Origin of the sequence: Pseudoxanthobacter sp. M-2 (assembly GCF_046156265.1) — a bacterium.
GTDB lineage: Bacteria > Pseudomonadota > Alphaproteobacteria > Rhizobiales > Segnochrobactraceae > CAMDHY01.
This window is the reverse complement of record NZ_JAWDIR010000043.1, coordinates 168748-395783: the sequence shown is the minus strand read 5'-3', so window position 1 is coordinate 395783 and position 227036 is coordinate 168748. Positions and strand designations below refer to the sequence as shown.

Annotated in this window: 209 protein-coding genes, 5 tRNA genes and 1 riboswitch (1 of these 215 running past the window's edge); of the genes, 122 read left to right on the top strand and 92 right to left on the bottom strand. The window is 69.2% G+C overall.

What is annotated here, in order from left to right; all coding sequences use genetic code 11:
* From RUR49_RS19500 to RUR49_RS19445, 12 genes are all read right to left on the bottom strand, one after another.
* A protein-coding gene (locus RUR49_RS19500) for a toprim domain-containing protein (RefSeq protein WP_409148069.1) crosses the window boundary here: on the bottom strand, window positions 1-2817 show its 5' portion. It extends 111 nt beyond the left edge of the window; 2817 of the gene's 2928 nt are visible here — the first part of the coding sequence; it begins with the start codon at window positions 2815-2817; the stop codon falls past the left edge of the window.
* An 8-nt stretch (window positions 2818-2825) separates the two neighbouring features.
* The gene (locus RUR49_RS19495) at window positions 2826-3146 is read right to left on the bottom strand and encodes a hypothetical protein (protein WP_409148068.1); all 321 of its coding nucleotides are present in this window, start codon (window positions 3144-3146) and stop codon (window positions 2826-2828) included.
* Window positions 3143-4426 (bottom strand): ATP-dependent RecD-like DNA helicase, encoded by a 1284-nt coding sequence (locus RUR49_RS19490; RefSeq protein WP_409148067.1) that lies wholly within the window; start codon window positions 4424-4426, stop codon window positions 3143-3145. Before RUR49_RS19490 ends, RUR49_RS19495 begins: the two co-directional genes overlap by 4 nt.
* Window positions 4423-5196 (bottom strand): hypothetical protein, encoded by a 774-nt coding sequence (locus RUR49_RS19485; RefSeq protein ID WP_409148066.1) that lies wholly within the window; start codon window positions 5194-5196, stop codon window positions 4423-4425. The genes RUR49_RS19490 and RUR49_RS19485 overlap by 4 nt, the downstream gene beginning before the upstream one ends.
* Window positions 5197-5206: 10 nt before the next feature.
* Entirely contained in the window at window positions 5207-5407 is a 201-nt protein-coding gene (locus tag RUR49_RS19480) for a DUF6511 domain-containing protein (protein WP_409148065.1), read from the bottom strand.
* Window positions 5408-5571: 164 nt separating this feature from the next.
* Window positions 5572-5805, bottom strand: a complete 234-nt coding sequence (locus RUR49_RS19475) for a hypothetical protein (protein ID WP_409148064.1) — start codon at window positions 5803-5805, stop codon at window positions 5572-5574.
* Window positions 5802-6533: a hypothetical protein gene (locus RUR49_RS19470; protein WP_409148063.1), complete on the bottom strand. Its 732-nt coding sequence runs from the start codon at window positions 6531-6533 to the stop codon at window positions 5802-5804. Before RUR49_RS19470 ends, RUR49_RS19475 begins: the two co-directional genes overlap by 4 nt.
* On the bottom strand, window positions 6530-7387 hold the full coding sequence (locus RUR49_RS19465; protein WP_409148062.1) for an ATP-binding protein: 858 nt from the start codon (window positions 7385-7387) through the stop codon (window positions 6530-6532). Before RUR49_RS19465 ends, RUR49_RS19470 begins: the two co-directional genes overlap by 4 nt.
* Window positions 7384-7854 (bottom strand): hypothetical protein, encoded by a 471-nt coding sequence (locus tag RUR49_RS19460; RefSeq protein WP_409148061.1) that lies wholly within the window; start codon window positions 7852-7854, stop codon window positions 7384-7386. The genes RUR49_RS19465 and RUR49_RS19460 overlap by 4 nt, the downstream gene beginning before the upstream one ends.
* Before the next feature lie 62 nt (window positions 7855-7916).
* Window positions 7917-8297, bottom strand: a complete 381-nt coding sequence (locus RUR49_RS19455) for a hypothetical protein (RefSeq protein WP_409148060.1) — start codon at window positions 8295-8297, stop codon at window positions 7917-7919.
* A gap of 1 nt (window position 8298) precedes the next feature.
* The gene (locus tag RUR49_RS19450; protein WP_409148059.1) at window positions 8299-8517 is read right to left on the bottom strand and encodes a helix-turn-helix transcriptional regulator; all 219 of its coding nucleotides are present in this window, start codon (window positions 8515-8517) and stop codon (window positions 8299-8301) included.
* Window positions 8514-8741, bottom strand: coding sequence for a hypothetical protein (locus RUR49_RS19445; protein WP_409148058.1), 228 nt, complete (start codon window positions 8739-8741; stop codon window positions 8514-8516). Before RUR49_RS19445 ends, RUR49_RS19450 begins: the two co-directional genes overlap by 4 nt.
* Before the next feature lie 116 nt (window positions 8742-8857).
* Here RUR49_RS19445 and RUR49_RS19440 point away from each other — a divergent pair, with 116 nt between their 5' ends.
* The gene (locus RUR49_RS19440) at window positions 8858-9583 is read left to right on the top strand and encodes a helix-turn-helix transcriptional regulator (RefSeq protein WP_409148057.1); all 726 of its coding nucleotides are present in this window, start codon (window positions 8858-8860) and stop codon (window positions 9581-9583) included.
* Between the two features lie 19 nt (window positions 9584-9602).
* Window positions 9603-10280 carry an XRE family transcriptional regulator gene (locus RUR49_RS19435; RefSeq protein ID WP_409148056.1) on the top strand — a complete coding sequence of 226 codons (678 nt, stop codon included), beginning with the start codon at window positions 9603-9605 and terminating at the stop codon, window positions 10278-10280.
* A gap of 375 nt (window positions 10281-10655) precedes the next feature.
* On the opposite strand, the gene RUR49_RS19430 is transcribed toward RUR49_RS19435, so the two are convergent.
* The gene (locus RUR49_RS19430; protein WP_409148055.1) at window positions 10656-15029 is read right to left on the bottom strand and encodes a beta strand repeat-containing protein; all 4374 of its coding nucleotides are present in this window, start codon (window positions 15027-15029) and stop codon (window positions 10656-10658) included.
* Between the two features lie 609 nt (window positions 15030-15638).
* On the opposite strand from RUR49_RS19430, the gene RUR49_RS19425 reads away from it, so the two are divergent.
* From RUR49_RS19425 to RUR49_RS19400, 6 genes are all read left to right on the top strand, one after another.
* On the top strand, window positions 15639-15824 hold the full coding sequence (locus RUR49_RS19425) for a hypothetical protein (protein ID WP_409148054.1): 186 nt from the start codon (window positions 15639-15641) through the stop codon (window positions 15822-15824).
* The gene (locus RUR49_RS19420; RefSeq protein WP_409148053.1) at window positions 15817-16263 is read left to right on the top strand and encodes a DUF2924 domain-containing protein; all 447 of its coding nucleotides are present in this window, start codon (window positions 15817-15819) and stop codon (window positions 16261-16263) included. Before RUR49_RS19425 ends, RUR49_RS19420 begins: the two co-directional genes overlap by 8 nt.
* The gene (locus tag RUR49_RS19415; RefSeq protein WP_409148052.1) at window positions 16260-17600 is read left to right on the top strand and encodes a recombinase family protein; all 1341 of its coding nucleotides are present in this window, start codon (window positions 16260-16262) and stop codon (window positions 17598-17600) included. Before RUR49_RS19420 ends, RUR49_RS19415 begins: the two co-directional genes overlap by 4 nt.
* On the top strand, window positions 17600-17995 hold the full coding sequence (locus tag RUR49_RS19410; protein ID WP_409148051.1) for a hypothetical protein: 396 nt from the start codon (window positions 17600-17602) through the stop codon (window positions 17993-17995). The genes RUR49_RS19415 and RUR49_RS19410 overlap by 1 nt, the downstream gene beginning before the upstream one ends.
* 305 nt (window positions 17996-18300) lie before the next feature.
* Window positions 18301-22683 (top strand): NACHT domain-containing protein, encoded by a 4383-nt coding sequence (locus RUR49_RS19405; RefSeq protein ID WP_409148050.1) that lies wholly within the window; start codon window positions 18301-18303, stop codon window positions 22681-22683.
* A 31-nt stretch (window positions 22684-22714) separates the two neighbouring features.
* Window positions 22715-23731: a hypothetical protein gene (locus RUR49_RS19400; protein WP_409148049.1), complete on the top strand. Its 1017-nt coding sequence runs from the start codon at window positions 22715-22717 to the stop codon at window positions 23729-23731.
* A 605-nt stretch (window positions 23732-24336) separates the two neighbouring features.
* Here the strand turns inward: RUR49_RS19400 and RUR49_RS19395 are convergent.
* Window positions 24337-24426 (bottom strand) — tRNA-Ser (locus RUR49_RS19395).
* A gap of 474 nt (window positions 24427-24900) precedes the next feature.
* On the opposite strand from RUR49_RS19395, the gene RUR49_RS19390 reads away from it, so the two are divergent.
* Window positions 24901-26475, top strand: coding sequence for an AAA family ATPase (locus RUR49_RS19390; RefSeq protein ID WP_409148048.1), 1575 nt, complete (start codon window positions 24901-24903; stop codon window positions 26473-26475).
* Window positions 26476-26519: 44 nt separating this feature from the next.
* On the opposite strand, the gene RUR49_RS19385 is transcribed toward RUR49_RS19390, so the two are convergent.
* On the bottom strand, window positions 26520-27692 hold the full coding sequence (locus RUR49_RS19385) for a fumarylacetoacetate hydrolase family protein (protein WP_409148134.1): 1173 nt from the start codon (window positions 27690-27692) through the stop codon (window positions 26520-26522).
* A 245-nt stretch (window positions 27693-27937) separates the two neighbouring features.
* Between RUR49_RS19385 and RUR49_RS19380 the strand changes: the two genes are divergently transcribed.
* From RUR49_RS19380 to RUR49_RS19310, 15 genes are all read left to right on the top strand, one after another.
* Window positions 27938-29014 carry a tartrate dehydrogenase gene (locus tag RUR49_RS19380; RefSeq protein WP_409148047.1) on the top strand — a complete coding sequence of 359 codons (1077 nt, stop codon included), beginning with the start codon at window positions 27938-27940 and terminating at the stop codon, window positions 29012-29014.
* A gap of 216 nt (window positions 29015-29230) precedes the next feature.
* Window positions 29231-30397 (top strand): ABC transporter substrate-binding protein, encoded by a 1167-nt coding sequence (locus RUR49_RS19375; RefSeq protein ID WP_409148133.1) that lies wholly within the window; start codon window positions 29231-29233, stop codon window positions 30395-30397.
* 100 nt (window positions 30398-30497) lie between these two features.
* Window positions 30498-32777, top strand: a complete 2280-nt coding sequence (locus RUR49_RS19370; protein ID WP_409148046.1) for a YbhB/YbcL family Raf kinase inhibitor-like protein — start codon at window positions 30498-30500, stop codon at window positions 32775-32777.
* On the top strand, window positions 32778-33182 hold the full coding sequence (locus tag RUR49_RS19365; RefSeq protein WP_409148045.1) for a hypothetical protein: 405 nt from the start codon (window positions 32778-32780) through the stop codon (window positions 33180-33182). It begins immediately after the preceding gene.
* Between the two features lie 16 nt (window positions 33183-33198).
* Complete coding sequence (locus tag RUR49_RS19360; RefSeq protein WP_409148044.1) at window positions 33199-34152, top strand: alpha/beta fold hydrolase; 954 nt, start codon at window positions 33199-33201, stop codon at window positions 34150-34152.
* Between the two features lie 26 nt (window positions 34153-34178).
* Window positions 34179-35522, top strand: coding sequence for an ABC transporter permease (locus tag RUR49_RS19355; RefSeq protein ID WP_409148043.1), 1344 nt, complete (start codon window positions 34179-34181; stop codon window positions 35520-35522).
* A gap of 57 nt (window positions 35523-35579) precedes the next feature.
* Window positions 35580-36944: an ABC transporter permease gene (locus tag RUR49_RS19350; RefSeq protein WP_409148042.1), complete on the top strand. Its 1365-nt coding sequence runs from the start codon at window positions 35580-35582 to the stop codon at window positions 36942-36944.
* Window positions 36945-37005: 61 nt separating this feature from the next.
* Entirely contained in the window at window positions 37006-37695 is a 690-nt protein-coding gene (locus tag RUR49_RS19345; RefSeq protein WP_409148041.1) for a bacteriorhodopsin, read from the top strand.
* Window positions 37696-37743: 48 nt separating this feature from the next.
* Window positions 37744-39933, top strand: coding sequence for a flotillin domain-containing protein (locus tag RUR49_RS19340; protein WP_409148040.1), 2190 nt, complete (start codon window positions 37744-37746; stop codon window positions 39931-39933).
* Window positions 39934-39965: 32 nt separating this feature from the next.
* Window positions 39966-40391, top strand: coding sequence for a hypothetical protein (locus RUR49_RS19335; protein ID WP_409148039.1), 426 nt, complete (start codon window positions 39966-39968; stop codon window positions 40389-40391).
* The gene (locus RUR49_RS19330) at window positions 40388-42271 is read left to right on the top strand and encodes a hypothetical protein (protein ID WP_409148038.1); all 1884 of its coding nucleotides are present in this window, start codon (window positions 40388-40390) and stop codon (window positions 42269-42271) included. Before RUR49_RS19335 ends, RUR49_RS19330 begins: the two co-directional genes overlap by 4 nt.
* A gap of 16 nt (window positions 42272-42287) precedes the next feature.
* Window positions 42288-43220, top strand: a complete 933-nt coding sequence (locus RUR49_RS19325; protein ID WP_409148037.1) for a LysR family transcriptional regulator — start codon at window positions 42288-42290, stop codon at window positions 43218-43220.
* A 163-nt stretch (window positions 43221-43383) separates the two neighbouring features.
* The gene (locus RUR49_RS19320; protein ID WP_409148132.1) at window positions 43384-44553 is read left to right on the top strand and encodes an acyl-CoA dehydrogenase family protein; all 1170 of its coding nucleotides are present in this window, start codon (window positions 43384-43386) and stop codon (window positions 44551-44553) included.
* A gap of 22 nt (window positions 44554-44575) precedes the next feature.
* A complete protein-coding gene (locus RUR49_RS19315; RefSeq protein ID WP_409148036.1) occupies window positions 44576-45904 on the top strand; it encodes an MmgE/PrpD family protein in 1329 nt (442 codons plus the stop codon).
* On the top strand, window positions 45901-46746 hold the full coding sequence (locus tag RUR49_RS19310) for a MaoC family dehydratase N-terminal domain-containing protein (protein ID WP_409148035.1): 846 nt from the start codon (window positions 45901-45903) through the stop codon (window positions 46744-46746). The genes RUR49_RS19315 and RUR49_RS19310 overlap by 4 nt, the downstream gene beginning before the upstream one ends.
* Window positions 46747-46758: 12 nt before the next feature.
* Here the strand turns inward: RUR49_RS19310 and RUR49_RS19305 are convergent, their stop codons facing one another.
* Window positions 46759-47925, bottom strand: coding sequence for a CaiB/BaiF CoA transferase family protein (locus tag RUR49_RS19305; RefSeq protein ID WP_409148034.1), 1167 nt, complete (start codon window positions 47923-47925; stop codon window positions 46759-46761).
* A 144-nt stretch (window positions 47926-48069) separates the two neighbouring features.
* On the opposite strand from RUR49_RS19305, the gene RUR49_RS19300 reads away from it, so the two are divergent.
* The 10 genes from RUR49_RS19300 (at window position 48070) to RUR49_RS19255 (ending at window position 56479) form a co-directional block, all read left to right on the top strand.
* Window positions 48070-49011, top strand: coding sequence for a LysR family transcriptional regulator (locus RUR49_RS19300; RefSeq protein WP_409148033.1), 942 nt, complete (start codon window positions 48070-48072; stop codon window positions 49009-49011).
* Between the two features lie 262 nt (window positions 49012-49273).
* A complete protein-coding gene (locus RUR49_RS19295; protein ID WP_409148032.1) occupies window positions 49274-50464 on the top strand; it encodes a tyrosine-type recombinase/integrase in 1191 nt (396 codons plus the stop codon).
* A 27-nt stretch (window positions 50465-50491) separates the two neighbouring features.
* A complete protein-coding gene (locus tag RUR49_RS19290; RefSeq protein ID WP_409148031.1) occupies window positions 50492-51121 on the top strand; it encodes a hypothetical protein in 630 nt (209 codons plus the stop codon).
* A gap of 118 nt (window positions 51122-51239) precedes the next feature.
* Entirely contained in the window at window positions 51240-51443 is a 204-nt protein-coding gene (locus RUR49_RS19285) for a helix-turn-helix transcriptional regulator (protein ID WP_409148030.1), read from the top strand.
* Between the two features lie 3 nt (window positions 51444-51446).
* Window positions 51447-51749 (top strand): hypothetical protein, encoded by a 303-nt coding sequence (locus RUR49_RS19280; RefSeq protein WP_409148029.1) that lies wholly within the window; start codon window positions 51447-51449, stop codon window positions 51747-51749.
* The gene (locus tag RUR49_RS19275) at window positions 51742-53901 is read left to right on the top strand and encodes a DUF3987 domain-containing protein (protein ID WP_409148028.1); all 2160 of its coding nucleotides are present in this window, start codon (window positions 51742-51744) and stop codon (window positions 53899-53901) included. The genes RUR49_RS19280 and RUR49_RS19275 overlap by 8 nt, the downstream gene beginning before the upstream one ends.
* 631 nt (window positions 53902-54532) lie before the next feature.
* The gene (locus tag RUR49_RS19270) at window positions 54533-54790 is read left to right on the top strand and encodes a hypothetical protein (RefSeq protein ID WP_409148027.1); all 258 of its coding nucleotides are present in this window, start codon (window positions 54533-54535) and stop codon (window positions 54788-54790) included.
* Between the two features lie 29 nt (window positions 54791-54819).
* Window positions 54820-55944 (top strand): phage major capsid protein, encoded by a 1125-nt coding sequence (locus RUR49_RS19265; RefSeq protein ID WP_409148026.1) that lies wholly within the window; start codon window positions 54820-54822, stop codon window positions 55942-55944.
* A complete protein-coding gene (locus RUR49_RS19260) occupies window positions 55941-56255 on the top strand; it encodes a hypothetical protein (RefSeq protein ID WP_409148025.1) in 315 nt (104 codons plus the stop codon). Before RUR49_RS19265 ends, RUR49_RS19260 begins: the two co-directional genes overlap by 4 nt.
* Window positions 56252-56479: a hypothetical protein gene (locus tag RUR49_RS19255; RefSeq protein ID WP_409148024.1), complete on the top strand. Its 228-nt coding sequence runs from the start codon at window positions 56252-56254 to the stop codon at window positions 56477-56479. Before RUR49_RS19260 ends, RUR49_RS19255 begins: the two co-directional genes overlap by 4 nt.
* A 15-nt stretch (window positions 56480-56494) precedes the next feature.
* Here the strand turns inward: RUR49_RS19255 and RUR49_RS19250 are convergent, their stop codons facing one another.
* On the bottom strand, window positions 56495-57526 hold the full coding sequence (locus RUR49_RS19250; RefSeq protein ID WP_409148023.1) for a hypothetical protein: 1032 nt from the start codon (window positions 57524-57526) through the stop codon (window positions 56495-56497).
* Between the two features lie 289 nt (window positions 57527-57815).
* Here RUR49_RS19250 and RUR49_RS19245 point away from each other — a divergent pair, with 289 nt between their 5' ends.
* Both RUR49_RS19245 and RUR49_RS19240 read left to right on the top strand, forming a co-directional pair.
* Window positions 57816-58193: a hypothetical protein gene (locus RUR49_RS19245; protein ID WP_409148022.1), complete on the top strand. Its 378-nt coding sequence runs from the start codon at window positions 57816-57818 to the stop codon at window positions 58191-58193.
* The gene (locus tag RUR49_RS19240; RefSeq protein WP_409148021.1) at window positions 58190-58423 is read left to right on the top strand and encodes a hypothetical protein; all 234 of its coding nucleotides are present in this window, start codon (window positions 58190-58192) and stop codon (window positions 58421-58423) included. Before RUR49_RS19245 ends, RUR49_RS19240 begins: the two co-directional genes overlap by 4 nt.
* Window positions 58424-58791: 368 nt before the next feature.
* Here RUR49_RS19240 and RUR49_RS19235 read toward each other — a convergent pair.
* Window positions 58792-58881, bottom strand: a tRNA-Ser gene (locus tag RUR49_RS19235).
* Window positions 58882-58990: 109 nt separating this feature from the next.
* On the opposite strand from RUR49_RS19235, the gene RUR49_RS19230 reads away from it, so the two are divergent.
* From RUR49_RS19230 to RUR49_RS19200, 7 genes are all read left to right on the top strand, one after another.
* Entirely contained in the window at window positions 58991-59494 is a 504-nt protein-coding gene (locus tag RUR49_RS19230; RefSeq protein ID WP_409148020.1) for a hypothetical protein, read from the top strand.
* A 391-nt stretch (window positions 59495-59885) separates the two neighbouring features.
* Entirely contained in the window at window positions 59886-61286 is a 1401-nt protein-coding gene (locus tag RUR49_RS19225) for a septal ring lytic transglycosylase RlpA family protein (RefSeq protein ID WP_409148019.1), read from the top strand.
* Window positions 61287-61294: 8 nt separating this feature from the next.
* Window positions 61295-61978 (top strand): dTMP kinase, encoded by a 684-nt coding sequence (gene tmk / locus RUR49_RS19220; RefSeq protein WP_409148131.1) that lies wholly within the window; start codon window positions 61295-61297, stop codon window positions 61976-61978.
* A 5-nt stretch (window positions 61979-61983) separates the two neighbouring features.
* Complete coding sequence (locus RUR49_RS19215; RefSeq protein ID WP_409148018.1) at window positions 61984-63039, top strand: DNA polymerase III subunit delta'; 1056 nt, start codon at window positions 61984-61986, stop codon at window positions 63037-63039.
* Between the two features lie 65 nt (window positions 63040-63104).
* Entirely contained in the window at window positions 63105-64658 is a 1554-nt protein-coding gene (gene metG, locus RUR49_RS19210) for a methionine--tRNA ligase (RefSeq protein ID WP_409148017.1), read from the top strand.
* Window positions 64658-65446 carry a TatD family hydrolase gene (locus RUR49_RS19205; protein ID WP_409148016.1) on the top strand — a complete coding sequence of 263 codons (789 nt, stop codon included), beginning with the start codon at window positions 64658-64660 and terminating at the stop codon, window positions 65444-65446. The genes metG and RUR49_RS19205 overlap by 1 nt, the downstream gene beginning before the upstream one ends.
* Window positions 65443-66273: an MBL fold metallo-hydrolase gene (locus RUR49_RS19200; RefSeq protein ID WP_409148015.1), complete on the top strand. Its 831-nt coding sequence runs from the start codon at window positions 65443-65445 to the stop codon at window positions 66271-66273. The genes RUR49_RS19205 and RUR49_RS19200 overlap by 4 nt, the downstream gene beginning before the upstream one ends.
* Here the strand turns inward: RUR49_RS19200 and RUR49_RS19195 are convergent.
* The gene (locus RUR49_RS19195; protein ID WP_409148014.1) at window positions 66270-67592 is read right to left on the bottom strand and encodes a carbohydrate porin; all 1323 of its coding nucleotides are present in this window, start codon (window positions 67590-67592) and stop codon (window positions 66270-66272) included. The genes RUR49_RS19200 and RUR49_RS19195 overlap by 4 nt on opposite strands.
* A 556-nt stretch (window positions 67593-68148) precedes the next feature.
* On the opposite strand from RUR49_RS19195, the gene mazG reads away from it, so the two are divergent.
* A complete protein-coding gene (gene mazG, locus RUR49_RS19190) occupies window positions 68149-68976 on the top strand; it encodes a nucleoside triphosphate pyrophosphohydrolase (protein WP_409148013.1) in 828 nt (275 codons plus the stop codon).
* A gap of 103 nt (window positions 68977-69079) precedes the next feature.
* Here the strand turns inward: mazG and RUR49_RS19185 are convergent, their stop codons facing one another.
* The 7 genes from RUR49_RS19185 to RUR49_RS19155 all read right to left on the bottom strand — a co-directional run bounded on the left by RUR49_RS19185 (window position 69080) and on the right by RUR49_RS19155 (window position 78107).
* A complete protein-coding gene (locus RUR49_RS19185) occupies window positions 69080-69898 on the bottom strand; it encodes a transcriptional initiation protein Tat (RefSeq protein ID WP_409148012.1) in 819 nt (272 codons plus the stop codon).
* A 149-nt stretch (window positions 69899-70047) separates the two neighbouring features.
* Window positions 70048-71487, bottom strand: a complete 1440-nt coding sequence (gene hflX, locus RUR49_RS19180) for a GTPase HflX (protein ID WP_409148011.1) — start codon at window positions 71485-71487, stop codon at window positions 70048-70050.
* A 176-nt stretch (window positions 71488-71663) separates the two neighbouring features.
* A complete protein-coding gene (hfq, locus tag RUR49_RS19175) occupies window positions 71664-71903 on the bottom strand; it encodes an RNA chaperone Hfq (protein ID WP_409148010.1) in 240 nt (79 codons plus the stop codon).
* 191 nt (window positions 71904-72094) lie between these two features.
* Entirely contained in the window at window positions 72095-72958 is an 864-nt protein-coding gene (locus RUR49_RS19170; RefSeq protein WP_409148009.1) for a D-amino-acid transaminase, read from the bottom strand.
* 47 nt (window positions 72959-73005) lie between these two features.
* Window positions 73006-74382, bottom strand: a complete 1377-nt coding sequence (gene trkA, locus RUR49_RS19165) for a Trk system potassium transporter TrkA (RefSeq protein WP_409148008.1) — start codon at window positions 74380-74382, stop codon at window positions 73006-73008.
* A gap of 82 nt (window positions 74383-74464) precedes the next feature.
* Window positions 74465-75832, bottom strand: coding sequence for a sigma-54-dependent transcriptional regulator (locus RUR49_RS19160; protein WP_409148007.1), 1368 nt, complete (start codon window positions 75830-75832; stop codon window positions 74465-74467).
* Window positions 75822-78107: an ATP-binding protein gene (locus RUR49_RS19155; RefSeq protein ID WP_409148006.1), complete on the bottom strand. Its 2286-nt coding sequence runs from the start codon at window positions 78105-78107 to the stop codon at window positions 75822-75824. The genes RUR49_RS19160 and RUR49_RS19155 overlap by 11 nt, the downstream gene beginning before the upstream one ends.
* A gap of 251 nt (window positions 78108-78358) precedes the next feature.
* Between RUR49_RS19155 and RUR49_RS19150 the strand changes: the two genes are divergently transcribed.
* A complete protein-coding gene (locus RUR49_RS19150) occupies window positions 78359-79171 on the top strand; it encodes a Ku protein (protein WP_409148005.1) in 813 nt (270 codons plus the stop codon).
* Between the two features lie 67 nt (window positions 79172-79238).
* On the opposite strand, the gene ligD is transcribed toward RUR49_RS19150, so the two are convergent.
* Together ligD and RUR49_RS19140 are read right to left on the bottom strand one after the other, a co-directional pair.
* Window positions 79239-81851: a DNA ligase D gene (gene ligD, locus RUR49_RS19145; protein WP_409148004.1), complete on the bottom strand. Its 2613-nt coding sequence runs from the start codon at window positions 81849-81851 to the stop codon at window positions 79239-79241.
* Window positions 81852-81857: 6 nt separating this feature from the next.
* Entirely contained in the window at window positions 81858-82865 is a 1008-nt protein-coding gene (locus RUR49_RS19140) for a Ku protein (RefSeq protein WP_409148003.1), read from the bottom strand.
* 352 nt (window positions 82866-83217) lie between these two features.
* On the opposite strand from RUR49_RS19140, the gene RUR49_RS19135 reads away from it, so the two are divergent.
* A complete protein-coding gene (locus RUR49_RS19135; RefSeq protein WP_409148002.1) occupies window positions 83218-84357 on the top strand; it encodes a PQQ-dependent sugar dehydrogenase in 1140 nt (379 codons plus the stop codon).
* A gap of 290 nt (window positions 84358-84647) precedes the next feature.
* On the top strand, window positions 84648-85742 hold the full coding sequence (locus RUR49_RS19130; RefSeq protein ID WP_409148001.1) for a fatty acid desaturase: 1095 nt from the start codon (window positions 84648-84650) through the stop codon (window positions 85740-85742).
* Between the two features lie 77 nt (window positions 85743-85819).
* Here the strand turns inward: RUR49_RS19130 and RUR49_RS19125 are convergent, their stop codons facing one another.
* Complete coding sequence (locus RUR49_RS19125) at window positions 85820-86200, bottom strand: DUF4189 domain-containing protein (protein ID WP_409148000.1); 381 nt, start codon at window positions 86198-86200, stop codon at window positions 85820-85822.
* 518 nt (window positions 86201-86718) lie between these two features.
* Here RUR49_RS19125 and RUR49_RS19120 point away from each other — a divergent pair.
* The 10 genes from RUR49_RS19120 (at window position 86719) to RUR49_RS19075 (ending at window position 95895) form a co-directional block, all read left to right on the top strand.
* Complete coding sequence (locus RUR49_RS19120; RefSeq protein ID WP_409147999.1) at window positions 86719-87927, top strand: AAA family ATPase; 1209 nt, start codon at window positions 86719-86721, stop codon at window positions 87925-87927.
* A gap of 222 nt (window positions 87928-88149) precedes the next feature.
* On the top strand, window positions 88150-88560 hold the full coding sequence (locus RUR49_RS19115; protein WP_409147998.1) for a hypothetical protein: 411 nt from the start codon (window positions 88150-88152) through the stop codon (window positions 88558-88560).
* Window positions 88561-88690: 130 nt separating this feature from the next.
* Window positions 88691-89248 carry a hypothetical protein gene (locus tag RUR49_RS19110; protein ID WP_409147997.1) on the top strand — a complete coding sequence of 186 codons (558 nt, stop codon included), beginning with the start codon at window positions 88691-88693 and terminating at the stop codon, window positions 89246-89248.
* The gene (locus tag RUR49_RS19105; RefSeq protein ID WP_409147996.1) at window positions 89245-91056 is read left to right on the top strand and encodes a phage terminase large subunit family protein; all 1812 of its coding nucleotides are present in this window, start codon (window positions 89245-89247) and stop codon (window positions 91054-91056) included. Before RUR49_RS19110 ends, RUR49_RS19105 begins: the two co-directional genes overlap by 4 nt.
* Window positions 91053-91520 carry a phage tail assembly protein gene (locus tag RUR49_RS19100; RefSeq protein ID WP_409147995.1) on the top strand — a complete coding sequence of 156 codons (468 nt, stop codon included), beginning with the start codon at window positions 91053-91055 and terminating at the stop codon, window positions 91518-91520. The genes RUR49_RS19105 and RUR49_RS19100 overlap by 4 nt, the downstream gene beginning before the upstream one ends.
* Window positions 91520-91726: a hypothetical protein gene (locus RUR49_RS19095; RefSeq protein WP_409147994.1), complete on the top strand. Its 207-nt coding sequence runs from the start codon at window positions 91520-91522 to the stop codon at window positions 91724-91726. Before RUR49_RS19100 ends, RUR49_RS19095 begins: the two co-directional genes overlap by 1 nt.
* Before the next feature lie 4 nt (window positions 91727-91730).
* Window positions 91731-94361, top strand: coding sequence for a phage tail tape measure protein (locus tag RUR49_RS19090; protein WP_409147993.1), 2631 nt, complete (start codon window positions 91731-91733; stop codon window positions 94359-94361).
* A 1-nt stretch (window position 94362) separates the two neighbouring features.
* Window positions 94363-94905 carry a phage baseplate assembly protein V gene (locus RUR49_RS19085; protein WP_409147992.1) on the top strand — a complete coding sequence of 181 codons (543 nt, stop codon included), beginning with the start codon at window positions 94363-94365 and terminating at the stop codon, window positions 94903-94905.
* A gap of 10 nt (window positions 94906-94915) precedes the next feature.
* The gene (locus RUR49_RS19080) at window positions 94916-95497 is read left to right on the top strand and encodes a hypothetical protein (protein ID WP_409147991.1); all 582 of its coding nucleotides are present in this window, start codon (window positions 94916-94918) and stop codon (window positions 95495-95497) included.
* Window positions 95498-95499: 2 nt separating this feature from the next.
* The gene (locus tag RUR49_RS19075) at window positions 95500-95895 is read left to right on the top strand and encodes a hypothetical protein (RefSeq protein WP_409147990.1); all 396 of its coding nucleotides are present in this window, start codon (window positions 95500-95502) and stop codon (window positions 95893-95895) included.
* A gap of 53 nt (window positions 95896-95948) precedes the next feature.
* On the opposite strand, the gene RUR49_RS19070 is transcribed toward RUR49_RS19075, so the two are convergent.
* The gene (locus RUR49_RS19070; protein ID WP_409147989.1) at window positions 95949-96401 is read right to left on the bottom strand and encodes an Arc family DNA-binding protein; all 453 of its coding nucleotides are present in this window, start codon (window positions 96399-96401) and stop codon (window positions 95949-95951) included.
* Between RUR49_RS19070 and RUR49_RS19065 the strand changes: the two genes are divergently transcribed.
* The 13 genes from RUR49_RS19065 to RUR49_RS19005 all read left to right on the top strand — a co-directional run bounded on the left by RUR49_RS19065 (window position 96395) and on the right by RUR49_RS19005 (window position 104811).
* Window positions 96395-96652, top strand: coding sequence for a hypothetical protein (locus tag RUR49_RS19065; protein ID WP_409147988.1), 258 nt, complete (start codon window positions 96395-96397; stop codon window positions 96650-96652). The two genes, RUR49_RS19070 and RUR49_RS19065, sit on opposite strands and share 7 nt — an antisense overlap.
* 26 nt (window positions 96653-96678) lie before the next feature.
* Window positions 96679-96882, top strand: a complete 204-nt coding sequence (locus RUR49_RS19060; RefSeq protein WP_409147987.1) for a hypothetical protein — start codon at window positions 96679-96681, stop codon at window positions 96880-96882.
* Between the two features lie 67 nt (window positions 96883-96949).
* Window positions 96950-97336 (top strand): hypothetical protein, encoded by a 387-nt coding sequence (locus RUR49_RS19055; RefSeq protein WP_409147986.1) that lies wholly within the window; start codon window positions 96950-96952, stop codon window positions 97334-97336.
* 72 nt (window positions 97337-97408) lie between these two features.
* Window positions 97409-97903, top strand: coding sequence for a hypothetical protein (locus RUR49_RS19050; RefSeq protein ID WP_409147985.1), 495 nt, complete (start codon window positions 97409-97411; stop codon window positions 97901-97903).
* Window positions 97903-98127 carry a hypothetical protein gene (locus RUR49_RS19045; protein WP_409147984.1) on the top strand — a complete coding sequence of 75 codons (225 nt, stop codon included), beginning with the start codon at window positions 97903-97905 and terminating at the stop codon, window positions 98125-98127. The genes RUR49_RS19050 and RUR49_RS19045 overlap by 1 nt, the downstream gene beginning before the upstream one ends.
* Window positions 98124-98582, top strand: coding sequence for a hypothetical protein (locus tag RUR49_RS19040; protein ID WP_409147983.1), 459 nt, complete (start codon window positions 98124-98126; stop codon window positions 98580-98582). Before RUR49_RS19045 ends, RUR49_RS19040 begins: the two co-directional genes overlap by 4 nt.
* A gap of 126 nt (window positions 98583-98708) precedes the next feature.
* Window positions 98709-99263: a hypothetical protein gene (locus RUR49_RS19035; protein ID WP_409147982.1), complete on the top strand. Its 555-nt coding sequence runs from the start codon at window positions 98709-98711 to the stop codon at window positions 99261-99263.
* Window positions 99260-100678 carry a phage portal protein gene (locus RUR49_RS19030; RefSeq protein WP_409147981.1) on the top strand — a complete coding sequence of 473 codons (1419 nt, stop codon included), beginning with the start codon at window positions 99260-99262 and terminating at the stop codon, window positions 100676-100678. The genes RUR49_RS19035 and RUR49_RS19030 overlap by 4 nt, the downstream gene beginning before the upstream one ends.
* Entirely contained in the window at window positions 100675-101082 is a 408-nt protein-coding gene (locus RUR49_RS19025) for a hypothetical protein (RefSeq protein WP_409147980.1), read from the top strand. The genes RUR49_RS19030 and RUR49_RS19025 overlap by 4 nt, the downstream gene beginning before the upstream one ends.
* Complete coding sequence (locus tag RUR49_RS19020; protein ID WP_409147979.1) at window positions 101079-102956, top strand: prohead protease/major capsid protein fusion protein; 1878 nt, start codon at window positions 101079-101081, stop codon at window positions 102954-102956. The genes RUR49_RS19025 and RUR49_RS19020 overlap by 4 nt, the downstream gene beginning before the upstream one ends.
* A 2-nt stretch (window positions 102957-102958) precedes the next feature.
* The gene (locus RUR49_RS19015; protein WP_409147978.1) at window positions 102959-103171 is read left to right on the top strand and encodes a phage head-tail joining protein; all 213 of its coding nucleotides are present in this window, start codon (window positions 102959-102961) and stop codon (window positions 103169-103171) included.
* A 160-nt stretch (window positions 103172-103331) separates the two neighbouring features.
* Window positions 103332-103613, top strand: a complete 282-nt coding sequence (locus tag RUR49_RS19010) for a winged helix-turn-helix domain-containing protein (RefSeq protein WP_409147977.1) — start codon at window positions 103332-103334, stop codon at window positions 103611-103613.
* Window positions 103603-104811: a hypothetical protein gene (locus RUR49_RS19005; RefSeq protein ID WP_409147976.1), complete on the top strand. Its 1209-nt coding sequence runs from the start codon at window positions 103603-103605 to the stop codon at window positions 104809-104811. Before RUR49_RS19010 ends, RUR49_RS19005 begins: the two co-directional genes overlap by 11 nt.
* A gap of 66 nt (window positions 104812-104877) precedes the next feature.
* Here the strand turns inward: RUR49_RS19005 and RUR49_RS19000 are convergent.
* The 7 genes from RUR49_RS19000 to RUR49_RS18970 form a co-directional block, all read right to left on the bottom strand.
* Window positions 104878-104953 (bottom strand) — tRNA-Arg (locus tag RUR49_RS19000).
* Between the two features lie 74 nt (window positions 104954-105027).
* Window positions 105028-105348, bottom strand: coding sequence for an ETC complex I subunit (locus tag RUR49_RS18995; RefSeq protein ID WP_409147975.1), 321 nt, complete (start codon window positions 105346-105348; stop codon window positions 105028-105030).
* Window positions 105349-105479: 131 nt separating this feature from the next.
* A tRNA-Pro gene (locus tag RUR49_RS18990) sits at window positions 105480-105556 on the bottom strand.
* A gap of 161 nt (window positions 105557-105717) precedes the next feature.
* On the bottom strand, window positions 105718-106266 hold the full coding sequence (locus tag RUR49_RS18985) for a DUF192 domain-containing protein (RefSeq protein WP_409147974.1): 549 nt from the start codon (window positions 106264-106266) through the stop codon (window positions 105718-105720).
* A gap of 47 nt (window positions 106267-106313) precedes the next feature.
* Window positions 106314-106868: a cold-shock protein gene (locus RUR49_RS18980; protein WP_409147973.1), complete on the bottom strand. Its 555-nt coding sequence runs from the start codon at window positions 106866-106868 to the stop codon at window positions 106314-106316.
* Window positions 106869-107167: 299 nt separating this feature from the next.
* On the bottom strand, window positions 107168-108421 hold the full coding sequence (locus RUR49_RS18975; RefSeq protein ID WP_409147972.1) for an NAD(P)/FAD-dependent oxidoreductase: 1254 nt from the start codon (window positions 108419-108421) through the stop codon (window positions 107168-107170).
* Window positions 108418-109182 (bottom strand): SIR2 family NAD-dependent protein deacylase, encoded by a 765-nt coding sequence (locus RUR49_RS18970; RefSeq protein ID WP_409147971.1) that lies wholly within the window; start codon window positions 109180-109182, stop codon window positions 108418-108420. The genes RUR49_RS18975 and RUR49_RS18970 overlap by 4 nt, the downstream gene beginning before the upstream one ends.
* A gap of 192 nt (window positions 109183-109374) precedes the next feature.
* Between RUR49_RS18970 and RUR49_RS18965 the strand changes: the two genes are divergently transcribed.
* The 6 genes from RUR49_RS18965 to RUR49_RS18940 all read left to right on the top strand — a co-directional run bounded on the left by RUR49_RS18965 (window position 109375) and on the right by RUR49_RS18940 (window position 114488).
* Complete coding sequence (locus RUR49_RS18965) at window positions 109375-109605, top strand: hypothetical protein (protein ID WP_409147970.1); 231 nt, start codon at window positions 109375-109377, stop codon at window positions 109603-109605.
* Window positions 109606-109743: 138 nt separating this feature from the next.
* On the top strand, window positions 109744-110190 hold the full coding sequence (gloA, locus tag RUR49_RS18960; protein ID WP_409147969.1) for a lactoylglutathione lyase: 447 nt from the start codon (window positions 109744-109746) through the stop codon (window positions 110188-110190).
* A gap of 164 nt (window positions 110191-110354) precedes the next feature.
* Window positions 110355-110429 (top strand) — tRNA-Glu (locus tag RUR49_RS18955).
* 365 nt (window positions 110430-110794) lie between these two features.
* Window positions 110795-111646 carry an FAD binding domain-containing protein gene (locus RUR49_RS18950; RefSeq protein WP_409147968.1) on the top strand — a complete coding sequence of 284 codons (852 nt, stop codon included), beginning with the start codon at window positions 110795-110797 and terminating at the stop codon, window positions 111644-111646.
* 14 nt (window positions 111647-111660) lie between these two features.
* Entirely contained in the window at window positions 111661-112134 is a 474-nt protein-coding gene (locus tag RUR49_RS18945; RefSeq protein ID WP_409147967.1) for a (2Fe-2S)-binding protein, read from the top strand.
* A complete protein-coding gene (locus tag RUR49_RS18940; RefSeq protein WP_409147966.1) occupies window positions 112131-114488 on the top strand; it encodes a xanthine dehydrogenase family protein molybdopterin-binding subunit in 2358 nt (785 codons plus the stop codon). The genes RUR49_RS18945 and RUR49_RS18940 overlap by 4 nt, the downstream gene beginning before the upstream one ends.
* Before the next feature lie 54 nt (window positions 114489-114542).
* Here the strand turns inward: RUR49_RS18940 and fghA are convergent, their stop codons facing one another.
* The 5 genes from fghA to RUR49_RS18915 all read right to left on the bottom strand — a co-directional run bounded on the left by fghA (window position 114543) and on the right by RUR49_RS18915 (window position 118311).
* Complete coding sequence (fghA, locus tag RUR49_RS18935) at window positions 114543-115379, bottom strand: S-formylglutathione hydrolase (protein ID WP_409147965.1); 837 nt, start codon at window positions 115377-115379, stop codon at window positions 114543-114545.
* 10 nt (window positions 115380-115389) lie between these two features.
* A complete protein-coding gene (locus RUR49_RS18930; RefSeq protein ID WP_409147964.1) occupies window positions 115390-116502 on the bottom strand; it encodes an S-(hydroxymethyl)glutathione dehydrogenase/class III alcohol dehydrogenase in 1113 nt (370 codons plus the stop codon).
* A 30-nt stretch (window positions 116503-116532) separates the two neighbouring features.
* Window positions 116533-116814, bottom strand: coding sequence for a metal/formaldehyde-sensitive transcriptional repressor (locus RUR49_RS18925; protein ID WP_409147963.1), 282 nt, complete (start codon window positions 116812-116814; stop codon window positions 116533-116535).
* Window positions 116815-117028: 214 nt separating this feature from the next.
* On the bottom strand, window positions 117029-117430 hold the full coding sequence (locus RUR49_RS18920) for a cupin domain-containing protein (RefSeq protein WP_409147962.1): 402 nt from the start codon (window positions 117428-117430) through the stop codon (window positions 117029-117031).
* Window positions 117427-118311 (bottom strand): NAD(P)-dependent oxidoreductase, encoded by an 885-nt coding sequence (locus tag RUR49_RS18915; protein WP_409147961.1) that lies wholly within the window; start codon window positions 118309-118311, stop codon window positions 117427-117429. Before RUR49_RS18915 ends, RUR49_RS18920 begins: the two co-directional genes overlap by 4 nt.
* Before the next feature lie 216 nt (window positions 118312-118527).
* Between RUR49_RS18915 and RUR49_RS18910 the strand changes: the two genes are divergently transcribed.
* The gene (locus RUR49_RS18910; RefSeq protein WP_409147960.1) at window positions 118528-119556 is read left to right on the top strand and encodes a LacI family DNA-binding transcriptional regulator; all 1029 of its coding nucleotides are present in this window, start codon (window positions 118528-118530) and stop codon (window positions 119554-119556) included.
* Window positions 119557-119707: 151 nt separating this feature from the next.
* A complete protein-coding gene (locus tag RUR49_RS18905; RefSeq protein ID WP_409147959.1) occupies window positions 119708-120412 on the top strand; it encodes a fumarylacetoacetate hydrolase family protein in 705 nt (234 codons plus the stop codon).
* 90 nt (window positions 120413-120502) lie between these two features.
* Here the strand turns inward: RUR49_RS18905 and RUR49_RS18900 are convergent, their stop codons facing one another.
* The 9 genes from RUR49_RS18900 to RUR49_RS18860 form a co-directional block, all read right to left on the bottom strand.
* A complete protein-coding gene (locus tag RUR49_RS18900; protein WP_409147958.1) occupies window positions 120503-120949 on the bottom strand; it encodes a host attachment protein in 447 nt (148 codons plus the stop codon).
* Window positions 120950-120987: 38 nt separating this feature from the next.
* Window positions 120988-121974 carry a zinc-dependent alcohol dehydrogenase family protein gene (locus RUR49_RS18895; RefSeq protein ID WP_409147957.1) on the bottom strand — a complete coding sequence of 329 codons (987 nt, stop codon included), beginning with the start codon at window positions 121972-121974 and terminating at the stop codon, window positions 120988-120990.
* A gap of 68 nt (window positions 121975-122042) precedes the next feature.
* Window positions 122043-124376 (bottom strand): mechanosensitive ion channel family protein, encoded by a 2334-nt coding sequence (locus tag RUR49_RS18890; protein WP_409147956.1) that lies wholly within the window; start codon window positions 124374-124376, stop codon window positions 122043-122045.
* A gap of 250 nt (window positions 124377-124626) precedes the next feature.
* Window positions 124627-125730, bottom strand: coding sequence for a linear amide C-N hydrolase (locus tag RUR49_RS18885; protein WP_409147955.1), 1104 nt, complete (start codon window positions 125728-125730; stop codon window positions 124627-124629).
* A gap of 124 nt (window positions 125731-125854) precedes the next feature.
* Complete coding sequence (locus RUR49_RS18880) at window positions 125855-127984, bottom strand: mechanosensitive ion channel family protein (RefSeq protein WP_409147954.1); 2130 nt, start codon at window positions 127982-127984, stop codon at window positions 125855-125857.
* Between the two features lie 301 nt (window positions 127985-128285).
* Window positions 128286-128627 (bottom strand): chaperone modulator CbpM, encoded by a 342-nt coding sequence (locus RUR49_RS18875; protein ID WP_409147953.1) that lies wholly within the window; start codon window positions 128625-128627, stop codon window positions 128286-128288.
* Window positions 128628-129530, bottom strand: a complete 903-nt coding sequence (locus RUR49_RS18870; protein ID WP_409147952.1) for a DnaJ C-terminal domain-containing protein — start codon at window positions 129528-129530, stop codon at window positions 128628-128630.
* A gap of 168 nt (window positions 129531-129698) precedes the next feature.
* Entirely contained in the window at window positions 129699-131420 is a 1722-nt protein-coding gene (locus tag RUR49_RS18865) for a glycosyltransferase (RefSeq protein ID WP_409147951.1), read from the bottom strand.
* A 149-nt stretch (window positions 131421-131569) separates the two neighbouring features.
* Window positions 131570-132436 (bottom strand): MipA/OmpV family protein, encoded by an 867-nt coding sequence (locus RUR49_RS18860; RefSeq protein WP_409147950.1) that lies wholly within the window; start codon window positions 132434-132436, stop codon window positions 131570-131572.
* Between the two features lie 188 nt (window positions 132437-132624).
* On the opposite strand from RUR49_RS18860, the gene tsaA reads away from it, so the two are divergent.
* The gene (gene tsaA, locus RUR49_RS18855; RefSeq protein ID WP_409147949.1) at window positions 132625-133122 is read left to right on the top strand and encodes a tRNA (N6-threonylcarbamoyladenosine(37)-N6)-methyltransferase TrmO; all 498 of its coding nucleotides are present in this window, start codon (window positions 132625-132627) and stop codon (window positions 133120-133122) included.
* A gap of 13 nt (window positions 133123-133135) precedes the next feature.
* Here tsaA and RUR49_RS18850 read toward each other — a convergent pair whose 3' ends face one another.
* A complete protein-coding gene (locus RUR49_RS18850) occupies window positions 133136-133735 on the bottom strand; it encodes an MOSC domain-containing protein (RefSeq protein WP_409147948.1) in 600 nt (199 codons plus the stop codon).
* A 240-nt stretch (window positions 133736-133975) separates the two neighbouring features.
* On the opposite strand from RUR49_RS18850, the gene RUR49_RS18845 reads away from it, so the two are divergent.
* The 3 genes from RUR49_RS18845 (at window position 133976) to RUR49_RS18835 (ending at window position 135847) form a co-directional block, all read left to right on the top strand.
* Entirely contained in the window at window positions 133976-134545 is a 570-nt protein-coding gene (locus tag RUR49_RS18845) for an HdeD family acid-resistance protein (RefSeq protein ID WP_409147947.1), read from the top strand.
* A gap of 13 nt (window positions 134546-134558) precedes the next feature.
* Window positions 134559-135284 carry a metallophosphoesterase family protein gene (locus RUR49_RS18840; RefSeq protein WP_409147946.1) on the top strand — a complete coding sequence of 242 codons (726 nt, stop codon included), beginning with the start codon at window positions 134559-134561 and terminating at the stop codon, window positions 135282-135284.
* Between the two features lie 146 nt (window positions 135285-135430).
* Window positions 135431-135847, top strand: a complete 417-nt coding sequence (locus tag RUR49_RS18835) for an ATP-binding protein (RefSeq protein WP_409147945.1) — start codon at window positions 135431-135433, stop codon at window positions 135845-135847.
* A gap of 21 nt (window positions 135848-135868) precedes the next feature.
* Here RUR49_RS18835 and RUR49_RS18830 read toward each other — a convergent pair whose 3' ends face one another.
* From RUR49_RS18830 to RUR49_RS18810, 5 genes are all read right to left on the bottom strand, one after another.
* Window positions 135869-137014, bottom strand: coding sequence for an alanine racemase (locus RUR49_RS18830; RefSeq protein ID WP_409147944.1), 1146 nt, complete (start codon window positions 137012-137014; stop codon window positions 135869-135871).
* The gene (locus RUR49_RS18825) at window positions 137011-137745 is read right to left on the bottom strand and encodes a GNAT family N-acetyltransferase (RefSeq protein WP_409147943.1); all 735 of its coding nucleotides are present in this window, start codon (window positions 137743-137745) and stop codon (window positions 137011-137013) included. The genes RUR49_RS18830 and RUR49_RS18825 overlap by 4 nt, the downstream gene beginning before the upstream one ends.
* The gene (locus tag RUR49_RS18820; protein WP_409147942.1) at window positions 137738-138769 is read right to left on the bottom strand and encodes an ABC transporter substrate-binding protein; all 1032 of its coding nucleotides are present in this window, start codon (window positions 138767-138769) and stop codon (window positions 137738-137740) included. The genes RUR49_RS18825 and RUR49_RS18820 overlap by 8 nt, the downstream gene beginning before the upstream one ends.
* 129 nt (window positions 138770-138898) lie before the next feature.
* Window positions 138899-140917 carry an MFS transporter gene (locus RUR49_RS18815; protein WP_409147941.1) on the bottom strand — a complete coding sequence of 673 codons (2019 nt, stop codon included), beginning with the start codon at window positions 140915-140917 and terminating at the stop codon, window positions 138899-138901.
* 2 nt (window positions 140918-140919) lie between these two features.
* Window positions 140920-141600 (bottom strand): hypothetical protein, encoded by a 681-nt coding sequence (locus RUR49_RS18810; protein ID WP_409147940.1) that lies wholly within the window; start codon window positions 141598-141600, stop codon window positions 140920-140922.
* 208 nt (window positions 141601-141808) lie between these two features.
* Here RUR49_RS18810 and RUR49_RS18805 point away from each other — a divergent pair, with 208 nt between their 5' ends.
* The 3 genes from RUR49_RS18805 to RUR49_RS18795 are packed head-to-tail and all read left to right on the top strand — an operon-like array spanning window position 141809 to window position 146589.
* Window positions 141809-142576 carry a hypothetical protein gene (locus RUR49_RS18805; protein WP_409147939.1) on the top strand — a complete coding sequence of 256 codons (768 nt, stop codon included), beginning with the start codon at window positions 141809-141811 and terminating at the stop codon, window positions 142574-142576.
* A 1-nt stretch (window position 142577) separates the two neighbouring features.
* Window positions 142578-144449 (top strand): hypothetical protein, encoded by a 1872-nt coding sequence (locus tag RUR49_RS18800; protein WP_409147938.1) that lies wholly within the window; start codon window positions 142578-142580, stop codon window positions 144447-144449.
* A gap of 4 nt (window positions 144450-144453) precedes the next feature.
* Complete coding sequence (locus tag RUR49_RS18795) at window positions 144454-146589, top strand: SpoIIE family protein phosphatase (RefSeq protein ID WP_409147937.1); 2136 nt, start codon at window positions 144454-144456, stop codon at window positions 146587-146589.
* Here RUR49_RS18795 and RUR49_RS18790 read toward each other — a convergent pair.
* Entirely contained in the window at window positions 146514-147815 is a 1302-nt protein-coding gene (locus RUR49_RS18790) for an adenylate/guanylate cyclase domain-containing protein (protein WP_409147936.1), read from the bottom strand. The two genes, RUR49_RS18795 and RUR49_RS18790, sit on opposite strands and share 76 nt — an antisense overlap.
* Before the next feature lie 173 nt (window positions 147816-147988).
* Here RUR49_RS18790 and RUR49_RS18785 point away from each other — a divergent pair, with 173 nt between their 5' ends.
* The gene (locus RUR49_RS18785) at window positions 147989-148411 is read left to right on the top strand and encodes a YciI family protein (protein WP_409147935.1); all 423 of its coding nucleotides are present in this window, start codon (window positions 147989-147991) and stop codon (window positions 148409-148411) included.
* A gap of 61 nt (window positions 148412-148472) precedes the next feature.
* Here the strand turns inward: RUR49_RS18785 and gcvPB are convergent, their stop codons facing one another.
* From gcvPB to RUR49_RS18750, 7 genes are all read right to left on the bottom strand, one after another.
* Window positions 148473-150044, bottom strand: a complete 1572-nt coding sequence (gene gcvPB, locus RUR49_RS18780) for an aminomethyl-transferring glycine dehydrogenase subunit GcvPB (RefSeq protein ID WP_409147934.1) — start codon at window positions 150042-150044, stop codon at window positions 148473-148475.
* Window positions 150044-151387, bottom strand: a complete 1344-nt coding sequence (gcvPA, locus tag RUR49_RS18775; RefSeq protein ID WP_409147933.1) for an aminomethyl-transferring glycine dehydrogenase subunit GcvPA — start codon at window positions 151385-151387, stop codon at window positions 150044-150046. The genes gcvPB and gcvPA overlap by 1 nt, the downstream gene beginning before the upstream one ends.
* A gap of 69 nt (window positions 151388-151456) precedes the next feature.
* A complete protein-coding gene (locus RUR49_RS18770) occupies window positions 151457-151924 on the bottom strand; it encodes an OsmC family protein (RefSeq protein ID WP_409147932.1) in 468 nt (155 codons plus the stop codon).
* An 11-nt stretch (window positions 151925-151935) separates the two neighbouring features.
* Entirely contained in the window at window positions 151936-152301 is a 366-nt protein-coding gene (gene gcvH, locus RUR49_RS18765) for a glycine cleavage system protein GcvH (RefSeq protein ID WP_409147931.1), read from the bottom strand.
* 42 nt (window positions 152302-152343) lie between these two features.
* A complete protein-coding gene (gene gcvT / locus RUR49_RS18760; protein WP_409147930.1) occupies window positions 152344-153510 on the bottom strand; it encodes a glycine cleavage system aminomethyltransferase GcvT in 1167 nt (388 codons plus the stop codon).
* Window positions 153511-153710: 200 nt separating this feature from the next.
* A riboswitch (glycine riboswitch) is annotated at window positions 153711-153808 on the bottom strand.
* Window positions 153809-153966: 158 nt separating this feature from the next.
* Window positions 153967-154644, bottom strand: a complete 678-nt coding sequence (locus RUR49_RS18755; RefSeq protein WP_409147929.1) for a DUF930 domain-containing protein — start codon at window positions 154642-154644, stop codon at window positions 153967-153969.
* A 47-nt stretch (window positions 154645-154691) separates the two neighbouring features.
* Window positions 154692-155330, bottom strand: coding sequence for a hypothetical protein (locus RUR49_RS18750; protein WP_409147928.1), 639 nt, complete (start codon window positions 155328-155330; stop codon window positions 154692-154694).
* 134 nt (window positions 155331-155464) lie between these two features.
* Between RUR49_RS18750 and ispH the strand changes: the two genes are divergently transcribed.
* From ispH to RUR49_RS18730, 4 genes are read left to right on the top strand one after another with little or no spacing between them, the layout of a single operon-like run.
* Window positions 155465-156442, top strand: coding sequence for a 4-hydroxy-3-methylbut-2-enyl diphosphate reductase (ispH, locus tag RUR49_RS18745; protein WP_409147927.1), 978 nt, complete (start codon window positions 155465-155467; stop codon window positions 156440-156442).
* Window positions 156443-156455: 13 nt separating this feature from the next.
* Entirely contained in the window at window positions 156456-157421 is a 966-nt protein-coding gene (locus RUR49_RS18740; RefSeq protein WP_409147926.1) for a homoserine kinase, read from the top strand.
* Entirely contained in the window at window positions 157418-157960 is a 543-nt protein-coding gene (gene rnhA, locus RUR49_RS18735; protein WP_409147925.1) for a ribonuclease HI, read from the top strand. Before RUR49_RS18740 ends, rnhA begins: the two co-directional genes overlap by 4 nt.
* Window positions 157957-158883 carry a diacylglycerol/lipid kinase family protein gene (locus tag RUR49_RS18730; RefSeq protein WP_409147924.1) on the top strand — a complete coding sequence of 309 codons (927 nt, stop codon included), beginning with the start codon at window positions 157957-157959 and terminating at the stop codon, window positions 158881-158883. The genes rnhA and RUR49_RS18730 overlap by 4 nt, the downstream gene beginning before the upstream one ends.
* Before the next feature lie 21 nt (window positions 158884-158904).
* Here RUR49_RS18730 and RUR49_RS18725 read toward each other — a convergent pair whose 3' ends face one another.
* The 5 genes from RUR49_RS18725 to RUR49_RS18705 all read right to left on the bottom strand — a co-directional run bounded on the left by RUR49_RS18725 (window position 158905) and on the right by RUR49_RS18705 (window position 165917).
* Window positions 158905-161742 (bottom strand): EAL domain-containing protein, encoded by a 2838-nt coding sequence (locus tag RUR49_RS18725; protein WP_409148130.1) that lies wholly within the window; start codon window positions 161740-161742, stop codon window positions 158905-158907.
* Window positions 161743-161816: 74 nt separating this feature from the next.
* Window positions 161817-162467, bottom strand: coding sequence for a GNAT family N-acetyltransferase (locus tag RUR49_RS18720; RefSeq protein ID WP_409147923.1), 651 nt, complete (start codon window positions 162465-162467; stop codon window positions 161817-161819).
* Between the two features lie 17 nt (window positions 162468-162484).
* Entirely contained in the window at window positions 162485-163765 is a 1281-nt protein-coding gene (locus RUR49_RS18715) for a M16 family metallopeptidase (RefSeq protein WP_409147922.1), read from the bottom strand.
* Between the two features lie 2 nt (window positions 163766-163767).
* Entirely contained in the window at window positions 163768-165174 is a 1407-nt protein-coding gene (gene thrC / locus RUR49_RS18710; protein WP_409147921.1) for a threonine synthase, read from the bottom strand.
* A 149-nt stretch (window positions 165175-165323) separates the two neighbouring features.
* Window positions 165324-165917, bottom strand: coding sequence for a YqgE/AlgH family protein (locus RUR49_RS18705; protein ID WP_409147920.1), 594 nt, complete (start codon window positions 165915-165917; stop codon window positions 165324-165326).
* A gap of 208 nt (window positions 165918-166125) precedes the next feature.
* Here RUR49_RS18705 and RUR49_RS18700 point away from each other — a divergent pair, with 208 nt between their 5' ends.
* Window positions 166126-166950 (top strand): protein-disulfide reductase DsbD domain-containing protein, encoded by an 825-nt coding sequence (locus RUR49_RS18700; RefSeq protein WP_409147919.1) that lies wholly within the window; start codon window positions 166126-166128, stop codon window positions 166948-166950.
* 139 nt (window positions 166951-167089) lie between these two features.
* Window positions 167090-167572 carry a peroxiredoxin gene (locus RUR49_RS18695; protein WP_409147918.1) on the top strand — a complete coding sequence of 161 codons (483 nt, stop codon included), beginning with the start codon at window positions 167090-167092 and terminating at the stop codon, window positions 167570-167572.
* Between the two features lie 36 nt (window positions 167573-167608).
* Here RUR49_RS18695 and RUR49_RS18690 read toward each other — a convergent pair whose 3' ends face one another.
* The 8 genes from RUR49_RS18690 to coxB all read right to left on the bottom strand — a co-directional run bounded on the left by RUR49_RS18690 (window position 167609) and on the right by coxB (window position 174322).
* Window positions 167609-168385 carry an SURF1 family protein gene (locus tag RUR49_RS18690; RefSeq protein WP_409147917.1) on the bottom strand — a complete coding sequence of 259 codons (777 nt, stop codon included), beginning with the start codon at window positions 168383-168385 and terminating at the stop codon, window positions 167609-167611.
* Window positions 168382-168780, bottom strand: coding sequence for a DUF983 domain-containing protein (locus RUR49_RS18685; RefSeq protein WP_409147916.1), 399 nt, complete (start codon window positions 168778-168780; stop codon window positions 168382-168384). Before RUR49_RS18685 ends, RUR49_RS18690 begins: the two co-directional genes overlap by 4 nt.
* A 52-nt stretch (window positions 168781-168832) precedes the next feature.
* Entirely contained in the window at window positions 168833-169702 is an 870-nt protein-coding gene (locus RUR49_RS18680) for a cytochrome c oxidase subunit 3 (RefSeq protein WP_409147915.1), read from the bottom strand.
* Between the two features lie 56 nt (window positions 169703-169758).
* On the bottom strand, window positions 169759-170364 hold the full coding sequence (locus RUR49_RS18675; RefSeq protein WP_409147914.1) for a cytochrome c oxidase assembly protein: 606 nt from the start codon (window positions 170362-170364) through the stop codon (window positions 169759-169761).
* A gap of 13 nt (window positions 170365-170377) precedes the next feature.
* Window positions 170378-170551, bottom strand: a complete 174-nt coding sequence (locus tag RUR49_RS18670; RefSeq protein WP_409147913.1) for a hypothetical protein — start codon at window positions 170549-170551, stop codon at window positions 170378-170380.
* Window positions 170548-171501, bottom strand: a complete 954-nt coding sequence (locus RUR49_RS18665) for a heme o synthase (RefSeq protein ID WP_409147912.1) — start codon at window positions 171499-171501, stop codon at window positions 170548-170550. Before RUR49_RS18665 ends, RUR49_RS18670 begins: the two co-directional genes overlap by 4 nt.
* A 171-nt stretch (window positions 171502-171672) precedes the next feature.
* On the bottom strand, window positions 171673-173274 hold the full coding sequence (ctaD, locus tag RUR49_RS18660) for a cytochrome c oxidase subunit I (protein WP_409147911.1): 1602 nt from the start codon (window positions 173272-173274) through the stop codon (window positions 171673-171675).
* Window positions 173275-173431: 157 nt separating this feature from the next.
* Window positions 173432-174322 (bottom strand): cytochrome c oxidase subunit II, encoded by an 891-nt coding sequence (gene coxB / locus RUR49_RS18655; RefSeq protein ID WP_409148129.1) that lies wholly within the window; start codon window positions 174320-174322, stop codon window positions 173432-173434.
* Between the two features lie 570 nt (window positions 174323-174892).
* On the opposite strand from coxB, the gene RUR49_RS18650 reads away from it, so the two are divergent.
* From RUR49_RS18650 to RUR49_RS18635, 4 genes are all read left to right on the top strand, one after another.
* Window positions 174893-175585: an invasion associated locus B family protein gene (locus tag RUR49_RS18650; RefSeq protein WP_409147910.1), complete on the top strand. Its 693-nt coding sequence runs from the start codon at window positions 174893-174895 to the stop codon at window positions 175583-175585.
* A gap of 45 nt (window positions 175586-175630) precedes the next feature.
* Window positions 175631-176239: a pyridoxamine 5'-phosphate oxidase family protein gene (locus RUR49_RS18645; RefSeq protein ID WP_409147909.1), complete on the top strand. Its 609-nt coding sequence runs from the start codon at window positions 175631-175633 to the stop codon at window positions 176237-176239.
* A gap of 70 nt (window positions 176240-176309) precedes the next feature.
* Window positions 176310-177140, top strand: a complete 831-nt coding sequence (locus RUR49_RS18640) for a methyltransferase domain-containing protein (protein ID WP_409147908.1) — start codon at window positions 176310-176312, stop codon at window positions 177138-177140.
* A gap of 250 nt (window positions 177141-177390) precedes the next feature.
* Window positions 177391-178971, top strand: coding sequence for a calcium-binding protein (locus tag RUR49_RS18635; protein WP_409147907.1), 1581 nt, complete (start codon window positions 177391-177393; stop codon window positions 178969-178971).
* Between the two features lie 282 nt (window positions 178972-179253).
* Here RUR49_RS18635 and RUR49_RS18630 read toward each other — a convergent pair whose 3' ends face one another.
* A complete protein-coding gene (locus RUR49_RS18630) occupies window positions 179254-182748 on the bottom strand; it encodes a class I SAM-dependent DNA methyltransferase (protein WP_409147906.1) in 3495 nt (1164 codons plus the stop codon).
* A 235-nt stretch (window positions 182749-182983) separates the two neighbouring features.
* Here RUR49_RS18630 and RUR49_RS18625 point away from each other — a divergent pair, with 235 nt between their 5' ends.
* From RUR49_RS18625 to RUR49_RS18615, 3 genes are all read left to right on the top strand, one after another.
* On the top strand, window positions 182984-183505 hold the full coding sequence (locus RUR49_RS18625) for a YcxB family protein (protein ID WP_409147905.1): 522 nt from the start codon (window positions 182984-182986) through the stop codon (window positions 183503-183505).
* A gap of 289 nt (window positions 183506-183794) precedes the next feature.
* A complete protein-coding gene (gene tldD / locus RUR49_RS18620) occupies window positions 183795-185246 on the top strand; it encodes a metalloprotease TldD (RefSeq protein ID WP_409147904.1) in 1452 nt (483 codons plus the stop codon).
* Window positions 185247-185415: 169 nt separating this feature from the next.
* Complete coding sequence (locus RUR49_RS18615) at window positions 185416-185631, top strand: DUF2093 domain-containing protein (protein WP_409147903.1); 216 nt, start codon at window positions 185416-185418, stop codon at window positions 185629-185631.
* Window positions 185632-185656: 25 nt separating this feature from the next.
* Here RUR49_RS18615 and lpxK read toward each other — a convergent pair whose 3' ends face one another.
* From lpxK to RUR49_RS18590, 5 genes are all read right to left on the bottom strand, one after another.
* A complete protein-coding gene (gene lpxK, locus RUR49_RS18610) occupies window positions 185657-186703 on the bottom strand; it encodes a tetraacyldisaccharide 4'-kinase (protein ID WP_409147902.1) in 1047 nt (348 codons plus the stop codon).
* Entirely contained in the window at window positions 186703-188016 is a 1314-nt protein-coding gene (locus RUR49_RS18605) for a 3-deoxy-D-manno-octulosonic acid transferase (protein ID WP_409147901.1), read from the bottom strand. The genes lpxK and RUR49_RS18605 overlap by 1 nt, the downstream gene beginning before the upstream one ends.
* Window positions 188009-188404, bottom strand: coding sequence for a hypothetical protein (locus RUR49_RS18600; protein WP_409147900.1), 396 nt, complete (start codon window positions 188402-188404; stop codon window positions 188009-188011). The genes RUR49_RS18605 and RUR49_RS18600 overlap by 8 nt, the downstream gene beginning before the upstream one ends.
* Before the next feature lie 18 nt (window positions 188405-188422).
* The gene (locus tag RUR49_RS18595; protein WP_409147899.1) at window positions 188423-188686 is read right to left on the bottom strand and encodes a DUF4170 domain-containing protein; all 264 of its coding nucleotides are present in this window, start codon (window positions 188684-188686) and stop codon (window positions 188423-188425) included.
* 371 nt (window positions 188687-189057) lie between these two features.
* On the bottom strand, window positions 189058-189222 hold the full coding sequence (locus RUR49_RS18590) for a hypothetical protein (RefSeq protein WP_409147898.1): 165 nt from the start codon (window positions 189220-189222) through the stop codon (window positions 189058-189060).
* Window positions 189223-189594: 372 nt separating this feature from the next.
* On the opposite strand from RUR49_RS18590, the gene RUR49_RS18585 reads away from it, so the two are divergent.
* The 10 genes from RUR49_RS18585 to RUR49_RS18540 are packed head-to-tail and all read left to right on the top strand — an operon-like array spanning window position 189595 to window position 203899.
* Entirely contained in the window at window positions 189595-193077 is a 3483-nt protein-coding gene (locus tag RUR49_RS18585; protein ID WP_409147897.1) for a glycosyltransferase, read from the top strand.
* Between the two features lie 52 nt (window positions 193078-193129).
* Window positions 193130-193804 carry a class I SAM-dependent methyltransferase gene (locus RUR49_RS18580; protein WP_409147896.1) on the top strand — a complete coding sequence of 225 codons (675 nt, stop codon included), beginning with the start codon at window positions 193130-193132 and terminating at the stop codon, window positions 193802-193804.
* Window positions 193797-195080 carry a polysaccharide pyruvyl transferase family protein gene (locus tag RUR49_RS18575; RefSeq protein ID WP_409147895.1) on the top strand — a complete coding sequence of 428 codons (1284 nt, stop codon included), beginning with the start codon at window positions 193797-193799 and terminating at the stop codon, window positions 195078-195080. The genes RUR49_RS18580 and RUR49_RS18575 overlap by 8 nt, the downstream gene beginning before the upstream one ends.
* A complete protein-coding gene (locus RUR49_RS18570; RefSeq protein ID WP_409147894.1) occupies window positions 195077-196804 on the top strand; it encodes a tetratricopeptide repeat protein in 1728 nt (575 codons plus the stop codon). Before RUR49_RS18575 ends, RUR49_RS18570 begins: the two co-directional genes overlap by 4 nt.
* Before the next feature lie 4 nt (window positions 196805-196808).
* A complete protein-coding gene (locus RUR49_RS18565) occupies window positions 196809-198113 on the top strand; it encodes a polysaccharide pyruvyl transferase family protein (RefSeq protein ID WP_409147893.1) in 1305 nt (434 codons plus the stop codon).
* Window positions 198114-198123: 10 nt separating this feature from the next.
* Window positions 198124-198414 carry an acyl carrier protein gene (locus RUR49_RS18560; protein WP_409147892.1) on the top strand — a complete coding sequence of 97 codons (291 nt, stop codon included), beginning with the start codon at window positions 198124-198126 and terminating at the stop codon, window positions 198412-198414.
* Window positions 198411-200210, top strand: coding sequence for a phytanoyl-CoA dioxygenase family protein (locus RUR49_RS18555; RefSeq protein WP_409147891.1), 1800 nt, complete (start codon window positions 198411-198413; stop codon window positions 200208-200210). The genes RUR49_RS18560 and RUR49_RS18555 overlap by 4 nt, the downstream gene beginning before the upstream one ends.
* The gene (locus RUR49_RS18550) at window positions 200207-201910 is read left to right on the top strand and encodes an AMP-binding protein (RefSeq protein WP_409147890.1); all 1704 of its coding nucleotides are present in this window, start codon (window positions 200207-200209) and stop codon (window positions 201908-201910) included. Before RUR49_RS18555 ends, RUR49_RS18550 begins: the two co-directional genes overlap by 4 nt.
* A gap of 14 nt (window positions 201911-201924) precedes the next feature.
* Entirely contained in the window at window positions 201925-202755 is an 831-nt protein-coding gene (locus RUR49_RS18545; protein ID WP_409147889.1) for a phytanoyl-CoA dioxygenase family protein, read from the top strand.
* A 1-nt stretch (window position 202756) separates the two neighbouring features.
* A complete protein-coding gene (locus RUR49_RS18540) occupies window positions 202757-203899 on the top strand; it encodes a cytochrome P450 (protein WP_409147888.1) in 1143 nt (380 codons plus the stop codon).
* On the opposite strand, the gene RUR49_RS18535 is transcribed toward RUR49_RS18540, so the two are convergent.
* Window positions 203892-204626: a methyltransferase domain-containing protein gene (locus RUR49_RS18535; RefSeq protein ID WP_409147887.1), complete on the bottom strand. Its 735-nt coding sequence runs from the start codon at window positions 204624-204626 to the stop codon at window positions 203892-203894. The two genes, RUR49_RS18540 and RUR49_RS18535, sit on opposite strands and share 8 nt — an antisense overlap.
* The gene (locus tag RUR49_RS18530) at window positions 204623-205420 is read right to left on the bottom strand and encodes a class I SAM-dependent methyltransferase (RefSeq protein ID WP_409147886.1); all 798 of its coding nucleotides are present in this window, start codon (window positions 205418-205420) and stop codon (window positions 204623-204625) included. The genes RUR49_RS18535 and RUR49_RS18530 overlap by 4 nt, the downstream gene beginning before the upstream one ends.
* A gap of 182 nt (window positions 205421-205602) precedes the next feature.
* On the opposite strand from RUR49_RS18530, the gene RUR49_RS18525 reads away from it, so the two are divergent.
* The 3 genes from RUR49_RS18525 to RUR49_RS18515 all read left to right on the top strand — a co-directional run bounded on the left by RUR49_RS18525 (window position 205603) and on the right by RUR49_RS18515 (window position 208433).
* Entirely contained in the window at window positions 205603-206241 is a 639-nt protein-coding gene (locus tag RUR49_RS18525) for an SAM-dependent methyltransferase (RefSeq protein WP_409147885.1), read from the top strand.
* 102 nt (window positions 206242-206343) lie between these two features.
* Window positions 206344-207651: a phenylacetate--CoA ligase family protein gene (locus RUR49_RS18520; RefSeq protein ID WP_409147884.1), complete on the top strand. Its 1308-nt coding sequence runs from the start codon at window positions 206344-206346 to the stop codon at window positions 207649-207651.
* Between the two features lie 2 nt (window positions 207652-207653).
* Window positions 207654-208433 (top strand): enoyl-CoA hydratase/isomerase family protein, encoded by a 780-nt coding sequence (locus tag RUR49_RS18515; protein WP_409147883.1) that lies wholly within the window; start codon window positions 207654-207656, stop codon window positions 208431-208433.
* Window positions 208434-208453: 20 nt separating this feature from the next.
* Here RUR49_RS18515 and RUR49_RS18510 read toward each other — a convergent pair whose 3' ends face one another.
* Together RUR49_RS18510 and RUR49_RS18505 are read right to left on the bottom strand one after the other, a co-directional pair.
* Complete coding sequence (locus tag RUR49_RS18510) at window positions 208454-209107, bottom strand: CoA transferase subunit B (protein WP_409147882.1); 654 nt, start codon at window positions 209105-209107, stop codon at window positions 208454-208456.
* Between the two features lie 14 nt (window positions 209108-209121).
* Complete coding sequence (locus tag RUR49_RS18505; RefSeq protein WP_409147881.1) at window positions 209122-209826, bottom strand: CoA transferase subunit A; 705 nt, start codon at window positions 209824-209826, stop codon at window positions 209122-209124.
* A gap of 212 nt (window positions 209827-210038) precedes the next feature.
* Here RUR49_RS18505 and RUR49_RS18500 point away from each other — a divergent pair, with 212 nt between their 5' ends.
* Entirely contained in the window at window positions 210039-210875 is an 837-nt protein-coding gene (locus RUR49_RS18500) for a shikimate dehydrogenase family protein (RefSeq protein ID WP_409147880.1), read from the top strand.
* 15 nt (window positions 210876-210890) lie between these two features.
* On the opposite strand, the gene RUR49_RS18495 is transcribed toward RUR49_RS18500, so the two are convergent.
* On the bottom strand, window positions 210891-211574 hold the full coding sequence (locus RUR49_RS18495; RefSeq protein ID WP_409147879.1) for a GntR family transcriptional regulator: 684 nt from the start codon (window positions 211572-211574) through the stop codon (window positions 210891-210893).
* Window positions 211575-211789: 215 nt separating this feature from the next.
* Here RUR49_RS18495 and RUR49_RS18490 point away from each other — a divergent pair, with 215 nt between their 5' ends.
* The 8 genes from RUR49_RS18490 to RUR49_RS18455 all read left to right on the top strand — a co-directional run bounded on the left by RUR49_RS18490 (window position 211790) and on the right by RUR49_RS18455 (window position 221242).
* The gene (locus RUR49_RS18490; RefSeq protein WP_409147878.1) at window positions 211790-212917 is read left to right on the top strand and encodes a sugar ABC transporter substrate-binding protein; all 1128 of its coding nucleotides are present in this window, start codon (window positions 211790-211792) and stop codon (window positions 212915-212917) included.
* Between the two features lie 109 nt (window positions 212918-213026).
* Window positions 213027-214574, top strand: coding sequence for a sugar ABC transporter ATP-binding protein (locus RUR49_RS18485; protein WP_409147877.1), 1548 nt, complete (start codon window positions 213027-213029; stop codon window positions 214572-214574).
* Window positions 214571-216652, top strand: coding sequence for an ABC transporter permease (locus RUR49_RS18480; protein ID WP_409147876.1), 2082 nt, complete (start codon window positions 214571-214573; stop codon window positions 216650-216652). The genes RUR49_RS18485 and RUR49_RS18480 overlap by 4 nt, the downstream gene beginning before the upstream one ends.
* A 30-nt stretch (window positions 216653-216682) precedes the next feature.
* Entirely contained in the window at window positions 216683-217492 is an 810-nt protein-coding gene (locus tag RUR49_RS18475) for an SDR family oxidoreductase (protein ID WP_409147875.1), read from the top strand.
* Window positions 217492-218439 carry a 3-hydroxyacyl-CoA dehydrogenase gene (locus RUR49_RS18470; protein WP_409147874.1) on the top strand — a complete coding sequence of 316 codons (948 nt, stop codon included), beginning with the start codon at window positions 217492-217494 and terminating at the stop codon, window positions 218437-218439. The genes RUR49_RS18475 and RUR49_RS18470 overlap by 1 nt, the downstream gene beginning before the upstream one ends.
* Before the next feature lie 32 nt (window positions 218440-218471).
* Complete coding sequence (locus tag RUR49_RS18465; protein WP_409147873.1) at window positions 218472-219449, top strand: 3-keto-5-aminohexanoate cleavage protein; 978 nt, start codon at window positions 218472-218474, stop codon at window positions 219447-219449.
* Between the two features lie 9 nt (window positions 219450-219458).
* The gene (locus tag RUR49_RS18460) at window positions 219459-220337 is read left to right on the top strand and encodes an SMP-30/gluconolactonase/LRE family protein (RefSeq protein WP_409147872.1); all 879 of its coding nucleotides are present in this window, start codon (window positions 219459-219461) and stop codon (window positions 220335-220337) included.
* 26 nt (window positions 220338-220363) lie between these two features.
* Complete coding sequence (locus RUR49_RS18455; RefSeq protein WP_409147871.1) at window positions 220364-221242, top strand: SMP-30/gluconolactonase/LRE family protein; 879 nt, start codon at window positions 220364-220366, stop codon at window positions 221240-221242.
* 117 nt (window positions 221243-221359) lie between these two features.
* Here the strand turns inward: RUR49_RS18455 and RUR49_RS18450 are convergent, their stop codons facing one another.
* Window positions 221360-222040, bottom strand: a complete 681-nt coding sequence (locus RUR49_RS18450; RefSeq protein WP_409147870.1) for an invasion associated locus B family protein — start codon at window positions 222038-222040, stop codon at window positions 221360-221362.
* A 291-nt stretch (window positions 222041-222331) separates the two neighbouring features.
* Here RUR49_RS18450 and RUR49_RS18445 point away from each other — a divergent pair, with 291 nt between their 5' ends.
* Window positions 222332-223003, top strand: coding sequence for a DsbA family oxidoreductase (locus RUR49_RS18445; RefSeq protein WP_409147869.1), 672 nt, complete (start codon window positions 222332-222334; stop codon window positions 223001-223003).
* Here RUR49_RS18445 and mfd read toward each other — a convergent pair.
* Window positions 222961-226614 (bottom strand): transcription-repair coupling factor, encoded by a 3654-nt coding sequence (gene mfd / locus RUR49_RS18440; protein WP_409147868.1) that lies wholly within the window; start codon window positions 226612-226614, stop codon window positions 222961-222963. The two genes, RUR49_RS18445 and mfd, sit on opposite strands and share 43 nt — an antisense overlap.
* Entirely contained in the window at window positions 226611-226916 is a 306-nt protein-coding gene (locus tag RUR49_RS18435; protein ID WP_409147867.1) for a succinate dehydrogenase assembly factor 2, read from the bottom strand. The genes mfd and RUR49_RS18435 overlap by 4 nt, the downstream gene beginning before the upstream one ends.
* Window positions 226917-227036 lie beyond the last annotated feature (120 nt).

Sequence of the window (227036 nt, the reverse complement as noted above, 5' to 3'; positions counted from 1 at the left end):
TGAGCCTTGTGAGGGTTGTGAGCCTTTTCCGGCATCTTCTTTCACACGCGCGTGCGTGCGCATGTGCGTAGGGGTTGGAAAACGCTCACAACCCTCACAAGGCTCACATTCGTCATTGTTTTCAGTGTGTTGCGCGTGTGAGCGTTTGGCGCCGAGGCTCACACAACCGTCCCGAGGCTCACACACTCGGGAGTTGTCGCGGCCCTGCGAGCTCGGTTGCTTCTGCTTGAGGACCTCCAATTGCCACCGCACCGCACGCCGCAAGGTGCCGGCCTTGCCGATCCGCAGATTGAGATCCCCCACCCGGAACACCCGGTCGCGCAGTCTCTTGATCGCCAACCCGAAGGTGGTTTTGCGGGCCTGATCGTTGTTGCCGCTGATGGGTGGAGCCGGATCGCAGAACACGGCGACGTCGAAGAGGTCTGCGGTGCCGACCTCGGCCGTCCCGAAGCGGTCCCACCAGGCGGTGATGAAGGCGCTCCAGCCGGCGCCCTCGCTGTCGGACGCCTCCATCATCTCGTCGAGGTTGCCCAGGAAGCCGGGGATGCCGGTGACCTCGAGCACGCCGCCGATGGCGTGCGCCCAGTTCTCGAAGGAGCCGATTGTGCGGGTGCCGCGCGGTCGTCCGGCAGCGATCCACGCCTGGCAGAGAGTGAGGCACGCAGCGACGAGGCGAGGGCGGTTGGCGCGCACCCAGGTCATCAGGTCGGGGTGTCGGAAGCCGGTGCGCTGCCAGGGACGCTCTTCGTGGGGATCGAGCCGGATCCGCACGAGGCGGCGTGCCATCTCGTTGGAGAACTCGGGATTGTTGCCGGTGGCGATCCAGAGACATCGGATCGGCAGGCGGACCATCTCCGAGACGCCGAGGATGCGGTCTTCCCAGAAGGGCGCGGTGAGTGCGGCCGCTACGGCGGAGCTGTCGAGCTTGGCGCGCAGGTTGTCGATCAACACGATCGCGGGGATTTGGCGGAGCTTGGCGGTGACGCGCTTGCGCCACTCGTCGTCGTCGCGGCCTTCCGTCATGACGCTCGCGCCGGATCCGGTGAGGATGGTGGCGACGGCGTCGACCATCAACGTCGCACCGGAGCCCGGCGTCGGCTTCTCGATCAGATGCAGCGGCGTCGGCCCGTCGATCATGCCTCGCAGGAAGCCGAGCAGCAGGAGCGACACGACGTGGGCACGCTCGGCGTCGCCGGTGAAGGGGAAGTCGCCGAGGAGGTCCTCGCACAGCAGGGTGCGGGCGGCGGCGATTTCCGCCGTAGACGGCCGCATGGAGATGGTCGGGACGGTGAACCCCGGCGCTGGCACATAGAGCAGCCGCGCATCGGGATGGTACCCGGGCACGGTGATGAGCGTGCCGCCACGGCCGAACACCGGTGTGCTGACGATACCGGTCAGCACCGGCAGCGCGGGATCGGGTGTGGCGAGCACCGACTTGACGACGGCGACAGGCGGTGGCGCCGGCATCAGCTCGCCCTTCGCGTTGAGGCGCACCCAGCGGGCGAGCCGCGCGAGCATGTGGCGGAGCCTGTCCTCGTTCAGCGCGGTGGCGACCGGGCGACCCTCGTCGTCGGGCACGACCCAGGTCGGTTGCCCGGCGAAGCGGAACACCCACGGTGTCCGGTTGGAGGCGATCAGCAGGCTCCAGACCCGCTCGACCGAGCGTGCGAGATCACCCTCGTCGGCGCGCAACGTCGGCGGGCTGTCGCCGGAACCCTGGTAGTTGAGCGGTCGGTGCAGGCCGATCTGCAGCACTGCCTCGGACTCGACGACGCGCTCGGCCGCCGCGATCACGCGCGCGACGGCCTCGGGCCCTGCGCGAAGCAGAAGGTCGTTGAAGTCTTCGCCCTCCTCGGGCGGCAAGGCGATGGCGACGTCGCGGGCCTGTGCGCGCAGACGCCGTGCGGCCGCGTCCGCCGCGCGCATGCCTGCGCCGGAGACATCATGATCGGCGAGGATCACGATACGCCGGACGGTGGGCGGCAGATCAATCTGCTCGAGGCCAGAGGTTGAGAGCGTCGCCCAGACCGGTAGATCGGGACAGGCCGTCAGCGCCGCGAGCCCGGTCTCGATGCCTTCCGACAGCGCGAGCCGGTCACTGTCCCCGAGGGGCGCGAGCCGCACGGCGCCGCCGGCAACACGGCCGAGCATCTTCTTTGCCTTGTCGACCGGTGCCTGGCGGGTGCTGCCGTCCGGACCGGTGTCGAGCCAGGTGCGGTGCAGCCCGATGACCGCTGCGTCTCGATCGCGAACCTGACCGAGCATCGCCGGGTAGCCGGCCTTCGCTTCCCAGTGCGTCAGGTCGGGGTGGAACAGGAGATCGGCGTCCGTTGGCACGACAAGACCGCGATCGGCGAGGTAGTCCGCGGCGGTGGAGCCTGCGAGTGGCTTGGTGCCCGAGAGGATGTGGGCGATCTCGAGAGCCGGATCGCGCTTCGGCGGAGGGGGCGACTGCGGTGCTCGCCGTTCCGGAGCGCCCGGCGCGACGCCGGCGATCTCGGCCGCCTCGATGATCAGCGCGCGGCCGTCGAGGCCCGTCGCCTCCTCGATGGTGCTGATCGGCCCGCCGCCCTGATTGCCATCGAAGTCGATCCAGTCGCCGGCATGCGGCCCGCGCAGCGCGATCACGCACGAGCCCATGTTGCGCGGTGCATCGCCCCGAATGTTCGCGAGGCGCCACTCGTCGCCCGACCGCCGGCCGTTCGGGAACAGCCGCGGCACCCAGGTCTCCGCGGTCTCGCGCAGTCGCTGGACGATCAGGTCCAGGTCGTAGCGCGTGGCATCGCCGATCGGCTTGACGTCGTTGAGGTCGATCACTGTGGCTGTCACTGGAACGCCTCCGCCGGGACGACGCCCTTGAACCAGCTGCGGTCGCTGCGGACCGCCATGAATGCGAACCCCGCTCCCTGATAGGTTCGGTCCGGCACGATCCATAGGTCCGCATGCGCGTCGTAGAAGGCGCCGTGATCGGGGCCGAAGCAGCCCTCCAGGAACCGCTCCATCGGGATGGCCCGCAGGCCGTCCTCAATCCTGCGTGCATCCTCGACGCTGACGCCGTGGCGGCGTGCGAATTCGCAGAGGCTCGCCTCCTGTTCTTCGGGGCTCCTGGGATCGACGGAGGGTCTGCGTGGCCGCGGCGTTGTCATGACAGGATTACGAGCCCCCATTCCGCCCGCGTGATCGCGGTGTAGAGCCAGCGATTGCGGTCGATGGCGCTGTGTCCGTAACCGTCGTCGACCACCACGACGGTGGGGTACTGGTCGCCTTGGGCCTTGTGACAGGTGATCGCGTAGCCCCAGGTCGTCTCGATCAGGCCGCGTCGCACTTGCCGTTCGCGGCGGCTGCGCTCGGGATCGAAGGCCACATGATCTGCGTACTCGCCGCGCCAGAAGTTCTGCCGGCCGGCGATGCTCGTGCCGTCCTCGGTCTCGACTGCCGCACTGAAGGCGAACGTGTCGCGTGGGTCCTGCCGCACGTCGGTGAGCGTCAGGAACATGCCGTTGACGAGGCCGAGATCGTGCCGGTTCTTCAGGCAGATGATCTTCTCGCCGGCGCCACTCGGATAGTCCGCCGTGAAGCCTGCCGCGCGCTTCATCGCGGTGTTGAGCCAGCGGCGCGTCGCGTTCTTGCCGCAGATCACCTGGCCGCCCTGTAGCATCTGTGCAGGCCCGACATCGTGCCGCGACATCTTCCAGACGTGGGCGTCGTAGGCGCCGTGCGGGATCGGCAGTCCTTCGCGGGCCATCGTCGCCAACCGCAGGATGGCGCTGTCGCCGGCCTGCCGGTGGATTTCGGTCAGCATCACGTCGGGCACGGCCTGGATGAAGAAGCCCGTGTCCTTGACTGGGGGCAACTGGCCGGGATCGCCGATCACCAGGATCGGCTTGCCGAAGGCGAGCAGGTCGTGCGCCATCTCGGCACCGACCATCGAGACCTCGTCGAGGACGAGAAGGTCCGCATCGCGCAGGATCGACTGCTCGTTGAGCAGGTACCTCGGCTCGTGGATGTCCTGGAGACGCAGCTCGAGCTGTGCGATCAAAGTCAGCGCGAACTGTCGTTCCGCGGGTCCCATGCGCGGCAGATCGCGGCGGAGCGCGGCGAGGTCTGTGGTGACGCGTTCGATCTCCTCGGGGGTCGCCTCCGAGACGCGGTAGATCAGGCTGTGGATGGTCTGAGCCGGCGTACCTTTGCGCGCCATCACGTAGGCGGCCTTGCCGGTGAAGGCGGCGAACAGCACGCCACCGAGGCCGCCCGGCGTCATCGGTTCGAGCCCCAGCGCCTCGATGGCGAGCGCGGTGATTGTGGTCTTGCCCGTCCCGGCGTAGCCGAACAGGCGGAAGATCTGCTGGCTGTGCCGCCGCGTCCGATACCAGTCTCGGATGGCGGCGATCGCCTGACTTTGCGCGTCCGACAGGGCGATGGTCATGCCCGATCCCCCCAGCAGCGAGTGGCGTAGGGGCAGAACCGGCAGAGGAAGAAGTCCGAGCTGCTTGCGATGCGCGGCAACAGATCGCCGGCGTCGGCGGCAAGCAGCACGTCGACAGCCTTGTCCGACAGCGCCTGTGCAGTGGCGGGATCGAACGGCACATGCTCGTGGTAGAGCTCGCAGGTGTCCTTATTCAGCGCGGTGAAGAGCGCAGATCCGAGGCCCATGTAGGCCATGTAGATCTGCATCTGGCCGAAGTAGACAGGCTTCGAGGCTTGCACGCCCTTGCGGGCCGTGTCCGACCAGGACGATGCCTTCAGCGCCTTGTGCTCCCAGAGCACCGGCCAGGCGAGACCGATATCCGGACCGCCGACGATCACGCCGTCGATGTGTCCGCGGATGCGGCCGCCGGCTGTCTCGAAGCCGAACTGTCCGCCCTGCGGCGTGTGGGTGCGGAGGTCGAAGCCGGCCTGACGCAGCCAGCGGATCGCCAGGTCCTCGAAGACGTGCCCGGCCGCGAAGATGCGGAGCGTGCGGCCTTCGATCTCCTTGCCGGGGTCGGGCGGCGTGTGGAAAACCTCGTAGATGAGGCGCCGCGAGCAGGGCTCGCCGATGCGGCTCGCACCGAGATATGCGCGTGGTCGCTGGCCACCCCGCTCGAATGTGAGCGCCGCGTCGATGACCCCATTGATGCGCACGCCGAGCGGCGGCGGCGCATCGGTGGGACGGCCATAGTTGAACCCTGATCCGTGATTGAGATCGATCAGCACCGGCGTTCCCTCAAAACGGCACGCTGCCGGCGTCAGACTGGCGCTGCATGGCGGCCTGGAAGCCGTCGATGCAGGCCTCGATGACGCGGTCGATGTCCTCGGCCGGCCGATCGGCGAAGGGCTCCAGCAAGCCCATCTCCGTCAGTGCCTCGGCGAGCGAACGGCGGGCCTCGCGGATGGCGCGGGCCTCCATGTCGGTCTTGTCGATCACGCCGAGGTTCCTCCAGGCGTTGGCCGAGCCCGCCGTCAGGCAGGCCATGGAGCAGAAGCGGTGGAAGGGATGGCGCTGCCAGCGAAGGCCATGGCAGTAGCCAAAGCCGCGAGCCTCCCGGCCGCAGAGGGAGCAGGGCACGAGCCGGGCGAGCTCGGCCGTGGTCAGCCGAGCAGCAGGAGGTCCAGCGCCTCGCGTTCCTGACGGCTGGCGGCGGCGGTCCGGCGCTCTGATGCCAGCACGATGAATCGGCTGATGGCGTTCGATGCCATGCATTCGAGATCCCGCCGCGTCAGGCTGGCGATGGGCCGGTCGAGCCGTCCGCGGCCCTCCAACCAGCCGCCCATCGCCAGCGCCGCCTCCGTCGTCACGTGCGCCTGCCATTCATCCGCGGTCACGGGTTCAGCCAGGCCGGACCGGCAGCGGGCTTCGCGGCAGGCGGGGGCGAAGTCGGCGCAGGCTGCGCGGCTACAGCCTGCGTGCCCCAGACAGGCGCTGCTGGCGCGGAGGGCCCCTGCGACTGGCCCCACGCCGGAGCGAGGGGCAGGGCGAGCGCGGCGGCAGCGGGTCGGGGCTTCGCCGAGGGCTGCGGGGGCACTGCCTCGCCCGACATCACCTTCTTCCACTCGGGCGCGGTCGGCAGCACCACGTGCTCGAGCTTGTTCGCGTCCTTGTAGGAGGGGTTCTTGCTCGCCTCGATCTGGATCTTGGCAACGAAGCTGATGCCGTCGAGATCGGCGAGCCCGCGCAGCACTCGCTTGGCCTTGGCGGCGTCGCTCATGTCGTCGGGGTTCAACCCGAGCGCACTGTCGATCATCGCGCGGAAGGTCGACTTCGAGATCTTCCAGCCGATCGACTGACCCTGCTCGTCGAGTTTGCCGCCCTGGACCGTGAAGTTTTGCCAGAACTTCCGGCGCGCGTATTGCCCCTCCGCGACGGTGAACTCGGCATCGAGCATCCGGACGTCGCTGGCAGGCTGGCTCGAGAGTTTGAGAAGGCCGCGGTCGACCTCGCTCATGCCGTCGGTGCCGCCTTTGCGCAGCGTCATCACCACTTTGGCGAAGGTGCCATCGGGGATCAGGTCGCCGGACTGCTGAGGCTGAGCGTCGTTCATGTCGAAGGTCATAACGTGGATCCTCTCAGGTTGATCTTTGCGAGCAGGGCTCCGAGGTCCGGCGGCTCGAGCACGTCGAGGCGGCCACTGCGGTCCTTGGCGGGCAGGCCGAACGGATTGCCGGACTGGCAGACGAGGTGGCGGGCGCAGCCCTTGTCGGGGTCGTGACGCCAAGTCGGCGGCGCGTCGGGGCCAGCGCCGGCCTCCGGGCTGAACAGGCTCATTGTGAGCACCTGGTCGACGATCCCCGGCAGCTCCCGCGCGACCTTCCCGCCGTCCATCTGCGGCTGCCAGGTCACCCGGTTCATGTCGTCGGTGACCTTTTCGAGGATGCCGACGAAGATGACGGTGCGCCCGGGCGCATGCTGCAGGTGCTTCAGGAGCCCGATGACCTCCCGCGCCAGCAGCCCGTAGGCACCGCGGGTGTCTGGCTTGCCGGTCCGCTCGGACAGCGCCTCTGGACGGCTCTTCGCCCAGGCCATCGCCTGTCGCGTCAGATCGGTGATGCTGTCGACGAAAATGATGCGCTTGGCGTCGAGCCGTTCGGCCAACTCGGGATGCTGAGCGCGCAGATGCGCGTGGTGCGCTTCCGAGAAGTGCTCCTCGGGCTGGGCGGCAGGGTTGGCGCCGCCGATCAGGCAGGCGATGTCGACGGCATCGCTGAAGCGTCGTATCGGAATGCTGTCGCCCTGCCAGTCCTGGACCGACTTCAGGCCCGCTTCCAGATCGATGCAGACCGTCTCGCCGGGCGGCAGGGTCTTCAACAAAGTGGTCTTGCCCGATCCGGACGGCCCAAACAGTGCCATCGTTGTCTTGCCCTGCGCCTCGCGCAGCCGGTCGTCGGCGGAGATGATGCGCAGGCTCATCGATCGCTCCCTTGCGGGAGGATCTCGATCTTCAGCGCGCCGGTCCGCACGGTGCGGGCTGGCTCGAAAGTGGTGCGGATGGCATCGGGCCAGGCGGCGTACTTCCGCTCCGGCACCTTGAAGGCGATGTCGACGTACTCCGCCGGATCCTCGCCGGCGGCGCGGATGCGCTCGACCACGGCGGCGAGCCGGTCCTGGTCCCAATCGACCCGCTTCGGCAGATCGGTAACGATGGTGAACTCGCCCTCGTCGAAGCGGACCGTGCCGGTGTCCTTGGCATGTGCCTGACGCATTTCGGCGGCGCGGGCGGCGAAGCGGGCTTCCAGCGCGCTGTCGAGCCGGGCCTTCGAAGCCTTGGTCTGCGTCAGACGCTCGTCGACGTCATGCTGCAGGCTCGCGAGCAGATCGATCGGCAGTCGGGCGATCTCCTGCAGGGCAAGCCCTGGCAGATCGTCGACGGTGGGCACGTTCGAGGGGAACGGCATCGGAGTGGCTCCGCGATAGGAAAATTGAGGTAGCGGTGTGCTCGCTACGCTGCTGCGGCGAGATCAGGTTGACCCGAGGCGGCGACGAGCCGTGCGAGCGCAGCCGGCGCATGGGCCGGTTTGCGACGGGCCACGGCGAGATAGGCGAAGCGGTCGGGCTCAAGCCGCAATTGCACGAGGTGAACGAGGTCCGCCTCGAAGGCGGAGAGCGCCGCCTGTGCGAGGCCGAGGAGCCGCTGGCGGTCCGGCTCGCCGAACCGAGAGATCCCCGGGCCGATGTCGATGCCGAGGAAGCCACGGTGATAGACGAATGTCTCGCCGACATTGGCCTGAGCGACCCAGGCGAGGAACGCGAGGTCGTTCACCGGCTCGCCGACATACGGAACGGGATGACCCTGCATCGGATCGATCTGCAGCCTCGCCATCTCAGGAGGCCTTCCTGAGGGCCGTGCCCTGCTGGGTGCTCTGGCAGACACGGCCGCGCTCGTAGGCCTCGACGGCGTCTAGCTGATAGACGACCCGGCCGCCGAGCTTGACGAAGGCAGGGCCCTGTCCCGCCCAGCGCCAGCGCTCCAGCGTGCGCGGAGAGATCTTCCAGCGGTTGGCGAGCTCGATCTGGTTGAGGTGAATGGGAAGCATGGTCATGCCGCTTTCCTATTGGGGCTGCAGCGGGACGGATCGGCTTCCATCTCGGCGATGAAGGCCAGCACCTTGTCGACCGTCGCCAACGTCGGCGAGCGGCCCCGCCTGAGGTTGAGGACGAAGGTCGGATCGCCTGTGGCCTGCCGGCCAAACTCGGTGGGCTTGAACTCGGAGGCTGCCAGGAACGCCTCTACCCGCTCTCGGAACTGGCTACTGATCGTCGACATCGAGGGTTCCTGTGGCCGCCCGTCTGATAGGATCAGTTAACGCCTGGTCCTCCCATTGCGTCAAACAGAAAAAGTTGCTAATTGCCTATCTCCAACAGGAGCAGGGACAGCGACCGATGAATCTCGATCCCATCCGACTGAAGGTGCTGGCGCTGGTCCGCGACCGCGGGACCAATCTAAAGAACGCATCGATCGCGATCGGCAGGAATGACGCCTACCTGCACCAGTTCGTGATGCGGGGAACGCCGAGGGTTCTAGCCGAGGACGATCGTCGCAAGCTTGCGGCGCACCTCGGCTGCGACGAGAGCGAACTGCGCCACGATGCGGTGCCACCGCGGAAGCGGCGCCGTAAGCCGCCGGCGGCTGAGCGGTCGAGCGATCTGGCACCCGTCGGCAGCTTGACGGCCGGCGGCGTTCCCGCTGGCTTCGGACGCGTGGCCGAAATCGACGTGCGCGCTTCAGCCGGGCCCGGCGCCATCCACGAGGGCCTTGAGGAGGTCAAGCAGGTCTGGTTCTTCCCCGAAGGGATGATCCGTCACGAATTCCGGGCACGAACGGCAGACCTGCGCATCATCACCATCGACGGCGACTCCATGGAGCCGTTGCTCGCTAGCGGCGATCGGGTGCTGATCGACATCAGCCAGCAGATCCCGGTGCCGCCCGGCATCTTCGTGATCTGGGACGGGATGGGGCTCGTGGCCAAGCGCATCGAGCACGAGCCGAACTCCGATCCGCCGATGGTGGTGATCAGGTCGGTAAACCCCGAGTACAAGACCTACGAGCGGAGCGCCGAGGAGGTTCATGTCGTTGGGCGCGTGGTGTGGACTTCGCGGCGGCTGTAGATGGGTGGCTGAGGACACCATGACAGAGCAGCACACTTTGGCCGATCGCCTGCGCGCCCGAGCGCGGCAACTCGGCCTGGCGCCTGCCCATGTTGCCACGATGGCGGGCGTGAATCGCTCGTTCGTCTACGACATCCTCCGAGGCCGCTCCGCCCGACCCAGCATCGACCGGCTGGCGGACGTCGCACTGGTCCTGAAGGTGGACCGCGATTGGCTGATCCATGGCATCGGCGCGGTCCAGGGCACGTCCCCATTCGTGGAGAATCCCGACGACGCTTTCATGGCGATCCTTTTCGCCACTGCGCGGGCGCCGACGGAAGGAAGGGCAGTCTGGGCCGGCGAAGGCGAAGCGTCCCGCCAGGACTATCACTTCCGCCGGTCGTGGATTCGCAACACGCTGAAGACGAGCCCGTCGCAACTGCGCATCATGCACGTCAAAGGGGACAGCATGGTGCCGACGCTGCTGAGCGGTGATGCCGTCCTCGTCGACATGAATCTCCGCAGCCCAAACCCACCCGGGATCTTCGTCCTCGACGACGGGATCGGTCTGGTCGCAAAGCGTCTCGAGCACATCGCGAACAGCGATCCGCCAGCCATCCGGGTCATCTCCGACAACAAGCACTATCCCGAGTACGAGCGTACGGCCGACGAGATCCACATCGTCGGCCGCATCCGGTGGTTCGCACGGGAGATTTGACGGTGGGCAACGCCGGGGCACGGAGTATTCGGAGTCGCATCCGAAACCACGAATGATTAGCGGACCGAACACGAGCCGAATTCGGATCCGCCGATGGTGGTGATCAGGTCGGTGAACCCCGAGTACAAGGCTTGTGAGCGCAGCGCTGAGGAGGTGCACGTCATGGGGCGCGTGGTGTGGACGTCGAGGCGGCTGTGATGTCGCGTTGATGTGAGGAGCCATCGATAAGCAACGGCGCCGGCGCGTGGGGAGCAGTGGATAACCCTCCGTTCGCTAGCTGTCTTGCTCCGACTAAACCCTCGGCCTCTCACCGGTCTTTGGCGAACATAACGCAGACCTTCTCCTATTTTCTCAGCAGAGCACGTCACAAGGACTTCAGAGAACAAAGTCGGACCCTGTGAGGTTGACGAGACCCGTGAGCTGGATGCGGAAGTCGGCGATTCCGTCGCCGTTGACGTCACCGTCGACGAAGGTCTTGTCCAGCTGGGTGCCGGGCAGGTCGTTCTGCGTGAAGCGCAGCTGTCCCTTCACGCCGGAGAACGCCGTGTTGCCGATGAAGCTGAAGGCGGTGTTGCCCGGCGCGCTGCCGTTGGCGTCGATGGTGGAAAGGTCGATGTCGTCCACCAGGTGGACGAAGTCGCGGATGATGTCGCGATCCGCCCCGAGCCCGATCTCGGAGACGTCGTTGTAGTCAAAGACGTCGCCACCGGCGCCGCCGGTCATCTTGTCGGCGCCCTGGCCGCCGCGCAGGATGTCGTTGCCGCCGCCACCGTCGAGGTCGTCCTTGCCGGAAAAGCCCGACAGCGTGTTCTTGCCGGCGTTGCCGGTCATCTTGTTGTCCAGGGCGCTGCCGGTGCCGTCGAGATTGGCATTGCCGAGCAGGATCAGGTTCTCGATGCCGACAAAGTTCGTCAGGGTTCGGTCGATCGTCGAGGTGATGGTGTCGACGCCCGCGTCGTCTTGCAGCGTGTTCGCGGTAGCTTCGGTATTGAAGAAGAAGCTTCCGAGCACGTAGGTGTCGTGGCCGACGCCACCCTTCAGCGTCTCGACACCGCCGGTAGCGACCAGCGTGTCGTTTCCGTCGAGCCCCTTCAGGGTATTCTTGCCGGAGTTGCCGATGAGGACGTTGTCGAGCGCATTGCCGGTGCCGTCGATGTTGGCGTTGCCGAGCAGCGTCAGGTTCTCGATGTTCCAGGAAGGCAGCAGCGTGCGGTTGATGCTCGACGTAACGAGATCGGTCCCGCCGCTGTCGACGCTGATGTAGATCGGGCCAGTGGTATTGGCACCGAGAACATAGGTGTCGTCCCCGCCCCCTCCGGTGAGATGATCGCCGTGCCCGGCAATCAGCACGTCGTCGCCCGCTTCGCCTGACAGCGCATCGCTGGCCGAGTCCGACGAGCCGATGAGGGTATCCGCCCCCGCCCCGCCGAACAGGTCGTCTATCCCCGCGGCGCCGTCGAGAGTGTTGTTGCCGGTGTTCCCCCAGATGTAGTTGTTGGCCCCGTTGCCGAAGCCATTGATAGTCGCACTCCCCGTCAGCACGAGATACTCGATTGCCGTGAACGACGTGAGCGATCGTGTGATCGAGGATGCGACGGTATCCGTCCCGCTGGTGTCGTGGATGAAGTCGTTGTCGGCACCGAGTTCGTAATCGTCGTTGCCGCCACCACCGAAGAGCGAATCGAGACCGTCTTTTCCGCTGAGAAAGTTGTGGCCGGAGTTGCCGGTGATCACGTTGTCGAGCGCGTTGCCGGTGCCGCTGACGGACGAGCCACCGACCAGCGTCAGGTTCTCGATGTGCGCATACCCTGCGAGACTGCGGCCGCCGGCGGAGGTGATCGTGTCCGTGCCACCCCCGGCCGCCTCCACCACAACGTCGAACTGGTCGGAGAGCACATAGGTGTCGTTGCCGAGTCCGCCGATCAGCGTGTCGGTGTTGGAGTAGTTGTCGATGCCTCCGTAGAGGACGTTGTTGCCGGCATTGCCTGTGATGGTGTTGGAGAGTGCGTTGCCGGTGCCGTCGATGTTGCCGACGCCCAGCAGCGTCAGGTTCTCGACGGTGCCGTGCGGCGCGAGCGAGCGGCTGATCGTCGATGTGATCGTGTCGATGCCGCCGGTGTCGAAGGTGGCGTCGTTGCCGTTGCCGAGGACGTAGGTGTCCTTGCCGTCGCCGCCTTCGAGCGTATCGGTGCCGGCGCCGCCGTCGAGGACGTTCTGGCCGTCGTTGCCGACGATCCGGTTGGCCGCACCGTTGCCGGTGCCGTTGATGTGGGCGGAGCCGAGCAGCGTCAGGTTCTCGACGTCCGTGTAGGAGACGAGCGAGCGCGTGATCGTCGAGGTGATGGTGTCGGTACCACCGCCGACAAACTCGATCACGACGTCGTTGCCCGCCCCGAGCATATAGGTGTCGTTGCCCTGCCCGCCGGCGAGGAAGTCCGTGACGGCATCCACGCCGCCGTCGAGGACGTTCTTCCCGGAATTGCCGCTGATGGTGTTGGCGAGCGCGTTGCCGGTGCCGTCGATGTTGGCGTTGCCGAGCAGGTTCAGCACTTCGATGCTGCCGTGCGGCGCCAGCGAGCGGCTGATCGTCGAGGTGATCGTGTCGGTGCCGCCGGTGTCGGACGTCACGTCGTCGCCGTCGTTGCCGAGCACGTAGGTGTCGTTGCCGAGGCCGCCGAACAGCGAATCGGTGCCACCGGCGCCGTCGAGAATGTTCTTGCCGGCGTTTCCGGTGATCGCGTTGTCGAGGCCGTTGCCAGTGCCGTTGATGTTGCCGTTGCCGAGCAAGGTCAGCCGCTCGACGTGTGCGTAGGGCGCGAGCGAGCGCGTGATCGTCGACGTGATGGTGTCGATGCCGCTGTTGAAGCTCTCGACGACCAGGTCCTGCGCGTTGCCGAGCACGTAGGTGTCGCCGCCATTGTCGCCCTGCAGCGTGTCGACGCCGGCACCGCCGTCGAGGATGTTCGCTCCGTTGTTGCCCTTGATCAGGTTGTCGAGCCCGTTGCCGGTCGCATCGAGGTTGAGGTTGCCGTCGAGCAGGATGTTCTCGACACCGACGTAGCCGGCGATCGAAACGCTGACGGTGTTCGAGATGGCGCGGTCCAGCCCGGACGTATCGACAACGGTGTCGAGGGCGTCGTCGACGAAGGTGATGAAGTAACTGTCGTCTCCAGCGCCACCGTACAGGCTGTCGGCGCCCTCGAAGCCAACCAGGGCGTTGTCGCCGGAATTTCCGGTGATGACGTTGTCGAGCGCGTTGCCGTAGCCGGCGACGTCGTCATTGCCGTCGAGGATCAGGTTCTCGATCGTGGGCTTCTGCTCGAGCGTCGCCCCTTCCACCGACCTCACCGTGTCGATACCGCCGGCGTCGATGATCGTGTCGCTGTCGTCGTCTGGACTGAGAACGTACGTGTCGTCGCCGAGACCGCCGTCGAGGGTGTCGTCGCCGAGGCCGCCCGTCAGTTCGTTGTCGCCGGCGTTGCCGGTGATGGTGTTGTCGAGGTCGTTGCCGGTGCCGTCGATGTCGGCGGTGCCGAGCAGCGTCAGGTTCTCGATGCCCGCGAAGAAGGCGATGCTGCGGTCGCCGGTCGACGTGACGGTGTCGAGGCCGCTCGTGTCGGTGCAGACGCCGCCATAGTTGGAGCCGAGTTCGTAGAGGTCGTCGCCGGCGCCGCCCTGCAGCGTGTCGGCGACGTTGTCGTTGCCGCCCCTCAGCGTGTCGTCGCCGTCGCCGCCGATCACGGTGTCGGAGCCGAGGCCGCCGTCGAGGACGTTTTCGCCGCTGTTGCCGGTGATGACGTTGTCGAGGTTGTTGCCTGTCCCGTCGATGTTGCCGGCGCCCTCTAGCGTCAGGTTTTCGACCTGGGAGAACGAGGCCAGCGTGCGGGTGATCGTCGACGTCACCGTGTCCGTGCCGCCGCCGGCTCCCTCGGCGACGGTGTCGCTGTCGGCGCCGAGGACATAGGTGTCGTCGCCGGCCCCGCCGATCAGGATGTCGTTGCCGCCGCCCCCGTCGAGGACGTTGTCGCCGGAATTGCCCTGAAGGAGGTTGACCAGCGCATTGCCGGTCGCGTCGACGTCGGCGTTGCCGAGCAGCGTCAGGTTTTCGATCGTCGCGAATCCGGCGAGCGAGCGCGAGATCGTCGAGGTGACCGTGTCGAGGCCGGCGCTGTCGAGGATGACGATCGCGGCGGTGTTGGCCGCCAGCACGTAGGTGTCGCCGCCCGCCCCGCCGTCGAGCGTGTCGGCCCCGACCGCGCCCACCAGCGTGTCGGCGCCGTCGCGGGCGGTGAGCCTGTCGTCGCCCGCGCCGCCGTCGAGATGATCGGCGAGCAGCCCGGCGGTGAACACATCGGCCCCGGTGTTGCCGACATAGTTGAACGAATCCGTGCCGAACAGCAGGGCGTCAAGCGCAGCTGTGTCGTTCGCTATCATCGCCGCATAGAGGGCTGCGGCATCGATGTTGAGGCCGGTGACGGTCGCGCGGACGATGCCGTCTGCCGCAGAGGTGATGACGAAGCCGGTGATCGTGCCCGACACAACGCCGCCGAACGGGTTGAACACGAGGTTGCCACTGGCGGAGAGCAGCGTGATTTCGGTGGCGCTGCCGAGCGTCAGATTCGGATCGAGCGCGACGAACTGGGTCGGCGCATTGTCGAGCGGATCGATCACCCCGTCGCGCAGGAAGTCGACGAGCTTCAGGTCGCTGCCGGTCGGCGACGGCGAGGTGACGGTGACGACGATCGCCATTGCGCTTACCGATCCTTCTTTTGAGCACTCCGGCGAAAGCCAGTATGCCGTGGGTTGCATTCAAGGCGACGACCTACACACGGGAAAGCACGACCCCCGGGCTACTGAAGCTGCCCTGCCGGGGGCCATTCCGCTTAAGTCTGAAGAAAAGTGCCACCCGCCGCTGTCAGCGGGCGGAGTGATCCACTCATCTTCTGATGGCATCGAACGGCGCGCTCAGTCGAACCCCGTGACAATGATAGCCCTCGTACGAGTGCAAAGATATGACTCGTCACACTGCCTCTTCTCGCGCATCGTCTGTCTACATTGCCAGCGCCGCCTTTAGCGCACCATTTGCAGGACGAGGAGAATATTTAAGGCGCCGCCCTCGAAGACATCGATCTGATCCATGTCTTCCCGGTGTCGCATGATCCATGATCGTAGGCGATGCATGAAATATCACCAATACGATGGGTGTACAATTTCGATTTTTTCTGAATGATTGCGCAGAGATACGGAGCGCCAGCGATTGTACTTGTGGCGACAAGATAGATGGGTAGCGTTTCGTTCATGCGAAACGTCTCCGATCCCTTTACCGCACCAGGGCCGAATGCACTTCGCCCTGACCTGATGAGCGACGCCGAGCGGCTCGACGAGGCCGCCGGGCTCCTCGCGCTCGCCGTCGTCCGTCTGCGCCGGCGCCGCGACGGTGTGTCCGCGGCTCGCTCTCGCGACGGTGGAGAGAGTTGCCTTCACTTCCTCCCCGACCAGAGCGGTCATGTCGATCCGCAGTCGACGGAGACCGAAGATGAGTGACCCCGTGCTGGCGCGCCTTGCCGCCATCAAGACCACCCCAACGCCCGAGCTGAAGACGATGTGGCGCGAGCTCTATGGAGTGGACGCGCCGCTCTACAATCGCCGCTACCTCGAAAGCCGCCTGGCGTACCGCATCCAGGAACTCGCCTATGGGGGGCTGAAGCCGGCGACGGTGAAGCGCCTCGATGCACTCGCCCGCAGCGTCGAGAACATGGACCCGAAGACCCGGCGCATCCGCAACGACCGCAAGCCCATCGCCGGCACGCGCCTCCTGCGGGAGTTCCAGGGCGTCGAGCACATCGTGACGGTGACGATCGAGGGCTTCGAGTACCAGGGCCGTCCGTACCGGTCGCTCTCGGCAATCGCCCACGCCATCACCGGCGTGAAATGGAACGGCTGGGTGTTCTTCGGCCTGAAGAGCGCGGGGAGGGGAGCATGACCCGGTTGGCAACGACTGCGCAGCACGCCCGAAAGGTCGTGTCGAAGGTCCGCTGCGCGATCTACACCCGCAAATCGTCCGAGGAAGGCCTCGACATGGAGTTCAACAGCCTCGACGCCCAGCGCGAGGCCTGTGCCGCCTATGTCGTGAGCCAGAAGGCTGAGGGCTGGATCGCCGTTCCCGACCGCTACGACGACGGCGGCATCTCCGGCGGTACGCTCGAGCGCCCGGCACTGAAGCGGCTCATCGCCGACATCGAACTCGGCAAGGTCGACGTCGTGGTGGTCTACAAGATCGACCGGCTGTCGCGCTCACTGATGGATTTTGCCAAGCTGGTCGACGTGTTCGAGGGGCGCGGCGTCACCTTCGTCAGCGTCACCCAGTCGTTCAACACCACCACCTCGATGGGGCGGCTGACGCTGAACGTTCTGCTCTCCTTCGCCCAGTTCGAGCGGGAGGTGATCGGCGAGCGCATCCGCGACAAGGTGGCGGCGTCCCGCAAGAAGGGGATGTGGATGGGCGGCTCGGTGCCGCTCGGCTACCGGGTCGAGAGCCGGAAGCTCCTCATCCACGAGGAGGAGGCGGCGTCCGTCCACCGGATCTTCGACCGCTTCGTGAAGCTCGGCTCGATTATGCTGCTGATGCGGGAACTGGCAGCGGCAGGAATCCGCAGCCGCCGCGGGCATCGCCTCGACAAGGGCTCGCTCTACAAGCTGCTGAACAACCGGGTCTACATCGGCGATGCCGTCCACAAGGGCGTCGCCTATCCCGGCGAGCATCAGGCCATCATCGGCCCCGACCTCTGGAGCCGAGTCCACGCCATCATGGGTGAGAGCCCGCGGACGCGGGCGAACAAGACCCGGCTCTCCGGACCCTCGCTGCTGCGCGGCCTCATCTTCTCGCCGAACGGTGACGCGATGTCGCCGAGCCACACCCGCAAGGGCGATCGGCTCTACCGCTACTACGTCACCCAGTCGGTGCTGAAGCGGGGGCCGGAGACCTGTCCGGTGCGGCGCCTACCGGCGGCGGAGATCGAGGCGGCGGTCGTCGAGCAGCTTCGCGGCCTGCTGCGCGCGCCGGAGCTGATCGTCCGGACGTGGATGGCTGCGAGGGCGCACGACGACCGCATCACCGAGGCGGAGGTCCGCGACGCCTTCGAGCGGCTGGACCCGACCTGGGACGAGCTGTTCCCAGCCGAGCAGGCGCGGGTCGTCCAGCTTTTGGTCGAGCGCGTCGACGTGAAGACCGACGGCATCGCGATCCGGCTCCGCACCGGCGGGCTTACGGCGCTGCTTGCGGAACTGCGGGCGCTTGCGGACCAGCGGGTGGCAGCGTGATGGCGAAGGGCGCAATCCACAACGACGCCGGCTCGCTCACGGTCACCGTGCCGATAACCTTCAGGAAGCGCGGCGGGCGGAAGCACGTCATCTCGCCGTCCGGGGCCGACGCGTGGGCACCGCCGCGGGCACGCGTCGACAATGCCATGGTGAAGGCGCTCGCCCGCGCACACCGCTGGCGGAAGCTGCTCGACGCCGGGCGCTATCAGACCGTTCGTGATCTTGCCGAGTCGGAGAACATCAACCCGTCCTATGTGGCTCGCACTCTGCGTCTGACGCTGCTAGCCCCTGACATTGTGGAGGCGATCCTCGATGGGCGGCACGATCCTGAGCGCGTCACACTCGATCGCCTGATGGAGCCGTTCTCGGTGGTGTGGAGGGAGCAGGATCGTTGACCCAAGCGGGATGGCTGCTTCGCGCCGCCATTTCAGCGGTTCGACTGTGGATCGTGAGACCCAAGAAGCGACTGTTCGATCAGACGCCGTCCCAATGTCCGCGGTTAGAGTGTAACATAAAGCGCGGCGGGCAACCCGCGTTTTTGAACGCGGATACAGTTACTCTTTATTAAACCAAGCGTAGGACGACAAGCTAAATGACCAAGCCCGCAAACCAACAAACGGATGTGCCAACGGTGGAACGTCACTATAATACCCGCAATTTTGGAACAAGGCCCAGCAGCCGCTGACAAGAGAGGTCATCGGTGTCGGACGACCTAGACGATTTCATCCAGCTTGACCGCACCTTCCACGACCTCGCCATGAGCGAGGACGAGGGAGAGAATGTCGAGCTTTTCCGGTTGATGCGTGGAGAAAAGCCCGCGCAATGGGCCGACCTGCTCGCGGAACCCCGCGTCGTGCTGCTGTCCGAGGCAGGATCGGGAAAGACGACGGAAATCAGGCATGTTTGCCGAGGTCTCCGGCAGTGCGGCCAGCGGGCCTTCTTCCTCCGCATCGAGCACTTGGCGATCAATTTCGACGGATCCTTCGAGGAAGGAAGTCCGGAGGAATTCGAAGACTGGATAGCGTCCGGCGAGGATGGCTGGCTACTCCTCGACTCCGTGGACGAAGCCAGGCTGAAGGACCCGAAGGACTTCGAGCGGGCGATCAGGACGATGGGCCGCAAACTGCGCGGCGCCTTGCAGAACGCACACATAGTCATCACGAGCCGGAGCGAAGCTTGGCGACCCAAGACGGATCTCCTTCTCTGCGAGACCCACCTGCCGTGGACCCCGCCGGCGACCGCGCCCGGCGAAGACCAGGAACCGGACGAAGCCGGCACGACCACCACTGGCGCAACGCCTAAGCTGCGCAAGTCAGTCTTTCGAATGGTCGCGCTCGACGATCTCGCTGGCTCGCAAGTCGATCGCTTCGCGGGAGCGAAGGGCGTACTCGACGTTGCCGCCCTGAGAAAGGCGCTGGACCGCGCAGAGGCTTGGTCGTTCACGACCCGGCCGCTGGACCTCGCCGAGACCATTGAGTTCTGGCTCGCGAACGGCCGCGTCGGGTCGCGCCTCGAGCTGCTGCGCGCCAGCATCGAAAAGCGTCTGGAGGAACGGGATCAGGACCGTGCCGACGCCAATCCGATCTCGAAGCAACGCATTCGTGAAGGTGCGCGTCTCGTCGCCGCGGCTTGCACTTTGGCGAAGGAGTCGGCGGTACGCGTCCCCGATGGCCAGAAGAACGTTCGCGGCCTCGACATCAAGCAGGTGCTTGCCGACTGGGACGACGCCGAATGCCGCGCGTTGCTCACTAAACCGATCTTCGACGAGGGTGTTTACGGCACGGTGCGGTTCCTCCACCGCTCGGTCCGTGAGTTCCTGACCGCCGAGTGGCTCCATTCTCTGCTGGTCGACGAAGGCTCCCGAGCGCGCGTGGAAAACTTGTTCTTCAGGCGGCAGTACGGGCTCGAGGTGGTCGTCCCCACGATGCGTCCGGTACTACCGTGGCTGGCGATACTGGACCAGCGGATCCTCGAACGCGTTATGCGCCTAGCCCCCGAGGTCCTCTTCGAGGGCGGGGACCCCGAGCAATTGCCGCTCGAAACCCGGATTCGAATCCTGAGGGAGTCCTGCGAGCAACTTGCTCAGCCCGCACATGGCCGCAGCATCACCGAATATTCGGCCGTGCAACGCTTCGCCAACCCTGATCTCGACGGCATTATCCGAGAGCTCCTCGAGAAGCACAAGGACGATGGCGACATCGTCTGGTTCCTGCTTCGAATGGTCCAACAGGGCGGGATCGCGACGCTCGCCGACAAGGCGAAGCACTTCGCCTTGTCGGCCCGGTCGAAATACACGCGCATCGCCGCCATCCGGGCGACCATAGAGGTGGGGTCGCCTCAAGACGTTGCCGATGTCCGCAAGGCGTTCGTCGGGGAGGCACCGCCGCTACGGCGTAGTTGGCTCGGCGAACTTCTCGAAGGGCTTGGCCACGCGCCAGCCGACGTGGAGTGGCTCCTCGCGGCACTCGAGCTAGCCGGCCCCAAGAAGCAATTCGAGACCGATCAACTCTCCGAAGCGCTCGCCGGATACATCGCGTCACTTCCGCCTGAAGCGTTCGCGCCGTTGCTCGAAGGCGTGGGTAAGCTCCTGAACCGTCGGCCCGTCATAGAGAAGCAGCATTGCGAGATATCCAATAGATACAGCTGGCTTTGTCAGGCCGCCGGTCAGATCATCATGAGGATGATCCGAGGCCGCAATCCGGAGACGCTTAACGAGGCGGCACTGTCGATGCTGCGTAAACTGCCGGTCGCCGAGGACTACGATCGTGGCTTATTTGAAAACATACGCAAGGAGCTACCAGCACTGGTCCGAGGTTGGCCCGAACTAAACAGCGCACTGTTTTGGTACAGCGTAACCGAGGAACGTGCGCGGCGGAAGATCAAGAGTGGCGAGCGGCTCACCGACTACTGGCTCGTGTCGATCTTTGGTTCTTATTGGGCCTTCGACGGCTCGGACTTTGAATATGTGATTGAACAGATCGCAAAGCGGCCGCTAACCGACGACAAGCTGACAGCTCTCTCGCTTGCGGTCGCGCTGTACTGCCAAAACGGCCGGCCGCGTGCTTGGCGGGATCGTCTGAAAAGTACAGCGACCATTGATCCCGAAGTCGAGGCGGAGCTCGGGAAGCTGCTCAATCCACCCAAGGGTGCTACTTCCGGGTTCAAGCGCCAGCAGGCAGCTTGGAAGCGACGGTCCGACCGAGAGGCAGCGAAAAAAGCGAGGGCCAAGGAAATGGCGAAGGCGATCCTCGCGGGTCGCATCGCTACCATCCGGGACTTTGGTCGGCCTGGCTTGGTATCGAACGACCAAGCATATCTTCATGAGAAGATGCGAAGCGGCAATCGCCAGCACAACCGGTGGACCGACGGCAACTGGCGCTCCCTCGTAAAAGACTTCGGCGAGGACCTCGCGCAAGCGTTCCGTGCAGGTGCCATCGGCTATTGGCGACAGAACACGCCTAAGCTACGCTCGGAAGGCGCGGTGGCCAACTCGACGCCATTCAGTACTATTTTTGGGCTCACCGGCCTCGCCATCGAGGCACGGGAGACCGAAGGCTGGCCATCGGCCCTGAGCGAGCAAGAGGCAGAGATCGCCACCCGCTACGCCCTTCAGGAGCTGAACGGCTTTCCGACCTGGCTGCCGCAGCTGAACAAAGCGTTCCCCTCGCAGGTCGTCGATGTCATCCGCAGGGAGATCATGCATGAGCTGTCAACAGAGACGGCTGAAAGCGAAAGCAACTACGCGCTCTACGACGTCAGCTGGAGTGGCGATTGGATATGGGACCAGATCGCGCCGGACCTTTTACCAACGATACGCGCCAAGCGGCCCAACATCAGGAACCTCGGTTACCTGCTGGCGATCATAAACCGCTCGTCGGTGGACGGCGGGACGATCGCCGCGATCGCGTCCCGGAAAGCCAATGCAACGCACAATCTGACTTTCTCCCCGCTCTGGTTCGCAACGTGGGTCGGTATCGATCCCGATGCGGCGATCCCCGCGCTAGCGGCCCGCTTTGCAAGCATGCACGATCCCGCCGAGCAGACGAAGCTGGCGCTTGCCTTCGTCGTGGCCCTGCTCGGCGGCCGCTCGCAAGAAGGACGTGCGCGGCAGGCTTTCCGCACGGTAGAGCACATGAAGTCGCTATACCTCCTCATGGCCCGCTACATACAGCAGAAGGAGGACATCCAACGCGCTGGCACGGGCGTCTATTCGCCAGGTCTGCGAGACGATGCGCAGGACGCGCGCAACGCGCTCATAGCCTTCATCCGCGAGACCCCCGGCAAAGCGGCCTTCCTCGCGCTGCTCGAGATGGCGCGCGCGCATCCCGATCAAGAGAGCAGGCCCTGGATGGGCTTCCACGCGAAGGCGAAGGCTGCGGCGGACGCGGACGTCGACGCATGGACGCCTTCGCAGGTACGCGAATTCGCGAGTTTCCTCGTCGCAACGCCCGCGAACCATCGCGAACTTTGGTATCACGTCGTCGACAAGCTCGACGCGCTAAAGCAAGACCTCGAAAACGGCGACTCCTCGATCGCATCGATCCTACAGGCCGTCGACGAGGAAACAGAGTTCCGGAAGTTCGTCGGCGGATGGTGCCGCGACCGCGCCGCCGGACGCTACGCTGTCCCTCAGGAGGAGGAGCTGGCGGATGCAAAGCGGCCGGATCTCCGCTTCTTCGGGTTCGGCTTCGACGCGCCCGTGCCGGCAGAGCTCAAGATAGCCAACAAGTGGACGGGACCTCATCTTTTCGAACGATTTGAGGTCCAACTCTGCGGTGACTACCTCCGCGACGTCCGGTCAAGCCGCGGCATCTTCCTGTTGGTTTACCTCGGCAATAAGTCTTACTGGGACCTTCCCAATGGCCGGCGGGCCGACACGTTCGAGATGTTGCTCGACGAGCTTCAGCGCCACTGGACTCTCATCTCCAACGACTATCCGAGCGTCGAGGACATCCGCGTCATTGGAATCGACCTAACGCAGCGCGGCATCGGCACGAAAGCGGCCAAGGCTGCAAAAGCTGCCAAGAGTGCAGCGAAGGCATCGGGCAATGTTTCAAAACAAAATGTGGTAATGGAGCTTTGAAAATGAAATGTAGGATAGGGTGACCCGGGACGTGAAAAGCGTTGACAATCAAGATATTTCAGGTATTTCGGAAGTGCTCGCCGACCGCTATCGTGCCGGCGTCGGAGGCCGAATTCATTGGCTGACCTACCACCTTCACAAAGGTCGCGTAACGGAGTTTGGCGAAGCCCTCATCTGCGCTTTGGCTACCTGCGAAAATCGCTTGCCTGGCTTGGGCAAGCGTCTGGTCGATGAGCTGATCGATACGGCATATACCCCTTCGGCGCAGGACCCCGTGGCATGGAGAGCGGGCTTCCAGCAACTGCTGCAGAAGTTCGCCGAAATCGTGGTGCTTAGGGCGTTACTCGAAGCGTCTTGGCCAGCAGGCGCACAATTCCGGCATGAACCAGCCAATCCCACCTCCGGTCGCCGGCCAGAACTCGCCGTTGAACTCGAAGAGCGTGTCTATTTATTTGAGGTAAAATGCCCCTCCCTCGTTGACCATCAGACGGCACGGGGTGCGAATCCGCGACAGATCCCAGCCCGCTCCGCATTGGGAGATGCCCTTCGCGCCAACCCGGATTCAAGCGAGCCCGTCACCTGGCCTCGTGACAACGTCTTGAAGGATTTCCTCGAAAGTGCCGAAGACAAGTTCTCCGGCTTCTCCGCGAAGGATACCGTTGGTGTGCTCGTTGTTTTCTGGGACGCATATATGTATGAACCTATTTCGGCGCTAAACTACCCCCGATCAGGTTTGCTGACCAAGCACTCCTTTCATCAAGTAAATGGTGTGCGGGTCCCATTTGATGCTGTCGACGGGGTGATCATCATGAATCATCTCGCAGTGCTCCATGCCGGCGCGCAGGAGCAGGGTAACGCGCATAGGCCGGGCTATTTTCGGATCGATCATGTTGATGGAGGCCTGCCGAATGTCTGGTGTCAGAATATCGGCGGCGCGCAGCTCGATCCATTCCTGATGGAAGCGTTCGACGCCATTCCCGTTGAGGACGCGGGGCCAGTGGAGTACCGGCCTCACGAGTTCATTGTGTGGATCAACCTACCGGATTGATCGACGGTTCCCCCGCGCGCCAGAAGCTTTCACCAGCAGAGTGCTCAAGAGAATCGCGTACCGTAGTCTCGCCCCACCCCACGTCGCGAACGCCTGCAATTGGGCCGTTGACCGAACGTCGGCTTTCTCAGTTTCCTGGCCAGAACCGGACAGTCAGCAGACGGACGCGTGGTTCGCATCAACAGTTTGCCCGGAAGCAGACCTTCCAATCCCCTGAAAGGGGTCATGAGCTACTCTTCAGACGCGGCGCTGGCCGGCGTGTGAATTGCGACCGCACCAATTGGTCTCGGATATGCTACCGACGGAGCCGAGAGAAATTAGCCAGCTAGATCAACTGCCACGTTGGCGTCCCCATCGTCCCTCAAGCCATTGCGTCAGCGAAATGTACGCCGAGACGAGCCCGCAAAAACTGAATTAAATTAGCGAGTTACGTTCGCGTACCTTCGTCGCTGCGGTCCACAGCTCGGGAGAGAGCCGGCGGAAACGGAGACAAAAGGTCCCGCGACCGGTGCCGCGCGGTCCACAGCCCACCGTGGCAAAGTCTTGGTTTTCTTTGGCGTTTTCGCGTTTCCGAAAGTGCGAAGAGACGCTTCAGGAAAGCAGAATGGCGGAGGGAGAGGGATTCGAACCCTCGAGACGGTTTCCCGCCTACACACTTTCCAGGCGTGCGCCTTCAACCACTCGGCCACCCCTCCGTCGCCGCCCAACCGTACGAGACGGCCCGGCGAAGCGGCCGCACTATACGGTTCGGCCGGGTCGGTGCAAGCGGTTCCGCCCAAAGGCGCGAATTGGCGGACAGGCGATCGAGCGGGAGGCCCGATTGGGCCGCGCCCCGTGTGTCGCTGGTCCGTCCGCTCGATTGATCGGGAGCATGGCGGCCGCGGCCGGGGTGCGCGATCATCCATGCCGCCCATCGCCACAGGTTGGTGGTAGGGCAGGGCGATGATGCCGCAGGCTGGCGAAGGAGGGCGTTGGTCCGCGATGCAGCAGTCGCGCGTGGCCAGAGCGAATCGGCGAGAGACCCCGGTACGACTTCGGACGACTCCACCTTCTCAGCACCACTCCTTCCGAAGCCTGCGGCGCGGAACAGGCGCAGCCCGAAGCGACCTGCTCTTCCAGCATGCCAATTCCGATCAGGCGCAAGCGCCGGCCCCCAGCCAGAGGCGATGATGGCAGATACGACCGACACTCACGAACCAGATCGGCACCCGGTGGAGGCTTCCCAGGCGGACGTGATGGCCTTCCTGCTCGCCACGGCCGCAAGAGGAGGCGCGCCTGCCACGACGGTCGAGACCCACGGCGCCGTCGTCGTGCTCGCGGGTCCGGACGTCTACAAGATGAAGCGGGCGGTGCGCCTTCCGTTCATGAACCTCTCGACCCTGGAGTTGCGGCGCGTTGCCTGCGAACGGGAGGTCGAGATCAATTCGACCTTCGCGCCGTCGCTCTATCTCGGCACCGTTGCCGTCGTGCGCCGGCCCGACGGGACGCTTTCGCTCGGCGGCGAGGGTGTGCCGGTCGAGTGGCTGGTGCACATGCGTCGCTTCGACGAGACCCTCACCTTCGACCGCGTCGACGACCGCGGCGGGCTCGATCCCGACCTCCTCCGGGAGACTGCCGCCGTCATCGCCGCCGCCCATGCGCGCGCGCCGGTTCGCCGCGAGGCGGACTTCGTCGCCCACCTTCGCGACGTCGTCGAGGAGAACAGCACGACCCTCCTGGGGATCGGCGATCTAGCCGATCCCGAGCGCCTGGAGTGGCTGGCCGGCGAAACACGGCGCGCGCTCGAGGCAGTCGCACCGCTGCTTCGCGAGCGGGCGAGCGCCGGCTATGTGCGGCGCTGCCACGCCGACCTCCACCTCCGCAACATCGCTCTCGTCGGGGGGCGGCCGACGCTGTTCGATGCGCTGGAGTTCGACGAGGACCTCGCCACCATCGACGTTCTCTACGACCTCGCCTTCCTCGTCATGGACCTCCTGCAGCGGGGCCGGGCAGGGGAGGCGAACTGGGTCTTCAACCGCACACTCGCCGAGGCACGGGACGAGGCCGGGCTGCCGGGAGTGGCAGCGATGCCGCTGTTCGTCGCCGTGCGCGCCACCATCCGCGCCAAGATCGAGGCGGTGCGGCTGCAGCAGACCGGCGAGGTCGGCTTCCGGGCCACCGCTGAGCGTTATCTCGCACTCGCCGAAGCGGCGCTGCGGCCGGTGCCACCGCGACTGCTGGCGATCGGTGGGCTATCCGGGAGCGGCAAGAGCTCGGTCGCGGCCCGCCTCGCGGCCCGCCTCGGGCCTCTGCCGGGCGCAGTGCACCTGCGCAGTGACGTCGAGCGCAAGGGCCTGCTCGGGGCGGGAGAGTTCGAGCGCCTGCCCGAGACCGCCTACGACCTGTCGGTGACGGAAGCCGTCTACGGCGTGCTGCACCGCAAGGCGGAAACGGTGCTGCGAGCGGGGCTGGCCGTCGTGATCGACGCTGTGCACCAGCAGGAAAGCGAGCGGCAGGCGGTGGCGGCCGTGGCGGAATGTCTCGAAGCGCGCTTCGACGGGATCTGGCTCGATGCACCGGCCGCCACCCTCGCCGACCGCGTCGCCGGCCGCCGGGGTGACGCCTCGGATGCGGACCGGCGGGTGGTGGCCGAACAGGTGGCGCGCGACAGCGGCCCGATCCGGTGGCACCGCGTCGACGCGGGTCGCTCCCTCGAGGTCGTGGTGGCGGACTGTGAGCGAGTCCTTGGCGTTGAGATGGCCTGACCCGGGCGCGTCGGCACGAGTGGGCAGGGTGGTCCACCCTGCCGCTACAGCAGCCCGCGGCTGGCGAGATTGCGCATCAGCGACGCGGCACCGAAGGTCCAAGGCGTGCATTCGGTGGAGAGGTTGACGCGATTGACGAGGGCGCCGAGCGTCGGCGTGGAGATACGCACGACGTCTCCGCGGTGATGGGTGAAGCCGCTGCCGGCCTCGCCGCGGTCCTTCACCGGCGCGAACATCGTGCCGAGATAGAGACAGAAGCCGTCCGGGTATTGATGGTGACGGCCTGCCGCGGCCGCGACAAGGCTCTCGGGCGACCGGCTGATCTTGCGCATCGACGATCGGCCATCGAGGCGGAAGCCGTCCTCGCCCTCGACCACCAGTTCCAGGTCGGCCGCGCGAACGTCGTCGATCGAGAAGGTCGCGTCGAACAGGCGGAGGAAGGGGCCGATCGCCGCCGAGGCGTTGTTGTCCTTCGCCTTGCCGAGCAGCAGCGCCGAGCGCCCCTCGACATCACGCAGATTGACGTCGTTACCGAGGGTCGCGCCGACGATGCGCCCGGCGCTCGAGACGACGAGCACGATTTCCGGCTCCGGGTTGTTCCAGGAGGAGGACGCCAGCACGCCAACGTCGGCGCCGAGGCCGACGGCCGACAGCGGCTGGGCCTTGGTGAACACCTCCGCATCCGGGCCGATGCCGACCTCGAGGTACTGCGACCAGGCCTTGCGCTCGATCAGCGCCGCCTTCAGCCGCATCGCCTCCTCGGACCCGGGCGAGAGGCGCGACAGGTCGGTGCCGATCAGGGCCGTCAGTTCGGCCCGCACGACTGCAGCGCGGTCGGGGGCGCCGCGCGCCTGTTCCTCGATGACGCGCTCGAGCAGGCTCTCGACGAAGGTCACGCCACAGGCTTTCACGGCCTGGAGATCGACCGGCGCCAGTAGCCACGGCCGGCTCTCGTCGCGATGGCGTTCGTCACTGTTGGCGATGATGTCGCCGACCGTGCCGATCGGCTCACCCGGTGCGGCCTGCGCTGCAGCGGCCGGATCCGATGCTTCGCAGAGGTCGCGCACGGTCGGGTGCGTCTTGCTTGTGATGTCCACCACCGCGTCGCCGCGCACCACACAGACACTTGGCCCGAGGCCTGGCCTGAAGACGCGGGCGATGAGAGTGCCCACGACGCCATCGTTGGGAAGCACGTCTGGTGCGGAGAAGACGGGCATGGACATGGCTCGAGTCGCTCCCGGGTGTGGCGGCGGATGACCGTTGCCGCAGACGTTATCGCGGGGGAGAGGGAGGTTCGAGCCCCGATGGCGCGCTCCTGTCTGCCTCGCGGCGCCGCCGGCACCAGGCGATGGAACCTCTTGGGTTGCTTCCGTGGGCTTCCTGGGCAAATCCTCGGCTGCGGGACCGCGTCTCCCGCCGACGCACAGTTCCGTTGTCGCGACGCGCCTCCAGGAAACCACTCATGCAGCCCAACACGATCAGAATTGCCGTCATCCCCGGCGACGGCATTGGCAAGGAAGTGGTTCCGGAAGGGGTGCGCGCCCTGGAGGCGGCGGCGGAGCGGTTCGGCATCGGCCTCGAACTCGAGCCGTTCGACTTCGCCTCGTGCGACTACTATGCCGAGCACGGCCGGATGATGCCGGAGGACTGGAAAGCACGGATCGGTGGCCACGACGCGATCTTCTTCGGCGCCGTCGGCTGGCCGGACACCGTCCCCGACCACGTCTCGCTGTGGGGCTCGCTGATCCAGTTCCGGCGGGAGTTCGACCAGTACGTCAATCTTCGTCCGGTGCGACTGATGCCCGGTGTGCCGTCGCCGCTCGCCGGCCGCCGGCCCGGCGACATCGACTTCTACGTCGTGCGCGAAAATACCGAGGGCGAGTACTCGTCGATCGGCGGCCGGATGTTTCCGGGGACCGACCGGGAGATCGTGCTGCAGGAGACGGTGATGACGCGCACGGGCGTCGACCGCATCCTCCGCTTCGCCTTCGATCTCGCGCGGACGCGGGCGCGCAAGCACCTCACCTCCGCAACCAAGTCGAACGGCATCTCGATCACCATGCCCTACTGGGACGAGCGCGTCGTCGAGATGGCAAGTCACTATCCGGACGTCACCTGGGACAAGTACCACATCGACATCCTCACGGCGCAGTTCGTCCTCAACCCGGACCGGTTCGACGTCGTCGTCGCCTCCAACCTATTCGGCGACATCCTGTCGGATCTCGGGCCCGCCTGCACCGGTACGATCGGTATCGCGCCGTCTGGCAACATCAATCCGGAGCGTCGCTTTCCGTCGCTGTTCGAGCCGGTACACGGCTCGGCACCGGACATCGCGGGGCAGGGCATCGCCAACCCCATCGGCCAGATCTGGGCGGGGGCCATGATGCTCGATCACCTCGGGCACCTGGAGGCCGCCGCAGCCATGGTGCGGGCAATCGAGGCCTCGCTCGTCGACGCGCACACGCGGACACGCGATCTCGGCGGCACCGCCGATACAGTCGCCTGTGGCAAGGCGATCGCGGCGGCAATCACCGCCTGACCTGCGCCACAGGGCCGGACGCCCCGGACTCCGATCTGCGCCATACCCTGTGCGTATATCGGGCATCGAAAAAATGTATTACAGCCGCGTCGCCGCGATCGTCGATGCTCCCTCCGGTTCCTAGGGGACCTTGTCGGGCCGCCACCGTGCCGGTCCGTCGCAAGACGCAAAAATGCGCGTCCGAGGGAGGAAATCGTGGGAAATTTCAACGCAACGCTGTTGCGAGCGGGTGTGCTTGCCCTGACGGTGGCCACCGCCGGTACGGCGCTCGCCGAGGGCGTGGACGAACTGCCCGAGCAGGTCCGCAACGACCTCTACAATCCCGACATGCTCGACCCGATGCAGCCCGTCGGCGTCAGCCCCTACCGCGACTTCAAGGCGAAGCGCCCGCCGCCGTGGAAGATCGGCTTCGCCAGCTCCTATGCGGGCAACACTTGGCGAGCCGACGAGATGAAGCGATTGCAGGAGACGCTGATTCCCAAGTGGAAGCAGCTCGGCATGATCAGCGACGTCGTGATCACGCAGTCGAACCTCAATGATTCGACGCAGATCCAGCAGATGCGCCAGCTCGTCGACCAGGATGTCGATGCCATCATCATCTGCTGCTCGAACCCGACGGCGCTGAACCAGACGGTGCAGTACGCCTACGAGCGCGGCGTGCCGGTGTTCTCGGCGACCGGCTACCTGACCTCGCCCTATTCGGTGAATTCGTCGGCGAACTTCGTCCTCGGCGGCTATATGATGGGCGAGTGGATGGCGAAGGAAATCGAGGGCACGGGCAACGTCCTCGTTGTCGAGGGCATCCCCGGCGCCTCGGCGTCCGACAGCCAGAACGTCGGCATCCTGAAGGCCCTCGAGAAGTATCCCGACATCTCCGTCGGCGGCACGGTCGCCGGCATGTGGACCGACCAGATCGCCCAGTCCGAGGTGCAGCGCTGGCTCGCCACCAACCCGGGCGAGCTCAACGGCATCATCATCCAGTCGGCTTCCGAGCTCGGTGCGCTGCGCGCGCTGAAGCAGAGCGGACGCGAGATGGTGCCGATCACGATCGGCGGCGAGCTCGGGGCGCTCTGCTACTGGCGCAAGAATCCCGAGTACATCTCGTCGACCATCCAGGCCTGGCCTCCGGGTGACGACTTCGAGATGTCCTGGAACATCATGATGCGCACGCTGCAGGGCCAGGGCCCGAAGGTGCAGTCGATCCTCACCTATCCGCAGACGCTCGACTTCGAGCAGCTGAAGACGGTGATGGGCGAGGACTGCAACGAGGACTCCGACGGCTGGTACAACGTCGGCATCGAGAAGTGGGCGAGCAAGGACTATCTCGACCAGTTCTTCCTGCGCCCGGCCGATCCCGAGGCCTACGACCCGAAGTCCCACTGAGGCAGACGCGCGGCGGACCGCCTGGCTCGCGAGCCGGGCGGTCTCGCCGATGTCGCACGCTTCACGACGCGCTCCGCCGGCCACCGGGAAGCCGCCCTCCATGTCCGTTGTCTCCGTCGAGCTCTCTGCCGTCCGCAAGACGTTCGGGCCGACCGTCGCGCTGAGCGGCGCGAGCCTGCGCGCCTTCGCCGGCGAGGTTCACGCCATCATCGGCGGCAACGGCTCGGGCAAGTCGACGCTGGCGAAGGTCATCTCCGGCGTGCTGATTCCCGACAGCGGCCAGGTCTCGATCCTCGGAAAGTCGGCGACGTCCCCCGTCGAGGCACGCGAGCTCGGTGTGGCCAACGTCTTCCAGGAGGTGCTGGTCGCCGACGAGTGCTCGGTGCTCGACAACCTCTATCTCGGCTCCGACGGCCTGTTCGGCGCATCGATGAACCAGGAGGAGAAGCGGCGAAAGGCGAACGCCCTCCTCGTCGACCTCCTCGGCGAGCCGCTCGACCTCGACACGCCGGTCGGCGAACTGCCGCTGTCGCTGAAGCAGTGGATCACCATCGGCCGCGCGCTGCTGACCGACCCGAAGGTGCTGATCCTCGACGAATCCTCGGCCGCGCTCGACTTCGATTCGACCGAGCGACTGTTCCGCAAGATGCGGCAGCTGAAGACGCGCGGCGTCTCGATCCTGATCGTCACCCACCGCATCGCAGAGCTCGTCCGCATCGCCGACCGCGCCACCGTGCTCCGCGACGGGCGCGACGTCGGCGCGCTGCAGAAGGAGGAGATCACCGAGGCCCGCATTCTCGAGCTCATCGCCGGGCCGGAGCGGGAAAAGGTGATGCACGGGGGCGCGATCCCGCAGCGCCAGTCCGCCGCGGCGCTGCTGCGCGTCGAGGAAGCGAAGGTGTGGCCGGATGCGCCGCCGATCGACCTCACGCTCCACCCGGGTGAGGTCGTCGGCATCATCGGCCTCGACGGCCAGGGGCAGTCGGACTTCGCCCGCGCTGTCGCCGGCGTCCAGCCGCTCGTGGCCGGACGCATCGCCCTTGTCCGCGACCACGTGGCGATCCCGATCACCGATCTTCAGAGCGCACGGGACAACGCGATCAGCTACGTCAGCGGCGATCGCAAGAAGGAAGGCATCTTCGCCAACCTGTCGATCTACGAGAACCTGCTGCTGCCGGTCTATCGCGCCTACCGTGCCGGCGGCGTCCTCAACCTCGTCAACCGCACGAAGCTCGATCCCATCTTCCGCTGGGAGACCGACAAGCTCTCGGTGCGGATGGGGGCACCGGAGAACCTCATCACCTCGCTCTCGGGCGGCAACCAGCAGAAGGTGCTGATCGCCCGCGCCTTCGCCGAGAAGCCGGCGGTGCTCGTCCTCAACGACCCGGCGCGCGGCATCGACGTCGGCGCCAAGCTCGATCTCTACCGCAACCTCCGGGACTTCGCCGCACGAGGCAACGCGGTCTTGTTCCTGTCGAGCGAGATCGAGGAGTTCCTCAATCTCTGCACGCGCGTGCACGTTTTCCGCAACGGTGCGATCTCGGCCGAGTTCGAGCCTCCGTTCGACGGCCACGCCATCCTGAACGCGATGTTCGGGCGCAAGACGACCGCGCCGCTACCCGGCGAGGCGCTCGCAGAGGAAGAGCGGCATTCGCATCACGCTGCCCCGACCGGAGAGGGCGGGAGCGCCGCGACGATCGCCACCACGTGGCGCGCGCCGGCCTTCGACGGTGGGCGTCCGGTGCCGCGGCCGGTACCGGTGGGCAGGCCCGCGCGGCCATCCGCCCGCGAGCACACGAACCGCGATGAGGCGAGCACCGCGACGCCCTTCGTGCTCGCGAGCCCCGCCATCACGCCGGGCGGCCGGGTACCGACGCGCTTCGTCGAGGACAGCCGGATCTCGCCGCCGCTCGCCTGGAGCGGCGTTCCGCAGGGCACGCGCAGCTTCGCCCTTGCGATCACCGACCCGGACCTGCCGGAGGCCTTCAACTTCCCGCGGGCGTTCGCCCACTGGCTGGTGCACGACATCCCGGCCGACGTGCGCGGGCTCGCGGAAGGTGCGAGCGGGACGGCGCTGATGCCGACGGGTGCGCGTGAACTTCCGTCCGACTTCGTCACCTTCAAGATCCCCGGCTTCGGGCGTGGCTACGGCGGCCCGTGGCCGCCGGACCGGGCGCACCGCTACGTCTTCACGCTCTACGCCCTCAAGGTCGCGGTGCTCGACATCGCCCCGGACGCCGGTCTGCCGGCGTTTTCGGCGGCCGTGCTGCCGGCGACCATCGATACCGCGTCCTTCGTCGCGGTGTACGGCCCCGCCGGCAAGCCTCTGCCGCGCCAGGTGGACGATCCTTCGCAATCTCTTCTGGTCGAGGAGGGCTGAATGAGTAGATTAGGCAGTCGAAAGAGCTTCGATCTCGAGTGGATCGAGAAATGGGCGCGACGCGTCAACGAAGACCGCATCCTGCCGGTCATCGGCCGCTTCTTCAACGGTCGTTTTGTTCTCGGCGTCGACGACACGGAATACCTGATCGAGGTACGGAGCGGCAAGATATCGCGGATTTCAGAGGGTCTGCAGCCGAATGACTTCGGCTTCGACTTCGGTCTCAAGGCGCCGGCGAGCGCCTGGGCGAAGTTCTGCCAGCCGATCCCACCGCCGATGTTCAACGACATCTGGGCGATGGCGCATCCGCTGCACAAGCAGCTGACCATCGAAGGAAACACGCTGCCGTTCTGGCAGAACCTGCGTGCGCTCACCCGCATGCTCTCGCTGATGAGAGAAGTCTGAGGGGACTGGGAACACCATGAACACCCATGATCCGATCGTCGGGCGTTACGTCTACGTCCAGTGCGAGGGCAAGACCTACCGCACCTACTATGAGGAGCACGGCGAGGGCATTCCGCTCGTCTGCCTGCACACGGCCGGCACCGACGGTCGGCAGTATCGCCACCAACTCTGCGACCCCGACATCACGCAGAATTTTCGCGTCATCGCTTTCGACATGCCCTGGCACGGCAAGTCGATCCCGCCCTCCGATTTCTATCTCATGGAGGACGAGTACAAGCTGACGACGAAGTTCTACGTCGAATTCATCGTCGCCTTCTGCCGCGCCCTCGAACTCAGGAAGCCGGTGGTGATGGGCCAGTCGATGGGCGGCAACGTCTGCCTGGCGCTGGCGCTGCGCTACGAGAACGAGTTCTCGGCCCTGATCGCCCTCGAGGCCTGTGATCACTCGCCGGGCTGGTGGATCGATCCGCTGCACCATCCCCACATCCACGGCGGAGAAGTCGTCGCGACGGCCGTCTTCGGCCTGATGAGCCCCGAGAGTCCCGACGAGTACCGCTGGGAGACGTGGTGGTACTACGCGCAGGGCGGCCCCGGCATCTTCAAGGGTGACCTCTACTTCTACAGCGTCGATTCCGACTTCCGCGACCAGCTGCACAAGATTTCCGGCAAGCTGCCGATCTACTTCCTCACCGGGGAGTACGATTTTGCCTGTACGCCGGAGATGACGGAGCGGACCGCGGAACGGGTGAAGAACTCCGAGTGCATCATCTTCTCGGGCGGCCACTTCCCGACGTCGGAAGACCCGGTGAAGTTCAAGGACGTGGTGACGCCGGTCCTGAAGAAGATCGTCACCAACGACCCGGAGCGGCGAGGGCAGGGAGGCCAGACCGCCTTCCGCCAGGCCAATCCCGAGGGGCGCTCGTCGGGCCGCGGTGACCGTCCGTCGGGCCGCCGCGTAATCGACCTCTGACGAGCGCGAGAGGGCGGAACGGGGCGATGTCCGAGCGTCGGAGTTCGAACACCACCTATCTGCTGGTGCCGATCCTGTTGATCGCGGTGCTGCTCGGCACCGCGGCCATCCGGGCTCCGAATCTCGTGTCGCTACCGGGTATCGGCAGCGCGATCATCGTCGCCGCGCCGCTGACGCTCGCCACCTATGCCCTGATGGCGCTCGCGGTCGCTGGCCGCGGCACCGTCGACCTCGCGGTCGGGCCGCTGCTCGCCTTCATCAACGTCTCGATCGTCAAACTCAACATGCTGGGCGTGGTGACGGGTCCCTTCGGGATCTTCCTCGTCGCACTCGGCATCGGGATGCTCTACCAACTCGCCTTCGCGCTCATCATCATCTTCGTGCGCGTGCAGCCGATCATCGTGGCGCTGTCGGGCTTCCTGGCCCTCACCGGCATCAATCTCGTCATCCTGAGGCGGCCGGGCGGCACGGCGCCGGAGTGGATGAGCTCGTGGGGCCTCGGCAACACGATCTTCTCGCCCGTGCTGCTGATCCTGGTGCTCGCCACCGCCGGCTGGCTGCTCTTCACCCGGTCGTCCTTCTACGCCAACCTCCGGCTGATGGGCTACGACGAGCGCGCCGCCTACACGAGCGGCGTGCGCATCTCGGTGGTGCGCATCGGCGCCCACCTGATCGCCGGGGTTTACGTCGGCCTCGCCGCGATCTGCTACACGGCGCTGATCTCGTCCGGGGACCCGACGCAGGGCACCACGATGACGCTGACCGCCGTGACGGCGCTCGTCCTCGGCGGCGTCGCCCTCTCCGGCGGCCGCGGCGGCGTCACCGGGGCGCTCCTCGGGGCGGTCAACCTGTTCCTGATCGGCTACGTGCTGGCGACCTTCAACTTCGGGGCGCAGCAGGCCTTCGTCACGCAGCTCTTCTACGGGCTGATCCTCGTCTGCTCGCTGCTGCTGACGCTGCTCGTGCCGATCATCGGCCGCTACATCTGGTTCATCTCGCCCTATGCGGCGTTCGTCGTGCTCGGCTGCGTCGTCGCCGGCATCATGCTGCACGTCGGAACGGCGGAGACCTATCTCACGGCCCCCGTCGGCGACGGGGCGGGGGTGGCGGCCGCCGGCGACCTCGCCACCCGCTTCCTGCTGCTGCCGCCGTCCGGCGACCCGACCTGGACGGGTCTCGCCGCACCGACGCCGCTGCAACAGGCCGTTCTCGCCCTCGTCGTGGTGCTGGGCACGCTGACCGTCGTCACCCGCATGGTGGTCGCCGAGGCGCTCTCCTACCGCGTCGGCCTGTTCCTCTACGTCTTCGTCGGATCGCTGATCCTCCTTCTCCTCCTGCTCGCGGGTCAGGGACATGCGGTCCGGGTCTGATCCGAGGGCGGGACGAGCACGGCAGGCGACGGCCCGCACGGTCCAGGGAGCACGCTGATGACCTTCCCGCGCTCGCTCGTCCTGCTCTGGCTGAACCTAGTGCTGACGCTCGTCGTGGCGGGCATCGGCTTCGGGCTCGGCTTCGCCCAGGGCCTGCCGGCCCAGCAGGTGATCCTCTACACGCTCGTCTCGGTGGCGGTGCTGTTCTGGGTCACCAACACGGTGGCCGTCGCCTTCGAACGGCGCCAGCGCGAGGAGGTAGCGCCCGTCGAGCCGTCCGCCGGCGCCGGCTCCGTCTGGTCGCGCAACCGGGTGCTGATCCTGGCGATGGCGGTCCTGCTCGTCGCCTATCTCATCGTCACCGCCACGGTGCCGTCATTTCGGACGCTGTCGAACCTCATCGCCTTCCTCGTCCTCGAACTCATCCTCGTGCTCGCCTTCAAGGTGAGCAAGGTCTTCGAGCACGGCCGCAGCGCCTTCATCGGCCTCATCGTGCTGCTCGCCCTCGTCGTCATCTCGTCGTTCACGATCAAGGGCTTCCTGTCGGAGGCGAACATCAAGGCGATCCTGCTGTTCGCCGCCTTCCTCGGTATCGCCTGCGTCGGCCAGACGATGGTGGCGCTGCTCGGCGGGCTCGACCTCTCGATCCCCTTCGTCATCGGCGCGGCCAACATCGGCCTCCTCTACCTCATCGGCTTGGGGGTCCCGTCGCCGGTCGCGGCCGGCATGGTGCTGGTGATCGGCGCCGCATTCGGCTTTCTCAACGGGCTCCTGTCCTACAAGCTGCAAGGACAGGCATTGATCATGACGCTCGGGACGGGCTTCGCCATCGCCGGGCTCGTCCAGATCATCACCTCGATCGGCTCGCAGTTCTCCGGCAACGTCTTCGGCACCGTTCCGGAGTGGCTCTCCAATCTCGCCGCCATGAACGGCCGCACGTTCGGCCTCGGGGTGCCGCCGACGATCATCCTGTGGATCGCCATCGCGATCATCGTGATCGTCGGCCTGCGCTACTCGACCTACGGCCGCAACATCTACGCGCTCGGGGGCAACCGGCGGTCGGCGAAGCTGATCGGCATCTCCGAGCTGAAATACTGGACGCTCGCCTACACGCTGTCGGGCTTCTTCGCGGCCCTCACCGGCTCGCTCCTCCTCGGCTGGAGTGGCGGCGGCTTCATCGGCGCCGGCGACCAGTACCTCTTCACCACGCTCGCCGCGGTCGTCATCGGCGGTACCTCGCTGATGGGCGGCTACGGCGGCTACGGCTTCACCGTCATAGGCGTGCTGGTGCTGCAGATCCTGAGCTCGTTCCTCATCGGCATCGGCCTCAAATACGAATGGCAGCAGTTCATCTTCGGACTGCTGATCCTGCCCATGGTCGCCCTCTACGGCCGCTCGCCGCACATCCGCGCGCAGGTTTGATGCGCATGCGGACGACCCGTCGAGCGACACGCGACACCACCGTCTAAGGGAACAGAAGTCCATGTTCGGAACCCTCTACGGCTCGGGCGACGTCGTCAGCACCTCCTATGCGGTGGCGACGATCGCCACGCTCGCACTCGCTGCGCTGGCGCTCGTCGGCCTGACCTGGACGTCGAGCCGGTGGCGGGTGCCGCTGGCGCTCTCCGCCATCGCGCTGCTGGCCGCCGGCTTTGCCTATCTCGACGCCGGCAAGGTGTGGCTGGCGCAGCAGCAGATGACGGCGGCGATGCGCTATGCCGGCTGGTTCACCGTCGTGCCGCTGCAGGTTGCCGCCGCCTATTTTTTCGCCCGCTGCCTCGGGCCCGTGAGCGTCGGTGTGTTCTGGCGCATCACGGTCGCGGCGATCCTGATGGTGCTCACCCGCTATCTCGGCGATGCGGGCTTCTTCAACCCGACGCTCGGCGTCCTGCTGTCGATGGCCTTCTGGCTCTACATCCTCGGCGAGATGTACTTCGGCTCAATGGCGGACTGGGTTCGCAAGGGAACGCGCCCGGTCCGCCTTGGCTGGTTCTGGATGCGCCTGATCATGACGATCGGCTGGGCCATCTACCCGGTGTTGCACTTCGTCGATGTCGTCATCGGCGTCGGACAGGCCCCCGCGGTCCTCGTCCTCTACAATGTCTCCGATCTCTTCAACCTCATCACCGTATCGATGATCGTTCTCGCCGTGGCGGGGCAGGAATCATACTGAAAAGCCGCGCGTGAGCGACAAACGGCCTGAAGCAAGAGGGTCACGACCATGATTGTCACCGATGCGATTGCTGTCCTGATCCTGCTGACGATCCTGGTCGCGATCGTCGTCTACCTGCTGCACTGGCTCTACCGGCATTCGTCGAAGGACCAGTCGTTCGTGCGCACCGGCCTCGGCGGCGAGCGGGTGGTGATGGGCGGCGGCGCCCTCGTCATCCCGATCGTCCACACGACGACGGCCGTCAACATGAACGCCATCCCGGTCGAGATCCGCCGTTCGGGCGAGCAGTCGCTGATCACGGCGAACAAGATGCGCATCGATCTCGTCGCCGAGTTCTTCGTGCGGGTGATCCCGACGCGCGACGGCGTCTCGATGGCGGCGCGCACCCTCGGCGACCGGACCCGTGATCCGATGTCCCTCAAGGAGGTCGTGCAGGGCCGCTTCGTCGACGCGATGTCCTCGGTCGCGGCGACGATGACGATGGAAGAGATCCACCAGAACCGCGCGCGCTACATGCAGGCGGTGGCCGACGTCGCCGCCCGCACCCTCGGCTCGAATGGCCTCGAGCTCGAGAACGCCTCGCTGACGAGCCTCAACCAGACCGACATCTCCGTCTTCAACCCGTCGAACGCGTTCGATGCTGAGGGCCTGACGCAGCTCACCGAGCAGATCGAGGAGCGGCGGAAGATCCGAAACCGCATCGAGAACGAGGCGCGCATCGACATCAAGCTTAAGGACTACGAGGCCGAGCAGCGCGCTCTCGAGATCGACCGCGACCTCGAGTACGCCCGCATCGAGCAGACGCGCAGCATCGAGATCCGCCGGGCGGCGCAACTCGCGGAGATCGAGGCCGAGCGCTCGTCCTCGACGATCAGCATCACCAACGCGAAGGTGCGGGCCGAGCAGGAAGCAGAGCGCACCCGCATCGCCAGGGACAAGCTCGTCGAGGCGGAGCGCATCAACTCCGAGAACGAGATCAAGACGCTGGAAATCGAGCGTCAGAAGGATACGGAGCTCGCCGAGATCGGCGCCCGTACCCGCCTCGAGACCGAGCGGCTGCAGACCCGCCAGAAGGTCGAGGCGGAGCGGATCGAGGCGGACCGCCTCGTCCGCGAGGCGGAAATCCGGTCGCGCCAGGATGTGGCGATCAGCGAGACCGAGGCGAACGCCGAGATCGAGGAGGCGAAGCTCGAGAAGGAGCGGGCGGTCGCCCAGAGCCGCATCGAGACGACGAATGCGATCGAGCTCCTGTCTGTCGAGAAGGCGAAGGAACTCAGAATCTCCAACGAGCTCGCCGCGGCCGAGGAAGAGAAGGCGATGATCGCCAAGCGCTTCGCCATCGACACCGAGCGCCTCAGCCGCGACGAGGAGTACACGTCTCGCGAGATCGCCAAGAACCAGAAGATCAAGCTCGCCGAGACCTCCGCCTTCCGCAAGGTCGAGGACGCCGCGATCGTCGCCAACCGCGAGGTCGACGAGCTGCGCATCGCCGCCCGCAAGTATGTCGACCGCTTCGAGATCGAGCAGGAGCTCGAGGTCGAGATCGTCGACAAGGAGCGGCTGATCGCCGTCATCAACAAGTCGATCGAGGAGGCCTACGCCAAGACCAAGGCCGCCGAGGCGCTGAAGTCGCTCGCCGCGATGGAGGAGCAGGTCGTCTCGGTGCGCGCCGAGGAAGTGGCGACCCGCGCCAAGACGGTCGACCTCATCGACGCCGCGGCCAAGGCGGAGCGCGAGGCCGTGCGCCTCATCACGATCGCCGCCGCCGACAAGGAGGCGGCCGAACACCGCGCGGCCGGAGAGATCGCCACCGCCAATGCCCTCGAGGTGCGCGCGGTCAAGGAGGCGGAGGGCCAGCGCGCCCTCAACGAGTCCGAAAACATGCGCTCCGAGGCGAGCCGCAAGAGCGCCGTCTACGAGAGCCTCGTCAACAACCTGCCGAGCATCATCCGCGAGACGGTCAGGCCGATGGAGAAGATCGAGTCGATCAAGATCCTGCAGGTCGACGGGCTGCCGGGGCTCAACAGCCCGTCGGAGACGGCGGGCGCCGGCGGCGGTGGCGGTGGCGGCGGCGGCAACATGACCGACCGCGTGGTCAACTCGGCCATGAAATACCGCACCCAGGTCGCCTTCGTGGACGGGCTGATGAAGGACCTCGGGCTGCCGATCGAGACCCTCGGCAGCGCCGGCGGAATGCAGTTCCGGAACTTCTCCGGCAAGGAAGACGGCGACAACTGAGCCTCGCCGCGGACTGAGGAGGGAGGAGCGTCATGAGCTCGCGACCGGAAGATGATCCGCTCGACCGCCACGCGCTCGTTGTCGCCGTGTGGCTCGCCGGCGGCTTCGTCGCGGCCACCCTGCTGTCGATCGGGCTCGACCGCGGGTCCTTCGTCCTGACGCTCTCGGCCTTCGGGGCGGCGCTCGCCGCCTTCATCGGCCACGTCATCGTCAACGAGGTGTTCCGCACGGTCTTCACCTCGCGCGAGCTCGGGCTCGGCCTCGTCGCCGCTGTTGCGGGCCTGGTGGCGATTGGCCTCGGCGGTCTCGTCTCGCCTGAGTTCCGCGCGAGCGGCTTCCTGCCGGCGAGCCTCGGTCTGATCGGCCTCGCCACGGCGGTCGTCGTCTACATGCTGATCCGCCACGGCGTGCGTGGCGCCTTCGACGCCTTCGACGTCATCCGCGACTTCCGCCGATGACCAGCCTCCTTGTCGTCCTCTTCGGTGTCACGGCCGCCTACGCGGTCTATATCGCCGCTCTGTGCGCGCGGCGGCGGCAGACGCTGGTCTTCGAGGCGGAGGGTCTTCCTGCCTGGACCTTCATCTTCGGATCGGCCGGGATCGTCTTCGCGGGCCTCGGCCTCGATAACCACCTCGCGCTCGCCGCCCGCTATGGCCTGCAGGCGAGCCACCTGGCGGTCGGCCTCGTGATGGTCGCCCTCGCCGGCGTGCTCGTGGTCAAGCGCGTCGTGCTCGCCGCCCGCCTCACCGGGATCGCCTCGCCCGGGGCTCTGATCGGCGGCTACTACGGCAGCGTCACGTTGCGGATCGCGGTTATGATGCTGGCAGCCCTCTATGCACTGCCGTTCTCGGCAGCCGCGCTGGCCAGCGTCGGCGACCTTCTCTCGAACGCCACGGCGGGCGCTCTGCCGCGCGCCGGCGTGATTGCCGTGGTCGCGGTCTTCCTGTTCCTGCCCTCGGTGCTCGGCGGCTGGCGCGCGATCGTCTATGTCGCCGCCGGCCAGTCGCTGATCGTCCTCGTACTCCTCGCCTTCCTCGCGGTGGCGGTCTCCGCCGATCAGAGCGTGCCCTTGTTCGGCGCCGCCATCCCGACCGCGGCCGGCATCCTGGCCGACCGGATACCGGGCGTGTTCCAGGCTTCCGCCGGCATCGGCAAGGAGGCGACGATCGGCGGCCTTTGGACGACGACCGGCATCCTTTCGGCCGCACTCGCACTCGCCGGCATCGTCCTCAGCCCCGCCTACCTGATGCTCGCGATCGGAACGCGCGCCCGCACCGCCATCGCCTTCAGCCAGACCTGGGTGACGGGCGGCATCGCCGCCGGGCTCCTCGTCGTCGGCACGCCCATCCTCGCGGCCGCCCTCGCTACGTCCGTCGGGGCCGATCCGGCCGCGGCGATGGCCGGGCTGGCGGAACGGCTCGCGGCCACCGAGCCACTGCTCGGCGTTGGCCTTCTGCTCCTCGTCGTGGGCGTCGTGCAGATCGGCGTCGCGCTGTTCGCGGGGGCGGCGGCCCGCATCTTCACCCAAGAGGCAGTCGTCCTTTACATGCTGCCGCAGCTGTCCCCCGAGGGCGAGCGGCTGGCCACCCGCATCGCGCTCGCCGTCGTCTTCGCGCTTCTGACGGCAATGGCGGTGTTCGCGCCGCTGCCGTCGGCGATCCTGGCGTCGCTGGCGCTGCCGCTGTCGATTCAGGTGCTGCCGGCGGTGCTCGGGCTCTGCTGGCTGCCCTGGCTCAGCCGCAGCGCCGTCCTCGCCGGCCTCGTCGTCGGTTGCCTGATGGTCGTCTTCACCGAGCCTCCGGGCCTCGTCCTGTTCGACGGCCTCTTCGTCGAGCTGCCGTGGGGGCGCTGGCCGCTGACCATCCACGCGGCCGCCTGGGGCCTCGCCTTCAACCTCGCGGCGACCCTCCTCGTCGCGATCTTCACCCGCGGGGGGGCCGAACGGGATCACCGCGACCGCCTGCACGATGCCTTCCGCGCCGCCTATCCCGCCGATCTCGGCAGCGGCGCGGCGCGCAGCGCGAAGTGGTCGCTGGTGCTGCTGTGGGCGTTCCTGGCGCTCGGGCCTGCGGCGATCCTCGGCAACACGTTCTTCTCCGAGCCGATCTTCGCTGGCGGCCCGGCGCAGGTCGGACTGCCCTCGCTGTGGGTCTGGCAGGTGCTGTTCTGGTTCGTCGGCGTGTTCCTGATCTGGTGGCTCGCCTACCACGGCCGGATGGCCGTGATCGAACCCGGCCCCGCCCGACGGGTTGCCCTGGATGCCGGGCCGCCGTCGACGTTCCACCGCCGCGCGCCGGTGTGGATCGAGCGGACGCTGGCGCGGGTTGCCAGACGATGACCGGCGGGACGACCCAATGAGCGCGCGCGAGCAGGGGAGCGGGCTTGATCTCCGGCGGCTGCGCTACTTCGTGGCGGTCTGCGAATCCGGTGGCTTTTCGCGCGCGGCGACGGTGATCGGCGTCGCTCAACCGGCGCTCACCCGCCAGGTGAAGCTTCTCGAGGGCGAGGTCGGTCTGCCCCTCATCATCCGCACGGCCCGCGGCGCAGAGCCCACCGAGGTCGGGCGCTACCTGCTGGCGCACGCGCGTCAGCACCTCGAGGGACTGGACGGCATCGTGCGCGAACTGCGTCGGCGCTTTTCGGACGTCGGCGGCCCCGTGGTCCTGGGCGTGTGCCCGACGATTGCGCCGTTCTTCCTCACGGGGGTCATCACCCATCTGCGGGAAGCCCATCCCAATCTGTCGCTGTCGGTCATCCAGGCCTACAGCGGCGATCTGCAGAGCCTCCTGGAGGGCGGCCGCCTCGACATCGCCCTGACCTACAGCCCCCGCGACCGCGGAGGCTGCGAGGTGATCGATCTCTTCACCGAGCAACTGGCGCTCGTTTGCGCCCGCCCGCTGGAAGGTCAGGTGGACTTCGCCGCCGCGGCGCGCCGCAAACTGGTCCTGCCGAGCCGCATCCACGAGCTTCGACGCATCATCGACACCGTTTCCGCCCGCGCGGGCGCGTCGCTGGTGCCCGATCTCGAGCTCGATTCCCTCGATGCCGTGAAGGGTGTGCTCGCAGAGGGCGCCGGCGATTACGCCACGATCCTGCCGGAGCACAGCGTGCGCGCCGACGTCGAGGCGGGGCGGCTCTTCTGCCGACCGTTCGATCATCCGGAGATGCGGCGCACCATCGCCATCGTTCGGCCAGCGGCTGCCCGAAACCGCAGCGGCGCCGACGTCATCGCGGCGTTCGTCGCGGCGCACAGCCGACAGCTCGAGCCCGAGGTAGCGACGGCATGACCAACCGGCCAGCCATCACGCGACGCTATCGCCCGTATAGGAAATCGCTCGTTCCGGCCCGGTTTCCCGTGTGGAAGAAAGACGAGGACAGGCGGACGAACGGCGGGGCAGCGGCAGGCCCGGCTCCCGGTCTCCAAGGCACCAGATCAAGGTTCGAGGGATGATGAAGAGTTTCGACCCGACGGCCGACTACGCCGAGATCCGCGAGGGCGTAGCGCAGGTCTGTGCACAATTCCCAGGGGAATACTGGCGGGTCCTGGACCGCGAACGTGCCTATCCAAAGGAGTTCGTCGACGCGCTGGTCGCCGACGGCTATCTCGCGGCGATGATCCCGGAGACCTACGGCGGCTCCGGCCTCAACCTGACTGCGGCGGCCGTGATCCTGGAGGAAATCCACCGCAACGGCTGCAACGCCGCCGCCTGCCATGCGCAGATGTACACGATGGGCACCGTTCTCAGGCACGGCAGCGAGGCGCAGAAGGAGGCCTATCTGCCGAAGATCGCCTCAGGCGACCTGCGCCTGCAGGCCTTCGGCGTCACCGAGCCGACGAGCGGCACCGACACCCTTGCCCTGAAGACGACAGCGAAGCGCGAGGGCGACGAGTACGTCATCAACGGCCAGAAGATCTGGACGTCCCGCGCCGAGCACTCCGACCTCATGCTGCTTCTGGCCCGCACCACGCCGCGGGGGGACGTCAAGAAGCGCACCGACGGGCTCTCGGTGTTCCTGATCGACCTCCGGGAATGCGTCGGGCACGGCGTCACCATCCGGCCGATCCGGACGATGATCAACCACTCCACCACGGAAGTCTTTTTCGACAACGTTCGCATTCCGGCCTCCTCGCTCGTCGGCGCCGAGGGGCAGGGCTTCCGCTACATCCTCTCGGGCATGAACGCGGAGCGCATCCTGATCGCCGCGGAGTGCATCGGCGATGCGAAGTGGCTGCTCGAGAAGGCTTCGTCCTACGCCCGTGACCGCGTCGTCTTCGGTGCGCCGATCGGCAAGAATCAGGGCATCCAGTTCCCGCTCGCCCGCGCCTATGCCCACATGCTTGCCGCCGAGGCGATCGTCTACCGCGCGAGCGGCATGTACGACGCAGGCCACGACCCCGGCGTCGAGGCGAACACGGCGAAGATGCTCGCCGCTGACGCGAGCTGGGAGGCGGCAGAGGCCTGCATGCAGACCTATGGCGGCTTCGCCTTCGCCGAGGAATACGACGTCGAGCGCAAGTTCCGGGAGACGCGCCTCTACCAGATCGCGCCGATCTCGACGAACCTGATCCTCTCTTTCATCGCCGAGAAGGTGCTCGGCCTGCCGAAGTCCTACGGCTGACCCCACGGCCGCGGAGCCCCCCATGATCGCCCCCGAGACCCTTCACCGCCTCGTCGCCCTCGCCATCGTCGATGCGTCGTCGCTGCCGGCGAGGGCGCTGCAGATGGCGCGCTTCTCGCTGTTCGACTGGATGGTCTGCGCCCGTGCCGGTGCGGACGAGCCCGCCGCCCGCATCGTCCGCGACATGGTGCTCGACGAGGGCGGCCGCCCGCAGGCGACGCTCGCCGGCACAGGCGGGAAGGTGCCGCCCAGGGCGGCGGCGCTGGCGAACGGCACCACCTCGCACGCGCTCGACTATGACGACACCCATTTCGCCCACGTCGGCCATCCCTCGGTCGGCATCTATCCCGCCGCCCTCGCGGTGGGTGAACTGGTCGATGCTCCCGGCGCCCGGGTGGTGGAGGCGTTTCTCGTCGGGGCGGAAGCCTCCTGCCGCATCGGCATGGTGCTCGGGCGCGGCCACTACGAGCGCGGCTTCCACCAGACAGCTACTGCCGGTGCTTTCGGGGCCACCGTCGCCGCCGGCCGGCTGCTCGGGCTCGACGCGGGGCAGATGGCGAACGCCCTCGGCCTCGTCGCGACCCGCGCCTCCGGCCTGAAGTCGCAGTTCGGCACCATGGGCAAGCCCTTCAACGCCGGCATCTCGGCCGCGAATGGCGTCGAGGCCGCGCTTCTCGCCACCCGCGGCTTCGTTTCGGCCCGTGACGGCGTCGGCGGCCCGCAGGGCTTCGTCGACACCCATGCCGACACCGTCGACGAGGCCGCCGCCTGGGCCGATCCGCCGCCGGAGAGGTTCGTCTTCGAGGACGTGAAGTACAAGTTCCACGCCTGCTGCCACGGCACCCACGCGATGATCGAGGCGCTCGCCAGGCTGCGGCGCGACGGCGCCACCGTGGGCGTCGAGCAGGTCACGCTGCGCACCAACCCGCGCTGGCTGAAGGTCTGCGACATCAAGGACCCGCGCACCGGTCTCGAAGTGAAGTTCGCCTACGGCCACCTCGCCGCAATGGTCATCGACGACGTCGATACCGCGGCCGAGTCGACCTATACGGACGCGCTCGCGGCCGATCCGCGCCTCGCCGCGCTCGCGGCGAAGGTGCGGGTCGTCGGCGATCCGTCGGTGAGCGACACCGGTGCGGTGGTTTCGATCACCGGCGAGGCCGGCACGGCCGAGATGTTCCACGATCTCGCCGATCCGATGCCGGCCGAGGTGATCGCCGCCGGGCTCCTGGCAAAGGCGCGGGCTGTGATCGGCGGCGCGGCGGCCGACCAGTTGTGGTCAGCGGTCGACACCCTCGACGGCTTGACGGCCCGGACGCTCGCCACCCATCTCGTCGTGGATCCGGCGTGAGCGCGCCATCGGCCTCTCTCGCCGAGCGGTACGCCCACTGGATCGGCCGGCGGACCGTGCGGGAGGACGTCGTCAGCCGGCGACTGCTCGACGAGTACCGCGCCACCTTTGGTGACGCACTCGCCGAAGCGCCTGTCCCGCCCGGCGTCTTCTGGTGCCTCGCGCCGGAGATCGTCGGCGCCGGCGACCTCGGAGGAGACGGCCATCCGCGGCTCGGGCTGTTCCTGCCCGATCTGCCGTTCGAGCGGCGGATGTGGGCGGGCGGCGAGGTCGTTCTTCACGGTGCCTTTGCCGCAGGCGACGGCGTGACGAAGACCTCGGTGATCGAGAGCATAGCCTTCAAGGACGGCTCCACCGGCCCGCTCTGCTTCGTCGCCGTGCGCCACGCCTATGCCGTCGGGGACCGCGTCGTGGTCACCGAGCGCCAGGACATCGTCTATCGGCAGGCGGGGACGCGGCGCCCGGATCCCGCACAGCGCCCTTCGGATCGGCCGGCCGCGGCCTTCCGCGAGGTGCGGACGGCGACCACCACGCAGCTCTTCCGCTATTCGGCGATGACCTTCAACGGCCACCGCATCCACTACGACGTCGCCTATGCGACTGGCGTCGAGGGTCACGGGGGGCTCGTCGTGCACGGTCCCTTGCAGGCGACGCTGATGCTGAACCTCGCCGCCCGTGCAGCCGGTCGGGAGCCGGCGCGCTTCGCCTATCGCGGGCTGGCGCCGCTCCATGCGGGCGAGAGCTTCGCCGTGGAGGCGGACTGGACGGAAGACGGCGAGATGGCCCTCGCGGTCCGGCCCGAAGCCGGCGGCGTCAGCATGGCGGGAACGGCTTCGTTCTGAAGGCCTGCCAGATCACTCGCCGGCCACGACGTGCTTGCGCTCGGCCGCCTGGGCCCGCGTTGCGAACTCGCGCCTGAGCACCTCCGTGTGCTCGCCGACGGCCGGAACCGGGCCGAAGCTCACGGGCGCCTCCCCGGGGAAGCTCGCACCCGGGGCGAGAAGCTCGATCTCGCCGCCGTCGGTGCGGACGGTGATCAGGTTGTTCTGCGGATGGTGGACGAGATCGTCGAGGCTGGAGAGCCGGCCATAGGCGATGCCGCCGGCCTGCAGCCGGCCGATCGCCGCCTCGCGCGTCAGGGTCCCCAGCACCGCGTGGACCGCCGCCTCGAGAGCCTCGAGGTTGGCCACGCGGGCGATGTTGGTGGAAAAGCGCTCATCGGTCTGCAGCGCCGGGTCCTGCAGCACGTCCGCGCAGAAGCGTGCCCACTCACGCTCGTTCTGGATCGCGAGCAGCACCTGCTTGCCGTCGCCGCAGGTGAAGACCCCGTAGGGCGCAATGGTCGGATGGCGCAACCCGACCCGTTGCGGCGGCTTGTGGCCATAGCGCGTCTGCAGATAGGGCACGTTCATCCAGTCGGCGATGGCATGGAACAGCGAGACCTCGATGTGCCGTCCCTTGCCCGTGCGGCCGCGCTGGATGAGCGACTGCAGGATCGCGGCGTAGGCGGTCAGGCCGGCGGTGATGTCGCAGACCGAGATACCGACGCGCACCGAGGCGTCCGGTGTGCCGTTGACCGACAGCAGGCCGCTTTCGGCCTGCACGAGCAGATCGTAGGCCTTCTGATCGCGGTAGGGGCCCTGGTCGCCGTAGCCGGAGATCGAGCAGTAGACGAGGCGAGGGTGGAGGGCGCAGAGTTCGGCTGCCCCGAGCCCGAGCCGGTCGACCGCGCCGGGCGCGAAGTTCTGGATGAAGACGTCGGCATCGGCCACGATCGTCTGCAACAGGGCAAGGTCAGGCTTGGACTTGAGGTCGAGCGCGACGGACTCCTTGCCCCGGTTCAGCCAGACGAAATAGGCGCTCTGGCCTTCCACCAGGCTGTCGTAGCCGCGGGCGAAGTCGCCCTCCGGGCGCTCCACCTTGACGACGCGCGCCCCGGCGTCCGCGAGCTTGCAGGAGGCATAGGGCGCGGCCACCGCCTGCTCGAGCGATACGACGAGCAACCCCTCGAGATCCGCCATCCGAAACCTCCCGCGTCCCGGGCGAGAATAGAGGAGGGGACCCCGGCGGGAGAAAGACGGCGTTCCTTGACAGGCTAGAGCTTTTCTCTCTAGCGTCCCGGCCCGCGCGGTGGCCGTTGCAGGGTGGCCCTTGCAAGGTGGTCCATGGACGTCAAGCATCTGCGCTACTTCATCGCGATCGCCGAGGAGGGTTCGCTCTCGGCGGCGTCACAGCGCCTCGGCGTCGCCCAGCCTTCACTGTCCCAGCACGTCATCCGCATCGAGCAGGAGCTCGGCGTGACGATCGTCGACCGCTCGCCGCGCGGCGTCGTCCTGACGGAATCCGGCATGGTACTCCTGCGCCACGCCCGGGAGATCTGCGCCTCGATGACCGCCTGCATGGACGCGGTGCGTCAGTCCGGCGGCACGCCGCACGGCCTCGTCGCCCTCGGACTACCGCCCTCCGTGTCGATGGTCCTGTCCGTGCCTCTCGCCCAGACGGTGCGGCTGACGCTGCCGCAGGTGAAGCTGCAGGTGATGGAGGCGATGAGCGGCTTCATCAAGAAGTGGCTCGACGACGGCACCGTCGACCTCGGCTTCCTCTACGACGTAGAGGAAGTCCGGCATCACGAGATCGAGCTCCTGATGTCGGAGGACCTCCACTTCTTTTCGGCGCGGGAGGATTGGCCGCTCGCGGTTCCGCCCGGCGAGCCGGTGCCGCTCGCGGAGGTCGCCAAGCTCCAACTGGTGCTGCCATCGCAGCGGCACGGGCTCAGGAAGACCATCGACCGCTTCGTGCGTGACGCAGGTCTCGAGCTCGACGTGTTCCTCGAGATGGACGCGCTCAGCCAGATCAAGGACCTCGTCCTGCGCGGCAGCGCCTTCACCATCCTCGCGCCCGCCGCGGCGCACGATTGCGTCGACCGCGGTGAGCTCGTCTCGTCCCGCATCGTCGACCCGCCGTTGACCCGGCCGGTCTATCTCGCCCGCAACAAGGCACGACCGGAGAGCCTCGCGGCGCGCAAGCTGCAGTTGATCATCCGCGAGGTCGTGACAGATCTCGTCGGCCGCGGCATCTGGAAGGCGTCCGAGCGGCCCGTGGCGTAGCCGGATCAGGCCGTTCCCGCCTCGGCGAGCGCTGACCGGTCACCTTGAGGCAATCTGCAAAGGTCGCGTGGCAAGGCGCACCAAACTGGCGGATGGGGTGTCTGTCCGCCATAGCTCCAGGGCCGTCCGTCTCTGTCCAGTGCGCGGTATAGGTCGACAGAAACCGTGGGTCAACGCGTCTGGACACGTCCGCTGACTTCCGCCACAATCCATCACTGATTTGTGGGCTGGATTGTGGGTGCCTCGGGAGTGGCTGTGGCGGATGGCTCGGGATTCGAACCGACTGACGGCTGTCGCGGTCCGCAAGCTGACGGCGCCAGGTCGGTACGGCGACGGCGGCGGCTTGTGGCTGCAGGTCACATCCACCGGAAGCCGCTCGTGGCTCTTCCGATACATGCTGAGAGGGCGCGCGCGTCAGATGGGGCTCGGGCCCGTCGACCTCGTCAGTCTCTCGGAGGCGCGCGACGCGGCGAGGGATAGCCGGCGCCTCCTGCTGCAAGGCGTGGATCCGATCGACGCCCGAAACGCCGATCGACAGGCAACCATGTTGCAGACCGCGCGCGGTGCCTCGTTCCGTGAGTGCGCAGAGCGCTACATCGAAGCTCACCAGGCCGGTTGGAAAAATCCGAAGCATCGGGCGCAGTGGTCAAGCACGCTAGAGACCTACGCCTTTCCGGTGCTCGGTGGCCTCCCGGTCTCGGACATCGACACGGGGCTCGTGCTCAAGGTCATCGAGCCGATTTGGTCGACCAAGACCGAGACGGCCGCCAGGTTGCGGGGGCGCGTCGAACTCGTCTTGGACTGGGCGGCCGCTCGTGGCTACCGGGACGGCGCAAACCCCGCACGCTGGCGTGGGCACTTGGACAAGCTCCTCCCTGCCAAATCCAAGGTGGCACCGGTCCAGCACCATGCGGCGCTGCCGTTCAAAGACATCCCAGCGCTCGTGGCGTCGCTTCGCGAGCGCGATGGCACGAGTGCGCGGTGCCTCGAGGCTGTGATCCTGACCGCTGTCCGTACCTCGGAAGCGCTAGAGGCGACCTGGAGTGAGATTGACCTTGCCGAGGCGTCATGGACCATCCCGGCTCGTCGCATGAAAGGCGGTCGCGAACATCGCGTGCCGTTGTCGCCTCGCGTCGTTGACATCCTCTCTGCGCTGCCGCGCGAAGGCGAGTTTGTGTTTCCGGGCGCGAAGGCGGGCCGGCCGCTGTCGAACATGGCGCTGCTCACCGTGCTTCGCCGGATGGGGCGAGAAGACCTCACCACGCACGGCTTCCGATCGACCTTTCGGGATTGGGCGGCGGAGACAACCGCATTCCCGAACGAGGTGGTCGAAATGGCTTTGGCGCATGCGATCACGTCTGACGTGGAAGCGGCCTACCGACGGGGTGACCTGTTTCCCAAGCGCCGAAAGCTGATGGAGGCGTGGGGAATGTACTGCACAGGCCGACAATAAACGCCCGTTCCTTAGAGAGGTATTCCGATGGAAAAATCTGAATGGCGGCTACCAGTGAGGTGGAATGGCAGCGACACGAGTTTGCCAGAAAACACGAAGATTAAGATTAAGAACTACCTTCCGATGATTGATCCTGACGACATTGAACGAGATGTATTCTTCTATGTTGTGCAGCGGGATGGCGCCGCTGACAACCGCACACCGTCCGATGTTATTTCGACTATCTCTGATACGCGGGCCACACTAGTGGCGGCGCTCACGCAAATTTTGTCACCGGAGTTTCTACAGCTGGAGCGCGTTTTCGTGGCGGCGGCAAAGGATACGGACGGAATGAAGCATCTCAGCAATTTACAGACTGACCTCATGGAGGCCATTCAGTTGCTTGATAATGCAAAGCAACATATTCCCGCTGGCCGGCAAGTGTCGCCGCGCGAGCGCTTAGTGCGCCTTATGGCTCAGCGATTGATTGACGCGGGCATCACGCCGACGCCAAAAGGCGGCGGAGATTTATTTCGCCTCGTCACGCTTGTTCTGGAGGGACTAGGGGAAAGCACGGTAGAACATCCCGTTGAAGTGCGAAAGCTCCTTCAGAATGCATTCGGACTGCGGAAGGCGAAGTCGGCTAGCGTGGCGCCTTCACGTTCCGCGGACAAATAGCGGAATGACGCGACGGGAAATGTCCGTACAGAGTTGATGCGCCCACCAGCCGCGTGTGCATAATCCGAAGCCATCCGATGCAACCCGACAGTGTTCGGGAAGGACAGGGTGGTTTCCCATGCAGCAGATTTTGCGCCTCCCCGAGGTGAAGCGAGCTACCGGACTAGGCCGCAGTTCGATCTACGCGCACATCGCCGAAGGCAGGTTTCCGAAGCCTGTTCCGCTGTCGGGGCGCGCTGTCGGGTGGCTCGAGAGTGAGATCGCCGCCTGGCAAGCGTCCCGCGTTGCTGCTCGCGACAACACTTGCAAGCAGGCGGCTTAGCAGATGCCGCGCCTCGACTTCCTCGCCGTGAACGCCGCCGCGCTTCACGCGCTGCCGGCGCTGCTGGCTCGATGGCTTCCAGATGGTCGCCTCGTCGGCCGGGAATGGACGGCGAGGAACCCGCGCCGCGACGACCGGCGCCCGGGGAGCTTCAAGGTGAACGTCACGACAGGCGCATGGTGCGATTTCGCGACCAGCGACCGCGGCGGAGATCCCGTCAGCCTCGTGGCTTTCCTCTTCTCGCTTTCGCAGGCCGATGCCGCGCGAAAGCTCGCCGACACGATCGGAGTGACGTCGCATGGGTGAGATGGCAGCGACCGACCCCTTCCGCCCGTTGGCACCGGCCGAGATCGCCTTGGCGACCATGTCCATCGCTGGAGATCGTGACGAGCGCGTGGTGATGCCCGTGCCTGCGGACATGAGGCCCACCAAGTCGACGTTTGAGCGGCTGGCGCCGCGCGGCACGACCTTCACCGAGGCGAACGTCTTCCGCAACGAGCATGGCGAGGCGATGTTCTACGCTGTTCGCTACGACGGTCCCGGCGGAAAGACCATGAGGCCGTGCTGTCTCGTCGAGCGGGCCGCCGGTGTGGAATGGGTAGCGAAGGCGCCGCCCGCGCCTCGCATCGTCTACAACCTCGACAAGCTCACGGATCACCTTGCCGCTCCCGTGCTCGTGTGCGAGGGCGAGCGGACGGCAAATGCCGCGGCGAAGCTCTTCACAGACTTCATCGCTACGACGACCAGTGGCGGCGCCGGAGCAGCCGGCAAGAGTGACCTGTCGGTGCTCGCCGGCCGAGACGTCACCATCTGGCGGGACAACGACGAGCCGGGCGAGCGCTATGAGAACGATATTTGCCGGCGCGCGCTCGCGGCAGGCGCCAAGTCCGTTCACGCAGTAGCGATCCCGGACCACTTTCCGATTTCGTGGGACCTCGCTGACGAGCCGCCGGCGGGCGTCACCCTCGACGATCTGCGGCAGATGCTCGCCGAGGCGGTGCCGATAGGTGAGGGCCCGGCTGACACTGCCGAGAGCGGACCCATCCCCCTGTTCCCGCCCATGCCGAAGGCAGACCCGTTCCCCGTGGACGCTCTGGGCCCGCTGCTCTCGCGCGCGGTCCGCGCGATTGCCGAAAAGGTGCAAGTCCCGGACGCCATCGCCGCGCAATCGGTGCTGTCGACAACGGCTCTGGCCGCTCAGGCCCACGCGGACGTGTTGCTCCCCTACGGCCAGGCGCGGCCGCTCTCGTGCTTTTTCGTGACTATCGCAGGATCTGGCGAGCGCAAGTCGACCGCCGACAATGAGGCGCTCTGGCCTCTGGCGAAGCGCGAACGGGTGCTCCGCGAGCAGTACGTCGAAGACATGAAGGAATGGCGCCTCTCCTTCGCCGCTTGGGCCGCCGAAAAGCGGAAGATCGAGGCCAACGGCAAGTTGGACTTGGCCGGGCGCCGGAGTAGCCTGTCGGCGCTCGGCGACGAGCCCGAGAAGCCGCTACAGGCGTTCCTCACGACAGGCGACTTCACGTTCGAGGGGCTGGCGACAGCCTGGCCGAACGCACACGCATCCCTCGGCATCTTCACCGCGGAAGGTGGCACATTCACCGGCGGGCACGGCTTGAGCGACGAGTCGCGTTTGCGAACAGCCGCGGCGTTGTCGGAGCTCTGGGACGGGAAGCCAATCAAGAGGATCCGGGCAAAGGACGGTGTTTCGATCCTAAACGGCCGGCGCCTCTCGCTTCACGTCATGGTGCAAAGCGAAGTCGCGGCCCAATTCCTCGCCGACACCCTCTTGCGGGATCAGGGGCTCTTGTCCCGCATCCTCGTAGTCGCGCCCGACTCCATCGCCGGGAGCCGCTTCTACCGCGAACCGACGATCGAGGACGAGAAGGCAATCCGTGCCTATGGCGCCCGCATCCTCACCCTGCTGGAGCAGCCCGCGCCACTGGCGGCAGGATCGCGCAATGAGCTCCAGCCTCATGCTCTGACCATCGGCGCCGACGCCATCAAGCTGTGGTGCGCCTTCCACGACTCGATAGAGGCTCAGGTAGGCGCGGACGGCGCCCTCCGGCCCATCCGGGACTTCGCGGCGAAGATCGCCGAACACGCCGCGCGGATCGCTGGGGTGCTCACAATCGTCGACAGCGGCAACGCCACCACGATCGACGTGGACGCGATGGAACGTGCTGTTGCCATCGCCGACTACTACGTCAGCGAAGCTGTCCGCCTCGCTCAGGCGAGCCGCACAGACCCGAGGCTCATTCGCGCGCAATCGCTGCTTGACTGGCTGGGCGACCGCCGCGCCGACGTCATCGCCTTCCGCGACATGGTCCAGCTCGGACCGAGCGCGCTGCGCACGAAAGCAGCGATGGAGGAGTCGGTCGCCATCCTGATCGCACACGGGTGGCTCGAGGAGGTATCACCGCGGCCGCGGCGCCTTCGGTTTCTTGGGGGACGTTGACCGATGACCTACCGTCGCTTCCGCACCCGCTATTCGACCTCGCAGGCTGCTACAGTCGCTACAGTTGCTACGGTTCAGCCTCGCGCCACCCAAAGTGTAGCAAGTGTAGCGAGTGTAGCAGGGACTCCGGCCGCTCACTCCCAACAAAGTGTAGCAAGCGTAGCGACTGTAGCAGGGCAGACTTGGCGCTCCTCTTGGGACGTGGAGGACTGGCGCGCGGCCTTCGACGAGCGCGCCGGGATCCTCGAGTTTGATGGTGGGCTGTCCCGAGAGGACGCAGAGCGGGCGGCCGGGGCCGAGATCGCCGAGCTCGGGCGGGTGCTGCACTGATGCGCGCGGCTCATCCCCGGAACGCGATTTCTTACGCTTTTGCAGAGCGCGGCTCCCCCGCCGGTCCCAGGGCGAAGGCGACGGACGACAATCACTCCCCCCGGGGGTGGGTCGGTGCTGGCGCCCCTGATGGTTGGGACCGGTGCGGGCGACAACCTGTCCAAAATGGCGACAAAAAACCTTTCGACAGCACCGCCGGAGGGGGGGTGTTTGAGCCCAAAGTGGCGCGTTTCCTAGGACCGGTGCGGTCAGAAAACTTCTGCGCGGGCAAAACTGAGAACGTTTTGTTGGGGGCTCGCCCATGAAGGACCGGGGCAAGTCCCACCCATCACCGGCGGCAGACCGCACCCGGCGCTATCGCGACCGCCAGCGCCGCGGTCGCATGGTGTTGGTGATCGAAGTAGACGAGGTCGAAACCGCCGATGCCTTGATCGCGGCCGGCTATCTCGCACCCCATCACGCCGACGATCGCCAGAAGATCGCCGAGGCGGCGCAGCGGGCCCGCGTCGTTCTACTGCCGAACGCGTCACGCGTCACAGCATCGGACCGCGAGGCATGACAGGCTCTGCGCAAATCGGAGATCCCCTCATGCAAATCCTCGCGCCTGTCCTTTCCACCGACGTTCGAAACCGAGCCAAAGACTACCTGCGCCTCGCCATCGCCAAAGCGGCCGTTGGCCAGAACGGCGGATCGGACGAGGCGCTGGCGTTCTTCAAGTCGCGGTGGGGCCGGTCGGTCAACCTGCCCGCGGTCGAGAAGGCAGCGTTCGCCCCGAACCGCCGTTCCGCCGTCTCGCCCGGCACATTCAACGATACCGGCGGCGGCGCGTGGGGCTCGGAGCTCGCAGCGCAGCGGCAGCTTGCCGACGCGTTCGGCGAAGTGCTGAGGGCTCGCACCGTGATCGACCGTCTCCCGGCGGCGCGGCCGGTCCCCTTCAACATCGCGGCTCCGACGCAGACGGCAGGCGCAACGGCGCGGTGGACCAGCGAGGGCAGCGCCTTTCAGTTGAGCCCCATCACCTACGTGAGCACGACGCTCGCACCCGCGAAGATCGGCGGCGTTGCGGTGGCGAGCACCGACCTAGTGCGTCTGTCGGACCCGTCCGCGGACACCTTGATCCGTCGCGACCTCGAGGCGGTAGCAGTCGAGTTTTCCGACGTGTCGTTCCTGAACCCGTCCCTCGCGCCCGTGGACGGGCAGCAGCCGGGCGCGGTGACCTACGGCGCCACCACGATCGAGTCGAGCGGGTCGACGGCCGCGGCGGCGCGTCTCGACTTCCGGCGCCTGTTCGATGCGGTGGCCGGCGACCTCACCGGCGCTGTCGTCATCATGCGCAAGCGCACCGCGGTGGGCCTGGCCTCGATGGGTCCGCCGTTCGACACGGTGACGGCGGTCGGCGGCACCCTTTGGGGCTTGCCCGTTCTCGTCTCGGAGGCTGCGCCGGTCGACGGCAACAGCCCGGCCGAAGACACGGTCACGCTCCTCGACAGTGCCGAGCTCCTGATCGCCGACGACGGCATCGAGGTGGCGGCCTTCACCGAGGGCGATGTTCAGTTGAACGACTCGCCCGACAGCCCGTGGACCGGCTCGACCCCGATCGCATCGTTGTGGATGAGCAACTTGATCGCGTTCCGCATGACGCGTTTCGTCGCCTGGAAGCTGCGCCGCGCCGATGCCGTCGCGCTGCTCGTCGGTGCGAGGTACGCGGAATGAGCGATTTGGACCGCAAGGAACTCGAGACGGCTCTCTACGACTTCGTGAGCGTCACCAAGCAGGCGATCCGCGAGGCTGTTGGGCCGCTCGCCGACCGTATCGAAATGCTCGAGCGTCGCGCCACCAAGGGAATGATGTTCGTCGGCACCTACAGTCGAGCCGCCGACTACGCCCGCGGGTCCGTCGTCGTCGTCGATGGTCAGAGTTGGTGCGCCATCCGCGAGGTGATGGCCGGCGAGGCGCCCGCCGCGTCGGACGCGTGGAGCTTAATGGCCCGCAAGGGCAAGGACGGAAAGGACGCGGGCCGATGAACGACACGACCAAACGGAAGGGCGTGGCCGGCCTCGACGACGTGATCGCAGAGGCGCTGTCGAATGCGGAGACCATGTTCCGCGACCTCGGAGCGAGCGACGCGGAGATTGCCGCGAACATGGAACGGACCCGGGCGGACCTCGCCGCCTGGCGTGTCGACGCACTGGCAGAGGTGGCCCGCTTCGTCGACGAGCCGAACGCGCCGACGACACGGCTGCAGTGATGGGCGACTGTCGTGCTAGCCGCCGTACTCTTCGGACTCTTCCTCGTCATACCAAAGATTTGAATCACCAGATTGCACAAATACTCCCGCCGTCAGTAGATCTTTCTGCTTCGGAACGAATTCTAGGCAAAACGACGTTCGCCGCGCCACTTTAAACATATCGACGTACCTTAAGTATCCATAGAAGTACAGGTTTACTTTATTTTGCATCAAGCGATCGTATTGTTCACCTGAGAATAAGACGTAGGCGAACGGAACCGAAAATGTGCGGGTGCTGTCCTCGCGAATGAACCACCTCCCTTTCATTTCGCCACTCCGTAGAGGGCAGGTTCCCGTTGCGGACGCTCCAATCTCAGAGGTCACCCCAAAACCCGTGAAGATCGCTGGCCCGCGTCCCACGTTGAGGATGTTCATCCGCAGAGCAATTTCGTGCTGTGGACTACCGGACGAAATGATTTCCGGATAGGCGCCTGTCGGAACTAAGTATGGACGGTCGGTGGTGCGTTGCAGGCGCGTGGCAGTGATCGCTACGTTGACAGCGCTCTGCGCTGACTTAGCCGCTCGTGATGCGGCGACCGCCGCCCAACCGGTGAAAAATACGGTTAGAACGAGCAGAGCGCCTTCCAGTAACGACAACCGTATCTGCAAGTGTGCTTGCTCAACAAGTTGACTCGCAGCCTCGGCGTTGCGCCATTGCTGGCAGAGATCGGCCTCCTCGCGGCTGGAGGGATCGGAGCAGGCCTTCTCGTAATTTACGGAATAGGGTGCGCTCTCGGCCTCGTTGAGCAGTCCCGTTCGCTTGGCGTCGCGCAGGGAAGCTCCAGCCTGTGCCAGTACGGATTGACCGTTGCGTTCATCGGCTGCGGTAGCGCCGTAGGGCACGGACCCACCTAGAAAACCCAGAACGACTGCCAATCGCGCAACCGCACGGTAGGGGCTCCAAGCGATGCCGGACATTGCAGCAAGAACCCCGCGGTGAGTTTCCCTCGGCTCACCATAAACCGCAGGCTGCGCACGTCTCCTCAATTTCGCGCCGCGCTCGATCACTACTCCTTCGGCAGGTACCCCCGGCCTCGCAGCCACTCGACCACGATCCGCCGGATCATCTCCGACCGACTGGGGCTGTCGGGTTCGGCCGCCGCGGCCGTCTCGAGCGCGGCGCGCAAGTCCGTCGACAGCCTGATCGCCGTCACCGGATCCTGCCCTGTCGCGGGCCGGCCGCGTTTTTTGCGTGGTACATCTATTGACGTCATGGTCATTGCGTACTACACAAATGCGAGCCGAGCAAGAGGTGGCAGCCTCCAGCTCGGCCCTACCCCAGGCAAGGAGCTATCCCATGCCCGAAGCTGTCCCGTTGAATACCACATCCCGCCGCACGTTCCTCGTCGGCATGGCGGCCGCGGCCGCTCCCATCGCCGCGCTGCCTGCGGGCGCGAGCGGGGCCGGTTCCCACTTCCGCGCCGCTGTGGATCGCTACCGGCACGCGCTCGCCGAACTCAACGCGAGCCCACTGGAAGACGAAGACTTCGATGCCGCGATGGATGAGATCATCGACCCCCTCGAGGATCGGCTGAGCAGCATCGACCTTGCGACGCCGGCCGATGCCGTGGAGGCGCTCGACATCGTGCGGGACCATCGCGGCCCACTGAGCGAGCAGTATCAGGAGCAGCTTCTCGACCGGCTACACGACTACCTCAGGAGGGCCGCACAGTGACCACACGAGAACACCCGCACGACATGCTCCGGCGCGCCGAGCAGTTCGTAACCGCCGCCTTTCTCGTGACGTGCCCGAGCGAGCACGGGGAGTTGGACCGGCGCGAGTTGGAAGCCCTCAACACCGTTCTCGGTGAGGGGATGGTGCTGCTTCGCGACGCCAACGCGATCCTGCAGGAGGCCACGGCCAAGCGAGCCGACGACCGCATGGTGCCGCGCGATGCGGCCTAGCGTGCCGCTGGTGCGCCCGCGGCGCCGGGACGGCTGGCGGCAGCTTCGCCGGGCGGTGGTCGAGACGGTCCGCATGTGGCTCTCCCGCAAGCTGATCAGCCTCGCGACGTGGGTACTGCCGAGGCGACCTGACGGCACTTGAGCGCGACGAGCAGGTGGCGCGATGGCTAGAGCTTGCGAAACTGTCCCAGCTTGGGACGGTTTCGACACAGGTTGTGGCAAAACCAGATGGAGGGCGGTCCGCGAGGGCCGCCCTTTTCATTCCGCGAACGTCCGGGACATTCCAGAGGCAGTTTGTGGGTGGGTGCGTGGGCGGCGCTGACCGTCCCGCATAAAACCAAGTGAAATGAGATAGTTAGCGCAGAAAATGGCGGATGGGGTGGGATTCGAACCCACGAGGGGCTTGCACCCCTGGCGGTTTTCAAGACCGCTGCCTTCAACCGCTCGGCCACCCATCCGTCCCGCGTGCATTCCGTCGATCCTGCCGTCGCTGTCAAGTCGCCGCGGTGAGCTCAACTGACCTCAGGCGCGTACTTTCACCGATGAGCCGCGTCGAAGCCGATCAGCGTGGCGACCAGCCGCGCCCATGCCGCAAATCCGGCACGGGTTCACGCGCGTATCCCGGCCAATGGAGCAGCGGGGGCATGCAAGGAGGTCTCGATGCCGATTGGTGGCAAGGAACGGCTGGCTGTCGCGGCGCTGGCGCTGTCGGCGATGCTCGGTGCGGGAGTCGCTCCGACATTCGCCACGTCCGGGCCGCTCGATGCGGCGGACATCAAGTCGATTGTCGGAGGCAAGCGCATCTATCTCGCCACGCCGTTCGGCGGCGAGTTCCCGCTGAACTACCGGTCGGGTGGGGTAGTCGACGGTGACGGTGAGGCCCTCGGCCTGGGCAAGATGATGGCGCCGACCGACAAGGGACGCTGGTGGATCGACGGCAACCGCCTCTGCCAGCAATGGCAGGAATGGTACGACGGTCGCGCCCATTGCTTCACGCTCACCCGCACCGGTGACAAATCGCTGCGCTGGCTTCGGGACGACGGGCTCGCCGGAACGGCGCGCATCGAGTAGGCGCCGCGGGCACGGGCGCGACAAGAGGGCGGAGCGGCCGCGACGATTCGGCCCCTCGCGCGCCGGTGGGCGCCCGCCGGGTGAGGCCGCGATCGTGTCGAATTGCACCTTTCGCCACCATCGATCCTTAACAGCCCCTGGTGCAGGGTCACATTCGCGCCTCATTCGATCCCGATTGGGGACACGGAGCCGTCAACCCGTGTCCTTCATCGGGCGAGCAGGCTCCGAGCGGTGACCGACCCTTGCGGGTGTCCGGATCCCGTGCGACCCTTCGTGCGGCGATGATCGGGCTCAGCCTGGACCATGCCGCCTCACCGCCCTCGCGAGGGCGATCGGGACCGGCGATCGTTCGCCAACCCATGTCGACGCGAGGCAGGTGCGGATGCGATCAGTGGGTGGCGACGGAGACAGCGCGGCGACGATCCCGGTCCGGCGCGGACGCGGCCCGGTCGCGGCGGTCGGACTGATCGTTACGCTGGGATGCGTCGCCGTCGCGGGCTGCACATCGACCACGTCCAAGAAGGCCTCGGTCGACCCTCGCTACGGCGTTGCGCCGAGCCCGCTGGTGGTCGGCTCGGGCGAACCGGTCCCGCAGGGCGGTGGCCGCTACCACGTCGGCAAGCCCTACCGGATCGCCGGGAAGTGGTACAAGCCGATCGAGAACCCCGGTAATTTCGAGGCCACGGGCGTGGCGTCCTGGTATGGTCCCGGTTTCCATGGCCGCCGGACCGCGAACGGCGAGGTGTTCGACCAGCACTCGCTGTCGGGGGCCCATCCGACACTGCCGCTGCCGTCCTATGTGCGCGTCACCAATCTCGCCAACGGCAGCTCCGTCATCGTCCGCATCAACGATCGCGGCCCCTATCACGGGCGGCGTGTCATCGACGTCTCCCGGCGCGTCGCCGAGATGCTCGACTTCAAGGCGCGCGGGATGGGCCGCGTGCGGGTTCAGTACGTCGGCCTCGCGCCGATCGAGGGTGGCGACGGGAAGATCCTGGCGGCGACATTCCGCGATGCCGACTCCGGTCCGGCTCCGGCACCGGGCTCGCCGGCCGCCGAGCCGCGGACGCTGATGATCGCGTCGAAGACGCCGCCGGCCGCAGGGACCACGCAGACCAGTGCCCGCACGACTCCGACCGCAACACGCTCCACAGCGCCGCTTCTGCGCTCCGGCGAGCGCGGCGGTGCCCGGGCCGCTCCAGCGATCACCCGGCAGACGATCGCACCAGCTGCCCCGGCAGCTCCCGCTGTTGCGCCGGCCGTCGCTCCTGAGCCTGCGGCGATCGAGGAAATCCGCACGATCGAGATCGCCGGCATGCTGGTGACGACGCCGCGGGCACGGCCGCAGGAGGCCGGCTTTGCAACCGGCATCCAGGTCGCCTCGCTCGACCCCGCGCTCTCGGCATCCCCGTCAGCGCCGCAGCCCGCAGCAGCGGTCGCGCCGCAGCCGGTTGCCGTGGCCGCCGCTGCGCCTGTCATGGAGCCGCTGGCGCTGGGTGCCGGGGTGCCCGCTACGGGGGCCGAGACCGCCTTGCCGCCCTATGGCGCCGCCGAGGTGGCGGCCGCCACCCTCGGCCTGACGCCAAGGCTGCCGGTCCGCAATCCCAACGACCCGCCGCCGGCCTCCATCGACGATCTTCTGGCGACGCCGCCGGCGGCCGCTCCCGCTTATTCGCCCTCGGCCTCCTTTGCACCGGCTGGCGCCGCCGACGTGACCGGATTGGCGATCGGCCGCTTCGTCGCCCCGACCCGCACCGGCGCGGCGAGCGGCGGAGCGCCGCTCACCCGGTGACGGCGCCGCTGTCGCCGCACGGCACCGGGCGCCGTGGCGTCCTCGTCACCTTCGAGGGCGGCGAGGGGGCCGGCAAATCCACGCAGATCTCTCGTCTCGCCGACCACCTGGAGGGCAGGGGGCTCCGCGTGGTGCGCACCCGCGAGCCGGGGGGCACGCCCGGCGCCGAAGCCATCCGGCATGTGCTGCTGGCGGGCGGGGCGCGCCGCTTCGGCTCTGCTGCCGAGGCACTGCTCTTCGCCGCCGCGCGAGCCGACCATGTCGACCGGTTGATCCGGCCGGCGCTGGCCAACGGCGCCTGGGTGCTCTCCGACCGCTTCACCGATTCCACCCGCGTCTATCAGGGCACGGCCGGCGTGGCGCGCGACCTGCTGATGGCACTCGAGCAAGTGGCGCTCGGTGGCGTCGCACCGGATCTCACCGTCATTCTCGACATTCCCGCCGATATCGGCCTTGCCCGCGCCGCGGCGCGCTCGGGCGACGGCGGGCCGGACCGCTTCGAGGGCGATCCGCTCGCCGAGCACGAGGCGCGGCGAAAAGCCTTCCTCGCGATCGCCCGGGCCGAGCCGGCACGCTGCGTGGTGATTGACGCCACCGCCGATGCCGACACCGTCGCCGCTGCGATCTGGACCGCGGTCGAGAACCGTCTGACGGTCGCGACCGGCGACACCGTCACCGTGACGGGCGCCTAGACCCGATGGCGCGCGCGGCCACTGTTCGTGATGCCCCGCCGTCGACCGAGGCCGACGCGATCTCCGGCGTCGAGGCGCCGCGGGAGCACCTTCGCTTCGTCGGCCATGCGGCCACGGAGGCGGACGTTCTGGATGCGCTCCGGGCCGGGTCGCTGCACCATGCCCTGCTGCTCGGCGGCGCGCGCGGCATCGGCAAGGCGACGTTCGCGTTCCGCCTCGCCCGCTTCCTGCTCGCCGGCGGCGACCCGCGCTCGGGCTCCCTCGCCGTCGATCCGGCCGCGCCCGCCGTGCGGCTGGTCAACGCCGGCGCCCATCCCGACATGCTGGTGCTGTCGCGCAGCTTCAACGAGGGCACTGGCCGCTACCGCGCCGACATCCTCGTCGACGACGTGCGCCGGCTGGTGCCGTTCTTCGGCTCGACGCCGGCGCTGGGCGGCTGGCGCATCGCCATCGTCGATGCCGCCGACGACCTCAACCTCAATGCCGCCAACGCGCTCCTGAAGACGCTCGAGGAGCCGCCGCCGCGCTCGCTGTTCCTGCTCGTCTCGCACGCGCCGGGCCGCTTGCTCGCGACGATCCGTTCGCGCTGCCGCCTCGTGCGCATGGCGCCGCTGCGCGACGCCGAGATCGTCACCGGCCTTTCGGCAATCGGCCTCGGCGATGCCGCGGATGCCGCCGCGACCCGCGCCGAGGGATCGCTGCGTGCCGCCATCCTGCTCGCGGCCGGGGGCGACCGCGACGTCACCACCCTCGTCGCCGGCTTGCTCGACCGCCTGCCGGGTCTTGATCGCCGCGCGCTGGGCAAGCTCGCCGACGCCGTCGGCGGCCGGGAAGGGGAGGCGGCATTCGCCGCGACCGTCGAGCTCGTTCGGGACTTTGTCGCCCGCCGCGTCCGGGTGGATGCGGCCGCAGCGGCTCCGCCCGCCGTGCTTGCCGCATGGGCCGAGGTATGGGAAAAGGTCGACCGCGCCGTCGGCCGTGCCGAGGCGCTCAATCTCGACCGCAGACAGGTCGTGCTCGGGGTCTTCCGCGATCTCGCCGAGGCGGCGAAACGCGGCTGACGACGGGCGCGGCGTCCCGTCGGCTCCCCTTCGCGGCGGCCGATTCCGCCCGGTGGACCCGACCCATGAGCGACGCGCGCAAGTTCTACGTCACCACGGCGATCTCCTACCCGAATGGCGCGCCGCACATCGGCCACGCCTACGAGGCGATCGCCACGGACGCCATCGCCCGATTCAAGCGGCTCGACGGCTTCGACGTCTACTTCCTCACCGGCACCGACGAGCACGGCATCAAGATGGTGCAGACGGCCGCGCGCGAGGGCATCACGCCGCGCGAACTCGCCGAGCGCAACGTGCCGCTGTTCCAGAAGATGGTGGCGGCCTTCGGCTGCTCGAACGACGACTTCATCCGCACCACCGAGCCCCGCCACTATGCCGCGAGCCAGGCGATCTGGGAGCGCATGCAGGCGGCGGGCGACATCTATCTCGACACCTACGCCGGCTGGTACTCGGTGCGTGACGAAGCCTTCTACGGCGAAGGCGAGACCACCGTCGGTGACGACGGCGTCCGCCGTGGTCCGCAGGGCTCGCCGGTCGAATGGGTTGAGGAGGAGAGCTACTTCTTTCGCCTCTCCGGCTACCAGGAGAAGCTGCTCGCCCACTACGAGGCCCACCCCGACTTCATCGGCCCGGACGAGCGCCGCAACGAGGTGGTGAGCTTCGTCAAGGGCGGCCTGCGCGACCTGTCGATCTCGCGCACGACCTTCGACTGGGGCGTACCGGTCCCGGGTGACCCGCGTCACGTCATGTACGTCTGGGTCGACGCCCTCACCAATTACATCACCGGTGCCGGCTTCCCCGATGTCGATGGCGAGAATTTTCGCCACTGGTGGCCGGCGGACCTGCACGTCATCGGCAAGGACATCGTCCGCTTCCACGCGGTCTACTGGCCGGCGTTCCTGATGTCGGCAGGCGTTCCTCTGCCGAAGCGCGTCTATGGCCACGGCTTCCTGTTCAACCGCGGCGAGAAGATGTCGAAGTCGGTCGGCAACGTGATCGATCCATTCAACCTGGTGGAGCACTACGGCGTCGATCCGGTGCGCTATTTCTTCCTGCGCGAGGTGCCGTTCGGCCAGGACGGCAACTACAGCCACGACGCTATCGTCCAGCGCATCAACGCCGACCTTGCGAACGACCTCGGCAATCTGGCGCAGCGCTCGCTGTCGATGATCGCCAAGAACTGCGAGGGCAGGGTGCCCGTCACCGGCGAACTCACCCCGGCCGACGAGGCGATCCTCGCACGCGCCGATGCCCTGCTACCACTCTGCCGGACGGCGATGGACCGGCAGGAGATCCACGCCGCGCTGGCGGCGATCTGGGCCCTGGTCGCCGAGGCGAACCGCTACTTCGCCGGCGAGGAGCCGTGGAAGCTGCGCAAGACCGATCCGGAACGCATGGCGACCGTACTCGCCGTCACGGCCGAGGTGATCCGCCAGGTCGCCGTGCTGGCACAGCCGGTAATGCCGACGGCGGCAGCGAAGATCCTAGACCAGCTTGCAGTCGCCCCCGAGCAGCGCACCTTCGCGAGCCTCGGTCCTGCCGGCCGCCTCGTCGCCGGCACGCCGCTGCCGGCGCCGGAGGGCGTGTTCCCGCGCTATGTCGAGGCCGAGGCGACCTGATGCTCGTCGACAGCCACTGCCACCTCGACTTCCCGGATTTCGAAGACGACCGCGCAGCGCTGGTTGAGCGCGCCGCGGCGGCCGGTGTCGGCGCGATGGTGACGATCTCGACGCGCGTGCGCCGCTTCGACAAACTGCGCGAGATCGTCGAGGCGGATGATCGCATCTGGTGCTCGGTCGGCACCCACCCGCATCAGGCGGGCGAAGAGGCCGACGTGCCACTCGACGACATCCTGCGGCTCTCCGAGCACCCCCGCGTGGTGGCGATCGGCGAGGCCGGGCTCGACTACCACTACGATACCGCCCCGCGCGACGACCAGATGGCCGGCTTCCGCCGCCACATCGAGGCGGCGCGGATCACCGGGCTGCCGCTCGTCATCCACGCGCGTTCCGCGGACGAGGACGTGGCGCGCACGCTCGAGGAGGAGATGGGGAAGGGGGCCTTCACCGCCGTCCTGCACTGCTTCTCCTCCGGCCCCGAACTGGCGCGACGTGGACTGGCGCTCGGCCTTTATGTGTCGTTCTCCGGCATCCTCACCTTCAAGGCCTCCGCCGAGCTCCGCGCCATTGCCGCCGACGTGCCGCTCGACCGGCTGCTGGTGGAGACCGACGCGCCCTTCCTGTCGCCGATGCCCTTGCGCGGCAAGCGCAACGAACCGGCTCACGTCGTCCACACGGCGGCGAAGCTCGCGGCCGTGAAGGCCGTGACGCCGGAGGCGATCGCGGCCGCGACCACGGACAATTTCTACCGCCTGTTCTCGCGGGCGGTCCGGCCGGCCGGCGCATGAGTTCGGACGTCCTCGAGTTCACCATCCTCGGCTGCGGCTCGTCCACGGGCGTGCCGCGCCTCGATGGCGACTGGGGCACCTGCGATCCGGAGAATCCGCGCAACCGACGTCTTCGCTGCTCGCTGCTGGTGCGCCGCATCGGCACCGGCGGCACCACGACGGTGCTCGTCGACACCGGACCGGACGTGCGCGAGCAACTGCTGTCGGTCGGCGTCACGACGCTCGACGGCGTCCTCTACACCCATCCGCACGCGGACCACCTGCACGGCATCGACGACCTGCGGGGGCTCGCTCTGCGCAACCGCCGCCTGATCGACGTCTATCTCGACGAGCCGACATCCGATCGCGCCCATCAGGCCTTCGGCTACTGCTTCCGGACGCCGCCCGGTTCTTCCTATCCGCCGATCCTCGCCGAACACCGCATGCGCCCGGGAGAGCCATTCACCATAGATGGGGCAGGGGGTCCCGTGCCGGTGTTGCCGTTCCTGCAGCACCACGGAGACATCGACTCGCTCGGCTTCCGTTTCGACGGACTGGCCTACTCGAGCGACCTGCACGACCTGCCGTCCGATAGCCTGCCGCATCTCGCCGGGCTCGACGTCTGGATCGTCGACGCGCTGCGCGAGCGTGCCCACGGCAGCCACTTCACCGTCTCGGACGCCCTCGGCTGGATCGAGCGGCTCAAGCCGCGCCGCGCCGTGCTGACGGACCTCAACATCGATCTCGACTACGCGACACTCGCCGCGCGGCTGCCGTCGCACGTCGTGCCGGCCTACGACGGGCTCGTCGTGTCACTGCCGGCGCCTTCTGCGGTGTCCGCGGGCTAGAAGTTCGCCGAGGTCTTCAGGCCGAGCACCAGCACGTCCTTGTTCTTGTCCGTACCGCCAGGACGGTGAACGTACTGGACGTTCGGGCGGAACAGCAGGCCGGCCGTCGGGCGCACCGTATAGTAGACCTCGAAGGCATACTCGGTGTCCTGCACCGCGACCGGCCCGAGCCCCGCGCGGTTCTGCGCCCGCTGCGACTTCGCCACCTTGTCGTTCACGTGGGTGGCGCCGGCCGCGAAGGCGATGTCGTCCTGCGGACGCGAGGCGAACAGGCCGGTATAGACCACGCCGACGGCGGCCTGGCGGTCGGTGAAAGAGGTCCGCTCATCGGACCAGACGGCGTTCAGGAACACGTTGACGCGCTCCGACAGCTGCTGCTGGAAATTGATGTAGGCGCCCCAGCGGCCGCGGTCCTGCGCCGGCGGCAGGCCAGTGACGGCGAAGAAGTTGCCGTTCCTGTCATAGGCGACGTTGTCGGCGCTCGCGGTCGCGTACCAGCCGCCGACCTTGTAGCTGCCGGGCAGGGCGCCGTCGCCGAAGCTCGGGGTCCAGGCGACTTCCGCCGGCAAAAGCGCCCCGGTCGAGTCCTCGAACCACACCGGCAGCAGCGCGTCCGCCGTGCCGAGATATTTCGGGTTCATGTCGTAGATGCCGGCCTGCACGTAGCCGAAGTCGTGGATGTTCACCTTGACGCGGGTGCCCCACTGGCTGATCGGCCAGTTGTAGATGTAGTCGCCGTCGAGGTTGCCCGGATTTGCGCCACAGAAGGTCAGGTTCTGGAAATCGCAGGAGAACGCGGCGAAATCCTCGCCGAACGTCATGCGCCCGACCTTCCAGTCGAGGAGATCGTCGGCGAAGGTCTGCTGGTACCAGAACTGGGTCAGGCGCGCCGTCTGGCCGCGGCCGAACACCTCCTGCACCTGCTGCAGCGTGCCGAGCTTCGCGTCGGTGCTGAGGTTGCGGCCGTCGCGCTGGGTGAACGTCACCTGGAAGCGGGCATCGGGAACGCCGAGCAGCTTGTCGAGGTCGAGGGTGACGCCGGCCGTCCACTGGTCCGCATAGCGGACCATCTGCCGGTCGCCACCGGTGGCGTTGTAGGCGACCTCGCTGACATAGCCGAACTGGAAGTCGAAGCCCTGGTCGCGGAGCCGCAGGCGCTCGCCAGCCCAGTCACCGAAGAGCCAGGGTTCCGACGCGACGGCCGGCGACGCCGCGTCGGCAGACTTCGCGACTGACAGCTCGTCGGCGTGCGAGACGACAGGCAGGAGCAGAAGCGCAACGAAGGCTAACGAACCGCCGGCCGCTGCTGCTTGCGCCATCACCGTCTCCCGACCGTTTGCCACCGTGCATTCTGTGTGCGCGGGTTTCAGGGACCGGGTCGCGGAGCGCGCGGTCCTCATCAACTAGTAGATGATTCTCGCGGATCGCCGATCAGCCACGTCGGATCGTCCCCAGGATGCGTAACGTTGGGCGCGAGAGAGGCCAGCGGCCGAGGGCGCGAAATCTGCTTCGGTCGTAACGCCGCGTGCCGAAGCCTCATCACGCAGCGTCAGCGCAATACGCCGGCGACAAGACCTGCAGCGGCACCGGCGGCGCGAGCCGCATCGTGGCGCTGGTCTGAGGTTTCCAGCATAGGATGGACGGCGGCGCCGACTCGCTCGGCGCCGCCGGCGTTGTCGCCGGGCTCCAGCATCTGGGTTTTGGTTCCATAATCCATGTTATGCGACATTCCGATATGCTAAGCGGTTGCTCTTCCTGCCATAGGTTCCAGCGGTTTGCCCGGACGATGCCGTCTGCCCTCGCCCTGCCAGCACCCGTCTCTGGATTGGCGCGGATGATGGCGCATCGAGGCGCCATGGCCCGGAGGCTCCCGTCATGACGCCGACGCGCGACATCGAGCGGCTCGTCGAGATCATGGCGCGGCTGCGCGATCCCGAGCGCGGCTGTCCATGGGACGTCCAGCAGACATTCGCGACGATCGCGCCATACACGATCGAGGAAGCCTACGAGGTCGCCGACGCCATCGAGCGCGGCGATCTCGACGACCTCCGCGACGAGCTCGGCGACCTGTTGCTGCAGGTCGTCTTCCACGCGCGCATGGCGGAGGAAGCCGGCGTCTTCGGCTTCGGCGACGTCGTGCTCGCCATCAACGAGAAGCTCGTTCGCCGGCATCCGCACGTCTTTGGCGACCTCGAAGGCGCCGATCCGCAGGCCGTGAAGCGGCTGTGGGCGTCGATCAAGGCCGAAGAGAAGAAGGCGCGCGCCGCGCGGCGTAAGGCCCAGGGTCTGCCGCCGGAGCCGCCGGCAGGGGCCCTGGACGGGGTTCCCGGCGCCCTGCCCGCCCTCGGCCGCGCCGTCAAGCTGCAGGAGCGCGCCGCCCGCGTCGGCTTCGACTGGCCCGATGCCCGTCAGGTGCTCGACAAGATCGAGGAAGAAGTCGCCGAACTGCGCGCCGAGCTCGACGCCGGCGATCCGGCACGGCTCGCCGACGAGGTGGGCGATCTCCTGTTCGCTGTCGCCAACCTCGCCCGTCACGCCGGCGTCGATCCGGAGACCGCGCTCGCCGGCACCAACGGCAAGTTCACACGCCGGTTCGCCCACATCGAGGCACAGCTGGCGCACGCCGGCCGCGGCCCGCACGACGCCAGCCTCGAGGAGATGGAGGCGCTCTGGCAGGAGGCGAAGGCAGATGAGCGCCGCTGACGGCTCTGCCCTGAGCAGAGCCGCTAGCCCATAGCCGCGAAAACTCTTTACCGATCAGCGGATTGCGCTGTTGCCCTCACCTGCTGCCGCAGGAGTGGACGCCTCACGCCGCGAACGAGTAGGAGAACCCTGCACGCTCCAGAAGCCCGACGATCGCCTCGTTGCCCGGCGTCAGCACGACCCCGTCGATCAACGTGTCGGTCAGGTCGGCCGTGAGCTGGCCCTGGCTGCGCTTGTCGGGGTTGACGCCCTTGGCGATCAGCGCGCCGGCGAGTTCCCAGACGGCGTTGTGGCAGGCGCAGAACACGACCCCGCGCTTCTGCAGCACGGGGATGTAGTTGCCGAGGGTGTCGGAGTAGAGCCCCGTCGGGTCCTCGACGTCCTTCACCTGCGCCTTCGTCACCTTCGGGTCCTTGATCATCGTGTTGCGCTTGAAGGCGCCGCTGGTGAGGCTCGCGATGTCGTACTTCTCCCAGGCCGCCTGGTTGTAGAGGCTGTACTGGGCCGGCCCATGCGGCGCCGCCACCATCAGGAAGTTCGGGTGTCCGAGGGCGAAGGCCTCCGCATTCATCGTGTTGCGGATTTGCGTCAGCCAGGTGCCGGCGATGTCGGTCGTGTCGAAGACGTGCTTCTGGCGGCCGCCATAGGCGAGGATCAGGTCGATCGCCGCGCTGTCCCACTGGCCGGGCTTCGTCAGGATTATCGGCGCCTTCTTCGCGCCGCGCCGCCGCTTGATCTCGGCGAGCGCGCGGTAGAAGGAGCGCAGCCGGTCGGCCCCGTCTGGCAGGTAATCGGTATCCCGCGCGCTCGCCTCGACGGCGGCCTCCACAGGACCCGCGGTCGCCACGGCGGCCCCGGCGATGCCCGCAACGGCCGCGATCGTCTGCAGCGTCGCCCTGCGGGTCAGTCCATCATTCGTCACGTCGTAGTCCCCCGGTATCAGTCGCGACCCCGGGGCAGTTTTGCCATTTGGCCCGCACCCCCGCCAGCCTGGGGAAGGCGTTTTTTTTGCCGAGCAGCAGCGCCTGGCGGATGCGGGACGCGGTTTCGAAACCGATCCTTGTCGTCCGCTCAGGCCGCACCAGCGCGTCGCGACCCGCGTGTCGACGGGTGGATGTAGCGACCGGCCCGCTGCTTGAAGGGCACCTTCTGGCGCGGCGGCACGCGCAGCACGAGTCGCACCCCGTCCTCGCCGTCCTCGCGCTCCATCACCTCGGTCGAGCGGTGCAGCCAGGCGAGAAGCTCGCCCTCCGTCACCGGCACGACCAGCCGGACTTCCCACTTGTCTTCCGACAGCCGCGCCTCGATGCGGGCGAGCAGGCGGTTGACCCCCTCGCCCGTCACCGCCGAGATCGCCACCGGCCCCTCGCCTTCTGGCGACGCCAGCAGGCGCGCCCGGCGCTCGGCGTCGACCAGATCGATCTTGTTCAGCACCTCGATCAGTCGGTCGCGATCGTGCGGGTCGATGTCGAGGAGCGTCAGCGTCTCCTGCACGTCGCGGGATTGAGCATCCGAATCGGGATGGGAGACATCGCGCACGTGCAGGATGACGTCGGCCTCGACGACCTCCTCGAGCGTGGCGCGGAAGGCGGCGACGAGGTGGGTCGGCAGGTCCGAGATGAAGCCGACGGTGTCCGACAGGATCGCCGAGCCGCCATGCGGCAGGCGGATCTGGCGCAGTGTCGGATCGAGCGTCGCGAACAGGAGGTCCTTCGACAGCACGCCGGCATCGGTCAGCCGGTTGAACAGCGTCGACTTGCCGGCGTTGGTGTAGCCGACCAGCGCGATCACCGGATGCGGCACCTTCTTGCGGTTCGCCCGGTGGAGGCCGCGCGTGCGCTTCACGTCCTCGAGCTCGCGCTCGATCTTGATGATGCGCTCCTGGATCAGCCGGCGATCCGCCTCGATCTGGGTCTCGCCGGGGCCGCCGAGGAAGCCGAAGCCGCCGCGCTGGCGCTCGAGATGTGTCCAGGTTCGCACCAGCCGGCTCTTCTGCCAGTTGAGATGGGCGAGCTCGACCTGCAGCGTGCCTTCCCGTGTTCGGGCACGGGCACCGAAGATCTCCAGGATGAGCGCGGTGCGATCGAGCACCTTGGCGCTCCAAGCCTTCTCGAGATTGCGCTGCTGCACCGGGGTCAGCGGATGGTCGACGACGACGAGGTCCGCCTCCTCGGTGGCGACGGCGAGCTTCAGTTCCTCGACCTTGCCTGTGCCGAACAGGGTTGCCGGGCGGGTCGCCGACAGGCGGACGACATAGGCGCCGACGACCTCCAGGTCGATCGCCCCGGCAAGGCCGACGGCTTCGGCGAGCCTCGCCTCCGGGGATCGCGTGGCAGCCCCCTCCCCGGCATCGGCGCTCCGGCGCTCGGTCCGCACTGGCGCGATGACGATTGCGCGCGTCCGCTTCGCGAGGCGCGAGATTCCCTCCCGGCGGTCGCGACGGTCCGGGCCAGCCTCTTCTTCGTCTGGGGTTCTATCGCTCAATTCGCAGACCGGCTTTCTTTCGTGCATGCTTTTCAGGCGGAGACCCGATGAGGCCCCCCGTCCGTCCTTCATGACACGAAATCGCGGCCCGCGGCGAGCAGTTCCGTCCTCGCCCTCGCGGGCGCGTCAATCGCGAACTCCGCGCCCGCCGGGACGAGCGCGGAGCTTCGCGAAGCGTAGCTGTCGAACGATTGCTACGGGGATCAGGCCTCTTCCGTCGGCTCGAACAGCTGGATCGGCTGGTTCGGCATGACGGTCGAGATCGCGTGCTTGTAGACGAGTTGAGAGTGCCCATCGCGCCGCAGAAGGACGCAGAAGTTGTCAAACCAAGTCACAACACCTTGAAGCTTGACGCCGTTGACGAGGAAGATGGTCAGTGGAGTCTTGTGCTTGCGGACGTAGTTTAGGAAGGTGTCCTGTAGATTTTGTGCGCGGTCCGCCATGGTATGTTTTTCCTATTCTTACGAGCCGACGATGCGTCCGCAGCAAATCCTCCAATCGGCCGAGGCACAGCCGGTGAGAGGGAGGCGTTTGGGGAACTATCCGTCCGCATTGCGCAGTCGAGCATCCGCATCGTCGGCTCAAGTTATACCGCACCTGCGAAGAAATGGGACGGATTTCTCTCCCGCGTGCGTCAAACCGCCACGAACTCGGCGGCCTCGTGGAAGTGGGTTCGCAACGCCTGCGTGACAGGGCCCGGCCGGCCATTCCCCACGACGTCGCCGTCGATGCGGACGACTGGCATGACAAGCGTCGTCGCCGCCGTAATGAAGGCCTCGCGGGCCGCCTTCGCCTCCGCCACGGAGAACGACCGCTCCTCGAGGGGCACGCCCTGGCGGGCCGCTACCTCGCACACGACCTCGCGCGTGATGCCGCGCAGGATGCCGCGGGTCGCCGGCCGGGTGACGAGCCGACCTTCCGCCGTGACGATCCAGGCATTCGTCGAGCCGCCCTCGGTCACCATGCCGTCCGGCGTCACGAACCAGGCCTCGCGGGCGCCCGCCTCCTTCGCCTGCTGCTTGGCCAGCACGTTCGGCAAAAGGCCAACGGTCTTGATGTCGACGCGGTCCCAGCGGTTCTCGGGAACGGTGATGACCGCGACACCTTCGGCCGCCTGGCGATCCGCCTTGGCGAAGTCAGCCGAGCGGGCCGTCATGACGACCGCCGGCGGGACGTCGGCACTCGGGAAGACGTGGTCGCGCCGTGACACGCCGCGCGTCACCTGGATGTAGATCATGCCGTCGCGCACCCGGTTGCGGCGCACGACCTCGCGCATGATCTGGCGCAGCGCCACGTCGCTCATCGGCGCGCGGATCTTGAGTTCGGAGAGCGAGCGAGCCAGCCGGGCGAGATGGCGCGTCGCATCGACGAGGTGCCCGTCGAAGACCTCGCACACCTCATAGACGCCGTCCCCGAACTGATAGCCCCGGTCCTCGACGTGGACGGCGGCATCGGCATGGGGGACGTAGCGACCATTGACATAGGCGATGCGGCTCATGACGGCTCCGATGGGACACGAAGGAGAAGACGGAACTTGCTGGGAGATCAGAAGAATTCGAGGCTGACGCGGAACATCTGCTCGACCAGTCGCACCCGCTCGGCGACGGCGAAGATGACGACCCGATCACCCGCCAGGATCTGGGTCTCGCCCGAGGGCACGATGACGGCGCGCTTGCGGTAGATGGCGCCGATCCGCACCCCGTCGGGGAGATCGAGATCGCGCAGCGGCCGCCCGACCAGCGGCGACGTCTGCAGGGCCTCCGCCTCGATCAGCTCCGCCGCGCCGTTCTGAAGCGACTGCACGCTGCGGATCCGGCCGCGACGCACGTGGCGCAGGATGCGCGAGACCGTCACCGCCCGCGGATTGACGTAGGCGTCGATGCCCAGCGCATGGGTGAAGGCGGGATAGCTCGTCGAATTGATCAGGCAGAGGTTGCGCTTGCAGCCGAGGTTCTTCGCCATCACCGCCGACAGGATGTTGGTCTCGTCGTCGTTCGTCAGCGCCACCAGGCTGTCGGCGTCCTGCACGTCGGCCTCGCGCAGCATCACCTGGTCGAGCGCGCTGCCGTTGAGGATCACCGTCCGGTGCAGCGCCTCCGACACCGCGACCGCCCGATCGCGGTTCTCTTCGATCAGCTTGACGCGGGCGTTGGGAAACCGGGCCTCCAGCGATTGCGCCACGAAGAACCCGATGTTGCCGCCGCCGGCGATGACGATGCGCGTCGCCTCGGGTTCTTCGTGACCGAAGATCGCGAGCGTCCGCTTCACCTGATCCCGCTTGGCAACAACGTAGGCGAGATCGCCGACCAGGATGGCGTCCTCACTGCGCGGCACGAACAGCCGCGCGCGCCGCAGGATGCCGACGACGACGGCCCCGAGGTCGGGAAACAGCTCGGTCAGCTGGCGCAGCGGCGTGTCGACGATCGGGCAGTCCGCCGTGCAGTCGATGCCGAGCACGACGACCTCGTCGTCCGCGAAGGTCACGGTCTCCACCGCGCCCGGCAAGGCGAGGCGTCGGAGCACCGTCTCGCCGACCTCGATCTCCGGCGAGATGATCACGTCGATCGGCATGTTGTCGCGACGGAAGAGGTCCTGCCAGTGCGGCGCGAGATAGCTCTGCGCCCGGATCCGCGCAATCTTCGTCGGCACGTTGAAGAGCGAGTGGGCCACCTGGCAGGCGACCATGTTGACCTCGTCCGACAGCGTCACCGCGATCAGCATGTCGGCCTGGTCGATGCCGGCTTCGGCCAGCACGTCCGGGTGGGAGCCGTGGCCGACGACTCCGCGAACGTCGAGGCTGTCGCGAACGAGGTTCACGAGGCGCGCCTGGGCGTCGACGACGGAGACGTCGTTCTGTTCGGCGGCCAACCGCTCGGCGATGCCATAGCCCACCTGGCCGGCGCCACAGATGACGATGCGCATGAGTGCTCCCGTTCGCGCCGATGCGCGGCCCCGAAGCGTGTTCTAGCGCATCTGCCGCAGTGCGAAAGCGCCTGATGGCGCTTTAGGCGACGCCGAGCGACTTGAGCTTGCGGTGGAGTGCCGAGCGCTCCATGCCGACGAACTCCGCCGTGCGGGAGATGTTGCCGCCGAAGCGGTTGATCTGGGCCTTCAGATAGTCGCGCTCGAAGACCTCGCGGGCGTCGCGCAGCGGCAGCGCCATCAGGTGCTCGCCCCCCGCCCCCGTCGGCAGCGCCGGCACCATGGCGCCGATCTCCGTCGGCAGCAGGTCGGCCGTGATCACGGCCTCCGCGTCGCCGCGCGTCAGGATCATCAGGCGCTCGACGTTGTTGCGCAGCTGGCGAATGTTGCCCGGCCAGTCGTGCGCCTGCAGGACGGCCATCGCGTCGTCGCCGATGCGGCGGATCGGCAGACCGGCGGTGCGGGCGATCTGGTCCATGAAGAAGCCGACGAGCTCGGGTATGTCCTCGCGCCGCTCGGCCAGGGCGGGAACGCGGATCGGCACGACGCTGAGGCGGTGGAACAGGTCCTCGCGCAACGTGCCTTCGGCGATCTCGAGTTCGAGGTCGCGCGCGCTCGAGGAGAGGATGCGCACGTCCACCTTCACCTTGGTGGCTCCACCGACGCGCAGGAACGTCTGCTCGACGAGGACGCGCAGGATCTTGCCCTGCGTCTCCCGCGGCATGTCCGCGATCTCGTCGAGATAGAGCGTTCCGCCGTGGGCCTCCTCGAGGGCTCCGACCTTGCGGGAGCGGCCGTCCGAGCCCTCGATGCCGAACAGCTCCTCTTCCATGCGGTCGGGCGTGATCGCCGCCGCATTGATGATCACGAACGGCCCCGTCGCCCGGTGCGACAGCGTGTGGATCGTCCGTGCCACCAGCTCCTTGCCGCTGCCGGACGGCCCGGAAATCAGAATCCGGCTGTTGGTCGGCGCTATCCGCTCGATCGTCTGGCGCAACTGGTTCATCGACGAGGAAGCGCCGACGAGGTCGGTCGCCTCCGTCATCCGCTCCTTCAGCGAGCGGATCTCGCGCTTCAGCGACGACGCCTCCAGCGCCCGCTCGGTCGCCAGCACAAGGCGGTCCGCCTTGAACGGCTTCTCGATGTAGTCGTAGGCACCGCGCTTGATCGCCGATACGGCCGTCTCGATGTTGCCGTGGCCGGAGATGATGACGACCGGCAGGTCCGGATGCTGCTCGCGGATCGCGTCGAGGAGCGCCAGCCCGTCGAGCCGGCTGCCCTGCAGCCAGATGTCGAGGATGACGAGCGAGGGGCGGCGGTCACGGATGGCGGCGAGTGCCTGGTCGCTGTCGCCGGCCGTACGAGTGCCGTTGCCCTCGTCCTCGAGGATGCCCGCGATCAGATCGCGGATGTCAGCCTCGTCGTCGATGATGAGAATGTCAGTCGCCATGGGTGCTTCGAATGCTTTCGGAGGACGGGGCGGACGATGGGGCGGCAGTGTTGCTGCCGAGAACTTCGAGGGGCTCGATCGAAACGGGCGGCGCCTGGACAGGCGGCTCCGGCGACGGCCCCGATTCGGGCTTGTGAAGGACCGGGCCGTCGCCGTCGGCCCGGATGACGAGCCGCACGCAGGCACCGCGGCCACCAGCGGCGACGGCGGGCGAATCGAGCAGTTCGATGCGCCCGCCGTGTTCCTCGACGATCTTTCCGACGATGGCGAGGCCGAGGCCTGTGCCCTTCTCGCGCGTCGTCATGTAGGGCTCGAGCAGCCGCTCGCGGCCGTCCTTGGGCAGACCGATGCCATTGTCGACGACGTCGATGACGAGATCGTCTCCGGCGCGGTGGACCGACACCTCCACCCGCCCCGGCCCGCGCACGTCGGCCGGAACCGCCAGCACCGCCTCGACGGCATTCTTGACGACATTGGCGACCGCCTGGCCGATCAGGCGCCGGTCGAACCGTCCGATCACGGCGTCGCTCGGCAGCCGCGAGACGAACTGCACCTCGGGATGGCCGACGCTCTGCAGGAACAGCGCCTCGCGCACCGCCTCGCCGAGGTCACCCGGCTCGAAGACGGGCTTCGGCATGCGCGCGAACGACGAGAACTCGTCGACCATGCGGCCGATGTCGCCGACCTGCCGGATGATCGTGTCGACGCACTGGTCGAAGATCGCCCGGTCGTCCTCGATCCGCTTGCCGTACCGGCGGCGGATGCGCTCGGCCGAGAGCTGGATCGGCGTCAGCGGGTTCTTGATCTCGTGGGCGATGCGGCGGGCGACGTCGGCCCAGGCGGAGGTGCGCTGCGCCGTCACCAGTTCGGTGATGTCGTCGAGTGTCACGACGCGGTCCTGGCCGCTGCCGTCGGCGCGCCTGTCCGTCGTCACCCGCACGTTGACGATCCGCTCCTGGCCGTTGCGCAGCAAGCGTATCTGCAGCTGCCGCGGCCGGTCCGCCGGCTCGCGGCCCGCCGGCTGCAGGGCCGGCGCGATCTCGGGGACGACGTCGGTGAGGTGCTGGCCGACGAGGTCGCCCTCGTCGGCGGCGAGCAGCAGTTGCGCCGAGCGGTTGGCGAGCGAGATCAGCCCGGTCTCGTCGATGCCGATGACGCCTGCGGTTGCGCCGGCGAGCACCGCCTCGGTGAAGCGCCGGCGCCGGTCGATCTGCTCGCTCGCCGAGATGATCTCCTCGCGCTGCGAGTGCAACTGGTCCGTCATGGCGTTGAACGTTTCGCCGAGGTGCGCGAGATCGCCGTCGCCCTTCTCGATCGGAACCTTTGCGTCGAGGTTGCCGTGCGCGACCTGGTCTGCCGCCGTGATCAGGCGGCGGATCGGCGTGACGAGGCGGTTGGCGAAGCCGAAGCCGAGCCAGATCGCCGCCACCAGCAGCACCAGTGCCAGACCGACATAGACGAGCGCGAAGGCGAGTTGCACCCCGGTGCGCGACGCCTCGAGATCGCGGAACTCGAGCGCCCCTTCCTGGGCGAGCCGCATGTAGTCGACGACGCGCGCATCCATCGAGCGCGTCACGTAGAGGTACATGTCGTCATAGGCGGCGAGCTTGGCGACCCCGCCTACCTGGTTGGTATCACCCGGGGCGATCAGGATCGGACCCTTCTCCGCCGCCCGGGCGAACGCCTCCGGCGGCGGCAGCTCGAAGGTCTGGTTGAGGTCGAGGATGGTGCGGGTGACGACAGTGCCGTCGCCCTTCATCAGGAAGGCGGCCGGCACCTGGCGCAGCGACGCCTGCGTGCTGAGGAAGAGGTCGAACTGCACCGGCTCGTAGTCGTACATCGTGCGGGCGCGGTCGATCTCGGCGCCGAGCGCGATCAGGTCGCCGCGCAGCACCCGGCCGTGCTCTTCGACATAAGCGCTCGCCACCGCCACTGCGTTGTCGACGATGCCCCGGGTGCGCTGCTCGAACCAGCGATCGAGGCCACGATCGAGCGTGATGGTCGCGAGAATCGCCACCAGCACGGCCGGCAGCGCCGCGATGACGCTGAACAGGGCGACGATGCGGACATGGAGGTCCGCGCCTGCTCGGCCGCGGCGGCGAGCCAGCCACAGCAGCCGGACCTCGACCGCGACCGAAGCGACGAGGATCCCGACGAGCGCGACGTTGACCACCAGGGCAGCCGTCACGATGTCCGGCGTCGGCGCGACCGGCGTCAGACCCGTCAGCACCAGGAACGTCAAGGTGACGGAGACGAGCGCAAGGATCGTCGTCACCAGGCCGACGCGCCGAAGCAGCCGCAGACGGTCCCTGCCCGTCGACGCGACGCTGCTGTTTGTACTCACGCGAGGCAGAGCCTCGTTCGTCACGGCCATTCGATCCCCGTCAGCCGCCCAAAGGCGCGTCACCCGATTACAACATTGTTGCGAAAATGAGACAGCGCCCCTCGGGTGGCGGATCGCATGGAACGGGAGCGGTCGCCGCGCGTTGCGGCGCAGGCCCCCGATCGGGCCGACGGAGGGGATCGATGGCACCGCGACCGTTCTGGAAGGGCTACTTGAAGCTCTCGCTCGTCACGTGCCCTGTCTCGATGATGCCGGCGACCACGGAAAGCGAGCGCATCCGCTTCCACACCCTCAACAGCGAAACCGGCAACCGCGTCCAGAGCCACTATGTCGACGCGGAGACGGGCGACGTCGTGGACGAGGAAGACGAGGTAAAGGGCTACCCCCGGGGTGACGACGAGTACGTCATGCTGGAGGACGAGGACCTCGACGCGGTCGCCCTCGATAGTACGCGGACCATCGACATCGAGACGTTCGTGCCGCGCGATTCGATCGCCTGGATCTGGCAGGACAAACCGCACTTCCTGATGCCGGGCGGCGGTGTCGGCGAGGAGGCGTTCGCCGTCATCCGCGAGGCCATGCGGACGACGAAGACGGTGGGCATCGCCCGGCTGGTACTCTATCGCCGGGAGCGCGCCGTGATGCTCGAGCCCCGCGACAAGGGCATCGTGCTGTGGACGTTGCGGTATGGCGAAGAGGTGCGGAGCGCCGGCGGCGCCTTCGACGCCGTCGCCGACGAACACACCGACAAGGATGCCCGGGCCCTCGTCGAGAGGCTGATCGAGAAGCGGACACGCGACTGGGAGCCAGCCCTCGTGCAGGACCCGGTGCAGGACCGCCTCAAAGAGCTCATCGCGTCGAAGAAGAAGGGGCGGCGCAAGGCGGCGACGAAGTCGGAGCCCGCCGCGCCCTCGGAGGGTGGCAATGTCATCAGCATCATGGACGCCCTGAAGCGCAGCCTCGAATCGGAGGGCGGCCCGAAGAAGCGTCGCTGACGGCGCAAGCCGCCCGAACCTTCGTTGCGCTATGCGCCGCCTGGGCGCTTTCCCGCGTGCGGCGTCTTCAGCGGGCGCTGCGACGGCCCTGCCGTTTCGCCTTCTCCGCCGGCAAGGCCACTGCCGCTTCCCGGAAGCCCTCCCACGGATCCGTCTCGAGGCTCGCGAGCCGAGCCGGGGCGTTGGCGACGGTGAAGTAGTTCGGCGCCACCTCGCCGAGTTCTTCCCACGCGAGCGGCATCGAGACGGGCGCTCCGGCGCGCGCCCGCGTCGAGTACGGTGCCACCGCCGTCGCGCCCCGGCCGTTGCGGAGGTAGTCGACGAGGATGCGTCCCTGGCGCTTCGCCTTGCTGACGGTCGCGACAAAGCGGTCGGGAGCATCCGCCGACATCGCGTCGGCGATCGCCTTGCAAAAGGCCTTCACCGCCGGCCACTCCGCCTTCGGTTTCACCGGTGCGACGACGTGGAGGCCCTTGCCGCCGGTGGTCTTCACGAACGCCGTCAGCCCGGCGTCGTCGAGGCGCGTGCGCACTTCGCGCGCCGCCGCGACAACCGCGTCCCAGGAGACGCCTTCGCCCGGGTCGAGGTCGAGGATGATCATGTCCGGCCGCTCGATGTCGGCGAGCGTCGAACCCCACGGGTGGATTTCCAGCACGCCCGCCTGCACCAGACCGACCAGGCCGTCGAGGTCGTCGATGACGACGATCGGCTCACCGGACGGATCGCCGGGATCGGCGACGGCGCGGATCGCCTTGTTGGCTCCCTTCCACAAGTGCTTCTGGAAGAAGCAGGATTCCGTCGTGCCGCCCGGGCAGCGCAACATCGACAGCGGCCGCGCCACCACGAACGGCGCGATCTTCCGCCAGACGTCGGAGTAGTAGTCGGCGAGCCCCTGCTTGGTGACGCCGGCATCGGGCCAATAGACCCGGTCGGGGTGGGTGAGCTTCACGGCCGACCTCGCCGCGGGCTTCGCAACCGCCTGGGCGCCGCCCTGCCCCTCTCCTTCACGGCGGACGTCTGCCGGGTCCTTGTCCTCGCGGAGCCCGCGGAACGACGCGTGGCGCAGGTGGCCGTCTCCCGTCCATCCGGCGAACTCGACCTCCGCCACCAGGTCCGGCCGCACGAACCGCACGCCGCGCGCCTGATCCGTCGTGAGGCCGGCGGCGAACGGGCTCTTCTTCGCCGGGATCTCAGAGAGGCGCTTGTGCAGCTCGCGCGCGACCGCGGCCGTGTAGCCCGTGCCGACCCGGCCGACGTGCACCAGGCGACCTTCGTCGTAGATGCCGAGCACGAGCGAGCCGATGGCCGTGGCGGTGGTCGAGGACGGCAGGTAGCCGGCGACGACGAACTCCTGGCGATGGCCGCACTTCGACTTCACCCAGGTCTTGCCGCGGCCAGAGCGGTAGGGAGCGTCGCGCCGCTTCGAGACCACCCCTTCGAGGCTGAGACGGCAGGCGTGGCGCAAGACGAGATCGCCGTCGTTGCCGAAATGCGCGCTGTAGGCGACGCCTCCCTCCGCCGGGATCAGTCCCTCCAGCAGAGACTTGCGCTCGATCAGCCCGACCCCCGTCAGGTCGATGCCGTCGAGGTGCAGGAGGTCGAACGCGTAGTAGCGGAAGCGATCGCTGCGCCCCTCGCTGAGGTCGGCCTGCAGGGCGGAAAACTCCGAGGCGCCGTTCGCGGTCTCGACCACGATCTCGCCGTCGATCAGGGCGCTCTCGACATCAAGGCCAGCCAGCGCCTCGGCAACCGCGGTGCCGAAGCGATCCGTCCAGTCGAGGCCGGTTCGGGTGAGAAGCCGGACGCGACCTCCCTCGATATGGGCCTGGATGCGATAGCCGTCGAACTTGATCTCGTGGACCCACGCGGCACCCGCGGGTGGCTTCGACTGCAAAGTGGCCAGCGCCGGCGGCACGAAGTCCGGCAAGCTCGCGCGCTTGCCGCCCTTCGGAATGGCGCGCCCAGCGGCAGGAGCCTTGGCCTGTGCTTTTGCCGGACTCTTCTGCGCCACGGAGGCCTTCCGCTCCCGTCCCGCAGGTTCGGCTGCCGGAGGGTCCGACGGGAGTGGCGCCGGATCCGCAATGCGGCCGGTCTTCGACGACCAGCCCGGGGCCTCGCCGGCCACTTCCGCGACGTCCCGTCCCGTCACGACGGATTCGGGTCGCTCCTCCAGGATGTCCGGGGCGGTGGCCGGCCGCGCGGCGTCGTCCTCGCTCTTGATCAGGAGCCAGTTCTCGCGCTTCTCGCCCGGCTTCTTCTGCATGCGCACCAGATGCCAGCGGCCGTGCAGCTTCTCGCCCTCGAGCTCGAATTCGAGGTGACCCTTGGCGTAGCCCTTCTTCGCGTCACCCACGGGCGTCCACCGGCCGCGATCCCAGACGATGACGGTGCCCCCGCCATATTCGCCCTTCGGTATGGTGCCTTCGAAGTCGCCGTAGTCGACCGGATGATCCTCGACGTGCACCGCCAGCCGCTTCTCCCCGGCGACGAGGCTCGGCCCGCGCGTCACGGCCCAGCTCTTGAGGACGCCACCCATCTCGAGGCGGAAATCATAGTGCAGCCGACGCGCGTCGTGCTTCTGGACGACGAAGGCGCCCATTTCCTTTCGGCGGCGCGCGGCGCCCCGCGGCTCCGCCGTCTTCGAGAAGTCGCGCTTCTGCCGGTAGAGATCGAGCGCCATCCCCGCCTACCCCGCCTTGCGCCGCGGCGCGGCCGGGACGGACTTGGCCGCTGAACGCCCCCGCGGTCCAGCCTTTCCGGCCGCGGCCTTCTCCTGCGTTGGCGTCTTCGTTTCCGACGTAGCCGAGGCCGCACGCTTCTTGCCGGCGTCGGCCTTCTTTGCGCGCGTCTTGCTGCCGGCTCCCTCGGACGTCGACCCCTTCGCGGCCGTCTTGTCTCCGCCAGACGAGCCAGATTCCCCGGCGGCGCCAGCGCTCTGTCGCAGCGCATCGAGGAGATCCACGACCTTGCCGGTCCGCTCAACCTTCTTCGGCGCGATCTTGCGGCCCTCGAGCTTCGCCTTCACCAGGTCGGCGAGGGCGGCCTCGTAGCGGTCGTCGAACTCCTCCGGCCGGAAGCTGCCGCGCTTGGAGGCGATGATGTGCTCGGCGAGTTGCAGCATCTCGCCCTCGATCTTGATGTCCGGCAGATCGTCGAAGGCGTCGTCGGCCGCCCTCACCTCGTAGTCGAACTTCAGCGTCGTCGCGATCAGACCGTCCTCGAACGGTCGGACGAGCAGCGTCCGCGCCCGCCGGAACAGCACCGTCGTGGCGAGCGCCGCCGCCGACTTCGCGCGCATGCCGTCGCGGATCAGCGCATAGGGCTCGGCCGCCACCGCACCGTCCGGCGCGAGAAAGTACGGCCGGTCGAGATAGAGCGTATCGATGTCGTCGCAGTTCAGGAAAGCCGTCACGGACAGGGTCTTGTCGCTGTCGGGCACGGCGGACGCGACCTCGTCGGGCGTCAGCAGCACGTGCTCATCCTTGCCCGTTTCGTAGCCCTTCACCTGCTGATCGCGCTCGACCGCCTCACCCGTCACCGCGTCGACGAACGCCCTCTGCACGCGGTTGCCGGTCTTCCGATTGAGGGTGTGGAAGGCGATCCGCTCGGACGTCGACGCGGCGGCGTAGAGGCCCACCGGACAGGTGAGCTCGCCGATCTTCAGGAAGCCCTTCCAGCTCGCGCGCCCCGCCATCCCACCGCTCCACCCGCTTCAGTGCGTCACGACAGAATGCGCGCCGACGCCCCCGCGTTCCCTCGACGGCCCGGGAAGCAGCGCCTCTTCCGCCGGCAAACCGCGTGGTGCCGGCACTGCGCTCGCAATCCACACGCGATGGTCCGCCTCGGTTCGAGGTGCTACCACTGTGGCGTGGCTTCGGGTCCCCAAGCTGCCACCCTAAGGACGATCTCGTCGTGACCGTCTTCCTGAACAGCCGGCCCTCGGACGACCACATCGGCGAGCTCATGGCCAAGCTCTACGCCATCTTCGCGAAGTAGCGGTCCGGGCGGCGGCGCACCGCGATCGGCGCCGAGGGAGAAACGTGACCATGAAGCTCGCTGCGGCCTTCGCTCTCGTCGCCCTGCTCGCCGCCGCGCCCGCGGCATCGGCCTCGGGGCCGGAGATCGTGCCACCTGCTGCCGAGCCCTTCACGGTGGAAACGGTCGCGGGCGGTCTCGAATATGTCTGGGGGATCGCCTTCCTGCCGGACGGCTCCATGCTCGTGAGCGAAAAGCCCGGGCGCATGCGGCGCATCACGGCGGGCGGTGCCGTCTCCGCCCCGATCCGCGGCGTCCCGCGCGTCGTCTACGAGAACCAGGGTGGCCTTCTGGACGTCGCAGTCCATCCCGATTTCGCCGGCAATCGCTGGGTCTATTTCACCTACTCCCGGCCCGGCAACGGCGGCAGTTCCACCGCCCTCGCCCGTGGCGTCCTGTCCGAGGACTTCAAGGTGCTCCGTCAGGTGCGGGTGTTGTGGACGTCGGGGCCGCGCTTCGATGGCGCCGGCCACTTCGGCTCGCGCATCGCCTTCGATCGCCGCGGCTACGTCTATGTGACCACCGGCGACCGGCAGCAATATCCGTCCGACGACATCGCCCAGCGTCGTGACAACACCGTCGGCAAGATCGTCCGCCTGCACGGTGACGGGTCCGTGCCCGACGACAACCCCTTTGTGGGCGCGCAGGGCATCGATCCGGCGATCTGGAGCTATGGGCATCGCAACCCCCAGGGCCTCGCCTTCGATCCCTCCAGCGACCGGCTCTACGCGGTGGAGCACGGCCCGCTCGGCGGCGATGAGCTCAACGTCATCCGCAAGGGCCGCAACTATGGTTGGCCCGTCGTCTCCTGGGGGGTGAACTACGACGGCTCCCCCGTCGGCACGGGGAGACACCGGGCGCCCGGCATGGTGAACTCCATCCGCCACTGGACGCCGGTGATCGCGCCCGGGGGCATGGCCTTCTATAATGGCCGCGGCTTCCGCAAGTGGCGCGGGGACCTGCTGATCGGCGGCCTCACGGCCACGGGCCTCGTGCGTATCGACCTGGAGGACGGCCGTGTGGTTCGCGAGCAGCGCTTCCTGACGGAGCGCGGCCAGCGCATCCGGGCCGTGACGGTGGGGCCGGACGGTGCCGTCTACCTCGGCACCGACGAGAATTCGGCCGAGATCCTCCGGCTCGTTCCACGCTGACGTCGAAGCCGCTCTCCCGAAGCCGCCCGCGGCTGCGAACCTCGTTCGTCCCGCCGCCGAGTTGTCGCCTCATTCTCGGGACGTTTCGGATGTATGTAAATCGCCAGGATGATCTGCAACTTTAAGCGCCCCGGCTTCATTGGTTACTGAACGCCGGACGGTCTGGATTTTGCGCCCTCATCGGCGATGAGCGGCCGTTGGGCCATTTTGTTTTCCTCAGTTTGACCGAGGGCGCGGCGATCCACCCGAGAGGCGTGGCGCCTGCCCGTCCCCGGCGGAGCGTGACGGCGATGTCGGTTCAGGAACAAAGCTCGGCCGTTGCCGGCGCCCGCGACTGGTCGCGTGTCCTGCGGGCCTATCGCGAGCCGCGCGCCGGCCGCAGCATCTTCGAACTGGCCGTCACCCTGGTGCCGTTCGCACTGCTGTGGGCGGCCATGCTGACGCTGCTCGATCTCGGGCTCTGGTGGCTCGTCGCCATCCTGTCGCTGCCGGCGGCGGGGCTGCTGGTGCGGCTGTTCATGATCGCCCACGACTGCGGTCACGGCTCGTTCTTCCCGGCGCGCTGGGCGAACGACTGGACCGGCCGCGTCCTCGGGGTCCTCACCATGACCCCTTATGACCTGTGGCGCCGTAGCCATGCGATCCACCACGCTGGCGCCGGCAACCTCGACCGTCGCGGCATCGGCGACGTCACGACGCTGACGGTGCGCGAATATGCGGCGCTCTCACGCTTCGGGCGACTGCGCTACCGGCTCTACCGCCACCCCGTCGTGATGTTCGGCCTCGGCCCGCCCTATCTCTTCCTGCTGCAGCACCGCCTGCCCCTCGGCTTCATGCGCAAGGGCTGGGCGCCGTGGGTCAGCACGATGACGACGAACGCCGCGATCATCGGCGCCTTGGGTCTATTGATGTGGGCTTTCGGCATCGGTCCGGTTCTGTTCGTCCACCTGCCGATCCTGCTGATCGGCGCCGCGATCGGCGTGTGGCTGTTCTACGTGCAGCACCAGTTCGAAGGCACACAGTGGGACGACGCGCAAACCTGGAACGTCCACGCGGCGGCGCTCCACGGCAGCTCGCACTACGATCTTCCCGCCCCGCTCGCCTGGTTCACCGCGAACATCGGCGTCCATCAGGTGCATCACCTGGCGAGCCGCATCCCCTGTTACCGCCTGCCCGAGGTGCTCCGCGACTTTCCGGAACTGCGCAGCATCGGCCGGCTCACCTTGTGGCGCAGCCTGTCCACCGTCCGCCTGGCGCTCTGGGACGAGGGAGAACGTCGCCTCGTCACCTTCCGCGAAGCGCGCCGCGGCGCGCCCGTTGCGCTGATGCCGGAGCGCGGTCCCAGCGCGGATACACCAGGCATCGGGACGGCCCAATCGAACTGACGCGCCCGTCCGGCCGCACCGACGGCGCCACATGGCCGATGCGGATCCGACCCGCGTTCGGCGCGGCGCAAGCGGCGCTAATTCGTCTTGTCGAACTCAAGGAATTCGATCTTGCAGTTCCGGCCACCGACAATCCGGCATTGGCGAAGGGCTTCGTCCCTCACCTTCTTTTGGGACTTTCCCTTCGCAAATCCCCACGCCGAGGTGTTGCGGTCCACCTTTCCGACCGCGAGACCTGCCCACTGCGAACGGAACGTCGTGATGAGCTTGCAGCGCTCGCCGTTCCTCCGACAGAGCTGGAGCGCCTTGCTGATCGCGTCATTCTTAGAGCCGTAGTTGTACGCCATTCCCCATCCGAACTCTTTCTGTCCTGCAGCGAAGGCACCCCAGGCGTGTGCGTTCGTCGTGACGGAAAGCACGGCGGCAAGGCCGAAGATCGCTACCAGAAGTCCCTTCATGAGCCCCATCCCGCAGTCGTCGGGCGTCATCATTTGCCGACTGCGGCATTGTCCGCGAGTCCCTGGACACTCGCAAGAGTTGGGGAAAGCCTGCGCGACGCGCTTCTCTGGCTGAATGCGGCCCCCTCCCGTGATCCCGCGGGCGCCCACGAAGCGTACGGACGCTGCCTGCGGGAAACAGCACAACCAGCGCCGTATTGGTGACCCCGGCAGGATTCGAACCTGCGACCAACAGCTTAGAAGGCTCCGACAAACCCTTGAGAACAAAAGGGTAAGTCGCGGGTAGGTTGAAGGTGTTTCACTCCGTTTCGCCACCGGACACCGAAAGGAGTTCGGGTGGTGACGACCGCTGTGAGTACAACCACCCGTGCAACCGCGGCCGGTGAGCTGCGTGACCTAGCATACCGGGTGCGTCGCCTCCCGGACCCACTGCGCGCCTCGCCTGAGAGGATCTACGCCGAGAAGGACGACATCGCCTCCGAGCTGATGAGCCTCGCCCGCCGGATGGAGCGCGCGGCATGAGTGGGAGCGGCGAAAATCCGATCGCCCGCGCCGTGCAGGGTGCAAAGCGCTTCAGCCCCGACGTGCCAGAGAACTTCCCGGTCTTCTATCCGGCCGACCTCCAGGGCAAGCCAATCCCGGCGCGCCGCTGGTGCGTACCGGACTGGATTCCCGACAAGGCCGTGACGCTGCTGAGCGGCGACGGTGGCACCGGCAAGAGCATCCTCGCGATGACGCTGGCGACGTGCGCCGCCGTCGGGCTGCCCTTCATGGGGCTCGACATCGCGCCACGCAAAGTCGTCTACCTCTTCGCCGAGGATGACCTCGAGGAGGCCTGGCGCCGGCAGGACGCCATCAACCGCGCCCTTGAGATCGACTTCGCCGACCTCTTCGACCGCCTGGCATGGGTGAGCGTGGCCGGCGAGGATACCTTCCTCCTCACCTTCGACAAGGCCGGCCACCCGCAACAGACGAAGCTCTCCAAGCACCTTCACGCTTTCGTCCTGAAGGTGTTCGGCGGACAGCTTCTCATCGTCGACACGATCGCCGACACCTTCGGCGGCCTCGAGATCGACCGCCAGCAGGTGACGCGGTTCATCCGCCAGCACCAGAAGCTCGCCGTCGACATGGACGGCGCGGTACTGCTCATCGGGCACCCCAGCGTGTCAGGGATGAAGGATGGCCGGCCGGCTTCGGGCTCCAACGCTTGGGTGAACGCTGTCCGGTCCGCACTCTACCTGCGGCGGGCCGAGGATGAAGACGCCCCCGGCGATGGCGAGGTGAAGCGGTTGCGCGTCCTCGAGCGCGCGAAGAGCAACTTCGCTGCCACCGACGTCGAGATCCGGCTTCGCTACGTCAACGGCGTGTTCCTTGCTGATCACCCGCCCGCTGAGACCGGCGGTCTGTGGGACGACTTGACGATCGAGGTGAACTTCCTCGCAGCTCTTCGAGCTGCCATCCGAAACGGCGTGTATCCGAGTTCGTCTAAGCATTCGTCGGAATATGCTGTGATTAAGCTCAGGCAATACCCTGAGTTGCGGAAGTATAACCGTAAGCAGCTGGAAGACACGATGCACAGGATGATCGCGAACCGCGACCTCCGGGAGGCCATCCTCGGCACCGGCCACGCTCGGCGTCGGGTGCTCGCACCGGCCGATATGCCGCCCCTTCCAGACGAGCGCGACCCCGAGACGAACCAGCCGAAGAAGCGCGGGGAGGAGCCCTGATGTGTAAGCCGGCTAACCGGGGGGTGTTCTGCAAGTCCTTGAAATCATTAGACCGGGGGGTGTTCGAGATGAGGCGGGGGGTGTTCTGGAAGTCCTTGATTTCATTAGACTTTAAAAAGCGGGGGGTGTTGCCCCCTCCTACGGAGGGGGGCAGGCCCACAGAGCCTGCCCCCCTCGCAGGGAGGGGTGAGGGCGCGCGAGTGGGTGCGGGAGCGTGATGCGATGACAGCCTTCGGTGAGCTTGCGGCCATGGCCTTCCCGAACGTCCTCGCGACGTTCGGCGAGCCGGTGGCCATCCATCCCCAATTGGTCGACGACCATGCCGGGCGGATGCCCGACACGAGCCGGCCGGTCACCACCGTCGAGCGCGCCGTGCTGCGGCTGCGCCTGGAGAAACCGGCCGTGCTGAACGCTTGGGATGCCCAGTCCCTCTCCCGTCGGCCGACCATGGCCGGCGAGTGCAGCCTGAAGCTGGCGCTCGGCGCGATCCCCTTCGAGCTTCGCCGCGGCGACGTGGTGGTGCAGACGACGACGGGTGCGCGCTTCGAGGTGGTCGGGCAGCTCGCAAAGTCGCGGTCGAGCGAGACGTGGACCCTCGCGGCCCTCACCCCCAGCCCCGGCGAGGGGGCGTGAGGCGGCGGCGGGCCTGCCCCGCGCCCCTGCGGGTCCTTCCCGCCCTGACCCGGTGCGGGCACGCAGCAGCCCGGGATTTCGCTAGTCAGATCAACCGTTTATCATAAAGTGGATGGGGTTTAACAGTCAAGTGGGCGCCGCGGCGGAGAATACTATTCCGGGTGGACTGTTCGGCGAGCCGCCGGCGGCGGCGCGTGGCGGCGCGTCGATCAGCAAAGGCGAGCTGGCGAAGCGCCTCGGCGTGACGGCCGGGCGCGTGTCGCACTTCGTGAACCGCGGCCTGCCGGTGCTGCCGAACGGCCGCGTCGACCTGAACGAGGCGCTCGCCTGGTACGAGGACAACACCGATCCCGCCCGCCGGAAGGCGACGGTGCAGGCGCCGATTGGCGACGGCTCCGCCCCCCGCGGTGCCACGGCCGAGCTGAACCGGGTGCGCGCCGAGCGGGAGACGCTGAAGCTCGCCGTGGACCGTGGCCAGCTCGTCGACCGCGAAGCCGTCGAGCGCGAGACCTTCACCCGCGCCCGGGCCGAGCGGGATGCGTGGATCGGCTGGATCGGCCCGGCATCGGCCGCCCTCGCCGCCGACCTCGGCGCCGAACCGGCCGCCGCCTACGCCACCCTCGACCGCCTGGTGCGCGCCCAACTCGCCAACCTTTCCGACACCCCGATCGAGGATCTCGAGCGATGAGCGTCGCCGACCTCGTCACCACCGACGCCCGCGCGATCGTCGATGCCGCCTGGCGGCGCGGCCTCGCCCTCGACCCGCAGATGCTGGTGTCCGACTGGGCCGACCGCTACCGCCGCCTGCCCTCGAGCTCGGCCGAGCCGGGCCGCTGGCGCACCGACCGGACGCCGTACCTGCGGGAGATCATGGACGCGCTGTCTACCTCGTCGGCCGTCGAGCGGGTGGTGTTTATGAAGGCGGCGCAGATCGGCGGCACGGAGGCCGGCCTGAACTGGCTCGGATACATCGTTAGCCACGCGCCGGCGAACACGCTCTTGGTGATGCCGACCATCGACATGCTTCGGCGCAACACCCGCACCCGCATCGACCCGATGATCGAGAGCACCCCGGAGCTGCGGCGCCTGGTGCCGGAGGCGAAGAGCCGGGAGCCCGGCAACACCGTGATGGCGAAGGAGTTCCCCGGCGGTCAGATCGTCATGACCGGCGCCAACGCGCCGACGGGCCTCCGGTCCACCCCCTGCAGGTTCATCTTCGCCGACGAGGTGGACGCCTTCCCGGCCGACGCCGACGGCGAGGGCGACCCGATCGCGCTCGCAGTGCAGCGCACCGCCACCTTCGGCGCCAGGCGCAAGGTCTTCCTCTGCTCGACGCCGACGGTGAAGGGCGCGAGCCGCATCGAAGCCGCCTACACCGAATCGGACCAACGCCGCTTCTACGTCCCCTGCCCCCACTGCGGCGATGCCTTCGTCCTCGCCTGGCGACACGTCCAGTGGCCGAAAGGCGAGCACCACAAGGCCTTCGTCGCCTGCCCGACCTGCGGCGGGGTGATCGAGGAACGCGACAAGCCGCGGCTGCTCGCCGGTGGCGAGTGGCGGGCGACGGCGCCGGGCGACGGCCGCACCGCCGGCTTCCACGTCTCCGCCCTCTGCTCGCCCTTCCGGACGTGGGCCGAGATCGCCATCGCCTTCCGGGACTCCTACCGCCAGCCGGAGAGGCTGAAGGCGTGGACGAACATGGAATTGGGCGAGGCCTTCGAGGACGAAGCGGCCGCGCCCGTCGTCGCCGAGATCCTCGCCGCCCGCGCTGAGGACTGGGCCGAACCGCTTCCCTCCGAGATCGTCGCGATCACCGCGGGCGTCGACGTGCAGGGCGACCGCCTCGAGGCCGAGCTCGTCGGCTGGGGGATCGGCGAGGAATCTTGGAGCCTCGACTATGTGGTGCTGTGGGGCGACCCCGCCTCGACGGAGGTGTGGGGCCAGCTCGACCAGCTGCTCGACCGGCGCTTCATCTCGGTCCGAGGCGGCCAGCCGCTGCGGGTGGCGGCGACGGCGATCGACAGCGGCGGCAGCCGCACTCCGGAGGTGATGCGTTATGCCCAGGCGCGCGCCGGGCGCCGTGTGTGGCCGATCAAGGGTCGCGGTGGCGAAGGCGTGCAGCCGTGGCCGAAACGGCCGCCACGGGCCGCCGGTGCGCATCCGCAACCGTTCATCGTCGGTGTCGACGGCCTGAAGGCGGCGCTCTACGCGCGGCTGCGGCTCGACAGCGCCGGGCCCGGCTACGTCCACGCCCCGCGCGACCGGGATCTTGACTGGTTCCGGGGCCTCACCGCCGAGCGGCCGATCCGCCGGTATCACAAGGGCGTCGCCCGCATCGACTGGCTCGTCGACCGCGGCGTGCGCAACGAACCGCTCGACTGCCGCGTCTACGCGACCGCCGCGCTGCACGGCCTCTACGCCATCGGCTTCAAGCTCGAGGTGCCCGCCCCGGCGCCGACGATCGTCGCCTCGAAATCGAAATGGATGCAGCGATGAGCAAGCGCCCCGCCTCTGAAGCCGACATCACCACCGCCGTCGCCGCGATTGACCGGGCGACCGCCCGGATCGTCGCCCCCGTTCAGTCCCTGCGGGGCTTCATCGCCCCGTTCCTGCCACCACCCCCGAAGGAGAAGACCATGAGTGAGTCCATCGAAGTTCCCCTCGCCTACCCGCTGCGCAAGGGCAGCGTCACCGTGAGCACCCTGAAGCTGCGGCGGGTGAAGGTCGCCGACCTGAACGCCCTCGACGACCTGCCGCCCGGGACGAAGCCGCGCCGGCGGGAGGTGTTCCTGCTCGGCCGCCTGTCGGACGTGCCGCACGACATGCTCGAGGAGCTGGACGCGGCGGACTACGGCCGCGTGGTCGAGGCCCTCGAGGGTTTTTTCGACGAAGCCCCACCCACTGGTGGGTCGATGTCATCCTCGTCGCCCGTGCCACCGGCTGGGGCCACGCCGAGCTGATGAACCTCGACGTGGAGGAGCTCGGGCGCTGGTCCGCCCGGCTCGCCCCCCGCGACGAGCCGCCGCCGGACGAAGACGGCGACGGATGGCCGGAGGGCCTCGGGCTGCCGCCCGAAGCCGGACGGCTGGAACCGATCGAACCTTTGAGCCCGGCCGCCATGGCGGCGATCGACGCGAAGATCGCCGCCGGCCAGAGAGGAACCTGACACCATGGCGACTTACGAGAGCAGCCTCATCATCCGCCTGCTCGACCGCGTGTCGGGACCGGCGTCGAGCATCCGGAAGACACTCGCGGGCCTCGACCGCTCGATGAGCGGACGCCGCGGCATCATTGGCGGCATCGACCGCATGGCCGCAGCGACGCGCGGCCTCAACGCGGCCGCGCTCGGCATCGGTGGCCGAGTGCTGGCGCCGCTGGCGGCCGGCTACGGTGGCGCGAGGATCGTCGGTGTCGCGATGGACACCGAAACGGCGCTCACCTCCCTCGGCATCGTCGCGGGTGTGTCGGCCGACCGCCTGGCGGCGGCGAAGGCCGAGATCCAGGGCATGGCGCCCGCGCTCGGCGTGGCGCAGGGCGAGCTGTACCGGGTGCTCGAAACGCTCATCGCCGGCGGCATGTCGTGGGGCCAGGCCCTCGAGGTGCTGCCGAAAGTCGTGAAGACCGCCAAGGCCTCGGCCACGCCGATGGAAGACGTCGCCATGGCGTCGCTCGCCGTCGGGCAGAACCTCGGCGTAGCCGCTTCCGAGATGCAGCGCGCCTTCGACTACATGGTCGCCGGCGGCAAGATGGGCTCGTTCGAGCTGAAGGAGATGGCCCGCGAGTTCCCGGCCATGGCCGCGGCCGCCGCCCGGGTCGGCATGACGGGCACCGAGGCAGTCGCCGACCTCGCCGCCATGGCACAGATTGCCCGTAAGACCTCCGCCTCCAGCGCTGAGGCGGCGAACAACATGGTCAACTTCTTCGATAAGTTGTCATCGCCGATCACAAGGAAGAAGTTTGCCAAGTTCGGAATTGATGTTCGCAAGGTTTTTGAGGATGCGAAGCGCGACGGCCGGTCGTTTTCTGACGCTATCATCGACGAGGTGGAGCGAGTTTCCAAGGGTGACCCCTTCGTCATCTCCGAACTGTTTGAGGATAAGCAAGCCCGCGACTTCCTGAATGCGATGATCGCCAACAGCGATCAGGCGAAGCAGCTGCGCGCCGACGTGCGGGCCTCGACGGGCGCCGTCGAGCAAGACTTCAAGCGCGTAGCCGAGACCACCCGCGAGGCCTGGAACCGGGCCGGGGCGGCGATCGAGAACGCGGCCGAGAAGCTGGGGACGAAGCTCGCCCCGGCGATGAGCGCGACGGCCGACGCTGTGGAGCGCATCGCCACCAACTTCGGCGGCTTCCTCGACGACGCCGAGCGTCGCTACGGGATCCTCGACCGGCTACGCGACGCCAGCAACGGCATCGGGAAGGACGGACCCATTCAAGTCGGTGGCGAGCTTGGCAAGGTGGTCGATGACTTCGGCCGCTCGATCGACGCTTTCGAGCGCGACGTGCTGGGCCTGCCGCCGCCCAACGAGGTGGTGGAGAAATGGCTGCTCGGCGGCGCGGTGTCCGGCGACCCGTCGCGCGACGTCGCCGCCAATGCGCTGAAGCGGATGGAGCGGCTGCAGGGCGAAGTCGCCGCCGCTCGCGAGAAGATCTCCGCCGCCGAGCTGAAGGCGCTGGAGGCGCCGACGCGCGCCGCCAAGGCCGAAGCGAAGGCCGAGGCGGATGCGCTGCGCGCCGAGATCAGGGTGCTCGAGGCGACGATCGCCGACGCCCGGGGCCTCGCCGGCCGCATGGGCGGCCGCGACATGGCCTATGTCGAAGCCGGCAACGAACGAGCGGCGGCGGGCACGGCCGCGAAGGGGCGCACCCCGCCCGGCCACGTTCAGGACAGGAAGGGCGCGGCGCGGCTGTGGGATGTGACCCGCAACCTCGTCGACACCCTCATCGACCGCGCGTCGGACGATGCCCAGTACCTCGTCGACCGCCTCGACCGCGCCCACGGCGGCGCCACGGGCGGCACGGGACAGGGCAACCTCGAGGCGGCCCTGAACCGGATGACCCGCCGGAACGAACGGCCGAACCCGCGGGCGGCGGCGCGGATGCGGGCGACCGGCGCCGGCGGCAGTGACTTTGCCACCCCCTCGCCTCGCGGCGTCGGCACCGGCGGCGACGCCAGCGGCTTCGCCCTGCCCGTGCCGAGGCCGGAACAGCTCGGCGCGGCCGGCCGGGCCGCCGGCGAGGCCTTCAAGGCCGGCATCGCCACGGGCGTCACCGGTGCGGCGACAGAGGCGGACGCCGCGAACGCCCGGATCTCCGGTGCCTTCTCGGCCCTGCCGCCGCAGCTGCACGCCTCCGGCCTGGAGGCGGCGCTGCAGCTTGCCGCCGGCATCCGCGCCGGCATCCCCCAGGTGAGCGCGGCGGCGACGGAAGCGGCCTCTGCGGTGGCGGCGAAGTTCCCGCAGTCGCCGGCGCGCGAGGGGCCGCTGCGGCACCTGGTGTCGATGGGAGCGAAGATCGGCGAACAGCTCGCCCAGGGCATGAACGAGGCGCCGGTGGCGCGGGCGGCGAACAAGATGGCGGCCGCCGCCGCGGGCGTTGCCGGGGCCGCGCCGGCGGCTCGACGCGCCGCTGGTTCATCCGGTCCGATGGCCGGCGGGCCGATCACCATCAACGCATCGCCGCGTTTCGTCATCAACGGCGCGGGCGACCCGCGGCAGACGGCCGAGGCGATCGACCGGATGATCACCTCCGACATTGCCGAGCGGATGCGCGGCATCTTCGCCGACTATGGGATCGCATGACATGAGCAACTTGGCCGATATCATCGAGACCCTCGCCCACGCGCACGCCGACCTCGAGCGCCGCGTCGAGAACATGCAGCGCCACGGCACGGTCGCCGAGGTGGACCCGGCGACGAGCCGGGTGCGGCTCAAGATCGGCGGCACCGACGAGGCGCCAATGCTGTCGCCATGGGTGCGGCCGGCGCAGATGGCGGGCGCCCTGAAGGTGCACGCGCTGCCGAGCGTCGGCCAGACGATGACGCTGTTCTCGCCGGGCGGCGAGATGGCGGCCGGCGTCGCCGTGCCGTTCACCTGGTCGAATGCCAACGCGGCACCGAGCCAGAGCGCCGAGGAGAACGTGCTGACCTTCGGCTCGGTGCGGATCGAGCTGACCGGCGACGGCCTGAAGATCACCGCCGGCGGCACCGTTCTGGAGGTGAGCGGCGAGGGCGTGGCGATCGAGGGCGACGACCTCACCCACAACGGCATCTTCATCGGCGACACCCACCAGCACACGCAAGTCGAGCCCGGTGGCGCCCTCAGCGGCCCCCCGCCTGGCGACTGAGGAGCAACCAATGATTCTGCAAATGATCCGCCGGGGTCGGGGCCTGCCGGACCTCGAAAAGGCGCTGCAGGGCATCTCCGGCAAGCAGGCGCACGTCATCATGGGGCGGGCGGTGCGGCGGGAGGGCAACAAGGTCCGGACGCAGGTCGTCAACGCCCTCGTCCGCCAGACCGGCGCCGGCCGCCACGCCGTGCTGAAGGCGCTGAGCTACGAGGGCACGCGCCGCGCCAAGGGCGGCCTTGGCACGACACCGAGCGGCCTCGAGTATCGCATCGACGCCAAAGGCCGATACCTGCCCCTCACGGCCTTCAAGCCGCGGGAGACGAAACGCGGGGTGTCGGCGGCGCCGTGGGGAACGCGCCAGATCTTCGCCTCCACCTTCTTCGCGACGATGAAGAGCGGTCACCGGGGCGTGTTCAAGCGCGAGGGCAGTGGGCGCACGCCGATCGCCGAGCTGTGGGGGCCGAGCATCCCGGCCGAGATGCTGAAGGACGACAGCCGCGCCGCCTTCGACCGCGGCACCGAGGGCATCACCGGCCGCATCATCGTCGAGGTGGCGCGCCAGGCGAACCTGAAGATGAACCGGAGGTGACGATGAAGACCGACGACGAGATCGAGGCGCTGCGGCTGCGGCTGCTGAAGGGGATCGAGGACGACTGGGCCGCCACCGGCGAGAAGCGCACCGCCTTCCCCGCCCTGATGGCCGAGTTCGCCCCCGGAACGGCCGGCGCGCACGAGGCGATGCACACCGCCTTCATCGTCCGCGAGATGCTCGCCGACCACCTCGCCGGCCACGCGGCCGTGATCGCCAACCCCGCGTGGTTCCGCCAGGCGGCGCGGGCCGGCGAGGCGATCGACGCGCTGTTGCAGGCGATCCGCGCCGCCCACGCCATCGCGGCCGCCGAGGCGGAGCAACCGGCGGCGAAGCCGGCCGGGCCGAGCTTCGGCGGCAAGAAGGCCGTGCCGCTCGGGAAGGCGCTGGGGAATTGAAGGGCCAACTAACTGACAATTTGTCAGTTTGATCGAGCTGGCGAGGCGGGCGGCTACTTCCTGCGCCTTGGCTTAGGCGGCGGCTCTGGAGACTTATTGGGCTCTGTCGGCTTATCCAGCTTTGGATAAGGGACGAAAACCAGTTTGTGCTTCTTGATCAGATTCCCGAGAAGCTTGTCGCGCTGCTGCCTATAATCTCGCTCAAACTCATCTTCAATTATTTCCTCGAACCGATTTGCGGTGATGGCAATCTCTTCATCCGTTAGCTGCGGAGGACCTTCAAACGACTCCTCCAGCCGAAGGATGATCTCGGCCGTCATTGATCGCCTGCTCCTCTCGGCCGCCTCGGCGATCTTCGCCTTCAGGTCCTCGGGGATGCGCAGACGGAAATGGAGATCATCACGTGCCATGCCGCACCGATGCCGCACTTTCGGCTTGACCGCAATGCCACTAAGTGGAACAAATATGCCACTTGGTTGACGCAGCGAAGGATCGTCAGATGGCAAGCGGAGATCCGATCATCAGGGTACGGCTGCCGCAGGAGCTGAAGGCCTTCATCGAAGGTGAGGCCCGCTACTACGTCTCCAGCCAGAACAGCGTCATCGTCCGCGCCGTGCGCGAGATGAAGCAGCGTGCCGAGATGGCCTCCGACGTCATCGCCGCCCACGCCGAGGCCCGGCGCCGCGAGCGGGCGGCCGAGACGAAGGCCCGCACCCTCGATGCGCGTGAGCGCACCGATGAGACCTCCCCGGCCTGACGGCCGAACAACCTCGGAGAACGACGATGGCCACCGAAGCCGCCCTTCGCCGCCGCGCCAAGAAGCTCGGATGGCGTGTCGAGACGTCCCGGAAGGATTTCGACACCAATCACCAGGGTCTGTTCCAGCTGATCGACGACACGAACACCGTGCGCGCCGGCGTGAACTTCGACGCCGAGCTGGACGAGATCGAGCAGCGCATTGCCGAGGAAGAACAGCGCCGGAAGTAGTCTTCGGCGCCTCGGCCAAGACTTCAACCCCTCGGTCGTTGCGCCGGGGACAACCGGAGAGACGGACATGAAGAACGAAGCACTCAGCCCCGAAGTAATCAAGACGGCCGCCGCCCGCATCGTCGAATACAGCTCGGCGCGGAAAGCCGAAGAGTTCGACGATGGATGCCGCGCCGGCAGGCAGTGGACCATCGAGGAGGGCGAAGAGCCTGAGATCATCGAGATCGCCAATCAGGGCGCGAAGGACGACCCGCGCCTGACCTTCGCCGTCCTTCGCGATCTCGTGAAAGACGAGGAGCAGCGCGACGCCCTGATCGCCTACGCCCTCAACTGGCGTGACGAGACCGACGAAAGTGCGATCAGCGACCCGTGGGCCGGTGGCTTCGCGCATGGCGTCTGCCAGGTCTGGGAGCAGATCGAGAAGGAGGTCTACGCACAGCAGCGGCAGGCCTGAAAACGAAGCGGCCCGGCTCGAGGCGGCAACCTCGGCCGGGCCAATGCCTCAACCATCATGGGGGGATAGAAGATGCCCGCATTGCATAGCACGACTGCACCGGAGCCGGAAGGCCCGCACCCCGACCACGCCCTTCTCGCCGCCGGCGCGCTTCTCGACACCTTGATCGAACGGTGGGTGCCGCTGGCGCTGCGCGACGAGCAGCTTTCCCGCGAGGTTGCCCGCCTGGCGCACTCCGAGGGTTGGGCGACCATCACGCCGAAGGGTGAGTTGCAGAGCTACTTGCCCGGCGGCCTCCACCACATCGGCAAGCTCGAGGAGCGCCTCGGGGCGATGGAAGCGGCGGAAGCCGAGTTGCACGCGTCGATCAGCATCGACCGGCTCGCCACCTTCATCCGCACGCTGTTGCCGTCCACCCCCGCCGGCCTCGCCGTTCATGCGCGCGCGCTGCGATGGTCCTTCGAACGCACGTTCTATCTTCGCCCCCCGCCACCCGACGGCGAAGATGACGCCCTAATCTTCGACTTCCTCGCGACCGTCGAGCGCATCGTGCGGGGGTGGCAGTGATGCCGGCCGTTCCGCGCGATCCGCCAGCCAACTGCTTTGCGCAGAACACCGACCTCGAAGCGGCGCTGATCGAGGCGCGTTGCTTCCTGCGAGTGATCGAGCTGGCGACAGACGACCGCGCCGCCCTCGACAGGCACGACGCCGCCGCCATCAGCCTCGTCGCCGGCTGCGCCGCCGGCGCGATCAACACCGCACTCGACCGGAACGACAAGGTGAACCAATGAACGTCACCCCGAACACCTCGCCGTGGGCGAACCCGCCGAAGCTGCCACCCGTGGAAGCCGCCGTCCTCGCCGCTCGCAAGGCCGCCCGTTCACGCCGCCGGGCCGATGCGCTCGCGGTGATCATCCCGCGGCTGAAGGCGCTGATGGCGAAACCGGACGAGATCATGGACGGTGATGCCTTCATCGACGAACGCGGGCAGATCATTTTCCGTAGCCTGCTCCACACCCGAACCTTCAACGGCCTTCGTCTGTTCTTCGCCGATATGGTTGCTGGAACTTACTTTAGCGTCGAAGTGCCGGGAGAGAGACCTCGTCGGATGGCCGGTTACTTCAACTATGTTGGCTCAACTCAAGATATTGGGGAGATGCGGCGGCGGTGGGCAGAGCGTCCGGTGAGCGACGAGTTCCACGTCATGGCGTGGAAGCGTGGCGAGTGGGAAGAGCGGCTGTTCTGATGAAAAAGTTTCCCAAGCCAGATCAATGGCTTGATCCTCTTTCCCCGGGGAAAACCCGGGGAAAACCCGGGGATACGAAACGGGAACAGCTTGAACTATGGGGCGAGCCATGCGCCTCATTATCGCATGACACTCGATCTCGACACCAAACACTTTCCGCAGCGCAAGCTCCTCGAGCTCGTGCCCGGCCTGAAGCCCGCCAGCATCCGCAACTGGATCGAGCGGCACCTGCTCGACGTGGGCGGCGCACGGCCGGGGAAGGCGGGGCAGTTGCTCTACTCGCCGATGGACGCCGTGCGCCTCACCTTCGTCACTCAGATGGTGCGGCTCGGCGTTGCGCCAGCGCCTGCCTTCGGCATGGCGATGATGATCGAAGAGCGGGTGCGACAGCTTTGGGCGTCCGCGCCGGAAGAGTTCACGCCCGACCCGGACGACCCTATTTCGCTGAAGGCGTGGAAGGTGGGCGAGTATCGCCGCGGCTACATCTACAGCACCGCCGAGGACGGCCCGCAGATGCGGGCGTCGGATGCGCTGTCGAGCGACACGATGCGGCTGCACTTCCTGCCGACGACCTACATCACCGTCGAGATCGACGTGATGGCGCTGCACGTCCTGAAGCGGGCGCAGCGCGTCAAGGCAGGCCTGCCCGCCTTCTTCCCGCCGCGGGAGCCCGACGCGTGAGCTTCGCCCGCCGCATCCGCCGCACCGTGGCAAGCCTCGCCGACCGGGTGGCCGGACGGCAGCCGGCGACCCGCAGCATGGACGCCGCCGCCGGCGGCCGGCGGTGGGCGACCTATCCGGAGACCCGCTCCTCCCTCGCCGTGGCGCACGCTGGCCGCGTCGTCACCGTCGCCCGATCGCGCCAGCAGGATCATTCCAACGCGCTCTTCCGGGCCGCGATCAATTCGTGGGAATCGAGCCTCGTCGGCTCCGGCATCCGCATCTCGCCCCAGCATCCCGACGCCGCCACCCGCCAGGCACTCTCCGATGCCTTCGAGCGTTGGACCGACGAGAGCGACACCGACGGCAGAACCGACTTCTATGGGCTGCAGGCGCTGATCGCCCGGCTGATGGTCCGCGACGGCGAGTGCTTCGTTGTGCTGGAGACGACCGCCGACGGCCGGCTTCGGCTGCGCGTGCACGACACCGACATGGTCGACAGTTCGATGACGGTCGACCTCGGCGGCGGCCGGGCGATCATCCACGGCATCGAGATCGACGCCGGTGGCCGCGTCGTCGCCTACCACTTCAGGCGGACGAACCCCGGCCTGCCGCTGGTCTCGGATCTCTCGACGGTCCGGCTTCCGGCGAGCGACGTGCTGCACGTCTTCCGCCGCGACACCGCCGGCCAGCTGCGCGGCGTGCCGTGGGGCGCGCCGGTGCTGCTGCGCCTCGCCGACTATGACGCCGCCACCGACGCTCACCTGGTTCGCTTGAAGATCGCCGGCCTGCTCGCCGGTTTCATCGTCAACCCTGAAGGCTCCGCCGCCCCGATGGACGGCACGCCTGCGGGCTCCGGCATCGTCGATGTCAGCATGGAGCCCGGCGAGCTGAAAGTCTTGCTGCCCGGCCAGGACGTGCGCTTCAGCGACCCGGCGAACATCGGCGCCGAGGCGATGGAGTTCCTGCGCACCACGCGCATGGAGATGGCGGCCGGTTTCGGTCTGCCGATGCACCTCTTCGACGGCGACCTCTCCGAGGCGAACTACTCGAGCTTGCGCGAGGGCAAGGTCGAGCATCGCCGCCGCGCCGAGGCGCTGCAGCACGCGATCTTCGGCTTCCAGCTGCTCCGCCCCGTCTGGCGGCGATGGGTGACCCTCGAGGCCCTTTCGGGCCGGCTCGCCCGGAACGACTTCACCCGCCAGCCGGCGCCTTGGCTTGCCGCCACCTTCACCCCGCCGCGGTCGGAATGGGTGGACCCGAAGAAGGACGTCGAGGCCGAGATCGCGGCCATCGGCGCGAATCTGATGAGCCGACGCCAGGCGGTTGCCGCTCGCGGCTTCGACGTCGAGGCCCTCGACCGCGAGATCGCCGCCGACCGCGCCCGCGAAGCGAGCCTCGGCCTTGCCCCGCAGATCCCGGAGACCACGCCATGAACGGCCGGAAGTATGTCGCCTTCGCAATCGCCGCGGACGAGGTGCCCTGGCTGGTCGCTGCCACCGTCCGGATGGCACTCTTCCGTGTCCTCACCGTGTTCGGCGCCGACGATTCGCCGATTGCCCGCGAGGCACCGGCGATGCCGGTGAGCCGCAGCCGCGAGCAGACTGAGGCAATGACGGAGGCCGAGGCGCTCGCCCATATGGCGACGCCGGCCTTCCGGCTGACGTGCGCCGAGATCGCCGCCCGTCTCGTTGCCGGCGAGCCCATGACCATGGGCAACGTCGCCGACGCCCTCGGCGTGCCCTACGCCATGCTCGGCGAGACTGTGAGCGCGGTGATAGGCGAAGTGGTGCCGGGGCTGCACGGTGTCGTGCTCGAGGCGACCGAGGTGCTCCATTGAACGCGCCCGCCACGACCACCGCGCCGGCGGAGATCCTGACGCGGCTTGCGACCGCCTCGCCGCGGTCGTGGAACGCCGAGACGATGACGTTCGAAGCCGTGCTGTCGAGCGGCGCCGCCGTGCGGCGCTACGACTTCGCCGGCGAGTTCGATGAGATCATTCAGCTGTCGCAGACGTGGCCGGCCACCGTGCCGCTGCTCGACAGCCATCAAAGGGAGAGCGTCGACCGGCGCCTCGGGAGTGTCGACAGTCTCGTGACGGTCGGCGGGCAGCTCCGGGGCCGGGCGACGCTCTCCCGCCACAACCCCCTTTCGCAGCGCATCGCAGCCGAGCTGTCCGACGGCCAGACCTACGCCTTCAGCATCGGCTACATCGTGCTCGCCCATACCGAGCGGACGAACCCCAGGACGAAGCGGCGCGAGAAGATCGCGACGCAGATCGACCTGGTCGAGGTGTCCCTCGTCATCGTGCCCGCCGACCGTCTCACCGGCATAAGGAACGCCGAGATGACGGATTCCACTGCCTCGGCCACCGAGCCGAGCACCAACCCGCCGCCGGCGCCCCCCGCCCCGGCCGCCAACACCGTGCAGACCACCGACCGCGCCGCCGTCAACGCCGAGATCCGCAGCATCGCCACCGTGGCGGGGCTCGACCAGTCGTGGATCGACCAGCGGATCGACGCCGGCGACACTGCCGAGCGCGCCAGCGTCGCCGCCGTGGAAGCGCTGCGCTCGCGCACCCCGCCGGCGCCGATCCGCAACACCGTCGTCGAGGTGGGCGTCGACCACACCGACCCGGCCTTCCGGGCGCGGACGATCGGCGAGGCGCTCTACGTGCGCCACACGCCGGGCGTGACGCCTTCGGACGCGGCCAAGCCCTACGTCCACATGACGACGCTGGACATTGCCCGCGACTGCCTTCGGGTGCGCAGCATCGCCACCACCGGCCTTTCGCCGACGGCGACGATCGAACGCGCGCTGCACACCACGTCGGACTTCCCGCTCTTGCTCGGCGACCTCGTCAACCGCACCCTGCGGGCGACCTACATGGCCGTGCCGTCGGCGCTGAAGCAGATCGCCCGGCAGAGCAACGCCCGCGACTTCCGGGCGAAGCACCGGCTGCAGATTTCCGAGGGTCCGCGCCTCGAGAAGGTGAACGAAGCCGGCGAGTTCCGGAGCGGCACGCTCGTCGAGGCGAAGGAGAGCTACGCCGTCGCCACCTACGGCAAGATCATCCCGATCAGCCGTCAGGCCCTCGTCAACGACGACCTCGGCGCCTTCACCGACCTCTCCCGCCGCCTCGGCCAGGCGGCCGCGGCGACGGAGGCGCAGCTGCTCGCCGACCTGTTCGCCGCCAATGCCGGCGCCGGGCCGACGATGAGCGACGGTCAGCCGCTCTTCCACACCACCCACAAGAACGTCGCCACCGTGCTCGGCACACCGTGGAAGGGCGAGACGCCGCCCGCCTTCGCGCCGCTCATCGCCGCCGGCCGGCTGGCGATGCGCAAGCAAGTCGGCCTCTCCGGCGAGCTGATCGCCGTGACGCCCCGCTACCTGATCGTGCCCAGCGCCGGCGAGACCGACGCCGAGAAGGCGCTCGCCGCCTTCACCCCGACCCGGGCCGAGGACGTCAACCCGTTCTCGAACCTCGTCCTCGTCGTCGAGCCGCGGCTCGCGGACGATGACGCATGGATGATCGCCGCCGACCCGGCCGCGATCGACGGGCTGGAATGGGCTTACCTCGAGGGTGTCGAGGGGCCGCAGGTGGAGAGCAAGGCCGGCTTCGAGGTGGACGGCGTTCAGGTGCGCGTCCGCCTCGACTTCGGCGCCGGCTTCGTCGACTGGCGCGGGTGGTTCCGCAACGCGGGCACCTGACGATGACGACGACCACCGAGCTGCGCGAGCAGCTCGACCGACTTCGGACCTCGCGCGCCGCTGGCGTGCGCGAAGTCCAGAACGGCGACGAGCGCGTGGTCTATCAGAACGACCGCGACCTCGCCGCCGCCATCGCCGACCTCGAGCGGCAGATCGCTGCCGCCGAGGGCCGGCGCGTCCACACCGTCAGGGTGGGCTCGTCGAAGGGATTCTAGGGCCAGCCGTACGAATTCCGTCCGGCTCAAAGACTACCGCGGCGCTCCATGACCTCGGCCACCCGGCCGGTCGGGACGAAAGCCATCCTCCCCGCGCCGCGGTGGGATAACGGGGGTCAAGGGTGGCGAGGCCGGGATTGTTTCAGGAGGCGTGACGACCATGTCCGACGCGAGCCCCAGGACCGAAGCCAAGGCTGCGACGCTCTTCGTGAGCGACGCGCAGCTCGCGGCCGTCCTCGGCATCGGCGAGGACAAGGCCCGCACCATCTTCCGCACCCTCGAGCGCGACGGCTTCCCGGCGCGCGACCCGATCTTCGGCCGCCGCTACTTCCCCGCCGTGCGCGCCTTCCTTGACCGCCGCGCCGGCTTGGGCGTCCACTCGGCTCCCCTGCCCCTCGCTCCCGATGGGCCGGAAAACTGGGGAGACGACAATGCGAACTAAAGGTGAGGCGCCAGGCCTGATGAAGGTCCGCGGCGCCGAATGGTGGTGGTCGGCGGCCCGCGCCAGCAAGCGGCCGGAGGCGAAGACCTTCCGGCCACGCACGGTGCGGCTGCGGCAGGACGACGAGGCCGAGCGCGCCGCCAAGTGCCGCGAGCTGACGGCCGAGCTTGCCAGCTGGTGCGAATCGGAGGCCCGCGGCGGCGCTCGCCTGTTGCGCTTCGACGGCACCATCCGGTCGCTCAACCGCATCTACGAGACGCACCCCGACAGCCCGCGGCGCACCGTCTCGTTCGCCACCGGGCGGGTCTACGACGTCGAGGCGAAGGTGCTGGTGGATGCCGTGGGCGACCGCCGCATCGACCGCATCACCGGTGCCGACCTCCGGCGCTGGCATACGAACTTCGCTAAGCCGGCGACGCCGGACGGGTCACCGCGGATCCGGCGGGCCCAGGGCGCGATGAAGACGCTGCGCCGGATAGTCTCGTGGGGCGTGGTGATGCGCCTTCCCGGCTGCCGCGACCTTCGCGAGATCCTCGCCGAGATGCGCTTCACCATGCCGGCTCCGCGCGAACAGGCACCCTCCTATAGCCAGGTGCTCGCCTTTATCGCTGCGGCGCACGAGGCCAAGCGTCCCTCGTTGGCGATGGCGGCGGCGGTGATGTTCGACACCTCGCTGCGGCAGACGGACGTCATCGGAAAATGGGAGCCAGCGCCGGACGCAAAGGTGACTGGGGGTCACGTTTACGCCGGGCGCCGCTGGAGCGGTGGCGTGTTGTGGCAGGACATCACGGGCGGGCGCCTGTCGAAGAAGACGACGAAGACGGGCGCCAAGGCGAACTTCACCGTTGCCGACTTCCCCCTGGTGGCGGCCGAGATCGCCCGTGTTCCGGAGGAACGGCGCATCGGGCCGATGGTGATCGACGAGCAGACGGGCCGCCCCTATCGGCACCGTTGGTTCGCCGCCCTCTGGCGCCGCATCGCCCGGCAGGCGGGCATCCCGGATGCGATCTGGTCGCGCGACACCCGCGCGGGCGCGATCACAGAGGCCTTCGACGCCGGCGCCGAGTTGGAGCACGTCCGCCAGATGGCGACGCATTCCGACCCGAAGGTGACCGGCCGATACAACCGCGGGTCGGTAGAGCAGACCTCGACGGTGGCGTCGCTGCGGCGGCATCACCGGGCGAAGGGAACGGAATAGGAAACAGGTGGCGAAACAGAAGGTGAAACACCGTTAGCCGGCATTCTCCTAAGCTGTTGTAATCGTTGGTGACCCCGGCAGGATTCGAACCTGCGACCAACAGCTTAGAAGGCTGCTGCTCTATCCTCTGAGCTACGGGGCCGCAGCAACACCGGCCGCCCGGCCGATGACCAACCCGACGGGTCGGCTCCGGGGATCACCCACCGGACGGGTCGATCAGTGCGTCCAGGGCACCAGGCGATCGGTGCGGAAATTGTCCGAGTAGGAAATCCGCTTCGGGCTGCTGTCGTGAGGCTCGAAAACCTCGAACGGAATGGCGTTGCGCTCGGCGTAGGCGATCGCCTCCTCGCGCGTCTCGAAGAACAGCTTCACCTGGCTCGTCATGTCGCTGGAGGACGTCCAGCCCATCAGCGGCTCGACCGTGCGCGCCACGTTGGGCGCATACTCGAACACCCAGCGGTGCGTCTTGCCGCGACCGGACTGCATGGCCGTCTTCGCCGGCCGGAAGATGCGGGCCACTGCGGGCTTCGTCACCATCGTCGATCCCCTCATCCGCGTGACCGCGTCGGCACTCGACGCCCCGACGGCGGATCCACCGCTCAACCGACCGCCGTTCCCGCCGGTTCCACCTCTCCGGTGCCCACGGGTCCCGGCCAGACCCTGCGGTCTGGTCGGGGCAGCAAGATTCGAACTTGCGACCCCGCGCTCCCAAAGCGCGTGCTCTACCAGGCTGAGCTATGCCCCGATCGGTCGTCTGCTTCCGTAGCCCCTCCGCCCTCCCCGATCAAGCGGCGCGGTCGCGCGCAGCGCCGCTCGCATGGCACCATCGCCGGACCGAGCGCTTCGGACGGACGTGGGCCCGCTCGGCGGCGCGCAATCGGTGCCGTCAGGCGAGGTAACTGGTCCTCAGGGCCCAGTGACGCGCGGGTGTCGCAGGCGGTCGCCCGGCACGATCCCGAGCTTCGCCGCCGTGCCGGCGTTGACTTCCAGCACGAACCGGACCGGCTCCCGCGACGCGACCGGCTCCAGCGAATAGGGCGTGGTGTCCGCCGCGATCTGGGTGATCGTGCCGTCCTCGCGGATGAAGATCATGTCGAGCGGCAGCGGCGTGTTCTTCATCCAGAAGGCGACGCCGTCCTGGTCGCTGCCATAGTCGAACAGCATGCCGGCGTCGGCCGCCATCGTCTCGCGGAACATCAGGCCCTGCGCCCGCTCGTCCGGCGTGTCAGCGACCTCGATGGTGAAGCGATGCTCGCCGCCCGCGGACGTGATGACGGCGACGAGGTCTTCGGCCGCATCAGCCTGCACGAGGCGAGCGATCGGCGCCGGACGCGCCTCCGTCGCCTGAACGAGCGCCGCAGCGGTGCCAGCAAGGCTCGACGACGCCGGCAATGCCAGCGATAGCGTCAGTCCCAGCAAGACCGGGAGGGTGAAGGCGGCCGTGGCCCGCGTCACCCTGCGGCCGTAGCCGGCGGTGAAAGGCCGATCCTGGTCGCGACGGTTCAGTGCGAGGCCGGAATGTGGCCGCCGCTCTCGGGGCGGATCTCCGCCGCCATCAGGCCCTTCGGCCCGTTGCCGAAGCGCACCTGGACGATCTGCCCCGGCCGCAGTTCCGTGATCCCGAAACGGCGCAGCGTCTCCATGTGCACGAAGATGTCCTCCGTGCCCTCGCCCCGGGTCAGGAACCCGTAACCCTTCACCCGGTTGAACCACTTGACGCGTACCCGTTCTATTCCGCTCGTCGGCGTGACCTGTACATTCGTCCGCTGCGGCGGAAGTTGGGCCGGATGTGGTGCCGTGGACTCGTCCATCGACAGGATGCGCAGCGCCTGCAGGCCCTTCGGCCGGTCCAGCACCTCGCACACCACCCGCGCGCCTTCATAGGCGGTCTGGAAACCGCCGCGGCGCAGGCAGGTGACGTGCAGCAGGACGTCTTGACGTCCGTCGTCGGGAACGATGAACCCGTATCCCTTGGAGACGTCGAACCATTTGATCGCCCCGGCGATCTCGATCACATCGAGGCCGGAATCAGCGCCCGCGCCGTCGAGCGGCGTCATCTCGGCAGCGTCGTGTTCGTGCAAGCCGCCGAAGCCGGCGGAACCGCCGTGCAAGGACGGCGTCTGGCCCTCCGACCGCATCGGGTCCGGACCGTTCGCCTCGGCGTGTGCGACGCCCGAGGATTTCGCCCCCATATTCACCGCCCGAACCCCGCCTGTCGAACGATCCCACCCATCGAACGCTAGCCCCCGCAGGCATGCGTGATGGTGCACGATAGCATTCGTCAGGGTTCAGGCCACCGGAAATCTTGAGGCGGCGTCCAAAGCCGTTAACGCCGGGTCTCGGCAGGACGGGTCGGTCAGCCGAAGCGGGCGATGGCATAGGGATTGGAATCGACGACCGGCTCCTCCCCTGTGACGAGTTCGGCGAGGAGCCGCCCGCTCACCGCCGCCAGCGTCAGCCCATGGTGCGCGTGGCCGAAACTGAACCAGAGGCCCGGCTGGCGCCCGCTCGCCCCGATCACCGGCCGCATGTCCGGCAGCGCCGGTCGCAGTCCCATCCAGGGCGTCGCGTCGAGGCGCGCGCCGAGCGGCAGGATCTGACGGGCGAGCGGCTCGCAGCGCGACAGCGGCAGCGGCGAGGCGGGCGCATCGGCGGCCGCCATCTCGACGCCGGTGGTGAGCCGGATGCCGCGCGTCATTGGCGCGAGCACGTAGCCCCCTTCGTCGTCGAGGATGGGCCGGGTCAGCTCCGCACCGGGCGTGGCCGCGTAGTGCATGTGATAGCCGCGCTTCACCGCCAGCGGCACCCGATGGCCGAAGCGCTGGGCCAGCCTGCCGGACCACGCCCCGAGCGCCACGACCGCATCACGGGCCTCGGTGGTCCCCGCCGAGGTCGTGACCGACCAGCCGGCCGCCTGGCGGTCGAGCGTCTGTGCGTCACCCGTCTGGAAGCTGCCGCCACGCGAGATGAAGAGATCGAAATAACGCATTGTCAGCGCATGAGGATCGCGCACGGCAACCGGATCGAGCCAGTGCACGGCGCCACGCAGGGCGCCCGTCAGGCCCGGCTCGCGCTCGTGCAGCGAGCGGGAGTCCAGGATCTCGAACCGCAGCCCCAGCGCAGCCGCCGCCGATGTGGCTGCGACGGCGCGGTCGAAGGCCGCCGGCGTCCGGAACGCCTCGATCCAGCCGTCCCGGCGCACCACGTCCTCCGCTCCCGCGGCAGCGATGAGGACATCATGCTCGTCGAGGCACCGCTCGATCAGCGGCAGCATGGCGCTCGCCGCCTCGGCGAGCCTACTCGGCGACGAGTGGCGCCAGTAGGCGAACAGCCACGGCGTGATGCGCGGCAGGAACAGTGGATCGTAGCGCACCGCCGAGGCGCGGTTGGAGGCGTAGCGCAGCACCTCGCGCACCGTCCGCGGAAAGGCATAGGGAACGATGCTGGCGCGCTCGATCAGCCCGGCATTGCCGAAGCTCGTCTCCTCCCCCGGCCCACGCCGGTCGACCAGCAACACCGATCGCCCGCGGGCCTGCAGGTGAAGGGCGGCGCAGACGCCGACGATGCCGGCACCGAGAACGACCGCGTCGATCTTCGATACCGTCGTCATCCGAGCGCGAACGGCCCGAGCACCTCGCCGATGCCGCCCCGCAGCACCGCGTCGGCCAACGGATCGAGTTCCGTCGCCTCGCGGTTGAGGATGGCGAAGCGGGCTCCCGCCTGCTTGGCGACGAGGGGAATTCCCGCCGCGGGATAGACGACCAGCGACGAGCCGATCGCCAGGAAGAGGTCGCAGTCGCGCGCCTCCGCCTGGGCCCGCCGCATGGCGTCGGCCGGCATTGGCTGGCCGAACGAGATGATGGTCGACTTGACGATGCCGCCGCATGCCGTGCAGCGCGGCGCCCGGCCCGTCTCGGCGATGGTCTTTTCGGCCGCGGCGAGGGTCGTCTCAAGCCCGCATTCGAGGCAGGCGGCGCCGAAGGCGTTGCCGTGCAGTTCCACCACCGCCGCGTCGTGCGCGCCGGCGCGCTGGTGCAGCCGGTCGATGTTCTGGGTGATCACCGCGCCCGCCCGCCCCGAGGCGAGCAGCGCCGCGATCGCCCGGTGGCCGGCATTCGGCGCCACGGCGGTAAACTCGCGCGCCATCTTGAAGCGCCGCCGCCAGTCCTCGAGCCGCGTCTCCTCCGAGGCCATGAACTCGTCGAACATGATCGGCTTCATCTTCGACCAGATGCCGCCGGGGCTGCGGAAATCAGGGATGCCGGATTCGGTCGAGATGCCGGCGCCGGTGAAGACGACGATCCGGCTCGCCTCGGCGATCATCTCCCCGAGCCGCGTCCGCGCCGCATCCACCTCCTCGAAGACCCGCATCCCGTCGCTCCCGATCGTCCCCGCCGGATGCATCGTTTCCGACAACGGCGCCGGCGGCAAGCCGGTGCGGCACGGTGCCCGCCGTCTGATTGGCCGATCCGCCGGGCGCGGGGGACTGGCTGCCTCCTTCCCCATCGGCCACACTGACCCTCGACGTCACGCGCGGCGGCGCAGGCCAGCGAGGAACAACCGATGGGGACGAATGTTGCGACGACAGGAGCGCCCCTGGAGACGCTAGCGGACCCGGCGACGCACCCCGAGGAGATGCGCGCAAGCTACGAGCTGCGGCTCGGGGAGCGTGTCTCCATGCGGGCGACGGCACGCATCACGCCGGCCGGCGTCATCTGCGTCGGCCTCGCCGCGGCTTCGATCACGCTCGCCGCCTGTTTCGGCGCTGCGCTCATCCGACGCGCCGGCCGCTGAGGCGGGACGACAGGTGGCGCTGCCTCGCACCGGTGCCGCTCCGTCCGCCGCCGCGTCTTGCCGGTATCCGGGTTCCGTGCTGACCTCCCCGCCGAATGGCCCGCGCGCCGAGGCGCCGCGGGTGAACGGGAGATCGACATGAAGTACCTGCACACCATGCTGCGCGTGCGCGACCTCGACGCAGCCCTCGACTTCTACTGCACCAAGCTCGGCATGAAGGAGGTGCGCCGCCATTCGTCGGAAGCCGGCAAGTTCACCCTCGTCTTCCTCGCCGCCCCCGACGACGAGGCCCGCGGGGCCGCGGCCGAACGGGCGCCGCTGGTCGAGCTCACCTACAACTGGGGCAGCGAGGAGGACTATGGCGAGGCCCGCTTCTTCGGCCACCTCGCCTTCGAGGTAGACGACATCTACGAGACCTGCGCCCGTCTGCAGGCGGCCGGCGTGACGATCAACCGCCCGCCGCGCGACGGCCGGATGGCCTTCGTCCGCTCGCCCGACCGCCAGTCGGTCGAGCTCCTGCAGAAGGGCGAGGCGAAGGCCCCGGCCGAGCCGTGGCTGTCGATGCCGAACACCGGCCACTGGTGAGGGCGGGGGCGATGGGGCCCACTGCCCTGCAGGCCCGCAAGAACGGGCTCTTGATCGTCGGTCACCGCAAGACGTCCTAACGCACCCGCTTCGCCTTGCCGACGCGCGCCGCCGCTTCTATAAGACCGCGCCGGCAGGTTCTTTGCGGAGCCCGCCGGCCGGCCGCGCCCTTCGTCTATCGGTTAGGACGCCACCCTTTCACGGTGGAGAGAGGGGTTCGATTCCCCTAGGGCGCGCCAATTCCCCAAAGACCGTCAGCAACCAATCGGCCGTCCGGCGAGCGCGGCTCGCTCAGGCACTGCCGCAGCGCCGCGTGTGGCGCTGGGCGCTGATGACGCGTCGGTAGCCCAGCAAGCCCGCTGCGGCGCCCCCCGTCCACTCCCGGGAATCCTCTCGCTTCGCTCTCTGGCACAAAACTCGCTGCGCTCTCCGCCAAGAGGGATTGCGGCGAAGCGGGCTTTAATCCCTCTGCCACACCGACCCTTCGGACATGCCGCGAGATCGTGTGCGCCGAACCCGCGATCCGACCGATTGGGGAACGGGACTTTTTGTGCGCCCCGCAAGCTCGCCCGACGCACGCGTGGTGACCGACAGAGGAATTTGGATGACGCCATCCTCCCATCCCTCCCTCTACGTCGCTCCCTCCCTGGCGCACGCCCTCGATGCGCTGGCCGAGCGCGGCGCTGGCGGGGCGCCCCTCGCCGGCGGCACCTGGATCATGCGTGCGCCGCTTCGCCACGAGGCCATGAGCCCGGCCTATGTCGGTCTCGGTCGCGTTGCGGAACTCGGCCGGGTCGAGGTGCATGACGATCACGTCGTCATCGGCGCCGGCGTCACCCATGCACGCCTCGCCGAGGCCCTCCGCGACGTCCCGGACCTGCAGGGGCTCGCGACGGCGGCCGGCCGATCCGCCAACCCGGCCGTGCGCCGGGCCGCCACGGTGGGCGGAAACCTCAGCACCGCCGGCTTTGCGGCCGCCGATCTCGTCCCAGCGCTGCTGTGCCTGGAAGCGGAGGTCGACATCGCCTCGCGGGCGGGGGTGCAGCGCCTGACGCTGGAGGCATTCCTCGCGGCACGCGACACGCTGGAACCGGGGCGGCTGCTGACGCAGATCAGGGTTCCGCGCTCGGCGGCCCGGAGCGCCCACGCCCGTCTGCCGCTGCGCAAGGCAGGGGACTATCCGGTCGCAATCCTGAGCATAGCGGTGACGCGGGACGGATCCGGCCACGTCGCCCGGGTGCGCGTCGCCGTCGGATCGGTCGAGCCCGTCGCCCGTCTTTGGCCTGCGCTCGAGGCCGCGCTCACGGGCGCCCCGCTCGACGCCAGGTCGGCCGAGCGAGCCGCAGCCGATCTCGCCGAGGACTTCAACGGGCGCGACGGCATCGACGCGCCGGGCTGGTACCGCGTCGCCGTGCTGCCGGCCCTGGCCCGGCGCGCCGTCGCAGCGCTTCTTTGATCACGAGGGTCATGATGCCGACCGACATGACAGTGAACGGCGAGGCGAGGCGATCTGCCCGTGACCCGCTGACCCCGCTCATCGACGTGCTGCGGGACGAGTTCCACCTCACCGGTGCGAAGCCGGTGTGCCGCGAGGGGTTCTGCGGCGCCTGCACCGTGCTGGTGGATGGCGAGCCGACCGTGTCCTGCCTCACCCCCGTCGGCCTAGTCGGCGGCTGCGATGTCGTCACGATCGAAGGAATCTCGTCCGGCGGCGGCCTCACCGACATCCAGTCACGCCTCGAGCAAGGCGACGCCGTGCAGTGCGGCATGTGCTTTCCCGGCATGGTGATGGCGCTCAGCCACTTCCTCGCGCACACGCCGCGGCCGAGCCGGGACGAGGTCCGGGCAGCGCTCACCGGCAATATCTGCCGCTGCACCGGCTACGAGCGCATCGTCGAGGCAGCACTCGCCGTTGCCGCCGCCCGCGCGGAGGTGCGCCGATGACCGTCGATGCCGTGATGGAATTCCGCCGCCGTGACGCCCGCGACAAGCTGACCGGGCGCACCCGCTACACCATCGATCGCGGCGCCCCCGGCATGCTGCACGCCGCCGTCCTGCGCGCCGAGGTCGCGTCGGGGCGTCTCGTGAGTGTCGACACGTCGAAGGCCGCCGCGCTGCCGGGCGTGCGCGCCGTCGCCACCGCAGCCGATGCGCCGGGGCGCTTCGGCATCGGCGTCTCCGATCATTCGCTCTTCGCCGACGGGCAGGTGCGCTATGTCGGCGAACCGCTCGCCGCCGTCGCCGCCGACACGCCGGAACAGGCGCAGGCGGCGCTTTCGGCGATCGAGGTGGTGATCGAGCCGCTGCCGGCCGTCGTCACCATGGCCGACGCCCTCGCCCCGGGCGCGCCCCTCGTGCATCCGGAGTGGCAGGACTACGAGGTGCTGCCGGTCGGCGGCGCCCGCGCCGGCAACGTCGCCTGGGAGGCGACCGTCGTGCGCGGCGACGTCGACGCCGCCTTCGCCAGACCGGACGTCACGATCGTCGAGAGCACCTTTCGCGTCGGCCGGCAGAACCACATGGCGTTCGAGCCGCGGGCGGTGGTGGCGCGCTACGAGGAGGACCGGTTCCACATCGAGACCTCCACCCAGGTCCCGTGGACGATCCGCAACGCCACCGCGCGCTTCCTCGGCGTGCCCGCCTCGCAGGTGCGCGTGACGGTGCCTCCGGTCGGCGGTGCCTTCGGCCTCAAGTTCGACATCGCCATTGAACCCTTCGCCGCATTGCTGGCGAAAAAGAGCGGCCGGTCGGTGCGCCTCGTCAACTCGCGCGAGGAGGAGATGCTCACGTGCCTGTTCCGCGAGAACGCGGAGATCCTGATCCGCTCGGCGGTCACCCGCGACGGCGAGATCGCCGGTCGCGAGGCCGTCGTGCTGATGGATTGCGGCGCCCACGGCGGCGAGCAGATCTTCCTCACAACCATGACCGCCCACACGCTCGGCGGAAACTACAAGCTCGGCGCTGTCCGCCTCGCCACGCGCGCCGTCTACACCAATACCGCACCCAACGGCGCCTTCCGGGCCTGCAACGGCGTCTACAACACCTTCGCGCTCGAGCGTCACACCGACGAGATTGCCGCCGCGATCGGCATGGACGCGCTAGCCTTTCGCCGGCGCGCCGTCCTTGGCGACGGCGACCTCGGCGCCACCGGTCAGGTGTTCGAGGGCGACGTGCTGGGCCCCATGCTCGAACGCATGGAGGCGCTGCGCGCCAGAGCGACGCCGCAGAAGGTCGACGACGGGCGCCTCTACGGTCGGGCGACGACGGTGGGCACCTGGTTCGTGTTCACGGGACCGTCGGCTGCGACGGTGAATATGAACGCCGACGGCAGTGCCACCCTCGTCACCTCCGGCGTCGAGATCGGCTCCGGCTCGATGATGCAGGGCCTGCCGCAGATCGTCGCCGCGACCCTCGGCATCCGCCCCGAGGACGTCATCGTGCGCCAGGCCGACACGGATGCCGCCGGCTACGACGTCGGCGTCGGGGGCGGGCGGCAGACCACCTCGCTCGGCGCCGCCAGCCTCGCGGCGGCGCAGGACGTGCGCACCAAGCTGCTGGCCTTCGCGGCCGGGTTGCTGGAGGCCACCCCCGACGATCTCGTGATGGCGAACGGACGGATCGAGATCGCCGGCCCCAATGGCAAGGGCTTCACGATCGCCGAGGTGGCAGCGCGGGCCCAGGCCGCACTCGGACCCATCGGCGGCACCGGCGCCGCCACGCGCACGGGCGTCCCGCCCCTGCCGGGCTGCGTCGCCGGTCACTTCATCGACGCGATCGATATCCCCGTCTTCGCCGTCCACGACTGCGAGGTGGCGGTCGACCGCGACACCGGCCACGTCGAGGTGCTGAGCTACCGCGTGGTGCAGGACGTCGGTCGCGCGCTAAACCGAAGCGCCATCGGCGGCCAGATTCAGGGTGGCGTGGTGCAGGGGCTCGGCTATGCGCTGCACGAGGAGGTGACCGTCGACGATCTAGGCCGCATCCGCCAGTGCGGCTTCGAGACCTACCGCGTCCCTCTCGCCGGCGACGTGGTGCCGGTCGAGGTCGATCTTTACGAGGGCGCGCCCTCGCTCGGGCCGCTCGGCATCAAGGGCGCGGGCGAGGTGCCGATCCTCAACGTCGGCGCGACGGTCGCCTGTGCGGTGACGAAAGCCACGGGTCGGCGCGTGCAGGAACTGCCGCTGACCCCGCCCCGCGTCCTCGCACTGCTGCTCGGCCGCGAGCCGGAACTCACCCTGCCCCATATCGAGCCGGCCTTTGCCGACAACCTGTTGCGGCCACACGGCTCGTCAGAGTGAACACCCGGCGAATGCGCCCGGTGTTCACTCTCTGCCGCGCCGTCGACCGCCGCCCTACCCCGCCAGCCGCTCGGCATGCCAGGCGACGTGGTCGGCCATGAAGGTCGAGATGAAGTAGTAGGAGTGGTCGTAGCCTTCCCGCATGTTCAGCGTCATCGGGATGCCGGCCTTCCGGCAGGCCGCCTCCAGCAGTGCCGGCCGCAGCCCCGTCGTCAGGAACGAATCGGCCGTGCCCTGGTCGACGAGGAACTCCGGGAAACGCTTGCCGTCCTCGATCAGAGCTACCGCATCGTAGGCGCGCCACGCGCCCTCGTCGGCGCCGAGATACTTCGTCAGCGCCGGCCGCGACCACTCCGCCGTCGACGGCTGCACGATCGGCGCGAACGCCGAGCACGAGCGGAAGCGGTCGGCGTGCTTCAGCGCCATCGTCAGCGCGCCGTGGCCGCCCATCGAGTGGCCGAAGATGCCCTGCCGGCTCAGGTCGGCGGGGAACTCCGCCGCGATCAGCGCCGGCAGCTCGTCGAGGATGTAGGAGGCCATCCGGTAGTTCGTGGCATAGGGCGCCTCGGTGGCGTCGACATAGAAGCCGGCGCCCGAGCCGAACTGCCAGTTGTCCGGCTCGTCCGGCACGCCGGGCCCGCGCGGGCTCGTATCCGGCGCCACCAGGATGACGCCGTGCTTCGCCGCCGCCGCCCGGTACTCGCCCTTTTCCGTGACGTTCGCATGGGTGCAGGTGAGGCCGGAGAGGTACCAGAGCACCGGCACCTTGCCGTCAGCTGCCTGCGGCGGCACGAACACGGCGAACGTCATCGGGGTCTTTGTCGTGGTCGACTCGTGCCGGTAGACGCCCTGGACGCCGCCGTGGGCCTTCGCCTTCGAGATCGTTTCCATACCCGCGCCCTCAGTAGATCACGACGGAGCGGATCGACTTGCCCTCGTGCATCAGGTCGAAGGCGGTGTTGATCTCGTCGAGGGGCATGGTGTGGGTGATCAGGTCGTCGATGTTGATCTTGCCCTCCATGTACCAGTCGACGATCTTCGGCACGTCGGTGCGGCCGCGGGCGCCGCCGAAGGCCGAGCCGCGCCAGTTGCGGCCGGTGACGAGCTGGAACGGCCGCGTCGCGATCTCCGCACCCGCCGGCGCCACGCCGATGACGATCGAGGTGCCCCAGCCGCGGTGGCAGGCCTCCAGCGCCTGGCGCATGACGTTGACGTTGCCGGTGCAGTCGAAGGTGAAGTCGGCGCCGCCGTCGGTGAGGTCCTGGATGGCCGAGACGACCTTGTCGGAGCCGACGTCCGTCGGGTTGATGAAGTCGGTCATGCCGAACTTCCGAGCCATCTCGACCTTGGCCGGGTTGATGTCGACGCCGATGATCTTGTCGGCGCCGACCATGCGGGCGCCCTGGATGACGTTGAGGCCGATGCCGCCGAGCCCGAAGACGACGACGTTGGCGCCGGGCCAGACCTTCGCCGTGTAGACGACGGCGCCGATGCCGGTCGTCACGCCACAGCCGATGTAGCAGATCTTGTCGAACGGAGCATCCTCGCGGACCTTCGCCAGCGCGATCTCCGGCAGCACCGTGAAGTTCGCGAACGTCGAGCAGCCCATGTAGTGGAACACCTCGCCGCCGTTGCAGGAGAAGCGGCTGGTGCGGTCGGGCATCAGGCCCTGGCCCTGGGTGGCGCGGATCGCCGTGCAGAGGTTCGAGCGCTGCGACAGGCAGGTTTTGCACTGCCGGCATTCCGGCGTGTAGAGCGGAATGACGTGGTCGCCGACCTTCAATGAGGTGACGCCTGCACCCACCTCGCGGACGATGCCGGCGCCCTCGTGGCCGAGGATCGCCGGGAACTTGCCCTCCGAATCGAAGCCGTCGAGCGTGTAGGCGTCGGTGTGGCAGACGCCCGTCGCCATCACCTCGACGAGCACCTCGCCGGGCTTCGGCCCGCCGATCTCGATGGTCTCGATGGTGAGCGGCTTCTTGGCTTCCCAGGCGACGGCGGCGCGCGTTTGCATGGACTGTTTCCTCAGATCGCAGTGTGTCGGCTATTTCAGGTAGGTCCGCAGCATCTTGGTGATGTCGGCGAGATCGTCGGCGGCGAGCGCCGGCCGGCCGTTGTCAGGGGCCTCCCCGAGCGTCTCGCGCAGGTGGCTTTCCAGCACCTCCGCCATCAGCCCGCCCGCCGCCCCCCGCAAGGCGGCAATCTGCTGCAGCAGCAGCCCGCATTCCGCTCCCGCCTCGATGGCGCGCTCCAGCCCCTCGGCCTGCCCCTTGATACGGTGCAGGCGGGCGAGCGCACGCTTCTTGTCGTCTGGTGAATGCGGCATTGCCTCTCCGGGGGCGCCCTTGGGGTACCCATGGCAGTACCCCCATATACTGCCCGGGGTATGCGTTCAAGGGTGCAGCAGCTTGGCTCCAGACCAGCAACTCGGTGCCGCGCGCCGCTCGTTCCGGCTCCCTCCCCTCAAACGCAAACGACGGCGGGCAAGCCCGCCGTCGTTGCGATCGCGTCAGGAACTGCGGGCCCGAAGGCCCGGAGGATCACTCCTCGGACGGCACCTCGTAGCCGGCGTCTTCCAGCGAGCCCGCGCCGATCCAGCCCCAGGCCAGCACCGCGTCGACGTCGCCGGTGTTGTTGAAGCCGTGCCAGTGGCCGCGCGGCGTGAACACCACGTCGCCGGCCTTCGAGGGCTCGGTGCCCTCGTCGGTGTAGATGTAGCCGCTGCCGGAGATGACGAAGAGGAACTCGTCGCAGTGGAAGTGGCGATGCTTGTCGTGCTTGGCGCCCGGCGGCAGCACGGTCCAGCCGAGCACGTTGTCGGTGCCGACGGTCGCCTTGTCGACGCAGAAGCGGACCTGCATGTCGTACCAGCCGTCCTCCTCCTTGAGGCCTTTGACGAGCGGCACGTCTTCGATACGGGTGCGATAGGGCTTCACGGTCACGAGTTGTCTCCTCCCAGGCGCCGATAGACGTCGAACGCCGTGACGAAATCGCGATGGTCGATGCCGAGGCCGCGGCAGGCGTTCATCATCTCGTTGGCGGCGGCGGCGAGCGGCACGACGCTGCCCTGCTTGCGAGCGAGGTCGAGCGCCAGGATCATGTCCTTCTGCTGCAGCGTCACGTCTGCCAGCGGCACATCGGGCATCTGGCCTTCGATGATGAACGGGCCGCGGTAGCCGAGCACCGGCGAGGCGGCGACGCTCTTCAGCATCGCGTCGACGGCGACCTCGCGCTTGACGCCGCCCTTCTCGGCGAGGGCGATCGCCTCGCCGAACACGATGACCTCGACCATGAGGCAGAGGTTGATGGCGATCTTCATCTGCACGGCGAGGCCGCTGTCGCCGATGTGCGTCAGCTTCGGGCCGATCGACAGGAAGACGGGTGCCGCCTTCTCCATCGCCGCCTTGTCGCCGCCGACCATGATCGAGGCGAGGCCCTGGCGCAGCGTCACCGGGCTGCCGGAGAGCGGCGCGTCGAGCATGATCTTGCCGGCGGCGCGGAAGGCGTCGCTGATGCGGCGGCTCGCGTCGGGAGCGATCGTGCTCATGTCTGCATAGACGGCGTCCGGCGAAAGTCCCGCGAGCACGCCGTTCTCACCGAGGGCCACGGCCTCGACGGCCTTTGCGTCGGTGACGATCGACAGCACCACCTCGGACGCCTCGGCGAGCGCCTTCGGGCTTTCGGCCCAGCCCATGCCCAGCGCGATCAGCGGCTCGGCCTTGTCGCGCGAGCGGTTCCAGCCGACGACCTGATGGCCGCCCGCCAAAAGCCTCGGGACGATCTCCTGTCCCATGGCACCCAAACCGATGAAGCCTACCTTCACGTTGTCACCTCCGAGCCTTCCTCGCCGCACCGCTCCATCGCCTCGAACAGGAGGCATTGCCGGCCGGCAAATTCCGTGCAAACGATTGCCATACATCCGCCGGGGTGTCTATCCCGGGTCCGACAGTGCGCGTCGCATCGACGCAAACGAGGAACTCCGTTAGCGTCCAGCGACATCGTCCCTTCTCTCGATCCCGGTCCCAGTCTCGATGACGGCATGAAGAGGCGCGTAACCCTGAAGGACGTGGCGGACGCCGTCGGCGTGCACCTGTCGACGGTGTCGCGCGCCCTCGATCCGTCCTCCCCGCACCGCGTCTCGGGCGAGCTCGCCGAGCGGATCGAGCGGGCGAGCCGGGCGCTCGGCTACCGCAAGAGCAGCGCCGGCTATTCGCTGAAGACCAACAGCACACGGATGATCGGCGTGATCATCCCCGACATCACCGACCCCGCCTTCCCGCCGATCATCCGCGGCATCGAGGATGCGCTCGCCCGCCGCGGCTATGTCGCCATCGTCGCCAACACCGACGGAGACGCCCGCCGCGAGCGCGAGATGGTGACGATGCTGCGCGACCGTGGCGTCGACGGGCTGCTTCTCGCGAGCGTCGAGATCAATGCCGACCCGTCGCGGGAGGAGTGGCGCGACGCGACGCCCGTCGTCACCGTCAACCGCCAGGTCTTCGATTCGGACGTTCCCTCGGTCATCGCCGACGAGGCGGCCGGCATGGATGCCATCGTCACCCACCTGGTCGCCCTCGGTCACCGCAACATCGCGGCGATCGCCGGCCCGCAGCATTTGTCGACGGGCGTGCTGCGCCAGCGCGGCTTCCTCGCCGCCTGCGAGGCGCTCGGCCTCGGCGGCCCGCCACCCGTGGCGGTGGCGCGCGGCTACCGCGAGGAAGAGGGCGAGCGCTGCACCGAGACGCTGCTCGCCACCGCCCCGCCCTTCACCGCGCTTGTCTGCGCCAACGACCGCCTCGCCGTCGGCGCCATCACGGCGCTGCGCCGCCGCGGCCTCGAGTGCCCGGGGGACGTCGCCGTCACCGGCTTCAACGACATGATCATGGTCGACCGGCTGACGCCGCCGCTCACCACCGTGCGCGTCCCCAAGCACCAGATGGGTGCGCGCGCCGCCGACATGATCGTCGATCTGATCGAGGGTAAACCCGGCCTCGATCGCAGCGCCATGCTGCCGGTCGACCTCGTCGTCCGCGGCTCCACCGCCCGCGCACGCCCCACCGTCGTCTGAGCCACCGACCGGCGACGGCGCCTGTCCATCAAGGCTCGCCGACGGCGGCCGGTTGCCAGGGACAGAACTCCTGTGGCAATCGTTTGCCGCGCTGATCGTCCGCTCCGGGCGGTTGAAGACCGATGCTCCCCCAATCCGGCGAGGCGACCCCGTGCCCACCTATCAAACTCAATCCGTCGCCGCCGGCATGGTGCCCCAGTTCGCCGAGCGGACCGCCCGGATCGCGGCGGGCGAACGGCCGATCGGCTGGAAGCTCGGCTTCGGCACGCCGGCGGCGCTTGCCAAGTTCTCGCTCTCCGGCCCGCTGGTCGGCTACATGATGGAGGCGAGCGTCCTTGCCTCCGGCGCCGAGGCCGACTTGTCCGGCTGGGTGAAGCCGGTGGCCGAGCCGGAGATTGCGGTGCGCATCGGCGCCGACGTGGCCGACGGTGCGGCGTTCACCAGCGTCGCCATCGAGGCCTTTGCGCCGGCGATCGAGCTCGCGGACCTGTTCTTCCCGCCCGAGGACGCCGAGAAGATCCTCGCCCACAACATCTTCCACCGCCACGTGCTGACCGGACCCTTCCGGCCCGCCGGCGCGGGCTTCGACTGGTCGCGGCTGCGGGGAACCGTGCGACGCAACGGCGAGACCCACGCGAGCGTCGAGGACGTCGAGGCCAACACCGGCCGGTTCGTGGAGATCCTGCGGACCTGCGCCGACACGCTGGCCGCCGGCGGCGAGCGGCTGCGCAAGGGCGACATCGTCATCCTGGGCTCGGTCGTGCCGCCGATCTTCCTCGCCCCGGAAGACACGGAAGTCGCCTTCGAGATCGCCGGCGTGGGCCGCGTCAGCGTCCGCCTGCGCGCCGGCGCCTGAGCCGCCGCAGAGCGCATGAGAGGCTGGCGCCCGCGGGCGTCAGCCTCATTCCGTCAGTCGGCACCCGAGGCGCCAGTCCTGTCGTCCGCGTCAGGCGGCCGTCAGCAGCCGTTCGATCTCGTGGACGGGGTGGTGGGTGAGGTCCTTGTCGATCTCGGCCAGCATGCTCGGCCGCAGCGTCTCGCCGAGCGTCTCACGCAGCGCCGCGAGCGTCTTCGGCGGCGCCACCAGCACGATCTTGCGCTTGTGGTCCTTGTCGTGGATCGCCGCGACCGCGCGCGCCGTCTCCTCGGCGAAGTGCCGCTCGGCCCGGGCGTGCCAGTCCGTCGGCTCCATCGCGCTCGTCGGCCCGGCGGCGTTCTGCGTCCGGCCCGGACGGTCAGTGCCGAGGTCGCTGGTGCGGCCCTTTTCCTCGGCCTCCGAGACGCGCTCGACCTTCAGGTTCGGGAACTCCTCGTCGCCCTCGTTGCGCAGGAACAGCGCCTTCTGGCCGTCGCAGACGATGACGGCGGCGTCGTGGGGGATCCGAAGCTTCATGGTGGTCTCCTACTCTCTGGGCCGCGGGGCGGCCCGTCTCAATTCGGCACCAGCACCGCGGCGCCGGTGAGGCGGCCCGAGCGCAGGTCGTCGAGGGCGGCGTTCGCATCCGTGAGCGCGTAGCGGGTGACATGGGTGTGGATGCCCGCCTGGGGCGCGATCCGCAGAAAGGTGTCGGCGTCGGCGCGCGTCAGGTTGGCGACTGACATCACCTGCCGCTCGCCCCATAGCCAGCGGTAGGGGAAACCCGGAATGTCGCTCATGTGAATGCCGGCGCAGACAACGCGCCCACCCTTGCGGACGGCCTTCAGCGCCGCCGGCACCAACGTCCCCACGGGTGCGAAGATGATCGCCGCGTGCAGCGGCTCGGGCGGCAGCTCGTCGGAGCCGCCCACCCACTCCGCCCCGAGGCTGCGCGCGAGATCCTGGGCGGCCGTGTCCCCCGGCTTCGTGAAGACGAAGACGCGTCGCCCCTGCCAGCGCGCGACCTGCAGGATGATGTGGCCGGCGGCACCGAAGCCGTAGAGCCCCAGCCGCTCGCCCTCCCCCGCCATCACCAGCGACCGCCAGCCGATCAGCCCGGCGCAGAGAAGCGGCGCCACCGCCGCGTCGTCGCCCTCCTCGCCGAGCGGATAGACGTAGCGGGCATCGGCGACCGCCTGGGTGGCGAACCCGCCATTGCGCGTGAAGCCGGTGAAGGCAGGCTTGTCGCAGAGGTTCTCGCGGCCCTCCCGGCAGAACTCGCAATGGCTGCAGGTGGCGCCGAGCCAGCCGACGCCGACGCGCTCACCAATCTGGAAGCCCTCGACGCCCGCGCCGAGCGCCGACACCTGGCCGACGATCTCGTGACCCGGCACGATCGGCAGAACCGGGTCCGGCAGATCGCCGTCGACGACATGCAGGTCCGTGCGACAGACGCCGCAGGCGGTCACCCGGATCGCCACCTCCCCCGGCCCCGCCACGGCGTCGGGCCGCTCGACGGCGACCAGAGGCCCGCCGATCCGCTCGAGTTGCATCGCCCACATCGTCGCCAACCTCGCAACGACCCAGCCCGTCACGCCGTTGGCTGACCAGGGGTTCGTTGTGCGCGATCCTAGGGAACCGAGGGAGGGCTGCCTTGATCGATCGCAAGAGCGGCTGGCGACCGCTCGGCTGGTGGTGACACAGCGCGATCCGCCTGGCTGGGCACGCGGGTCCTGTCGACGTCCGGCCCGGCGTAGGCATCCGGGACGGCCGGATTCGGCTGGTCCGTGAAGCGAAGCGACAGCGGCGGTCCGGCGAGGGAGATGCCGGCAGCGGCGAACTCCACCGCCAGTCTGGCATTGACCGCCTTCTTCACGTGGTGGGCCACGTCGGGAGGCGACATGAACTTGATCGAGACCGTGATCCCGCGGACGGAGATCTCTCCGACACCGCTCATCTTCAGCGGCTCGATGAAGTAACCGCCCACCTCCCGATCTCCGAGCAACGCCTCCCCCGCCCTTTCCGTCACCTTCCGCACCGCTTCGATGTCGGTGCCGTGGGGACAGAGCAGAGCGATCTTGGTGATCGCCCAGTCGCGCGAGAGATTCGTGATCTGTTTGATGTCGCCGAACGGGATGGTGTGCAGTGCCCCGCGATGGTGCCGCAACTGGAACGAGCGGAGCGAGGTCTTCTCGACCAGGCCCTTGGTGCCACCTCCGAGGTCGACGTACTCGCCGACGCGGAAGGCATCGTCGATCAGGAAGAACGCTCCCGCCATCACGTCCCGAATGAGTGCCTGCGAGCCGAAGCCGAGAGCAATTCCGAAGATGCTGGCGCTGGCGATCAGCGGAAGAAGGTCGATGCCGAGCTCCGACAGGGCCATCGTCACGCTGATCACGCCGATCGCCACGAGCACGGTGAGGCGGACGAAAGGCAGCAGTGTCGCCAGACGCGATCGCCCGGCCGGCGGCGGTGAGAACGAGACGTCCTCGGCGACAGTGTTCGGAATGCCGCCTTCTCGCGCGTGCTTGCGATCGATCGCGACACGGACGAGATCGCAGAAGATCCACGCCGCGACGCTGATCGCGGCGATCTTGGCAACAATCAATCCGTCTTGCCCGTGGGCGAGGGCGAGCCCCCACCACTGGGCGAGGACGGCGAAGGCGGCGAGCACGATCAGAAGTGCCGCGGCGTCGTGGGAAAGATCGCGATAGTCGCGAAGGCGACGTCCCCCGGGGCCGCCGACGAAGATTGCCGGCGAGCGTCGCATCAAGCGGTTGATCGCATGGCAGACGAGACCGTAGGCGATCAGCCCGATGAACAGCAGCCCGATCGGGCCCCGCACCAGCCCCTCCGGTCCCGGCAGGTCGAGCAGCAGGCGAACAACGCGCACCGCCCAGGACAGCATGAAGAAGAGGATCGCGAAGACCCACCAGAACTGCGCGAGCACGCCACCCTCGGGTCGGTGCCTGCGGCCGGAGTGGCGGAATACAGCCGGAACGGTGTTCCGGTTCGCGATGACCAGCGCCGAGAGCGCCAGGACGATGACGAGGCTGAGCACGCCGGCGCCGATGTCGCGTGCCTCCTGGCTCACGTCGAGTGCGATGAGCCACCAGTCGAGCCCGTCGGTGACGGCGAAGATGAGAATGAAGGCCGTCAGCCATCGCCGCAGCCGGACCACGTCGGCGGCACTCGCCGTTCCCGGCGGATCGCCCGGCATCAGCGAGGTGCGGACGATGAGCAGAGCACCGCGCGTGCAGGCGACGACCAGCAGGAGGATCAACGACGTGAGGTGCTGCACGTCGACGCCGACGTCGAGAACCTCGATCACGACATAGCCGACGACGATCAGGATCATCGTGCTCGCGATCTGTAGCAACGCATCGCCGATGATGCGGGCAGTGCGGGCCTCTTCGTCCACGGCCGGCTTCACTGTCCGCCTCAGCGTCAGCCGCTCGAAGGCGGCTGCCACTCCCCAGCCGACGGCGATGCCGAGAAGACCGACGAGCATGGCATCGAGCAGCCACTCTCGCCCGAGCGCGATCTCGTCTCTTTCAAGGACAGTCAGGATTTCGCCAGGCACACTCGATGCCCGCCCGACCGCCGCCCTCAGCTTGGCCCGCAGGTCCCGGAGGGTTGAGGCAAGCGCTGCCTCCGCGACGTGGGCCTGCTCGTCCGCCAGCAGCCCGAGGGGATCGCCACCGGGGGACGGTGACGAAGCGGGCTCCGGCACGGCATCCGCCCCACCGGCCGTGGTCTCCGCGGCCCCCTGCACCGTCTGCGCGGCAGAGGCGGCCGGGTCGGTGATCTGGGCTTGCGCCGCAACCCGTTCGGCCGCCAACAAGAAGGCAACGAACAGGATCGCGGCGAAACTGCCGTGCAATAGCCGAGACTTACCACGGTCGCACATGGCTGATCGGCTCCCCCACCGAACTCCCATGCCGCGACGGCGGTAAACCGTCACCCCCCTGCACGTCGTTCGATGTCTTTGCAGCACCGCGCCGAGTGGATGCCCACCACCATGCCCGCAGGTCGCGATATCCGCCTAGCGTCTACGACAGCGGTCGGGGATCGGTTTTCCGCGGCTGCACAAATCCATGTGCTTGCGATGACTGGAGACCGTCGACCACGAGCAGCCACCGACCGGCCGAAAGCGCTGCCACGCGGTGGTGCGCGCGACCGGAAGGGGTCGCGCCGCGCCCTCCTCCTTCGCGCTACTTCGCGTCCGCCGGGAGGAAGGCGAACGGCGTCGCCGCCTCGAAGCTCGCCGCGGCGTTGCCCGAGTAGACCCGGCCGCCGGCGACGGCGAGCTTCTTCACCGGCGCGCCCTCGGTGAAGTCGAGGTCGGCGAGCGGCACCCAGAAGGCGTTCGGGCTGGTCGCTGAATCGAAGAAGTAGACGCGATTCTTCTGGTCGGCGACCGTGCGCCAGAGCGTGGAGGAAATGTTCGGCTCGCCCGGCGTGGTGATGCCGAGCGGCACGCTGACACTGCGGATGACGCTGAGCGTGCTCGCGACCGCCTGGTTGACGTAGCTCTGGCCCGGCACCGCCTTGATGTAGTTCGGGTCCGTGGTGGTCGGGATGGCGTTGATCAGGAACGAGGCGCGGGCGAACCGATCGGCGGCGCGGTTGGTCCCCGGCAGGAACGTCAGCCCGCCGATACCCTTCCAGTACTCGTTCAGCGCGAGCTGCTGGTCGAAGCTCGGAGAGTTGGTCATCACCTGGTACTGGCGGCCATGGTGGATGACGAGCTTGCCGCCGATGTACTCGAAGATGGCGGAATCGCCGCTCGCATCAGACAGCGCCAGGTGCAGCTGAGCCGGCTTACCGTTCGGCAGCACCGGGGCGATGATGCGGAACGGCTCCGCCCGGAGCGCCGTCACCGCCTCGGCGACGGTGGCGAAGTTGTCGAGCGCATATTGCGCCCACAGGCTGATCGACATCGGCGGCGTGCTGCTGTCGCCGGTCTCGTAGTCGGACTCGGCGAGATAGAGCAGGTTCGCCACCAACCCCGCTTCGTTGATGCCGTCGGCGGTGCCCACGTCGTATCCGGAGACTGTGAGGCTGCCGTACTTCGAAACCCACGTCGGAGACGTCGGTCCGGCCGCGCCGTCGCGCTTGATCCCGCGCGGATAGGCCCACAGGTTGGAGTGCATGTCCTCGGCCCAGTCCATCGAACGGCCGGTGACGACGATGTCGTCCGTCCCGAGATAGACCGCGCGCGTGCACGCCTCGGCGACCGGGGCGGCGGCGATCGCCACGCACAGCGCGAGCAGCGGTGCGCGGAGCGCACCATGGGCGGACTTGTTCGTCGTCATTGCGGGTGCTCCCGGTCTGATGTCCTGGGTCAGCCTGCCACGCTAGCAGGTCTGGCTGCCACATCGGTGGTGCGTCGCGGGCGGCCGGAGAGGTCGGCCGCCCGCGCAGGCGGGTCGGTGGAGCTTACAGCGCCTGCACCGCCCCGGTCGCCGCCATCTGCTTCTGCTCCTCGGTCAGCGGCGCCTCGCCGTCGTTGGCGATGCGCACCGTCACCGAGGAACTCGCGAACGACAGCCCGGCATCGATGAAGGCCTGCGATAGCCGCGCGTAGACGGCCCGCTTCACCAGCGACGCGTCGGCCGGCAGCGTCATGAACTTCACCTGGAACGTCATCGCGTTGGAATCCATCTCGACGACGCCCTGCGACTTCAGCGGCTGCAGGAAGTGCGAGCCGAGCACCGGATCGGCGGCGAGCGCCTCGCCGGCCTTCTTGATCACCTTGCGGACCTTCTCGACGTCGGTGCCGTGCGGGAAGGTGAACGGCAGCTTGGTGATCGCCCAGTCACGCGACAGGTTGGTGATCTGCTTGATGTCGCCGAACGGGATGGTGTGCAGCGGACCGTTCTGGTGGCGCAGCTGGAACGAGCGGATCGAGATCTTCTCGACCGTGCCCTTCGAGCCGCCGCCGAGGTCGACGTATTCGCCGACCCGGAAGGCGTCGTCGACGAGGAAGAACGCCCCCGACATGACGTCGCGCACCAGCGTCTGCGAGCCGAAGCCGATGGCGAGGCCGAAGATGCTGGCGCCGGCGAACAGCGGCACGACGTTCACGCCGAGCTCGGACAGCACCATCATCACGATGATGACGACGATGGCGCTGAGCACGAAGATGCGGGCGAGCGGCAGCAGGGTCGCGAGGCGCGACTTGCCGAGCGGCAGCGGTGCGAACTCCTCGTCCTCGGCGACGATGTTCGGAATGCCGCCTTCGCGGGCGTGCTTCCGGTCGATGGCGATCCGCACCATGTCGTAGACGATCCAGCCAACGACGCAGATCGCCGCCACCTTGACCAGCGTCGCCCCGGCGCTCGAGCCGACGAGGGCCGCCCCCCAGACGTGGGCGAGCGTGCCGAAGCCGAGCAGCAGCACGATGAGCGCGGCACCATCGTGGGCGAGGTCCCGGTAGTCGCGCAGCCGCACGCCCTCCGGGCCGCCGAACCACATCACCGGCCCGCGCGGTACGACGCGCTCCACCAGCAGGGAGAGCACGCCGTAGAGGATCAGGCCGACGAACAGCAGCGCCACCGGCGCCGTGACGAGACCGTCCGAGCCCGGCTGGTCGAGCAGCACGTGGATGCCACGGGCGAACCACGCGACGACGAAGTAGGCGATGGCGATCACCCACCAGTACCGCCCGACGAGACTGCCGAACGAGCGGTCCAGGTGCACCGGCCGGCCGAAGGCGGCGGGCACCGAGCGACGGTTCGCCAGGCAGAGCGCCGACAGGAACACCACGAGGATCAGGCTGAGGGCGATCGCCGCGAGATCGCGGGCCTCGTTGCTGAGCCCGAGGGCGAGGAACCACCAGTCGATGGCCGCCACGACGGCGTAGACGACGATGAACGTCGTCACCCAGCCGCGCAGGCGGGCCGTCTCGTCCGCCGTCGCAACGCCCGGCGGGGTTTCCGGCGACAGCACGGAGCGCGAGATCAGGAGCGCGCCGCGCGCGCAGGCGAAGACGACGAGCAGGATCAGGGCGGTACGGTGCCGCACGTCGACGCCGGTGTCGACCACCTCGATGACCGCGAACCCGACGACGATGAGGATCGCCGTCCCGACGATGCGCAGGAGCGTCCGCACCAGCAGATCAGTCGTCCGCGCTTCCGTGTCCGCCCCCGGCGCCGGCCTCGGCAGCCGCCCCATTGTCAGGCGTTCGAAGGCGATTGCGACGACGAGCCCGACGACGATCGCAAGGAGCCCCGACAGCAGCGCCTCGACCAGCCAGCCGCGCCCCTCCTCCGCGCTGTCGCGGGCGAGGGCTGCGCCCACCTCGCCCGGTACCTGCGAAGCACTTCCGACCGCCGCCCGCAGGCTCTGGCGGAGCTCGACCAGCGTCTGGCCGATGTCGGCCTCGATGACGCGCGCCTCCTCCTCGATCCGCTGGTCCAGGGCCTCCGTGGGAGCAGCCGGTGCGGCTGCGGCCGCAGGGGTATGTTTGGTTTCGGCGGCCACCGGATCGAGGCCGGCAGCACCGAGAAGCAGGCATGCCAGAACGGCCAGCCCCGAAATCCACTTGAATGAAATTTGACTGACCATCACCCCACACCCCTGAACGATCGCCGGGATTCCACCGACGCTGCACCGACACCAGCCAGTCCCACTTCGCTCGACGCCAAGGCACGACGCATCACCGGCCCCGCTTTCGATGCGAGGCCGGTGATGCGTGTCCCGTAGACACCGCGCCCAATTCGGCACGGATGCATGATCGATGTCGGAAGGAACTGGCGACGCGAGCCAAACAGCGGCGCGGGCCGGCTGTCAATGAGCGCAGGGCCGGTCGCCGGCAATGTCGTTCACGTGCGACACGCTGACGTCCGGTACGCCACAGTCCAGTCTGTCAGCGCCGTACCGGCCGACCCGGCGGCAGGGTCCGGGCATCGACGACGAGCCGCATGCGAACGGTCTCGGACTGCATCGACACCGTCGTCGAGACATCCTGCAGGGCGGCCCTGAGGCCGTGCACCTGGTCGATGAGGTCGAGGATGACGTCGACGCCGGGATCGTTCACGCCGATATGTCGCCGGAGGTCGTGGACGAGCAGCGCCCGGGCGACGTCCGCCTCGGTGAAATGGACGCTGCCCTCGCCGGCCGACGGCCGGAGCCATCCCGCCGCGACCCAGGCCTCGAGCTCGTCCGGGTCGAGCCCGGCGCGGACGCAGAATGTCATCGCGTCGTGCATTCAGCCCTCCATCGTCTTGCGCGGGTCGAAGCCGCGGGCGCCCGCCCACTCGCCGACGAAGCGCTCGAGGTCGGCGTCCGGCGCCTCCGGCAGCACGATCTTCAGCGTCATGTAGGCGTCGCCGCGGCCGCCGTCCCGGCTCGGCACGCCCTTGCCCTTCAGCCGTAGCACCTTGCCACTGCTGGTGTTCTTGGGCAGCGTCGCCGCCACGCGCCCGCCGGGCGTCGGCACCTCGATGCGCCCGCCGAGCACCGCCTCCGCCAGCGTGATCGGCACCTCGAAGCGGACGTCGTCGCCATCCTGCACGAACAGCTTGTGCGGCCGCACGTGCACTTCGATCAGCGCATCGCCGGCCGGTCCGCCGTTGAAGCCGGGCTCCCCCTTGCCGCGCAGGCGGAGTGTCTGGCCGTCGCGCGTGCCGGGCGGGATCGTCACGTCGAGGTCGCCGGCCCCCGGCAGCCCGAGCCGCCGCGTCGCGCCGTTGACCGCGTCGAGGAACTCGACCTCGAGGGAATAGGCTACGTCACGCCCCCGCCGCGGGCCGTCGCCCCGCGCACGCCGGCCGAACAGCTCGGAGAGGAAGTCGTCGCTGTCTGAGAAATCGGCGAACCCCGCACCGGTGCCGTAGGGACTCTCCGCGCCGGCGTAGTCGCGGTAGTACTGGCGCGGCGGCCGCTCGGCGCCACTTGCGTCGATCTCGCCGCGGTCGTAGCGCGCGCGCTTCTCGGGATCGCCGAGAATGTCGTTGGCGGCGGCGACCTCCTTGAACTCCGCCTCCGCCTTGGCGTTGCCGGGGTTCAGATCCGGATGCAGCTTCTTGGCGAGGCGCCGGTAGGCCGCCTGGATTTCCTCCTGGGTGGCGTCCTTCTTGACGCCGAGCCGTTCGTAGGGATCGCCGCTCATCTCCCGCCTTCCATTGCCGCAGGCTCCTCCGGCCTCACCGGGGTGGCCGCTTGCGGCCGTCCGGCGTCGGGCCGTGATGAAACGTGATCACGCGCCGCCGCGCCAGTCCGTAGACGACCGGACGTCGCGAACAATCCCGGCCACATCGGACGTCGACGCGATCCGCGCTCAGGCGAGAAGCTGCTCGACGTCCTCTCGCCGGTAGAAGTCCCAGCAGGCGTTGTCGCTCTTCAGGAGCGTCTCGGCGATGCGCACCGCCTCCGGATCCTCGCCGATCGCCCGCCTGTTGCGCGAGCTCAGAGGCTCGTCGAGCGTTTCCGCGGCCGGGGCGATGCCCGCCAGCGCTCGGCCGCCGGTGGCGATGACGTCCTCGTACTTGATGACGTTCGCCGGGATGTGGTCGCGGTACTGCGCGAAGAAGAAGTCGATCAGTGCGATCTGCCTGTCGACCACGTCCGTCATCGCCGTCAGCCGTGCGGCGAAGTCGGGATGCAGCGTCTCGATCGCGCCGCTCTTGCCGGCTGCGATCGGCATGCCGCTGTCGCGCCATGACAAGAGCACCGACAGCGGATTGCGCACCAGCGCGTAGCAGTCGAAGTGCGGCCTGAGCTGATGCAGGCGCGCCGTGAACAGCGTCGGATGCTTGATGCCGAGATCGAAATCGTCGGACGTGACGTTGGTGATCTCCAGCGTCTTGCCGTTCAGCTGGCGCTGCCGGACCCCGTCGGCGTCCTTGTCGGCCAGCGGGTTCATCGGCACCTTGCCGTCCTGCGTCTTGCTGAGGGCGACGCCCTCCTCGCGGATCATGCGGCGCTGGCGCTCGAAGAAGGCCACCGTGTCCTCGACGAAGCGCTCCTCGTCGAGGCCCTTGAGACGCCGGATCGGCATCGGCTCGTGCAGGGCAACGACGTTCTGGAGCTTGTTGAGGAGATGGCAACTGAGCGTCGTTCCGGAGCGCGGCAGCCCGGTGATGATGATGTTGCGCGGGCCGAGGCTGTTCAGAGCCGACAGGAAGTCGAGCCGTTCCTGCTCGACCGACCTCGCGAGTGCGGCACGCCGGCCGCCCTCCCGCACCGTGTCGCGGAGCGGCGCATCGGCGAGCAGGCGCTGCACGGCCGCCGCCACCGACGGCGCGTCGTAGTCGGGGACGATGCACGTCTGCCCGTCGATGCAGAAGCCGCGATTGCCGACGCAGTCCGGGCAGACGACGGCCCGCTGCAGCAGCATCGCCTCGAGCGCCGGCAGGAAGAAGCCCTCGCGCCGCAGCGGCAGCACCACCGCGATCTCCGCCGCCGCCATGCGGGCGAGGAACTCCTCGCGCGGGCAGCGCTCGATGGCGCAGTCCACCTCGATGCCGGCCTCCGTGAGTAGCCGCGCGACGTCGGCGGCGATGGTCCGTGCCTTCTGTCCGGCGATGAAGACCTTGCCGTTCGGCGGCGCCGGCTGCGGGAACGCGGCCGTATCGAGCGCCGTCGCCATGACGCGCACTGGTCCGTTGACGAGACCAGTCGCCTCGATCTCGGCTTTGACCTCCTCGCTCACGCACAGCCGCAGCGCGGGTCGCTGCAGGTAGGCGTGCTTGCGGTGCGAGCTGTCGGAATGCCGCATGCCCTGGACGAGATTGACCACCGGGACCGTCTCCTCGATGCCGTCCGGCAGGAAGCGCCAGGCGCTGCCGCCGAGTACCAGCACGTCGGCACCATCGAGATCGAGGTCGGAGACGAGGCTCGGGTGGTCCTTCCAGGGATGATCGGCGCTGCTCTCCGACGTGACGTAGAGCTTGGCGCGATAGGCCGGAGACGTGCGGACGTGCTCGAGGCAGTCCAGGATCTTCAGGTGTCCGCCACGAAAGGAATTGAAATTGCGGACGAACAGGACCGTCTTCGGCACGCTTTGACCCCATCGACACGCCGGGCGGCGGGCGGGCCCGGCGGCGGCACGTTAGCACCCGGCCCCGCCGGCTGATACCGCGCGCAAGCACACCGAGGACGCGCCGACGCGGCCCCGCCGGCAAGGCGGGGCCGCCGCGTGGTCCGCGTTCAGAACTTGACGGGGAACGAGTAGCCGATGGTAGCGCCGACGCCGAACTGGTTGGCGGAGCCGATGTTCTTGACGATCGGGCTGTTGGCGGCCTGGTCGACGAGGCGGTCGTACTGGCCGTAGAGGGACACCGTCCAGTTCTCGTCCCACTGATAGCCGGCACCGGCGAGAACGCCAGCCGAGACGATGCCGCCCGAAGGCTTGTAGCGGCCAACGCGCGTGCTCCGCGCCGCCTCGCGCGGCGTCACGCCGAGGTACATCTGCATGAAGTCCTGCGTCGCCAGCGTCAGGCGCGGACCGGCGGCGATCGTCCACTTGTCCTGCTTGTAGACACCGTCGACCGCAAAGTCGGAGACGATGCCGCTCGCACCGTTCAGGCCGTGCCGGACCTCGACGCGGCCGCGCAGCCATTCCGTCGGCCACACTTCGACATAGCCACCGACCTCGACCGTCCACGGGATCGACTTGAGGCCACGCAGCTTGCGGTCGGAGCCGTTGTAGCGGCCGGCCCGGTAGCGGGCGACCGGGCCGAGGTTGAAGTACTCGTTGCCGTAGAGCGAGAAGTCGATGCCGTCGTCAGCGGCCGAGAAGCCCTCCGGCGTGTCGGCCTTGCGGAACGAGAACAGCGGGTAGCCGATCGCGGTGTAGGTCTTGGCGCCGAGGAAGTCCGGCGAGACGTTGCCGGTCGCCTTTACGGTGATGATCCAGGTCGAGCTGGACTCCGGCGACATCAGCGGTGCGTCGGGCGCGCCGTAGTTTGGCTGAGCCGGTGTCACCGGCGTCGGGTCCTGGGCGACGGCCGGGACCGAGATCGCCGCCGCGAGCAGCACGCCTGCCCCTCCACGCCAGCCAAACCGAACCGCCATTCCGACCTCACACATGTACAAGCGTAGCGGCCGAGACGGGCACGCCAAGCGAACCTCTAGCAGACCTAGAACACGTCCGCCTCACCGCAAAGGCCCCGGGGCGACCGTTCGTGACAATCCGCGATCACCATGAAAGAGTTGTTACCCACACGCCACACATCCCCCGGCAGACGAGGCGAGGCGAAACGATGGAACGGGGCGGCGTCCGGCCCGGCGAACTGACGGTGACGCCCGATCCGGGCGCCCTGTCCGGCGACGCCCGTGTCGTCTTCATCGGCCGTATCCGCACGCCGTGGCGGACGCTGGCGGACTGTCCGAAGAACGTCCGCACCGCGCGCGAGAAGGGCGGCACCGCGAGGCTGGAGATCGAGGCGCCCTACCGCCCCGGCCTCGCGGGCCTTGAGGGCGTCAGTCACCTCGTCGTGCTCTACTGGATGGACCGCTCCCGCCGGGACGTCATCGTGCAGATTCCCCGCCATGCCGGCGGACCGCGTGGCGTCTTCTCGCTGCGCTCGCCGGCGCGTCCGAATCCGATCGCGATGGGCGTGGTGCCGCTCCTCTCGCTCGACCTCGACGCGGGTCAGCTCGAGATCGGCATGCTGGACTGCCTCGACGGTACCCCGCTCCTCGACGTCAAACCCTACGTGCCGAGCGTCGACGCCATCGCCTACGCCGCCTTCGACTGAGCCGGCCCGAGGCTCAGGGTCGGTAGATCCACTGCTCGGGCAGGTGCGCGACGATCTCGTCGCCCACGGCGATCTCCCCGGCGCGGTCGACCGCGGCGACGACGCCACGCAACCGTTGCGCCACCTTCGCGAACCCGAGTTCGATCTCGGGGCGATCGAGGTGGCGTGCCAGGCTGCGGCCAGCGATCCGGCAGGGCGCGTTCTGGTCGTCGACGTTGAGCGCCGCCACTGCCCCGACCACAAGCCGCGTGCCGCGCGGCAGCATCGTCAGCCGCGGGATGCCCTCGACCACCAGGTTCGCCCCGATGCTCGCCGCATCGACCTCCGGGACCTCGAGGCGGCGGGCGATCTCGGCGAGGTCCTCCACCGACAGGATCGACAGGTGCCGGCCGTTGCGGATCGGCGTACCGCGCGGATACCAGGGCTCGCGGCCGCTGGAGCGGCGCTCGAAGCCGCCGTGGCGGTCGCCGGCGATGCCGTCGAGGCCAAGCGCCAGCCGGTCGACAGCCGCCGTCTCGAAGTGCTTCGGATTGGTGGTGGCGAACAGTGCCACGACCCGTCCCTTGAGCTTGCGTGCCGGGACGATCTCGCCCGCTTCAGCCCTTGCATCCATCACCGGCTCCTCGCGCTCCCTAGCTCAGGCGAGCGATAAGCACCCGGCCTCGTCGAGGCAACCGCGGCCCGGGAAACGGCGGCCGAGAAAAACTGGCGGCCGACGTGCCGCACCGTCTCGCCGGGTGACGGCCGCAATCCTGTTTCCCGCCGCTCGCCTGCCGCGCTAGTCTGCGCACGCTGACTGCGAGCCCGCGAGTCGCCGCGCGACCGGGCGCCAACCGAAGAACAGGATATCCCGATGGCCACTCCGATGCCGTCCGGCGCGCCGCTGGGCGCCAAGCTCGTCGAGATCCGCAAGAAGTGGGGATGGTTCGTCGCCGCGGGCGTCTTCATGATCCTCTTCGGCATGATCGCGCTCGGCAACCTGTTCGCGGCCACCGTCGCTGTCATGGTGGTGACCGGCGTCATGCTGATCGTCGCCGGCGTCGTCGAGATCGTGCAGGCGTTCGGCGCCAAGACCTGGGGCAAGACGATCTACTGGCTGCTGAGCGGCCTCCTCTACGCCGCTGCCGGCGTCATCGCCCTCGTCGACCCGGCGCTGGCCGCGGCCGGCTTCACGCTGATGCTCGCCGCCGTGCTGTTCGCCGTCGGCGTGCTGCGCGTCATCGCCGGCTTCGACGCGAGGCCCGGCGAAGGCTGGGGCTGGATGGTCGCCGCCGGCGTCTTCACCGTGCTGTTCGGCATCCTCATCGGCGTCGGCTGGCCGATCAACTCGATCTGGCTCATCGGCATGATCCTCGGCATCGACCTGATCTTCCAGGGCGTCGCCTGGATTTCATTCGGCCTCGCGCTTCGCGCCAAGCGCTGACGACGGCGGACGCGTGTCGCTGCTCGACGCGGGGACACGCGTCTACGCCATCGGCGACGTGCACGGCCGCTTCGACCTGCTCGAGGCGCTGCACGACGCCATCGCCGCCGATCTGTCGGCCTGGCCGGCGCGGCGCTCCGTCGTCGTCCACCTCGGCGATTATGTCGATCGCGGTCCGCGGACCCACGACGTCATCGAGCGCCTGCTGACGCCGCGGCTCGCAGCCAGCGAGATCGTCTGTCTGAAGGGCAATCACGAGGACTGCCTCCTGCAGTTCATCTCCGGTGGCGACGATGCCGAAGTGTTCCTGCGCTACGGCGGCGTCCAGACGATGGCCTCGTACGGCGTCGACCAGGCGAGCCCGGCGCTGCTCGGCCATCCCGACCACCTCGTGGCGGCGTTCGATGCGCATTTGCCGTCGCGGCACCGCCACTTCCTCGAGACGCTGCCCCTCAGCTTCGAGATCGGCGGCTACTTCTTCTGCCACGCGGGCGTCCGGCCAGGCGTGCCCCTCGATCGCCAGGCACCGCGCGACCTCATCTGGATCCGCGAGCCGTTCCTCGGCTCCACCGACTTCCACGGCCGCGTCGTCGTGCACGGCCATACGCCCACCGATGCTCCCGAATCGCTGCCGAACCGGATCAATGTCGACACGGGCGCCGTCTACACCGGCCGCCTCACCGCCGTCGTCCTGGAGGACGATCGCCGCCGCTTCCTCACTGTCGCCGGCGGAGTGTGAGCGGTGACGGGCATTCAGCTCCGGCACCGTCGCGCGGTAGAGGTTCACACTGTTGGGCGTCGCAGGGTTGACGAAAGCGCCGCCGGGGGGTGGAGTCGCGCGGCCGGACCGGCCCGTCATTGTCCGGGGCGAGGAATGTTGCGCGCATGGCCGACGGCATCGACATTACGCTGACGGCCGACGCCGGGGCTCTCCCGGTCGTCGAGTCAGCCCTGGAAACCTTCGTCGAAGAGAACGAGCTGCCGCCGCGCACGGGCTACACGCTTGCGCTGATCGTCGAGGAACTCGTCACCAACATCGTCAAGTACGGCTATGCGGGCGCTGACGCGGGCCCCTTGAAGCTGACGGTGAAGCTCGATGATGGCCGCGTCGTCGGCACGCTCGTCGATGCCGGAGCACCGTTCGACCCGACGGCGATGGCGGCGCCCGACGTCGAGGCCGAGATGGAGGAGCGCCGTATCGGCGGCCTTGGTGTCCATCTCGTCCGCACGATGTCCGAGGACTTCACCTACCGGCGCGACGACGGCCACAACGTCGTCAGCTTCCGCCTGCCCGTCGCCTGAAAGCGCAGCGGCGGAGCAGGTTCACGCCCCGCGATAGAGCCGCGGCAGCGTTCTGCCGAGCCGCACCAGCACCTCGTTCGACACCGTCGCTGCGCTCGCCGCCATCTCGGCGAGCGAGATCGTCCGTCCGGTGATCTCGACGAAGTCCCCCGGCCGCACCTCGTCTTCCGCAAAATCGGTGATGTCGACGGTGGCGAGGTTCATCGACAGCCGCCCCACCAGCGGCGCCCGCCGGCCCCTGATGGCGACCGCGCCGCGATCAGCCATCGCCACCGGCAGGCCGGTCGCGTAGCCGATGCCGATGGTGGCGATCCGTGACGGTCGCCGGGTGACGTGGCCGCCGCCGTAGCCGATCGGCGTGCCCTCCCCCACCGAAACGATGCGGATCACTGGCGCCGTCGCCTCGATCACCTGCTCCACCGGCTGCGGATAGCCCGGCGTCCCCTGCACGCCGTAGAGCGCGCTGCCGACCCGCAACAGGTCGCCGTGCAGCGAGGGATCCATGAACAGCGCCGCCGAGCAGGCGATCGAGATCGGAGCTTCGGGCAGTGGCGCGATGGCGGACCGCAGCCGCTGCAACTGGGCGAGGTTGCGCTCGTCATCGGGGCGCTCGAACCAGGCGAGCTGTGTCACCCAGCAGGCGACCTCGAGCCTCGCGAACACCTCCGGCCGACCAGCGAGCGCCGTCGCCTCGGCGTCCGTCAGGCCGAGCCGCACCAGGCCGCCGTCGATCATCACGCCGACACGGACTCGCGACCCAGCCGCCACCGTCGCCTCGAGCTCGGCCATCGAGGCAAGCACCGGCACGAGACCATGCGCAGCATGCTCGCCAGCCGGATGGCCGGTGAGGCCGCTCAGCACATAGATCTCGACGTCCGGGAGAATCGCGCGGAGCCGCACGCCCTCGGGAAAGTCGGCGACCCAGAAGACGCCGCAGCCCTCGCGGCGCAGCCGCCGCGCCACCGGCTCGAGGCCGAGCCCGTAGGCGTCCTCCTTCAGCACGACACCGAAGCGGCCGCTGCGGCGGTAGCCGTCCATGCGGTGGTAGTTGCGCGCGATGGCGTCGAGGTCGACGAGCACGCGCGCCCCGGCAGGATCTCCCTCGCCCTTGAGCGGCAGTGGCGTCACCGGCGGCAGCATCGCCCTCACCTTCGCCCCGGCGCTCACGGCCGCACCTCCGGTGGCGGCACGAACCCGATGTCGAGCCCCTCCGGCCCGTGCTCGCGCCACAGCGGGCCGATCAGGCCCGTCGACAGCGCCACGCGCACGTCGTCGGTGCGGTCGGCACGGCACCACGTCTGCGCCGCGGCGCCGCTTGGCGCCTCCGCACGGGTCGTGCAGTCGACCGGTCGGTGCAGCAGGTAGCGTTCGAGGCTGCCGTAGGCGAGGACCACGTCGACGATCGCGAAGCCCTCCGCCATCAAATTTCGCCAGCTCACCGTGTTGGCCGGTGCCGCAGTCGCGAACACGTGGCGGAAGCCGAGGTTCCCCGCCCGCTCGATCCGCCGGCGCACCAGCGCCCGTTGCAGCCCGCGGCCGCGAAAGCCCGGATCGACGCCGGTGCCGGCGATCTTCGCGAGGCCCTCGTTGCCACCGAGCCCGATCCGCACGCCGGCGTCCTCGCCATCGGCCAGCAGGCTGAGGAGCACGCCGTAGCCGACGAGCCGCCCACCGGAGACACCTGCCTCTGCATCGGTGCCCGGCACGATGGCTCCGACGACCGCGCCCCGCTCGGCGAACACGCTCTCGAAGAAGCTCCGCCGCTCCGGCTTCACCAGCCCGCGGTCGATCCCCGCGATCGATCGCAGGTGCAGCCGCTCGACGGCGTCGAGCGCGTCGGCGCCGAGCCAGACGAAACGCACACCCGGCACCTCGCCATCGGCTGGTTGGTCATTCAACGATGACCTCCGCATAGTTCAGCATCGCGAGCGGCGGGTAGAGTTGGAAGCTCTTGGCGAGCGGCATGTTGACGATGAGCGAGAAGCGCTTGAGCGTCTCGACCGGGATCATCGCCGGGTTCCGGCCACCCACCAGGATCTGCTCGGCCTTGGAGGCGGCGAGCTGGCCGACGGAATAGTAGCGGCAGACGAGCCCCGTCACCGCGCCGCCCGAGCGGATGGCGAGCTCGGTCGCGCCGAAGGTCGGCAGCAGCACCTGCTCGCAGATCGGCGTCACCTGCTCGAGGATCGAGCCGAGGAAGGTGTCGGGCACCAGATAGAGCCAGTCGGCCCCCTCCTCCTTGATCTCGCGGATCATGGTGTCGAGCCCGTCGGCCACCGGCTTGCCGGCCGCGTCCGTCTTGAACTGCCGCTCGACGAGGCGGAAGCCGACGGTCGGGGCGAGCTGACGGAGCTCCTCCACGAGCACGACGGAGTTCTGCTCCGTCGCCGTGTAGAGCACGCCGAGCGAATCGAATGGCCGGTAGGACTGCATGGCGCGCAGCTGCGCGTCGAGCGGCACGACGTGGAACGCCCCGGTGACGTTGCGGCCCGACGAATCGAGGCTCGGCACCACCTTGGCGCGCACCGGCGCCGCCACCATCGTGAAGATCACCGGCCGGTCGGCGATGTATTTCGCCGGGTCCGGGGCATCGTAGGGACCGACGGTCGCGAGCGTCACCGGCGTGCCCCAGGTGTAGACGAGGTCCGGCTTCAGCGCGCGGATCTCGTCGAGGAAGCCGGCCACCTTGGTCGGATCGCGGTCGACGTCGCGGTTGATGTACTCGACCGGGATCTGCCGCTGCGCGAGGTAGTCGCGGAAGCCCGCCTCCACCTCCGTGTCGCCGCGGAAGGTGATCATGTAGATGGTGTAGGGGCGCTCGGGCGCCGTCTGCGCGAACAGTGGCCCGGTCGCCGCCGCGGTGCCGACGGTGGCACCGGCGGCGATGAGAGCGAGCGCCTCGCGCCGGTCGATGCGTCTCATGTCGCCTTCCCCTGCCCACATTCACGCCGGGGCCGCCCCTGCGGCCTCCGACGCTTCCCTTCACTAACCCAATTCGCCGGGACCGACCACGCGAGGCGGATTAAATTCTCGTCACGCGGCGGTTGCCTCTCAGCCCCGCTCGAGGGCGACCGGCGATGGCCCGCGCGCGTCCGCCAGCACGGCGATCGCGAACAGCAGGGCGCCGACGGCGACCACCGCCCCGAGCACCGTCAGCGTCATGCCCTGGCCGAACCCGCCCAGCAGCCACGCCGCCAGCAACGGTCCGATGGCGTTGCCGATCCGCTCGATCACCCGGAAGACGCCGTAGAGCGTGCCCTCGGAGATCTCCGGCGCCACCCGCCGGCCGATGTCGCCGACCAGCGCCGACTGCGGCGTGATCGACAATGCCTGGGCGACACCGAGCTGCAGGACTGCGGCGGCCGCCCCCCAGGGTTCCGGCCACAGGAACGGGTGAACGACCGCGGTGGCGGCCAGCAGGCCGCCGATGATGACGAGCACCGGCCGGCGGTTCTGCACCTGGCTGATGCGCGAGACGAACGGCACGATCACCAGCATCGCCAGCGCATAGAGCATCAGCACGCGGCCGATCGCCGACTGGTCGAAGCCCTCGTCGGACAGCACCAGCGGCACCATGAAGAACACGAGGCCGGCAAGAATGAGCTTCGCCGGCAGCGCGCAGCCGATGAGCAGCAGCCCCATCGTCGGCCGCATCACCACCCGCATGATGTCGCGGAAGGAGACGCTGGCGAGCCGCTCCGTCGTCTTGCCGGTGTCGTCGGACAGCGCCAGCCGGGCCGTCATCACCGCCGCGAGGCTAAGCGCCGCCGAAACCATGAAGGTCAGGCGGATGCCGATGCGGTCGGCGAAGATGCCGCCGATCAGCGGCCCGCACAGCGCCGCCACCATGATCGAGGTGACGAGGAGAGCGAGGCCGCGGGCGCGGTTGAGGCCGCCCGTGTGGTCGATGATGTAGCCCTGCGCCGAGACGAACACGGCGGCGTAGCCGACGGCGGTGAGCGACCGGAACGCAAGGATCTGCCAGAGGTCGGCCGCGAGCGCCGTGCCGACGAAGCCGACGACGGCGGCCGTCGCCCCGAGGCGCAGCGCCCGTCCGCGCCCGATCCGCTCGGTGACGCCGTTCAGCCACGGCTGCAGCACCGCCACGATCAGCATGAACAGCACGATCGGCAGGCTGATCACCATCTCCCGCGACAGCCCGGGCACGGTGCTCGCCACCTCGCCGATGAAGGTCGGCAGGAACGGCCGCGTCATCTCCTCGGCGAAGAAGAACAGGAATAGCGGCGCCCGCACGGCGAACACCCGGAGCGGTGGTTCGACCCGCTCGCGCGTCAGCCGGAACTTGCGGTCGATGGCGTCGAGCTCGACCATCGCCTCCGCGTCGCGGCGCTCGAAGGCGGCCTCGCGAAGCTCCTTCTGCCGCATCCGGAGCGCCGTGATGCGTCGGTCGATGCCGGCGACGATGTCGCCGAGGCGCCCGCCGCCGGTCGGCGGGTGGTGATGACGGGCGAGGTCGCCCCGACGCAGCGAATCGAGCCGCTGTCCGATCGCGCGCAGCGACGAGCCCGCCCCCATCGCGAAGGCGAAGGCGATGAGCTCGAGCGTCACCAGCACCGACACCAGCAGCACCACCGCGACGTCGAGCCAGAGGTCGAGCACGAAGGCTTCCGTCACCGTGTCGGGAATGCCGATCGCCACACGCCCGAGGTCCTCGCCGCTCGCTGACGAGATCGGCAGCGCCACGTAGCGCATCCCGACCGGCAGGCCGTCGAGGCCCCGCAAGGGCTCTCCCGAGGAGGTGTTGCGCATGGCGAGCGCGATCACCCGCCCGCCGGGATCGAGCAGCGCCAGCGTGCCGAATTCGGCGCTCTCGGCGAGTGCGGTCTGGAAGACCGCGTCGACGCCGACGAGATCCTCGAGGTCCATCCCGTAGCGGTCGGCCTGGGCGACAAGCTGCGACAGCGACCGTCCGACCACCTCCGCCTTGCGGTCGAGCGCCGGCAGCAGGATGCCCTCGGCGGTGACCAGCGTCCGCCACGAGATCGCCGCGAGTGCGGCGACCAGCACGACGGTGATGCAGGTGAGGACGATGACGTCGAAGCGGCGCATCTCTAGTCCCCACGCCGATCGGCGAGCCGGGCGGCGATCGCCGCGTGCGCCGCCTCGACCTCCGCGATCGCCCATCCGTATTGGTCGTCGGCACCCTCGGAGCCGTCGTCGGCGAGCCGCGCCGCACCGAGCGCCTGTGCATAGAAGGCGCGCAGCGGCACCAGGATGACGATGGCGCAGATCAGCACCGCGATGATGCCGGTGATCACCGCCGTGCGCTCCACTGCCGCCGCGACGCCGTCCAGCTGCCGCTGGATCCGCACCATCGAGCCACGCACCACCACGCTTCCGACGGGCACGCCGAAGTCGTTGGCAACGATGCGCGAGCGCACGTCCACCGTGCCGTCGAGCGTGGCGATGGCGGCGCCGATCCGGGCCGGATCGCTCGAGAACAGCACCTCGCCGTCGGCCTCCGCGACGTCAATCGATTCGAGCAGCGGATCATTCGACTGCTCGCGCGACAACAGCGGCGTCAGCGTGTCCTGGCCGGCGAGCGGCAGGCCGAAGCTCAGCGCCACCTCGATGTCGGAACCGATGCGGTTGGCGAGCTGGTCGAATCGCGAGTGCACCAGGCTGATGTAGATGATGCGGATGCTGCCGAAGTTCAGATAGGCCCCGAGCGCGATCGCGCCCACCGCGACGGGCGCGATCGTCAACAGCAGGATGATCGCCAGTCGCCTCATGCCTCAGCCCCGAACCCCGTCCCTCAAGCGTCACATGCGGGGGGAGAATCGCCCAGGTCCGCAAGCTCCAGGAGCCCGGTCCCCGACAATTCTGCCGCCGCGGCGACATGCGCCGCCGTCGTCGCCTCCTCGGCGACGGTGGCGACGACCCATTGCATTGGCTAGCATACCGCTAGCATAGTCCGCCGCCCTCCTGCGAGGAGCCTGCTTGCAAATCCGCCTGACGTTCCAGCGCCGGCTCGCGCTGATGGTTGCCGCCGCAACCGTCACGGTGATCGCCCTCGTCGCCACGGTCGGCGTCGGCGTCATCGAGCGCGCGCACCGCGACCTCGTCGATTCGCGCCTCGAGTTCGTGCTGACGACACTCGACGGCACGATCGAGGCGAGCCTCGACCTCGGCTTGCCGCTCGGAGAGCTGCGCGAGATCGAGGACCTGTTGGAGCGGACGCTGTCGGCCGAGCCCGGAATCGAGGCGATCGAGGTCTTCGACGCCACCGGCGTCTCGCGCTTCGGCACCGACCGCGGCGCCGCCAACGAGCCGATCCCGCACGCCTGGGTTTCCGCCATCCGCGACAACCGCTCCGACCCGATCTGGCGGGCGGTCGACCGCGGCGGCCTCACCATCGGCGCGCCGATCCTGACCGATTTCGGCGCCGTGGCCGGCGACGTCGCCATCATCGTGCCGCTCGATTTGCTCGAGCGCTCCCCTGTCGATGCGGGTTTCGTCTTCCTGTTGACGCTCGGCCCGGCAATCGCCGCAGCCCTCCTCGTCTTCGCCGCCGTGATCTGGGCGGCGCGGCCGTCGGTCCGCCTCTATGACACCACCGCCGAGGCGGTCACGGCCGGCCGCGCCCCACCGGCCGAAGGCGCGGCGCTCGCCGTCGCCGCCGCCGCGGCGGTCGCCCGCATCGCCGCCACCGGCGAATCGGTCGGCCGGGCGGACCGCGTCCTGCAGGCGATCGATGCGGAGATCTGACGTGCGCCGGAGCACCGACCCGGCCCGCGGCGACCGCTTCGCCGTCCTCGTCGGCCTCGCCGTCGGCATCGCCATCGCGCTCGCCTCGGCGGCGACGCTGGCGCTGATCGAGCGCACCCATCACGACGATCTGGCGCTGACCACCGAGCGCGTGACCCGCTCCATCGGTAGCGCCGTCGCCGACACCGTCGGCCGCGCCGTCGGCTTCGGCATCCCGCTCCGCGACCTCTACGGCGTCGACGCCTACCTGGAGGACATCATCCGCCGCAATCCGGAGGTCGCCGCCATCGCCGTCACCGACGACAGCGGCCAGACGCTGTTCCAGGTTCCGCCCGAGGCGCCGGCGGGTCCGCAGGTCTCCGTCCAGATCCCTGTCGGCGCAGCCGCCGTCGGCCTCATCGTGGTGACGCCGTCGCAGCGCATCCTCGATGTGGTGGCGCGCACGCTTGCGGTCACCGTCCTCAGCGCCAGCCTGTTCGGCGCCCTGCTCGCCGGCATCCTCGCCCGCGCCTTCGCCACCGAGCGCATCGATCTGCGCCAGGGCCGGCTCGTCGCCTCGCTGCGCGCGCTCGCCCGCGGTGGCTTCGGCGACTATTCCCCCGTCGGCGGCGACAGTCCCCTCCACACCCTCGGCGCCGCCTTCGCACGCCGCCTCGCCCCCGTCCGCCGCGAGGCGCGGCAGGCGCTGGCGCTCGCCGACGAGATTCGCGCCGTCGACTTCGATTCGAGCCTCGGCCCACGCGTCGACGAGGCGCTGGCGCCGATCGAGGGCAAGATCCGGTTCGATGCCACCCATCCGCCCGGCCGGCGCCGCACCTGGAAGGGTTGGTGGGCGGTACCCCTGCTTCTGGTCGGAACGTCGGTGCACCCGCTGGTGCCGAGCTTCGCCTTCGACCGCCTCGACCCCGGCCTCCTGCAGTCGCTCGAGGTCTCGGCATCCGTGGCCGCCCAGTTCCTCGGCTGTGCCCTCGGTCTCCTCGCCGCCCTCGCGCTGGCGGGACGATCGGCGGCCGCCACCGTCGGCTTCGGGACGCTCCTCGCTGGCGCGGCCACCGCCGCGACCGCGATCATCCGCGACCCGACGATCTTCCTCGCCCTGCGCTTCTGCGCCGGGCTCGGTCTGTGGGCGGCGCTTTGGGTGGTGCTGCTCCAGCCCGGCTTCCGGCTGCGCCGGCCGTGGTTCTGGAGCCTGATGGTGCTGGCCGCGCTTGCCGGCTCCGGCCTCGGCGGCCTCGTTGCCGAAGCCCTCGGACGCCGCGACGCCTTCGCTGCCGCAGGCCTCGGCATCGTCGTGCTGGGCCTCGTGGTGGTCGCCCTCGTGGAGCGTCCGCTCGCCGTGCCCCGTCTTCGGCTGGCTCCGCGCCCCGCCGAGCTCGTCGCGGTCGGGACCTCCTTCGCCGTCGCGATGACCTGGCTCGAGCTTGCGCTCGGCACCGGCGACCTGCGCTACAACTATGCCGAACTCGGTCTGCACTTCTGTCTCGCCGGCGTCGCCGCCGCCGGCGTCTTCGTGGCCCGCCGCACGCCGGGCGCGGCCCTGGGATTGCTCATCGCCGCCGCCGGCCCGGCGCTCGGCGCGCTCGTGCCGGAGCTGGCGGCGATCGCGAGCCTGCTCGTCGGGCTCGGAGGCGCGATGGCGCTCGTCGCCGTCGGCGGGCGCGTCTGGGCACCGGAAGGGGCCTTCGCGGCGATGATCGGTGGCGTCGCCGGAGCTTGCGTGGCCGGCGGCGCGGCTTGGTTCGACGTCGAGCCCGCCATCGCCGCCGCGATCGTCGGTGTCGCCGGCGCGGCGCTCACGGCCCTGCTTGCGATGCGCCAGCCAACCGGCAGCGCCGCAGTCCCCGGTGTCGCGCCGGCACGGCCGGGAGCCTGACGCGATGCTGCTGCGCACCCGCATCACGCTGTTCCTGTCGATCGCCTTCGTGCTGGTGGCCGGCGGGCTCATCCTCGCCGGCATGCGCCGCGAGGAGATCGCCGACGAGCGCTTCGCCGAGGTGGCGATCGACGGTCAGCGCTCACTCTGGCAGAGCCTCGTCGCCGACGAGCTGAAGACCGTCACCGTCATCGGCGACGATCTCGTCGCCCAGATCGCACGCGCCCGCCCGGTCGACGTGCCGCGCCTGCGCCAGGTTGCCGCCAGCGTCATTCCCGCCGCCGGCGACCTCTTGCGCGGCGTCGAGGAGGTGCAGGTCGTCGACGCCTCCGGCACCATCATCTACACGAACCGGCCCTCGATCGGGCAGCGCCCGATCCTCGACGCCTCCGCCCTCGACCGCGTGCTTTCCACCGGCGTCGTGCTCGGCGGGCTGCGCCAGGACACGCCCGACCGCTACGTCATCGCCGCCGGCGTTCCGGTGTTCGCGTCGGGCCGGCCGTTCGCCGTCGTCACCCTCGCGCGCGGCGCCGACGGCGTGCTGACGCGCTTCGCCGACGCCTTCGGGGTCCCGACCTTCCTCGTCTCGCTGCGCGGCCGCATGGTCGTCGGCACCCAGCCGGACCTCTGGCAGGCGCTGATGCCGCAGATCCCGCCGCGCTCTGCCAATGTCTCGATCTACGAGGATGACGATCGCCTGTTCCTCGCCACCAGCGTGCCCGTCCAGGACCTCGTCGGCGGCGCCGCCGGCACGCTCGTCACCTTCCGCGATTCCAGCGAATCTTTGGGCGAGGCGCGCGACTTCCAGCGCGCCACCCTGGCGGGCGTGGCGATCTTCGTCGCCCTCATCCTGGCTGGCCTCTACATCTACCTGCGACAGGCGTTCCGGCCGCTGGAATCGGCCATCTCCGTGCTGCAGGCGCTCTCGGCCGGCGACACCAACGTGCGTATCGAGGACGCCGGCGAAGGCGAGATCCGCCGCATCGCCGAGACCGTCGCCGTCTTCCGCCGCAACGCCATCGCGGTCGCCGAGAACCAGCGCCAGGTCGAGCGCCAGCGCCGCCGTCAGGAACGGCTGATCCGCCGCCAGATGGAGGCCCTCGCCCGCACGCTCGAGGCCGACGGTCGCGAGCAGGTGCTGCAGGATCTGCAGAGCATCTTCGGGCGCCAGAAAGTCGCGCCGATCGCGGTCGCCACCGTCAAGCGGGCGGGCGACGAACAGCTCGGCCTCCTCGCCGCCGTGCTGCAGCAGATGTCGGCGCGCATTTCCGACCAGCACGCGCGCCTTACCGAGCTCGTCGCCGAGCTGCGCGAGGCGATCATCACCCGCGCCAAGCTCGCCGGCCTGCAGCAGGAGCTCGAGATCGCCCGGCAGCTGCAGCTGTCGATCCTGCCGAAGCCACTGCCGCTGCGCAGCGACGTCGCCCTGCACGGCCTGATGGTGCCGGCGAAAGAAGTCGGCGGCGACTTCTTCGACTATTTCTTCCTCGATCAGAAGTCGCTCGGCATCGTCGTCGCCGACGTTTCCGGCAAGGGCGTGCCGGCGGCGATGTTCATGGCGATGACGCGCACGCTCCTGAAGGCGACGACGCTGTTCTCGATCTCGCCGTCCGCCAGCATCGAGCGCCTCAACGCCGTGCTCGCCGCCGAGAACGACCAGATGATGTTCGTCACCCTGTTCTACGGCGTGCTGGATCTGACGACGGGTCGCCTCACCTACGTCAATGCCGGCCACAACCCGCCGTTTCTCTGCCGCCCTGACGGCTCGGTAACGCCGCTGCCCCGCTCAGGCGACATCGCCATCGCCGTCTTCGAGGAGGCGCCCTACCGCGAGATGACGATCGACCTCGCCGCCGGCGACCTCGTCTTCCTCTACACCGACGGCGTCACCGAGGCTTTCGACATCGACGGCACCGAGTTCGGCGAGGAACGTCTCGTCGCGCTCCTGAAGGAGCTGCCGGCCGGCGCGAGCGCCGCCGATGTGGCGAACTTCATCGTCGAGGGCGTCCACCGCTTCGAGCGCGGCGCCAACCAGGCGGACGACATCACCAGCGTCGGCCTGCGCTACTTCGGCGCCGCGGCCGCTCCGGGGACGGAGGCGACGCCGCTCCCGCCGCCGGCTCCGCTCTCGTCCTCGTAGGCGAGGCAGCGTTCGAGCAGCACCGCGGCCGGCCGGTCACCCGGGGCCATCTCGAGGCAGGCGCGAAAGCGCTCAGCGGCGGTGTCCGGAAGCCCTTGCACGAGCGCCATGACGCCGCGCTCGTGCTGTTCGATCAGCCGGCGCTCGTCGTCTGAGACGCTGCCCACCCGCCCGACGAGGGCGTGGATCGGCTCGATTGAGCTGCGGCCGCGCAGCGTCGCGTGGTCGACCATGCGGAAGACGAAGCCGTCGCCGGCGGCCGCGCGGGTGTCGTGCGCGACGAGCACCCGCTGGCCGTAGCGCTTCGCTGCCTCCTGCAGCCGCGCCGCGACGTTGACGGCGTTACCGATGACCGTGAAGTTGCGGCTCTGCTCGGCGCCGATATCGCCGACGATCACCTCGCCGGTGCCGATGCCGATCGCGACATCGATTGCCTCCGCCCGCGCCACGCCGCTCTCGGCGAGTTCGCGGCGCAGCGCCGGCAGGCTCTCGATCTGGCCGAGCGCCGCATTGCAGGCGTCGATCGCCTGCTCGCCGGCTTCGGTGAACGGCGGCCCCCAGCACGCCATCACGGCGTCGCCGATGAACTTGTCAGTGATGCCGCCGGCCGCCCCGATCGGGATCGTCATGGCGGTGAGGAAGCGGTTCAGCACCGAGACGAGGCTCTCCGGGTCGAGCCGCTCCGACCAGCCGGTGAAGTCGCGCAGGTCGGCGAAGGACACCGTCATCACCTGCCGGGCGCCTTTCAGGTCCTCTACGCCGCCGCGGTCGAGGATGCGCTCGACGATGCGCGGATCGACATACTCGCCGAACAGCCGCTTCAGTTTGCGCCGCTTGCGCTGCTCGGTGATGTCGGAGAACACGACGATGACGCCCTGCCGCTCCGGCGCACCGTCGCGCTCCAGCATCAGGAACGTCGAGGTGACGTGCAGGTCGACGCGGTGGCCACCGACGGTCACCGAGACCTCGCGGCTGTGGGTCGCCTCGTTCTCGTAGACGGCCTTCAGCACCACCTCGTTGAAGTCGTCGAAGCTCTCCTCCATGAGGAAGACCTCGCCGAACGACTGGCCGACGGTCGCTTGCGGATCGAGCCCGAGGATGCGGCCCGCGGCGGCGTTGAAGGTGATGATGCGGCCCTGGAGGTCGATCGTCGCGACGCCGTCGCGCATGTCGGCGAGGATCTTCTCGTAGATCAGGCTGCCCAGTTCGCCGTCCGCGCCGCCCACGATCGTCTGCCTCGCCACCTTCCGCCGCCGCGGCACCATAGACCGACTCGGCATCGCGGGGGAAACGCCCCGCCCCGAGCGCGAACGCACCCGCCTGGTGTCGGAACGCCGCTTGGTTCTTCGTCTAAGAGGGGCATGGGCGCGACGCCCGTGCCGAGTCAGGAGGAAAAGTGATGCGTGTGATGGTGATGGTGAAGGCGACGGCCGATAGCGAAGCCGGCCTGATGCCCGAGACCGAGATGTTCGAGGCGATGCACGCGTTCAACGAACAGCTGATCGAGGCCGGCATCATGGTCAGCGGCGACGGCCTGAAGCCCTCGTCCAACGGCAAACGCATCGCCTTCGACGGAACGAGCCGCACCGTCATCGACGGCCCCTTCGCCGAGACGAAGGAGCTCGTCGCCGGCTTCTGGATCTGGAACGTCGCCGACATGGACGAGGCCGTCGCCTGGGTGAAGCGCTGCCCCAACCCGATGCCCGGCCCGAGCGAGATCGAGATCCGCCCCTTCTACGAGGCGTCCGACTTCGGCGAGACCTTCACGCCCGAACTCGCCGCCCAGGAGGCCGCGATGCGCGACAAGCTCGCCGGCCACTGACCCCCTCCGGGGTGCGGCCGGCTCGCGTCCCGGATGCGGCGTCCGGACCGGTGCGGCGGGGCTACTCCGCCGCCTCCGCCGCCGGCACCGGGTCCTTCCACGACAGCCGCGGCGATCGCGCCGCCCGCGTCTCGTCGAGGCGGCGGCGCGGGGCGAGCCGCGGCGCCTGGCGGAAGCGCTCGGTGTCGCCTGCCTTCGCCGCCATCGCGAGGTCGCGCAACGTCGCGATGAACAGATCGAGGCTCGCGAGCGATTCCGACTCCGTCGGCTCGATCAGCATCGCCCCGTGCACCACCAGCGGGAAGTACATCGTCATCGGGTGGTAGCCCTCGTCGATCATCGCCTTGGCGAAGTCGAGGGTGGAGACCCCCGTCCCTTCCAGCGACGAATCGTCGAACAGCACCTCGTGCATGCACGGCCGGCCGCCATAGGGGGCGTTGAACAGGTCGGAGAGCCGCGCCTTGACGTAGTTGGCCGACAGCACCGCGTCTTCTGAGGCCTGCCGGAGCCCGTCGGCGCCGTGCGCCAGCATGTAGGCGAGCGCGCGGACGTACATGCCCATCTGACCGTGGAAGGCCGTGAGCCGGCCGAACGGCGTCTCGCCCTCGGCGAGCCCCTCCTCCGTCTCGATGAGCACCGGCTCGCCGCCCTCCAGCCGGATGAACGGCAGCGGTGCGAATGGCGCGAGCGCAGCCGACAGCACCACCGGTCCGGACCCCGGGCCACCGCCGCCATGCGGCGTCGAGAAGGTCTTGTGCAGGTTGATGTGCATGGCGTCGACGCCGAGGTCGCCCGGCCGCACCTTGCCGACGATGGCGTTGAAGTTCGCCCCGTCGCCGTAGAAGAACGCGCCCGCCGCGTGCACCGCCTCGGCGATCTCGACGATGTCGCGCTCGAACAGGCCGCAGGTGTTCGGGTTGGTCAGCATGATCGCCGCGACGTCCGGCGACAGCAGCGCCTTCACAGCGGCCGGATCGACGGTGCCGTCCTCCCGCGCCGGCACCGGCACCACCTTGTAGCCGAGCTGGGCGGCGGTCGCGGGGTTCGTGCCGTGCGCGGACTCCGGCACCAGCACGATCGAGCGGCTCTCGCCGCGCGCCGCCAGCGCCGCCTTGATCGCCATCATGCCGCAGAGCTCGCCGTGCGCGCCCGCCTTCGGCGACAGCGCGACCGCGGCCATGCCGGTCATCTCGATGAGCCAGTGCGACAGCTCCTGCATCAGCTCGACGGCGCCCTTCACCGTCGACAGCGGCTGCAGCGGGTGGATGTCGGCGAAGCCCGCAAGCCGCACCATCGCCTCGTTCAGCCGCGGATTGTGCTTCATCGTGCACGAGCCGAGCGGATAGAGGCCGAGGTCGATCGCGTAGTTCTGCCGCGACAGCCGCACATAGTGGCGGACAGCTTCCGGCTCGGTCAGGCCCGGCAGTCCGAGCGGCGCGCGGCGGGCGTGTTTGCCGAGGCGGCTCGCAGCTTTCGGTGCCGGCGGCAGGTCGACGCCGGTGACGTCGGGCCGGCCGATCTCGAAGATCAGCGCTTCCTCGATCTGCAGGCCGCGGTTGCCGGTGAAGGTCGCGACCGGGGTGTCGGCCTCGGCCTCGGCCGGGCGGGTCGGGCGTCCCTGGGTGTTCATCATCACAGCACCTCGGCAAGCGCCGCGGCGAAGGCGGCGCGGTCGTCGTCGGTCGTGGTCTCGGTGGCGGCGACGAGCAGGAGATCGGCGAGTTCGGGGCGTCCGGGCTCGAGGCGCGACACCGGTACGCCGGCGATGATCCCCTTCGCGGCCAGCTTCTCGACGATCGCGGCGGCGTCGCCCGGCAGGCGCACCGTGAACTCGTTGAAGAAGGTGTCGTTCAGCACCGTCACCCCCGGCACGGCAGCCAGCGCATCGGCGGTCGCCGCCGCACTCGCGTGGTTGATCGCGGCGAGCCGCGTCAGCCCCGCCTCGCCCAGCAGCGTCGCGTGGATCGAGAAGGCGAGCGCGCACAGGCCCGAGCTCGTGCAGATGTTCGACGTCGCCTTGTCGCGGCGGATGTGCTGCTCGCGCGTCGACAGCGTCAGCACGAAGCCGCGCTTGCCGTCGGCGTCGACCGTCTCGCCGCAGAGACGCCCCGGCAGCTGGCGGATGAACTTCTCGCGCGTCGCGAAGAGCCCGACATAAGGCCCTCCGAAACCGAGCGGATTGCCGAGGGACTGGCCCTCGCCGACGACAATGTCTGCCCCTTGAGCGCCTGGCGGCTCGATGGCGCCGAGCGCCACCACCTCGGTCACCACGGCGACGAGCAGCGCGCCGACGGCGTGCGCCTTCGCCGCGATCGGCGCGAGGTCGATCAGGTGCCCGTAGACCGACGGCGACTGCACGACGACGCAGGCTGTGTCTCCATCGATGCGGGCGAGGATGTCCTCCGTCGCCTCCGGGTCCGGCGGCAGCGCCTCGACGGTGTCGCCCGCCATCCGCCCGAGCGTCTCGACGACGGCGCGGTACTGCGGGTGCAGCGAGCCCGACAGCACCGCCTTGTTCCGCCGCGTCAGCCGGTGCGCCATCAGCACCGCCTCGCCGCAGCCGGTGGAGCCGTCGTACATGCCGGCGTTCGCGACCTCCATGCCGGTGAGGCGCCCCACTTGGCTCTGGAACTCGAACAGCACCTGCAGCGTGCCCTGGGCGATCTCGGGCTGGTAGGGCGTGTAGGAGGTGAGGAACTCCGATCGCTGGATCAGGTGGTCGACGCTCGCCGGCACGTGGTGGCGGTAGGCCCCCGCCCCGACAAAGAACGGCACCGAGCCGGCGGCGACGTTCTTCGCCGCCATCCGCCCCATCAGCCGTTCGACCTCCATCTCGCTCTTCGTCCTCGGCAGATCGAGGAGCCCGGAGAGCAGCTTGTCGCGCGGCACGTCGGAAAACAGTTCGTCGACGGCGCCGACGCCGATCGTCGCGCGCATGTGGGCGCGGTCGTGGTCGGTCAGGGGATGGTAGCGCATGGGAAGCGTCAGTCCTGGTTGAACGGGTCGCGGCGGCAGCGCGCAGCCGAGCGGGCTGCGCGCCTCACGTCAGGCGCGGTCCTCGACGGTGATCTCGGCGGTCAGGGAATTGGCGATGTAGCAAGCCTCGTGGGCCGCATGGTGCAGCGCCAGGATGTCCTCGTCGGTCGGCCGCTTGGCGCCGGAGAAGACGATGCGCGGCCGGAGCTTGATCGCGACCACGCCGGTGCGCCCGTTCGGCGCCTTGCCCATCGTCGCCACCGCCTCGTCCTCGTAGGAGTCGACGATGAAGCCCTTCTTCGAGGCCATCGCCAGGAAGAACAGCATGTGGCAGCTGGACGTGGCGGCCGTCAGCGCCTCCTCGGGATCGACCGCGTCGAGCTTCGACAGCGGCGGCGGCAGCACGAGCGGCGAGGCCGAGGCCGGCACCTCGACGCCGCCGTCGAAACGCCAGACGTGGGCGCGGGAGTAGGCGTTGCCGGGAAAGGTCTGGCCGTTGCGGTCCCAGGCCACCGTCGCGAAATACTCGTGTGCCATGATCCTCGTCCTCAAAGGGTCGCGAGATAGGCGTCGTAGGCGGCGCGATCCATCAGGTCGGACGGCGTGCCGTCGAGCTTGATCTTCATGAACCAGCCGGCCCCCTCGGGGTCGCTGTTCACCGTCTCCGGCGCGTCCGGCAGCGCGGCGTTGACCTCGACGACGGTGCCGGCCACCGGCGCGAACACGTCGCTCGCCGCCTTTACCGATTCGACCACCGCCGCCTCGGCGCCGGCCGCGACGACCTTGCCGACCTCAGGCAGCTCGACGAACACCACGTCGCCCAGCTGCTCCTGGGCGTAGGCGGTGATGCCGATGGTGGCGACGTCGCCGTCGACGCGGATCCACTCGTGGTCCTTGGTGTAGTGGGTGCTCATGGGCGGTCCTCGGTCTCGACGGAAGCAGGGACGGGAAAGGGCTCAGCGCTTGTAGCGGGCGGGCACGAACGGCAGCGTGACGACGCGGGCCGGCAGCGGCTTGCCGCGCACGATCAGCGAAAGCTCGGTGCCGGGGGCGGCGAAGGCGGTTTCGACGTATCCCATCGCCACCGGGCCGCCGACGGTCGGCCCGAAGCCGCCCGAGGTGACGTGGCCGACCTGTCGGCCGTCCGCATGAATCTCGGCGCCCTCGCGCGCGGGCGCCCGCCCCTCGGGCTTCAGGCCGACGCGCTTGCGGGATGGGCCCTCAGTGAGCTCGCGGCGGATGCGGGCGTCGCCCGGAAAGCCGCCCTCCTCCCGCCGCCGCTTGCCGATCGACCAGACGAGCGCCGCCTCGACGGGGCTCGTCGTCTCGTCGATATCGTGGCCGTAGAGGCAGAGGCCGGCCTCCAGCCGCAGCGAATCGCGGGCGCCGAGGCCGATCGGCTTCACCGCCGGATCGGCGAGCAGCGCCTGCCACAGCGCCACCGCATCAACGGAAGCCACGGAGATCTCGAAGCCGTCCTCGCCGGTGTAGCCGGAGCGCGAGACGTGGCAGTCGAAGCCGGCGACGGTGGCCGGCCCGCCAGCCATGAAGGCGAGGTCGTCGGCCGTCGGCGACAGCCGCCGCATGACGGCCGCTGCCTCGGGCCCCTGCAGGGCGAGCAGCGCCTTCTCGGGCAGCGGCGTCAGGGTGATTCCCGCCGGCAGGCCTTCGGAGATGAGGGCGAAGTCGCCCTCCTTCCGCGAGGCGTTGACGACGAGGAACAGTCGCCCATCCTCGGCCGCGTCGGCCGGCCGCGTCACCATCAGGTCATCGACGATGCCGCCTTCGGCGGTGAGGAGCTGGGTGTAGCGGATGCGGCCGGGCGCGAGGCCGGCGATGTCGCCGGGCACCAGCCGCTCGAGGGCGGCGGCCGTGGTCGCATGGTCGGGGCCGGCAACGATCGCCTGGCCCATGTGGGAAACGTCGAACAGCCCGGCGTGGGTGCGCGTCCAGACATGCTCGGCGAGGATGCCGTCGGCGTACTGCACCGGCATCAGGTAGCCGGCGAACGGCACCATGCGGGCGCCCAGCGCCCGGTGCGCGTCGAGGAGCGGCGTCGAGTGCAGCGGCGCATCGGACGCCGACGGCTCGGTCACGTCCGTGTTGACGGAAGGATTGGTCATGCTCGGTCCTGCGCTTCGAGGGCGATTCCACCTCGACCCCGGCGAATGCCGGAGCCAAAGGTCGAATCAGCCCCCTCTGTCGCAGGAACCTGAGAGATTTCCCGGCTCGGTCGCGGCCTGGGAGGGGCCGCTGAGGGAGCCGGTTACTCCGTCGGTGAGCCGCCGGGCACTGGCCCGCCGGCTGCTTTCCAGAGCGTCACGTTCGGCGCGCGGTCCATTCGCCTGAGAGTTTCCGGGGCGGTTGCTCCTTCGGCGCCGGCGGGGCTTGCGCTCCGCCGAACTCTCCCGCGCGCGTCACTGCCGCCTTGCGGCGGACGGGACGGCAAGTCCCAGACAGGCGGTAACGAGCGCCCGTCCGATCGGGACCATGGATCGGTCGATCGAGGCTGTCAATTGCGACACCCGGCGCGTCTCGCCGCGCCTGAAGAGGCAGTCGCCCTGACCGGGCATGCTCCGCTATTCGAGCGGCTCCGCCCCGTCGGGAAGATTGTGCTCTTCCCATCCGCTGCGGGGGATCGCTTCGCCGAGCCGAAATGCGAACGCCACGACCCGGGTCAGGTCAGGCGCGAGCTCGCAGCGATATTCGATGTTGAACCATTGCTTCCCGCTCCTGATCGCACCGCCTTCGGCAACCACCGCGTGGGCGCTGATCTTCGTCTCCGCCATCGCGTAGGCGACGACGCTGTCCGGCTCGAAGCGTGCGTCCCAGGCGTGCACCTGCTCCATCGCCTCGATGCCGCAGAGCTGCACCATCTGGTCCGCGGTGCCGAATCCGGCGAGCGCCACCCGCGCCGCGCGGCTGCGTGGATCGGCGAGCACGTCCGAGGACATCAGGTGGTCGGCGCGGACCATGTCCCCCGGGCCGTCGTCATCCGCCGCAGGATCAATGCTCGTAGGTTCGGCAGGGTCCGGTTCGACGACCGGAGGATGCGCCAGCGCGTTCCGGGACGCCGGCTGGCGACCAGCATCGGGCGATGGCAGCGGGGCGCGCCGGATCTCGACGATTTCCACCTCGATCCCACGCTGACGTGGGACATTCATTTGCACGCCCTGCGGCAGCACAGACACCAGCACCGCAACCGCGGCATGAAAAGCGACAGACGCCGCGATCGCCCATCGAAAAGGCGATCGCATCGCTGCACGATCCACGGCCGCTCGCCAACGGGGCCGAGGGCTGTGGCCTACTGAACGTCGACCGTGACGACGCCGTCCTGCGGCTTGCCGCCCTTGCCGCCGTCGTCGAAGCCGACGAGGATGCGCAGCACGCCGACATTGGGCACCACTACATCGCTGTCGACGAAGGCCCAGCTCACCGACGCCTCGGGCGGCGTCAGCGTCGTCCTGACCGTGTGCAGCTTCGAATAGACCGGCGTCTCGCCGTCCTTCACCACGACGATGCGGACCGGCAGCGACATCTCTCCGCCGCCGCCCTTGCGGCCGGCCAGAACCCGGCCGCCGACACCGACGCGGATGCGGATGTTGTCGCCCTCCAGCGCGCATTCGCGCGCCGTCTCCGTCAGCGTCGCCTGGAAGCCGACGGCGTTCGGGTCGCCCGGCTTGCCACCCTTGAAGATGACGTGCGTCTGGGTGCCCTCGCGCTTCGTCACCGGCGGGCAGCGGACGATCGTCTTGTAAAGGTTCGGATCCACCTCCTGCGGCTCCTGCACGGAGCCGCGCAGGAACTGGCCGAGCGGCGAACTCGCCGAGGCGGCGCCCGGCTCGGTGTTGCCGAAGCACCCGGCGAGACCCACCCCGAGGGTGGCGAGCACCGCCGCCGGAGCGATGCGCCGTGCGAACTGAGCCAAAGCGTGCGCCGTCAAGTCGACCTCTCCTCGTCGCCCGTCACCGTCGCGGGCCTCGTTTCGTCGCGCCCCCGCGCGCTTGACACCCGGCGACCCGCTACTTCTATTGCGGAAAGCGGGGCGGCACCAAGGCCGGCCGCGCGAACGAGCCCATGCGCAGCGATCAAAACCAGCCCCTTCCGCGCCTCGACGTCCTGTTGTGCGCGCCTCGCGGTTTCTGCGCCGGCGTCGACCGGGCCGTGCAGATCGTCGAGCTGGCGATCGAGCGCTACGGAGCCCCTGTCTACGTCCGCCACGAGATCGTCCACAACCGATTCGTCGTCGATGCGCTGAAGGCAAAGGGCGCGGTCTTCGTCGAGGAACTCGACGAGATCCCCGAGACCGGCCAGCCGGTGATCTTCTCCGCCCACGGCGTGCCGAAGGCGGTGCCGGCGGCGGCGCGCGACCGCCGCCTCCTCTATCTCGACGCCACCTGCCCGCTGGTCTCCAAGGTCCACCGCGAGGCCGAGATCCAGCATCGCAAGGGCCGCGAGGTCGTGCTCATCGGCCACGCCGGCCACCCGGAAGTGGTCGGCACGATGGGCCAGCTGCCGCCCGGCGCCGTTTCGCTGGTCGAGACCGTCGCCGACGCCGAGAGGTTCGTGCCGCAGGACCCGGCGGCCCTCGCCTGGATCACCCAGACGACCCTGTCGGTTGACGACACCCGCGAGATCGTCGCGGCGCTGGAGAAGCGCTTCCCGGCGATCGTGCCGCCGCACAAGGACGACATCTGCTACGCCACCACCAACCGCCAGGAGGCGGTGAAGGCGGTGGCCGGCCAGGTCGACGCCATGGTCGTCGTCGGCGCCCCCAACTCCTCGAACTCGCAGCGCCTGCGCGAGGTCGCCGAGCGCGCCGGCTGCCCACGGTCGTTCCTGGTACAGCGGGCCGCCGAACTCGACTGGTCCGCGATCGGCCCGATTGCCCGCCTCGGCCTGACGGCGGGCGCGTCCGCACCGGAAGTGCTGGTCGAGGAAGTCATCGCAGCCTTCGCTGAACGCTACGAAATCCACCTCGAGAGTGTCCGCACCGCCGAGGAGACCGTGGCCTTCAACCTGCCGCGCGAGCTGCGCCAGAGCGCGGCGGAGTAGGACCGCCCCGCCGATGGCCGTCTACACCGAGGTTTCCGACGAGGACCTGGCGGGCTTCCTCGCCGCCTACGACATCGGCGAGCCGACGTCCTTCAAGGGCATCGCCGAGGGCGTCGAGAACTCGAACTTCCTGCTCCACACCACCCGCGGCCGCTATATCCTCACCCTCTACGAGAAGCGCGTCGACCCGGCCGACCTGCCCTTCTTCATTGCCCTGATGCGCCATCTCGCCGGGCGCGGCGTCGCCTGCCCGACGCCGGTGGCGAGCCGCGCCGGCGACTGCCTCGGCACGCTCGCCGGCCGGCCGGCGGCGATCATCACCTTCCTCGACGGCGTCTGGCCGCGACGGCCCTCGGTCGAGCACTGCGCGGCGCTGGGCGCCGGCCTCGCCCGCTTCCACGCCGCCGGCGTCGATTTTTCGATGGAGCGGCCGAACGCCCTCGGCCAGCCCGCCTGGCGGCCGCTGTTCGAGCGCTCGCGCGAAAGGGCCGACGAAGTCAGCCCCGGCCTCGCCGCCGAGATCGACGCCGCCCTCGCCGCCCTCGCTGCCACCTGGCCGCAGGCACTGCCGCGCGGCGTCATCCACGCCGACCTCTTCCCCGACAACGCCTTCTTCCTCGGCACCCGGCTGTCCGGGATCATCGACTTCTATTTCGCCTGCACCGACGCGCTCGCCTACGACGTCGCGATCTGCCTCAACGCCTGGTGCTTCGAGCCGGATCGCTCGTTCAACGTCACCAAGGCCCGCGCCCTCATCGCGGCCTACCGCTCGGTGCGGCCGCTGTCGGCCGAGGAGGCCGCCGCGATCCCGGTGCTCGCCCGTGGCGCGGCGCTCCGCTTCCTGCTGACGCGCCTGCACGACTGGCTGCGCGTGCCCCCCGGTGCGCTGGTCACGCCGAAGGACCCGATGGAGTACCTGCACAAGCTGCGCTTCCACCAGCAGGTCGCCGACCTCGGCGGCTACGGGGTCGATTCGTGAAGCGCCCAGCCCCCCGCCCCCGCGCCAAGAAGGCCGCCGAGGCACCGCCGCCCGTCGTCTCCGCCGAGAACGGCCGCGTCGTCGCCTACACCGACGGCGCCTGTTCCGGCAATCCCGGCCCCGGCGGCTGGGGCGTCGTGCTGCGCTGGAACGGCCGCGAGCGCGAGCTCTACGGCGGCGAGACGCTCACCACCAACAACCGCATGGAGCTCACCGCCGCGGCGATGGCGCTCGAAAGCCTGAAGCGCCGCGTCGCCGTCGACCTCGTCACCGACAGCGAATATGTCCGCAACGGCATCCTCTCGTGGATCGACAACTGGAAGCGCAACGGCTGGAAGACCGCCGACCGCAAGCCGGTAAAGAACGCCGACCTCTGGCAGCGCCTCGACGCCGCCCGCAAGGAACACGACGTCGTCTGGCACTGGGTGCGCGGCCACGCCGGCAACCCCGACAACGAGCGCGCCGACGCCCTCGCGCGGCAGGGCATCGCCGACGTCCGCGCCGGCGCGGCCGGCGCCGCCGGCGGACCGGCGAAGTGACCGCGCCGGCCGACCTCGAAGGCTCCCTCTCGGTGCCGTCGGGGAGCCCGGACCGCTCGGGCGTGCTGGTGCTGGCCAACCCGACGGCCGGTGGCTTCCGCCGCGAGACGCTCGACACGCTCGCTGCCGAGCTGACCCGGCGCGGCATCCCCGTCACCGTCCACCTCACCAGTCGCGCCGGCGAGATCGAGGACATCTGCGGCCGTCCCGACCCGGCGGTCGGAACGATCGTCGTCGCCGGCGGCGACGGCTCGGTGAACGAGGCGATCTCGGGCTTCGAGAAGGTCGCGAAGCCGCCGGCACTCGCCGTCGTGCCCTTCGGCACCGCGAACGTGCTGGCGCACGAGTTGCGCCTGCCGTTCGCGGCGACGGCGCTCGCCGGTGTCATCGGCCGGCGGCGGACGCGGCCGCTCTACTACGGGCTCGCCAACGGCCGCCCCTTCGTGCTGATGGTCTCGGCCGGCTTCGATGCCGCGGTGGTCCACACAGTGCCGCTGACGATGAAGCGGCGCTGCGGCCGGATCGCCTATGCCTGGACGGCGCTGCGCCGCGCCTTCGCCCCGCGCTCCGCCGACGTCGTCGTCACGGTCGGCGGCGAGCGCCTCGTCTGCCGGATGGCGGTGGTGCTGAAGGTCTCGCGCTATGGCGGGCCGTTCATTGTCTGCCCGCAGGCCTCGCCCTCGCGGCCGGAGCTCTACCTCTTCGCCATCACCCGCGACGATCCCGTGGCGGTGGCGCGGATGGGGCTCGCCCTCCTCGCCGGCCGCTTCGGCACCGGCAGCGGCATGGTCATGCGCGAGATCACCAGCTGCACGCTCGCCTCGGACGGCCCGGTGCCGTGCCAGATCGACGGCGACACCTTCGGCACCGTTCCGGTGGAGATCGCCCGCGCCGTCCGCCCGATCGAGGTGGTGGTTCCCTGAAAGCGGCCGCGGCCGTTTCCGTCAGGTCCCGGTCTTCTGCAGCGGCCGCCCGAGCAGCCGGCGCACGGCATCGACATTGACGGCGACGCCGAAGTGCCGGCCCTGGCCGTAGTCGCAGGCGGCCTCCGCCGCCTCGGCGGCATCGGTCTCCGCCTCGAGCCCGCTCGCCAGCACCCGCGCGCCGAGACCGTGCGACAACGCCACCACGGTCTTCAGCATCGTCGCCTTGGTGGCGGTCTCGGTGGCGCGGAAGCGCGCCGGCCGGATCCGCACCGCGTCGGCGGCGAGCCCGCTCAGCACGCCGACGGCCGACCACTCGGCCCCGATCTCGTCGAGGGCGAGGCCGGCGCCGAGCTCGTGCAGGCGGCGCTGCACCATCGCCGACAGCTCCGGGTTCTCGGTCACCGCCCCTTCCGTCACGCCGATCAAGAGCGTTCCCGGCGCAAGCTCGGTGCGCGCCAGCGCCGCCTTCACGTCGGCGATGAGCTCGTTGTTCATCACGCCGACGGCCGGCAGGTTGATCCAGCCGAACAGCGGCTTGTCGCGCGGCGACAGCTCCTGCCACTCCGACAGGAGCTTCGCCGAGCGCTCGATCGCGAACAGCGTCAGCTCGTTGATCAGCCCGCCGCGCTCGGCGAGGTGCATCGTCGCCTGCGGATCGATGCGGCCGCGCCGCGGATGGTCCCAGCGGGCGAGCAGCTCGAAGCCGGCGATCGTCCGGTCCTTCAGGCTGTGGACCGGGATGCACTCGATGCGGATCTCGTTCTCGGCGATCGCCCGCCCGAGGTCGGTCTCGAGGGAGGCGAGTTCGCCGGCGAGCCGCCGCAGCACCGGCGTGAACGTCGCCGAGCGGTCGCCGCCGAGGCGCTTGGCGTGCACCATCGCCAGTTCGGCGTCCGATAGCAGCTCCGCCGCCGAGCGCGAGCCCGGCTCCGCCGAGGCGATGCCGATCGACACGGTGAGCGAGATTTCGTGGTCGCCGAAGGCGATGGCGGTGCGCACCTGGCGGCGGATCTCGTCGGCGAGCGCGGCGACCCGGGCCGGGTCGCGCTCGGAGAGGACGACGATCGCAAACGTGTCGCCGCCGACGCGCGCGAGCGTGTCGAGCGGCTTCATCAGCCGCTGCAGGCGGCGCGCCACCGTCAGCAGCGCCGAGTCGCCGATCGAGGGCCCGTGCGCCTCGTTGACCATGTGGAAGTTGTCGATGCCGAGCGCCACCACGATCGGCCGCGCCGCCGCCTCGTGACGGGCGCGGTTGAGCGCGATCTCCAGCCGGTCGACGGCGAGCTCGCGGTTCGGCAGGCCGGTGAGGTTGTCGTGGATGGCATCGTGCAGCAGCCGCTCCTCGACGCCCTTGATGTCGGTGACGTCGAGCAGCGTGCCGATGCAGCGCACCACCGAGCCGTCGGCGCCGACGATCGGCCGTGCCCGCAGGTGGAACCAGCGGAAATGCCCGTCCGCCGCCCGCAATCGGAACACCTCCGACAGCCGGCCGCGGCGCTGCTCGACGACGGCATCGAGCAACAGGCGGAAGCGGTCGCCGTCCTGCGGGTGCAGCACCTCGAGCCAGTTCACCGCCGAGCCCTGCAGCTTGCCAGCGTCGAGCCCGAGCTGCCGCTCGATCGAGCGGCTCGTGTGGATGCGGTCGCGGTCGATGTCCCAATCCCAGATCGGGTCGCCCGAACCGGTCAGCGCCAGCGCCGCCCGCTCGACGTCGCTCACCGGTCCCTGAATCACCGAGCCGCCGGCGAAGGCGTGCTGCAGCACGGTGAAGCCGATCAGGAGCACGATCAGCACGAGGCCGCCGGACAGCGCCGGCTGGACGATGTCGTTGACGATACCGCCGGTGATCGCCTGCCCCGCCCCGACGAGCCAGGCGACGAACAGCGCCCACGTCGGGATGAGCATTACCGCGCGGTCGGAGCCCTTCACCGCCAGCACGCCGATCAGGATCAGGCCGATGCCGCCGATCACCGCGAGCGAAGCGCGGGCAATGCCGGCGGCGACGCGTGGCTCGGCGAAGGCCACCGCCAGCAGCGCCGCGAGCAGGATGATGAGGCCGATCAGGGCGTGGCTGTATCTGACGTGCCATCGCCCGAGATTGAGGTAGGCGTAGAGGAACACCAGCATCGTGACGGCGAGCATCACCTCCGATGCAGCTCTGTAGAACCTGTCTTCCGAGACGTTGATCTGCAGGACGTCATCGAGGAAGTAGAAATCGATCATGATGAAGGCGAGCACCGCCCAGGCGAGCGCGGCGGTGGCGGGAAACAGCACCGTCCCTTTCACCACGAAGACGATGGTCAGGAACACCGCGAGCAGGCCGGCGATGCCGAGCACAATGCCCTTGTAGAGGGTGTAGGCGTTGACGCTGTTGCGGTAGGCGTCCGGTTCCCACAGCGTCAGCTGCGGCAGCCTGGGGGCTCGCAGCTCCATCACGTAGGTAACGACGGCGCCCGGATCGAGGGTGATGCGGAAGACGTCGGCATCACGGCTCGGCAGGCGTTCCGGCGCGATGCCCTGGCTCGGCGTCACCGCCACGATGCGGCTCGACCCGAGGTCCGGCCAGATCAGCTTCGACCGCGACAGCCGGTAGAACGGCGACACCAGCAACCGGTCGATCTGCTCGTCGCCGGGATTGGAGAGCGCCACCACACCCCAGTAGGCGGGCGTGCCGTCGATCGAGCGGACCTCGATGCGGCGGACGATGCCGTCCGGCCCCGGTGCGGTGGAGACAGCGACGCGATCCTGGAGGTTCCGGTAGTAGTCGAGGCTGCGCGTCAGGTCGATCGCCCGCACGTCGCCCGGCACCGGCACCGCCTCGGCGGCGGATGCGGCCTGGCTGCAGAGCGTGGCCATCGCCAGCACGAGCAGGGCGACGAACCGGTTCAGGACGGACAAGAGCTGGCCTCCAGGAGGGACGTCGACGCTACCTACCGGCTGGAGCCCGCCTCCACAAGCACGGGCCAGCCCGCGTCGGCGGCCAGGGGGGCGGGCAGTCCCTCCCGCACATCGTCGGAAACGAGCGCGAAGAGGAGGTGGTCCCGCCAGTCGCCATTGATGCAGAGATAGCGGCGCGCATAGCCCTCACGCCGGAATCCGACCTTTTCGAGGAGGCGGATCGAGGCGGCGTTGGAGGGCAGGCACGCCGCCTCCACCCGGTGCAGGCGCAGCGTGCCGAAGGCGAACGGCAGCACCGCCTTCACCGCTGCCGTCATGATCCCCCGGCCAGCGTGCTGTGCGCCCATCCAGTAGCCGAGCGAACACGATTGGGTGACGCCGCGGCGCACATAGGCGAGCGTCAGCCCGCCGAGCAGCGCCCCGTCCGCCTCGCGGAACACCAGGAACGGGTAGCCGACGTCGTCGCGGATATCGCGGGCGTAGCGCTTCAGCCGGCGGCGGAAGGCGGCGCGGGTCAGTTCGTCGGCCGCCCAGCTCGGCTCCCACGGGGCGAGGAAGGTCCGGCTCTCCTCGCGCAGCGCCGCCCAGGCCGGATAATCGGCCATCGTTGGCGTCCGCATGTGGATGCCGGCGCCCCGGATCACCGGCCCCGTTTCCCTGAGAGCGACGCCGCGCAGGAACATCGCCGCTCCCCGTCCGTTCAGGCGAGCGCCGCGACGCCGGTGCCGAGCCGGCCGGCGATGTCGCTGAGCCCTTCGAGCCCATCGAGCGGACCGATCGCGGCGAGCGTCGGCGGCGTGCCGCGGATCAGCTCCTCGGCGACCCGCCGCACGTCGGCGACCGCGACGGCGTCGATGCGCGACAGGATCTCCTGCATCGTCAGCGGCCGGCCGTAGACGAGGATCTGACGAGCCATCTGGCTCGCCCGCGAGGCGGCGCTCTCGCGCGACATCAGCAGCCCGGCGCGCATCTGCGCCCGGGACCGGTCCACCTCCGCGTCGGTGATGGCGCCGGCCGCCTTGGCGAGCTCGGCTGTCAGCACGTCGACGAGCTCGGGCACGTCGCCCTCGCCAGTAGCGACGTGGACGCCCATCAGGCCGGTATCGGTGAAGCCCCAGTGGAAGGCGTAGATCGAGTAGCAGAGGCCGCGGCTTTCGCGGATCTCCTGGAACAGCCGCGAGGACATGCCGCCGCCGAGCACCGAGGCGAGCAGCTGCGCGGCGTAGTAGTCGTCGGAGCCATAGCGCCGGCCCTCGAAGCCGAGCACGATCTGCGTCTCCTGCAGGTCGCGCTCCTCGCGGCGCTCGCCGCCGAAATAGCGCGCCGGCGGGTCGTCGGGTCCCCCCGAGGTCGGCAGTGCGGCGAGCTTCTCCTCTGCCAGCGCCACCACGGTCGCGTGGTCGAGGGCGCCTGCCGCCGACAGCACCATCTGCGGCGCCCGGTAGTGGCTGCCGAGATAGGCGCGCAGCGCCGGCGCACCGAAGCCGCGCACCGTGTCCACGGTTCCGAGGATGGGCTTGCCGATCGGCTGCTCGGGCCACGCCGCGCCCTGGAACAGGTCGAAGACCTTGTCGTCCGGCGTGTCGTCGGCGGCGCCGATCTCCTGCACGATGACGTGTTGCTCGCGCTTCAGCTCCTCCGGGTCGAACTCCGATTCGAGCAGGATGTCGCCGAGGATGTCGGCGGCGAGCGCCACGTCGTCGCCGAGCACGCGGGCGTAGTAGTAGGTGTTCTCGACGCTGGTGGCGGCGTTGAGCTCGCCGCCGACCGCCTCGATCTCCTCGGCGATCTGGCGCGCCGTCCGGCGCTTCGTGCCCTTGAAGGCCATATGCTCGAGCAGGTGCGAGATGCCGTGCTCACCCTCGCGCTCCGAGCGCGAGCCGGCGCCGACCCAGACGCCGATGGCGGCGCTCTCGATGTGCGGCATCGACTCGGTGGCGACGAGGAGCCCGTTGTCGAGGCGGGTGGTCTCAACGCTCATCGTTACGCCTCCGCCGCCACGGCGCGCGAGCGGGCGGCGACGAGCGCGGCGACCGCGCCGACGTCCGCCGCGACCGTCGTCACGCGCTCGGGCCTGTCCATCAGATCGGCGAGCCGCTCCGGCAAGGCCGGCCGGAGACCCGTCGCCGCCTCCACCGCATCGGGGAACTTCGCCGGGTGCGCCGTCGCCAGCGTCACCATCGGCACGCCGTCGCGAATGTGATCCTCCGCAACTGCCACCGCCACTGCCGTGTGGGGGTCGAGCAGCAGGCCGCAGCGCGCGTGCACGTCGGCGATCGTCGCCGCCGTCGCCGCCTCGTCGGTGCGGCCGGCGACGAACAGGCCACGAATCTCGGCGAGCGCGCCGGGCGGCACGGTGAAGGCGCCACTCTGGCCGAGCCCCTCCATCATCCGCGCCACCGCCTCGGCATCACGGCCGGTCGCCTCGAACAGCAGCCGTTCGAAATTGGACGACACCTGGATGTCCATCGAGGGCGACTGAGTCGCCGTCACGCCGCGCACCTCGTAGCGGCCGGTCTCCAGCGTCCGCACCAGGATGTCGTTGACGTTGGTCGCCACCGCCAGCGTCTCAACCGGCAGGCCCATCTTCTGCGCCACCCAGCCGGCGAAGACGTCGCCGAAGTTGCCGGTCGGCACCGCGAACGAGACCTTGCGATGCGGCGAACCGAGCGCCACCGCGGCGACGAAGTAGTAAACCACCTGCGCGACGATGCGCGCCCAGTTGATCGAGTTGATGCCGGCGAGCGCGACCCTGTCACGGAAGCGGTGGTCGTTGAACAGCGCCTTCACGATCGACTGGCAGTCGTCGAAGGTGCCGGCGACGGCGAGCGCATGGACGTTGTCGTCCGCCGCCGTCGTCATCTGCCGGCGCTGTACCGGGGAGACGCGGCCGTCCGGGAACAGGATCACCACGTCCACCGCCTGCCGCCCGCGGAACGCCTCGATCGCCGCCGCACCGGTGTCGCCGGAGGTGGCGCCGACGATCGTCGCCCGCGCCCCGCGCGCCGCCAGCGCGTGGTCCATCAGGCGGGCGATGAGCTGCATCGCCACGTCCTTGAAGGCGAGCGTCGGGCCGTGGTGGAGCTCGCAGAGGAAGTGGCCGGGGGCGAGTTGCGTGATCGGCGTGACCGCGGGATGGCCGAAGCCTTCGTAGGCCGCTTCGGTCATCGCACTGAGATCGGAATCGGTGATTTCACCACCGGTGAAGCGGCGGATGATGTCGAAGGCGACCTCGTGATAGGGGCGGCCGGCGAGCGCGGCGATCTCGTGCGCTTCGATGCGGGGCCACGTCTCAGGCACGTAGAGGCCACCGTCGCGGGCGAGCCCGGCGAGCAGGACGTCGACGAAGCCGAGCGCGGGCGCCCTCCCGCGGGTGCTGACATAACGCAAAGCCGGCGCTTCCTCCCGTATTCGCAGCCGTTGTCCGCGCTGACGCGGCCGCTGAAACCGGCGGCGATCCTATCGATCGCCCCGAAGGGCGGCAAGAACGGTACGGCCGCCGGCAGCGGGCACGCTCCGTCGCAGCCACGGATCGGTGATCAGGCGTGCCCGACGTCCGGCGACAGCCAGCCGGGATGGACACCGAGCTTCTGGAAGGCGCGGTCGTATTTCTGCTCGAGCTCCGGTCCGAAGATCAGCTCCTCGTCGGCCGGCACGGTCAGCCAGCCATTGTGCTGGATCTCGTTCTCGAGCTGCCCCGGCGCCCAGCCGGCATAGCCCAGCGCGAGCAGCGCCTGCGCCGGCCCGGTCCCCTTGGCGATCGCCTGCAGGATCTCGAGGGTCGCCGTCAGGCAGATGCCCTCGTCGATCGGCAGGGTGGAGTTCTCGATGTAGAAGTCGGCCGAGTGCAGCACGAAGCCGCGCCCGGTCTCCACCGGCCCGCCGCGATGCACCTTCATCGCCCGCGCCGGCGACGGCAGCCGGATCTGCTGGCTCGCCGGGATGACGTCGAGCTGCACCAGCAGCTCGGGGAACGAGACGTGGCTGACCAGCTGGTTGAGGACGATGCCCATGGCGCCATCGGCAGAGTGAGCGCACAGGTAGATCAGCGAGCGCGCAAACCGCTCGTCGGACATCCAGGGCATCGCGATCAGGATCTGCCCGTCTAGAAAGCTCCGCGCCGTCGAGCTCAAGCCGTCGCCTCCGCCCTGCTCAGCTCCCCGCCACGTGCGAGTGTATGCCCAAGCCGGCGGGTCGTCGAGAACGCCGGCCGGGAATCGCGCCGGCGCGGCGCCGCACCTGACCGCGGCGATGGCCCTCATGCCGTGGGGCTGTACCGCAGCCCGCGCAGCCGACTAGGCTGTCGCCGGACCATCCCCCCGTCCAGAGGTCGCCGACACCATGCCGACCGTGCCCTCGTTCGCCCTGCGCCTCCTGCTGGCGCTCGGCCTCGCCGCCACCGCCGTCGCCGACGGCCTCGCCGCCACCTCGCCGTGGAGCGAGGCGACCGGGGCGAAGCTGCGGCTGATCGCCCCCGGCGGCCCGCCGGCGGCCGACGGCACCCTGTCGATGGGCATCGAGATCGCCCTCGAGGACGGCTGGAAGACCTACTGGCGCCACCCCGGCGACGCCGGACTGCCGCCGGAGATCGACCTTTCCGGTTCGAGCAACCTTGCCGGCGCGACGATCGACTTCCCCGCCCCCCGTCGCTTCATCGACGGCGGCTCGACCTCGATCGGCTACGGCGGCTCGGTGGTACTGCCCGTCCACCTGAAGCCCGAGGACCCGGCGCTGCCGGTGATGGTCGACGCCCGCATCCTCTACGGCGCCTGCAAGGAACTCTGCGTGCCGGCGTCGGCAACGGCGCGGCTGATGGTGTCGCAGGCGACCCGCGCCGACCCCGCCGCCGCCGCCCTCTTCGCCGCCGCGATGGTGCAGGTGCCGGCCGCACCGGCCGATGGCTTCGACGTCACCGTGGTCCGCACCGACGACCCGCACGTCCTCCTCGTCACCGCAGCCGTCCCCGAAGGCGGCACCGAGGCGGACCTCTTCGCGGAAGGTCCCGGCGAGGCCTTCCCGCGCCTGCCGGTGCGCGTCGAGACCACCGACCCCGCCCACCCGCAGTGGCGCGTCGCCCTCGACCCGCACGGTCCCGCGAAGGGCCGCGTCCGCTTCACCCTCGTCGCCGGCGACCGGGCGGTCGAGCGGGTCGTGAAGCTCGACTGAGCGCGCTCGACGCTCTCCCGGCGATGGCCTATCTGTGCGCCGACGACAGGCGCTGCCGGCGAGGCTCGGCGGCAGCGCGCCGTTCGATATCGCGGGCCGGCCGCGCCGGCGCGATCCCACATCACGAGGAGACGGGGCGATGACGATCCAGGTCGGTGAGAAGCTTCCCGAAGCCACCTTCAAGACGATGACTGCCGAGGGCCCGAAGGAGGTCAGCACGGACGCGCTGTTCTCCGGCAAGACGGTGGTGCTGTTCGCCGTCCCCGGCGCCTTCACCCCCACCTGCCACCGCAACCACCTGCCGGGCTTCCTGGAGAACGTCGACGCCATCAAGGCGAAGGGCGTCGACGAGATCGCCGTCGTCTCCGTCAACGACGTCTTCGTCATGGACGCCTGGGCGAAGGCCACCGGCGGCGACGGCAAGATCGTCTTCCTCGCCGACGGCAGCGGCGACTTCGCCCGCAAGGTCGACCTCGTGATGGACGCCTCGGGCTTCGGCATGGGCCTGCGCTCGAAGCGCTACGCCATGGTGGTGAAGGACGGCGTCGTCGATGTCCTCAACATCGAGGAGGCCCCGGGCGTCAGCGTCTCCGGCGCCGCGGCGGTCCTCGCCGCGCTCTGACAATCGCTTCCAGACGAAACGAAGGCGCCGCCGCCCTCAGCGGCGGCGCAGCCGGCCGAGGACGAAGACCAGCCAGACCCCGGCGAGCGCCGCCGCCAGGCCGAACCAGGTCAGCGCATATTGCAGGTGGCTGTTGGTATAGACGCGTCGCGTCTCCCCCGCCTGCGGCACGCCACCGGGCGGTGTCGTCGAAGCCGCCGCATCGAGCGTAAACGGTGCGAGCCGCGTGTCCGCCGGCAGCGAGAACGCCGGCGCCATCTCCGCCGCGTCGCGCACGAACCAGAGCTTCTTCTGCGGGCTGGGGTCCGGGGTGAACATCCCCGGCGGGTCCGGCCGTCGCAGCAGCCCGTCGAGCACGATCTCGCCCGTGGGCGGCGGCGGCACCACCGGGGCGGCACCATCCATGCCGGTCGGCACGAAGCCGCGATTGACCAGCACCACCCAGCCCTCCGTCGTCTCGAAGGGCGCCATTACCCAGAGACCCGGGCCGGAGAGCGGACCGCGGGCGTCGGACAGCACCGTGTAGACGAAGGCTTCTCCCGGCAGGAACCGCCCGGGAACGGCGAGCCGCGTGAGGTCGGCCTCGTCCCAGTCGAGGCCGTCCCAGGTCGCCGGCGCGGGCGGCGCCACCGGCGGCGCCTCCGGGCGCGAGGTGGCCGCCTCGATGAGCGCCGTCTTCCAGGCGAGCCGCTCGAGCTGCCAGAGCCCGAGGGAGACCAGCACCGCTCCGGCCGCGAGCGCCAGCACGGTCGGCAGCCAGAGCCGGCGCCAGACAGGCGCTGCGCCCGCCGTCCCGCCCGCCGTCCCGCTCATGGCTCGATCCGGCCTTCGCGCGCCTTGTTGACGTACTGCAGCGCGATCATCAGCCCCTTCATCGGCCGCAGCAGCGCCAGCGCGACGATGGCCGTCAGCGGCAGCCAGACGATCATGTGCACCCAGATCGGAGGCTCGAACTTCAGTTCGACGACGAGCGCCGCGCCGACGATCAGGAAGCCGACGAACATCATGATGAACACGGCCGGCCCGTCGCCCGAATCGGCGAAGTCGTAGTCGAGGCCGCAGGCCCGGCAGCGCGGCGCCGTCGTCAGGAAGCCGTCGAAGAGGCGGCCCTGCCCGCAGCGCGGGCACCGTCCCGACAGGCCGACCGAGAAGGCCGACTGCGGGGGATAGTCATCGGCCGACGGGGTCGGCCGGGCCGGTTCGGTCATCGTGTCCGTCCGCGGATGGAGGGCGGCGACCGCCCTCCCCGCCGGTCAGAGGTCAGTGGGCGCTGTGGCCGGCACCCCAGACGTAGATGCAGGCGAACAGGAACAGCCAGACCACGTCGACGAAGTGCCAGTACCAGGCCGCCGCCTCGAAGCCGAAGTGCGCCTTCGGCGTGAACTGCCCGGCCATCGCCCTGAGCAGGCAGATGAACAGGAAGATCGTTCCGACGATGACGTGGAAGCCGTGGAAGCCGGTCGCCATGTAGAACGTCGAGCCGTAGATCGAGCCCGAGAAGCCGAAGGCGGCGTGGCTGTACTCGTAGGCCTGGCAGGCGGTGAACAGCACGCCGAGCACGACGGTCAGCAGCAGCCCCCACTTCAGGCCCTGGCGGTCGTTGTGCAGCAGCGCATGGTGCGCCCACGTCACGGTCGTGCCGGAGGTCAAAAGGATCAGCGTGTTGAGGAGCGGCAGGTGCCAGGGGTCGAAGGTCTCGATGCCCTGCGGCGGCCACTCGCCACCCGTCACCTCGACGCGCTGGAACTGGATCAGCTCGTTCGGGAACAGCGCGACGTCGAAATAGGCCCAGAACCAGGCGACGAAGAACATCACCTCGGAGGCGATGAAGAAGATCATCCCGTAGCGCAGGTGCAGGTCGACCACCCGCGTGTGATGGCCCTCCTGGCCCTCCTTGATGACGTCGTGCCACCACATCGCCATCGTGTAGAGGACGATGAGGGTGCCGACCGCGAACACCCACCAGCTGTGGAAGGGGATGCCGAGGAGCACGAGCTCCTCGCCCTTCAGGTAGCGCATGAGCCCGATGCCGCCGAGCGCCATGATGAAGGCGCCGATCGAGCCGATCACCGGCCACGGGCTCGGATTCACGAGGTGGTAGTCGTGGTGTTTGGAATGCGCCTCGGCCATCGTCTCTTCCTCGATCCCGGCCGCCCGAGTGTGCGGCCGCCCGTTCCGTCCGTTGCTCAGAGACTGCCCTGGTCCGTCTCCGGCTGAGGCGCCGCCGCCACCGGGCGGGACGGCTCCTTCACCGGGAAGAACGAGTAGGACAGCGTGATCTCCTTCACCGAATCGAGCTCCGGCTCGTCGGCGATCGCCGGGTCGACATAGAAGACGACCGGCATTTCCAGGCGCTCGCCCGGCTTCAGCCGCTGCTCTGTGAAGCAGAAGCAGGTGATCTTGTTGAAGTAGGCACCCGTCGACATCGGGGTGACGTTGAAGGTCGAGGTGCCGACGGTCTCCTGGTCGGAGAGGTTCTCGACCACGTAGGCGATCTCGGCCACCTCGCCGACGCGCAGCGTCACCTGGCGCTGCAGCGGCGTGAACGACCACGGCAGGCCGGAGCGCACGTTGGCGTCGAAGCGCACCGTCACCATCCGGTCGATCGGCGTCACCGCCGCCGATTCGACGCGCTGCGTCGTGCCGCCGTAGCCGGTCACCTTGCAGAACAGGTCATAGAGCGGCACCGCAGCGTAGGCGGCCCCGGCCATGACACCCGCGAACGTCAGGCAGTAGGCCGCAACCCGCAGGTTCGCCCCACCCTTTCGCCGCTCTGCTTCACCCGTCGCCACGTCGGTCTCCCTCTCACATCGGCCGGTCGAGGATGCCCGGACCGAGCTTCACGATGGTCACCACGTAGAACAGCACCACGAGCGCCGCCAGCACGAGGGCGATCGCGATCGAGCGTGACCGCCGCCTGCGCCGCTGCTGCTCCGTCAGCCGGACGCCGTCCTTGTCATCCACCATGATGCCGCTCATCCGCCGATCATCGCCGGCAGCGGCGACACCCCGGCCGCCCGCTCGACGAGCAGCATCGCGAACATCGCGAACAGGTAAAGGATCGAGTAGCCGAACAGCCGTCCGCACGCCTTGGCGAGCGCCGGCTGGTCGACAGCGCGCACGATCGCCACCGCGAACCAGACGAAGGCGAGGCCGAGCACAAGCGAGACGATCACATAGGGCACGCCGGCGATGCCGCAGACCGCCGGCAGCACGCCGGCCGGCACCAGCAGCGCCGAATAGATGAGGATCTGCCAGCGCGTCGAGCGCTCGCCGGCGACGACCGGCAGCATCGGCACGCCGGCGCGGGCGTAGTCGCGCGTCTTCAGGACGGCGAGCGCCCAGAAGTGCGGCGGCGTCCACAGGAAAATCAGCAGGAACAGCGACAAGGGAGCGAGGTCGACGCGGCCCGTCACCGCCGCCCAGGCGATCACCGGCGGCAGCGCCCCGGCGGCCCCGCCGATGACGATGTTCTGCGGCGTCGAGCGCTTCAGCCACATCGTGTAGACGACGGCGTAGAAGAAGATCGTGAAGGCGAGCAGCGACGCCGCCAGCCAGTCGACGAACAGGCCGAGGATCAGCACCGAGCCGACCGACAGCACCAGGCCGAAGCCGAGCGCCTCGCCCGGCGTCACGCGCCCGGCCGGAACCGGCCGCTTCGCCGTGCGCGACATCATCGCGTCGATGTCGGCGTCGTACCACATGTTGAGCGCGCCCGAGGCGCCGGCACCGATGGCGATGCACATCAGCGCGGTGACGGCGAGCACGGGGTGCAGGTTGCCCGGCGCGAGCACGAGCCCGACCAGCGCCGTGAAGATCACGAGCGACATCACCCGCGGCTTCAGCAGCGCCCAGAAATCGCCGACCGAGGCGTCGCCGACGCCCTCGCCCGTCTCGTAGCGCTCGTTGATCGAGCCGACGTCGCTCACGCTCTCAAGTCCTGTCCTGTCCGGCCCGTCCCCCCGGGCATTTCATTCGTCTCGTTCCAGATGCCGCGCTGGGCGCGGAGCCGCCTCTGGTGGCGGTCGAGAGTGCGGTGCGGGGGCCGGAGCGGGGATCGCGTCCCCGGGCTCCGGCCCCCGCGTCCGAGCGTCAGCGCCTCACTTGATGCGCGGCAGAACCTCGAACTGGTGGAACGGCGGCGGCGAGGACAGGGTCCACTCCAGCGTCGTCGCACCCGGGCCCCACGGATTGTCGCCGGCGACCCGCTTCTTCGCGAAGGCCTCGAAGACACCGTAGAGGAAGATGAACACCGCGAAGGCCGACAGGTAGGAGCCCATCGACGACACGTAGTTCCAGCCGGCATAGGCATCCGGATAGTCGACGTAGCGGCGCGGCATCCCGGCGAGCCCCAGGAAGTGCTGCGGGAAGAACACCAGGTTGACGGCGACGAAGGTGATCCAGAAGTGCACCTTGCCGATCGTCTCGTTGTACATGTAGCCGCTCATCTTCGGGAACCAGTAGTACCAGGCACCGAAGATCGCGAAGACCGCGCCGAGCGACAGCACGTAATGGAAGTGGGCGACGACGTAGTAGGTGTCGTGCAGCGCCCGGTCGAGACCGGCGTTGGAGAGCTGCACGCCGGTGACGCCACCGACGGTGAACAGGAAGATGAAGCCCACCGCCCACAGCATCGGCGTGCGGAAGTCGATCGAGCCGCCCCACATCGTGGCGATCCACGAGAAGATCTTCACGCCCGTCGGCACCGCGATCACCATCGTCGCGAACACGAAGTAGGCCTGGGTGTCGGCCGACAGGCCGACCGTGAACATGTGGTGGGCCCAGACGATGAAGCCGACGACGCCGATCGCCACCATCGCGTAGGCCATGCCGATGTAGCCGAACACGGGCTTGCGCGCGAAGGTCGAGATGATGTGGCTGACGATGCCGAAGCCCGGCAGGATCAGGATGTACACCTCGGGGTGGCCGAAGAACCAGAACAGGTGCTGGAACAGGATCGGGTCACCACCGCCCGACGGCTCGAAGAAGGTCGTGCCGAAGTTGCGGTCGGTGAGCAGCATCGTGATGGCGCCGGCGAGCACCGGCAGCGACAAGAGCAGCAGGAACGCCGTCACCAGCACCGACCACGGGAACAGCGGCATCTTGTGCAGCGTCATGCCCGGGGCACGCATATTCAGGATGGTGGTGATGAAGTTGATGGCGCCGAGGATCGACGACGCGCCGGCGAGATGCAGTGCCAGGATGGCGAAGTCCATCGCCGGTCCGGGCGTGCCGAGCGAACCCGACAGCGGCGGATAGATCGTCCAGCCGCCTCCGACGCCGTGCGAGCCCGGGCCGCCCTCGACGAACATCGACAGCACCAGGAGCAGGAAGGCCGGCGGCAGCAGCCAGAACGAGATGTTGTTCATGCGCGGGAACGCCATGTCAGGCGCACCGATCATGATCGGCACGAACCAGTTGGCGTAGCCGCCGATCAGCGCCGGCATGACCATGAAGAAGATCATGATGAGGCCGTGCGCCGTCGTGAACATGTTGAATGTCCACGGGTTGGTGAAGATCTGCATCCCGGGCTCCTGGAGCTCCATGCGGATGCCGATCGACAGGAAGCCACCGACGATCCCCGCCATGATGGCGAAGATCAGGTACATCGTGCCGATGTCCTTGTGGTTCGTCGAATAGACGTAGCGCTTCCATCCGGTCGGGTGGCCGTGTGCCCCCGCGTGCGCCGCGCTGCTCGCCATGTCTTCAGGCTCCCTGTTGCCTTCCGGTCGCCGCGCCATAGCGGGTCCGACCGTCCGTCCGTCTCGCCCGGCGTCGCCGGATCACTGTCTCGACACGCTCGGCTTCCGGGTCACCCGACGCCGACGGTGTCGGCACCGGATGCGCCCGCGCCAGCGCTCACTGGGTGGCGGCGACCGTCTCGGTGGCCGCGGTGCCGTTCTGCATCTCCGCCAGGAGGGCGTTCGCCGCGCCGACGTCGGTCTTCGCCGCCTCGGCCCAGGCCTCGAACTGCTCTTCCGGCACGGCGCGGATGGCGATCGGCATGAACGCGTGGTTGGTGCCGCACAACTCCGAGCACTGGCCGTAGTAGACGCCCGGCGCGTCGGCGCGGAACCACGTCTCGTTCAGGCGGCCCGGCACGGCGTCGATCTTGATGCCGAAGGCCGGCATCGCGAAGGAGTGCAGCACGTCGCCGGCCGTCACCTGGACGCGCACGATCTTGCCGACCGGAACGACGACGTCGTTGTCGACGGCCAGCAGACGCGGCACCTGCTGTTCCGTCAGCGACTTCTCCTGCATCAGCTGCTGCCGGCCGGCATCGTCGAGCATGTAGCTGTCGAAGGAGATCCCGGCGTACTTCTCGTCCGGGTACTCGTAGCCCCAGTACCACTGGTAGCCGGTGACCTTCAGCGTCAGGTCCGATTCCGGGATGTCGAGCTGCTTGTAGAGCAGCCGGAAGGACGGGATCGCGATGATCACCAGGATCAGGATCGGCGCCACCGTCCACACCACCTCGATGGCGGTGTTGTGCGAGGTGCGCGAGGGCGTCGGGTTCGCCTTCGAATTGAACCGGAACACGCAGTAGAGCAGCAGCGCCAGCACAAACAGCGTGATCACCGTGATGATGATCAGCGTGAAGCTCTCGAACCAGCGGATCGAGGCCATCACTTCCGTCGCTGCGGGCTGCAGGCCCATCTGCCAGGGCTCCGGCTGCGCCGCCAGCGCCGCACCGCCGAGCCCGCAGGCGGCGGCCGCGCCGAGCGCCAGGCGGGAGAGCGTCGCGCCCAGGGTCGCGCCGAGCGACGTCGCGCCTGTGGTCGTCGCGCCGGGGTTCGTCAGGCGAGGGGTCGTCACCGGTGGCTCTCCTCGAACTCGATGGTCGGAACGCACCCGCGTCCGCACCATGTCGGGGTGCGGGCTCGTTCCCGTGTTTCTCCACGATGCCCATCCCTGGGATGGACGCTGGCCGGACCATCGGGACGAGCCGGCCGCTGCCCTGCAGCGCCGGCCCGGTCGTTCCCGCCGGGCTCCCGTCCGTTGGAAGAATTCTCCACTGACCGGCCGAGAGTGTTATGGCGCAGGACCGGCGATGAAGAAAGCGGCACCGCGACGCAGGCCCTCCCCTCGCCGCAATCGTGCCGGCGGCGTGCCATTCTTCTGCCGTTCGGCCGCACCGCTGCAGAAGCAGCCATCGCCGCCCCGGCCTTTCATCCGCCGCGACGATCGGGCAGTGTGCGGCCGAATCGCCCGCGCGCCGCATCCCGTCGTCCGCACGCGGTCTCTCCCGACGGTCCGCTGACCGTCGTGCCAGTGGAGGTGCCTTCCTTGCCACGCCGTCTCTCCCGCGCGGCAGCGTCCGTGCTCGCAGTCCTCGCGGCCGCGACCGTCCCCTCCGCCGCCTTCGCCCAGGGCGAGGTCAAGGGCGTGCACGGCGACTGGCAGATCCGTTGCGATACCCTGCCCGGCGCCCAGGAGGAGCAGTGCGCCCTCCTCCAGAACGTCACCGCCGCTGACCGCGAGAATGTCGGCCTCACCGTCATCGTCCTGAAGACGGCCGACCAGAGCGCCCGCATCCTGCGCGTGCTCGCCCCGCTCGGCGTGCTTCTCCCCTCCGGCCTCGGGCTGCGCGTGCTGGAAGACGTCGACGCCACCATGACGGTGGCCATCGATCGCAGCGGCGACGAGGCTGTCGCCCGCGGCGCCATTCCGCAGGGCCTCGCCCTGCAGCCCGGCGACATCGTCGGAACCGCCGATCCGCAGCGCGTCCTCGAGGTCATGAGTGTGCGCGACAACAACGCGCTGCTGCGCTGGACCGGCGACGACGCCACCGAGATCAAGGTCGACACCCTCGACCACAATGTCGGCCGCGCCGGCTTCGTGCGCTGCCTGCCGAACGGCTGCATCGCCGAGGTCGTCCTCGAGGAGGACCTGATCGCCCGGCTGCGCGGCGGCTCGACCGCCACCTTCATCATCTTCCAGACGCCGGAAGAGGGCATCGGCATCCCGATCTCCCTCACCGGCTTCGGCCCGGGCTTCGACGCGCTGCCCTGAGCGGCGGCGCCGGCGCGGCTGAGTTTCGATTCGGGAGCGGCAGGCATGGCGAAGATCGCGGACAAGGCGGCGCTCCGGCGCCTCTATGCCGAGCCGGTGCACGAGGTGCTCGTCAAGGAGCTGCCGCTGCTCGACGTCCACTGCCGCGCCCTCCTGGCCGAGAGCCGCTTCTACGTCATCGCCACCCAGGGCGCGGACGGCCTCGGCGACGTCACCCCGCGCGGCGATCGCACCGGCCAGATCCAGGTCCTCGACGACCGCACGATCGCGCTCCCCGACTGGCCCGGCAACAACCGCCTCGATACGCTGACGAACATCCTAGACAACCCCGCCGTCGGCCTGCTCTTCGTCGTCCCCGGCCTCTCCGAGACGCTGCGCGTCAACGGCACGGCCGAGCTCCGCGACGACGCCGAGCTGAAGGCGCTCTTCGAGACGAACGGCCGCCTGCCGCTCTCCGTCGTCGTGGTGACGGTCCGCCAGGCCTACATCCAGTGCGGCAAGGCCTTCCTGCGCTCGCAGCTGTGGAAGCCCGAGACCTGGGTCGACCGCTCGGTGCTGCCGCCGATGGGCGTCATCTTCCGCGACCACTGCCAGCTCGGCGAGGTGCTGAGCGAACAGGCCATCGCCGACGACTACAAGGCGACGCTGTACTAGCCTCTCCCGAACCAGCCGGCGGACCGGCGCCTGAATCGGTCGGGCGCGCGTGTCGCGGCGGAGGTCGGCCATGAGCGATTCGGCATCCAGACCCGGTGTGGACGGCGTCTCGCCCGCCGCCGACACCGAGCTCCAACACTTCGGCGACGTCCACGAATACGTCGCCGCCCTGGAGGCGCTCGACGGGCTGCGCGAAATCCAGCAGCTCAAGACGCTCGCCCGCACCGGCATCGGCCCCGGACAGTCGGTCCTCGACGTCGGCTGCGGCTTCGGGCTGGAAACCCATCGCCTCGCCGCCCTCGTTGCCCCCGGCGGCCGGGTCGTCGGCCTCGACCACAGCCCGGCCTTCATCGCCGAGGCGCGCCGGCGCGCCGACGCCGCCGGCATCGACGCCAGCTTCGAGGCCGGCGACGCCCAGGCCTTGCCCTTCCCGGACGCGGCCTTCGACGCAAGCCGTGCCGAGCGCGTCCTGACCTACCTCGCCGACCCCGAGAAGGCGCTGGCGGAGCTGCGCCGCGTCACCCGCCAGGGCGGCACCGTCGCCCTGCTCGAGCCCGACTTCGACAGCAATGCCATCAACCTCTCCGACCGCCTGCTGACGCGGCGCGTGCTCGCCCACGCCTGCGACAGCGGCGTCGTCAACGGCTGGCTGGTGCGCGACCTCGCCCACATGCTCCGCCGCGCCGGCTTCCGCGACGTCCATATCGACACCCGCATCGTGCTGTTCACGCCCGACCTCGCCTACGGCTATTTCGGCCAGATGGGCCGCGCCGCCCGCGAGGCCGGCGTCATCACCGCCGCCGAGGCGGCGAAATGGCAGGGCGAGCTCGACGCCCACTACCGCGCCGAGCACCTGTTCGCGACGATCGGCTACTACCTCTTCCGCGCCACCGCGGCCTGAGCCGAGAAACGACGCCCTGCCGATCGTCTTCGCCCCACTCCATGCAACGCTGCATGTGACAACCCGCAATTCCGCAAGACTGCCGGTTTTGCTTGGGCAATGCCCGGAATTCAGCTACAAAGTCGCAGCAGAACAGGGGCCGGCGCCCCGGGCAGGCTGATCAAGATCGGCCGCCCGGCGCCGTGAAACCGACCGGCAACAGCGGGTGTGAGCGTCCGCCGGGGCCAGGAATCGGGCGGGAGGGGCAAAAATGACACAGGTTCCGGGCGGCGAGAGCATCGTCTTCACGGCCTTCGAGCAGAGCCTCATCGACGCGCTGCTGCCGGACCCTGCCGACATCACCCTCTTCAGCCTCGACCCGCTGAACCCGCCGGCCTACGACTGGGCGGCCTACAACTACGGCGTCTTCGCCGACAAGTTCACCGGCACCTACACCATGCCCGGCCAGCTCTCCGGCCTGACGCTCAACCAGAGCGGTGGCGGCGGCACGGTCGTCGGCAACTGGCGCGACAACCTGATCGTCGGCAACGGCTCGGCCAACAAGATCTCCGGCGATTCCGGCAACGACGTCATCTTCGGCCTCTCCGGCAGCGACAACCTCTCCGGCGATGTCGGCCACGATTCGCTGTTCGGCGGCGGCGGCACCGACAAGATGTGGGGCGGCCACGGCAACGATCATCTCGACGGCGGACTGGACAACGACAAGCTCGACGGCGGCACCGGCGAGGACACCCTCCTCGGCGCCACCGGCAACGACGAGCTCATCGGCGGCTACGGCAAGGACAGCCTCGACGGCGGCGCCGGCAACGACCGCATCTACGGCGACCTCGTCGGCGACGCGGCCGGCGGCGACGACGACTTCATCAATGCCGGCGACGGCAATGACAAGGTGTTCGCCGGCGGTGGCAACGACCGGGTGCTGGGCGGCGCCGGCAGCGACAAGCTCTACGGCGAGTACGGCGACGACTCGCTCTCGGGCGGCGACGGCAACGATCTTCTCGAGGGCGGCGAAGGCAAGGACACCCTCGACGGCGGCGACGGGAACGACAAGCTCTACGGTGATGGCGGCAACGATGCCCTCGCCGGCGGCACCGGCAACGACCTCCTCGAGGGCGGCGTCGGCAACGACACCCTCGACGGTGGCGACGGCAACGACAAGCTCGCCGGTGGCGACGGCCGCGACAGCCTCGAGGGCGGTACCGGCAACGACAAGCTCGACGGCGGCGATGACGCCGACGTCCTCGATGCCGGCGACGGCAACAACAGCGTCGTCGGCGGGGCCGGCCGCGACGAGATCTCCACCGGCTCCGGCAGCGACAAGATCTGGGGCGACGGCGACACGGAGGCGAACGGCGACGGTGCCGACACGATCTCCTCCGGCGCCGGCAACGACATCGTCTGGGGCGGCGGCGGCTCCGACTCGATCGACCTCGGCGACGGCAACGACAAGGGCTATGGCGGCACCGGCAACGACGTGATCTTCGGCATGGCCGGCAACGACAAGCTGTTCGGCGACGAGGGTAACGACACCCTCGACGGCGGCTTCGGCAACGACCGGCTGGAGGGCGGCGCCGGCCGCGACATGCTGACCGGCGGCGACGGCTCCGACCGCTTCGTCTTCTCCGATGGCGGCAACACCGACACCATCACCGACTTCAACACGCAGTTCGACCGCATCGACTTCACGGACACCAGCGCCGGTTCCCTGTCGGACCTCAAGCTCACCAACGGCCCCGACGGCGTGCTGATCACCGTGAAGGACGCCGGCACGGCCGTCCTCGTCGAAGGCTACACGGTGACCGACGTCACCAAGAACTGGTTCGACTTCTAGAACCCGGCTGTCATCGCAGTCGTCGACCTGGCCTTACGCGGAGACCGCACGCGCCGCCACGCCCCTGCCACGCTGTCCTCGATGCCAGCAATCCTCGACGCTCGCAGTCCTCGACGCTGGAGGCGGGCGACCCCTCCCCCCTCGCGGGGGAGGGTAGGGAGGGGGGGCCGCGGGCTCGAACAGGGAGGGGTCCCGCGGCCGCCACGCGCGCGGTTCGCACGCCCTCACCGCACCATCCCACTGAAAGCCGCCGCGGCATCGCCGCCGCGGCGCCCCCTCCCCTCAGGCCGCCCGCCGCAGGGTGAACGCCCGCCCACCCGGGCGCTCGACGCTGGCGATGCGGCCGAGGCGGGAGAGCGCGGCGAGCACGGCGGCGACCGGCTTCTCCACCCGCTTGCCCTGGCGGAAGGCGGCGGCGATCTCGGCGGCCGACAGCGGCGCGCCGGCGGCCTGCAGCGCGTCCATGACGGCGAAGGTCTGTTCGAGGTCGTCGGTCGGGAAGGCCGGTTTACGCACGGCGCCGGCCTTCACTTCCAAGAGAGCCTCGAGCTGCGCCGCCTTCTCCTCCGGCCGGCCGAAGCGCGGGATCTGGTAGTCGGGCCGGAGCCAGCGCACCTTGCCGGCCGCCTCTTCCGCCGCCCGCTCCTTGTTGAGCGCGACGAGGCGGGCGAGAATCTCTTCCTCGGGCAGGTCGACCGGCCAGCCATAGGCTTCGGCGACGGCAGCATCGAGCTTCTCGTGCAGTTCCCTCAGGATCAGCACAAGCCCGTCGTCGAAGATCCTGCGCTCCCTTGCGTCGAGATCGACCGGCTTGGCACCGGACTTCAGCCGCTCCAGCACGTTGTAGAGCCCGGTCAACGTCAGATATTCGTGCGCGGCCAGCACCCGCTTGCGATGGGCGTCGAGTTCCTCGGCGAGGGCGCCGATAGCGGCCTTTTGAATGTCGGTGGCGGCGGGGAAAGGGAAGGGATCGAAAGTTCTAGTTTTCACATAAACAGAATCATTTCCTACGCCTAACCAGCCGCAAGTACGAAGTGTCCATACGGTATGAATTGCACTACTCAGTACGCCGAGATCAAAGCCGCTCCTAAAGCCAAAAACCATCAACTTCTGATCCGGCATCATTTTATTTTCAATTAACGAGAAAATACGATGCTTAGCGGTCTGAACCGTCGCAATATATCTATCAAGTCCATTCAAAAAGTCGCGCATTTCCTGTCTTGGCTTACAGAAAAGCCACCAAAGACGAAGATACTCCTCGTTATCTTTGGTTGGAGACCGCTCAAACGCCCTCTCTCGCTCTGGCTTTACCGTCGACAGCAAATGTTGAAACAGTTCAGGGAAACGTCTCCTCGCATCGCCTTCCGTGAATCCGTAAAAGTCTATTACAAATACGTCTCTTGCTCGCTGCGTTACGTCTCTACCATTCAAGTACGGCCGCACGATTTTATCTACATTGCAGTCACTACCGGCTCCGAAGCGTTGAGCTTCAGATCTGGACAAGATGAATCCTGACCCCAAAGGCTTCATGCCATTTGAGCATAGTCCAACATTGCTTTTCAACTGCACGGATGTGCTAACATCCACCCCGACCGTGAGATCCGAGTTCACTCTTCCCCGCTTCTCAGCAAACAGGATGATTGGACTATCCGTATCCAAGTCCTCTTCGGCCGCCACCTCCATCAGCACGCCGTCGTGCTTGCCAGCCTGGGCCACCGACATGGCGATTCGCACGGCGGCGCTGTCGCGTGTCACCTTGGTCCAAGGATGGTCAGGAACCGCCATTACGATCGAGAGCGGCTTTTTGGCATCGAGGTAGGGCTCCATCACGCGGCGCTGCAGCACTTGGCTGATCGAATTCGTGGTGACGAAGCCGAAGCGCTTCAGCGGGCTTTTCGCGCGCAGCAGGATGTCGGCGGCGCCATCCCACCAGTACATGACGAAATCGGCGCTCTGGTTCATGTGCGGGTGCGCCTTCCATAACGCCTCGGCATAAGCCGGGCCCATGCGGGCGCGGATATCCTTGCCGCCGATGAAGGGCGGGTTACCGACGATGAACTCCGTGTCCGGCCAGTCTGGTCGCCGCGGGTTCGGATATGTCTCCTTGCCGTCGACGACCTTCGGCAGCGGCGCGCCGTCCCACGTCAGCACGGCGTCCTTCGCGGTGATGTTGCCGAACGCGCGCAGGATCGGCTCGGCCGGATCGCCGCCTTTGGTGCGGAAGTGCCATTGCAGATAGCCGATCCACAGCACCAGTTCAGCGATGGCAGCTGCGCGCGGGTTGATCTCCAGCCCGAGGAACTGGTGCGGGTCAACCGTGTGGCCCTCCAGCGAGGCAAGCGCCTCCTGGCCGCCGAGGTCGGCCAGCACCTCCAGCACCTCGCCTTCGAGCCGCTTTACGAGCTCCATCGCCACATAGAGGAAGTTGCCGGTGCCACAGGCGGGGTCGAGCACGCGGGTGCGGCAGAGTTTTTCGTGGAAGGCCTGCACGAGGGCCAGCGCGCCGGCCGCGTCGCGCTCGTGCTTGCGACGCTCGGCGGTGGCGACCACCTCCTCCCAGTCCTTGCGCAGCGGCTCGATGACGGTCGCCACCACCAGCCGCTCCACATAGGCCCGCGGCGTGTAGTGGGCGCCGAGTCGCCTGCGCTCAGCCGGGTCGAGCGCCTGTTCTAGCAGCGTGCCGAAGATCGCCGGCTCGACGCCGCGCCAGTCGGCGTCGGCGGCGGCGTAGAGCTCGCCGATCTCCTCGCGCTCGAGCGGCAGGGCCTGCGCAGCGGCGAACAGCTTTCCGTTGAAGCGCCGCACCTGCGCCTCGATGGCGAAGGCGAAGCCGCCGGCGTCCATCGCGTCCCACAGCTGGCCGACCATGCGCGGAAAGTTCTCCGGCTTGTCGCCGCAGCGGCCGAGCAGGTCGCGGAAGCACTTCTCCGGTAAGAGCTTCACGTCCTCGGCGAACATCGTGAACAGGCAGCGCATCAGGAACAGCGCCACCGCCTCGGCCGGGAAGCCGCGCGCCTCCAGCGACTTCGACACTTCGGCGAGGCGCGCGGCGATGCGGCGCGTGACTTCCGCCGCCTTCTTCGTCGGGTCGAGCGCCTGCGGCGTCAGCCAGATGCCCCTGAGCCGCGCCCGCACCTCCGGCCGGCGCAGGTCATCAAGATAGATGCGAAAGCCCTGGCGGTCGGGAAACTGCGCGTAGTTGCGGCCGCGGCCGGTGAAGTCGGCATAGACCTCGATGCAGTGGCCGACGTCGCAGACGAGGATGAACGGCGGCCACTCGTGGTCGGCCGGCAGCGCGCGGGCATAGTCCTCCGCCTGCCGGCGGGCGTTCATCATCAAGACGTCCCAGCCGCGCGCCGCCCCGCGTCGGCCGCGAGCGGCAACGGAGGGCGAGGCGGCCGCGGCATCGCCGAACATGTCCACCTGCCCAGCCGCCGCAGCCTCGGCGGCGTGGTCGCGCATGCGACTCTGCTTCGCCTCCAGCACGAAGGCGCCGCGGCGATAGAGGTCGATGCGGCCGTGGCCGACGCGGTCGCCGGCCTCGCGAAAGGTGACGGCACGCTCGAACACGTAGTCGTTGTGCTCGGAGGCACCGCTCGCCGGGTCCGGATGCGGCAGGCCAAGCACGTCGCAGAGCTGGATCAGGAACAGCGCATAGTTCGCCCGCTCGGCACCGCCTTCGAGCCCGCGCCAGCGCGCGATGAAGGCCTCCGCCCGCGCGGCTGCGCCGCTGTCCTCGGCGGTGTCGGGTATGTCGGTCGGCCGCGTGTCCCCCATGAGCCGAAGCTATCAAGGCGGGAAGGGATCGAACAAGCGCAACGACACGCTTCAACACCATGGGCACGGATTATGTCTCGGCGAGGCGGGGCGGCCTCCGGTGCACCACCCGCGGCGGGCACACGCGAAGGGCTCCCCACGCGCCGCCATACCCCCACCCCGCCCGCTTTTCCCTTCCCCCTCCCGCCCCGCGCCTGCTAGTCCCCGCCGCAGGTGAGGACAACCGAGGGGACCGATGCGATCCGTCACGTTCACGCTCGGGCAGCCGGACCTGCAGGCCGCCATTCTGCAGTCGATCTGGACGCGCCGGCTGTCGCTGAACCCGCTCGCGAAGTTCGCCATCGGGCCGCTGCTGCTCGCCTTCGTCGTCTTCTACATGCTCGGCGCCGGCGGCCAGGACCAGGCATTGCTGTGGGCGCTCCTCGCCTTCTTAGCCTTCGCCGCGACGACGCTGGTGAGCGAGGTGCTCGCCGCGGCGGTGCAGTCGCGGATGGCGGCGAAGAACCCGCTCTACACCCACGAGCAGACGTTTTCCTGGGACACCGAGGGCTTCTCGGTCCGCTCCAGCCGCGGCGAGACCCGGCTCGGCTGGCGCGAGCTCGCGGGCTTTGCCGCCGACGGGCGGGTGATGCTGCTGCATTTCAAGACCGGCCAGTTCCAGCCCCTGCCCCGCCGCGTGTTCTCGGACGAGGAGTGGGCGAGCCTGCGGGCGACGGTGGCGACGGCCGGCGTGCCGGACTGGACACGCTGGCACTGAAGGAAGCGGCGACTCCCTTCTCCCGTTCGCGGGAGAAGGTGCCCCCGAAGGGGGCGGATGAGGGCGGCGGGCGAAGCGCGCCGAAAGCCCCGGACGCCACCTCGCGACAGGCCCTCGCGCCGCTCACGCGGCGCGCCCTCATCCGGCCTTCGGCCACCTTCTCCCCGCCTTCGGCCGGGAGAAGGGGTTCCTCGCAATGTCCCCAGCCCGCCTCCGCGCATCCGAACACCCCAGGGGTGAACTCCGCCGCTCCCCGACCTATGTTAGGGCCCGACGCACTGGAGTCCCCATGACCACCGCTCGCACGCCCACCCCCTCGCTCTCCTCCCACGACAGCCTGTTCGCCGGCGCCGATCTCTCGCCCGAGACGGCGCAGCGGATTCTCGCGAGCGCCCTCGACGGCGCCGACGACGGCGAGCTCTTCCTCGAGGTGCGGCGGTCGGAGAGCCTCGTCTTCGACAACGGCCGGCTGAAATCGGCCGCCCACGACATCACCAAGGGCTTCGGCCTGCGCGCCGTCGCCGGCGAGTCGGCCGGCTACGCCCATTCCGACGAGGTCTCCGAGGCTGCGCTGAAGCGCGCCGCCGATGCCGTGTCGGCGGTGAAGAGCGGCCATTCCGGCACCTATTCCGACGCCCCGGCGCGCACCAATGCCCGCCTCTATTCCGGCGACGACCCGCTGGCGCCGGAGCCCTTCGAGGACAAGGTGGCGCTGCTCGCCGAGATCGACGCCTATGCGCGGGCGCGTGACCCACGGGTGAAGCAGGTTACGGTGTCGCTCGCCGCCACCCACCAGAGCGTCGAGATCCTCCGCGCCGACGGTCACCGCGTCATCGATGTGCGGCCGCTGGTGCGCTTCAACGTCGGGATCGTCGCCGGCGACGGCGACCGCCGCGAATCGGGCTCGATGGGCATGGGCGGCCGCGAGGGCTACGCCCGCTTCATCACGCCGGAGTCCTGGCAGGGCGCCGTCGACGAGGCGCTGCGTCAGGCCCTCGTCAACCTCGACGCGCGCCCCGCCCCGGCCGGCACCTTCGACGTCGTGCTCGGCCCCGGCTGGCCGGGCGTGCTGCTGCACGAGGCCGTCGGCCACGGCCTCGAGGGCGACTTCAACCGCAAGAAGACCTCCGCCTTCGCCGGTCTGATGGGCGAGCGCGTCGCCTCGCCCGGCGTCACCATCGTCGACGACGGCACGATGCCCGGCCGGCGCGGTTCGCTCACCGTCGACGACGAGGGCACGCCCACCGGCACGACGACGCTGATCGAGGACGGCATTCTCGTCGGCTACATGCAGGACCGCCAGAACGCCCGGCTGATGGGCATGCGGCCGACCGGCAACGGCCGCCGCCAGTCCTACGCCCACATCCCGATGCCGCGGATGACCAACACCTACATGCTGTCGGGCAGCCACGACCCCGCGGAAATCCTCGCGAGCGTCGAGGACGGCATCTTCGCCGTCTCCTTCGGCGGCGGCCAGGTGGACATCACCTCCGGCAAGTTCGTCTTCCAGTGCACCGAGGCCTACCGCATCCGCGGCGGCAAGGTGGCCGAGCCGATCAAGGGCGCCATGCTGATCGGCAACGGCCCGGACGCGCTGACGCGGGTGCGCATGATCGGCAACGACATGGGCCTCGATCCCGGCATCGGCACCTGCGGCAAGGCCGGCCAGGGCGTGCCGGTCGGCGTCGGCCAGCCGACGCTGCGCATCGACGCGCTGACCGTCGGCGGCACCCAGACCTGAGGCGAGCGCTTCGCCGGGTCGGCGAAGCGCCGCAACGCCGTAGGACGGTCGCTCCGTAACCCACCCGGGGTGACGTGCGGCCGTCGACGCGTTATCGAGGGGGTGAAGCCACCCGGGAGTGGCGGATCACGGCGCCCTCGGGCGGACAGCACAAGGCGCGGGAGCGCAGATGAACCGATACGAATCGCCCCGCTCGGGCGGCGAGGCGCGGGTGCGCTATCGCGACGGCGACTTCGACGTGCTGTCGCCCGGCACCTTCGTGCGCTGCGCCGTCACCGGCATGGCCATCCCGATCGACGAGCTGAAGTACTGGAACGTCGATCGCCAGGAGCCCTATCTCGACGCCGCCACGGCCCTGAAGCGCCACCAGGAGCTGATGGGCTGAAGGTCCCGACGTCCGGCTGACGCCTCTAGCGTCGGTCGAGTGTCCGGCCGCCCGCGAGGCGGTCGGCGGCCTTCGCGCAGGCCTCACCGATCACCCGCGCGAAGACGCCGGGCTCGTCGGCGACTAAGCGCACCTCGTGCACGTGGCAGCGGGCGGCGAGACGGTCGCGCTCGGTGGAGCCAGCGAGCCGCGCACGGTCCTTTGCGGTCGTCACCGGTAGCAGGGCGGCGGACGCGCAAGCCGCTCTGATCGCTGCACAATCGGCGTCGGAATAGGCGTGGTGATCGGCGAACCGCCGGCGCTCCACGACCTCCGCTCCCGCTTCAACAAGCGACGCGAAGAACTTGTCCGGATTGGCGATTCCGGCGAACGCCAGCACCCGCTGTCCGGCGAGCGTCGAGCCGTCACTGACGGCCGTCAACCGTGCACCGATGACCGGCACGCCGTGACCGCCCGCCGACCGCACCACGGCATCGGCGGCCCCTCCCCGGCCCGTCAAGACCAGGAAATCCGCGCGTTCGAGCTGCGATTCGACCGGTGCGCGGAGCGGTCCCGCCGGCAGGCAGAGGCCGTTGCCGATACCGCGCTCGCGGTCGACGACGAGCAGCGACAAATCCTTGTAAAGGCTCGGATTCTGGAAGCCGTCATCCATGATCACGATTGTGGCGCCGTGCTCGACCGCAAGCGCCGCACCGGCGGCACGGTCACGGGCGACGACCACCGTCACACCGGCGGCCGCCAGCATCAGCGGCTCGTCACCGACGTCGGCGGCGGAATGTCGTTGCGGATCAACGACTAACGGCCCCTCGAGCCGGCCGCCGTAGCCGCGCGACAGGACGACCGGCGAGAGCCCCGCCGACGCCCGCGCCTCGGACGCAAGTGCCTCGACGGTCGGAGTCTTTCCGCCTCCCCCGACGACGAGATTGCCGACGCACAGGACCGGCACCGGCGCGTGCGCCGTCGCCGCCTCCGCCATCCGCGCCACCGCCATCCGCCCGTAGACGGTCGCGACCGGCGACAGCAGCCGCGCCCGCAGGCCCGCCCGCTTCCACCAGAATTCCGGCGCGCGCATCAGATTTTCGCCAGTCCGCCGGCGGCCACCGCGTCGAACAGCGGCGACAGCCGGGTGAGCGTCCGGGCCAGCGCGCCGGCGTGGCGATCGGCGACCGCGGCGGCGTTGCGCGCGGCGGCGTCGGCGGCGGCGGGATCGTCGAGGAGCGCGCCGACGGCGGCGGCGAGGCTGTCGGCGTCGGTGACGGTGGCGAGCGCGCCTGCGCCTGCCAGGTCGCCGTAGAGCGCCGCGAAGTTCGCGACGTTCGGCCCGGCGAGCACCGCGGCGCCGAGGCGGGCGGGCTCGATCGGGTTCTGGCCGCCGCGCTCGACCAGCGAGCCGCCGACGAAGGCGACCGGCGCCAGCCGGTAGAACAGCCCGAGTTCGCCGATGGTGTCGGCGACGTAGACGGCGGTGTCTGGCCTGATCGGCTCGCCGCGCGAGCGCAGCGCGACGCCGAGGCCGCTCGCCGTCACGATCTCCGCGATCCGGCCGCCCCGCTCGGGATGGCGGGGCACCAGCACGGTGAGAACGTCTGGCCGGCTCGCCGCGATCAGACGGTGGGCCGCCACGACGACCTCGTCCTCGCCGCGGTGCGTGCTGGCGGCGACCCAGCGCGGCCGCGCGCCCACCATCGCTGCGAGCGCCGCGAGTTCGTCGGCGTCGGCAGGCGGCGGCGGGCCGTCGACCTTGAGGTTGCCGGTCACCTCGACCGTCGCGGCGCCGAGCCCGGCGAAGCGCTCGCCGTCGGCCTCCGACTGGGCGAGGACGAGGTCGACCGAGCCGAACATCGCCTGCGCCGTCGCCGGCAGCTTGCGCCAGCGCCGGTACGAGCGGGCCGAGAGGCGCGCGTTGACGACGATGCGCGGAATCCCCCGGCGCGCCGTCTCGGCGAGCGCCACCGGCCACACCTCCGATTCGACGAACAGCGCCGCGGACGGCCGCCAGGCGTCGAGAAAGCGGGAGATGTAGGGCGCGACGTCGAGGGGCACGAACTGGTGCAGCGCCCCCGCCGGCAGCCGGTCGGCGGCGATGCGCGCCGAGGTGACGGTGCCGGTCGTCACCACCGCCGCGATGCCGCGCTCGACCATCGCCTCGACGAGCGGCAGCACGGCGGAGAACTCGCCGACGCTCGCAGCGTGCACCCAGATCAGCGGCCCCTCGGGGCGCGGGCGTGACGGCCGGCCGAAGCGCTCGCCGCGGCGGCCGCGATCCTCCTTGCCGCGGGCGGTGCGCACCGCCAGCAGGCCCCACAGCAACGGGCGCGCGAGCCGGCCGACGACCCGCCAGACCGACGTCAGACCGCCTCCGGACGGGCCGGCCGGGTCAGCCATTGCGCCGATCGAGATCGGGACGTTCGCAATCGTGATGGCCGATGGTGCGCCGGGCTGTGTCGCGTCGACCGAAACTGCGCCGGCCGCGCGTACGGCGGTCGACGAAAACGGAGCGGGCGAACGGCAGGTTGAACGCCACCGCCTCGATCTCACCGTCCGCAAAACGCGAGATCAACACGCGGACCTCCAGGTCGGATGTTTGCCGAACGGCACCATGACGTGCTGTCCGTGCCACATCGCGTCGATGAAGGGAACGTGCCGCCGCCGGATCTTGATCCGGTGTCCCGGTGTCGCTCGCGCTCGCGCGGGCGACGGAACGCGGATTGGCGGCGAGCGCCTCGCCGATGCGACGGCGCACGCCGGCGGATTGTGAGAACCGCTTCAGCATTCGTCGTGGTGTGGCCGGTCAGCCGGCGCGGTCCTCGTCCGGGTCGAGCAGTCGGTGCAGGTGGACGACGTAGTATCGCATCAGCGCGTTGTCCACGGTGGACTGCGCCTTCGCCTTCCACACCGCCTTCGCACTCGCATAGTCGGGATAGACGCCGACGATATCGAGCTTGGTGAGATCGCGGAACTCGTTGGAGCCGATAGCGGCGAGTTCACCGCCGAAGACGAGGTGGAGGAGTTGCTTGCCCGGCGGCTCGGCCGGCGCTGTCGGTGGCGGTGTCATGGCGAGGCCTCTCGGAACGCTGCGTTCCATCCTCGCCGGAACGCCTCACCCTGCCAAGGCGACCTCTCGCCCCGCCCGCCGCTTTCCACCGGAAGGCTACATTCGATGAGCCGGCAGGGTTCGCCCGCCGCCCCCGTCCATGCCCGAATAGCCCGCAGCCATCATGACCGGCCGCGATTCGGGTCGCCCCGCGACCCGGGCTCGGTGCTCCCGACACGCTGGGCCTGCGCCGGAGGGGTGGCATCGTCCACGTCCGGCCCGCCGGGCGTCTGCGCCGCCGCCGCCTCGCGCGCCAGGATTTCAGCCGCCGGCACCGCGCCTTCGAGCGCGAGCTTGAGGACTGGCCGCGGCCGCTTGCCCGTGGGCACGGCCTACATCACCGGCAGCACGGCCGGTTCGCCGGGAACGGGATCGAGCGCATCGGGATCGCGCTTCTTCGTGACCTCGCGATCGAGCTCAATATCCGTCGGCGTCTCCGGCTCCTTCTGGTTCCCGGGATTGATCGGCTTGGGGCCGGTCGGCAGTTCGGTCGGCATGGCGCACTCCTCTCGTCGCTGTGCAGACCGAACGAGCCGAGACCCGCGCCGGTTCCGGGGCGCGATGCGGACGCGATCGGTGGGAATTGCGCAGGGCGCGGTCACCTTCGGATCATTACGCTCTTGTGACGACGGCCCGCTGGATTTAACTCGACATGGGGGGGTTGCTCAGCCCAGACAAAGACAATCGCATTGGTTGAATTATTCGCGCCAAGGGCGGCAGATCTCGGTGCAACGCCACTAACCGACGGTTGCACTCCGCCTTTCGAAGAGTGGGCCGCCACGGCGGACTCCTCGAGCGCTGGCTCGGCGACGCTGGTGCCGGGCGAGGGCGGCGTGCGCCTCGTCGCGCCCCCCGATGCGATCGGGGTCATGCTGCGCCGATCGATCTCTGGCCCTGTCGCCTCCAGAGGCGCCCTCGTCCGGATCGACCTTCGCCTGACAACGGACGATGCGCGCATCCTGAAGCAGGCGCTGGCGAACGTCTCCATCAGCGGGGCCATTTCTGGCCGCAGGCGGACGCTTGTCTCGCTGCACGCCTCGGCCTTCCAGATCACCGACACCTCGACGCTGACAATCAGCTTCGAGACCACATGGGCGTCGCGAGCGACGGCCTGCCAGTTCGAGCTGCGCTTCCGCCGGCAGGCGATCGATTGCCTGCTGCGCCACATCGACTTCGACGTACAGACGGTTCCGAAGAGCCCCGGAAGTCCCCGTGGCGGCCGGAGCCTGCGCGACGTCGCCCGGTTCCAGACGATAGAAGGAGATGTCGGGGCCGTCGCGCCGCAGGTACCGGCCTGGGATGTCCGGGTGGCGGACGGCGAGGGAGAAACGCCCAACTGGCGCATGGAGACGACCGGGCTGCGCGTCGACTTCCGCGCCGGTGACCGACCGCTGATCCTGACGCGGCAGTTGCCACTTCCCGCCGGGACGGCAGGCAAGATGTTGCGCATCGACCTGAGGTTCAGGTTTGAGGAGGCGACCGCCTGCCAAGGCATGTTGTCGCTGATCGCGATCGGTTGCACGACGGAGGGCAAGAAGCCTCGAAGCCTGTTTCGACTTTCACCCGCCGTCGCCTACCCCGACGGCGCTACGGACCTTCGCCTCGTCGCGGAGGCACCGTGCCTCGGTCCGATGACGCACTGCGTCGTCGAGGTGACCCTCGATGGCAATTGTGGGTCGCTGGGCCTCGAGAGCATCGAGACCCTGCTTGTCGCTCGCCCCCTCGGGAAGAGTGCGGCGCCCGGGCAATGCGAGCCCGCGGGTGTTCTTCCCGCGTCGCCGCCTGATGTGACCGCCCCCAGCGTGGCCGTGGTGGGTTGGCAGCTCGCCGACAACGCTGTGGGCCGCGCCTACGTCCTCGCCGACATGCTGCGCGCGAGCCACCCGACCGAGATTGTCGGGCCGCTGTTCAGCGCCAACGGCGCCGACGTGTGGGAGCCGTTGCGGTCCGCCGACCTGCCGATGCGGTCGTTCGTGGCGAATGCGATGAAGACGTTCGTCGCACAGGCCGCCGCCTTCGCCGCCGATATCCAGTGCGACGTCGCCTATCTGTCGAAGCCGCGGCTCCCGGCGATCCTGCTCGCACTGCTCATCCACCACCGCACGGGCTGCGGCCTCGTCCTCGACATCGACGACCACGAACTGTCGTTCTTTCCCGAGGCCGAGGGGGTCGAAGTCGCAACGGCGGTCGCCCGGATTCTCGACCGCGATTGCGTCCCTGACGGCGAGGGCCCGGTTCGCGGCGAGGCCGGGGACGACGCGGCGGTCCCGCTCGCCTTCTCCGCGATGGCGGACGAGGACCGCCCCGATGGACGTCTCTGGACGTCGGTTGCCGAGACACTGATCCCCACCTTCGACGACCGGACGGTCTCCAACGCCGCCCTGCGCGCGCGTTACGGCGGGCTGGTCGTGCGCCACGCCCGTGACGAGGCGACATTCCGGCCTGATCCGGTGCTGAGAGACCGGATCCGCGAGGAGTTCTCGATCGATCCTGGCGACCGCGTCATCCTGTTCATGGGAACGCCGCGCCGCCACAAGGGTCTGGAGCGGCTCGCCGCGGCGCTTCACCGTGTCGACGACCCGCGGCTGCGCCTCGTCGTCATCGGCACCATCGCCGACCGCGGCATGCACCGCGACCTGCTCGCCTTCCCGAAGGCGCGCATCAGCCTGTTTCCGAACCAGCCGTGGCAGCGACTGCCCGAGCTCGGCCAGATCGCCGACGGGGTCTGCCTCCTGCAGGATCCCGACTCGCCGATCGTCCACTTCCAGATCCCCGCCAAGCTGACGGACGCCCTCGCCTTCGGCGTGCCGGTGGCGACCACCCGGGTTGCGCCGCTGGCGGATACTCCGTCGCCCTCGGTCGTCTCGTACATCGACGACGATGACATGCTCGACGCCTGGCTGCGGACCATCGCGGCCGGAGAAGCCGACCCCGCGCTCGCGGAGCGGCGCATCGCCTGGTTCCATGAGGAACTCGGCTACCGGGTCAACCGCGCGCGCATCGAGGCGGCCGTCGACCGTTGCCTGTCACGGCCGAGGGTCTGGAAGGCGGAATGGACCGCGCTGTTCGCCGCGCTCAACCGCTGCTACGACGCCGGCCTGCCCGAGGAGGCACCGGCGTGGGTCGAGACCGCCGTGCCCGTCGCGGCGCCGGCGGTGTTCCGGCCCGCCGCGATGGACCTCGTCTGCTTCTGGAAGCAGAACGACACCGGCATCTATGGGCGTCGTCACGACATGCTGATGCGCTATCTGAGCGAAAGCGAACGGGTGCGGAGCCTCACGGTGTTCGACGCGCCGATCCGCGTCGCCGCGGTGGAGAAGGCGGCCCAGCGCGGCCGCGAGGCCGTGCTCGACCAGGCCAAGCTGACCTCGGACGCGACGATCCGGCGCTTCCTCGAGCTCGACGATGAGCCGGGCGCGCGCCGGCGCGTCTTCATCTATGGCGACAAGCCGGGCCAGAGCTTCTATGGCCGCACCCTCGACAAGCTGGAAGGCTATGCGGATTTCGTGGCGCAGCAGGTTCCGGCGCGCACGGGGGCACGCCGGGTCGCGTGGGCCTGGCCCGTGGCGGCGCACTTCGCCGAGCTCTGCGACACCGTCGGCTTCGACCAGGTGATCGTCGATCTCGTCGACGACGAACGGGCGATGACGGGAAGCGCCGAGCGACGGCTGGTCGTCGAGGAGGAGTACCGCCGCACCCTTGGCCGCGCCGACGTGATCTTCGCTAACTGCGAGACCTTGCGCGACCGCTTTCCGACCTTTCGCGAGGCGATCCGCGTCGTCCCCAATGCGTGCGAGATGCCGGGCGAGCCGACGCTCGGGGTGCCGCACGACATCGCGCACCTGCCGGGGCCGATCATCGGCTATGTCGGCAACCTGCGCAGCCGCATCGACGTGCCCCTCGTCGAGGACCTGGCGCACCGCCACCCGGAGTGGAGCATCGTCCTCGTCGGCTCGGCGCACGGCAGCCCCGAGGCCCTGCGCCTGCAGGGGCTGCGCAACGTCCACATGCTCGGGCCGCGCCCCTACGACGAGGCGCGCCGCTACATCCGCCGGTTCGACGTGGCGATCATGCCGCATCTGCGCAACGACCTCAGCGACAGCATGAACCCGCTGAAGCTCTACGTGTACGTGGCGCTCGGCAAGCGCGTGGTGACGACCCGGGTGCTCAACATCGACGAGCTCGGTGACCACGTCGACATCGCCGACGACGGCCCGGACTTCCTTGCCAAGGTGGAGCTGGCCGTGGCACGAGCCCGCTTCGAAGGCCCCGACCGCCCCCTGCCCCGCGAGGCCCTGTGGAAGATCAGCTGGCAGCAGCGCGTCGCCACCATGCTCGCGGCGATCCCGTGAGGCGCGCGGCGGCGGGGTCGCATCGGAACCGGTGTCCGGAAGGGGCGCGTGCATGCTGGAACGATTGACCGACCCGCGCAACGCGGCCATCGCCAAGCCGAACGCCCACGCCCTCGACCTGCTCGACCGGGTGCTGGCGCGCGAGCCGGCGCCGGTGATCTGCGAGGTGGGCGTCGGCATCGGCGCCACCACGGTGGAGCTCTGCCGCAAGCTCGAAAACCGCGGGCGCATCCTGCTGTTCGATTTCGAGGACCGGCTGACCGACCTCGGCGCCGACCTCGCGGGCCTCGGCTTCACCAACGTCGAGCTGCACGCCAACACGCGGCGGCGCCACGACAGCTACAACTGGTCGCTGGCGACGATCCTGCAGGCTAGGCGCCAGGCCGGCGAGCCGCCGGGGCTGTTCGACTTCGTCTTCCTCGACGGCGGCCACGCCTTCCACCACGACGCGCCGGCGGCGATGATCTTGAAGGAGCTCTTGAAGCCCGGCGGGCTGATGCTGCTCGACGACTACGACTGGTCGTTCGCCGTCTCGCCGACGATGAACCCGCAGAAGAACCCCGACATCCGCCTCGAGTACACCGACGCGCAGATCGAGACGCCGCACGTGCGCCTGATCTGCGACCTGTTCTTCGACCACGACCCCGACTACCGCAAGGTCGAGATCGGCTACCGCGTGCCGTTCGAGCACCGCCGCGCCTACCAGAAGGCGCCCTTCGATGGCTGAGAGCGCGCCGCGGCCGGCTTTGGGTGCTTCGATGCCTCCGGCCGAGGCGCCGACAGAGGTGTTCGTCACCGGCACCTTCGACGTCGAGAACTACGGCGACCTGCTGTTCCCGCTCGTCGCCGCCCGCCGGCTCGCCGCGCATGGGCTCACGGTGGTGCCGGTGTCACCGACGGCGAGCCGGACGCGCTGGGCGGACGCGGCGCCGTGCGTGGCGCTTGCCGACCTCCTCTCTGAGCGCTTCCGCCCGCGCGGCGTGCTGATCGGCGGCGGCAACATCGTCCACGCCGGGGCGGCGAACCTCGTCGACTACGAGGCCGACGGGCCGGGCTGGGCCTATGCCGCGCTGTGGCTCGGCGCGACGGTGGCGGCGACGCTGCGCAATGTGCCGGTGATCTGGAACGCGCCGGGCGTGCCGCGGCCGCTCGCGGCGATGCCGGGGCTGAAGCACGTGATGGTGCGGCAGGCCTTCGAGGCGGCAAACTACGTCAGCGTCCGCGACGCGGCGAGCTTCGAGCATCTCGGCCCGACGGGCGGGGCCGCGGTCGCGGTGGTGCCGGACACGGCGGTGGACGTGGCGCGGCTGTGGCCGCGGGATCGGCTGGCCGCGACCTTCGCGCGGCTGCTGGAGCGCAAGGGGTTCGCGGCGGAGGGGCGGTTCCTGTCGCTGCACGTCAAGGCGCGCTCGACGGAGCTCGCACCGGAGGCGATGGCGGCGCGGATCTCCGCCTTCGCCGCCGCGCACGGGCTGACGCCGGTGCTGGTGCCGCTCGGGCCCTGCCACCACGACGACGTTACCGTCCGCCGCATAGGCCGCCATGTCGCCGGGCCGGCGGTGGTGGTGGACGACCCGCAGTCGCTCGAGGAGATCGCGGCGGTGATCGCGAACGCGAGCCTGCACCTCGGCAGCTCGCTGCACGGCTACATCACCAGCGCCGCTTACGACGTGCCGTCGCTCGTCGTCGCGCGGCCGGCGCTGCCGAAGTTTTCCGGATTTCTCGCCCACACCGGCCGCCCGCAGGACCTCGTCGCAAGCTGGGAGGAAGCGTTCGCCGGCGCACCGGCCCGCCTCGCTGAGCCGGTGACGGGGCCACTGGTGCCGGCGAGCGTGCATGCGGCGCTCGACGCGCACTGGGCGCGGGTCGTGGCCGAGCTCGCGGCGCCGCGGTCGAACATGCTGCAGCAGGCGCGCTTCCTGCGCAGCTTCGTGCAGCGCGGCATCGGCGTCAGCGGCTGGTCGTGGCTGTTCGCGCCGCCCTTCGACCGGTCGCCGCCGTGACCGCCGCCTGTTCCGCCGACGCCCGCCTCGAGGCAGCACCACTGCCGGATGTGCCGCGGGAGATCGCGGCGATCGAGGCGCTGCTGTCGGCCGGGGACCACGCGGGCGCCGGTCCACGCCTTGCGGCGGCGCTGGTGCAGTGGCCGGGCGAGGTGCGGCTGCATTTCCTGTCCGGCGAGTTCCTCGCCGCCACCGGGCGGACGGCGGAGGCGGAGGCGGTCTATGCCGCCACCGTCGAGCGCTTCCCGGCGAACGCCTGGGCGCCGGTGCGGCTCGTCCGCCAGCAGCTCGCGAACGGCGACGCGGCCCGGGCGCGGGAGACCTTCGCGCGCCTCGTCTGGGGGGACGAGCCGGCCGAGCCGGCGCTGCCGCTGCTGACGCAGCTCACCACCGCGACGACGAACGCGGGCGAGCGCGAGGCCTTCCTCAACGGGCTGATGCGCGGCACGGCGGCTGACCGCTTCGTCATCGTCAAGCTCGCGGCGCTCGCCTTCCGCCGCCACGACAAGCGCGAGGCATCGCGGCTGTTCGACCGGGCGGCGGCACTCGGGCCGCTGCCGGCGGAGAGCGCCGTGCTGCAACTCGAACTCCTCGTGGTCGAAGCGCGCTTCGACGAGGCGCTGGCGCTGTCGCAGGCGATGCTGGCGCGGTACCCGAACCGCGCCGACCTGATGCGCAAGGCGGTGCAGGCGGCCTTCTTCGCCAACCGCTCCGAGGATCTCGTGCGGCTTCTGCAGGCGGCGATCGAACGCTGGCCGGACGACTGGTTCATGCTCTTCCGCTACAACCGCTCCGCCGCCCCCCTCGACATCGACCGCGCGCTCTGCCAGCGCCTCGCCGAGCGCGAAGCGGCGATGGCGGCTGACGAGCGCTGGAGCTTCCAGTTCGCCGTCGCCGCGCTCCGCCTCCAGGACACCGCGCGGGCGCTGAAGATCCTCGACCGCCTCGACCGGACGGGGCCAGTGGCGCACATGGCGGAGCCGCTGCGGAAGGCCTTCGCGGCGCGGCCGGCGTCGGCGTGGACGAACCCGCGCGGCGTCTCCAACGACCCGGCCGCCGACGTGCAGGTGGTCCGCGCGGACGACGCCCGCGCCATCCTCGTCGTCTTCGCCGGCGTGCAGAACGGCTTCAGCTACCTGCCATTCTCCCACGCCGACGTGCTGTTCGCGCCCCACCCGATGCACGTCGTCTACCTGCGCGACCGGCGCAACCGCAGTTTCCAGACGGGGGTCGCCGGACTCGGGGCCGACGAGGCGGCGACGGTGGCGGGGCTGCGACGGCTGCAGGCGGAGCTCGGCGGGTTGCCGATGATGACGACGGGGTCCTCGGTCGGCGGCGTCGCGGCGACGCGCTACGGCACCCTCTCTGGCGCCGCGGCGGTGATCTCGTTCGCCGCCCCGGTGCACCTGCGCGACGACGCCACCCACGAGGAGGCGCCGGTGTCGCGCACCAACTATCGCGGCGCCATGCTGACGGCGCTCGCCGGCAACGACGACCGCCTGCTCGACGTCATCGCCGCCGCGCCCGCCACGCGCATCCACCAGTGCTACGGGACGGGCTACGCGCCGGACGTGGCGACGGCCGAGCTGATGCGGCCGCTCGGCAACGTCGACCTCGTGCCCGTCGAGGGCTGCGCCGACCATTTCGTGCTCGAGCACATGATCGCCGACGGCAGCTTTGACGCCCTGATCGGCCGCGTCTTCGCCGAGATCGCGGGGGGCTGAGCCGATGCCGCCGGCCAGCGCACCGCCCTCCGACGGCCGCCGGGTGTTCATCACCGGCATGTTCGACATGGCGAACTACGGCGACCTCATGTTCCCGCTGATCGCGCAGCAGCGGCTGGCGGCGGCGGGCGTCGAGGTGGTGGCGGTGGCGCCGCGCGGCGGGCCGCCGCCGGTGCCGGGCGCCCTGCCCTCGCTCGGTCTCGCGGAGATGTTCGAGACCGACGGCCGCGTCGACGCGGTGCTGATCGGCGGCGGCTACATCGTCCACACCTTCCCGCTCACCTTCATCGAGGACTACGAAGCCGGCGCGGTGACCGACTGGGGCGGCGCCGGCCTCTGGCTCGGGGCGACGCTCGCCGTCGCGCTCCACGATGTGCCGGTCGTCTGGAACGCCCCCGGCGTGCCCTTCCCGCTCCGGCGCTCGCAGGCCGACGCCGTCGCTGCGGCGCTGAGGGCCGCCGACTACGTTTCGCTGCGCGACCGTGGTGCCGCCGATCTCATCGGCGCGCCGGACGATGTCGAAGTCACGATCGTTCCCGACACGGTGGCCGACCTGCCGCGCCTGTGGCCGCGCCGGTCGCTCGAGGCGGACTTCGCCGGACTGATCGCCCGCAAGGGCGGCACGGCGGAGGACCGCCACGTGGCGATCCATCTGCGCCGGCGCTCCGTCGCCGGCGTGCCGCTCGCCCGGATCGCCGCCGAGATCGACCGCTTCGCCGCGACCACGGGGCTCGTGCCGCTGCTCGTCGCCGTCGGCGAGAGCCACGACGACCCGGCGCTCGCCCGCGCGATCTCGCCGCTGATCACGGCCCGCCACGTCCTGCTCGATGATCCGCGGGACTTGCGCGAGATCACGGCGGCGCTGGCCTTCGCGGCGCTCTATGTCGGCGCCTCTCTCCACGGCTACATCGCGAGCGCGGCCTATGGCGTGCCGGGGGTGCTCGTGGCGCGACCGAGCTACCGCAAGTTCGGCGGCTTCCTCGAGCACACCGGGCGCGCCGCCGACCTCGCCCGCGACTGGCCCGGCGCGTTTGCGCGCGCCGTTGCCCGGCTGGACGAGGGCAGCGTGGCGTTTCCCGTGGGCCTGTCCGAGCGCCTCGATGCGCACTGGCAGCGTATCGCGGCGATCATCACCGGGGGCGGCGGGAAGACGAATGCTCGCCGGGCCTTGCTCGAGGAGGCCAGACTTCGGGCCGGAGCGGGCGCCGACGGGGCCGCGCTGGTGCGGGCGCTGGCGGCGGCTACGCCATCCGACGGCACGGACGACACGGGGGCGTCAGCGCGACCCGGCGAGACGATGCGAGCATGAGGAACACGGCGTGACAGCGAACCGTCTACCCATCGATGCGGAGACGCTCAGGACGTGGCTCGTCAACTACATAAGCTCCGTTCTTGATTTGCCGGTGGAAGGCTTTCCGACCGCGGCGCGCTTAGATTCCTTCGGTCTCGATTCGGTTGAGGCGGTGGTGATGGCGGGCGTGCTGGAGGAGGAGTTCCGCGTGCCGGTCGACCCGATCCAGTTCTTCGAGAACCCGAGCATCGAGGCCTTCGTCGCCGCCTACGCCAGCGACGGGACGGGATCGGCCGGCACGCCGGAGCCGGCCGCATGAGCGAAACCGGCCCATCGCCGGACGTTTCCCTCGTGGTGGTCTGCCACGAGATGGCGCGCGAGCTGCCGCGCACGATCCAGTCGCTGTCGCCGCCCTACCAGCGCCTCGACCCGTCGCTGCGGGTGGAGATCGTCGTCCTCGACAACGGCTCGCGGGTGCTGCCCGACGAGGGTGCACTGGCGGCCTTCGGCGCGTCGGTCAGGGTCATGCGATGCTCGCAGGTGACGCCCTCGCCGGTGCGGGCCGTCAACGAGGGGCTGGCCGCGGCCCGCGCGCCCCTCATCGGCGTCTGGATCGACGGTGCCCGCCTCGCCTCGCCCGGCCTCGTGCAGGCCTGCGTCGAGGCTGCGCGCCGGCATCCGCGGGCGGTGGTGGCGCCGCTCAACTGGCAGCTCGGGCCGAAGCGGCAATATCTGAGCGGCGAGGACGGCTACGACCAGGCCGCCGAGGATGCCCTGCTCGCCTCGATCGGCTGGCCGGCCGACGGCTCCCGCCTGTTCGAGATCGCCACCTGCGAGGTCCGCGACCCACCGACCGGGCCGCTGCTCGAGAGCAATGCGCTGTTCCTGCCGCGCGCCCTCTGGGACGAGCTCGGGGGCTACGACGAGGCCTTCACCGAGCCCGGCGGCGGCATGGTCAATCCCGACACGCTGACGCGGGCGCTGGCGTTGCCGGGGACGCAGCTCATCCGCATCGTCGGCGAGGCGACGTTCCACCAGATCCACGGCGGGCTCTCGACGAGCTCGATCGCCGCGGCGCTCGACCTCGTGAAGGCGGGAAGCCAGGCCTACCTGCGCCGCCGCGGCCGGCCACCGGCGCCGGTGCGGGAGGTCGGCTGGCTGCATCATGCGGGGCGGGAGACCGAGGCCGCCGAATTGTCCGCTCCCACACGGGAGCCTAACGTGGACCACGCGGTGGACGCGACGAACAAGGATCAGCCGGCAGTGGCTTCCACCCTGAACCCCGAGGCCCTGTTCCGGTACCGGCGCGACGGCGCCCTCTTTCCGATCCGGGTGATGGAGCCCGAGGAGGCGGCCGACCGCCTCGCCCGGCTGGAGGCGATCGAGGCCGCGCGCTTCGGCCGCCTGCCGCCGGCGCTCGCCCTGAAGCCGCACCTGCTGATCCCGTGGCTGTGGGACCTCGTCCACGACCCGCGGGTACTCGACCCGGTCGAGGCGGTCCTCGGGCCGGACATCCTGTGCTGGGCCTCGAGCTTCTTCAACAAGCAGCCCGGCACCCCCGACCACGTGCCCTGGCACCAGGATGCCACCTACTGGGGCCTCGCCCGCCCCGATGCCCTGACGGCCTGGATCGCCTTCACGCCGAGCGTGGCCGAGAACGGCTGCATGCGTGTCGTCTTCGGCAGCCACCAGACTCCGCTGCCGCACGGCGACAGCGGCGATCGCTCCAACATGCTGCTCGGCCGCGAGGAGATCCTCGTTGAGGTCGACGAGGCGGAGGCGGTCGACGTGGTGCTGGCGCCCGGCGAGATGTCGCTGCACCACCTCCTGACCGTGCACGGCTCGCGCCCGAACGGCTCGGCGATGCGCCGCGTCGGCTTCGCGGTGCGCTACATCGCCGGCGACCTGAAGCAGGCGGGCGCCACCCGCGGCTCGGCGACGCTGGTTCGCGGCCGCGACCACGGCACCTTCGACCTCGAGCAGGCGCCGGCGAGCGAATTCGATCCGACGGCGCTCGCCGAACACAGGCAGGTGCTGCGGCGCTTCATGGGGGTGGTGACGCGCGAGATCCGCCAGTCCCGTCCTGCCTCCGGCGCGGACGGCCCGCCGGAATGACGGCGCCCACGCCCCGGACTTCGGACACCGCGGCCGAGCCGTTGCTTGCCGCCTTGCGCCGCCATGCGCAGACGCGGGGCGACCGCGACGCGGTGCGCTTCCTCGCGCGCGGCGAGGCCGTCACCGACCGCCTGACCTATGCCGACATGATGACGGCGGTGGACGAGACCGCTGCCGGCCTCATCGTCGAGGGCGCCGCCGGGCGGCCGGTGGTGCTGGCGCTCGGGCCGGGTACGCGCTTCGTCGTCACCTTTCTCGCCTGCCTCAGGGCGGGCGCCATCGCCGTGACGGTGCCCTATCCGGCCGTGGCGGCGAACCGCGAGCGCTTCGTCGCCGTGGTGGCGGACTGCCGCCCCTTCGCGGTGGTGTGCGAGGCGGCGGACGAGGACCTGCCCGGCCTGCCCGAGGGCACCCGCCGGCTCGTCGCCGGCGCGCTACGGCGGCCGGTGGGGGCGCTGCCGCCGGAGCCCGGTGCCGACGCACTCGCGCTGGTGCAATACAGCTCCGGCTCGACGCGGGCCCCGCGCGGCGTCGTCATCACCCACGGCAACATCGCCGCCGCCGAGCGGATGATCCAGGCGGCGATGCGGGCCGACGAGGACAACGTCACCGTTTCCTGGCTGCCGCCCTTCCACGACATGGGGCTGATCGGCTCGATCCTGCATCCGCTGTATGTGGGCGGCGTCTCGGTGCTGATGCCGCCGAACGCCTTCCTGCAGAAGCCGATGCGCTGGCTGCGCACGATCAGCGAGCACCGCGCCACCATCGCCGGCGGCCCCAACTTCGGCTTCGACCTCTGCGTCCGGCGGGCCCCGGCCGACGGCGGCGACGGCGGGCTCGACCTTTCGAGCTGGAAGGTCGCCTTCTGCGGCTCCGAGCCGGTGCGGGCGGCGACGCTCTCGGCCTTCGCCGACCGCTTCGCCGGCGTCGGCTTCGACCCTTCGGCGCTGATGCCGTGCTACGGCCTCGCCGAGGCGACGCTGCTGGTCTCGGCCCGTCTCTACGGCACCGGCGTCGCCGAGTTCGCCACGGTCGGCACCGACACGGGAGCGCCACCGCTGTCGCGCGTTTCCTGCGGCGTCACCCCGCCCGGCTGCAGCGTCCGGCTCCGGCCGATCGAGGGGGCGGCGGCGGAGGCCGTCGGGGCACCGGAGATCGGCGAGGTGTGCATCGGCGGCGCCCACATCGCGCTCGGCACCTGGGCGGGCGCCGATCAGGCCGTGGTCCCGTTCGAGGCGGCGTTCACATCGGCGGATGGCCTGCGCCTGCTGCCGACGGGCGACGTCGGGGCGCTCTCCGGCGGCGAGCTCGCCATCATCGACCGCATCAAGGACATCGTCGCCGTCTATGGCCGCAAGCTGCACGCCGTCGACGTCGAGGACACGGTGCTGAGCGAGCCGGGGACGGAGGTCGTCGCGGCGGCGGCCTTCGCGGTGCCGGTCGACGGTCGCGAGAGCCTGGCGCTCCTCTGCGAGATCCGCACGCGTGATCTCGCCGCCCTCGACCGCACCGCGCGGATGGCGCAGCTTCGCGACCGGGTGGCGCAGGCGCACGGCGTCGTGCCGGTGGTGGGGCTGCTCACCCACGGCGCGCTGCCGCGCACCTCGAGCGGCAAGATCCAGCGCCAGCGGACGCGGGCGCTGTTTCTCGGCGGCGAGTTGCGGATCGCCGCGACGACGACCGCCGGCGCGGCCGCCTGATGGGGGATCGAGCGATGGCTGTACTTTCGCCCGCGCAGCGCGACGCCTTCGAGCGGGACGGCTTCGTTGCGCCCGTCGACGTGCTCGGCCCCGATGAGGTGGCTGGCCACCTCGCCAGCCTCGAGGCGCTGGAGGCGGCGCGCGCCGGCCGGCTGCCGCCCTCGATGAACGCCAAGCCACACCTCCTCGTCCGCTGGCTGTGGGGCCTTGTGCACGACCCGCGCATCGTCGAGCCGGTGGCCGACCTGCTCGGTCCGGACCTGCTCTGCTGGGGCACGAGCTTCATCTCGAAGAGTGGCAAGGACGAGAAGTTCGTCTCCTGGCACCAGGACGCCACGCACTGGAAGCTCGCCGAGCCGCGCGCCGTCACCGCCTGGCTGGCGCTGACGCCGAGCCGGCGCGACAACGGCTGCGTGCGGTTCCTGCCGGGGAGCCATCGGACGGTCGTGCCGCACGAGGACACGTCCGACCCCGACAACCTGCTCGGCCGGCGCGAGCGGGTGCTCGCCGATCTCGACGAGGCGAGCGCCGTCGATGCCGAGCTCGGGGCCGGGCAGATGTCGATCCACCACGCCCTCGTCATCCACGGGTCCGAGCCGAACCGCAGTGGCAGCCGGCGCACCGGCTTCGCCATCCGCTACCTGCCGGCCGAGGTGGCGCAGGCCGATGGCCGGCAGAACTTCGCCACCCTGGTCCGCGGCCGCGACCATGGCACCTTCGCGCTGGAGGAGGGTCCGGAGGCCGACTTCCACCCCGATGCGGTGAAGCGGCACGCACAGTCGATCCGCGCCGGCATGCGGGTGATCTTCGAGGGCGCCGCCGATCGCCGTGCAGCCGGGGGCTGACGTGGCGGCGGTCGATCTCGACGCGCCATCGCGGGGTGGCCCGGAGCCGCAGACGCCGGGGCCGCCGGTGTGGTCGCTCGCCGACCAGGCGTGGCTGGTGACGCGCCATGCCGACGTGGTGGCGCTGCTGCGCGATCCCTGCTTCGCCGCGGCGAACCCGGCGGACGGCATCCGCCGGCTGACGGCGCGCACCGACCCCGGCGCGGCGGCGCTGGCCGGACTGCTCGACGGCATGGCGATCTTCCAGAACGGGGCGACGCACGCGGCCGTGCGGCCGATCCTGAAGGCCTACGTGGCGGGTCTCTCGGCGCAGTGGCCGGCGGAGGCGATCGAGGCGCTCGTCTCGGACACCCTGGCGCCGCTCGCGGCCGGCACGACCATCGATGCGGTGGCAATGATCGCCGACGTGGTACCGAACACGATGGCCGCACGCGGGCTCAGGCTTTCAGTGGACGACGTCGCGCGGCTGCGGGCGATGGGGCAGGACATCGCGACGATCTGGCGGCCGCTGCCGCCGCTCCGCGAGGCGCGGCGGCTCGAGCCGGTGGCAGCCGCCGTGCGGGCGCTGCTGGCGGAGGCACCACGCGCCGTGGGGCGGCTGCCGCTGGCGGGCACGAACGACGTGCCGCTGGCCGACCTGGAGTTCTTCATCATCACGGCGGTGGTGGAGACGACCGCGTCGGCGCTCGGCAACGCGATCGACCTGCTGACACGGCGGCCGGACCTCCAGGAGCGGCTCCGGGCGGAGCCGGGACTGGTGGCGGGGTTCGTCGAGGAGGCGCTGCGCCTCGCCGGGCCGGCGGCGCGGCTCAACCCACGGATCGCCACCGCGCGGCGCGAGATCGGCGGGCAGGTCTTGGAGGCCGGCGCGGCGGTCGTGGCGGTGCTGGAGAGCGCCCACCGCGACCCCCTCGCCTATTCCGACCCGGATACGCTCCAGCTCGACCGGCGCGGCCCGCCGCTGCTCGCCTTCGGCGGTGGCGTGCACGCCTGCCTCGGCGCGCGGCTGGCGCGGGCGGAGATGGCGATCACGCTGCAGCGGCTGGTCGAACGCTTCCGGCTCGCACCGGGGACGGAGCCGGCGCGGCGGCGGGCGTCGCGCGACATGCTGGCGTTCGAGCGGCTGCCGGTGACGCTCAGCTGAGGCGCGGGCGACGGCGGGCGACCAGCAGCAGATCGCGGTAGTGCGGGTCGACGGCGAGGCCTGGGCGGTAGCCGAAGCCCGAGAGGCCGGCGGCGGCCATCAGGTCGAGGATGTCGGCGCCGACCACCCGCCGCTCGGGCTTGCGGGTTGCGCCGGCGGGGCGGCGCTTCGGCTCGACGGCGGGATCGGCCTCGACCGTCGTCTCGGGGAACTGCCAGACGAAACTCTCCTGGAAGACGGCGTGGCCGCCGTCGGCGAGCACGCGCGCAACCTCGGCGAGAAGGGCCGCCACATCCGGCACCCAGAACAGCACGTCGCGCAGGAGCACGAGATCGAGGCTGGCGTTGGCGGCCGGCAGGGCGGCGAGGTCGACGGGGATCGCGCCAGCCACGGTGCCCGCGCTGCCCTCGCCTGCCTTGCCGGCGCCGAACTGGTCGCCGCGGACGAGGTGGTCGGGAACCGTCGCGGCGAGCGCAGGGTCGAGGGTGAGGTCGAGCACCCGCGGCGGCGGGATGGCGGAGTCTTCGGCGAGCTCGAGCAGGGTCGCGTGGATGCCGTGGGCGTGGGTGTGCAGGACGGCGGCGGCGAGTTCCATGGTCCGCCGGCCGGCACCGCAGCCGCAGATCGCGCCGGGCGCCGCGAACTCACCAGCCGGGAACGGCTGGCCGCAGACGGTGCAGGCGTAGTCGAACGGGACGGGTGCGGCGGTGGTTGCGGCCGCCGTCATGGCCGCACCGCGATGACGGCGGCGCTGTGGACGAGGCGCTTCACGAACGGGTGCGAGCGGTGGAAGGTCGCCCGCAGGCCGTGGCGGGCGTGCAGGTCGACGAGGTCGCGGCCGAAGTCGGTGAAGACGAGGGACGGCGTGTCGGTGCCGGAGCGGTGGTAGCGCGGCTCCATCAGGTGCTCGATCTCGCCTCCGACGAGGCGGGCGCGCGCCTGCGAGTGGTCGCGCAGGGGGAACTTCAGCGGGATCGAGAAGACGTGGGCGCCGCCGGGCTTCAGCACGCGCGCCACCTCCGCCACCACCTTCCCGACGTCGGCGACGTGCTCCATCACGTCGGAGGTGATGACGAGGTCGAAGCTCTCGTCCGCGAAGGTCATCGCCTCGAGGTTCTGGCAGACGACGCCGTCGCGGCTCTCGCCGGGGGGCACATCCTCGAAGAGGTAGGACTGCACGTAGCCGGGGTGGCCCTTGAGGTAGCGGGTGAACGGGCCGCGGATCGCCGCCTCGAGGATCGCGAGCGTCTGGCACTCCGGAAAGCGGACGAAGCGGGTGAAGAACGAGAAGCGGCCGCGGCCGAAGTGGGTGAGGATGGCGCCGGCCTGCTCGCGGTAGCGCAGCGTCGCCCGGCAGGTCGGGCACGGGAACGATTCGCGGGCGCCCAGCGAGGTTCCGACGAACTCGCCCTTCGCCCCGCACATCTCGCACTGGCCGGCATAGGCGCGCGGCCGCAGGGCGGCGGCTTCGTCCACCGGCTCGGTTGGATCGGCCGCGACGGGGTCCGTCAGGTCGTTCATGGAATCTCCCGCGCCTGATCCACCGGCGCGGCGCGAGCTTACGGCGGCCGACACGGGCGCCGCAACGTTCCCAGCCGTGTGCCCGGCCGTCGCGTCCCGTTGCAATCGGCCGGTGCGCGGCCCATCGTTCGGCTTCGACCGGGGGGCCGCTCCCGCCCCGGCATCACCTTCGGCGGACACCCGTGACTGCATCGCCCCGACAACCGCTGACGGTCGCCTCGCTGCCGAAGTTCCGCACGGCCGCCTTCCGCCACATCCTCAAGACCGAGCTGAAGCCGGGCGGCACGGCGGCCGATCTCGGCGCCGGCCACCTGTGGTTCTCGATCATGGCGAACCATTACGGGCTGAAGGTCACCGCCGTCGACGCCCGCAGCGAGCGCCTGCCGCCGGCGGAGCAGTGGCAGGGCGTCACCTTCGTCGAGTCCGACATCCGCGACTTCCCGCTCGACGGCTTCGACTACGTCTTCGTGCTCGGACTGCTCTACCACCTGACCTTCGAGGACCAGGTGACGCTGTTCCACCGGGCGCTGACGGCGCGGGTCCTGGTCCTCGACACCCAGGTGCACGTGCCGGAGCTGATCCGCGAGGAGCCGGAGCCGTGGGAGATCGACATCCGCCCCTATGGCGACGGCTATTTCGGCGTTGACTATCCGGAGCGCGACACGGCGCAGGCCTCCTGGGGCAACCCGATCTCCGTGTGGCTGACAGAGCCGTCGCTGATCCGCCTCGCCCGCGACTGCGGCTACCGGACGGTGGAGCCGGTCGGGCCGATCTACCCGACGATGTGGGGCGGGCGGCGCTTCTACGTGCTGCGGCCGTGACCCCAATCACCCTGAGAAAGATCAACGCGGGGCCGGCAGCGTCGTGAGAGGGATGGCGCGGCAGCGCCGAGAGGCAGTGCCCCCGGGGGGAGAGATCGTCTGATGGCCGACGCGATGCTGCACCCCGAGTTCGAGACCCTCGGTGCCGAAGCGGTGCGGGCCGATCAGGACCGGCTCTGGCCGGCGCAGTGGCGGCATGTGCGCGCTTCGGCGTTCTATCGCGAAAAGCTCGGGGCCGACGCGCCGGAAGACCTGCCGCTCGACGCCATCGGCGAGCTGCCGTTCACCGAGAAGGACGAGCTCCGCCACTCCCAGGAGCGCGCCTATCCGTTCGGCGACTATCTCGCCGCCGGCGAGGACCGCGTCGTGCGGCTGCATCGCACGTCGGGCACCACCGGGCGCTCGCTGCAGCTCGCCTATTCGCGCGCGGACGCGGCGCTGACGGCACGCATCGGCGGCCGCGCCCTGTTCGCCTCGGGGCTCCGGCCCGGCGACCGGGTGGTGCACTGCCTGAACTACTGCCTGTGGACCGGCGGCGTCACCGACCACCTGGCGCTGGAGGAGGCCGGCGCCTGCGTCGTCCCCTTCGGCGTCGGCAATACGGCCAAGCTCGTCGAGACGATCCTCGACCTGAAGGTGACGGCGATCTCCTGCACGCCCTCCTACCCGGCGCTGCTCGAGAAGATGCTGCGCGAATCCGGCTCGGCGCCGCGGGTGCTCGGGCTGCGGCTCGGCCTCTTCGGCGGCGAGGCCGGGCTCGACAACATCGCGTTCCGTGACGGCATGGAGGCGATTTGGGGCTTCGGCGTGCGCAACGCCAACTACGGCATGTCGGAGGTGATCTCGAACTTCGGCAGCCAGTGCGAGCGCACCACCGACCTGCACTTCCACGGCTCGGATGCGATCTTCGCGGAGATCGTCGACGCCGACGGCCGCTCGCTGCCGATCCGCGAGGGGGCGACGGGCGAGCTCGTCTGCACCCACCTCGCCAAGGAGTGCCAGCCTCTGCTGCGCTTCCGCACCCGTGACGTCATCACGGTGACGGGCACCGGCGCCTGTGCCTGCGGGCGGACGTCCTGGCGCTTCCGCGTCACCGGGCGCACCGACGACATGTTCAACGTGCGCGGCGTCAACGTCTTCCCGACGGCGGTTCAGAAGGCCGTCGCGGGGCAAACGGGGCTGTCGACAGGGCACTTCCGCATCCGCCTCGAAGGCCCTGGCCCCTATGACCGAATCGCCATCGTCGCAGAGGCAGCGCACGGCCTCGCGCCGGCCGACTGGCCCGGCGCCGCGCGGGCGCTGGAGGCGGCGGTGCGCGACCTCGCCGGCGCGGCGGCGGTCGTGACGCTCGTCGCGCCCGACAGCCTGCCGCGCACCGACGGCAAGACCAGCCTGATCGAGAGGACCTGACGATGGCCGCCGCCCCGCCCCGCTTCGCCCACTACGAGCGCCGCGGCGCCGTTGGCCTCGTGACCCTGAACCGGCCCGAGCGGCTCAACGCCATGAGCGGCGACCTGATGGACGACATGGCGGCGGCCCTGACCGTGGCCTTCGCCGATCCCGACACCGGTGCGGTGGTGCTGACTGGCGCCGGCCGGGCCTTCTGCGCCGGCGACGACCTAAAGGAATACGACGCCCAGAGCGCCGACGAGGAGTCGATCCGCACCCACGTCGACCGCATCCAGGCGATCACGCGCCTCCTGATGGGCTCCGACAAGCCCGTGGTCGGGGCCATTCACGGCTTCGCCGTGGGTGGTGGCTTCGAGTGGCTGATCAACTGCGACCTGGTGGTGGCCGCCGACGACCTCGTCGCCTTCTTCCCCGAGATGGACTGGGGCCAGTTCGTCACCGGCGGCGTCACCCACCTGCTGCCGCAGGCGATCGGCCACCAGCGGGCGATGGAGCTCCTGCTCCTCGGCGAGCGCCAGAGTGCGGCGCGGCTCGAAGCGCTCGGACTCGTCAATCGCGTCGTGCCGAAGGACAAGATGCTGGAGACGGCGCTCGAGATCGCCGGCCGCATCGCCGCTAAGTCGCGCTTCTCGACGGCGCGGTTGAAGAAGACGGTACTCCGCGACCTCGGCGGAGCGCTCTGGCGCGCCGTCGCCCTCGAGCACGCCGCGACGATCGAGGCGTTCGCCCACCCGGATTCGGCAGCACGGGTGAAGGCGTTCGGCGAGCGGAAGCGGGGCTGAGGCCCCGCCCCCGTGTTGTTTCAGGCGGCCTTGAGGTCGCCGGCGACGGTGAAGTCGGCTTCGGTCTGGGCGCGGATCTCGTCGAGGCTCACGCCGGGCGCGGTCTCGATCAGCGTCATGCCGCCCTTCGCCTTGTCGATCGCGAAGACGCCGAGGTCGGTGACGACGAGGTCGACGACGCCGGCGCCCGTCAGCGGCAGGTTGCAGCGCTTCAGGAGCTTCGGCTCGCCCTTCGCCGTGTGCTCCATCAGCACGACGACGCGCTTGACGCCGGCGACGAGGTCCATCGCGCCGCCCATGCCCTTCACCATCTTGCCGGGGATCATCCAGTTGGCGAGATCACCGTTCTCGGCCACCTGCATGGCGCCGAGGATGGAGAGGTCGATGTGGCCGCCGCGGATCATCGCGAAACTGTCGGCGCTCGAGAAGTAGCTCGTCGTCGGGAGTTCCGTGACGGTCTGCTTGCCGGCGTTGATGAGATCGGCGTCCTCCTCCCCCTCATAGGGGAACGGGCCCATGCCGAGCATGCCGTTCTCGCTCTGCAGCGACACCGTCATGCCCTCGGGGATGTAGTTCGACACCAGCGTCGGAATGCCGATGCCAAGGTTCACGTAGAAGCCGTCGCGCAGTTCCTTGGCGGCGCGGGCGGCCATCTCGTCACGGGTCCAGGCCATGAGACGTGCTCCCTTCAGGCGGCGCGCTTGCGGACGGTGCGCTGCTCGATGCGCTTCACCGGGTCCTTCAGGTGGACGATGCGCTGCACGTAGATGCCCGGCGTGTGGATGTGGTCGGGGTCGATCTCGCCGGCCTCGACGAGGTGCTCGACCTCGGCGATCGTCACCTTGGCGGCGGTCGCCATCATCGGATTGAAGTTCCGCGCCGTCTTCCGGTAGACGAGGTTGCCTTCCGTGTCGCCCTTCCAGGCGTGGACGAGCGCCACGTCGGCGAACAGGCCGCGCTCCATGACGTATTTCTCGCCGTCGAACTCGCGCACGTCCTTCCCCTCGGCGACCAGCGTGCCGACGCCGGTCTTGGTGAAGAAGGCCGGGATGCCGGCGCCGCCGGCGCGGATGCGCTCGGCGAGCGTGCCCTGGGGCGTGAACTCGAGCTCGAGCTCGCCGGCGAGGAACTGCTGGGCGAACAGCTTGTTCTCGCCGACATAGGACGAGATCATCTTGCGGATCTGCCGCGTCTCCAGCAGGCGGCCGAGGCCGATGCCGTCGACGCCGGCATTGTTGGAGACGACGGTGAGGCCCTTCACGCCGGAATCGCGCAGGGCGTCGTTCAGCGCCTCCGGGATTCCGCACAGGCCGAAGCCGCCTGACATGATCATCATATCGTCGCGCAACAGGCCGGCGAGCGCCTCCGTCGCGCTGGCATAGACTTTCCTCAAGCGGAGCATCCTTTCAGGGTCGGCGGGAAGCGGCGGACCCGGCTCGGGCCGTCCGGCGATGCACAATGAAGGGTGCAGCGCGGGATGGTGTCAATCGCAAGCGCAAGGCGCCGTCAACGGGGGGATGGTGGCTGCGGTGGTGCGGCTGGTGGTGCCGGATCGCCGTGGCGGTGCTAGAGAGCCGTTCTCCTAATCGAACGGGACGGGTGGGCATGAGCGGGCAGACGGGCGAGCAGACGAGCGTGCCGACGGCAGAGCGGCGCATCACCGGCCGGACCAAGGTGTTCCTGCTCCTCGCCGATCCGGTGGCACACGTCGTCGGCACCGCCGTCATCAACGGCCACTTCGCCGGCGCGGGCGTCGATTTCTCCGCCTCCCCCGCCCACGTCCCGGCGGACGACCTGCCGACGATGCTGGCCGCGGCCCGCATCATGCGCAACCTCGTCGGCCTCGGCATTACCATCCCGCACAAGATCGCCATCCTACCGCTTCTCGACGCGGTGACGGACCGGGGCCGCGCCGTCGGGGCGGTGAACTTCGTGCGCCGCGAGGGGGACGGACGGCTCGTCGGCGACAACATCGACGGCATCGGGTTCGTCGCCGGCCTCAAGCGGCGTGGCATCGAGGTTGCGGGCAAGCGCGTGCTGCAGGCGGGCGCCGGCGGCGTCGGGCGGGCGATCGCCTTTGCGCTCGCCGAAGCGGGCGCCGCGGAGCTCGTCATCATCAACCGCGATGCGGCCAAGGGCGCGGCACTCGCGGCGGCGGTGTCGGCGGCGTTTCCTACCTGCCGGGCGCGGGCAGAGGCGGCGGGCGATGCGAGCATGGCCGACATCGTCGTCAACGCCACGGCGCTCGGCATGAAGGCGGGCGACGCGCTTCCGCTCGATCTTTCCGGCATCCGGGCGGAGGCGGTGGTGGCGGAGGTGGTGATGACGCCGGTGGAGACGCCGATCCTGGCGGAGGCCGCGCGGCACGGCTGCCGGACGGTGCCCGGACGGGCGATGCTCGACGAGCAGATGGTGCTGCTGCAGGCGTTCCTGGGGCTCTGAAGGCTAGCCCTAGGGTCAGGCCAGGAGGCCGCGCAGCACGTCGAAGGCGCCGTCGATGTCGTCGGTGAGCGCGCGGGCGGCGGTCTCCGGGTCGTGGTCGGACAGTCCGCGCAGCAACGTGCGGTGGCGGACGTTCGACGAGACGTAGTTGCCGGACGAGCGCAAGAGATTGAAGTACGGGCTGATCTGCAGCCACAGCGTCTCGATGACGTTGACCAGCACCGGCGAGCCGGACGCCCGGTAGATGGTGAAGTGGTAGGCGCGGTTGCCGCGAAGGAAGCCCTTCACGTCACCGGCCGCGATCGCCTTGTCCATCGCCGTGAAGATGCGCCGGACCTCCTCGAGCGTCGCCTCGTCGATGCGTTCGGCCGCCCAGCGGACGGCGGTACCCTCCATCTCGACGCGGACGTTGCGCAGGTCGATCAGGCGGTCGCGGTCGAGGCGGGGCACGCCCATGGCGCGGCCGGTGACGAAGGTCAGCGCGCTCGCCGCCGTCAGCCGCTTCAGCGCCTCTCGCACGGGCATCGTCGAGACGCCGAAGGCGTCGGCGAGGCTCTGGATGGTGACGACCTGGCCCGGCGCGATCTCGCCGTCGAGGATGAGGTCGGAGACCTGGCGGTAGACCCGCTCCTGCATGGTGTCGCGGACGAGCGGAGTGACGCTGAAATCGCTCCGAATATCGGTCGTCGCCTCGGCCATGAATGCCCTCTGGTCCGTCGGACCATCCCCTTCGGCCGACCCGCGGTGCTTAGCCGGGCCGCCTGTCCACAGCAACCATAGCGCCGCCCTCGCCCCCTTGCAGCATCTTTGATCTGTGATCTATGATCACGAATAAGCGGCCCGCCGGAGAGCGCGGCCCGACAATAAACGAGACCTGGAGCGGCGCGGGCCGCCCGGCACATGGGAGGAAAGAGATGAGTTTCCGATCGATCCGCGGCACCGCCGCGGCCGCGCTGGCGCTCGCCGCCGGGCTCGGCATGGCCGCCTCGGCGCAGGCTGCCGAGAAGTACAAGATCTTCCTCAGCATGAGCTACATCGGCAATGACTGGCAGGCCGAGGCCGCCAACATGGTCAAGGCGATGGCGGCTCACAAGAGCATGGCCGACAAGGTCGACCTGCAGGTGCAGGTGGCCGGCCCGAACGCCCAGCGCCAGATCCAGCAGATCAACGCGATGGTGCAGTCCGGCGCCCAGGCGATCGTCATCTTCCCGATCTCGCCGACGGCGCTGAACCAGGTGGTCAAGAACGCCTGCGACAAGGGCGTCAAGATCTTCGCCTATGACGGCGAGATCACCGAGCCCTGCGCCCACAACATCTCGATTGACCAGGAAGAGGCCGGCCGCGTCACCGCGGAGTGGCTCGTCGACAAGCTCGGCGGCAAGGGCAACATCATCGCCATCACCGGCGTGCCCGGCACCTCGGTCGACACGCTGCGCACCAAGGCCGCCAAGGAGGTGTTCGCCAAGCACCCCGACATCAAGATCGTCGCCGAGGCGGTCGGCATGTGGAGCCAGGCGGTCGCCCGCACCGAGCTGTCGAAGATCCTCGCCACCCACAACTGGGACAGCGTCGACGGCCTGTGGATGCAGGTCGGCTGCTACACGGCGAACGCCATGCAGCTCGAGGCCGGCAAGACCATCGAGCAGCTGCTGCCGTGCGCCGGCGAGGGCTCGAACGGCGGCCGCATCCAGACGCTGCCGGTCGGCACCGAGGTGGAAGGCGCCGCGATGCCGTATGCGCCGATGGGCGCGCCGCGCATCTCCTACGCCTCGCCGCCCTACTCCGGTGCGCTCGCCCTGAAGCTCGCCGTCGAGGCGCTGGAGGGCAAGGACGTGCCGAAGAAGGTGGTGCTGCCGCTGCCGATCGTCACCAACGAGACGATCAAGCTCTGCAAGGAAGGCACCTGGCAGGAGATGAAGGACGGCTGCAACGCCTTCCTGCCCTCGATCGTCCCGAACCCCGGCTGGTTCGCCTCGATCTTCTCCGAGCAGACCCCGGAAGTCGGCCTGAACGCCGCCCTCGTCGGCCAGCCCGAGAACTGATCCTCGACCACTGAAAAGCGCGGCGGCGCCGGCGACCCCGGCCCGCCGCGACGGTTCCCCGCCCCGGCGCACCCCGCCGGTCGATGGGTCATGCGTGGAGGCCACCGCCTTGTCCGAGGGATCGAGCAGCAGCCGCGCCGCGGTCTCCGTGCGCAACGTCCGCAAGGCGTTCGGGGCGACGGTGGCGGTCGACGACGTGTCGTTCGACATCGCCCCGGGCACGGCGCACGCGCTGCTCGGCGAGAACGGCGCGGGCAAGTCGACCATCGTCAAGCTGCTCTCCGGCCTGATCGAGCCCGATCGCGGCAGCTTCGAGGTGTTCGGCGTGACAGTGCGGCTGCGCTCGCCGCGCGCCTCCCACGCCCGCGGCATCCAGACGGCGTTCCAGGAGATGACGCTCGTCCCGGACCTGACCGTCCTCGACAACATGCTTTTGCCCTACGCCCCCATGGGGCTGACCGGCATGATCCGCCGTCGCGCCGCCGAGGCGGCGGTGCGCGCCCACATCGACAGCCTCGGCTTCGACGTCGACCTCGGGGCGGAGGTGCGCGACCTCGACCTGGCGGTCCGCCAGAAGATCGAGATCGCGCGGGCCGTCTACCGCAAGCCGAAGATCCTGCTCCTCGACGAGCCGACCTCGACGCTCGCCGGCCGCGACGTCGACTGGCTCGGCGAGATCATCGCGCGGCTGAAGGCCGAGGGCGTCACCATCGTCTTCATCTCGCATCGCATGCGGGAGGTGCGCGCCTTCTGTGACGGGCTGACGGTGCTGCGCAACGGCCGCGCTATCGCCACCGCCGCCACCGCCTCGCTCGCCGACGAGGCGGTGATCGAGATGATCATCGGCCGCTCGATCGCCAAGACCTTTCCGCCGCGGCCCGCGGCGCCGGCCGTGCCGCCGCCGGAGGTGCTCTCGACACACGACCTCACCGCCGGCGCCAAGCTCGACGGGGTGTCGCTGTCGCTGAAGCGCGGCGAGATTCTCGGCGTCGCCGGGCTGCAGGGAATGGGGCAGCTCGATCTCTTCCTCGCCTGCGTCGGCCTGCGCACGGTGCGCCGTGGCGAGATCCGCGTCGACGGGCGGCCGGTGTCGATCACCTCGCCGGCCGAGGCGCTGCGGCCCAACATCGGCATCGGGCTGCTGCCGGAGGACCGCAAGACCGAGGCGCTGTTCCTCAACCTCTCCGGCAAGCACAACGCCTCGCTGCCGGTGATCGACCGCTTCAGCCACGGCGGCCTGATCGGACGCCAATCGGAGACCCGCGCGGTGGAGACCTCGTTCGCGCAGGTGGAGGTCGACCGGCGGGCGCTGTGGATGCCGGTGCGCAGCTTCTCCGGCGGCAACCAGCAGAAGATCGCGATCGCCAAGTGGCTGCTCGCCCAGAGCCGCATCCTGCTGCTGTTCGATCCGACCCGCGGCATCGACGTCGGCACCAAGCACGAGCTCTATGTGCTGATGCGCGCCTTCACCGAGGCCGGCGGCTCGATCCTGCTTCATTCGACCGAGGTTCCGGAGCTGGTGCACCTGTGTGATCGCGTCGTTGTGCTCTACGGCGGCAAGGTCGCCGCGGAGATCGCCGCGAAGGACCTGACCGAGGGCGCCATCATGCGGCCGGCCCTTGGGGGCGGCTCGGCGGCGGCGGAGCTCGCGGCATGAGCGCCGCGACCACCTCGACGTCGACGACGCGGCCGTCTGCCCGCCTCGGAGCGCGACTGGAGCGGCACCGCGGGCTTTTGACGGCCATCATCGTCTTTGCGGTGCTGCTGTTCGCGGTCGACGCGATCAGCCCGGGGCCGCTCAGCTATTTCGACATCGCCTTCCTGTCGTCGGGCGGCGCCACGCTGGCGCTCGCCGCGGTCGGCCAGACGCTGGTGATCCTGTCGGGCGGGTTCGATCTGTCGGCCGGCGCGGTGATCTCCTTCGTCAATGCCGTGCTCGCGTCCAACATGGACATGGCCGACATGGAGGCGTCGGTGGCGCTGTGGACGGCCATCGGCATCGCCATCGGCATGGCGGCGGGCGCCTTCAATGGCTTCTTCATCGCCTTCCTGCGCCTGCAGCCGATCGTCGTGACACTGTCGACGATGTTCATCCTGCAGGGCGTGACACTGCTCGTCATGGACAAGCCGGGCGGCTTCGTCTCGCCGAGCCTCGGCAGCTTCTATCTCGGCGACGCCATCCCGAACCTTTTGCCGATGCCGCTCGTCGTGCTCGGCGTCGTCATCCTGTTCTGGCTGTGGCTGAAGTCGACGCGCTACGGCACCGCGCTCTATGCGGTCGGCTCCGACCCGGAGGCGGCGCGCTCGGCCGGCGTGCGCGTCGACCTCGTGAAGTTCGCCACCTACACGCTCGCGGGGGGCTTCTACGGCCTCGCGGGTGTCTTCATCAGCGCCCAGACGGGCTCGGGCGACCCGCTCATCGGCAACTCGCTGCTACTCTCGATGTTTGCCGCCGTCGTCGTCGGCGGTACACGGCTCGGTGGCGGGCGCGGCGGCGCCGTCGGCACGATCTTCGGCGCCTACATCCTGATGATCGTCGTCAACATCCTGCTCGTGCTGAACGTCTCGGCCTACTACTCGACGGTGGCCGAGAGCATCATCCTGCTTTTGGCGGTGCTGGCGGGATCGCTCAGCGGCCATTCGGTGCTCGCCCGCCAGGTCCGCGGCGTCGCCACCCACCTCAAGGCCTGGCGCGCCGGCACGCTTCCCCGCCAGATCGGCGGGCCGGACATGCGGCTCGACACCACCGGGGCGACCCGGGCGGCGAAACAGGCGAATCCGACGGCGCCGTTCTGGGTGCGCCACGGCGAGGGGCTGAAGATTGCCCTGCCCGCCTATGTGTTCCTCGTCGCCGTCATCATCGTCACGCAGTTCACCCTCGGCAACACGGTGCTGAACTGGGGCTACTGGAACTCGATCATCGTGCTGTCGAGCTTCCTCGCCGTGCTGGCGCTCGGCCAGGGCACGGTGATCCTGACGGGCGGCCTCGACCTCTCCGTGCCGTGGACGATCGGGCTCTCCGGCATCCTGCTCGCCGGCTTCGTGCAGGGCGCCGATGCGCCGCTCGTCTGGGCGTTGCCGGCGGTGCTGCTGATTGCCTGCCTGATCGGGCTGATGAACGGCATCGGCATCGTCGTGCTCGGGCTGTCGCCGATCGTCATGACGCTCGCCACCAACGGCATGATCCAGGGCTTCGCGCTGGTCTATTCGGGTGGCACGCCGTCCGGCTTCTCGTCACCGCTGCTGCGCTGGTTCATGACGGCGCGGCTCGGCGGCGTCGTCACGCCGGTGGTGATCTTCGTGGTCCTGTTTGCCATCGCCGCGGTCGTGCTGCTCGCGCGTACGCCGTTCGGCCGCCGGGTCTACGCGATCGGCAACAGCGCGCGCGCCGCCGAGCTCTCCGGCATCGCCGTCGGACGGACGCTGATCTGGGTCTACGTGCTGTCGGCGTTTTGCGCCGGGCTCGTCGGCGTGATGCTCACCGGCTTCTCCGGCCAGGCGAGCCTCGGCATGGGCGACGACTACTTGCTGCCGTCGATCGCGGTGGTGGTGGTCGGCGGCGCGCTGATCACCGGCGGGCGTGGCCACTACATCGGCATGCTCGGCGGCGTGCTGCTGCTCACCGCCCTGCAGACGCTGCTCGCCGGCTCGAACCTGCCCTACGCCACCCGCGCCATCCTCTACGGCGTCGTCGTGCTCGGCGCCGTCATTGCGCTCCGCGAACGCCGCGCCTGATCCTCACCGCCTGTCCGGAAAGTGCCCGCGATGTCCTCCACCTCCCCCGCCGCCGCCGCCGAAGACCTCACCGCCGGGCTCGCCGGCCAGCGCGTGCTCGTCAGCGCCGGCGCCGCCGGCATCGGCCTCGCCATCACAGACCGGCTCCTTCGCCACGGCGCCCGCGTCATCGTCTGCGACGTCGACGAGGCGGCGCTGTTCGCCTTCCGCAAGACGCACCCGGATTCGCCCGCCGAGGTGGCCGACGTTTCATCGGAGGCCGACGTCGACCGGCTGTTCGCGGCGGCCGCCAGCGCCTTCGGCGGTCTCGACGCGCTCATCAACAACGCCGGCATCGCCGGTCCGACGGGGGGCGTCGAGGAGATCGACCCCGCTGCCTGGCGGCGCTGTCTCGACATCGGCCTGACCGGGCAGTTCCTCTGCGCCCGCCGCGCGGTGCCGATGCTGAAGGCGGCGGGCGGCGGCTCGATCGTCAACATGTCGTCGGCGGCCGGCCGGCACGGCTATGCCTTCCGCTCCCCCTACTCGGCGGCGAAGTTCGGCGTCATCGGCTTCACCCAGAGCCTCGCCAAGGAGCTCGGCCCCTCGAACATCCGCGTCAACGCCATCCTGCCCGGCATCGTCGAGGGGCCGCGCATCACCAACGTCATCCGCGACCGCGCCGCCCAGCTCGGCATCTCCTACGAGGAGATGGAGGAGCGCTACATCGAGCGCGTCTCGCTCCGGCGGATGGTGAGCCCGCACGACGTCGCGGCGATGGTGGCGTTCCTGCTCTCCGACCTCGGCGCCAACCTCTCCGGGCAGTCGCTCGGCGTCGACGGCAACGTCGAGACGCTGTGATGGCGAACGTCGCGATCATCGGAACAGGGTTCATCGGGCGCGCCTGGGCGATCTCGTTCGCCCGCGCCGGCCACGCCGTGCGGCTGTGGGACGAAGCGGAGACGGCACCCGCGGCGGCGATCGCCTACATCGCCGAGGTGCTGCCGACGCTCGCCGAGAACGACCTCCTGAACGGCGCGACGCCAACGGCGGTGCTCGCGCGCATCACGGCTGCCGAGACGCTGGAGGAGGCGCTCGACGGCGTCTCCCATGTCCAGGAGAACGCGCCGGAGCGGCTCGAGGTGAAGCGGCCGCTGTTCGCCCGCCTCGACGCGCTGGCACCTGCGGACGCCGTGCTGGCGAGCTCGACCTCGGCGATCCTGCCGTCGGCCTTCACCGACCATCTGCCCGGGCGGCATCGCTGCCTCGTCGTCCACCCGATCAACCCGCCCTATCTGATCCCCGCCGCCGAGGTGGTGCCGGCGCCGTGGACGGCGGCCGAGACGGTGGAGCGCACCCGCGCGTTCCTCGTCGCCGCCGGCCAGGCGCCGATCGTGATGAAGCGCGAGCTCGACGGCTTCGTGATGAACCGCATGCAGGGCGCGCTGCTCGAGGAAGCCTTCCGCCTCGTCGCCGACGGCTATGCCACCGTCGAGGATGTCGACGTCGGCATCCGCGAGGGGCTGGCGCTGCGCTGGTCGTTCATGGGGCCGTTCGAGACGATCGACCTCAACGCGCCGGGCGGCGTGCGCGATTACGTCGAGCGCTACCAGGGCATCTACGAGAAGCTGCACCCGGCCTTCACGCGGCGCGTCGACTGGGCCGGGCCGGTGCTCGAGGGCATCGAGCGCGACCGCCGCGCGGCGGTGCCGGCCGACGGGCTGGTGGACCGCCAGAAGTGGCGCGACCGGCGGCTGATGGCGCTCGCCGCCCACAAGCGCCGCGCCGCCCGCGACATCGGAGAGTGACGCCGCCTCAGGCGCGCGTGGAAGGGACGACCATGACCGACAGCAGCACCGGACCCGGCAAGACGGCACAGACGAAGACGACGGGCGGCGACGCCGTCGTCATCACCTGCGCGATCACCGGGGCGATCCATACCCCGACAATGTCGCCCTATCTGCCGATCACCGCCGACGAGATCGCCCGCGAGGCGATCGCCGCGGCGGAGGCCGGCGCGGCGATCCTGCACCTGCACGCCCGCGACGAGGTGACCGGCAAGCCGGACCAGACGCCGGAGGCGTTCGCCCGCTTCCTGCCGCGCATCAAGCAGCAGACCAACGCCGCCATCAACATCACCACCGGCGGCAGCCCCTACATGCGCGTCGAGGAGCGCGTGCTGCCGGCGGCGACCTTCAAGCCGGAGGTCGCCTCACTCAACATGGGCTCGATCAACTTCGGCCTCTACCACCTCGTGCCGAAGTACGAGACGTTCAAGTTCGACTGGGAGAAGCCGCATCTGGAGGCGACGAAGGATCTCGTCTTCCGCAACTCGTTCAAGGACATCGAGTACATCCTCGAGACCTGCTACGGCAACGGGACGCGCTTCGAGTTCGAGTGCTACGACATCGCCCACCTCTACAACCTCGCGCACTTCGCCGACCGCGGCCTCGTGAAGGCGCCGTTCTTCGTGCAGTCGGTGTTCGGGCTTTTGGGCGGCATCGGCCCGCACCCGGAGGACGTCGCACACATGAAGCGCACGGCCGACCGGCTGTTCGGCGACAGCTACCGCTGGTCGGTGCTCGGCGCCGGCTCGGCGCAGCTTCGGATCGCAGCCCAGGCGGCGGCGCTCGGCGGCAACATCCGCGTCGGGCTGGAAGACAGCCTGTGGGCCGGCAAGGGCAAGCTCGCGACCTCCAACGCCGAGCAGGTGGCGCTCGCCCGCAAGATCATCGAGGGCCTCGGCAAGCGCGTCGCCACCCCCGACGAGGCGCGCGAGATCCTGTCGCTGAAGGGCGGCGACAACGTCGCCTTCTGACCGGAGGGAATGCCCGTGCTGCGCATCGAGGTCTTCTGCGCCGACAAGGACAGCCTCGGCGAGGGCCCACTCTGGGACGTCGCCGAAGAGCGTCTGTACTGGATCGATTCCTACGGGCCGGCGGTGCATCGCTGCGATCCGAACGGCGGCGACAAGCGGACGTGGATGCTGCCGGAGCCGGTCGGCTCGATGGCGCTCCGGGCCGGCGGCGGCGCGGTGTTGTCGCTGCGCTCCGGCTTCCACTTCCTCGACTTCGAGACGGGTGCGGTCACGCGCATCAACGAGACGCAGCCGGGGGAGCTCCGGCCGCGGCTCAACGACGGCAAGGTCGACCGCCAGGGTCGCTTCGTCGCCGGCTCGATGGACTTCGAGGAGCGCGAGGGCGTCGGCAAGCTGTTCCGCCTCGACCCGGACCTGTCGCTCACCACCCTCGATACCGGCATCATCTGCTCGAACGGCCCGTGCTGGAGCCCGGACGGGCGAACGCTCTACTTCGCCGACACGACGAAGCGGGTGATCTACGCCTACGACTACGAGCCGGAGACGGGCGCGGTGCGGTCGCGGCGGGTGTTCACGAGCTTCGAGAAGCTGCGCGGCCTGCCGGACGGGGCGACGGTCGACGAGGAAGGCTACGTGTGGAGCTGCGAGGTCTATTCGGGCCGGCTGATCCGCTTCGACCCGCTCGGCGTCGTCGACCGCATCGTCGGTCTGCCGGTGCAATCGACGACGAGCCTGATCTTCGGCGGGGCCGACCTCGATGTCGCCTATGTCACCTCAATGGCCCGGCCGATGGGCAACGAGTACCACCGCGAGCGCGAGGCTGGCTGCCTGTTCGCCGTCCACGGCCTCGGCGTGCGCGGGCTGCCGGAGCCGCGCTTCGCCGGCTGACAAGAGTTTTCGGGAGGAGGAACCCCATGAAGATCGACATCGTCGTCGACGTGAAGACGACGCTCGGCGAAGGGCCGCTGTGGGACGTCGAGCAGCAGCGCCTCTACTGGATCGACAGTTTCGACGGCCGCGTCTTCCGCGCGACCGCCGACGGGCGCGAGATCCGCGCGTGGGACGTGCCGGCGAAGATCGGCTCGATCGCCATCCGCAAGGACGGCTCGGGCTGCGTCTGCTCGCTCGCCACCGGCTTCCACCTGCTCGACTTCAAGACCGGCGACGTGACGCTGATCCACGATCCGGAGCCCGACAAGCCGGCGAACCGCATCAACGACGGCAAGGTCGACAAGCGCGGCCGCTTCGTCTCCGGCTCGATGGACACGATGGAATCCGGGCCAAACGGCGCGCTCTACCGGCTCGACCCGGATTTCAGCGTCACCAAGCTCGACGACGGCATCATCGTCTCGAACGGGCCGTGCTGGAGCCCGGACGGGCGCACCTTCTACTTTGCCGATTCGTGGAGCGGCGAAATCTGGGCCTACGACTACGACCTCGACACCGGCGGCGTCTCCAACCGGCGAACCTTCACCAAGGTCGACACCTCGCGCGGCGGTGCGGCCGACGGCGCGACGGTGGACGCGGAGGGCTTCGTCTGGAGCGCCCTCGTCTATGACGGCAAGATGGTCCGCTACGCGCCGGACGGCAGCGTCGACCGCATCATCGAGATGCCGGTGAAGAAGGTGACGAGCGCGATGTTCGGCGGGCCGAACCTCGACATCCTCTATGTGACGTCGATGGCGAAGCCGCCGCTGCCGCGCTTTCCGGGCGACGGCGTGATGCGCGGCAGCCTGTTCGCCATCACCGGCCTCGGCATCAAGGGCCTGCCTGAGCCGCGCTTCGGGGCGTGATCGCAGGCGGAGCAGGTCGAAGGCAGACCATCTCGGAAAACAAAAGGGCCGCCCGGTGGGGCGGCCCTTCGCGCTTCTGGTCCGGCGGGGTGGCCGGAAAAGGTCAGCGGTGTCGCGTCACTGCGGAGCGGTGGTGCTCTGCGTGGCCTTGCGCTGCTCCTCGATGAGGCGGTTGCGCGCCTCCTCGGCGCGGGCCTGCAACTCGCTCTCCAGCTTGTCCTGGCGGGCCTGCAGCGCGTCGGCGTCGATCGGCGGGCCGTCATAGATCTTGGTGAAGCCGGAGAGCGAAATCGGGAAGTTCACCGGCTTCGCCTGCTGGTTCAGCGTCGTCAGGACGAGCTGGTTGCCCTTCTTGAACTGGGCGATGATGGCGTCGGTGACGACCATCTCGGCATAGCAGGCGTTCGGGAAGCAGATCGAGTAGCGCGCCTGCTCCTGCTTGCCGCCGTCGACCTGAACGCGCAGGCCGGGCTGGATCAGCATCGCCGGCGGCACCGCGATCAGCAGCACCTTGCGCGATTCGCCCTCGATCTCGCGGATCGCCACCGAGGCGAGGAACTGGCCCTCGTCGGTGCGCAGTTCCTGGTTGATCAGGCAGACCTGCTTGTTCGCCTGCGGGTCCTGGTTGCAGAGCTTGATCCACTCGAGATCGGCCTGCAGCAGCGCGTCGGTGGAGGTGGCGGGTGCCGCGTCCTGCGCCTGGGCCGGGGCGAGCGCGCCGGCGACGAGCATCGCCGCGCCGCCGATCGCCGACAGGATCCTGGCCGTCCCGCGCATCTGCAAAAACTCAACCGTCATGGAAATCCCGTCCGTCCCTGTCTTGCGGTCGCCCCCGCCACGGTGGCGCGGAGGCGGTCCTCGAGTGCGTGCGCCCGCTTCGGTGCACGCATGGCGACCGAACGCGGCGACAGCATGGCGGGCCGATCCGACCCATTGTTGCGGCATCCTTACCGCTCCCCACCCGGCTTTTCCACCGTTTCCGGCGCCGTCGCGCGCATCTTCCCGGCGGCGTGGCACCAATGCCGCGGTTGCGGGCGCGGCCGCGAGCGCGCACATGGGGGAGATCGCACCGACAGCCGGAGACCGACGATGAGGACGCCCGCCGAACCGATGACCGTCGACGTCGTCTCCGATGTCGTCTGCCCGTGGTGCTATGTCGGCAAGCGCCGGCTGGAGCTCGCGCTCGAACAGGCCGAGGACATCGAGGTGGAGGTGCGCTGGCGGCCGTTCCAGCTCGATCCGACCATCCCCGAGGGCGGCGTCGACCGGGAAGACTATTTCCGCGAGAAGTTCGGCGACCTCGGCCGCGTCGCCGCCATCCACGAGCGCCTGAAGGAGCTCGGCGAAGGCGTCGGCATCCGCTTCGCCTTCGAGCGCATCGCCCGCACGCCGAACACCCTCGACGCCCACCGGCTGATTCGCTGGGCCTCGATCGAGGGCGCCGGCGAGGAGGTGGTCGAGAAGCTGTTCAGCCTGTTCTTCGAGGACGCCGCCGACCTCGGCGACATCGACGTGCTGGTCGAGGCTGCGGTCGCGGCCGGCCTGCCGGGCGATCTCGTGCGCCGGCTGCTCGAGAGCGACGCCGACCGCGACGAGGTGCGCGAGGAGATCGCCACCGTCCAGCGCATGGGCGTCACCGGTGTGCCGTGCTTCATCATCGACGGCCGCTATGCCGTGATGGGCGCGCAGGAGCCCGAGGCGATCGTCGCGGCGCTGCGTCAGGCCCGCGACGAACGCGACGGGCTCGTCGAGCGCGAGTGACCGCGCGGCGGCGGCCCCTTCGGGGGCAACCGAGGCGGCACTTTGGGCGGCGGCCCCTTCGGGGGCGGCGCCTGTGAAACTGACGGCTTCGGCGGCGCGATCGTCTGCGGCGTGCTGGCGGTCTCGTCGGCGAGACGCGCCAGCCGGATCATGATCGAGGCCGTGCCCTTCAGGCGGTCATCGGCGGTCGTCCAGTCGCGCGACAGCACCACCTTCTGGTCCGGCCGGATCTTGGCGAGCGAGCCCTGCTCGGCGATGTAGCGGACAAGGCCGACGGAATTCGCGAACACGCCGTCACGGAAGGTGATGACGACGCCCTTCGGGCCGGCGTCGATCTTCTCGACGTTGGCCTTGCGGCACAGCCCCTTGATGAAGACGATCTTCAGGAGGTGCTCGACCTCATCCGGCAGCGGGCCGAAGCGGTCGACGAGCTCGGCGGCGAAGCCGTCGATGTCCGTCGTCTCGACGAGGTCGGCGAGGCGGCGATAGAGGTTGAGGCGCAGCTGCAGGTCCGGGACGTAAGTCTCTGGAATCATGACCGGCGTGCCGACCGAGATCTGCGGCGACCACGGCTCGTCGATGGTATCCTCGCCACCCGCCTTGAGGGTCGCGACCGCCTCCTCCAGCATCGACTGGTAGAGCTCGTAGCCGACCTCCTTGACGTGGCCGGACTGTTCCTCGCCGAGGAGGTTTCCGGAGCCGCGGATGTCGAGGTCGTGGCTGGCGAGCTGGAAGCCGGCCCCGAGCGTGTCGAGCGACTGCAGCACCTTGAGGCGGCGCTCGGCCGTGGCGGTGAGCTTGCGGTCGGCCGGCACGGTGAAGAGCGCATAGGCCCGCGTCTTCGAGCGGCCGACGCGACCGCGCAGCTGGTAGAGCTGCGCGAGGCCGAACATGTCGGCGCGGTGGACGATAAGCGTGTTGGCGGTCGGCACATCGAGGCCGGATTCGACAATCGAGGTGGAGAGCAGCACGTCGTACTGGCCTTCGTAGAAGGCGTTCATCACGTCCTCGAGCTCGGTCGCCGCCATCTGGCCGTGGGCGACGGCGACCTTCAGCTCCGGCACCGCCTGGTCGAGGAACTCCTTGCGCTCGGCGAGGTCGGAGACGCGCGGGCAGACATAGAAGGCCTGGCCGCCGCGGAAGCGCTCGCGCAGCAGCGCCTCGCGGACGACGAGCGGGTCGAACGGTGTGATGAAGGTGCGCACCGCCAGCCGGTCGACCGGGGGCGTCGCGATCAGCGACAGCTCGCGCACGCCGGTAAGCGCCAGCTGCAGCGTGCGCGGGATCGGCGTGGCGGTGAGCGTCAGCACGTGGACGTCGGCCTTGATCTCCTTCAGCCGCTCCTTGTGCTTGACGCCGAAGTGCTGCTCCTCGTCGACGATGAGGAGGCCGAGGTCGCGGAACTTGACGCCCTTGGCGAGCAGAGCGTGGGTGCCGACGGCGATGTCGATGTCGCCGCTCTCGATGCCCGCGCGCACCTCCGCCTGCTCCTTCGAGCCGACGAGGCGCGACAGCTGCGCGACCTTCACCGGCAGGCCCTGGAAGCGGTTGGCGAAGGACTTGTAGTGCTGGCGGGCGAGCAGCGTCGTCGGCACCAGCACGGCGACCTGGCGACCGGACATGGCGGCGACGAAGGCGGCCCTGAGCGCCACTTCCGTCTTGCCGAAGCCGACGTCGCCGCAGACGAGGCGGTCCATCGGCCGGCCGGCGGCGAGATCCTCGGTGACGGCCTCGATAGCGGCGAGCTGGTCGTCGGTCTCGTCGTACTGGAAGCGCGCGGCGAACTCACCCGTGAGGCCGTCCGGCGGGGTCAGCGCCGGCGCGACCTTCAGGAGGCGGGCGGCGGCCGTCTTGATGAGGCCGTCGGCGATCTCGCGGATGCGCTTCTTGACCCGCGCCTTGCGCGCCTGCCAGGCGCCGCCGCCGAGCTTGTCGAGGGTCGCCTCGGTCTCTTCCGAGCCGTAGCGCGTCAGGAGCTCGATGTTCTCGACCGGCAGGAACAGCTTGTCGCCGCCGGCATAGACGAGCTCGAGGCAGTCGTGCGGGGCGCCGGCCGCCTGCAGCGTCTTCAGCCCGACGAAGCGGCCGATGCCGTGATCGACGTGGACGACGAGATCGCCCTCGGCGAGGCTCGTCGCCTCCGACAAGACGTCGGCGCCGCTGGCGCGACGGCGGCGCGGCCGCACCAGCCGGTCGCCGAGGATGTCCTGCTCGCCGATGAAGGCGAGCTCGTCGGTCTCGAAGCCGTGCTCGAAGCCGAGGACCGCGAGAGTGATGGTGGAGCGCGGTGTCGCCGGCACCTCGCCCCAGCCGTCGACCTTCTGCATGCCGCCGAGGCCGTGATCGCCGAGCACCTGGCCGAGCCGGTCGCGCGAGCCGGCGCTCCAGGCGGCGAGCACGACGCGCTTCTTGGCCTGGCGCAGCGTGACGATGTGCTTGACGGCGGCGTCGAAGACGTTGTCGCCGGCCGAGCGCTCGGCGGCGAAGCTGTGGCCGACGCGGCCGCCGAGATCGACGATGCGCTTCGTCGAGGTCGGCGGCTGCGCGAACGGCGACAGCCGGAACAGCGGCCGGCCGGCGAGTGCCGCGCCCCAGGCGTTGGCGTCGAGATAGAGCGCGCCCGGCTCGATCGGCCGGTAAGGCACCTCCGCCCTCGCCGTCTCCAGCGTCATGCGGCGGGAATCGTAGTGATCGCGGGCGGTCTTGATGCGCTCGGCGAAGGCGTCGTCGGCGAGATAGTCGACAACGACGGGCGCCTCGCCGATCAGGTCGAAGACGGTACCGAGGCGCTCGTGGAAGAGCGGCAGCCAGTGCTCGAGGCCGGGAAAGCGCCGGCCCTCGCTGACGGACTGGAACAGCGCGTCGTTGCGATCGGGCGCACCGAAGGCGGCCATGTAGCCCTGCCGGAAGCGGCGGATCGTGTCCGGCGACAGCACGACCTCGCTCATCGGCACGAGCTCGATGCGGGTCAGTTGCCCGGTGGTGCGCTGCGTCTCGGCATCGAAGGCGCGGATTGAGTCGAGGGTGTCGCCGAAGAAGTCGACGCGCACCGGCGCCTCGGCACCCGGCGCGAACAGGTCGACGATGCCGCCGCGCACGGCATATTCGCCGAAGTCGCGGACGGTCGCGGTGCGCAGGAAGCCGTTGTCCTCGAGCCAGCGTACCAGGATGGCGAGATCGACGCGATTGCCGACCGCCGCCGCGAACACGCCCGATGCCAGCACGTCGACGGTGGGGACGCGCTGGGCCACCGCATTGACGGTGGTGAGCAGCACGCGCGGCTTCTTGGAGGGCTGCGCCAGCGCCGACAGCGACGCCATCCGGCGGGCCGCCACAACCGCGCTCGGCGAGACGCGGTCATAGGGCATGCAGTCCCAGGCCGGCAAAGCGAGCGTCTCGACGCCGGGGGCGAAGAAGCCCAGCGCCTGCTCGAGCCAGGCGAGGCGCTGGCCGTCGCGGGCGATCACCGCCAGCACGGTGCCGCTGCCGGCGGCGACAGCGGCCGCGCGCGCGAGATCGCCGACGACGAGGCCGTCGTGGCCGTCCGGGACGGAAGCAAGGACGGTCTCGCCGGGTGCTGCGATCAGCTTGGCGGGATCGAAGCGGATCATCGCTCCACCGCCGCCAGGCCGAGGCCGGCCCGGTGGAAGGCCATCAGGTCGCTCATCATGGCGGCGTCCGCCGCGTCCTCAGGCGCCAGGCGGCCGGTGAAGATGCCGTAGAGGAGGTCGTCCGGCGTCTCCATCAGAGCCTCGAAGGCATCGAGCTCGGCCTCGCTCATGGTGGCGAGGCGGGCATCGGCGAAGGCGCCGAGCAGGAGGTCCATCTCGCGGGTGCCGCGATGCCAGGCGCGGAAGAGCACGCGACGGCGGCGCGGGTCGAGCTCGGCGCTCGTGAGGATGGTTCCGGTCATGATCGAGGTTCTCGCGACGTTCGCGCCGCGTTCTAGCGCCGACCGGGGGAAAAGTCAGGGGGAAAGCGGGAGACCGACGTCGATGGGAGGTATGCGCTTCCGGATTACGATCGGAGCGGG

What these genes read in the sequence shown, in the direction of transcription:
- RUR49_RS19495 (WP_409148068.1), bottom strand. Translation starts at nt 3,146, where the DNA reads ATGACAACGCCGCGGCCACGCAGACCCTCCGTCGATCCCAGGAGCCCC.
- RUR49_RS19490 (WP_409148067.1), bottom strand. Translation starts at nt 4,426, where the DNA reads ATGACCATCGCCCTGTCGGACGCGCAAAGTCAGGCGATCGCCGCCATC.
- RUR49_RS19470 (WP_409148063.1), bottom strand. Translation starts at nt 6,533, where the DNA reads ATGACCTTCGACATGAACGACGCTCAGCCTCAGCAGTCCGGCGACCTG.
- RUR49_RS19465 (WP_409148062.1), bottom strand. Translation starts at nt 7,387, where the DNA reads ATGAGCCTGCGCATCATCTCCGCCGACGACCGGCTGCGCGAGGCGCAG.
- RUR49_RS19455 (WP_409148060.1), bottom strand. Translation starts at nt 8,297, where the DNA reads ATGGCGAGGCTGCAGATCGATCCGATGCAGGGTCATCCCGTTCCGTAT.
- RUR49_RS19450 (WP_409148059.1), bottom strand. Translation starts at nt 8,517, where the DNA reads ATGACCATGCTTCCCATTCACCTCAACCAGATCGAGCTCGCCAACCGC.
- RUR49_RS19445 (WP_409148058.1), bottom strand. Translation starts at nt 8,741, where the DNA reads ATGTCGACGATCAGTAGCCAGTTCCGAGAGCGGGTAGAGGCGTTCCTG.
- RUR49_RS19440 (WP_409148057.1), top strand. Translation starts at nt 8,858, where the DNA reads ATGAATCTCGATCCCATCCGACTGAAGGTGCTGGCGCTGGTCCGCGAC.
- RUR49_RS19435 (WP_409148056.1), top strand. Translation starts at nt 9,603, where the DNA reads ATGACAGAGCAGCACACTTTGGCCGATCGCCTGCGCGCCCGAGCGCGG.
- RUR49_RS19430 (WP_409148055.1), bottom strand. Translation starts at nt 15,029, where the DNA reads ATGGCGATCGTCGTCACCGTCACCTCGCCGTCGCCGACCGGCAGCGAC.
- RUR49_RS19425 (WP_409148054.1), top strand. Translation starts at nt 15,639, where the DNA reads ATGAGCGACGCCGAGCGGCTCGACGAGGCCGCCGGGCTCCTCGCGCTC.
- RUR49_RS19420 (WP_409148053.1), top strand. Translation starts at nt 15,817, where the DNA reads ATGAGTGACCCCGTGCTGGCGCGCCTTGCCGCCATCAAGACCACCCCA.
- RUR49_RS19415 (WP_409148052.1), top strand. Translation starts at nt 16,260, where the DNA reads ATGACCCGGTTGGCAACGACTGCGCAGCACGCCCGAAAGGTCGTGTCG.
- RUR49_RS19410 (WP_409148051.1), top strand. Translation starts at nt 17,600, where the DNA reads ATGGCGAAGGGCGCAATCCACAACGACGCCGGCTCGCTCACGGTCACC.
- RUR49_RS19390 (WP_409148048.1), top strand. Translation starts at nt 24,901, where the DNA reads ATGGCAGATACGACCGACACTCACGAACCAGATCGGCACCCGGTGGAG.
- RUR49_RS19385 (WP_409148134.1), bottom strand. Translation starts at nt 27,692, where the DNA reads ATGCCCGTCTTCTCCGCACCAGACGTGCTTCCCAACGATGGCGTCGTG.
- RUR49_RS19380 (WP_409148047.1), top strand. Translation starts at nt 27,938, where the DNA reads ATGCAGCCCAACACGATCAGAATTGCCGTCATCCCCGGCGACGGCATT.
- RUR49_RS19370 (WP_409148046.1), top strand. Translation starts at nt 30,498, where the DNA reads ATGTCCGTTGTCTCCGTCGAGCTCTCTGCCGTCCGCAAGACGTTCGGG.
- RUR49_RS19365 (WP_409148045.1), top strand. Translation starts at nt 32,778, where the DNA reads ATGAGTAGATTAGGCAGTCGAAAGAGCTTCGATCTCGAGTGGATCGAG.
- RUR49_RS19360 (WP_409148044.1), top strand. Translation starts at nt 33,199, where the DNA reads ATGAACACCCATGATCCGATCGTCGGGCGTTACGTCTACGTCCAGTGC.
- RUR49_RS19355 (WP_409148043.1), top strand. Translation starts at nt 34,179, where the DNA reads ATGTCCGAGCGTCGGAGTTCGAACACCACCTATCTGCTGGTGCCGATC.
- RUR49_RS19350 (WP_409148042.1), top strand. Translation starts at nt 35,580, where the DNA reads ATGACCTTCCCGCGCTCGCTCGTCCTGCTCTGGCTGAACCTAGTGCTG.
- RUR49_RS19345 (WP_409148041.1), top strand. Translation starts at nt 37,006, where the DNA reads ATGTTCGGAACCCTCTACGGCTCGGGCGACGTCGTCAGCACCTCCTAT.
- RUR49_RS19340 (WP_409148040.1), top strand. Translation starts at nt 37,744, where the DNA reads ATGATTGTCACCGATGCGATTGCTGTCCTGATCCTGCTGACGATCCTG.
- RUR49_RS19335 (WP_409148039.1), top strand. Translation starts at nt 39,966, where the DNA reads ATGAGCTCGCGACCGGAAGATGATCCGCTCGACCGCCACGCGCTCGTT.
- RUR49_RS19330 (WP_409148038.1), top strand. Translation starts at nt 40,388, where the DNA reads ATGACCAGCCTCCTTGTCGTCCTCTTCGGTGTCACGGCCGCCTACGCG.
- RUR49_RS19325 (WP_409148037.1), top strand. Translation starts at nt 42,288, where the DNA reads ATGAGCGCGCGCGAGCAGGGGAGCGGGCTTGATCTCCGGCGGCTGCGC.
- RUR49_RS19320 (WP_409148132.1), top strand. Translation starts at nt 43,384, where the DNA reads ATGAAGAGTTTCGACCCGACGGCCGACTACGCCGAGATCCGCGAGGGC.
- RUR49_RS19315 (WP_409148036.1), top strand. Translation starts at nt 44,576, where the DNA reads ATGATCGCCCCCGAGACCCTTCACCGCCTCGTCGCCCTCGCCATCGTC.
- RUR49_RS19305 (WP_409148034.1), bottom strand. Translation starts at nt 47,925, where the DNA reads ATGGCGGATCTCGAGGGGTTGCTCGTCGTATCGCTCGAGCAGGCGGTG.
- RUR49_RS19300 (WP_409148033.1), top strand. Translation starts at nt 48,070, where the DNA reads ATGGACGTCAAGCATCTGCGCTACTTCATCGCGATCGCCGAGGAGGGT.
- RUR49_RS19295 (WP_409148032.1), top strand. Translation starts at nt 49,274, where the DNA reads ATGGCTCGGGATTCGAACCGACTGACGGCTGTCGCGGTCCGCAAGCTG.
- RUR49_RS19290 (WP_409148031.1), top strand. Translation starts at nt 50,492, where the DNA reads ATGGAAAAATCTGAATGGCGGCTACCAGTGAGGTGGAATGGCAGCGAC.
- RUR49_RS19285 (WP_409148030.1), top strand. Translation starts at nt 51,240, where the DNA reads ATGCAGCAGATTTTGCGCCTCCCCGAGGTGAAGCGAGCTACCGGACTA.
- RUR49_RS19280 (WP_409148029.1), top strand. Translation starts at nt 51,447, where the DNA reads ATGCCGCGCCTCGACTTCCTCGCCGTGAACGCCGCCGCGCTTCACGCG.
- RUR49_RS19275 (WP_409148028.1), top strand. Translation starts at nt 51,742, where the DNA reads ATGGGTGAGATGGCAGCGACCGACCCCTTCCGCCCGTTGGCACCGGCC.
- RUR49_RS19270 (WP_409148027.1), top strand. Translation starts at nt 54,533, where the DNA reads ATGAAGGACCGGGGCAAGTCCCACCCATCACCGGCGGCAGACCGCACC.
- RUR49_RS19265 (WP_409148026.1), top strand. Translation starts at nt 54,820, where the DNA reads ATGCAAATCCTCGCGCCTGTCCTTTCCACCGACGTTCGAAACCGAGCC.
- RUR49_RS19260 (WP_409148025.1), top strand. Translation starts at nt 55,941, where the DNA reads ATGAGCGATTTGGACCGCAAGGAACTCGAGACGGCTCTCTACGACTTC.
- RUR49_RS19255 (WP_409148024.1), top strand. Translation starts at nt 56,252, where the DNA reads ATGAACGACACGACCAAACGGAAGGGCGTGGCCGGCCTCGACGACGTG.
- RUR49_RS19245 (WP_409148022.1), top strand. Translation starts at nt 57,816, where the DNA reads ATGCCCGAAGCTGTCCCGTTGAATACCACATCCCGCCGCACGTTCCTC.
- RUR49_RS19215 (WP_409148018.1), top strand. Translation starts at nt 61,984, where the DNA reads ATGGCGCGCGCGGCCACTGTTCGTGATGCCCCGCCGTCGACCGAGGCC.
- metG (WP_409148017.1), top strand. Translation starts at nt 63,105, where the DNA reads ATGAGCGACGCGCGCAAGTTCTACGTCACCACGGCGATCTCCTACCCG.
- RUR49_RS19205 (WP_409148016.1), top strand. Translation starts at nt 64,658, where the DNA reads ATGCTCGTCGACAGCCACTGCCACCTCGACTTCCCGGATTTCGAAGAC.
- RUR49_RS19200 (WP_409148015.1), top strand. Translation starts at nt 65,443, where the DNA reads ATGAGTTCGGACGTCCTCGAGTTCACCATCCTCGGCTGCGGCTCGTCC.
- RUR49_RS19195 (WP_409148014.1), bottom strand. Translation starts at nt 67,592, where the DNA reads ATGGCGCAAGCAGCAGCGGCCGGCGGTTCGTTAGCCTTCGTTGCGCTT.
- mazG (WP_409148013.1), top strand. Translation starts at nt 68,149, where the DNA reads ATGACGCCGACGCGCGACATCGAGCGGCTCGTCGAGATCATGGCGCGG.
- hflX (WP_409148011.1), bottom strand. Translation starts at nt 71,487, where the DNA reads ATGCACGAAAGAAAGCCGGTCTGCGAATTGAGCGATAGAACCCCAGAC.
- hfq (WP_409148010.1), bottom strand. Translation starts at nt 71,903, where the DNA reads ATGGCGGACCGCGCACAAAATCTACAGGACACCTTCCTAAACTACGTC.
- RUR49_RS19170 (WP_409148009.1), bottom strand. Translation starts at nt 72,958, where the DNA reads ATGAGCCGCATCGCCTATGTCAATGGTCGCTACGTCCCCCATGCCGAT.
- trkA (WP_409148008.1), bottom strand. Translation starts at nt 74,382, where the DNA reads ATGCGCATCGTCATCTGTGGCGCCGGCCAGGTGGGCTATGGCATCGCC.
- RUR49_RS19160 (WP_409148007.1), bottom strand. Translation starts at nt 75,832, where the DNA reads ATGGCGACTGACATTCTCATCATCGACGACGAGGCTGACATCCGCGAT.
- RUR49_RS19150 (WP_409148005.1), top strand. Translation starts at nt 78,359, where the DNA reads ATGGCACCGCGACCGTTCTGGAAGGGCTACTTGAAGCTCTCGCTCGTC.
- ligD (WP_409148004.1), bottom strand. Translation starts at nt 81,851, where the DNA reads ATGGCGCTCGATCTCTACCGGCAGAAGCGCGACTTCTCGAAGACGGCG.
- RUR49_RS19140 (WP_409148003.1), bottom strand. Translation starts at nt 82,865, where the DNA reads ATGGCGGGGCGCGCGAGCTGGAAGGGCTTCCTGAAGATCGGCGAGCTC.
- RUR49_RS19135 (WP_409148002.1), top strand. Translation starts at nt 83,218, where the DNA reads ATGAAGCTCGCTGCGGCCTTCGCTCTCGTCGCCCTGCTCGCCGCCGCG.
- RUR49_RS19130 (WP_409148001.1), top strand. Translation starts at nt 84,648, where the DNA reads ATGTCGGTTCAGGAACAAAGCTCGGCCGTTGCCGGCGCCCGCGACTGG.
- RUR49_RS19125 (WP_409148000.1), bottom strand. Translation starts at nt 86,200, where the DNA reads ATGAAGGGACTTCTGGTAGCGATCTTCGGCCTTGCCGCCGTGCTTTCC.
- RUR49_RS19120 (WP_409147999.1), top strand. Translation starts at nt 86,719, where the DNA reads ATGAGTGGGAGCGGCGAAAATCCGATCGCCCGCGCCGTGCAGGGTGCA.
- RUR49_RS19115 (WP_409147998.1), top strand. Translation starts at nt 88,150, where the DNA reads ATGACAGCCTTCGGTGAGCTTGCGGCCATGGCCTTCCCGAACGTCCTC.
- RUR49_RS19105 (WP_409147996.1), top strand. Translation starts at nt 89,245, where the DNA reads ATGAGCGTCGCCGACCTCGTCACCACCGACGCCCGCGCGATCGTCGAT.
- RUR49_RS19100 (WP_409147995.1), top strand. Translation starts at nt 91,053, where the DNA reads ATGAGCAAGCGCCCCGCCTCTGAAGCCGACATCACCACCGCCGTCGCC.
- RUR49_RS19095 (WP_409147994.1), top strand. Translation starts at nt 91,520, where the DNA reads ATGAACCTCGACGTGGAGGAGCTCGGGCGCTGGTCCGCCCGGCTCGCC.
- RUR49_RS19090 (WP_409147993.1), top strand. Translation starts at nt 91,731, where the DNA reads ATGGCGACTTACGAGAGCAGCCTCATCATCCGCCTGCTCGACCGCGTG.
- RUR49_RS19085 (WP_409147992.1), top strand. Translation starts at nt 94,363, where the DNA reads ATGAGCAACTTGGCCGATATCATCGAGACCCTCGCCCACGCGCACGCC.
- RUR49_RS19080 (WP_409147991.1), top strand. Translation starts at nt 94,916, where the DNA reads ATGATTCTGCAAATGATCCGCCGGGGTCGGGGCCTGCCGGACCTCGAA.
- RUR49_RS19075 (WP_409147990.1), top strand. Translation starts at nt 95,500, where the DNA reads ATGAAGACCGACGACGAGATCGAGGCGCTGCGGCTGCGGCTGCTGAAG.
- RUR49_RS19065 (WP_409147988.1), top strand. Translation starts at nt 96,395, where the DNA reads ATGGCAAGCGGAGATCCGATCATCAGGGTACGGCTGCCGCAGGAGCTG.
- RUR49_RS19060 (WP_409147987.1), top strand. Translation starts at nt 96,679, where the DNA reads ATGGCCACCGAAGCCGCCCTTCGCCGCCGCGCCAAGAAGCTCGGATGG.
- RUR49_RS19055 (WP_409147986.1), top strand. Translation starts at nt 96,950, where the DNA reads ATGAAGAACGAAGCACTCAGCCCCGAAGTAATCAAGACGGCCGCCGCC.
- RUR49_RS19050 (WP_409147985.1), top strand. Translation starts at nt 97,409, where the DNA reads ATGCCCGCATTGCATAGCACGACTGCACCGGAGCCGGAAGGCCCGCAC.
- RUR49_RS19045 (WP_409147984.1), top strand. Translation starts at nt 97,903, where the DNA reads ATGCCGGCCGTTCCGCGCGATCCGCCAGCCAACTGCTTTGCGCAGAAC.
- RUR49_RS19040 (WP_409147983.1), top strand. Translation starts at nt 98,124, where the DNA reads ATGAACGTCACCCCGAACACCTCGCCGTGGGCGAACCCGCCGAAGCTG.
- RUR49_RS19035 (WP_409147982.1), top strand. Translation starts at nt 98,709, where the DNA reads ATGACACTCGATCTCGACACCAAACACTTTCCGCAGCGCAAGCTCCTC.
- RUR49_RS19025 (WP_409147980.1), top strand. Translation starts at nt 100,675, where the DNA reads ATGAACGGCCGGAAGTATGTCGCCTTCGCAATCGCCGCGGACGAGGTG.
- RUR49_RS19015 (WP_409147978.1), top strand. Translation starts at nt 102,959, where the DNA reads ATGACGACGACCACCGAGCTGCGCGAGCAGCTCGACCGACTTCGGACC.
- RUR49_RS19010 (WP_409147977.1), top strand. Translation starts at nt 103,332, where the DNA reads ATGTCCGACGCGAGCCCCAGGACCGAAGCCAAGGCTGCGACGCTCTTC.
- RUR49_RS19005 (WP_409147976.1), top strand. Translation starts at nt 103,603, where the DNA reads ATGCGAACTAAAGGTGAGGCGCCAGGCCTGATGAAGGTCCGCGGCGCC.
- RUR49_RS18995 (WP_409147975.1), bottom strand. Translation starts at nt 105,348, where the DNA reads ATGGTGACGAAGCCCGCAGTGGCCCGCATCTTCCGGCCGGCGAAGACG.
- RUR49_RS18980 (WP_409147973.1), bottom strand. Translation starts at nt 106,868, where the DNA reads ATGACGCCGCTCGACGGCGCGGGCGCTGATTCCGGCCTCGATGTGATC.
- RUR49_RS18975 (WP_409147972.1), bottom strand. Translation starts at nt 108,421, where the DNA reads ATGACGACGGTATCGAAGATCGACGCGGTCGTTCTCGGTGCCGGCATC.
- RUR49_RS18970 (WP_409147971.1), bottom strand. Translation starts at nt 109,182, where the DNA reads ATGCGGGTCTTCGAGGAGGTGGATGCGGCGCGGACGCGGCTCGGGGAG.
- RUR49_RS18965 (WP_409147970.1), top strand. Translation starts at nt 109,375, where the DNA reads ATGGGGACGAATGTTGCGACGACAGGAGCGCCCCTGGAGACGCTAGCG.
- gloA (WP_409147969.1), top strand. Translation starts at nt 109,744, where the DNA reads ATGAAGTACCTGCACACCATGCTGCGCGTGCGCGACCTCGACGCAGCC.
- RUR49_RS18950 (WP_409147968.1), top strand. Translation starts at nt 110,795, where the DNA reads ATGACGCCATCCTCCCATCCCTCCCTCTACGTCGCTCCCTCCCTGGCG.
- RUR49_RS18945 (WP_409147967.1), top strand. Translation starts at nt 111,661, where the DNA reads ATGCCGACCGACATGACAGTGAACGGCGAGGCGAGGCGATCTGCCCGT.
- RUR49_RS18940 (WP_409147966.1), top strand. Translation starts at nt 112,131, where the DNA reads ATGACCGTCGATGCCGTGATGGAATTCCGCCGCCGTGACGCCCGCGAC.
- fghA (WP_409147965.1), bottom strand. Translation starts at nt 115,379, where the DNA reads ATGGAAACGATCTCGAAGGCGAAGGCCCACGGCGGCGTCCAGGGCGTC.
- RUR49_RS18930 (WP_409147964.1), bottom strand. Translation starts at nt 116,502, where the DNA reads ATGCAAACGCGCGCCGCCGTCGCCTGGGAAGCCAAGAAGCCGCTCACC.
- RUR49_RS18925 (WP_409147963.1), bottom strand. Translation starts at nt 116,814, where the DNA reads ATGCCGCATTCACCAGACGACAAGAAGCGTGCGCTCGCCCGCCTGCAC.
- RUR49_RS18910 (WP_409147960.1), top strand. Translation starts at nt 118,528, where the DNA reads ATGAAGAGGCGCGTAACCCTGAAGGACGTGGCGGACGCCGTCGGCGTG.
- RUR49_RS18900 (WP_409147958.1), bottom strand. Translation starts at nt 120,949, where the DNA reads ATGAAGCTTCGGATCCCCCACGACGCCGCCGTCATCGTCTGCGACGGC.
- RUR49_RS18895 (WP_409147957.1), bottom strand. Translation starts at nt 121,974, where the DNA reads ATGTGGGCGATGCAACTCGAGCGGATCGGCGGGCCTCTGGTCGCCGTC.
- RUR49_RS18885 (WP_409147955.1), bottom strand. Translation starts at nt 125,730, where the DNA reads ATGACGACGAACAAGTCCGCCCATGGTGCGCTCCGCGCACCGCTGCTC.
- RUR49_RS18880 (WP_409147954.1), bottom strand. Translation starts at nt 127,984, where the DNA reads ATGGTCAGTCAAATTTCATTCAAGTGGATTTCGGGGCTGGCCGTTCTG.
- RUR49_RS18875 (WP_409147953.1), bottom strand. Translation starts at nt 128,627, where the DNA reads ATGCACGACGCGATGACATTCTGCGTCCGCGCCGGGCTCGACCCGGAC.
- RUR49_RS18870 (WP_409147952.1), bottom strand. Translation starts at nt 129,530, where the DNA reads ATGAGCGGCGATCCCTACGAACGGCTCGGCGTCAAGAAGGACGCCACC.
- RUR49_RS18860 (WP_409147950.1), bottom strand. Translation starts at nt 132,436, where the DNA reads ATGGCGGTTCGGTTTGGCTGGCGTGGAGGGGCAGGCGTGCTGCTCGCG.
- tsaA (WP_409147949.1), top strand. Translation starts at nt 132,625, where the DNA reads ATGGAACGGGGCGGCGTCCGGCCCGGCGAACTGACGGTGACGCCCGAT.
- RUR49_RS18850 (WP_409147948.1), bottom strand. Translation starts at nt 133,735, where the DNA reads ATGGATGCAAGGGCTGAAGCGGGCGAGATCGTCCCGGCACGCAAGCTC.
- RUR49_RS18845 (WP_409147947.1), top strand. Translation starts at nt 133,976, where the DNA reads ATGGCCACTCCGATGCCGTCCGGCGCGCCGCTGGGCGCCAAGCTCGTC.
- RUR49_RS18835 (WP_409147945.1), top strand. Translation starts at nt 135,431, where the DNA reads ATGGCCGACGGCATCGACATTACGCTGACGGCCGACGCCGGGGCTCTC.
- RUR49_RS18820 (WP_409147942.1), bottom strand. Translation starts at nt 138,769, where the DNA reads ATGAGACGCATCGACCGGCGCGAGGCGCTCGCTCTCATCGCCGCCGGT.
- RUR49_RS18815 (WP_409147941.1), bottom strand. Translation starts at nt 140,917, where the DNA reads ATGCGCCGCTTCGACGTCATCGTCCTCACCTGCATCACCGTCGTGCTG.
- RUR49_RS18810 (WP_409147940.1), bottom strand. Translation starts at nt 141,600, where the DNA reads ATGAGGCGACTGGCGATCATCCTGCTGTTGACGATCGCGCCCGTCGCG.
- RUR49_RS18795 (WP_409147937.1), top strand. Translation starts at nt 144,454, where the DNA reads ATGCTGCTGCGCACCCGCATCACGCTGTTCCTGTCGATCGCCTTCGTG.
- RUR49_RS18785 (WP_409147935.1), top strand. Translation starts at nt 147,989, where the DNA reads ATGCGTGTGATGGTGATGGTGAAGGCGACGGCCGATAGCGAAGCCGGC.
- gcvPB (WP_409147934.1), bottom strand. Translation starts at nt 150,044, where the DNA reads ATGATGAACACCCAGGGACGCCCGACCCGCCCGGCCGAGGCCGAGGCC.
- gcvPA (WP_409147933.1), bottom strand. Translation starts at nt 151,387, where the DNA reads ATGCGCTACCATCCCCTGACCGACCACGACCGCGCCCACATGCGCGCG.
- RUR49_RS18770 (WP_409147932.1), bottom strand. Translation starts at nt 151,924, where the DNA reads ATGGCACACGAGTATTTCGCGACGGTGGCCTGGGACCGCAACGGCCAG.
- gcvH (WP_409147931.1), bottom strand. Translation starts at nt 152,301, where the DNA reads ATGAGCACCCACTACACCAAGGACCACGAGTGGATCCGCGTCGACGGC.
- gcvT (WP_409147930.1), bottom strand. Translation starts at nt 153,510, where the DNA reads ATGACCAATCCTTCCGTCAACACGGACGTGACCGAGCCGTCGGCGTCC.
- RUR49_RS18755 (WP_409147929.1), bottom strand. Translation starts at nt 154,644, where the DNA reads ATGCGATCGCCTTTTCGATGGGCGATCGCGGCGTCTGTCGCTTTTCAT.
- ispH (WP_409147927.1), top strand. Translation starts at nt 155,465, where the DNA reads ATGCGCAGCGATCAAAACCAGCCCCTTCCGCGCCTCGACGTCCTGTTG.
- RUR49_RS18740 (WP_409147926.1), top strand. Translation starts at nt 156,456, where the DNA reads ATGGCCGTCTACACCGAGGTTTCCGACGAGGACCTGGCGGGCTTCCTC.
- RUR49_RS18725 (WP_409148130.1), bottom strand. Translation starts at nt 161,742, where the DNA reads ATGGCCACGCTCTGCAGCCAGGCCGCATCCGCCGCCGAGGCGGTGCCG.
- RUR49_RS18720 (WP_409147923.1), bottom strand. Translation starts at nt 162,467, where the DNA reads ATGTTCCTGCGCGGCGTCGCTCTCAGGGAAACGGGGCCGGTGATCCGG.
- RUR49_RS18715 (WP_409147922.1), bottom strand. Translation starts at nt 163,765, where the DNA reads ATGAGCGTTGAGACCACCCGCCTCGACAACGGGCTCCTCGTCGCCACC.
- RUR49_RS18700 (WP_409147919.1), top strand. Translation starts at nt 166,126, where the DNA reads ATGCCGACCGTGCCCTCGTTCGCCCTGCGCCTCCTGCTGGCGCTCGGC.
- RUR49_RS18695 (WP_409147918.1), top strand. Translation starts at nt 167,090, where the DNA reads ATGACGATCCAGGTCGGTGAGAAGCTTCCCGAAGCCACCTTCAAGACG.
- RUR49_RS18690 (WP_409147917.1), bottom strand. Translation starts at nt 168,385, where the DNA reads ATGAGCGGGACGGCGGGCGGGACGGCGGGCGCAGCGCCTGTCTGGCGC.
- RUR49_RS18685 (WP_409147916.1), bottom strand. Translation starts at nt 168,780, where the DNA reads ATGACCGAACCGGCCCGGCCGACCCCGTCGGCCGATGACTATCCCCCG.
- RUR49_RS18680 (WP_409147915.1), bottom strand. Translation starts at nt 169,702, where the DNA reads ATGGCCGAGGCGCATTCCAAACACCACGACTACCACCTCGTGAATCCG.
- RUR49_RS18670 (WP_409147913.1), bottom strand. Translation starts at nt 170,551, where the DNA reads ATGAGCGGCATCATGGTGGATGACAAGGACGGCGTCCGGCTGACGGAG.
- ctaD (WP_409147911.1), bottom strand. Translation starts at nt 173,274, where the DNA reads ATGGCGAGCAGCGCGGCGCACGCGGGGGCACACGGCCACCCGACCGGA.
- RUR49_RS18645 (WP_409147909.1), top strand. Translation starts at nt 175,631, where the DNA reads ATGGCGAAGATCGCGGACAAGGCGGCGCTCCGGCGCCTCTATGCCGAG.
- RUR49_RS18640 (WP_409147908.1), top strand. Translation starts at nt 176,310, where the DNA reads ATGAGCGATTCGGCATCCAGACCCGGTGTGGACGGCGTCTCGCCCGCC.
- RUR49_RS18635 (WP_409147907.1), top strand. Translation starts at nt 177,391, where the DNA reads ATGACACAGGTTCCGGGCGGCGAGAGCATCGTCTTCACGGCCTTCGAG.
- RUR49_RS18630 (WP_409147906.1), bottom strand. Translation starts at nt 182,748, where the DNA reads ATGGGGGACACGCGGCCGACCGACATACCCGACACCGCCGAGGACAGC.
- RUR49_RS18625 (WP_409147905.1), top strand. Translation starts at nt 182,984, where the DNA reads ATGCGATCCGTCACGTTCACGCTCGGGCAGCCGGACCTGCAGGCCGCC.
- tldD (WP_409147904.1), top strand. Translation starts at nt 183,795, where the DNA reads ATGACCACCGCTCGCACGCCCACCCCCTCGCTCTCCTCCCACGACAGC.
- RUR49_RS18615 (WP_409147903.1), top strand. Translation starts at nt 185,416, where the DNA reads ATGAACCGATACGAATCGCCCCGCTCGGGCGGCGAGGCGCGGGTGCGC.
- lpxK (WP_409147902.1), bottom strand. Translation starts at nt 186,703, where the DNA reads ATGCGCGCGCCGGAATTCTGGTGGAAGCGGGCGGGCCTGCGGGCGCGG.
- RUR49_RS18605 (WP_409147901.1), bottom strand. Translation starts at nt 188,016, where the DNA reads ATGGCTGACCCGGCCGGCCCGTCCGGAGGCGGTCTGACGTCGGTCTGG.
- RUR49_RS18600 (WP_409147900.1), bottom strand. Translation starts at nt 188,404, where the DNA reads ATGCTGAAGCGGTTCTCACAATCCGCCGGCGTGCGCCGTCGCATCGGC.
- RUR49_RS18595 (WP_409147899.1), bottom strand. Translation starts at nt 188,686, where the DNA reads ATGACACCGCCACCGACAGCGCCGGCCGAGCCGCCGGGCAAGCAACTC.
- RUR49_RS18590 (WP_409147898.1), bottom strand. Translation starts at nt 189,222, where the DNA reads ATGCCGACCGAACTGCCGACCGGCCCCAAGCCGATCAATCCCGGGAAC.
- RUR49_RS18585 (WP_409147897.1), top strand. Translation starts at nt 189,595, where the DNA reads ATGCTGCGCCGATCGATCTCTGGCCCTGTCGCCTCCAGAGGCGCCCTC.
- RUR49_RS18580 (WP_409147896.1), top strand. Translation starts at nt 193,130, where the DNA reads ATGCTGGAACGATTGACCGACCCGCGCAACGCGGCCATCGCCAAGCCG.
- RUR49_RS18575 (WP_409147895.1), top strand. Translation starts at nt 193,797, where the DNA reads ATGGCTGAGAGCGCGCCGCGGCCGGCTTTGGGTGCTTCGATGCCTCCG.
- RUR49_RS18565 (WP_409147893.1), top strand. Translation starts at nt 196,809, where the DNA reads ATGCCGCCGGCCAGCGCACCGCCCTCCGACGGCCGCCGGGTGTTCATC.
- RUR49_RS18555 (WP_409147891.1), top strand. Translation starts at nt 198,411, where the DNA reads ATGAGCGAAACCGGCCCATCGCCGGACGTTTCCCTCGTGGTGGTCTGC.
- RUR49_RS18550 (WP_409147890.1), top strand. Translation starts at nt 200,207, where the DNA reads ATGACGGCGCCCACGCCCCGGACTTCGGACACCGCGGCCGAGCCGTTG.
- RUR49_RS18545 (WP_409147889.1), top strand. Translation starts at nt 201,925, where the DNA reads ATGGCTGTACTTTCGCCCGCGCAGCGCGACGCCTTCGAGCGGGACGGC.
- RUR49_RS18535 (WP_409147887.1), bottom strand. Translation starts at nt 204,626, where the DNA reads ATGACGGCGGCCGCAACCACCGCCGCACCCGTCCCGTTCGACTACGCC.
- RUR49_RS18530 (WP_409147886.1), bottom strand. Translation starts at nt 205,420, where the DNA reads ATGAACGACCTGACGGACCCCGTCGCGGCCGATCCAACCGAGCCGGTG.
- RUR49_RS18520 (WP_409147884.1), top strand. Translation starts at nt 206,344, where the DNA reads ATGGCCGACGCGATGCTGCACCCCGAGTTCGAGACCCTCGGTGCCGAA.
- RUR49_RS18515 (WP_409147883.1), top strand. Translation starts at nt 207,654, where the DNA reads ATGGCCGCCGCCCCGCCCCGCTTCGCCCACTACGAGCGCCGCGGCGCC.
- RUR49_RS18510 (WP_409147882.1), bottom strand. Translation starts at nt 209,107, where the DNA reads ATGGCCTGGACCCGTGACGAGATGGCCGCCCGCGCCGCCAAGGAACTG.
- RUR49_RS18500 (WP_409147880.1), top strand. Translation starts at nt 210,039, where the DNA reads ATGAGCGGGCAGACGGGCGAGCAGACGAGCGTGCCGACGGCAGAGCGG.
- RUR49_RS18495 (WP_409147879.1), bottom strand. Translation starts at nt 211,574, where the DNA reads ATGGCCGAGGCGACGACCGATATTCGGAGCGATTTCAGCGTCACTCCG.
- RUR49_RS18490 (WP_409147878.1), top strand. Translation starts at nt 211,790, where the DNA reads ATGAGTTTCCGATCGATCCGCGGCACCGCCGCGGCCGCGCTGGCGCTC.
- RUR49_RS18480 (WP_409147876.1), top strand. Translation starts at nt 214,571, where the DNA reads ATGAGCGCCGCGACCACCTCGACGTCGACGACGCGGCCGTCTGCCCGC.
- RUR49_RS18475 (WP_409147875.1), top strand. Translation starts at nt 216,683, where the DNA reads ATGTCCTCCACCTCCCCCGCCGCCGCCGCCGAAGACCTCACCGCCGGG.
- RUR49_RS18470 (WP_409147874.1), top strand. Translation starts at nt 217,492, where the DNA reads ATGGCGAACGTCGCGATCATCGGAACAGGGTTCATCGGGCGCGCCTGG.
- RUR49_RS18465 (WP_409147873.1), top strand. Translation starts at nt 218,472, where the DNA reads ATGACCGACAGCAGCACCGGACCCGGCAAGACGGCACAGACGAAGACG.
- RUR49_RS18460 (WP_409147872.1), top strand. Translation starts at nt 219,459, where the DNA reads ATGCCCGTGCTGCGCATCGAGGTCTTCTGCGCCGACAAGGACAGCCTC.
- RUR49_RS18455 (WP_409147871.1), top strand. Translation starts at nt 220,364, where the DNA reads ATGAAGATCGACATCGTCGTCGACGTGAAGACGACGCTCGGCGAAGGG.
- RUR49_RS18450 (WP_409147870.1), bottom strand. Translation starts at nt 222,040, where the DNA reads ATGACGGTTGAGTTTTTGCAGATGCGCGGGACGGCCAGGATCCTGTCG.
- RUR49_RS18445 (WP_409147869.1), top strand. Translation starts at nt 222,332, where the DNA reads ATGAGGACGCCCGCCGAACCGATGACCGTCGACGTCGTCTCCGATGTC.
- mfd (WP_409147868.1), bottom strand. Translation starts at nt 226,614, where the DNA reads ATGATCCGCTTCGATCCCGCCAAGCTGATCGCAGCACCCGGCGAGACC.
- RUR49_RS18435 (WP_409147867.1), bottom strand. Translation starts at nt 226,916, where the DNA reads ATGACCGGAACCATCCTCACGAGCGCCGAGCTCGACCCGCGCCGCCGT.